The sequence below is a fragment of the Actinoplanes sp. SE50/110 genome (assembly GCF_900119315.1).
GTDB lineage: Bacteria > Actinomycetota > Actinomycetes > Mycobacteriales > Micromonosporaceae > Actinoplanes.
Genome location: NZ_LT827010.1, coordinates 5,760,076 through 5,987,466, shown reverse-complemented (window position 1 = coordinate 5,987,466; position 227,391 = coordinate 5,760,076). Strand labels below are relative to the sequence as shown.

Sequence of the window (227,391 nt, the reverse complement as noted above, 5' to 3'; positions counted from 1 at the left end):
CGAGCACGTCGGCGAGCGTCGTCGGGGGGATCTCCGCGAAATCGTTCATGATCTAACGTTCCCACGGCGGGGGGACGCGGACGACAGCCATCCCGGCCGCCTGCGCCGCACGTACCCCCAGTTCGGTGTCCTCGAAGGCGAGACAGCGGGCCGGATCCACGCCGAGCCGCCGCGCGCCCAGCAGGTACGGCTCGGGGTGCGGCTTCGGATGGGTGTAGTCGCCGGCGCAGACCAGCACCGGGAAGCGGTCGAGCAGGCCGAGCGCCAGCAGCGAGTCGATCACCGCTGGCCGGGTGCTGCCGGAGACCACCCCGAACGGCAGTCGGCCGTACGACTCCTCGATGTGCGCGAGAACGCCGGGAACCGCGCGCATGCTGGGCAGCCCGGCCCGGAACAGCGACTCCTGCCGCTCGGCGACCGCGGCGACCGGCATGCTCAGGCCCTGCCGCGCGTTCAGGTCGGCGACGATGTCGGCGCACGGCCGGCCACCCCACGCGTAGAACAGGTCCTGCGGGAACTCGCACTCGTACTCGGCCAGCGCGTCCTGCCAGGCCTGGAAGTGCACCGGCATGGAGTCGGTGATGGTGCCGTCGCAGTCGAACAGGTAGGCCTGGAAGTCACCGGGCGGAAGGGGTAGGAGCACGGCCGAACGGTACCCGGCGATCCGGCGGGACGGGGAGGATGGTGTTGTGCAGATCGCTTCGGAGACCGGCGGGTGGCTGCGGATGCGACCGGTCCGCTACGAGTTCGAGTCCGAGCCCGACGGTCCGCGGGAGGACTGGCTGACCGTCGAGGTGGCGGCGGCCGGCCGGGACGGGCACACCTGGCAGACCGAGGTGCCGTGCCTGCTCGTGGCCGAGGCGATCGAGCTGGCCGGCTGGCTGCACGACGAGGCCGGGACCGGCGAGCTGGAGTTCATCGAGCCGAACGTGGCGTTCCGCCGGCGGCACGGTGGGCCGGGGGTGGAGCTGCTGGAGGTGACCTTCGCGCAGGAGACGCTGCCACCCTGGCTGCCCGGCAGCGGGCGGGGCCGGGTGCACCGGATCCGGATGGAGGTCACCAGCGACCATCTGGTCCAGGCGGCCGGGGACTGGGCCGCGGAGATCGCCGCGTTCCCGCCACGGGCGGATCTGGCAGATTGGTGAGATGGATTTCCGTCGCACGTTCCGTTCCGCCGCGATCGCCTACGCCGGGCTGGTCGCCGACCTCCCGGCCGGAAGACTGGACGAGCCCGGTCTCGGCGACTGGACGCTGCGCGAGTTGCTCGGCCACACGGTGAGCTCGGCGCTGCGTCAGGTGCCGAAGGTGCTGGCCGCCCCGGCGCCGCAGGTCGAGGTGGCCACCGCGGAGGGCTATTTCGCGTACGCCCGCTCCGCCCCCGAGGAGCTCGTCGCCGCCGCCCATGCCGCCTCGGCCGAGGACGCGAAGGCCTCGGGGGAGCTGCTCGGCGACGATCCGGCCGGGCACGTGTCGACGCTGATCGGCCGGGCCACCGAGGCGCTGTCCCAGGTCCGCGACGACGACGTGATCACCAGCGCGGCCGGCGGCATGCGGGTCCGCGACTGGATCCCGACCCGCACCTTCGAGCTGGTGGTGCACGGGCTGGACGCGGCGGCGGCCACCGGCGTGGAGTTCGACCTGCCGGTCGAGGTGCTCGCCGAGTCGCTGATCCTGGCCACCCGCACCGGCCTGGGCATCGGCGCCGGTGTCCCGCTGCTGCGCGCGCTGACCGGGCGGGAGCAGCTCCCGCCCGGCTTCACTATCGTCTAGAGCACCTCGGCGGCCATCGGCAGCGGGTTGCCGAAGCGGTGCGCGGTGATGCTGACCGCCTGCTCACGCAGGAACGGCAGCAGTTCCACCTCGCCGGCCTCGACCACCGGCCCGGCCCACACGGCCAGGTCGGGACGTCCGCCGGTGGCGGTCGCCAGGTCACCGGCCGAGCCGCCGATCAGGCGTACCCGCGAGACCCCGGCCAGCCCGGCCGCGAACGCGGCGTCCGGCTCGACCGTGGCCTCCGGGAACAGCCGCGTCGCCTCGGCTGTCGACACCTGGATCGGCGCCCCGGCGAGCTTCGCCGCCGCGACGACGCGGACCAGGCCGGCGAGCGGGGCACCGGCCGCGAGGCGGACGGTCACCGGGGTGGGCAGGTAGCGCAGCACGTTGCGCTCCACGCCCAGCGCCGACACGTCCTCGGCGCGGCCGAACGACGCCGCCCAGGCCGCCGCGTCGCTGCGCGCGGCACGGGTCACCGACGCCACCTCGTCGGCGGTGAGGTGCGCCGCGGCGGCGGTGAGCAACGTGCGTACCGCCGCATTGTCGATGTCGGTCGAGGCCGTCGCCGGAGCCGGCGCCCAACCGCTCAACCCGGTGAGGTAGTGGGGCCCGCCGGCCTTGGTGCCGGCGCCGACCGCGGACTTCTTCCAGCCGCCGAACGGCTGCCGCCGCACGATCGCGCCGGTGATTCCCCGGTTGACGTAGAGGTTACCGGCCTGGACCCGGTCCAGCCAGGTGCGCACCTCGCCCGCGTCGAGCGAGTGCAGGCCGGAGGTGAGCCCGTAGTCGACCTCGTTGACCAGGTCGATCGCCTCGTCCAGGGTGTCCGCCGTCATGATCCCGAGGATCGGCCCGAAGTACTCGGTGCGGTGGTACGCCGAGCCGCGGCGGACCCCGTCCCGGATCCCCGGGCTCCACAGCTGTCCGCTCTCGTCCAGCTTGCGCGGCGCCAGCAGCCAGCTCTCGCCGGCGCCGAGCGTGGTCAGCCCGTCGAGCAGCTTGCCGGCGGCCGGCTCGACCAGCGGGCCGACCTGGGTGCGCGGCTCGGTGGGCGGGCCGACCTCCAGCGAGGAGACCGCGTCGAGCAGCTGGGTGCGGAACCGGGCGGACCTGGCGACCGAGCCGACCAGCACGACCAGCGAGGCGGCCGAGCACTTCTGCCCGGCGTGCCCGAACGCGGACGAGACCACGTCCTTGACGGCGAGGTCCAGGTCGGCGCTCGGGGTCACGATGATCGCGTTCTTGCCGGAGGTCTCGGCCAGCAGCGGCAGGTCGGCGCGGAACGAGCGGAACAGCTCGGCGGTCTCGTACGCGCCGGTCAGGATGACGCGGTCGACCAGCGGGTGGGCGACCAGCTCGCGGCCCAGCCCGGCCTCGTCGACCTGCAGCAGGGTGACCAGGTCCGGGTCGGCGCCGGCCGCGGCCAGGGCGTCGCGGACGATGCCGGCCAGCACGGCACCGCAGCGTTCGGCGGGTCCGGCCGGCTTGAGCACCACCGCGGAGCCGGCGGCCAGGGCGGCCAGCATCGAGCCGGCCGGGATCGCGACCGGGAAGTTCCACGGCGGCGTGACCAGGGTCAGCCGGGCCGGGACCGGGGTGGCGCCGTCGATCTGCCGGGCCGACAGCTCGGCGTAGTAGTGGGCGAAGTCGACCGCCTCGGAGACCTCCGGGTCGGCCTGGTCGATGGTCTTGCCGGCCTCGGCCGCCATCACCTCGAGCAGCAGGTCGCGGTGCGCCTCCAGGGCGTCGCCGACCCGGTGCAGGACCGCGCGGCGGTCGGCGCCGCCCCAATTCGCGGCGGCGGCCTTCTCCAGGGTGGTGTCCAACTCGGCGGCCGAGTCGATCCGGCGCAGGTCGAGACCCAGCCGGGACGACGGCACCCGGGCCAGCAACGATCGCATCCGGGTGCGGTTCGAGGCCACCGCCGGGTCGGTGTCCGGGGTGTTCTCGAAGTGCCCCGGCGCCGAATGCGGCACCGCCGCGTACCGGTCGGCGACCCGGTGCGCCGCCGGCACGGTGTCGTCCAGGTCCGCGAGGGACGCGAGGAAGCGCTGCTTCTCCCGCTCGAACAGCGCACTGTCGTGGTGCAGCTCGAACACCGCGGACATGAAGTTGTCCGAGCTGGCGCCCTCCTCGAGGCGGCGGATCAGGTAGGCGATCGCCACGTCGAACTGCTCCGGCCGGACCACCGGCGTGTACAGCAGCAGCCCGCCGACGTCCCGCCGGACCGCTTCGGCCTGGCCCTCGGCCATCCCGAGCAGCATCTCGAACTCGATGCCGTCGCGCACCCCGCGCTGCCCGGCCAGGGTCCACGCGTAGGCGACGTCGAACAGGTTGTGCCCGGCGACCCCGACGCGCACGTTGCGGATCCGGTCGGGATGCAACGCGTACCGCAGCACCCGCTTGTAGTTGGTGTCGGTGGCCTGCTTGCTGTCGCAGGTCGCCACCGGCCAGCCGTGCACCGCCGCCTCGACCCGCTCCATCGGCAGGTTCGCGCCCTTGACCAGGCGCACCTTGATGTCGGCGCCGCCGCGCTCGCGCCGTGCCGCGGACCAGACCTGCAACCGCATCATCGCGCTCAGCGCGTCCGGCAGGTAGGCCTGCAGCACGATGCCGGCCGACAGGCCCAGCAGGTCGGGCCGGTCCAGCAGCCGGGTGAAGACCGCGACGGTCAGGTCGAGGTCCTTGTACTCCTCCATGTCCAGGTTCACGAACTTGCCGGTCCGCGCGGCCAGGGTGAATAGGGGGAGCAGCTTCTCGGTGATGTCGTCGACGGCCTCGTCGAACGCCCACGGGTTGTGCGGCGCCACGGTCGACGACACCTTGATCGACACGTAGTCGACGTCGGGGCGGGCCAGCAGCCGCTCGGTCTCGGAGAGCCGGCGCGAGGCCTCCCCCCGGCCGAGGACCGCCTCGCCGAGCAGGTTGACGTTGAGGCGTACGCCGCGCTTGCGGATTTTGCGGATGGCGCGACCGAGCCGCCTGTCGGTGGCGTCGACGATCAGGTGACCGACCATCTGCCGCAGCGCCCGCCGGGCCAGCGGCACCACCACGCCGGGCATGATCGGGGCGAGCGCGCCGCCCAGCTTGACCGCGGCCTTGAGGTGGGCGGGCAGGAACGCCGGGACGTCACCGGCCAGCGCGTTCAGGGCGCGGGCGCTGACCCGGCGGTCCTCGGGACGGACCACGCCGTCGACGAAGCCGACCGCGAACGCGAGCCCTTTCGGGTCGCGCAGCAGGCCGGCCAACTGTGCCGCCGAGCCGCCGACCGGGACGGTCGCGGCTTCGCCCAGCCATCGGCGCACGAGGGCGATCGTCTCTTCGGCGATCTCAGACATCGGGATGCTCCTTCCGGTTTCAGCTTGAGTCTGCGGTCCGGCATCCGGTTAGGAAAAGCGATGCTTAGTGATTGGTATCGTTAAGCTGCGCTAACGTATGCGGATGCTGGAGATCCGCCGCCTGATCCTGTTGCGTGAGCTGGCCATCCGGGGCACCCTGGCCGCCGTCGCCGAGGCGCTCAACTTCACCCCGTCCGCGGTCAGCCAGCAGCTCAGCCAGCTGGAACGGGAGACCGGCACGGTGCTGCTGCGCAAGGCCGGCCGCCGGGTCCGGCTCACCCCGCAGGCCGAGGTGCTGGTCGCGTCGGTCGACGAGGTGCTGGACACCCTGGAGCGGGCCGAGGCCCGGCTGCAGGCGGCGGCCACCCGGGTCACCGGGGCGGTCCGGGTGGCGGTCTTCCAGTCCGCGGCGCTCGCCTTCATGCCGGCCGCCCTGCGCCTCGCGGCGGCCCGGTTTCCCGACGTACGCGTCGAGATGGTCCAGCGGGAGCCCGAGGAGGCCCTGCGCGAGACTTGGGCGCGGGACTTCGACATGGTCATCGCTGAGCAATACCCCGCACACGCGGCCCCGCACCATCCGGGCCTGGATCGCCGCGATCTGACCACCGACGCGATCCGCCTCGCGCTGCCGGCCGAGGCCGAGTCGCTGCACCCGGTCGACTCGCTGGACACCGCCCGGCACATGCCGTGGGTGATGGAGCCGCGCGGGGCCGCCTCCCGGCACTTCGCCGAGCAGCTGTGCCGGCGGGCCGGTTTCGAGCCGGACGTCCGCTACGAGACGGCCGACCTGCAGGCGCACATCCGCCTGGTGGAGACCGGCAACGCGGTCGCCCTGATCCCGGACCTGGTCTGGGCCGGGCGGACGCCGTCGTGCCGGCTGCTGGCGCCGGCCGGGAGCCCGCGCCGGACCATCTTCACCGCGCAGCGGTTGTCCGGGGCCGAGTCCCCGGCCGCCCGTGCCTTCCGCGGGCTGCTGGAGGAGGTCGTCCTCACCTCCGCGACGGGTCCGGCGCCGGGGCCGGGACGCTCTGCGCCGGGCACACCGCAGCGATGAAGGTGGGGTGCGCGCCGTTGGTGAACCGGCAGCCGAACGAGTCGGCGGCCACCTGCCGGCGGTCCAGGATCGCGTCGCCGGCCGGCCGCTGCCCGGTGCGCACCCAGCGGGTCAGGTCGTCGAAGCCCTGCGCCAGCTCGGCCTCGGTGAAGTCGCAGTGCCCGACGCCGCGGATGGCCCGAGAGACGAACAGCCCGGCCCGGCCGTTGCGGGCGGCCCGCAGCGCGTAGTCCTGCTCCATCGCGAACGGGACGAACAGGTCGCCGACGTCGTGCAGGGACAGCACCGGGATGGTCGGCCGGCCCTCCACCCGCGGGATGCCGGACAGCCCCGGGTCGCCGGTCGCGGTGTGCCGCACCCGCAGCACGTCGGCGTTGAGCCGCAGCTCGGCGAAGCTCGGCCAGGGGTAGTCGTCGGCCCGGTAGAAGGTGAACTGGTTGTCGGTGACGTTGCCGGGCGCGATCCCGCCGGTGCCACCGGTCAGGCCCGGGTAGAGGCCGAACAGGAACGGCAGGTCACTCAGCGGAGCCAGCGATGGCGCCGCGTTCCAGTAGGCGAAGGCCGAGTCGAAGCCGGGCCGCTCGCCGCCGGTGCGCCGCTCCACCACGTCGGACCAGATCTTCCCGGCCGGCGTGAGCGCCGGAGCGCTGCCCACCTTGACGCCGAGCGCCGCGGTGATCCGGCCGACCTGGGCATGCCACTGCGCCGGGTAGTCGGCGGCCGGGGTGAGCGGGAAGTCGATCTTCACTCTGGCCAGCGCCGCCGCGGTCACGTTCGCGTCCAGGAAGTAGTCGTAGAGCCTGGTGTCGCCGAGCACGCCGCAGTACGGCATGGCCGCCGCGAAGGCGTGCGGGAACCGTTCGATCGCCACCGCGGTCACCTGGCCGCCCATCGACGCGCCGCTCATGATCACCGAGCGGGCGCGGTGGCCGGTGGCCGCGCGGAAGGTGTCGATCATCGCGTACGAGTCGCGGACGCCCTGGCCCACGTCGTACCCGTTGGTGGCGTAGCTGGAGGCGGCCCACGCGTACCCGGTCTGCAGGTAGTGCGCGCGCAGCGCGGGGTTGTCGACGTAGACCACGGTGCCGGTGCCGCGGTAGCCGTGCGCGTAGACGACCAGCTTGCCGTTCCACCGCAGCGGCACCTCGACCCGGTACGCCGCGCCGTCCCGGATCCCGGTGTAGATCTTCGAGATCGCCTTTCCGGACGCGTCGGTGAGCGGGGTGAACGGCGCCCCGGAGACGTCGCAGGCCGGGTCGAAGACGAGGTAGCCGGGGTGGGTGGTGCTGGGCGTCGGCGCCGCGCAGGTGGCCGGTGCGGCGGAGGCCGGCGCGCTCAGCGCGGTGACCAGGGCCAGTGCGGCGGCGGCGACGGCGAGGCACTTCTGGCGCATGGTCATCGTGTTACCTCCGAGACACATGAAAGGTCCGGGGATTGACGTTTGTCAAGGCCGCCACAACTTTTCGGACAGTGCCCCGCCGTCGATGGGAGTCAGGCCGCGCGCAGCCGCACCGCGATGGTGTCACCGTGGGTGACCAGGTCGGCGCGGAAGGCGGGGGTGTCGACGACCACGGACGCGAACCGGCCGCGCAGGCAACCGGCCGTCAGGACCGGGATCGGGGCATCGTGGCGCAACGCCGGCGGCACCGCGATCCGCAGCGTGCCGCCCACCGTGGCGTCGCCGGACACGGTCAGCGCCGGCTTGCCCTCCGGGTCGGCGACGACCGCGAGGACACCACCGCTCTGCCGGTACGACCCGTGCACCGTGACCTGTCCGGCGACCAGGACGCCGCCGGACACGGTCACGTCGCCGCGGCCCAGCGCGGTGGGGGCGGCCGCGACCAGGGTGCCCTGCGCGACCGTGGTGCCGCCGCGGTAGTCGTTGTCGCCGGACAGGGTCAGCGTGCCGCTGCCCAGCTTGACCAGGCCGCCCCGGCCGGCGATGTCGTTGCGCCAGGCGTCGGCCGCGTGGAACCCGCCGAGCGCGGCGTCCAGGGTGACCGCCACGGTCTGGTCGAACGCGCCGTAACCGTCGGCGGCGGCGAACAGGTTCAGCCGGCCCCACTGCTCCGGGCCGTCCAGGATCGGGTGGCCCGAAGTCAGGCCGGTGGTCCGGAGCACCTCGCGGCGCTGCGCGGCGTCCAGGTAGGGCAGCCGGGTCTCCAGCAGCACCTCGGCGCCGTCCGGGACGGTCACCGGGACCCGCTTGCCGTGCGCCGGCAGGTCGTACGTGTGCTTGTGCCGCACGATCGCCGCGTTCGCCTTACGGTCGGCGGGGTCATGGGCGTACCCGAAGAGATCCCGGGTGCCGGTCTTCTCCTGGAAGTAGGCGAGCGCCTGGGCCCGCGCCTCCGCCTTGATCGTCGCGTTCGCCGGGTCGCGCAGGATCGCGGCGGCCAGCGCGGTGGCCAGGATCCGGCCGCCGATCACGTCGACCGGTGAGTGCATGCCGGCCACGATCCGGGTGTCGGCCAGGTCGTACGCCGTGGTGACCAGCTCCTGGAAGCGCTCCGGCACCGCGTACGCGTAGGCCAGCGCGGCCAGGAACAGCGCGTTGGTGTGCCCGCTGACGTAGCCGGCGTCGTCGGCCGGGCTGGTGCTCCGCTGGCGCAGCAGCGCCGGCGCCACCTTGACCGGCGAGTCGTAGACCGGGTAGCCGAACTCGTCCACCGCGCCGGTGTCGGCGACCCGGCTCTGCTCGGTCAGCCGCCACGGGCGCGGGTACTGGTAGGCGTACTTCGACGGGTTGCCCGAGGAGTAGTTGCCGCGCAGCGTGTTGACCAGGGTGGCGACCTTGCCGAGCGCCGAGCTGGTGGAACCGGCGCCGGTGGCCGCGCCGGCCGGGGAGCCGGCCGGGACCGAGTCGCTGATCGTGCCAGCCGGGGTGGTGGCCGGCGCCGAGGTGATGCTGGTGACCGCGAGCGCGCCGGCCCGGTACAGATCGGCGAGCGGGCCGAGGCCGGCGATCACCGAGTAGCTCTGGTGCTGCCGGTCGACGAGGAACGCCTTGGCCGCCTCCGCGTCGGTGCGCTCCGCGGTGACCCTGGTGACGTAGCGCATGCTGGCGCGCAGGAACGCCTCGTCCAGCACGGTGCCGGTGTTCCAGGCGGCGCCGGTGGCCCAGACCTTCTGGAAGCCGGACAGGATGCGGACCGCGGCGTTGGTGTCGGTGGTCAGGTTCGCGATGACGTTCGTCCGGTAGCCGTCGACGAAGCCGGTGCCGGTGGCGGCCTCGGCCGGCAGGGCGCGGAGCTGGGTCGCGAGCAGACCGGCGGCGGACGCCTTGAAGATTGTCCGGCGGGAGATCATGGGCATGCCGAGCAGCTTCGGTGCGCGTTCCGGCCGGGACGCGAACACCCGCGAGTGTTAGCGTGAACATCATGCTACCGACGAGTAGCCGCGGTTTCTTTTCATCGATGATGGCCTTAGCGTCGCGCTCGTGTACAAGACAGCCTTGCTGGCCGCCTTGCTTGCGGTCCCCGCCGTGATCCCCGCACCCGCAGCTGCCGCTGGAGCCACCGGTGGCACTCTCAAGATTCTTTCCTACAACATCGCCGGGCTCCCCGACATCCTGTCCAGCGCCGACACCGACCGGGCCACCTCGACTACCGCGATCGGGTCGCGGATCGCCGGATACGACCTGGTCAACGTGCAGGAGGACTTCAACTTCCACGCTTACCTGTACGCCGCGGACACCCACGCCTACCGCACCCCGACCAGTGGCGGGGCGGGCATCGGCTCCGGCCTGAACACCCTCTCGAAGTACGCCTACGACACCGACGACTTCGAGCGGGACCGCTGGACCTCGTGCCAGTACGACTCCGGTGACTGCCTGACCCCCAAGGGCTTCACCTTCCAGCGGGTCCGGCTGGCCGAGGGCGTCTACGTCGACGTGTACAACCTGCACGCCAACGCCGGCACCAACGCCGGCGACCTGGCCTCGCGCGCCGCCAACCTGAGCCAGCTGACCACCTTCATCGGCAGCCACTCCCCGGGCAACGCGGTGCTGGTGTTCGGCGACACCAACACCCGCTACACGCGGGACGGCGACACCATCGCCGACTTCGTGGCGAACAACGGCCTCACCGACGCCTGGGTCACGCTGGAGCGCGGCGGGGTGGCCCCGGCCAAGGGCGCGGACCCGATCCTCTGCTCCGACGACTCCTGCGAGGTGGTCGACAAGGTCCTCTACCGCGGCAGCAGGTTCATCACGCTGAACGCCACCGCGTACCACAACGAGCACGCCGCGTTCCTCGACGCCGGCGGGCTGATGCTCTCCGACCACGACCCGGTCAGCGTGAACCTGAACTGGTCCACCAATCCCGCGTACCAGTTCAGCGAACAGTTCGGCGGCCCACACGGCGACTACTTCGACGACGTCGACACGGCCGGCCCGCTGTCCTCGATCAGCCTGCGCGCCGGATCCCGGGTGGACCGGATCGGCCCGCACGGCGGGACCGGCGGCACCCTGAAGACGCTGACCCTGGGCGACGGCGAGTACGTGACCAGCGCCCAATTGTGCCGTGGCGTGTACAACTCACACACCAGGATCTTCTCCGCGAAGTTCACCACCAACCGGGGCAACACCCTGGCCGGCGGCACCACCACCGCGGACTGTGTCACCCGGACCGCGCCCACCGGCTGGCAGATCGCCGGCTTCCACGGCCGGGCCGGGGACGAAGTGGACAAGCTCGGCCTCATTTACACCAGGCACTGACCGCGAGCAGTGTTGGCGGAGCCCGGGGTGGGTACCCCGGCTCCGCTGACACCTGCGCGGGAGGCCTGAGATGTACCAAGCGGCGGCACCACCCCGGCGGCGCACCTGGCTGCGGGTCTTCCTCACCGGGCTGCTGCTCTGGCTGCTCACCGTGGTGGTCACCCTGGTCACCGGCAACCCGAACCTGATCCCCACGCTGGTGCTGCTGGGCAGCTTCCTGGTGCCGGTCACCTTCGTGCTCTGGGCGTTCAGCCGCCGGCACAGCGGCGAGGTCACCGCCGAGCTGCTGTTCAGCACGTTCATCACCGGCGGGGTGCTCGGGGTGCTCGCGGCGTCGCTGCTGGAGACGTACCTGCTGCACCCGTCCCCGGGCTTCTTCCTCGGCGTCGGCCTGATCGAGGAGGCGGCGAAACTCGGCGCGCTGGCGTTTCTGACCCGCCGGCTCCGCCACAAGTACGCCGCCGACGGCGTGGTGCTGGGCGCCTCGGTCGGCTTCGGGTTCGCCGCGTTCGAGTCGGCCGGCTACGCCTTCACCGCGCTGTTCACCGAGCGCGGCCTGTCGCTGATGCAGCTGGTCCAGACCGAGTTGCTGCGCGGGCTGCTGGCCCCGCTCGGGCACGGGCTGTGGACCGCGATCCTGGGCGGGGTGCTCTTCTCGGCCAGCGGGCGGCGGCACTTCGCGATGACCCGGCGGCTGCTGTCGTCGTTTTTCGGGGTGGCCGTGCTGCACGCGCTGTGGGACAGCATGCACAGCATCGCGCTGCTGGTCACGCTGGTGCTGACCGGCACGCCGTACCAGTATTCGCTGCTGCAGCGGGGCTACGAGCCGCAGCCGACCGCCGCCCAGACGCACCTGTTCACCCTGCTGTCCTGGGGCGGGCTGATCCTGATCTCGCTGATCGCCCTGCTCTGGCTGCGCGCCGTCGCCCGCCGAGCCGATCAGGACGGTCGATCGCTGTGGCGCATTCCGGTGGGATAGGTCTACGGTCCGATGCGGAGGTTCGCGCATGGATGATCCCGGGATCGCCTACGGATACGGCCGGCACCGCGGCCTGCTGGTGGACCGCAGCGGAGTCGAGGAGATCGTCTTCGGCCGGGTCCTGCTCTACCTGGAGAAAGCTGACACCGACCTGATCAACGCCTTGGCCGCGCGGCTGTCCGGGGTGATCATCGAGGAGCCGGTCACGCCGTACGCGCCGGAGGCCCGCGCGCTGTGGGCGCTGCCCGTCCCGGTGCTCACCGGAGTCCGGGTCGACGACAGCTGGCTGGGTCACGAGGTGGTCGTCGACTTCGACGCGGCCACCACCGCGCCGCCCGCCCCGGCCACCGCCGGCCTACGCCTGCACGCCGAGGTGTCCAGCCCGGCCGAGGCCCGCGACGCCGGGCACCTCGCCGACGGCTGGGCGCCGCTGCGCGCCGACGATCTGCGCGCGCTGTCCGCCGCCGACCGCGACCAGCTCTGGGCCCACCTGGCCGACTCCGGCCGCCCGCTGCCCGCCGTGCGCTACTTCGACGAGCCGGCCGGCAGCCCACCGGCCGCCTCCTTCGGCCGGCGCGGCGTCCGCTCCCCGCTCCCGGAAGATCTTGATTTCCTGGGTACGGTGATAGCGGCGTCCCCCCTCGACGATCCGCTGGTGGTCCTCCCGATGGTCGCCGTGCGCGCCGAGATCTCCGCCTTCGCGGCCCTCGCCGACCCGGCCTGGCGACTCGGCCTGGACGTGGCCACCCCGGCCGCCGCCCTGGCCGTCGCCGACCTGGTCGACGACTGCCACCTGCTCCGGATCAGCAGCGGCGACCTGGCCCAGCACACCCTGGTCTGGGACCGCAGCACCCGCAACGACACCCTGCTCCCGCCCGACCGGCTGCCCACCGTGATCACCCAGCTGGTCGAGTGGTCGGCGTCGGTCGCGGCGACCCGCTCGATCCCCTGCCAGGTCTCGATCGACCTGCGGCCCACCCCGCAGCTGCACGACCAGCTGCGGGCCGCCGGGGTCACCGAGATCTCCTGCCCGCCGCCGCTGATCCGGCACTGGCGTCACCTGCTCGACCGCTCGGTCTGAGCGCGGCGGGCGGCTTCCGCGCGTACCACCGCAAGCGCGGCCGGAATCGGCCGCAGCCCACCGCCGGACAGCGGTCAGCGCCCGCCGGACAGCGGTCAGCGCCCGCCGGACGGCGGTCAGCGCCGCTGGGCCCGGTCGACCAGCTCGGCGGCGACGTCGCGCAGCTTGCGGTTCGACTCCTGGGAGGCCCGGGACAGGATCGTGAAGGCCTCGTCGGCGGTGCAGTGCCGCTGGCCCATGATGATGCCCTTGGCCTGCTCGATCACCGCCCGGCCCGCCATCGCCGCCTGCAGGTGCCCGGCCAGGGTCACCGTGGTGTCGTACAGGTGGGCGTTGGCCAGCGCCACCGCGGCGTACCCGGCGAACGTCTCGGCCAGCACCACCGCATCGTCGTCGAACGCCTCCGGCGTCTCGGCGTAGATGTTGAGCGCCCCGGCCACCCGTTCCCGGATCGGCAGGCCGACACTGAGCGCACAGTTCACCCCGGCGTCGGCGGCCCGCTCCTCCCAGCCGGGCCAGCGGCGCTCCGTGCGCACGTCGCCGACCAGCAGGGTGAGGCTCTGCCGGCAGGCGTCCAGGCACGGGCCGGAACCCATTTCGTACTGCCACTTGTCGATGTGGTCGGCGGCCGGGCCGGTGCTCGCCGCGGTGTGCGGGCCCCGGTCGCGAATCAGGGTCACCGACACCTCGTACGCGCCGGGAATGCTCCTCTTCGCCAGATCCGCGACCGTGGCCAGGACGCCCTCCAGATCGGTGTCACCGAGTTTGATCCGGCTCAGCTCGCGGAAGGCGACCGTGGGGTCCATCGGTTCCTGCGTCATGGTTGCCGCATACCCGTTTCACGCCGCGCCGATCAGCGGAGCACCGCCGGCTCTGTCACCGGCTAGGGTGAGGACGGGTCAAGCCACGTGCCCGTGCCATCGCCTGCCGACGGTGAGGGATGCCGCGTGCCCGTCGAACCCCCGCTGACCGTGTTCTTCCGTCACCTCACCGCCGACTCCGCCCTGCTGCTCGTGCAGGGTGAGGTCGACGCGGGCACCGCCGGTGTGCTGACCACGGCGCTGAACCACGCCGTCGGCGCCTACCCGCTGGTGACCTGCGACCTGAGCGGGGTCACCTTCTTCGGCGCCGAGGGGGCGCACGCGATCGCGCTGGCCCGCGCCCGCGGTCACGCGCAGGGGCACGTCCTGGAGCTGGCGGGCGCCCCGGCGATCGCCCGGGACGTCCTGCTGATCGCCGGACTCGGCACCATGCTGCGAATCTCCGGGTGAGTTTCGGTATCATCGACGTCCTGCGGCCGATGTCGGGCACGACATCGGCGAACCAGCGTCAAGCAGCGGCGCGGGACCGAGAGCCTTGCGGCTCTCCGGGCAGCGACACCGGCTAACCCAGAGCGAGTCGCCACCGGCGGCCCGCCGCTCCGCTGCGGGGAAACACAGACGTTGATGGCGCACGACCGGCCCGAATCAGCCGCGGCCTTCACGGAACTCGGCCGCATCAAGCTCGGTGAGACCGATCTCAACGGCGTCCTCGACCGGGTCGCCGACCTGGCCCGGCGGACCCTGCCCGGCGCCGGGCAGGTGTCCATCACGTTGGTCCGCAACAGGGCCGCATACACCGCGGCGCAGACCGGCGAGAGCGCGCTGCGGCTCGACGAGCGGCAGTACGCCCAGGACCGCGGGCCGAGCCTGGAAGCGGCCGCCGGCAAGACCACCGTGCACGTCCCGGACACCGCCACCGAGCCGCGCTGGGACGGCTGGGGCGAGCACGCCGCCGCGGCCGGCATCGGCAGCGTGCTGGCGGTCGGGCTGCCGATCGTGGAGAACGTCAGCGGGGCGCTCACCATCTACGGCGCGGCGGCCGGCGCCTTCGACGAGGCGGCGATCACGCTGGCCCAGACGTTCGTCCGGTACGCCGCGGTCGCCCTGGCCAACGCCCACCTGTACGACACCACGGCGACGCTGGCCCAGCACATGCAGGCGGCGATGGCGGGCCGGGCGGTGATCGAGCAGGCCAAGGGCATCATCATGGGGGAGCGGCGGTGCACCGCCGACGAGGCGTTCGCCATCCTCACCCGGGTGTCCCAGGATTCCAACCGCAAACTGCGCGACGTCGCCGCCGCCCTGGTCGAGCGCACCCAGCAGCGGGGCTAGGCGGTCACGTCCAGGCGGTTGCCGTCGTCGCGCCGGGACAGGTGGCGCAGGGCCGGCTCGAGATATCCGGCCACCGGGTTACGGCCGGTCCCGCCCTGGTCGTACCGCCGCGAAAGATCTTTGAGGTAGGCCGCGGTCACCTCCTGACCGGGCGCCAGCCGGCCGGCCGCCCGGTCCGCCGCGATCGCCGCCGCCAGCGAGTTGATCCAGCCGGCGTTCTTCGGGCCGTCCCCGATCCGCTGACCGGTGGCCTGGTAGATCAGTTCCCGGTCCCGGTCGGTGAGCGAAGCGGCGTCGTCGCGCGCGTTCTGGTGACGTTCCCGGGCGGACGGCCGGACCGGTGTCACCGATGGCGTCTGCAGGGCACGGTTCAACCGGGAAACGGACATCGGGCCGGAACCTCCTGGGCACTCGTCCTCCTCCAGATCGGCCGCCCGCCACGGCACCTGAGGACGCGTACGGTGGGATCTGACTCCCCGGATCGCAGGCCGCGCCACGGCCGCGCAGAAAGGGACGACCATGACCACCTGGACCACCACGGAACGGATCGACCTCGGCCCGGTGCGGCTGGAGGCCGACCTGACCCTCACCGAACACGCCACCGGCGTGGTGCTCTTCGCGCACGGCAGCGGCAGTTCCCGGCACAGCCCGCGCAACCGTGCGGTGGCCCGGGAGCTGCACCGCCGCGGCTTCGCCACCCTGCTGGCCGACCTGCTCACCACGCGGGAGGACACCCGGCCGCAACGGTTCGACATCGGACTGCTCGCCGACCGGCTGGTCGGGCTGGTCGACTGGCTGCGCGCCCAGCCGGCCACCGCGCCGCTGCCGCTCGGGCTTTTCGGCGCCAGCACCGGCGCGGCCGCCGCCCTGGTCGCGGCCGCGGCCCGGCCCGAGGCGGTCCGCTCGATCGTCTGCCGCGGCGGCCGGCCCGACCTGGCCGGCCCGGCCCTGATCGAGGTGCTGGTGCCCACCCTGCTGATCGTCGGCAGCCGGGACGAGGCGGTGCTGGAACTCAACGAGCAGGCCCGCAACACCATGCGGGTGCACGCCGAACTGCGGATCATCCCGGACGCCACCCACCTGTTCGAGGAGCCCGGCGCGCTGGAGACGGTCGCCGAACAGGCGGGGGAGTGGTTCGGGGCGTTCCTGACCGCGGTGCCCTACCGGCGGCATCCGGCGCTGGACCACGTCGCCACGGCCCGCCGCTGGGGCTGACCTCCGATGATCTTTCGGGATCGGACGGACGCCGGCCGGCGCCTGGCCGAGCGGGTCGCCGAGGCGGTCGGCCCGGTCCGGACCCGCCCGCTGGTGCTGGCGCTGCCCCGCGGCGGCCTGCCGGTCGCCGCGCCGATCGCGCTGCGGCTCGGCGCCGAGTTGGACATCGTGGTGGTCCGCAAGCTGGGTGCGCCGGGCCGCCCGGAATTCGGCCTGGGGGCCGTCGCCGAGGACGGCCCACCGGTGTTCGACCCGGACAACCTGCGGTATGCCGGGCTCACCGAGGAGGCGATGGACGGCACCCTGGCGGTCGAGCGCGAGGAACTGGCCCGTCGGGTGCGCCGGTACCGGGGTGAGCGCCCGGCCCCGCGGGTCACCGGCCGGGTCGTGGTGCTGGTCGACGACGGCCTGGCCACCGGGGTGACCGCGCGGGCCGCGCTGCGCTGGGTCCGCGGACGGGCGCCGGTGCGGCTGCTGCTGGCCGTGCCGGTCTGCGCACCCGAGGCCCGCGACCTGGTGGCGCGGCAGGCGGACGGGGTGGTGTGCCTGAGCGCGCCGCCGGAATTCTTCGCGGTCGGGCGCTGGTACCACGACTTCGGCCAGCTCACCGACGAGGACGTGGACGCCGTGCTGGATAGATTTCATCATACGTTGAAATAGCCTCTCGACCGCGGACGGGAATTCATCTAGCGTTGAGTTCAACACTTGATGAGTTCTTGGGAGGAACCATGGACACCGCGATCGAGGTCCACGACCTCGTCGTCCGCCGCGGCCCCAGGACGGTCCTCGACCGCTTCTCCTGCGCCGTCGCGCGCGGCAGCGTCACCGGCCTGCTCGGCCCCAGCGGCAGCGGCAAGACCACCCTGATGCGCACCATCGTCGGCGTGCAGGTGGTGGCCGGCGGCACGGTCACCGTCCTCGGCAGCCCGGCCGGCGCCCCCGCCCTGCGCCGCCGGATCGGATACCTGACCCAGGCGCCCAGCGTCTACGCCGACCTCACCGTCCGGGAGAACGCGCGCTACTTCGCCGCCCTGCACCGGCTCGGCCGCGACGCCGCCGACCGCGCCCTCGAAACGGTCGGCCTCACCGCCGCCGCCGGCCAGCTCGTCGCCGACCTCTCCGGCGGCCAGCGCAGCCGCGCCTCGCTGGCCTGCGCCATCGTCAGCCGCCCCGAACTGCTCGTCCTCGACGAGCCCACGGTCGGGCAGGACCCGGTGCTGCGCGACGAACTGTGGGCGCACCTGCGCCGGATGGCCGCCGACGGCGCCACCGTGCTCGTCTCCAGTCACGTCATGGACGAGGCGAACCGCTGCGACCGGCTGCTGCTGATCCGCGACGGCACGCTGATCGCCGACGACACCCCGGCCGCGGTCAAACGGTCCGCCGGCACCGACGACCTCGACCAGGCCTTCCTCACCCTGATCCGCGCCCACGAGAGGGTGTCGGCATGATCCTGCTCAGCACCATCCGGCGGATCCTCACCCAGCTGCGGCACGACCCGCGCACCCTCGCCCTGATCGTGGTCGTGCCGACCCTGCTGATCACGTTGATCTACTTCATGTACGACGGGCAGCCCCGCGCCTTCGACCGCATCGCGCTGACCATGCTCGGCATCTTCCCGTTCATCGTGATGTTCCTGATCACCTCGATCGCCATGCTCCGGGAACGCACCAGCGGCACCCTGGAACGCCTGTTCACCACCCCGGTCGGCAAACTCGACCTGCTCTTCGGCTACGGCATCGCCTTCGGCGCGGCAGCCGCGGTGCAGGCGGCGGTCGCGGCCGGATTCGCCTACTGGATCCTCGGCATGGACGCGGCCGGCGGACTCGGACCGGTCGTGCTGATCGCCGTCGCCAACGCGGTGCTCGGCGTCGCGCTCGGCCTGCTGTGCAGCGCGTTCGCCCGCACCGAATTCCAGGCGGTGCAGTTCATGCCCCTCGTGGTGGCGCCGCAACTGCTGCTCTGCGGGCTGTTCGTGCCGCGCGAGCGGATGGTGGGGTGGCTGCAGGGGATCAGCGATGTGCTGCCCATGTCGTACTCGGTGCAGGCGCTCGGCGAGGTCGGCGTGCACCCGGAGCCGACCGGCACGATGTGGCGCGATCTGATCATCGTGCTGGGCGCGATCATCGTTGCACTCGGGCTGGGTGCCGCGACGCTGCGCCGTCGCACGAGATGATGGCGGCGGTACGCGGGTAGCCGCCCCGCTGTGGCGACCCCGCCCCGGGGCTGGTCGCGCGGGGCGGTCGGCGGCGGTCGCACGCTGGGGGTGCGCGCGTACCGTCGTAGCGCGCGCCAGCTACGTACGTACGGGGAGATGAGGTTTTCCATGGCACGACGGACCGGGCGGCGGCCCGGCAACCCGGACACCCGCGAGTCGATCCTGAACGCCGCCCGGGAAGCGTTCGCCGACAAGGGGTACGACGGGGCCTCGATCCGTGTCATCGCCGCCGGCGCCGGCGTGGACCCCGCACTGGTGCACCACTATTTCGGCACCAAGGACAAGCTGTTCCTGGCCGCGATGCAGGCGCCGATGGACCCGGTGGCACTGATCGAAGCCGCCACCGAGGGCGGCCCGGACGAGGTCGGCGACCGCTTCGTCCGGCTCTTCCTGCGGATCTGGGACGGTCCGGGCGGCGCGGCCGGCGTCGCCCTGCTGCGCTCCACGGTCGGCAGCGAGTGGACCACCAAACTGTTCCGCGAATTCGTGGTCACCCAGATCCTGCGGCGCGCCGTGCCCCGCCTCGGCCTCGACGAGACCGAAGGCCGGCTCCGGGTCACCCTGGCCGCCAGCCAGATGGTCGGCATCGCCATGGCCCGTTACGTGATCAAGGTGGAGCCGCTGGCCTCCGCCCCCGCCGAGGCGATCGTGGCGGCGGTCGGACCCGCCGTGCAACGCTATCTGACCGGGGAGCTGCCGGGCGTCTTCGCATCCGGGGAAGCCGTCGGACCCTCGGCGTAGCGTCCGGGGGCGTTCTATTCTTCGCCGGGGGCGGCGCCCAGCTTGGTCAGGTAGGTGTCGATGTCGTTGCGGACGCTGGTCGGCAGGTCCTGGAACTGCAATCCGATCTCCATCTGGCCGTCCCGCGGCGTCCGGCGCATCACCTTGGCGTCAACGGCCCCGCCCAGTCCGTCGAAGCTGAGCTCCGCCCGGATCACATCGCCGATCTGCACCGGAATGTCCGCTGCCAGCGTGCACCCGAGCCCCTCGGAACTGAGGTCCACCATGTTCGCGGTCACCGGCTGCGGCCGGGACGGCAGCCGCAACCGTACCGTCCCCTCGATCGCCAGCCGGTCGTGCCGCCGGCGTTCCAGGCGTTCGGCCACGTCGGACAGGTCGCCGATCTGCGCCATCGTGGCGTCCACACTGGCGTGCAGCCGCATCACGATGTCGTGCTGCCGGTCGGCGATCCCCCCGAGCTGACGCATCGCGTCCTCGATGTCCCCGACGTCGTGAATGATGGCGCTGAGCGTCTCGCCCATCTGCGCCACGTCCGCCTCCAGCGCGGCGATCGTGCTGGTGATCTGTTCGGTCGAGTCCGCCGTGGTGTCCGCCAGGCTTTTCACCTCGTCCGCGACCACCGCGAAGCCGCTGCCCGCCGCCCCGGCCCGAACCGCCTCGATGGTCGCGTTCAACGCCAGCAGCCGGGTCTGCGAGGCGATCCCGGAGATCACACTGGCGATCCCGGCCACCTGCCGCAGGCTGGCGTTCAGCGCGGTGGCCGCCTCGTCCGCACTCCGCGCCCGCCGCACCAGCGCCTCGGCGGCATCGTTGGTGTGCGACACCCGCTCATGGGTGGCCGCCGCCGCCTGCCGCGCCGCCCCCACCTGCACCACGACGTCTTCCAGCTTCCCGCCGATCACCGCGGCGGTGCTGTCGATCGCCTCCTTGGCCCGCCGCCGCAGCGTCTGCTGCTGCTGTTTCTGCTGCAACCCGGCCGCCTGCGCCTGGGCCGCCCGGTCCTCTTGGAGCTGTTCCAGCTCACTGTCCCGGGCAGCCAGCGCCGCCGACAGCTCCGCGATCCTCTCCCGGGCCCCGGCCAGCGTCTCCGGGCCCGAGCCACCCCCGGCTCCGAACCGCCCCCACACCGTGCCGTCCCCGCCGCCGGGCCCACGCCCGCGCAGCGCCCACGCCGCGCCGGCGCCCAGCACGGCAAGCGCGACCACCAGGGAGATCATGAGCCACACCGGCATCACGCCACGGTGACGGCGCGGAAACGCTCGGGACGCGCCGACAAACCCACGGCCCCTCCCGCACGCACTCGGTACTCACCAGACGCCCCGACGCTACCCGACCAAACCGCCCGATGTACGCACTTCGCCTACCCCACGCCGCCCCGGCCTCCCTGCCCCCATCCCGCCCTGTGCCGCTTCACGTCGCTGACCCCCGCGCCCTCCCGCCACCCCGGGGTCGTCCTCGCCACCTTGCATGACACCGCTCCGCATCGTGCGGGTTGCATCGCCCGACCCCGTCGCCTTGGCCGCTCGGTGCGCCGGGGTGGCAGGCGCGTTGCGGAGGCGAGTGAAAAGTCGTGTGGGGAAAAGCTCAACTCCGTGATCGCCTGCCGATGGTCGGGGCCTCGCGAAGATCAAGGAGACGACATGACCATCAGCATCGGCACTTCGACGCAGTCCTCGGCCTGGGAGACGCACGCGGCGTGGTTGCGGCTCCGGGGCGACTGTCAGCAACTCTTCGACCATGTGGTCGCCGGCGCGAATCGGCGGGAACTGGAGGACGACAAGGTCGCCGTTCTGGAGAGCCGTGATGTCATCGCCCGCCTGGAACCGGGCAGCGGCGTCAACATCCTGGTCTGACCAGGTGCGGGAGTCACGCGCGGCAGGAATCGGTGGTGAAACCGGCCGTGACAGCAGGCGGCTGCACGAGTCACATGCGACCGGAAGCGGGCAGACCGGCGGTTGGTCGGTCGTCACACGGGGGACAGCAGTGCGGAGGCGGTGGCAGCCGGCAGGGTGAAGCGGAAAGTGGAACCGCCGCCCGGATCGTCGGTGGCGGTGATCTCGCCGCCGTGGCGTTCCACGATGCGTTTGCAGATGGCCAGGCCCGGTCCGGTGCCGAGGTAGCCGTCGCCGGCGTGGGCACGGTGGAAGTTGCCGAAGATGGCGTCGTGTCGGCCTTCGGGGATGCCGATGCCGTTGTCGGTGATGCGGACCGTCACCATGCCGTCGGAGGCGTCCGCCGAGATCTGGAGGACCGGGACGACTCCCGGCGCGGTGTACTTGATGGCGTTGCCGACCAGGTTGTCGACCAGTTGCCGGACGAGCACCGGCTCGGCCTGTACCGGCGGCAGGTCACCGATGGTGAACCGGGGTTCCGGCTTGCCGGCCACGACCGCTGCGTCGGCGCGGGCTCCGGTGATGTCGGCGACGATCTCGGCCAGGTCGACCGGGACCGGGGCGACCATGGCTTCGCGGGCCGTGGCGTACGCCAGCCAGGCCGGCGACCACGCCGACGTCGGCCGGTGCGTCGGTGAGCCAGTTGCCGACGCCGAGGATCACGGCCAGGAGCAGGGTGTCGAGTCGCCGGGTCGGCGCGGCGCGGTGGGCGCCGAACCAGACCACCGCCAACCGGCCGCCGGCCAGACGAGACTGACGCCGTCGGCGACCATCGCGGTACGTCGTCCGGCGTAGACCGCGGCGGCATAGACAAGGGCGAAGAGCGCGGTCCGGGCCAGCGAGAGCCGGTAGCCAGTCGTCACCCGCCACCTCCCGCCCGACGTCTGACCTAGCCTTATCGGCCCGGTTCCGCCGGCGCTGAGCGCGGGACATCCGCCCTGTTCAATGCTGATTCCGTTCGTCCGGAAATCGGATCGTCGCGCTCAGCGGACCGACCCGGAGGATGCCGTCGTTCAACGGTACGCATCGCACGCCGCCGCGGCCGCGCAGCGCTTTCCACGCCCCGGGGCCGATGGTCACGTCCATCCAGGCGCACGGGTTGGCTCGCCGGCGCACCGACAGGTGGACCGGCCCGTCCCCGGAGTCGAGGGTCAGCGTCGCCCCGACCAGATCGTCCAGGGTCAGGCCGCCCGGCGATCCGCCCGCTTGGACGGCGGGCGATCCCGCCGCGGTCGGGCCGGGCGAATCAGCCGCCTCGGGGGCGGGCGATCCGCCCGTGTCAGGCGCGGGCGATCGGGCCGGGGCCCCGGCGAGGCGCAGTCCGGCGACGAGGATGTTGCGGCGGGCCTGCGCCAGTCCGGCGCCTGCGGGCAGCGACTCGCGGGCGATCACGGTGATCGACGCGTCCCGGTGCGCGGGATGGTTGAAGTAGCGGTCACCGACGATGCCGAGCCCCGCCCGGATCCGGATCTCGCCGACCGATTCTCCCTCGGGCGCCGGCGCGGGCCCGTCCGCGGGTCGCCCCTCGAACCGGTGCACCGGCGACGCCAGCAGTTCCACGATCTCCACCGCACGACCCTATGTCCGCGCCCGGGATCATCCGGCCGCTAGGGGGTTCGTTCTCGGTGACCGCCCGTGCCCGGGAGCAGCGGTCAGTTATCGGCCGCGGCGCACGACATGATTGATTTGATCTTCGAAGGTGGTCTGCCGATGTCCGGTCCCGATCACTGGATGGCGGCCAGTGCCTCGGCCAGCACGTCCTTGGCGTCGTAGACGTCGACCTCGCGCATCTGCAGCGGGCCGCCGGTTTCGGTGAGGCGTGCGGCTTCGGGGCCGCCGGCGAAGAACGGGGCGAAGCCGAGTTCCTGGATGATCCGGCAGGCCGCCTCGCGGGCGTCGCGCTGGTTGGTGCAGACGAATTCGGCGAGGAGCGGGTCGTGCCCGCGGCGACGGTCGAGGACCTCGGTGGAGATCGTGTTGAAGGCTTTCGCCCAGTGCGCCTCGGGCGCCCAGTCGATCAGCGTCTCGAACCCGCTCTTGGTGGAAAAGCCCAGCTCGCGACTCGTACCGGGATTGTCGGGAACCCGGACGAAGGCCGGGATCTCCAGCGCCGACGGGAAGCCGGGGGCGAACGCGCCGAGGCCGCCCGGCCCGGGTGCGCCGGGCATCATGCCCTCGGTCGGCGCGCTCATGAACGACGGGTTGGTGGCGTCGATGACCACCTTGCCGGCCATCGCGTCGTGCGCGATGTCGATCGCTTCGCGGGCCGAGTCCCAATTCGGCGCGAAGAACAACATCTCGCCGAAGACGGCCGCTTCGGGGATCGTCATCGCGCGGATGTGACCGTCGCCGTGCTCGACCAGGTCGGTCAACCGGTCCGGATGCCGGGAGGTGACCGCCACGTCGTGTCCGCTTTCGGCACACCATGTTGCCAGAGTGCCGCCGAGCTGCCCTGCCCCAATGACACCGATTCGCATGCTCCCAGCGTGCCTGGTGGATCACTCGGACGCGTGGTGAACCGGGAAAACGCCGTACATCATCCGCAGCTCGACGGTGACCAGGTGGTCGACCAGCGCTTGCGGGTCGGTCGCGGCGGCGAATGCGGCGGTGCGCAGGTCGTCGATGAGCTCGGCCAGGATCCGCGCCGGGGGGCCGTCCGGGGCGAGGCCGGCGGCGCGATCCCGGGTGATCCGGGCGGCGAGCAGGTCGACATGTGCCTCGCGCAGGCCCGCCCGCCACCGGGCGATCGGCGGGCAGCCGGGGGCGGCGGCGAGCGCCCCGGCGATGAGCCGGCCCTGGTCACGCCAGAGGACGGCGAGGGCGGTGAGGGAGCGGCGCAGGGCCGGCGCGTCCGGGCCGGTGCCGTCGAGCCAGGCTTCGGAGTCGCGGCCGAGCTCGCCGGCCAGTCCGTGCAGCAGCGCGACGACAACGGCCAGCTTGGAGTCGAAGTAGAAGTAGAAACTGGATCGGGAGATCCGCGCCCCGGCGGCCAGCTCGTCGATGGTGATCTCGGCGAGCGGCTTGCGGGTGAGCAGGTCGCGGGCGGTGTCCAGGATCGCCTGCTCGCGCAGGTCACCCTTGCTCGGGCTGCGGCGGCGGGGGGTCATGTGAATCACGATAACGCGCTGTCCAGTATTTTCGACGTAGTGTCGATTCCAAGTTTCCCGACGTCACAGGAGCGTTCGATGCAGGAGATCCGCCTTGCCAGCCGGCCCACCGGGTGGCCGACCGCCGACAACTTCGAGCTGGTGGAGCTGCCCACCCCGGAGCCCGGGCCGGGCCAGATCCTGGTGCGCAACCAGTTCATGTCGGTCGACCCGTACATGCGCGGGCGGATGAACGACGTGAAGTCGTACGTTCCGCCGTTCCAGATCGGCGCGGCCCTCGACGGCGGGGCTATCGGCGAGGTCGTCGCCTCGAACGCGGCCGAGGTGCCGGTCGGGGCGACCGTGGTGCACGGTCTGGGCTGGCGGGACTATGCGGTGCTGGACGCCGGGCACGCGCGGGTCGTCGACCCGAACGCCGCGCCGACGCTCTCCGCCTACCTCGGGCTGCTCGGCATGACCGGTCTGACGGCTTATGTCGGCCTGCTCGACATCGCCCAGTTCCGCGAGGGTGACGTGGTCTTCGTGTCCGGCGCGGCCGGTGCGGTCGGCAGCGTCGTCGGCCAGATCGCCAAGCTGCGCGGGGCCAAGCGCGTGATCGGCAGCGCCGGCTCGGCCGACAAGGTCCGCCACCTGGTCGACGACCTGGGCTTCGACGCGGCGTTCAACTACAAGGACGCGCCGGTACGGGATCAGCTGCGGGCCGCCGCGCCCGACGGGATCGACGTGTACTTCGACAACGTGGGCGGTGACCACCTGGAGGCGGCGATCGGGTCGCTGAACAAGTTCGGCCGGGTCGCGCTGTGCGGGGCGATCGCGCAGTACAACGACACCGCGCCGCCGGCGGCCCCGCGCAACCTGGCGCTGGCCATCGGCAAGGAGCTGACCCTGCGCGGCTTCATCGTCGGCAACCACGGCAACCGGATGAAGGACTTCGTCGCCGAGGTCGGCGGCTGGCTGCGGTCCGGGCAGATCTCCGCCCAGGAGACGGTCGTCGACGGTCTGGCCAACGCGCCCGAAGCGTTCCTCGGTCTGATGCGCGGGGAGAACACCGGCAAAATGGTGATCAAAATCTAGGGATCGTTCAGTTTACCTGGTGGTGAGCTGTCCGAACGGGCAAAAGCCTCGGATCGACCGGGGCTTTTGCCGCTCACCGCGCAGAGTTGATCATTCGGATACGAACCGTCCGGCTACCGGTACTCATCCGTACGGACGACGTCACTGACGGAAAGCAGACACTAGCGTTCCGGTGTGGCAAATCGGTTCCAACTTTGGGGACAAGCTGGCTGGGCCAGCGCCGAGGTCGTCGGCGAGACTCACTACGCGAAGTCGATACGCGCGCTCTTCGGGCCCGACTTCAACCCCCAAGGCACCGACATCACCGTCCCGGTCCAGCTGATCCCCGACCGCAGCAACCGCCACGACCGCAACGCCGTCGGAGTATGGTCCGACAACGCCCTGCTCGGCCACCTGCCCCGGCCGGAAGCCGCCCGTTACGTCGGCGTCCTCACCGCGCTCACCAAGCGGAAGCTGGTGCCCGAGGTCACCGCGCAGATCCACGGCCGCGAATGGGGTGAGTACGAGGGCCGCCCGCCCGCCTTCGTCGCCACCATCCGCCTCGACCTGGGCGAGCCGCACATGCTGGTGCCGGCCAACGACCCGCCCGTGCACGAGCACCGGCTGCTGCCCACCGGTTCCGCGCTGCAGGTCAACGGCCAGGAGCAGCATGTCGAGGCGCTCGCCGCGTTCCAGCGCCCCGAGGGCGAGTGCTGGGCGTATGTGACGCTGCACGAGATGGCCGACCACCTGGTGGAGGTGCGACTCGGTGACGCCCGGGTGGGCGACCTGAGCCCCAAGACGAGCTTCGAACTCGTCCCGGTCCTGCGGTACCAGGCCGAACGCGGCCTGGTGGTGGCGGCCCGCGCGGTGGTGAAGAGCAACGCGGTCAAGACCGAGGTGATGCTGTACGTCGCCCGGGTGCAGGACCTGCCGGAGACCTGGGTCGGCCCGTCGGCTCGCGCCGGCGCGGTCAGCGGCCGGGTGACCCCGGTGTCGCCGGCGGCCACCCCGGTGGTCCCGGCCACCCCGGGCCCGGATCCGGTCGGTCCCGGCGGCGCGTCGACACCGGGCTGGGTGACCGGCAGCGACGCGGTGCCGAGCCGTGCAACCGGCTCCGGCGATGGCGCCCCGGCCTGGGCAACGGGTTCCGGCGCCTCCGCGCCGGCCTGGTCGTCAGCGTCCGGCGGTTCCGCGCCGTCCTGGTCGTCAGGGGCCGGTGGTTCGACACCGGCTTGGACGTCCGGTTCTGGTGACGCTGCCCCGGCCTGGACGTCCGGCACCCATGAGGCCGCGCCGGCGTGGACTTCCGGGACCGGTGACGCCGCGCCGGCGTGGACTTCCGGAACCGGTGACGCCGCGCCGGCGTGGACTTCCGGAACCGGTGACGCCGGACAGACGTGGACGCCCGAGTCCGGCGAAGTGGCGGCGACGAGAGCGTCGGGATCCGGCGACGCCGTGCCGACCTGGGCGTCGACACCCAGCGACGCCCAGCCGACCTGGATGGACCGCAGCGAGCTCGTGCCGGCCTGGGTGCAGCCGAGCGGAACGGTGCCCAGCTGGGCGGCATCGATGAGCGGCCCGGTGCCGACCATCGCCGGCCGGCCGCAGGCGAAGGACCCGGTGGTGCCCGGCGTGGCCGCGCCGCCGATCCCGGGAGTCCCGACGACCCCGGTCCCCGGCGTGTCGGTGTCCGGCGGCCCGGCGTACTCGACGTCCCCGGGCGCCGGCAGCTCGGCTGACTCGGTGTTCGGATCCTCCAGCCGTCCGGTCTCCGGGACGTCGGCTGGTTCGGCGTCCGGATTGCCTGGTCGTCCGGTCTCCGGGGTGTCGGCTGGTTCGGCGTCCGGGTTGTCCCACCGTCCGGTCTCCGGGGTGTCGGCCGGTTCCGCGAGCGGGTTGTCCCACCGCCCGGTCTCCGGAGCCTCGGCCGGTTCCGCGTCCGGTTTGCCGAGCCGGTCCGTTTCCGGAGTCTCGGGGCAGGGCGCCGGGTTGTCGGCCGGCCAGGTCTCCAGCCTGACCGGCGGTTTCCCGAACTCGCCGGCCGGCCGGCCGAACTCGTCGCCCGACCGCGACGGCTCGCAGCCCGACTTCCTCAACGCACCGACCGGGCTTACCCGGTCGCCGGGCGCCGGGGGCCCCGGGACGCCGCCGTCCGGTGGCACCGGCCCGGTCAGCCCGGCCGGGCCGAGCGCCGGCGCGCGGCCGACCGGAATGTTCGGCGGCGCCGGTGAGATCGCCGAAACCACGGTCATCCCGGCGCTGAGTGCCGTGGTGCTGAGCAAACACCAGGCTGCCGGTACGGCTCCGGTCTCCTCGGCCCCCGACCTCAACCGCCACGCCCCGATTCCGCCGGCTCCGACCGGCATCAAGTTCGCCGTGCCGCCGGGCTGGCCGGTCCCGCCGGACGGCTGGTACCCGCCGGAGGGCTGGCATCCGGACGCCTCGTGGCCGCCCGCGCCGGCGGGCTGGCAGTGGTGGGTCCCGACCTGGGAATGATCGTCCTGCGCCGGGCATGACCTGTGCTCGGCCGGGCCGGTGACCTGCGGGTCGGGCAGATCGTGGTCGGTCCGACCGGGCTGATCGTGGTCGCTGCCAACCGGTCCCCGATCCGCCTCCAAGTCCGCCCGGCTCGCCGGGCTGGTGCCAGTGGTGCTGGTGGTGCTGATGTTATTGCCAGTTGGCCCGATCCGTGCGGAACGTCGGATTAACCCGAAAAAACGCCACCATGCGGCCCGTCGCCTTGCTGGAATGGAAAAATGCGGTGGGATCAATCGGACGGGTTGACCGGGCGGCCTGATGCCCGTGTGCGGGCGACGCTGGAACAATGGCGGGATGGGCTGCTCGACCTGACCGGCGCCAATCCGCTGATCGACGTGCGGACGACGGCGCCCGGGGTGGTCGAGATCGTCAGCCCGTCGCCGCGCAGCGTCGTAGAGGCGCTGCAGCAGGGCCGCGAGTGCGGTTTCCTGGGCATCGAGGAGCAGGCGGAAGGTCCCCGGCCCCGGGCCGCCCACGTCTTCCAGACCACGATGGCCGACGCCGAGATGGACGCCACCCTGCGGGCGCTGCGCCGCGCAGCCCGGCGCGACCTGCTCGAACAGGGCGTTGCCACGCTCTACCTGGGGCTCGGCACGGTTCGCTGGCGCGACGGCGCCAACGAGCACATCAGCCCGATCCTGCTGATCCCGGTGGACCTGATCACCCCGGATCCGGAGGATTACCCGCGGCTGCGGGTCCGCGCCGAGGACCCGATGGTCAACCCGGCTCTGGACATCTGCCTGCGCCGACACAGCATCGAGTTGCCTGCGGTGGACAGCCTGGCGGCGCTGGACGTCACGGTGTTCTGGGCGCGGCTCGACGCCGCCCTCGGCGACCACCCGGACTGGCACTCCGACGAGTCGGTGCTGCTCGCCCGGTTCGCCGTGCACCGCGAGGTGATGTACACCGACCTGCTCGACCACGAGCGGCAGATCCTGTCCCACCCGGTGGTCCGGGCGCTGGCCACCGCACCCGAGGCGCAGGCCGACGCGTTCAAGTTCGAGGTGATCTCCGGCCGCCGGATCGACGAGGTGGCCGCCCCGGACGACGTGCCGCTGGTGCTGGACGCCGACGCCGCACAGCGGGCGTGCATCATCGCCGCCCTGCACGGCCGCAGCTTCGTGATGCGCGGCGCGCCCGGCACCGGCAAGTCGCAGACCATCGCCAACATGGTCGCCGGTCTGCTGCACGCCGGCCGGCGGGTGCTGCTGGTCGCCGAGAAGGCCGCCGCTCTGGACACCGTCCGCGAACGCCTGGAACCCGCCGGCCTGCACGACTATCTGCTCGAACTGCACAGCGGCCGGACCGGCCGGGACCACGTGGCCGCTGCCCTGGCCGCCGCCCTCGACTTCATCCCGCTGCCGCCGCCGGATCTGTCCACCGACGAACGGGAGGCGTTGCGCGAGCACCGGCAGCGGCTCAACGCATACGCCGAGGCGATGAACGAGGTCCGCGAACCGCTCGGCCACCGCCTGCACGACGTGCTCGGCATGTGCGCGCAGATGACCGATGTGCCGCAGGCTCCGGCCCCGGCCGAGCTGCCGATCCCGCTGACCACCCAGTCCCTGCAGCGCGTCCGGGACGCCGCCGAGCGTCTCGGCCGCAACTGGCGACCGGCCCGGGAGGGCGACGACTTCCTCTGGCACGACGTGATCGACCGCAACCGGCTCGACGCCCGGCTGCATCAGGCGCAGGCTGCCCTGGACCACCTGTGCGAGGCCATCGAACGAGACCCGCTCGCCGACGCCTTCCTGATCAGCTCGATCGGCGAGGCGATCACCCTGACCACCCTGGTCGGGCACGCCGCCCGCCGGCCGGCCGAGGCCGCCGACGATTGGCTCACGATGGCCAGCCTGGAGCCGGTGGCCCGGGCCGCCGAGGGCCTGCTGCGCCACCTGAAGACGCTGCACCAGGCGGAGGATGCGGTCCGCGCCAAGGCCGGAGCCACCTGGAGCGCGTTGCCCGCCCCGGCCAAGCTGCCGATCATCCCGACCCTGCTGCACCTGAACCCGCCCGCGGTCGAGTTGCTGCCGCTGACCGCCGCACAGGCGCGCGGGCTGGCCCGCCGCTTCGCCGACGAGGCGGACCGGCTGGAACAGCACCAGCACAGCCTGGACCGGGTGACCGCCCGGCTCGGTCTGCCGAACGTGGTGGCCTTCACCGACCTGCCCCGGCTGACCGCGATCGTCGACCTGCTGTCCCGCCCGGACAAGCCGGAACCTGCCTGGTTCGACAGTCTCGGCATGAACGCCGCGCACGCCGCGATGCGGAATCTGCGCCGGGTGGTCAACGTGGTCAAGGCCGCCGAGAGCCGGGCCCGCGAGCACTTCAGTGACAACGCCCTGGTCGAGCCGGTGGACGAGCTCGCCGAGCGATTCGCCCATCAGCACAAGGGCCTGCGGAAGCTGAGCGCGCAGTCGCGGCGGGACAAGAAGGCCGCCGCCGACATCGCCCGGCCGGACGTCAAGCGGTCGCAGGCGGTCGCCAACCTGAACGCGGCCGCCGCCTGGAAGCGTGCGCTGCAGGAGCTCGCGGAGGCCGAGCAGGAGTACGCCGGCATCCTCGGCAAGCACTGGCAGGGCCAGGACACCGACTTCGACGCGATCGAGCGGGCACTGCGGACCGCCGCGCAGACCCTTGAGGTCACCCCGCCGGAGGCGCTGCCCACCCTGATCGAGCGGATCTGCGCGCCGACCCCGAACAGCGCGATCATCCGGATCGTCGGCGAGGCCGGCAAGGAGTTCGAACGCTGGACCGCGGCGCTGCGCCCACCGCCCGAGCCCGCGCCCCGCCCACAGCTGGCCACCGGCCCGATCCACGACGCGGTGACCTGGCTGCGCGCCCACGTCGAGCCGTTCACCGCGGTAGCCGAGCTGGTCCAGGCCTACAGCGCGGCCGCCGGCCGGGACTTCACCCTGGCCGAGGCGGCGGCGATCGGACTGCTCCGGGAGAGCGCGTCGGAGGCCGCCGCAGCCCTGTCGGCCAACGCCAAGGAGTACGCCAAGGTCCTCGGCCCCGCCTACCGTGGCACGCAGACCGACGTGGAGGCGCTCGCCACCGCGATGGCCTGGACCTCCGAGGCTCGCCGGATCCGCAACGGCGCGGACATCGCGTTCACCCTCGAGCAGGCCGAACTGCTCAGCCGGACGCGTCCCTCGGACACCCTGCCGGCCCGGGTCGCCGAGTGGCAGGCCGCCCGCGACTGGATCCTGCGCGCCTTCGCGCCCAGCCGGCACCCGGCCCTCAGCGCCGCTCTCGACGAGCGGGACACCTCCCGGGAACTGCTGCGCGAACTGCTCGACGACACACGCGGCCAGCAGGAGTGGTTCGACTGTCAGACGGCCCGCGCGGTCCTGGCCGAGCACGGTCTGGACCCGGTGGTCGACTTCTGCATCCGTGAGGATCTGCCGGTCGAGCAGCTCCTGCCGGTGCTGGGCCGGGCGCTCTTCCAGTCCTGGGCCGACGCGATCATCCGGTCCGACGACCGGCTGGCCCCACTCGACGCGGTCTCCCGCGACCGGCTGGTCGACGAGTTCCGGCTCTGGGACGCCGGGCTGCAGCGCGCCGCCGCGGCCGAGGTGATGAACGCGGTCGACGCGCTGCAACCGGCGGAGGCCGCGGCCGGCGAGGCGGCGATGCTGCGCGCCGCGGCTGCCCAGCAGGGCCGCCGCCTGCCGGTTCGGGACCTGTTCGCGCGTACCGCCCGGGCGGCGATGGCGGTCAAGCCCTGCCTGGTCATGTCGCCGGCCGACGTGAGCCGTCTGCTCCCGCCCGACCTGCACTTCGACGTCGTGATCATCGACGAGGCGTCCCGGGTGCCGGTGCCGGACGCGATCACCTGCGCCTACCGTGGCAACGCCCTGGTGGTCTGCGGCGACGACCGGCAGCTCACCGCGACACCGATCCCCGGCGGCGACTCCCGTTCGATCCTGGAGCAGGCGCTCAGTTGCGACGCGTTCCGCGTCCTCGACCTGACCACGCATTACCGCAGCCGCGACGAGTCGCTGATCGCGTTCGCCAACCACGCCTTCTATCAGGGGCGCCTGCACACCTTTCCGGCGTTCGCGCCGGCCGGGCCGGACCGGGGCGTGCAGCTCTACCCGGCCATCGGCGACATGCCGCTCGCCGACCTGGTCGCGACCCGGGTCGCCCACCATTTCGTCACGCGGCCGGATCTCAGCCTCGGCGTGGTGGTGTGCACCGCCGAGGACGGCTACGAGATCGAGGCCGCGGTCGCCGACATGATCGTGCCGCCCGAGGACGACCGGCTGCGCGGTTTCTTCATCAAGGGCCTGGACGCCGTCCAGGGCGATGAGCGCGACGTGGTGATCTTCGCGATCAACGGCGACCTGGACGGGCTCTCCGGACCGGACGGCTGGCGCCGCCTCAACGTGGCGACCACCCGCGCCCGGCGCCGGCTCGAAGTGGTGTCCGCGGTCCGCGCCCGGGATCTCTCGGAGAACGACGTCAGCCTCCGCCACCTGGCCGACTTCCTGGAGTACGCCGCCCGCGGCATCCACGCGCTGGGCCTGGAGGACTCGCACCCGGGGGAGTCGCAGACCCCGTTCGAGGACTCGGTCCGGGACGTCATCCGCGGCTGGGGTTACCGGGTCAGCACCCGGGTCGGGGCCGGCGCCTACCGGATCGACCTGGCGGTCCGCCGCTCCGCCCGGCGCAACGCCCCCTACGCTCTCGGCATCGAGTGCGACGGCACCACGTACGACTCGGCGCCGACCGCCCGGGACCGGGACCGGATCCGCGAGCAGGTGCTCGACAGTCTCGGCTGGAAGCTGCACCGGATCTGGGGCACCGCCTGGTACCTCGACCGGGACCGCGAGGAGACCCGTCTGCTGGCCGCCATCCAGGACGCGTTCGCCGGGCTCCCCGACGAGGAGGCGCCACCGGAACTGGGCGTCGCCACCGCGCCGGACCAGCCGGAAGACATCGCGCACGCCGCGCCCGCACCGGCAGACGCCGTCGAGTACCCGGTCGCGGAGGCGGCGGAGGGCTACGGCGCCGGCTACGCCGACACCGCCGGGGAGACGCCCGCTCCGCGGACGACCCGATTGGCGTACGACGAAGTCGTGGCCGCCGTCCCCGCAGCGCAAGCCGCGCCATCGTCCGGCACCGTCTATGCGACTGCCGCGGCGCCGGTGTCCACGTTCACCCAGGCGGCCTCCGACGAGCAGGTTCGGACATTCACCGGGTCGGCATTCACCGAGTCGGCATCCGCCGAGCCGGTCGCACGGGTGACCACCGAGAGCTCGGGCGGCGGATACCCCGACGCCTCCGCTGACTCCGGTCTCGACCTCGCCGAGCGGGAAGGTCTCTTCGCCTGGACCGACGCCGACGACGCCGGGGTGGCCCAGACGGAGGCCGCCGCCGAGGCGGACCTCGCCGACGCCCACGACGCCGACGACCGCCGTGTCACCGAGGCCGCTCTGATCGCCGGCCTCGGCCTCCGCGGGAGCAGGGCTTCGTCGACCGGTATGCCCACCACCGGTGACGTGGCCGAGTTCGAGGAGTCCGCCGGTCCGCCCGACGACGGCGCCCTCGACGAGCGGGTCCCGCTGATGGGCGGCGACCTGCCGGCTCAGTCCGTCGGGGCCACACCCGACGAGCCGGTTGTCGCCGAGACCTCCGAGGCCGGCATCGCCGTCTCGGCCGGGGAACGGCTGGCCCACGCCGATCACTCCGGTCTGGCCGGTGTCGCGGCCGAGTTCGCCTTTGCGCAGGCCGGTGCTGAGGAACTCGCCGCCGCCGAGGCCTACCTGGGCGCCAACCTGGAGGCCGCGATCGCTCAGCTCCGTGCCGGCGGGAGTGAGTCCGCCGAGTGGCCGGTCGAGCCGGACGGCGCTCCGGCCGAGCCGGCCATGACCGCGACCCATGCCGACAGTGGTGCTGCGGCCCGAACCGACACCGCTGCCACCAGCGACGACAACGGCTCCTGGTCCGCTCCTGCGATGGACAACCCGGTTCGGGCCGAGTGGCCCTTCGCCAGTCGGGCCGAGTCCCCGTCCCGCTCCGACTGGTCCGCTGCGGCGGAGTCGCACCCGGAGCCCCCCGTACCCGGGAGCGACCCGGCGGTCGGCTCGCCCCTGCAGCCGCTTGCCGTCGGCTCCGAAGCCGACCGGTCGATCGCCGAGGCTGGCGTGGACTGGTCCGCGGACGCCGAGGAAGCCGTCGTGGAAGTCCAGGAGGAGTCCACCATCCGGGCGGAGTGGCCGTTCGCCAGCCGGGCCGAGGCGCCCGAACGCGTCGCATGGCCCGCGGCCGGGGACCGGCCCGGGGTCCAGGAGATCTCCTGGCCGACGGCTGACCGGAACACTGGTGATCAGGAACCTCGGGTCCAGGATGTCGCGTGGCCTACGGCTGAACGTCCGGGGGGAACCCGTGCCGGCCGGGAGCCAGAGGTCAGGGAGGTCGCATGGCCGACGACCGGGCAGCCGACCAGCCGGGAGCCGCAGGTCAGGAACGTGGAGTGGCCGGTCGCCGAGCGCGAGGAGCGGACGGCCGCCGACCGGGAGCCGCGCGTGCAGCGGGTCGAGTGGCCCACTGCGACCCGCGAGGAAGGGGTCCAGTGGTCCGCCGCCACCGATGAGCCGATCCAGCCGGCCGGACGGCGAGTCTCCTCCGTCGAGTGGCCCACCGCCGGAGCCGAACCGGCCGAGCGGCGAGTGTCGTCCGTCGAGTGGCCCGCCGCCACGCGGGAGGAGCCGGCTCAGGGCACCGCATGGCCGTCGGATACCAGGGCGCGGGAGGCCGGAACCGTGTCGTGGCCGGTGGTGAGCCGGGACGACCAGACTTCTGCCAGCCGGGAGGATCTCGCCGAGGTGGCCGCCCGCTTCGGGGTCGGCACCGAGGAATTGGCCGCAGCCGCCGCGCAATTCCTGGCCGGGCTGCACGAGACCGCGGAACCCGCCGACCGTCTCGACGCGATCTCGCAGATCCGGGCCGAACTCACCGAGTCCGCCAACCTGGAACCGGAACTGGCCGATGCGGCCGCCGCCGTGGCCGAGCAGTCGCTGCTCGGCGTCAGGGCCGAGCGTCCCGACTGGTTCCTGGAGATGGTGGGGCAGCCGGACCTGGCCGCCGCGGTGGCCGAGTTCGAGGAGACGATGGCCGCACCGCCCGGCTGGACCCATCCGAGCGTCGCCACCACCGGACCGCATCTCGCCGGCGCGCACCAGCCCGACCCCGTGCTCGGTTCGGAGACGATGCTGCAGGAGGAGACCCGGCAGGATGTCACGGCCCGGGCCGCCGAGACGACCGGGGCGGCGGGGGCGCACACCGGCGAGTGGGCACACCCGTACCGGAAAGCGGACCTGCCCCCGCTGCCGGCCGGCGCCGTGCTCACCGACCCGAGCCTGCGGCCGGAACTGATCGCCGCCGTGCGAAGGCTGGCCGAGATCGAGGGCCCGGTGCACATCAACGTCGCCCTGCAACGCATGCGCGAGCAGTGGGACCTGGCCCGGATCAGCCGGCCGGCCCGCACCGCGATCGAGGCCGCGATCGAGGAGGCCGGAGTCGCCTGGGACGGCACCTTCCTCGGCGACCCCGACCAGGACATCCCGGTGGTCCGGCAGCGGGCGGACGGGGTGGCCCGCAAGGCCGACCAGGTCTCCGACGCCGAGCTCGCGATTGCTCTGGAGAATCTGGTGATCGACGGGGGCGTGCTGCCGGTGGACGAGTTGCTGGCCGCGGTGACCAAACTTTACGGCTGGTCGTCGCGCCGCTCGGCGGAACTCGACGCCCGGCTCACCGGCATGATGGCCGACCTGGTCGCTGAGGGCCACCTGCTCCAACAGCCGAACGGCCTGGCCGCCGCGCACGGCCTGCCCGACCCTCTCCAGCTCTCCCGTCATGAATCCGGTCACCGCCACGCGCATCACACCACCCGTCACTGAGATTCGGCCCCAGCGCACGGCCCGACGCCGGCTGCCCCGCATGGTGGGGGTGGCCGGGGGCCTCGTCTCGGCCGCCGTGTCCGGTGTGCGGATCAGGTTGGACCCCGGCGCCACCGGCGGTCAAGGAGGGGTAGGTCACGCGAAAAATTTAGGCTCGTGAGCTGCAGAAATGGCTCATTGTCGGGGCATTGTGAACCCCTCCCGCCCCTGGCCCCTGTCACCTCGCTCCGGCACGGCGTACCGTCGCGGCACCGGCAGGCGAATGCGGCGAGAGCGAGGACCAGATGCGGGTGCACCACCTCAACTGCGGCACGTTGCGGCCGCCCGGCGGTGACCTGGTCTGTCACGTTCTCCTCGCCGAGTCCGATGCCGGTCTGGTGCTGATCGACACCGGCTTCGGCCTGGCCGACATCGCTGATCCGGCGACCCGGATCGGCCCGCCACGACACCTGCTGCGCCCCGCGCTGCGACGTGCGGAGACCGCGGTGGCCCAGGTCGAGCGGCTCGGGTTCCGACCGTCCGACGTGCGTCACATCGTGGTGACCCACTTCGACATCGACCACATCGGTGGCCTCGCCGACTTCCCGCACGCCCGGGTGCACGTCACCGCCGCGGAGGCCGAGGGAGCTCTGCGTGCTCCGACCCGCGGGGAACGCCGGCGATTCCGCAGTGCCCAGTGGTCACACGGCCTCGATCTGGTCGAACACACCGCCGACGGGGAGCGGTGGCGAGGCTTCGCCGCGGCCAAGGAGCTCACCGAGATCGGCCCGGGCGTCGTCCTGATCCCGATGCCCGGCCACACCCGGGGACATGCCTGCGTCGCGGTCGACTCCGGCGACCGCTGGCTCCTGCACTGTGGCGACGCCTTCTATCACCGCAACACCCTGACCGGCGCCCCGGTGCCGCTCGGTCTCCGGCTCGCGGAGATCGGCGTCGCCTTCGACCGCACGCTGGTTCGTGCCAACCATGCCCGTCTCGCCGCCCTCCACCAGCGCGCCGAGCCCGATCTGACCCTTCTCTCCTCCCATGACCCGGTCATCTTCGCCAGCCTCGCCGGCCACTGACCCCCCTTCCGGCGATCCGCGGTCGCCGCGGTCCGTGCCGCGGTCCGTGCCCGGATCTGTGCCGCGGTCCGTGCCCCGGTCCGTGCCCGGATCTGTGCCGCGGTCCGTGCCGCGGTCCGGGTAGCGGGCCGTGCCCGGATCCGTGCCGCGGTCCGTGCCCCGGTCCGGGTAGCGGTCCGTGCTCGGGTCCGGGTCGCGCGGGGAGGGCCGCATGAGCTGCGGAGGATAGTGACTGTTTGCGCTCACAGTTGACTTGGACTCGGGCGGGTGAGGCGCGAGTTGACGGCGGGCGCGAAGTTGCGGCTTCTGGGTCTTCGGGCTGGCCCCGATGTGGAAGCGGGGACTTCGGGTTTAGCGCGGACGCGTCTGATCCAGTAGAGTGAGCGCTAACAATCGGGGTTCGGAAGCTGAGGATGGCGGCGACGTGACTATCGGGTCGGAGGCTCTGCGCCGGGACGTGTGGCTGGCCAACCAGGTGATTCCGGAGGCTGGTCTGGCCCAGCTGACCTGGGGAAACGTTAGCGGTGTGGATCGGGAGGGTGGTTTTTTCCTGATCAAGCCGTCCGGGGTTTCCTACGGTGATCTGACCGCGGACATGTTGGTTCCGGTGAATCTTGAAACCGGCAAGGTGCTCGCCGGGGATCTGCGGCCGTCGGTGGACACCGAGTCGCATCGTGCGTTCTACCTGGCGTGGCCCTCGATCGGGGGGATCACGCACACGCATTCGACGAACGCGGTGGCTTTCGCTCAGGCGAATCGGGATATTCCCGTGCTCGGGACCACGCACGCGGACACTTTCAACGGGCCGGTGCCGGTGACCCGCGGGCTTACCGCTGAGGAGTGCGCGCACGACTACGAGTTCAACACCGGCCGGGTGATCATCGAGCTGATCGGTGACGACGAGGCGGCGGCCGCGATGCCGGCCGCTCTGGTCGCCAACCATGGGCCGTTCACCTGGGGTGTCAGCCCGAAGAAATCGGTCGAGCACGCGATCATCGTCGAGGCGGTCGCCGACATGGCGATCCGCACCCTGGCGATCAACCCGCAGGCGTTCACGCCGCAGCACTTGCAGGAACGGCATTTCAAGCGTAAGCACGGCCCGGGCGCCTACTACGGCAATCCCGGCGCCGCCAAGGCCTGACCCGCGCGAGCGCATCCGTAGCCGGTGGTTCGCGGCAGCGAGCAACCGGCGCCGAACAGTACGCGATGCGCACGCGGGTGGGCCCTGTCGGGACGACGCCCCACCCTGGCTCGGATCACCGAGCGGGGCGGGGTGACGTTCCGCCGGCCCGGGCGTAGCTGGGAGCATCGCCCGGGCCGGCAAACCTTCCCCGCACATGTCCACGCCGTTCCGGACGTGATCAGTAGGCCGGCGGGTGGGTGAGGTCCCGGACGAGGGCACTGACTCGTTGCCGAAAACCGGGAATTGCGGCGCGCCTGTTGCCGGAACGAGGGAGCGGGACCCGGGTGTTGCGGGTCGCCGGCTCCCGGCTCGTTGTCGGCGCTGCGTTGCCTCGGACGCCCGCAGACCCGGCGCCGGTTTGTCCGAGAGCAGCGGTGGCCGCCGTGGAATCGTCGGTCGTGCCGGTTCCCGCGATGCCAGCGGTGGGCTCGTGGTCGCTGGCGGTGGGCTGGTGCCTGGTGGCAGTGGCGGTGGTGGGCTCGTGGTTGGCGGCGGTGGTCGTGGCGGGCTCGTGGCCGGCGGCGGTGGGTGTGGTGGGCTGCTCGTGGCCGGCGGCGGTGGCAGTGGTGGATTCGTGGCTGGCGGCGGTGGGCGTGGCGGGCTTGCGCCTGGTTGTTGCCGGTCCATTGGTGGCTGGGCCATCGTGGCTGCGGAGTTCGGCGGTGCGCTGGTGGGGGATTTCCGCGGGGACTGGGGCCTGGCTCGGGGTGTGCCAGGTGAAGTGGGTGCCGGACAGGGTGACGGTGGCGCCGGGTGGGCAGAGGCCGGTTTCGCGGTCGTCGGGGGCTGGGGAACGGCCGTAGCTGATCATCAGGCTGGTGGTGGTGGTCTCCGGGTCGGTGTGGACTGCCCAGATCTCGCCGTATCCGATGAGGTTGTTGCCGGCTGGAGTCAGGACGGCGCCGCGACCGCGGAGGGTGATGGTGGTGTCGTGGCCGTGGTTGTCACGGATGTGCAGGGTGCCGGAGAGCCGGGGGTGCCGGCGACGCCACCACCCTGGGACGGCGGGTTCCGTGGTCAATCCGCTCACCTGTCCTTTCCTCATCGAAGCAGGTTGCGCCCGAAATTTCGGGAAATTTTGGCTTTAGGGTGATGCCTGGCATCGGAGCGGGGCGTGACATGGCTGTGCCGGCGAGGGAAGGTCCGCCCTGAGCGCCCGCCGGGCGACCACGGGAAGCGACCTGGCGGCAGGATGCGCGGTGATAGACGGCGCAACGTGGTGAGACGGCGCCGCGGTCCACGGCGGGCGCGCGGTCGTGGCAGGCCGCACCGAGCGGGACAGATATGCCGTGCTGGGGCGGCGTGCGGTCAGTGACGGCCACGGGGGCGGCGGCGGGCCGCGCGGCGTGGGGTGCAGGCGCGGCGTGCAGTGAAGACGCGGCGTGCGGTGCAGGTGCGGCGTGCAGTGGAGGCGCGGCGTGCAGTGGAGGCGCGGCGTGCAGTGGAGGTGCGGCGTGCAGTGCAGGCGCGGTTACGGATCGGTGTGCGGTCGGTGACGGCCACGGGGCGGTAGCGGAGTGTGCGGCGCGGGACGGGCGCGTGGTCAGGGCGCCCACAGGCCTGGCGGGCGGAGGCGCGGCCGGAGAAGGGCGGCGCACGGTGGTGGCCCGCCGGGTGGGGGCGGGCCCGGGAGATGACCGTGTGTCGCCGTCGAACACCCCTCGGACTGTAACCGGCGGGGGCGGTCAGGTCGCGGTTCATTCACCGCCAAGGGTGAGGGGACGCCGCGGGCCGGTGCTGGAGCGCAGCACGAGTTCCGGTTGGACCACCACGTTGGACAGGGGGCCGTCCGTCTCCTCCTGCGCCATGTGGTCCAGGAGCAGAGCCAGCGCGCGGCGCCCCATTTCTCCGAAATCTTGGTGAATAGTGGTCAGTGGCGGTAAAAAGTAGCCGGAGTCGGGCATGTCGTCGAAGCCGACCACCGACACGTCCTCGGGCACCCGTCGCCCAGCCTCGTGCAGCGCCCGCAGCACACCCAGCGCGATCCGGTCGTTGGCGCAGAATACCGCCGTCACCGCCGGGTCCGCGGCCAGCCGCCGGCCCTGCTCGTACCCGGCGGCCGCGTCCCACCAGCCGGGGGTGATGGGGGGCACCGCCGCCCCGGCCGCCGACAGGGTCTCCCGCCAGCCGTCGACCCGGGCCTGCGCCTCCGGCCAGTCGGGTGGCCCGGCCGCGTGGTGCACCGTGGCGTGCCCGAGGTCGAGCAGGTGCCGGGTGGCGAGCCGCGCGCCGGCCGCGTTGTCGACGCGGACGGTGGGGAACGGGTCGGCACCGGTGCCGGCGCCGCCGACGGCCACGCAGGCGAGTCCACTGGGGGCGTGGGTGAGGGCCGTGGTCACCGCCGGCTTCGGGGCGATCGCGATGATCCCGTCGACGTCGTGCTGGGCGAGCCGGTCGACCGCTTCCAGGACCGGCCGGTGCGCCAGCTCGCGGACCGTGGCGACGCTGACCAGGTAGCCGGCGGCCCGGGCCGCGCTCTCGATGCCGTACAGCATCGATTCGGGGCCGAACAGGGTGGTCTCGAAGCCGATGATGCCCAGCGTGCGGGATTCCCGGGTGGCCAGGGTGCGGGCCGCCAGGTTGCGCCGGTAGTTGAGCGAGCGCATCGCGGCGAGCACGCGTTCCCGGGTCTCCGCCCGCACGTTGGGATGATCGTTGATCACCCGGGACACGGTCTGGTGGGAGACGCCGGCCAGTTTCGCGACGTCGCGCATGACGCTCCCGCGCTCCTTGCCGGAGCGCGGCCGGGTCGCGGTGAAGGGCATCTGGGCAGCCGGTCCGAGGTCCGGCGCCGGGTCTGTGGTCGGCATTGGACGATATCTACCAGGTGACCGTCTGCTGGCCCTGGGTGAGATCGCCGTTTTGGCAACCTCTTGGAAACAACGAATCTGCTCTCTTGACGCGCACGATGAGAACGGTAACACTCACGAAACGAAAGCTGTGACGGCGCTCGCAGCTACTCGATGAACTCCTGGTACTGACACGTATATGCCAGTGCTGGCTCCTTTGTTAACGGTAACAGTTTGATGGAGGTTAAGGTGCGCGTGAAGTTGATGGCGGCGGCGCTGACGGGCATGCTGGCCGTGTCCGCGCTCGCCGGTTGCGGCAGCAAGAGCGACGACGCCGGTTCCGGTTCGGCGAACTCCGGCGGGAGCGGCAAGAAGCTGGTCCTCGGCTTCTCCCAGGTCGGTGCGGAGAGTGGCTGGCGCACCGCGAACACCAAGTCGATCCAGGAGGCGGCGGCCGCCGCGGGCTTCGAGCTCAAATTCTCGGACGCCCAGGGCAAGCAGGAGAACCAGATCTCCGCGATCCGCAGCTTCATCACCCAGCACGTGGACGTCATCGCGTTCTCGCCGGTGGTCACCTCCGGCTGGGACTCGGTGCTCAAGGACGCCAAGGACGCCGGCATCCCGGTGATCCTGACCGACCGTGCGGTCGACTCGCAGGACCTCTCCCTCTACAAGAGCTTCCTCGGCTCGGACTTCGTCAAGGAGGGCAAGGAGGCCGGCGACTGGCTGGTCAAGCAGTACGAGGGCAAGTCGGACCCGGTGAACGTGGTCGAGCTGTCCGGCACCACCGGTTCGGCCCCGGCGATCGACCGGCAGAAGGGCTTCGCCCAGGCGATCACGGCCAACCCGAACATCAAGATCGTCAAGTCGCAGACCGGTAACTTCACCCGGGCCGAGGGCAAGACGACGATGCAGGCGATCCTCCAGTCCACCCCGAAGATCGACGTGCTGTACGCCCACAACGACGACATGGGCCTGGGCGCCATCGAGGCGATCGAGGCGGCCGGCAAGAAGCCCGGCAAGGACATCAAGATCATCACGGTGGACGCGGTCCACGACGGTATGCAGGCCCTGTCCGACGGCAAGATCAACTACATCGTGGAGTGCAGCCCGCTCCTCGGCCCGCAGCTGATGGACCTGGCCAAGAAGGTCAAGGACAAGCAGGACGTCCCGCAGCGTGTCCTCACCGAGGAGACCACCTTCACCCAGGAGCAGGCCAAGGCCGCGCTTCCGACCCGCAAGTACTGAGCCGGTAGTCGAAGCAGGTGCGGACCACCCCGGCAGCCCGGGGTGGTCCGCACCGCGCGAACGGAGCGCATGATGGGCGAACCAGCCACCAACCCGGTCCTCGAGATGACCGGCATCCGCAAGGTCTTCCCCGGCGTCGTCGCCCTGGACGGCGTCGACTTCCGTTTGTACCCCGGCGAGGTGCACGCCCTGATGGGTGAGAACGGCGCCGGCAAATCCACCCTGATCAAGGTGCTCACCGGCGTCTACGAGATCGACGGCGGCGAGATCCGGCTCGGTGGCGACGTGGTCCGGATCGCCGGCCCGCTGGCCGCTCAGAAGGCCGGGATCAGCACCGTGTACCAGGAGGTCAACCTCTGCACCAACCTCACGGTCGCGGAGAACATCTTCATCGGCCGTGAGCCCCGCACGTTCGGCAAGATCCGCTGGGGGCAGATGCGCCGCCGGGCCACCGAGTTGCTCCAGCGCCTCGACCTGGACATCGACGTGTCCGCCCCGCTGAGCCAGTACTCGCTGGCCATCCAACAGATGGTGGCGATCGCCCGCGCCGTCGACATCTCGGCCCGCGTCCTGATCCTCGACGAGCCCACCTCCAGCCTGGACACCTCCGAGGTGGAGCAGCTGTTCCGGGTGATGCGCCGGCTCAAGGCGGACGGGGTGGCGATCCTGTTCGTCTCGCACTTCCTCGACCAGATCTACGAGATCTCCGATCGGCTCACCGTGCTGCGCAACGGCCAGCTCATCGGCGAGTACCGGACCGCCGAGCTGACCCAGGTGCAGCTGGTCGAGAAGATGATCGGCAAGGAGCTCGCCACTCTGGAAGATCTTGAGGACAAGGCACAGAGCGCCCGTACGAAGGCGGCCGCCGCCGAGCCGATCCTCGAGGCCCGGGGCCTGGGCCGGACCGGTGCGATCGCCCCGTTCGACCTGACCATCCACCAGGGCGAGGTGGTCGGCCTGGCCGGCCTGCTCGGCTCGGGCCGCACCGAGCTGGCCCGGCTGCTGTTCGGCGCCGACAAGGCGGACCAGGGCACACTCAGCGTGGACGGCAAGCCGGTGTCGCTGCGCGACCCGCAGGTGGCGATGAAGCGGGGGATCGCCTTCTCCTCGGAGAACCGCCGGACCGAGGGCATCATCGGTGACCTCAGCGTCCGGGAGAACATCATCCTGGCCCTGCAGGCCTCGCGCGGCTGGACCCGGCCGATCCCGCGCCGCAAGCAGGACGAGATCGTCGACAAGTACATCAAGGCGCTGCAGATCCGGCCGGCCGACCCGGAGCGCCCGGTGCGCAACCTGTCCGGCGGCAACCAGCAGAAGGTGCTGCTGGCCCGCTGGCTGATCACCGAGCCGCGGCTGCTCATCATCGACGAGCCGACCCGGGGCATCGACGTCGGCGCCAAGGCGGAGATCCAGAAGCTGGTCGCCGAGCTCTCCGGCGGGGGCATGGCGGTGCTGTTCGTCAGCGCCGAGCTGGAGGAGGTGCTCCGGCTCAGCCACAAGATCGCCGTGCTGCGCGACCGCCGCCTGGTCGAGGAGCTGGACAACACCGCCGGGGTCGACGCCGACCGCATCATGCAGACCATCGCCAGCGGAGCAACCTCATGACCATCCTGAAGAACCGGCTGTTCTGGCCGACCGCCATTCTCGTGGCGATGCTGATCGTGAACGTGTTCACGTCGCACCAGTTCCTCACCATCCACGACGGGCACCTGTTCGGGACGCTGATCGACATCATCCGGGGCAGCGCCCCGCTGATGCTCGTCGCGCTCGGCATGACGCTGGTCATCTCCACCGGCGGCATCGACCTGTCGGTCGGTTCGGTGATGGCGATCTCCGGCGCGGTCGCCTGTCTGCTGATCAAGGACCTGAGCGACCAGAACGCGCTCGGCGCGGTGCTGCTCATCGTGGCCGTCTCGATCGGCGTCTCGGCCGTGCTCGGCCTCTGGAACGGCGCGCTGGTCGCGGTCGTCGGGATCCAGCCGATCATCGCCACGCTGATCCTCATGGTGGCCGGTCGCGGCCTGGCCCAGCTGATCACCGACGGGCAGATCATCAACGTGCAGTCCAGCCCGTACGCGAGCATCGCCACCGGTTTCTTCCTCACCCTGCCGGTGGCCTTCCTGATCGCGATGGCGGCGGTCGCGCTGACCGCGGTGCTGACCCGGCGCACGGCCCTGGGCCTGCTGCTCGAGTCGGTCGGGGGCAGCCCGGCGGCCAGCCGGCTGGCCGGCATCCGGGCCCGCCGGATCACCATCATGGTGTACGTGGTGTCCGGCGCCCTGGCCGGCCTGGCCGGCCTGATCGTGTCCGCGGACATCAAGAGCGCGGACAGCATCCACGCCGGCAACCTGATCGAGCTGGACGCCATCCTGGCCGTGGTGATCGGGGGCACGGCGCTGATCGGCGGCCGGTTCTCGATCGTCGGCACGGTGATCGGTGCCCTGCTGATCCAGACGCTGACCGTCACGGTGGTCGGCATCGGTGTGCCGGACAAGGCCACGCTGCTGTTCAAGGCGGTCGTGGTGGTCGCCCTCTGCCTGTCCCAGTCGCCGGTCTTCCGCGAGAAGGTGTTCGGAAGATTCAAGTCGCGTCCCGCCGTGCGAGCCGAGGTCCCCGCATGAAAACCACGATCGACGCGACGCCGGAGGTCGCGCAGAACGCTCCGGTCAACCCGAGGCGCCGCGTCTACCGGCCGAACGCCAAGTACATCCCGATCCTCGCCACCCTGGTCCTGCTGCTCGCCATGTACATCGGCGGCCTGGTGAACCTGGAGCACTTCGACGACCCCCGGGTCGTGGTCAACCTGTTCCGCGACAACGCGGTGCTGCTGGTGGTCGCGGTCGGGATGACCTTCGTGATGCTCACCGGCGGCATCGACCTGTCGGTCGGCGCGGTCATCTCGCTGACCACCACGCTGACCGCCACCCTGCTCAAGGGCGGGTGGCCGCCGTTGCTGGTGCTGCCGCTGGTGCTGGTGCTGGGCGCGCTGCTCGGCGCCGGGATGGGCGCGGCCATCCACTACTTCAAGGTGGAGCCGTTCATCGCCACGCTGGCCGGACTGTTCTTCGCCCGGGGGCTGGCGCTCTACATCAACCAGGAGTCCATCCCGATCCGGGACAAACTCTGGGTGACCCTTTCCGACCTGCGGATCCCGCTCTTCGATGACGTCAAGACCACGCTGATCGCGGTGGTGGCGCTGGCGGTCGTGCTGATCGCGGCCGGCGTGCTGGCCTGGACCCGGTTCGGCCGCAACGTCTACGCGATCGGCGGCAGCGCCGACTCGGCGCTGCTGATGGGCCTGCCGGTGGCCCGCACCCGGGTGCTGGTCTACACGATCAGCGGGTTCTGCGCCGCGCTCGGCGGCGTGTTGTACACGATCAACTCCACCTCGGGGCACGCGCTGCAGGGCGCCGGCACCGAGCTGGACGCGATCGCCGCCTGCGTGATCGGTGGAGTGCTGCTCACCGGCGGCTCCGGTTACGTCCTGGGCACCCTGCTCGGCGTGATGGTCTTCGGCCTGATCTCGACCATCATCAACTTCCAGGGTGACCTGAACTCGGCGTGGACCCGGATCGTCGTCGGCGTCCTGCTCTTCGGCTTCATTGTTCTGCAGCGACTGGTGACACGGAGGGCTCGATGAGCAACGGGGAAATCTGGTTCCTGACCGGCAGCCAGGGGCTGTACGGCCCGGAGACGCTGGAGCAGGTGGCGAGCCAGTCCCGGGAGATCGCCGCGCAGCTGGACGCGCAGCTCGACGCGGACGTGGTCTGGCAGCCGGTGCTGACCAGTGCCGAGCAGATCCTGGACGTCTGCCGGCGGGCCTCGTCGACGCCGGGCGTGCTCGGCGTGATCACCTGGATGCACACGTTCTCCCCGGCCAAGATGTGGATCGCCGGCCTGGACGCGCTGCGCGCCCCGCTGCTGCACCTGCACACCCAGCACAACGTGGCGCTGCCCTGGTCCGAGATCGACATGGACTTCATGAACCTCAACCAGGCCGCACACGGCGACCGGGAGTTCGGGTTCATCGAGGCCCGGCTCGGGGTGCCGCGCAAGACGGTGGCCGGGCACGTCAGCAACCCGGCCGTGACGGCCCGGATCGCCACCTGGGTGCGGGCCGCGCGCGGCTACTCGGCGATGCGGTCGCTGAAGCTGGCCCGGTTCGGCGACAACATGCGCGACGTGGCGGTGACCGAGGGGGACAAGGTCGAGGCGCAGCTGCGCTTCGGCGTCTCGGTCAACACCTACGGCGTCAACGACCTGGTCGCGGTCGTCGACCAGGTGACCGACGCGGAGATCGACAAGCTGGTCGACGAGTACGCCGACGTCTACGAAATCGCCGCCGAGTTGAAGAACGAGCGGGCGGAGTCGCTGCGCTACGGGGCCCGGATCGAGGCCGGTCTCCGGCAGTTCCTCACCGAGGGCGGTTTCCAGGCCTTCACCACCAACTTCGAGGACCTCGGCGGTCTGCGGCAGCTGCCCGGCCTGGCCGTGCAGCGGCTGATGGCCGACGGCTACGGCTTCGGCGGCGAGGGCGACTGGAAGACCTCGGTGCTGGTGCACACGCTCAAGGCGATGGTCCCGGGTGGCGCCACCTCCTTCATGGAGGACTACACCTACGACCTGACCCCGGGCAACGAGGTCATCCTCGGCGCGCACATGCTGGAGGTGTGCCCGTCGATCGCGGCCGGCAAGCCGAAGCTGGAGATCCACCCGCTCGGGATCGGCGGCCGCGAGGACCCCGTACGCCTGGTCTTCGACGCCGCCCCGGGTAAAGCGATCGTGCTCGGTCTCGCGGACCTGGGGGAGCGGTTCCGCCTGGTCGCCAACGAGATCGAGGTGGTCGCGCCGACCGAGCCGCTGCCGAAGCTGCCGGTCGCCCGGGCGGTCTGGAAGCCGGCGCCGTCGCTGTCCACCTCGGCCGAGTGCTGGCTGACCGCCGGCGGTCCGCACCACACCGTGCTGTCCGCCTCGGTCGGCGCCGAGGAACTGGCCGACCTGGCCGACATGGTCGGCACCGAACTGCTGCTGATCGACGAGGACACGACGACCCGGCAGTTCACCAACCAGGTGCGCTGGAACCAGGCGTACCACCGTCTGGCCCGCGGTTTCGGCCGCTGATCACACCGGTGAGAGGGCGGACGGGGCAGGCCGGTCACCGGCCTGCCCCGTTCGGTGAATCGGCTGCTGCGGGCGGGCGGCGTACGACGCAAGCGAAACGACCCGGACCGACAGCGGTCCGGGTCGTTTCCTGCTGCCTGGCGCCGGGTCAGCGGTCCTCGTCGGCCTCGGCGTCGGCCTCCGGCTGGTGCGCGTGGTGCCCGCGACGCGGGGCGGCCTCGATCTCCTCGGCGATCGGCTCCTCCTCGATCACCTCGGCGGTGACCTGCGGGGCGTCCGCCCAGAGCGCGCGCAGCTGGCCCTGCATGAACTGGGTGAGGCGGCCGCGGTACTCCCGGTCAAAGTTCTCCAGGGCCTCGATCTGCTGCTGCAGCGCCTCGCGCTTGGCGCCCAGGCTGCCGACCACGTCGTCGTAGCGCTGCTGGGCCTGCAGCTTCAACTGCTCGGCGCCGTGCAGGGCGTCCGCGCCGATCTGCTCGGCGCGCTGCCGGGCATCCGTGACGATCTTGTCGGCGGCGCGGCGGGCCTCCTCGGCGCGCGCCTGGGCCTCCCGCGCCATGGTCTCGGCGGCGGCGCGGGCCTCGGCGAGCACCCGATCGGCCTCCTGCCGCACGGTGCCGGCGTGCGACTGCGCGTCCCGGGCGATCTGCTCTGCCGCCGCCAGGGCGTCCGTGCGGATCTTGTCCGCGTGGTGCTGCGCGCTCGCCACGTGCTCCTCGGCGGTGCGCTGCGCCAGGGCGAGGACCTGCAGCGCCTGGTTCGGCAGGCCCGGGTTGGGCGCGATCACCTTGTGCTCCGAGGTCTCACCGTCAGTCCCGTTGAGAAGCACTTCGCCACGATCCTTATCTGAGTCAGTGGTTCGGCTCCGGGGGAGGGGGTCCGGAGCGCCATGGCCGAGGAGGGGGTTCAACCATGATCGGCGGGGATGCTACCAAGCTGAACGGGCAGTTAGCGAGGGTCCGAGAGGACACTGCGGATGGTGAATTGCGAGGATGTCGGCATTTGCGGCTTTGCTCCCGTTTAGGCTCCGATAAAGCCGTTCCGACGCCCCTCTAGGACACCGATGCGACGCCTCGCCACGCTGCTCACCGCGACAACCCTGCTAGCCGGAACGCCTACGGCGGCACACGCCGCGGCTCCGGTCACCCTCGCCTACTGGCCGATGAACGAGCCGGCCGGCGCCACCCGGATGTCCGACAGCAGTGGAAACGGACTGGACGGACAGATCGGCGACGAGGTCGGCGTCGACACCGCCGTGAACGGGGCCACCGGCTACCGGTTCGACCGCCTCGAACCCGACACCCCGCCACCCCACCCGGGCCACCTGGTCGTGGTGTCCAGCGGCGGCCTCCTCAATCCCGGCGTGCGGGATTTCGCCGTCACCATGCGGCTGCGGACCGTCAACCACTTCGGCAACATCATCCAGAAAGGCCAGTCCACCACCACCGGCGGCAACTTCAAACTGCAGATCCCCAACGGCCACGTGCAATGCTCGTTCCGCGGCGACCGCGGCGTCCTCGAGGCCGACGCCCCCGACGCCATCAACGACGGCGCCTGGCACGTGATCACCTGCGTCCGGGTGAGCAGCGGCGTCGCCCTCGCCATCGACGGCCGGCGGGTGGCCGGGCGGCAAGGCTGGACCGGCGCCATCAGCAACAACTGGCCACTGACCATCGGCGGGAAACTCGACTGCGACCAGCGGGCGGTGGGCTGCGACTACTTCGCCGGCGACCTCGACTACGTCACCATCGAGACCGACTGACGCCGGCGGTCCGGCCTCGGCGGCAGCGGTGCGGGCGCCGGCCACCCGGCCCTGCGGAGATCATGGGTCGGCGGTCGGTGGATGTCCGCCTCGGATGACCGTGTAGCCGCCGTCCGGGTGTGGCCGAAGCTGATCAGCCTCGACGACGAGTTCGCTGCCGTCATCCAGGGCCGTCGTTGCCGAAGCCGGTCAGGTCGGCCACGAACCGGGGGTGCCGATCGACCCGCCAGCCCCCGGCGTCGAAGCCCAGGTCGTCGACCACGAAGCGGGGGAGCGGAAGGTGCCGTCGCCGTTGCCCCGGGGCGGTCCACACCCCGTCGTCGCCGAAGGCCACCACGTCGGCACCACCTCGTACACCGTGATGGTCTGTCCTTGACCGCTGCCGACCGCATGACCGTCCGGCCGGCCGGGCAGCGACATGTCGGCAGGTAGACCCGGATCGGTGCGATCGACGGTCCACTGAGGATTGCCCTTACCTCGCCCTTGCATTGCGTGAACGCTCCGGTTACCGAGAGTCGGTCTACTCCGGTCGGTGCGCCGGCCGGCGCGTCCGCTCACGACCGAAGGAGAACACGTGCGCAACCGTCTGCTTCCGCTGGCCCTGACGGCCCTGACCCTGGTCGCCGCCGGCCCACCGGCCCCGGCCGGAGCCGCCCGGAGCCCCGCCGAACCGGTCGCCGGCACCTGGATCGGCTTCGGCTACAACCAGGACCCGCAGTACGCCGGTGGCACCGGCACACCGACTCCCTGGGACCCGCGGGCGTTCCAGCGGATGACGGAGCGGACCACCTTCATCCGGCCGCCGATCGTGCGGGTGATGCTCAACCGCGACTGGTTCAACCCCACCGGTGTGGCCGGCCGGTACGAGTGGGCGAGTGTGCAGATGACGAATCTGTACCAGGTCCTCACGCACTACCGGTCCCTCGGCACCCGGGTCCAGCTCGGGCTGTGGGGAGTGCAACCGTCGAGCGCCGTGAACCCGTACACCGCGACCGAGACCGCCACGGTGCAGGCGGACCTGATGCGCCGGCTGTACGTGACCGACGCGTACACCAACATCGTCCGCTACACCGGCGTCAACGAGCCGAACGTCAAGAACGAGGCCAAGAACTATTCGTACGCCGACTGGGTCACCGCGACCACCAATCTGCGCGCCGCCTTCGCCGCCGAGAACCTTCCGGTGACCCTGCTCGGCGGGCCCGACACCGCCGAGGCCACCATCTCCGGCCAGGACGGTGACCTGGGGCTGGAGTCGGTGACCGGCGGCGCGGCCGCCACCGGACAGAACGCGGTGTGGCGGGCGGACGGGCTGGCCGGTTTCGACGCCACGTTCTACGTCAGCCCGGACACCGGCGCGGCCGACTGGAAGTTCTACACCTCCCGCGACGGATCGTCCTGGGCGCAGCTCGACCCGGCGAGCCTGGTGCAGTCCGCGCCGGTCAAGACGGTCGCCACCAACCCGTGGTACCGCTACGAGGTGCGCAACGGCGCCCCGCTGGCGGCCGGCACCGACTATCTGCGGATCACGCTGCCCGCGCACGCCGGCACCGAGCGGGCGCTGGCTTCGCTCACCATGACCACCGGCGCCGGCGGCACCGTCGCGGATCCGATGAACGACTGGAGCCACGCGACGTCGCACAGTTCCGGCTGGACCCACCTGCAGGGGGCGCCCACCGACGACTGGTGGCTGGAGGCTGCCGGCTCGTCACTGGTGTCCGGGCTGCAGACCCACTTCTACGCCCACGAGCTGGACCTCGCCGACGCGGGCTATCCGGTGCAGCAGCTGCAGGAGTATCCGGAGGCGACGCTGCGCGAGGCGGTCCGGCAGGTGCGGGCGGCCGCGCCCGGCGTGCCGGTGATCCTCGGCGAGACCGGGATGAAGGCGCCGAAGTCCACCGACGGCAAGGACTACGCGTTCACCGACGAGCCGGAGCACGGCGTCCGGATGGCGGACCTCGCCGTGCAGGAGGTCCGCGCCGGTGTCGACGGCGCGATGGCATGGTGCCTGGACGGCTACGCCGCGGCCGTGCAGTGCGGGATGTGGGACCACGAGGGGACCACCGAGGCCACCACCGCGCTGCGGCCCTGGTTCTATACCTGGAGCCTGCTCTGCCGGTATCTGCCGGCCGGATCCACCCTCTACGCCCCTGCCCAGCAGCCCGGCCTGCGCCTGCTGCAGGCCCAGGCGCCCGGCTCCGGAGGCTGGACGTTCGTGCTGGTGAACCGCGGCACGACAGCGGTCACCGTGCCGATGACCGCGCCGACCGGCAAGGTGACCTTCCACCGCTACCTGTACCAGGCAGCCGCGAATCCGCCGGGTCCGGTCGACGCCGACGGGTTCCCGGTGCCGGCCGGCACCTTCCTCGGCTCGTTCGACGGTGGCCGTCCGGTCACGGTGCCCGCCGATGCGGTCGTCCTCATCACCTCGATGTCCTGAGCCGGCACCCGGCGCTCCGGCCCGGCCGGAGCGCCCTCACCACCGTCATTTCCGTCCGGCGGCGTGGACAAGCCGTCCGTCGATGAAGGTCATGGCGACCGAGGCCGCGCCGATCTCCTCCGGTCGACCCGCGAACGGGTCGCGGTCGAGGACCACCAGATCGGCCCGGGCGCCGGCCCGGATGACCCCGGTGTCGTCGAGACGGTTCACGAAGGCGGCCCCGGCGGTGTAGGCGGTCAGCGCGGTCGCGAGGTCGAGCCGCTGGTCCGGCAGGAACGGTGGATGGCCCGCCCCGTGATGCACCCGGTTGACCGCCACGTGGATGCCCTGCAGCGGGTCCGGCGTGCTCACCGGCCAGTCGCTGCCGCAGGCCAGGTGGACCCCTGCTCGCTGCAGGTCGCCGAACGGATACTGCCGGGCGGCCAGCGCCGGGTCGAGGAACGGGATGGTCAGGTCGTCCATCTGCGGCTCGTGCGACGCCCAGAACGGCTGCAGGTTGGCCGCGGCGCCCAGCGCCCGGAAACGCGGGATGTCGTCCGGGTGCACCACCTGCAGGTGGGCGAGATGCGGGCGGGTGTCGCGGAAACCGTTCGCCGTGCGGGCCGCCTCGACGGCGTCGAGGGCCTCGCGGACGGCGCGGTCGCCGAGGGCGTGGAAGTGGACCTGGAAGCCGTGCGCGTCGAGCTCGGTGACATGGGATCGCAGGGCGGCCGGGTCGATGAAGGACAGGCCGGTGTTCGCGGTGGTGCGGCCGCAGGAGTCGCGGTAGGGGCTGGTCATCGCGGCGGTGAAGTTCTCCGCGACGCCGTCGAGCATCAGTTTCACGCTGTCGCAGCGCAGCCGGCCGACGGTGTGCCGGTCGCGGTTGGCGAGCAGTTCGGGGATCTGCTCGGCGCCGCGGTCGCGGTCCCACCACAGGGCGCCGACGACGGTGGCGGTGAGCTGCCCGGTGGTGGCGGCGGCGAGATAGGCGTCGGAGACGTCCGGGTAGCCGTTGGTGGCGCAGAGCATCGCGTCCTGCCAGGCGGTGATGCCGAGCGAGTGCAGCAGGGTCTGGGCGCGCAGCAGACCGGCCAGCCGCTCGGCCGGGGTGACCGCGGGCAGCAGCCGGGCGACCAGCTGCATGGCGCCCTCCTGCAGGCCGCCGGCGGGGGCGCCGCCGGGGCGCCGGTCGATGCGCCCGTCGGCCGGATCGGGGGTGGCGGCGTCGATGCCGGCGAGCGCCAGGGCGCGGCTGTTGACCCAGGCGCCGTGGTGGTCGCGGTTGATCAGGTAGACCGGCCGGTCGGGCACGACCCGATCGAGCGGCTCGCGGTCGGGGACGCCGCCGGGGAAGACCTCCATGGCCCAGCCGCCGCCGGTGATCCAGGGCAGCTCCGGGTGGGCGTCGGCATGATCCCGGATGCGCCGCAGGCAGGCGTCGAGGTCGGGGGCGCCGGTCAGGTCGCACTGGCCGAGCTCGACGCCGCCCATCACGGCGTGCACGTGCGCGTCCTGGAAGCCGGGCAGCAGGAGCCGCCCGGCCAGGTCGACCGTCGTGGTGGCGGGCCCGGTCAGCTCGCGCACGTCGTCGGCGCCGACCGCCACCACCCGCCCGGCGCGGACCGCGACCGTGGTGGCCGGACCGCGCGCCGGGTCGGCGGTGAAGACGCGACCGTTGGTGAGGACCAGATCCGCGGACATGGCCCCACTCCATCACACCGCCGGTGTCAGCAGGGTGTCGGCCGGCCGGGCCCGCGCGACCGGGCGCACGCTGACCAGCGCGACGAGCAGCACCAGGCAGGCCGCCGACCCGGTGACCTGCCGGGTCGCCAGCGCCGCGAACGCCGCCGCATACCCCAGCAGCAGGGCCAGCGCCTGTCTGCGCGGCTGTTCGACCAGGATGAAGGCCAGCACCGTGGCCACCGCGATCGGCCCCCAGTAGTAGCGCAGCGTCACCGGATCGCTGAACACCCGGACCAGCAGTGCGGTCGCCGGCGCCACCGCGTAGGCGAGCCGCTGCCCGCGGCACCACCAGGCCACCGCGGCGCAGCCGCCGGCCACCAGCACCGCCTGGATCAGGCGCATCTCCCAGGTCACGTCCGGCATCCCGGGCAGGAGGATCTTGACCAGGGTGTCGTTGTCGACGTGCCAGACGTGGCGGAACATCGCGAAGTGTCCGGCCAGCACGAACGGCAGGTAGGTGGCGATGCCCGCGAGGCCGCCCAGCACCCAGGTCCGCAGCGCGCGCACCGGCCCGCTGACCGCCAGCAGGCAGGGAAAGCCCAGCACCGCCCAGGGGGCGATGGCGACCGCGAGACCCAGGAGCGCGGCCGCGGTCACGGTCCGTTGTCGCTTCTGACAGAGGCTTGCGTACGCCCACAGCCCCGGGACGGCAAGCTCAGCGGGATGTCCGTACCACGGGACCGGCACCAGCATCCAGAGCAGCACGAGCAATCCGGTCGCGGTCTCCCGCACGGCGCGCCGCCGCCCCCGGTCCGGGGTGAGCCGCCCGCACAGCGTCATCGCCGCGAGTACCAGCCCCACGTTGACCGCGATCACCACGGCTCGGGCCGGCATCCCGTGCGTTCCGCCGATCATCAGCGCCCGGCTGATCAGCAGTTGCAGCGGCCCGGCCTGGTTCCAGCCGGAGTCGTAGACACCGTCCAGCCGCCCGTCGAGCAGCCGCTGCCCGTATCCGGCGAAGTCGCCGAGATCCAGCGGCATGTCCCAGACCAGCAGCGCGAGGAGGGCGGCGAGGACGGCGGCGCCGTAGCGGCGGGCGCGCAGGATCGTCTCCACCCAGCGGGGTAGCTCCACGGTTTCCTGATCGGCGGGCCGGGTACCGCGGTGGGTGCGGATCAGGTGCCGATCGGGAGCAACCGGATGTGGGGACCACCACGGTCCATCACCGACCACGATGGTCCGGAAAGGTCTAGGCTGGTCCTATGCCCCGCCCCACCAAGCAGCAGATCGACGACGAGATCCTCGACGCCGCGGCCGGTCTGTTCGCCCGGCACGGTTTCCGGGAGACGTCGGTGCAGCGCATCGCCGACGCGGTGGGCTACTCCAAGACCGGCCTGCTGCACCGCTTCCCGACCAAGGAGGCGCTGCAGGCGGCCGTCATCGAGCGCTGCGTGGGGCAGCTCCGGGAGGTCGCGGCGGGCGCCGCCCCGCTGCCGACCGGTCCGGAGCGCGACCGGATGGTGATCACCGGGGTGGCCCAGCTCGCGCGGGATCAGCCCGGCGCCGTGGCGCTGCTGCTGTCCTGCCTGCTCGCCGAGCCGGAGAGCGAGTTCGGCGTGGCCCTGCAGACGATCGGCGAGCAGGTCGCCGCGGCGTTCGGCGACGAGCCGTTCACCGGTGCCGCGCTGGGCGGGGCGGGCGCGCTCGCCGACCCGGTCCGCTCGGTCCGGGTGATCGGCGCGCTCGGCGCGCTCGCGGTGGCCAGCGTCGCCCTGCGCGACTGTCTCACCCCGGACGCGGTCACCACGCTCGTCGACGTCGCCTACGGCGCGCTCGGGCACCCCTCCACCCTCTGACCCAAGACAAGGGAAACCCATGGCAACGCTGCTGCACCGCCTCGGCCTCGGCGCCGCACGGCATCGCATCGTGGTCACCGTCGCCTGGTTGCTCGCCCTGGTGGCCGTGGCCTTCGGCGCGGTCAGGCTGTCCGGCGAGACCGTCAACACGTTCCGCATCCCCGGGCAGGAGTCGACCACCGCGCTCGACCTGATGAAGCAGCGGTTCGGCGACGCCTCGGCGGGCGCCACCGTGCAGGTGGTGTTCGAGACCCCGGCCGGGCAGAAGATCACCGACCCGGTGATCGTCAACCAGGTCACCCAGTCGGTCACGGCGTTCGGCAAGCTGCCCGGCGTGGTCGCCGTGAGCAACCCGTTCGACCAGCAGAACCCGTCGGTCTCGCGGGATCTGAGCACGGCGCTGACCACCGTCACGTACGGCGTGCAGCCGTCCGAGGTGACCGACGACGAGCGGTCGGCGATCACGGCGGCCCTGGCCCAGGCCAAAACCGGCGGCCTGATTGTCGAGGCGCGCGGCGAGGCGCTGAGCAACGCGGCCGACATCGGCGGCGCGTCCGAGGGCATCGGCGTGATCGTCGCGCTGATCGTGCTGGCACTCAGCTACGGCTCGCTGGTGGCGGCCGGGATGAACCTGCTGACCGCGATCGTCGGGGTGGGCATCGGCGTCGCCGGCATCACCACGTTGTCCGGTTTCGTCCAGCTGCAGTCGACCACCCCGATCCTGGCGGTGATGCTCGGCCTGGCGGTCGGCATCGACTACGCGCTGTTCATCGTCACCCGGTTCCGCCACGAGCTCCGCGCCGGCCGGGACGTCGAGTCGGCCGCGGCGTACGCGGTGGGCACCGCCGGTTCGGCCGTGGTGACCGCCGGCCTGACCGTGGTGATCGCGCTGGCCGGCCTGTCCGTGGTCGGCATCCCGTTCCTCACCGAGATGGGCCTGGCCGCCTCGGCCACCATCGTGGTCGCCGTGCTGGTGGCGATCACCCTGGTCCCGGCGATCCTGGGGTTCATCGGCAAGCGGGCGCTGCCGCGCAGGCTGCGCGACCTGCCGCCGACGACCGACCACCTGGCGGAGGGCCGCGGCTTCATCCGGGGCTGGGCGAACACCGTCACCCGCAAGCGGGTGACGAGCCTGCTGCTGGCCGTGCTCGCGCTCGCCGTGGTGGCGTTGCCGTTCTTCAAAATGCAGACCACCCTCGCTCAGCGGTCGCCGGAGGGCAGCACCCAGGCCAAAGCGGACGCCATCATCGACCAGCGGTTCGGCCCGGGCGTCAGCGGTCCGCTGCTGATCCTGATCGACGGCCCGCAGGCGGTGCCGTACGCGGCGACCGTGCAGAAGCAGATCAGCACCCTGCCGGACGTGGCCCTGGCCACCCCGCCGCGGCCTGACCCGAAGCAGTCGGCGGCACTGATCACGGTGATCCCGGGCTCGGGCGCCGAGGATCAGAAGACGGTCGACCTGGTGCACCGGATCCGGGACGAGGTGGCCGACAGTGCCGGCGCCAAGGTGTACGTGACCGGCCAGACCGCGATCAGCATCGACGTGTCGCAGAAGCTCAACGCCGCCCTCCCGGTCTACCTGGCGCTCGTCGTCGGCCTGGCGTTCGTCCTGCTGGTGCTGGTCTTCCGGTCGCTGCTGGTGCCGGTCGTCGGGGTGCTCGGCTTCCTGCTCACGATCGGTTCGGCGTTCGGCGCCACGGTCGCGGTGTTCCAGTGGGGCTGGCTGTCCGGTCTGGTCAACGCCGGCTCCACCGGCCCGATCATCAGCCTCGCGCCGATCATCATCGTCGGCATCCTGTTCGGCCTGGCGATGGACTACCAGGTGTTCCTGGTGTCGCGGATGCACGAGGCGCACGCCCACGGCGCGTCGCCGCGGGACGCGATCGTCACCGGGTTCCGGCAGGCCGCACCGGTCGTGCTGGCCGCCGCGACGATCATGTTCGCGGTCTTCGCGGCGTTCGTCCCGCAGGGCAACGACACGGTCAAGCCGATCGCGTTCGCCCTGGCGGTGGGCATCGCGTTCGACGCGTTCATCATCCGGATGATCGCGGTGCCGGCCGCGCTGGCGCTGCTCGGCCGGTCCGCCTGGTGGCTGCCGCGCTGGCTGCGCTGGCTCCCGGAACTGGACGTGGAGGGCGCGGCGCTGGAGCGCCGCGAGCAGGTCCCCGTCTGATCCCCCCGGGCGGCGTCGCGATCAGCGGCGCCGCCCGTTCGTCACGCTGCTATGCCGTTGTTGACGGTACTTCGGAAAACACAGTAGTGTGCGGTGCGTGGATACGACCCAGCTCCTCAAGGGCGTGCTGGATCTCGCGGTGCTCGCCGTGCTGCGCGACGAGGACGGCTACGGCTACGACATCCTGCGCCGGCTGCGCGCCGCCGGCCTGCAGGACGTCGGTGACGCGTCGGTCTACGGCACGCTGCGCCGGCTGTTCGCCAACGGCTTCCTGAACGCGTACGTGGTGCCCAGCGACGAGGGCCCGCACCGCAAGTACTACGCGCTGAACGCGGCCGGCCGCGCCGAGCTGGAACGCAACGGCAAGACCTGGCACGGCTTCGCCGTCATCATGGACGACCTGCTTCGCGACCGGGGGACCGCGTGAACGACACCGCAACCGACCAGATCGCCACCTACGTCGCCGCGGTGCGCCTCGCGCTGGGCGGGGTGCCCGAGACCACCCGCGAGGAGCTGCTCGACGACCTCCCGGAACACCTCGCCGAGGTGCTCGCCGAGGACAACGGCACTCTGGTCGAGCGTCTGGGCGCCCCCGCGGCGTACGCCGCGGAACTGCTCGCCACGGCCGGATTCGTCTCCCTGCCACCGCAGCCCGACCCGCGCTGGGACAACCTGCGCGAGACCCGCGACCTGGTGCTGCGCGGGCTGCGCGTGGCCGACGTGCGGGTCGGCCCGGCGCTGGGCCACGAGCGGGCCAGCGAGTTCCTCCTCCTGCTCCGCCCGGCCTGGTGGGTGCTGCGCGGCTACCTGGTCGCGATGGTCCTCGCCGTCGTGCTCGACCACGGCTCCGGCCCGATCGGCCTGCTGCCCCGGATCGGCGGCAGCGACGTGGTGGCGCTGGCCCTGCTCGCCGGCTGCGTGGTCGCCTCGATCTGGTTCGGCCGTCGCCCGCTGCCCGACAAGCCCTGGGCGCGGTACGCGCTGTGGTCCGGCACCACGCTCCTGGTGCTGATGGCGCTGGCCGGCTTCACCGGTTTCGACAGCGACCTGCGCCAGACGCCGTTCGTCGAGTCCGGTTACAGCGGCGGTGGCCCGGCGGACGCCATCCAGGACATCTTCGTGTACGACTCGCAGGGCCACCCGATCCAGGACGCCCAGCTGTACGACAGCTCCGGCGCCCCGATCCAGCTGGGCAACGCCACCTGTACCGACCCTCGGACCGGGAACTCCTACACCAGCTGGCACCGCGGCTATCCACACTGCCCGGACGCCGACCCGTTCCAGTCCCCGAGCCCCGACCCCACCCTCGACGGCGACAACCCGCACGAGGAGGTCACGCCCTCGGCGACCCCACCCTCCGCGGGCCCGTCGGCGAGCGGCACCCCGTCGGCCGCGCCGTCGGCGTCACCGAGTCGCTGAGGAAAGGGGTCGGCCCGGCGCCGGGGAAAGCGCCGGGCCGACCTTTTCCGGGGATGGGTCAGGCGGTCCACTTCACCGAGGAGTTCCACCGGCCGGTGGCGTCGAAAGCGGCCATGTTGTCCCAGCCGTCGCCGGTGCCGTTGATGTTCGCCGGGTCCCAGCCGTTTCCGGCGATCGCATACCAGGTCGGTTCCCAGTAGAAGACGCCGATCGCTCCGGCGTTGCGGGCCGTGTTCTGGATCCAGGTGAATTCGGTGCCCTGCCCGGTCTTCGAGGCGGCCTGCCCGTCGCAGGTCGTCGTTCCGGGCACCGAGTTCGTCTCGCTGTCGGCGTTGGCCGTGGTGTACATGTACGCCGTCTCGACGATCACCACGGGCTTGCCGTACCGCGATTTCACGTCGGCGATCACGTTGTACAGATTGGCCAGCGTGCCGTGCCACATGCAGTAGTAGGAAAGCCCGGTGACGTCCCAGGACACGCCCTGCGCCTTGATGCCGTCGTAGAACCAGCGCGCGTTCGCGTCGCTGTCCGCGTCGGCCGTGTGAATCATCACCTGGGTGCCGCTGTTGCACGCCTTGGTCGCGTTGTAGCCCTGTTTCAGCAGGCCGGCCACCGGCGCGAAATTGTTGTTCGACACCTTTCCGGCAGGCCACAGCATGCCGACGTTGATCTCGTTGCCGATCTGCACGCTGTCCGGCGTGGTGCCCTGCGACTTCAGCGCGGTGCACACGTCGTAGGTGTAGTCGTACACGTCGGTCTGCAACCGGCTGAGCGAGTGCGAGCTCCACGCCACCGGCGGATACTGCTTGCCGGGATCGGCCCAGGTGTCCGAGTAGTGGAAGTCGACCAGCAGTTTCAGGCCCTTGGCCTTGATGGCTTTCGCCTGCTGCAGCACTTTGGCCTTGTTGTTGTATCCGCCGGCCGGGTTGTTCCACACGCGCAGCCGCAGGTAATTGGCGCCGGCGCCTTTCAGGATGTCGTACGGGTCGGCCTGCGCACCGGCCGCGGTGTAGTACCTGCCGCCCAGGTCGAGGGTCCGCTGCAGCGACGAGACGTCCGCGCCGAGCATGGTGAGCGAGGCGGCGTGTGCGGGGGTGGGGGAGAGCGCCAGCATCAGCAGCACCGCTCCGATGGCGGCGCCGATGGATCTGCGCATGTCAACTCCTTCGGGGGTAGGAGAGAAGGGGTACTTCAGAAGCGGATGTAGGGGTTGATCCGCCCGTGGAAGTCGAAGGTCGCCATGTTCTCCCAGGCGTCTCCGGAATGCTGGATGTCCTCGGGGTCCCAGCCGTTGCCGTCGACCGCGGTCCAGGTCGGCTCCCAGTAGAAGACGCCCAGCCCGCCGGCCTTGCGCACCACGTCCTGCACCCGGCGCAGTTGCTCCGCCTGTCCCCGCGGCGACGCGGGAATCCCGTCGCACGGCGCCGCCGAGGTGATGATGTTCGCCAGGTGGTCGTGGTTGTCGGTGGTGAAGGGGTAGGCGGTTTCGGCGATCACCGTCGGCCTGCCGTAACGGTCGCGCAGGTCGTTGAGGACCGACGCCAGATTCGTCAGGTCCCCGTGCCACATGCAGTAGTAGGACAGCGCCGTGACGTCCCATCGCACGCCCTGGGCCGCGATTCCGTCGTAGAACCAGTGCGCCGCGTCGATGCTGCCGGCGTCCGCGGTGTGGATCAGCACCCGGGTCCGTGGATCGCACGCCTTGGCCGCGGTGTAGCCGGCCTTGAGCAGCGACGCGAGCGGGCCGAAGTCGCTGTCGTCCACCTGACCGGCCGGCCACAGCAGCCCGGTGTTGATCTCGTTGCCGATCTGCACGCTGTCGGGCCGGGTGGCCCGGCACACGTCGTACGTGTAGTCGTAGACGTCCTTCTGCAGTTGTTCGAGGTCGTGACCGGCCCAGGCGGCGGGGATGAACTGCTTGCCCGGATCGGCCCAGGTGTCCGAGTAGTGGAAGTCGATGAGCACCTTGAGGCCGTGCCGCCGGGCCTCGCGGGCCTGCGCCACCACCTCGGCCCGGTTGTTGTAGCCGCTGGTCGGGTTGTTCCAGATGCGCAGCCGGACGTAGTTCACCCCGGACCGCTGGAGGATCTCGTACGGGTCGGCCCGGTGCCCGTGCCTGTCGTAGTACTTCGCGCCGAGGTCCTGGGCGCGGGGCAGGGTGGACACGTCGGCACCGTGCATGGCGAGGCCGGCGTGTGGCGGGGTGGGTGGGAGCAGGAGGGCGGCGGCCAGTAGTGCGGCGAATTTCATGGCGCTCCTTTGTGGACAAAGGGACGTTCATCGGTGTGGCGGCCGGCCCCGACCTGAGGGGGTCGAGGCCGGCCCCGGTGGGGGACCCGGTGAAGCCGACCGGTCAGGAACCCGGTGAGGAAGCCCGCAGCACGAGGCTGGTGGGCACGGTGATGGAGAGCGGCGTCCGGCCGTTGATCACGTCGACGAGGAGACGGACCATCTCCTCGCTGATCCGGTCCAGCGGCTGCCGCACCGTGCTGAGCGGCGGTTCGGTGGTGGCCGCCAGCCCGGAGTCGTCGAAGCCGACCACCCGCACGTCACCGGGCACCGCGCGCCCGGCGTCGCGGAGCACCGGCAGGGTGGCCGCGGCGATCGCGTCGGACGCGGCGAACACCGCGTCCACGTCCGGGGCCCGGCTCAGCAGGATGCGCATGGCGGCCGCGCCGGTCTCCCGGCTCCAGTCGCCGTGCACGATCAGGTCCGAGTCGATCGGCAGGTCGTGGGCCAGCAGCGCGTCGGTGTAACCGGCCAGCCGGTCGACACCGCCGGAGGTGTCCATCGGCCCGGTGATGGTGGCGATCCGCCGGCGGCCGGCCGCGATCAGGTGCTCGGTGGCGCTGCGGGCGCCGGCCCGGTCATCGGCCGAGACCGAGCTGATCATCTCCTCCAGGCCGAGCACCCGGCCGCAGGCCACGATCGGGACCTGGGCCTGCACCAGCTGCCGGAGCAGTGGGTCGCCGGAGTGCGGGGAGACCAGCAGCACGCCGTCGACGTGACCGCCGTTGAGGAACGCGAGGGTGCGGCTGCGCTCCTGCTGGGTGGAGGCGATCATCAGGATCAGGGTCTGCTCCCGGTCGGAGAGCGCCTGGGCCACGCCGCGCAGCAGCACCGAGAAGTTCGGGTCCTCGAAGAGCAGGTGCTGCGGCTCGGTGAGCAGGAAGGCGATCGACCCCGAACGGCCGGTGGCCAGCGAGCGGGCGTGCTGGTTGGTGGTGTAGCCGGTGCGGGCGATGGCGTCCTGGACGGAGCGCACCGCCTCCGGGCTCACCCAGTCGCGCCCGTTGAGCACCCGGGAGACCGTCGCATAGGACACCCCGGCCTCGCGAGCGACATCGCGGATCGTTGGGCGTTTGCGCGACACGTTCGGGATCATAGTCGGCACCGTTTCCTAGGCCTTGACGCCACCGGCGGCCAGGTCGACCTGCCAGTACCGCTGGAGAGTGAGGAACAGGGCGATCAGCGGCACGATCGACACCAGCGCGCCGGTGATCACCGAGGTGTACATCGACGGCTGGCTGGCGCCCTGGTTGAGCAGCCCGTTCAGGCCGACCGTGAGCGGGTACAGCTTGTCGTTGCCCAGCATGATGTAGGGAAGCATGAAGTTGTTCCAGATCGCGACGAACTGGAACAGGAAGACCGTGACCAGCCCGGTCCGCATCATCGGCAGGACCACGCGGACGAAGGTGCGCCAGTCGCCCGCCCCGTCGATCCGGGACGCCTCCAGGATCTCGCCGGGCACCGCGGCGGCCGCGAAGATCCGGGCGAGGTAGATGCCGTACGGGCTGATGAAGCTGGGCAGCAGCACCGCCCAGTAGGAGTTGGTCAGCCCCACCTTCGCCAGCAGCAGGTACTGCGGGATGGCCAGGATGACCCCGGGCACCAGGACACCGGCCAGGATCACGTTGAAGACGAGGCCCTTGCCCGGGAAGTCGAACTTGGCCAGCGCGTACCCGCTCATCGCCGAGATGAATGTGGAGACACCCGCGCCGACCCCGGCGTACAGGGCGGTGTTGGCCATCCAGCGCCAGTACAGCCCGTTGCGGTAGTCGCTCAGGTCGGCCAGGTTGTCGAACAGGTGGGTGCTCGGCGCCAGGGTGAAGGTGGCGAACAGCTCCCCGGCGCTCTTGCTCGACGCGATCACCACCCAGATCACCGGGAACAGGCAGTACGCGGCGCCGAGCAGCAGCAGGGTGGTGGCGATCCTACCGGTCTTCATCAGTCCTCCTGGTTGAACGCGCGACGGCCGACGAGCTTGAGGAAGCCGAAGGACAGCAGGAAGGTGGCCACCGCGATGACCACCGAGGTGGCGGCCGCGGCGTAGATGTCGTTGCGGACGAACGCGTCCCGGTACACCTTCATCAGCGGCGTCCAGGTGAACGAGATCGTGTTGCTCAGCGGCTTCAGCGTGATCGGCTCGGCGAACACCTGCAGCGTCGCGATCAGCGAGAAGACGAATGTCATGATCAGCGAGGGCAGCACGATCGGGATCTTGATCCGCCAGGCGATCGCGAACTCGGTGGCGCCGTCGATCCGGGCCGACTCGTACAGGCTGGTCGGCACGGCGCGCAGTGCGGTGTAGAGGACGATCATGTTGAAGCCGGTGCCGCCCCAGACCGCGACGTTGGCGACCGCGTACAGCACCCAGGACGAGGAGAGCAGCTCCGGGGGATGGATCCCGGCCTGCTCCAGCGCGTAGCTGAACGGGCTGACCCGGGGCAGGTACAGGAAGCCCCAGAGCACCGACGCCACGACGGCCGGTACCGCGTAGGGCAGGAAGATCGAGATCCGGGCGAAGGCGCCGATCGTCGGCCGGGTCCGCCCGGCGTCCAGCAGCAGCGCCATCAGCAGCGCCAGGCCGAGCATGGTGGGGACCACGATCAGGCCGTACCCGAGGATCCGGTAGACGCTGGGCAGGAAGTCGGGGTCGGTCATCGACCGGGCGTAGTTGCTCAGCCCGGCCCACACCTCGGTGCGTGACCTGGCACCCAGGCCGAGGCCGCTGACCTTCACCTTGCGCAGGCTCAGATAGCCGGTGTAGGCGACCGGGGCGGCCAGGAACAGGGTGACCAGCAGCAGGCCGGGCGCGAGGAAGGCGTACGGGACGCCGGCGGTGCGGTTGACTGAGGTGGTTCGCGACATCGCCGCAACCTTCCGTGGACAGGACCGGGGCGGAACGCAGGGGGAGCGTCCCGCCCCGGCGGGGGGATCAGCCGGCGACGGTGAAACCGTTGTTCTTCATGTCGTCCACGGTGGCCTTCTGGATGGTGGCCAGCGACGCGGTGAAGGCGGCCGCCTTCTTCGACTCGGCGGCCCTGCCGAAGGCGTCGTTGAACGCGGAGTACGCCACGTTCACGTTCGGGCCGTAGGTGAACGGCCTGGTCTGCTTGGCCGCCTCACCCGCGATCGTGTAGAAGTCGGCCTGGTCGGCGAAGAAGGCCGGCGGTGTGGTGAGCGCGGCGGTGGCGTCGTTCGCGGCGGGGTACACGTTGGCGGTGGTGGCCAGCAGCTTGATCGCGGCCGGGTCGCTGTTCAGCCAGGAGACGAACTGCGCGGCTTCCTTGGGGTGCTTACTCTGGCTGGTCACGCTGGTCGCCGAGCCACCCCAGTTGCCGGTCGCCGGGCTGGCGGCGTCCCACTGCGGCATCGGGGCGGCTTTCCACTTGCCCTTGGTGTCCTTGGCGCTGCCCTCGAGCACGCCCGGCGCCCAGACCGCGGAGACCCAGCCGACCTGGGAGCCGTCGTTGAGCGCGGCGTTCCACTCCGGGGTGTACATCGGCTTGTTGTCGACGACGCCCTTCTCCACCAGGCCACCCCAGTAGGCGGCGACCTTCTGGGTGGCGGGGTCGTTGACGTTGACCGTCCAGGACTGGCCGTTCACGCCCCACCAGGACGCGCCGGCCTGCTGGGCGAGGCCGGTGAACAGGCCCGCGTCGGTCGCCGAGAAGGTGCCGATGTACTGCTCGGCGTTCGCCTTGTGGATCTTCTGGGCGTCCGCGGCGTACTCGTCCCAGGTCTTCGGGGCGGTCAGCCCATTCTTCTCGAAGACGTCCGAGCGGTAGAAGAACATCAACGGCCCGGAGTCCTGCGGGACGCCGTAGACGGCGTCCGAGCCCAGGGTGACGCTGTTCCAGGTGGCGGCCGGGAACCTGTCCTTGAGCCCGCCGACCTCCTTGGCGATGTCGGCGAGCGCGTCGGCGGAGACCAGAGTGGGGATCTTCTGGTATTCCGCCTGCATCACGTCCGGGGCGCCGGAGCCGGCCTTGATCGCGGTCAGCAGCTTGGTGACGGCCGGGTCGCCACCATCCTGCTTGTTGACCGTCACCTGGATGTCCGGGTGGCTGGAGTTCCAGGCCGCGACGACCTTGTCCATGTTCGGCGCCCAACTCCAGTAGGTCAGCGCGACCTTCCCGGTGCCGGTCGTATCGTCAGCTTTGTCGTCAGACGAGCTGCAGGCGGCGATGGTCAGCAGGGCCGCCGCGGTCAGGGTGGCCAGCAACGGGGCAAGGGTCTTCTTCATGGGTCCTCCTTGATAGGCGCGCCGGGCGGGGCCCTCGGTCGATGCCTGTGACCGGTTACAGTGCTGGCGTTACGTCCGTGTGTCAAGCCCTTGCTTCCGACCCGTTACGCCTGTGTATCGTTCGGCCCTGCCAGCCTGTGACCGGTTACAGTCCCAACGGAAAGAGGGGTCCTCGTGCCCGAACCGACGGCGCCGCTCTCCGTGCGCCACCAACCCTGGACGACGCCGCTGCGCCGGCCGCGGATGAGCAACGACGAGGACGTCCGGCCGGGCGTGTCCCTCACCAACCGCTACCTGACCAGGAACGGCGTCCCGGTCGTCCCGGTCTCCGGCGAGCTGCACTACAGCCGGGTGCCGCGGCACCGCTGGGCCGAGCGCCTGCGCCAGATGAAGGCCGGCGGTGTCACCGTGGTGGCCAGCTACCTGTTCTGGCTGCACCACTCGCCGGCCCCCGGCGTCTACCGCTTCGACGGCAACCTCGACGTCGCCGCGTTCGTCGACCTGGCCGCCGCGACCGGCCTCGACGTGGTGCTGCGGATCGGCCCGTGGGTGCACGCCGAGAGCCGCAACGGCGGTTTTCCCGACTGGGTTCAGCAGGCCCCGGTCCGGCACCGCACCGACGATCCCGACTACCTCGCGATGGTCACCGAGTGGTTCGACCGGATCGGCGGCGAAATCGGCACCCGCGAGATCCTGGGCATCCAGATCGAGAACGAGCTGTACACCGACCCCGAGCACCTGCGCACGCTCAAGCGGATGGCCCGCGACGCCGGCCTGGCCGCGCCGATCTGGACCGCCACCGCCTGGGACAGCGCCGAGCTGCCCGACGAGGAGGTGCTGCCGCTCTACGGCGGCTACGGTGACGGCTTCTGGGTCGACTCGGACTCGCCCTGGGCGCCGAACTTCCGCGACCACTACTTCTTCTCGCACGTCTGGGACGACCCGGGGATCGGCGCCGACGTGCGCCGCGCGCAGAACATCGAGGCGGCCAAGGGTGGCCCGCGCACCCCGTCCGCGGAGTTCCCGGCCGCCACCTGCGAGCTCGCCGGCGGGATGGCGACCGCGTACCACCGCCGCCCGCTGCCCACCGCGCTCGACGTGGCCACCATCGCGCATTGCAAGATCGGCAACGGGTCGGCCTGGCAGGGCTACTACATGTACGCCGGCGGCACCAACCCGGCCGGTCCGGACGGCATGCAGGAGTCGCACGCCACCGGCTACCCGAACGATCTGCCGCGCCTGGGCTACGACTTCCACGCCCCGATCGGCGAGGCCGGCGTGCTCGCGGAAAGCCACGCCGAACTCCGCCGCCAGCACATCTTTCTGACCGCTTTCGGTCATCAGCTCGCGGAGATGCCGTCCAGTCTGCCCGAGACCCGCCCGGACGGCGTCGAGGACAGCTCCACCCTGCGCTGGGCGCTGCGCAGCGACGGCACCAGCGGTTTCGTCTTCCTCGCCTGGCACCAGCCGTACTTCCCGCTCGACACCTACCGCGGCGCCCGCTTCCGGGTCGACCTCGGCGAGCGGAGCGTGGAATTCCCCTCCCGGCCGGTGGACATCCCGGCCGGCACGCTGGCCCGCTGGCCGGTCGGCCTGACCGTCGGCGGCGTCCGGATCGACTGGGCCACCGCCTCGGCGCTCACCGTGCTCCCCGGCACGGTGCCCACGCTGGTGCTGCTCGCCGAGGCCGGCATCCCCGCCGTGGTGGCCGTTTCCGATCGGGAACACACGCCCGGCGCCGAGCCGCTGCGGGTCGAGACCGCCGACGGCGCGCTCGACATCCTGGTGCTGCCGGCCGACACGGCCGCCTCGATCTGGGTCACCGAGGCCGGCGGCCGCCGGCTCCTGCTCAGCGACGACGAACTGCAGTGGGACGCGACCGGGAAGATCGTGGTCAAGACCGCTGCGATTGCCGCGGTACGCCGTTACGACCCGGCCGTCCGAGCCTTCGCCCTCCTACCGGTCGAGCCCGCACCCCGCCCGGTCAGCGTCGCCGTGGCCACCACCGAGGTACGCGCCGCCACCACCGTGCCCGCGTCGTACGGCAAGCACGACGGCCGTGCCTCCGCCCCCGGCCGGGCCGCCTTCGACGAGCACGCCGCGGTCCACGAGCTGCACCTGCCGGACTGGGCCGCCGACCCCGAGCAGGACGCCCTGCTGCGCATCGACTGGGCCGGCGACGCCGGGGAGCTGCGCCTCGACGGCGTACCGGTCACCGACCGGTTCTGGGACGGCTCGGCCTGGCAGGTCAACCTGGTCGACGCCGGCTACCGGGCCGGCGCCCGGCTCACCCTGCACCTGCTGCCGTTGGCCACCGTCTCCAGCGTCGCGCTGCCCTCGGCGGCCCGCGACCGGCTGGTCGCCGCCGGGTCCCAGCTGCTCGCCGTCGACGCGATCCGGGTGACCGGCCGCCGCGTGACGACCGAGCGGGTGGACGAGCACCCGGTACGCAGGACGTCGCGGCGGATGGCCGACGGCCGGGAGATCATCTACTTCGACGACGTCTCCGCGGGGGTCACCCGGGAGGCGGTCGACACCCGGCCGCTGCCACCGGCCGAGGAGGTGCTCCGGGGCGGGGCGCAGGTCCGCTACGACCGCTGACCGGCGAGTGGATCGCGATGGCGGCGCACCGCAACGACCGGACCTTCATGCCACCGGCCGACCGGGACCCGCTCGCCCCGACCGGGCCGGGCGGCTTCCCGACCGAGATCGCCGAGGCCGACTACGACGTGGTCGTCTTCGAGAACCGGTTCCCGTCCTTCTCACCCCGCAACGGGGGCACCGCGGACCTGGTCGACGGCGATCCGCTCTGGCCGGTGCGGCCCGCGAACGGACGTACCGAAGTCGTGTGTTTTTCGTCGGCCCCGAAGGGGTCGTTCGGCGGTCTGAGCCCGCGCCGGGCCCGGACCGTGCTGGACGCCTGGATCAGCGACACCACCCCCGAGCGGACCGCCGCCCGCCTGCGCCGGATCGGGTGAGCGGCCCACCCGGCCATCCGGCCCACCCCGGATGGCCGGGCGCCGGCCGTCAGATGGCCGTCCCCGCGGCCCCGGGACGGCCGCCCGGCCTGGTCGCCCGGTCGGCCTCCGTCTCGTGACGCCAGACGCCGGTCTCCTCGTCGGTGATCAGCAGGGGCAGGGACAGCTCTCCCCGCACCCACCGCCGCAGCCACGACGCGAGGGAGAACCCGTGCCGGTAGAGAGCCAGGCACTCGCCGGCCCGCACCCGGGCCCGCACCGCCGCGAAGGCGAGGTCGTCCTCATCCGTCATGCGGCGATCGTGTCAGCCGGGTCTGACCGGAACCGGCCCAGGGCCGCCGCCGTGGCCGGCGGCGGCCCCGGGCCGGCTCAGTGGGAGCCGGTGGCGGTGGTCGAGGGCGCCTTCGTGCCCAGCGCCTCGGCTTTGAGCTGTTCGTACTCGATCCGGTCGATGGCGCCGGAGTCGAGCAGTTCCTTCGCCGTGGTGATCTGTTCGGTGGCGGTGGGGCCGGCGGTGCCCGAGCCGGCCTCCGTCCGGATGTAGGCGTCCTGCCGGGCCCGGGCGTCGGCCTGGGCTTCGAGGGCCCGGGTGGACATGTCGTGGCCGCGGGCGATCAGATAGGTCAGCATCCCGATGATCGGCAGGAGAATCAGGAAGACGGTCCACGTCGTCTTGGCGCCGCCGCCCAGGTCCCGGCTGCGGAACAGGTCGCCGAAGACCCAGAACAGGCACATGAACCAGGCGCAGAAGACGAAGAACTCCAGGGTTGCCAGGAGGAACGAGCCGTTGTCGTCGAACACGGTGGCATCTCCTTCGAAAGTGGCGGTGCCGGCCCCTGCAGTCCACCCGGTCCGGCGGGTCCTGTCCTCATCCGCCGCGGATCATCTCCGGGGCGGATCGCCGAACGGGGTGGGGATGTGCCGGACGGCGACCGGTGACCGCTCGTCGTCGTTCTTCTCCGACCGCCGGGGGAGTTTCACGGCGTGCGGCGGCATCGGTTCGTAGGGCACCAGGCTGAGCAGGTGGGTGAGGATGTTGAGCCGGGCGCGCTTCTTGTCGTCGGTGCCGGCGACGTACCACGGCGCCCACGGGGTGTCGGTGGCCCGGAACATCTCGTCCCGGGCCCGGGAGTAGGCGTCCCACCTGGTGTACGAGTCGAGGTCGAGGCTGGAGAGCTTCCAGGTCTTGCGCGGGTCGTCGATCCGGTTCTTGAGGCGGCGGGTCTGCTCCCTCGGGCTGACCTCGAGCCAGTATTTGACCAGGATGACGCCGGAGTCCACGATCGCGCGTTCGACGGCGGGCACCGCCTGCAGGAACTGCCGGGCCTGTTCGTCGGTGCAGAAACCCATGACCCGTTCCACCCCGGCCCGGTTGTACCAGCTGCGGTCGAAGATCACCACGTCGCCGGCACCGGGCAGGTACGGCACGTAGCGCTGCAGGTACACCTGGGACCGTTCCCGGTCGGTGGGGGCCGGCAGGGCGACGACCCGGAACACCCGGGAGCTGACCCGTTCGGTGATCGCCTTGATGGTGCCGCCCTTGCCGGCGGTGTCGCGTCCCTCGAAGACGATGCAGATCTTGGCGCCGGTGGTCTTCACCCAGTGCTGCATGGCGACCAGTTCGCCGTGCAGGTGGCGGAGTTCGCGCTGGTACTCCTTCTCGCTCATCCGCGGTGTGCCCGGGCCGGTCGCGGCCCGGTGATCGCTGCGCGGTGCCTGCTTGGTCATGTGCTCCTCCGATGACGCGGCCGTGGAGGTCATGGTGGGGACCGGGCGGGGGATCGCTCCTCATCCTGGGCGGGCGAATCGGCCGGCGCTCGAAACGGACAGTGCGGCCGCGGGCCCGGTAGTAGGGTCCATTCATGGGCGTTGATCGACCTATTGACGTCGCTGACCCGGCCGCGGTGCACTACGACGACGAGGAGCGGCCGGCCCGGGAGCTCACCGGGCGTGTCGCGCTGGCGGTCGCGGTGGTCGCGGCCGGGGCCGGGGTGCTGACGCTCTGGCAGGTGTTCCGGCCGCTGGCGCAGGGCAGCCAGTTCTACCTGATCGTCTTTCTGGCGGTGACGCTGCCGCTGATCTTCGTCGCCTACCGGGCGCGCGCCGCGAGTCCGGGGCGGCCGAGCCGGCTGGACTGGGTGCTGGGCGGGCTGGCGCTGGCCGCCTGTCTCTATCCGCTCAATCCGTTCGGCGGCGGCTACGACGCTTTCCTCGACCGGCAGGCGCTGCTCGAACCGGCCGACGTCGCCTTCGGCGCCGTTCTTCTGATCACGGTGCTCGAGGCCGCCCGGCGCACCACCGGGTTCGCTCTTCCCGCGGTCTGCGCCGGATTCCTGGCGTACGGCTACTACGGCGGCCTGCTGCCCCAGAGCTGGCCGATCGCGCATTCCGGGCTGGACTTCGCGCAGATCGTCGACGCCCTCTACAACTCGGGCAGCGGCTTCTACGGCACCCCGCTGGACGTGGCCGCGACGTACATCGTCCTGTTCACGCTGTACGGGGCGGTCCTGGACCTGTCCGGGGCGAGCCGGTTCTTCGTCGACCTGTCGGTGGCCGCGTTCCGCCGCTCGCGCAGCGCGGCCGGGCGGACCGCGGTGGCGGCCGGGTTCCTGCTCGGCACGGTGTCCGGGTCGGGAACCGCGACCGCGGTCAGCGTGGGGGCGGTGACCTGGCCGATGCTGCGGCGGGCCGGGTATCCGCCGGAGCAGGCCGGCGGGATGCTGGCGGCGGCCGGGGTGGGCGCGATCCTGTCGCCGCCGACGCTGGGCGCGGCCGCGTTCATCGTCGCCGAATACCTCGACGTGTCGTATCTGACCGTGCTCGGCTGGGCGACGATCCCGACACTGCTCTACTACCTCGGGATCCTGCTGGCGGTGGAGATCGACGTACGCCGCTTCGGGGTGCGTGCCGTCGATCTCCCGCAGGTCGGTGCCGGGCGGCTGCTGATCCGGTTCGGCTACCACTTCTCCTCGCTGATCGTGATCGTGGTGCTGCTCGCGCTCGGGACGAGCGCCACCCGCGCGGTGGTCTACGCCACCCTGCTCGCGGTGGCCCTGTCCTTTCTGGACCGACCGGGCCGGCTGACCCCGCGGCGGCTGTTCCAGGCGTTGGCGGCCGGGGTGCGCGGGGTGCTGCCGGTGGTCGCGGTATGCGCCGCGGCCGGCGTGATCACCGCGATCACCACGAAGACCGGGCTGGGCGCGCAGCTGGCGTCGCTGCTGGTCGACGGCGCCCGGTCGATCACCGGCAACCCGGCCGCGGTGCTGGCGCTGACCGTGGTGCTGGCCGCGGTGGCGCTCGCCGTGCTGGGCCTCGCGGTGCCGGTCACCGCCAGCTTCATCATCGGCTGGGTGATCATCGGTCCGGCGCTGCTCGGGCTCGGGGTCGGCGCCCCGGCGGCGGCCATGTTCGTCTTCTACTACTCGGTGCTCTCCGAGGTCACCCCGCCGACCGCACTGGCCGCGGTCGGCGCCGCCGCGATCACCGGCGGCCGGGCGATGGGCACCATGTGGCAGGCGTTGAAGTACGCACTGCCGGCCTTCCTGGCGCCGATCGCGTTCGTGCTCACCGGCAACGGTGAACATCTGCTGGCCCGCGGCTCCTGGCCGGGCATCGTGGCGACCGCGGTGGCGTCCGGCTTCGCCGTGTTCGGGCTGGCGATCGCCACCGGCGGCTGGGTGCCGGGAGTCGGCCCGGCCGGCCCGGCGAGCCGGCTGCTGGGCGGGGTCGCCGGGCTGCTGCTGCTCTACCTCTCGTGGCTCGCGGTGAGCGCCGGCCTGGGCGTGCTGGCGGCCTCGGTCCTGCTCGCGGCGATCGCCCGGTGGCGGTCACGAGCCGAGCCCGCCGTGCCGCCGGATACGGAACCTCGACATTCACGGAGGATCGGAGGGAACCGATGAGACGGATCATGACCGCGGCGTCGATCGCCGCGCTGGCCCTGGCCGCCGGCGCGTGCGGCGGCCGGCAGCACACCGCGGCCACCGACACCGGCGGCGACGTCACCTGTCAGGTCGCCCGGCAGACCCGGATCGGGATCGCCACCGGCAACGCCACCGGGGTGTACTTCGCGCTGGGCAACGCGTACGCCGAGCAGATCAACGCGGCCGGCGGCAGGGTGCAGGCGACCGCCGCGGAGACCGGCGCCTCGGTGCAGAACATCCAGCAGCTGGTGGCCGGCACGTACGACGTGGCGTTCGCGCTGGCCGACACCGCGGCCGACGCGATCAACGGGACGGCCGCCTTCAGCGCGAAGCAGCCGATCGCGGCACTGGCCCGGATCCACACCAACTACACGCAGGTGATCGTTCGCAAGGCGGCCGGGATCAGGGACGTCGCCGGGATGCGGGGCAAGCGGGTCTCCACCGGTTCGCCGAAGTCCGGCACCGAGGTGATCGCCAACCGGGTGCTGACCGCCGCCGGTCTCGACCCGGCCAGGGATGTCAGCGCCCAGAAGCTCGACCTGACCAAGACCGTCGACGGGATGAAGGAGGGCACCATCGACGCGCTGTTCTTCTCCGGCGGACTGCCCACGCCGGGCATCACCGACCTGCTGACCACCGCGCGGGACCAGGTGGAGTTCCTCGACATCACCCCGGTCCTGCCGGCCCTGCAGAAGATCAACGAGGTGTATCGGCAGGGGGTCATCCCGGCCGCGACCTATCAGCAGCCGGCCGACGTGACGACGATCGTGGTGCCGAACCTGCTGCTGGTGCGCGCCGGCCTGGACCCGGACGTGGCCTGCGTGCTGACCAGGACGCTGTTCGAACGGCAGCCGCAACTGGCGCAGGCGAACGCGGCGGCCCGGGAGATCAGCCTGGACACCGCGCGCCGGACCAGCCCGGTGCCCCTGCACCGGGGGGCGGAGAAGGCACTCGACCTGCTGCACGCGCCCCGGTGAGGCGCGCCACGGTGCCCGCTCACGTCGTACCCCCGCAATCGCCGCGGTGACCGGCCGCGGACAGGGAGGAAAGCCGCGGTCCGGGCGGGTTTTCCGGTGCGTGCAACCCTGACGGGCGGCCGCCTCGTGTTTGACGCGACCGAAAAAACGATGGGGGAATGCATGAGCGACCGTGACGAGGCGTTCGCGGAATACTTCGCGGCCCGGTCAGGCAGCCTGCGCGCCACCGCGTATCTGCTCTGCGGCGACTGGCATCGGGCCGAGGATCTGGTCTCGACCACGTTCACCAAGCTCTACCTGCGGTGGGGCCGGGTGAACCGCCAGGAGTCGCTGGATCCGTACGTCCGGCAGGTGCTGATCCGCACCTTCATCGACGAGGGTCGGTGGGGCTGGTGGCGACGGGAACGCCCGCACGACACCCTGACCGACCGTCCCGTCACGCCCGCGGTGCAGACCGAGGACCGCCTGGTCCTGCTGCGGGCGCTGGCCGAGGTGCCACCGAGACAGCGCGCGGTGCTGGTGCTGCGCTACTGGCAGGACCTCAGCGTCGAGGAGACGGCGGCGGCGCTCGGCTGCTCCGCCGGCACGGTCAAGAGCCAGGCCGCCCGTGGCCTGGCGACGTTGCGCGCGCTGATCGGCGCGCCCGTGACGGCTGATTGAGGGGAATGATGGAGGAGAACGAATTCCGCGAGGCGCTGCACAGCGTGCTGGCGCAGAGCCCCGAACCGCCGCCGATGCGGTCGGCCGAGGCGGTCGCGGCCGGGCGCCGGGCCTCCCGGCGGCGCACCGTGGTCGCCTGCACCGGGGCGGTCGCCGCGCTGGCCGCGGTCACCATCGTGCCGGCCCGCTACCTGTCCGCCGCGACGTCCCCCACCGGGTACGACGCCGCGGCGCCGGCCGGCACGCCCAGCGTGCTGACCACCCCGCCGCCGAGCGGGGTGCCGTCCCCGCAGGACACCGAACCGTCCTGGCCGGCCGAGAACAACGGCGACGCCACGGCCGACAGCGGGCCGCGCTACCAGAAGGGCAGGCAACTGCTCACCGACCTGCTCAAGGTGGTGCCGTCCGGATACACCACCCCGACCGGCACCACGCCGGACGGCAGCGACCTGCAGTCCAGCCAGGCCGCGCTCGACGATCCGGAGTGGACGTACCTGGCCAGCGTGACCGTGGCCCAGGGCGGCCACAACGGTGAGCTGATGGTCGAGGTGCACGAGAAGAACAACAGGCTGCCCACCGACCCGTGCGGGTTGGCCGAGTCGTTCTGGGGGCTGGGCGGCAGTTGCCAGGTGGTCCGGGACGGGCCGGCGAAGGTCGCGGTGGCCAGGTCGAACGGCGGCGGCGACAACCGGATCGACCAGTGGGCGGCGTACCGTTATCCGGACGGGGTGGTGGTGTTCGTGGCGCAGACCGGGCGACCCACCTACGCCGACGCGCGCGCGGCGAAACTGAACCCGCTCCCGTTCACCGCCGACGAACTCGGCAAGCTCGCGCTCAACCCGCGGTTCCACCTGAGGTAGCGGCGGCGGCGCCGGTCCGGGGGCTCCGGACCGGCGCCGGAAGAATCTTGGCGACGGCCTGAACGGTTCCGCACCGCCGGCGGTACACCCCGATGACAGCAGCTCCCACACCTGAGGGGAGACCGGGATGACCGCCGTGACCCAGCCCCGCATCATCACCTTCCGTCGATCTATCCGCGTCGCGCGGGTCGCGATCGTCGCCTTCCTCGTGCTCAACGTCGTCGTCGTCCAGGTCATGTTCGCCGCGGCCGGCCCGGCCCGGAACCTGCCCGGCACGATCGGCCGGCTCCTCGGACTCCACCTGGCCCTCGCGCTCGCCCTGCAACTGCTGCTGGTCGCCCGCCTCCCGGTCGTCGACCGGGCGTACGGCATGGACCGCCTCACCACCTGGCACCGCTGGACCGGCCTGACGATCTTCTGGCTGGCTCTGGCCCACCCCGCGTTCGTGCTGCTCGGCTTCGCCCGCCTCGACCGGGTCCCGATCCTCGACGAGACGGTCACCCTCGCCGGCCAGCTGCCGGTCCTGCTGGGCATGATCGCCGTCGGCCTGCTGCTCGTCGTCGTCGGCCTGTCGATCCGCGCCGCCCGTCGCCGGCTCTCCTACGAGACCTGGCACTTCCTTCATCTGCTGATGTACGTCGTGATCCTGCTCGGCGTGCTGCACCAGCTGTCCGAGGGCACCGCGTTCACCGTCAACGCGTTCACCGAGGCCTACTGGTGGGGACTGTGGGCGTTCGCCCTGGGCGCGCTGCTCGCCGGCCGCCTGATCGTCCCGCTGATCCGCAACGCCCGGCACCGGCTGCGGGTCGCCGCCGTCGTCGACGAATCCGCGGACACCGTCTCCGTCCACATCACCGGCCGCGACCTGGACCGGCTCGACGCCCACGCCGGACAGTTCTTCCTGTGGCGTTTCCCCGGCCACAACCCCTGGTGGCAGGCCAACCCGTTCTCCCTGTCCGCCGCGCCCAACTCCCGATCGCTGCGCCTCACCGCGAAAGGCGTCGGCGCCACCAGCGCCGGCCTGCGCGACCTGCCGCCCGGCGCCCGGGTGTACGCCGAAGGCCCGTACGGCGCGTTCACCGCCGCCCACCGCACCCGCGCCGCCACCGTCCTGATCGCCGGCGGCATCGGCATCACCCCGATCCGCGCCCTGCTCGAAGACCCCGAGCTGACCGGCCACATCATCGTCCTCTACCGGGTCCGCACCGCGACCGACGCCGTCCTGCTCGGCGAACTGCGCAACCTCACCGACACCCGGCACGCCCGGCTGCACCTGCTCGCCGGCCGCAGCGGCACCGGCTACCGGCCGTTCGCCCCGGACCGCCTGAAAGCCCTGATCCCCGACATCACCGCCCGTGACGTGTACGTCTGCGGCCCCGACGCGATGACCACCGGTGTCCTGGACAGCCTGCGCCGGCTACGGGTACCGGCCCGCCAGGTGCACGCGGAACGCTTCCGGCTCGCCGGGTGAGAAGCGGGGGGCCGTCCGGACGATGCCCCCGGGCGGCCCCTTCGGGAGAGTCCCGGGTGCTGCCTCGGTATGGGGGAGGCAGCGCCCGGGACTTCGTCCGTGCCCGGCCGGCCGGATCCTTGTCGGGCGGCTATCCGCCGGAAGTCGGATCAGGATCGATGAACATCGGCCGAAGGCCGGGTCCGTCCCGGCCGGCCGGAACGTCATCATGCTGGTATGCCCATCACGACAGAGGTGTACCGGCGCGCGACCGAAACGGTGACCGTCATGGCGTCCATCGACGACGAGGGAGCCGAGATCCGCGTCATCCACGAACGCGACGGCGAGGTCCTCACCGACACGATCCCGGAGTGGGGCGACGACCCGCAAGCGGGACGGCGGTGGGTGGCCCGGCATCGCGAGGCCCGCCTCGCCGAGGGCTATCAGCTCGCCGAGGAGACCGAGGGCCCGCCCCGGTAGCGGGTGTCCCGCGCGCCGGCGGAGCCTCACTCCGACTGGACCACGGTGAAGGGTGGCCGCACGCCCTCGGTGAGGTCGGCGGCCGCTTCGAGGGCCATCTCCGCCCGTTGCCGGCTGCTGATCGGGGACTTGGCGGTGGAGTGCAGCGAGCCCAGGGCGACCAGGTAGCCGGATCCGACCGCGGCATAGCCGGAGATGGTGTGGCCGATCTGGTAGTCGGCGTCGACGACGTAGAGGCGGCCGTGAATGCCGACCAGGAACTGGCCACCCTGCTCCTGGCCGTTCTCGGTGCGCGCGTAGCCGCCCGTGGAGAGGCACTCGCGGACGGCTTCGATGAACGTGGTGACCATGAACCGGTCGACGTCCCAGGTGTCGGGTTCACCGACGGCCAGCGAGTAGCGCAGCAGCTGACCCATCCGGTAGCTGGTGGTGAAACCCATCAGGTAGGGCCCCACCTGGAAGACCTTGGAGTCCGAACGGACGGCGACGTGCCAGCCGTCGCTGCCCGCGGAGTCCCCGCCGATGGTGACGGTCCGCCCGTCCGTGATCCCGACGATGCACGTCATGACGACACTCTTCACGGCCGGCAGCCCGGTGCCAACCGTGATCGGAGAACGCGATCACGCCGGCAGCGCGTCGACGTGTCGGAGGATTCCCGCCGCCGACGGCACCCGGCTGCTCACCGTGCACCCGGCACAGGTGAGGAGACAATGGAGCACTGGCCGCCTGTACGAACACCTGCGGCCCACCCTCACTCTCGACCGGATCATGCCCGCCGACGAAGCGGATTCCTGGCTCACCCGAGTCCAGCCCGCCCGCGAACCCGACATGTTCCAGGTCTAGACCGATGGAGATCACCGGACGGCACGGCGCATCCGCGAGCCGGCGCACGCGGCGCGGCGAGCATCGCTGCATCGGCAGGTCCCGGTGCGGGTTCGCCGGCTGATGCCCGCTGGCGCCCGGGCCGGAAATCCGGTCGCGGGTGAGCGGGGCGGCGGGGAATGATCGGCGCGTGAGTGCGAGGTTGCGGGCGATCGCCCAGGAGACGGTGGGGATCGCGGAGCGCGGCCACTACGACGGGCCGGACGGGCGGGTGGAGATCGCCGGGCAGGTGGCGCGGGCGGTGGCGGGGACCCGGCTGCACCTGCCCGGGGAGGACCTGGGCGAGCCTTCCGTCGACAACCCGGCGCCGCTGATCGAGATCACCGGGGAGTCGACGCTGGTGGCGGCGCGGCGGGCCGGTGGGGTTCCGGCGGTGCTGAACTTCGCTTCGGCGCGGAATCCGGGTGGCGGCTTCCGCAACGGCGCGCAGGCGCAGGAGGAGAGTCTGGCCCGCGGGTCGGCGCTGTATCCGTGTCTTCTCGCGGCCGGCGAGTTCTACGACCATCATCGGGCCGAGCGGTCGCTGCTCTACACCGACCGGGTCATCTACGCGCCGGCGGTGCCGGTCTTCCGCGATGACAAGGGGCGGCTGCTGTCCGCGCCCTATCCGGTGTCGTTCCTGGTGGCGGCCGCGCCGAACCGGGCGGCGATCCGGTTGAACCAGCCGGAGCACCTGCCGCGGGTGCGGCCGGTGCTGGCGCGCCGGGCGGCCCGGGTGCTGCGGGTCGCGGCCGCGCACGGGCACCGGGATCTGGTGCTGGGGGCGTGGGGCTGCGGTGTGTTCGGCAACGATCCGGCCGAGGTGGCGGCGGCGTTCGCCGAGGCGCTGCGGGCGAGCCCGTGGTTCGACCGGGTGATCTTCGCGATCCTGGACCGGGACGAGAGGGTGCGCGACGCGTTCCGCCGGGCACTGCCACCCCGCTAGGAGGCGCGCTGCGCGCCCGGCTTCTCCGGGGCTCAGATCCGCGGCGGGCTCCCGGTCAGAGCGATGCGCCGGTACGCCGGCGGGTGGCGCCGACCGGTGCGCACCACCCGGGGCGGCGGGGTCCGCGGGCTGGGGTGGCTCATGCGTACCGCCGCCATCGAAGCGGCCCGGGCCGTCGGGGACCTGGCCGGTGCGGCGCTCAGCAGGCGCCGGAGGTTGCCGAATCATCTGATATGAAGCGGTTCTGGGCGGATCTCAGCGTCAACGTCAAGATCATGGCGGCGATCTGTGTCGCCGCGGTGATCGCCCTGGTCATCGGGGTGACCGGGCTGAGTTCGCTGAACCGGGCCAGCAACACCGCGGACGAGATCTACTCCGACAACGTGACCAGCGCGTCAGTGCTGGGGCGGATCCAGACCGCGATCAACCAGGCTCGGCTGGACCTGGTGAACCACGTGATCTACACCGACGCCGCGAACAAGGCGAAGTATGAGCAGGAGATCACGACCGACTTCGATGACGTCGCCACGGCGCTCAAGGATTACGCGGCCACCGATCCGGCCGGCACCCCGGTCATCGTGGCCAGCCTGAACGACACCTGGCAGAAATATGTCGACGTCGCCCAGAGCCAGCTGATCCCGCTGTCCCGGGCGAACAAGGTGACCCAGTGGCAGCAGGTCCGGGCCGATCAGGTGTTACCGCTGGTGGATACGATCAAGGCGAACCTGGGCGATCTCAACAAGGCGGAACGGGCCGACGCGGAAAGCGCCGCGGAGGGGGCGCGCACCTCGTACCGGCAGAACCGGCTGCAGCAGATCGTCATCCTGGTCGTCGGCATCGTGGCCGCCCTGCTGCTGGGCCTGATGGTGGCCCGGGGCATCGTGCGGTCGCTGCGCCAGGTGACCGCGGTGTGTGAGGCGCTCGCGGCCGGCGACCTGACCCGCAGCACCGGGATCACCTCGGCCGACGAGCCGGGCCGGATGAGCCGGGCGCTGGACGCCGCGGTGCAGCGGCTGCGCGACGCGGTCAGCACCATCGGCGAGTCGGCGGTCACCCTCGCCGGCGCCTCCGAGGAGCTCAGCACGGTCAGCTCGCAGCTGCAGAGCGGCGCCGGCGACGTGGCGCAGCAGGCCACCTCGGCCAGCTCGGCCAGCGACGAGGTCAACGTCGGCGTCCAGTCGATCGCGGCCGGTGCCGAGCAGATGAGCGCGTCGATCACCGAGATCGCCTCCAACGCGGCCGAGGCGGCGCGGGTGGCCAACGAGGGGATGAGCGTGGCCGAGCGCACCAACCAGCAGGTCGCCGAGCTGGGCGCGGCCAGCGCCGAGATCGGCGACGTGGTCCGGCTGATCACCTCGATCGCCGAGCAGACCAACCTGCTCGCGCTGAACGCGACCATCGAGGCGGCCCGGGCCGGCGAGCTCGGCAAGGGCTTCGCGGTGGTGGCCGGCGAGGTCAAGGAGCTGTCCCAGCAGACCGCCAAGGCGACCGAGGAGATCACCGCGCGGATCACCGCGATCCAGGCGTCGAGCACCTCGGCGACCGCGGCGATCGGCGAGATCACCGAGGTGATCCAGCGGATCGGCGACTACACCACGACGATCGCGTCGGCGGTCGAGGAGCAGACCGCCACCACCGGCGAGATGAGCCGGTCGGTGGCCGAGGCCGCGGCCGGCAGCGGCGAGGTGGCCCGGACCGTCACCACCGTGGCGGAAGTGGCGGCCGCCACGGCCGAGGGGGCCCGCACCACGCAGCAGGCCGCGGCAGACTTGACCCGGCTGGCCGGCGATCTGACCACGCTCGTCGGCGGCTTCCGCCACTAGCCCGGGGGTGTCATGAGAACCGATCTCTACGACCGTCTCGCCGATCCCGCCCGTCTGATCGAGCTGGCCCGCTACGACCTCGGCTCGGACCGGCTGCGCGCCGCCCTGGACGAGGTGGCCCAGCGCAGCGCCAAACTGCTGGACGCGCCGGCCTCGCTGGTGTCGGTGCTGGGCGCGGACGCCCAGCAGATCATCGGGGAGTACGGGCTGGGCGACTGGGTCGCGGTGGCGCAGGGCGCGGCCGCCGAGTGGGCGGTGTGCAGCCGGACCGTGCTGAAAGGCGAGCCGTACTGCGTCGCCGACTTCAGCGACGACCCGCAGTACGCGGCCAACCCGTTCCTGGCCACCGCCGGGCTGCGCAGCTATTTCGGGGTGCCGCTGGTGACCCCGGGCGGGCTGATGCTCGGGGCGCACTGCGTGGTGGACACCCGGCGGCGCATCTACACCGGGGTGGACCTGGCGGTGCTCAGCGACAGCGCCGACGAGGCGATGGAGGCGCTGCTGCGGCACCGGCGCCCCTAGCCGCTCAGCGCCGATCCGACCGCCCCGGCCCTGGGGCGATGCCGGGGTGCAGCTGCGATGCGAAGGCGCGGAGCAGTGATGTCCCGGTCCACCGCTCTGCCAGCCGGCTGTGCAGGCCGCGCAGCTCACCGGTGATCGTCGACCGGCCGCTGGTGGGGGCACGCCGTGGCGATCGCCCGGCGGCCGAGTTGCCTCTGCATACGACCGCCGAGTTGCGCGAAGTGAGCGGCGGCTGCCACCCGCCCTGGCTCTGCGTCCCCTGCGGGGCGCTCCGTTACGGTGGCGCCACTGGCTCGGATGGCATCCGGACAGCCCGGCGGCCTCCTCTGCGACACGTGTGTTCGGCTTCGCCATCGCCACCCATCTGGAGACTCTGCGTCGCGATCCCGGGTATGCGGGATGGCTGCGGGCACATGCGGAACCGGGTGCCGGCCGGCCGGCCTCCCCGCGCCGTCTGCCGCGTCGCGACGCCATCTCCGCTTCGCGCGGTCCCCGCCGCGGGCTGACGGTTTCCTTCCCGCGGCGGCGTCAGCTTCTTTCCCACGGCGGCGTCAGCCGGACTCCCTAGGCGTGCCACCGCCATGCGGTCCGGCGGGACCGGCCGGGCAGCTCGATGCGGCCGGTGCACCAGAGCAGGGCGGGCCACGGCTCGTGGCCGGCCGGGGCGTCCGGGAAGATCCGGGCCAGCACCCGGGCCGACACGCCCGGATCGGGGGTCCAGTCGAACTTCAGCGTCGCCGCGATGTCGTGCAGGTGGACCAGGACCTCGGTGATGCCCATCGCGGCGAACCCGGCGGCGTCGGACACCCCGAACGGATGGAAGCCGCGCCGGTCGGCCGGGCTCACCTCGACGACCGCGGCGAGCAGGCCGCCGGCCGCCTCCAGGACCCGCAACAGGCCCTCGGTGCCCTGCTCGGGGTCGGCGTGGACGGTCAGCGCGGGGGCGTCCGGCCGGGACCTCCGCCAGCCCCACGCGACGTACCGGTCGACCGGCGGCCGGTCGGCGGCGAGCTGGCCGGCGTAGGCGAACAGGTCGTCGGCGACGTGCTCGACCGTCTCCCAGCAGCTCCAGGTGAGATCGCCGGCAGTGGTGGCGTGCCAGTCCTCGGCCGCGACGGTGCGCAGCGCGGCGACCGCCCGCCGGGTCACGGCGCGGACGTCGCCGGCGGTGGGGAAGTCCTCTGTCGTCACTCCGGGGACGGTAGCCGAAAAGTGTCATACCCCGCGCGCATCATCGGGACATGGGAGAACCCGCAACGCCGATCCGCCGGCGCATCGAGCTGTCCATCGCCGAGACCCGCCTGCGTTTCCAGCAGCTGGTCCGGCTCACCGGCCTGACCGGCCAGGTGACCGTGGTGGTCGACGGCGGCCGCCCGATCGCCGCCATCGTCCCGGCCGCCGACGTGCTGCGGCCGCCGTCACCGCCCGATCCGCCCGGCCGGTCCGGGGCGGGCTGGCTGCAGCGCATCGAGAAGGTGCGCGACGACGTCCGCCGCCAGCACGCCGGCCGGATCCAGGAGCTGTCCCAAGCCTTGGACGAGGCGTGGCAGATGCTGGACCAGCGGCATCCGCCGGGCACCGACCGGCACGTCGACGCGCTGCGTGCGGCACAGAGAGACGTGCGCCGCACCCGGTGATCAATCACCACTGCCCCTATCGGGACGGAGGTAAGATCGGCCAATGGCGCGCCAGCTCGATCTGTTCGTACCCGGGATGGTGTTCCTCGATGTCATCTTCACCGGCCTGCGGGAGCTCCCCGGGCCCGGCACCGAGGTGCGCGCCTCCGGGATGGGCTCGTGCCCGGGCGGGGTGGCGAATCTCGCCGTCGCCGCCAGCCGCCTCGGCCTGCGCACCGGCCTCGGCACCGCGCTGAGCACCGACGCCTACGGCGAATTCTGTCACCAGGTGCTCAGCCGGCAGGAGGGAATCGATCTCTCCGCATCCCGGCGGCTGGACGGCTGGCACTCGCCGGTCACCGTCTCACTGGCCTACGACCGCGACCGCAGCATGGTCACCCACGAGCATCCGCTGCCCACCGACGACGAGGGCCTGGTCAACGGCCTGCCCCCGGCGCTGGCCGCGGCGGTCAGCCTGGGCGGCCCGGGCACCGGCTGGGTGCCCCGGGCGGCGCGGAACGGCACACTGATCTTCGCCGACGTCGGCTGGGACGAGACCGACCAGTGGTCCTTCGACGCGCTGTCGGTGCTGCCCGACTGCCACGCCTTCCTGCCCAACGCGGTCGAGGCGATGCGCTACACCCGCACCGGCACCCCCGCCGAGGCGCTCGACAAACTGGCCGGCCTGGTGCCGATCGTGGTGGTCACCGACGGCTCGGAGGGCGCCCTCGCCGTCGACTCGGCCACCGGCGAGGTCGCCACCGTGCCGGGCGTGCCGGTCGAGGCGCTCGACCCGACCGGCGCCGGTGACGTGTTCACCGCCGGCTTCATCACCGGCACCGTCGGCGGCTGGCCGCTCGCCGACCGGATCGCCTTCGCCAACCTGGTCGCGGCGCTCTCCGTGCAGCACTTCGGCGGCTCGCTCTCGGCGCCCGGCTGGGGCGACATCGCCGACTGGTGGGAGGTCACCCGGTTCGCCGCGCAGAGCCGGCACCCCGAGTCCAGCGAGGGCGAGTTGGCCCGGCGCTACGCGTTCCTGCCCGAGGTGATTCCGCCCGGCCGGCGCAACGCCGTGCATCGGGCCACCGCCACCATCGCCCGGCTCTCCGACGCGCATGCCGGCTGACCGTCGCGACACCCTGGCCGGGTGGGCGTTCCTCGCGCCCAGCCTGGTCGGCGTCGGCGGTTTCCTGCTGCTCCCGGTCCTGGTCGTGGTGGGCATCAGCCTCACCCGGTGGGACCTGGTCAGCCCGGCCCGCTGGGCGGCGCTGGACAACTACTCCTCGATCCTCACCGACCCGGCGTTCGGCCGCTCACTCGCCGTCACCGCGGTCTTCGTGCTGCTGGTCATCCCGCTGCAGACCGGGCTCGGGTTGGCCGCCGCGCTGCTGCTCGACCAGCGGTTGCCCGGCTCCACCGTCTTCCGGGCGATCCTGGTGCTGCCGTGGATCAGCGCGCCGCTGGCGCTGGGCGTCGTCTGGCGCTGGCTGCTCGACCCGTCCGACGGCGCGGTGAACCAGCTGCTCGGCCACCGGGTCGAGTGGCTGACCAGCCCCGCCCTGGCGCTGCCCGCGGTCGCCGCGGTCACCGTCTGGACCAATGTGGGCTACGTGGCGCTGTTCTTCCTGGCCGGTCTCGCCGGGATCCCGGCGCAGTACGCCGAGGCGGCCCGGATCGACGGCGCCGGCCCGTGGCAGGCGTTCCGCCGGATCACGCTGCCGCTGCTGCGGCCCACCATGTTCTTCGTGCTGGCCACCGGGGTGATCAACAGCTTCCAGGTGTTCGACACGGTGTACGCGATGACCCAGGGCGGCCCGGCCGGGCGCACCGAGGTGGTGGCGTACGCGATCTACCGGGAGGCGTTCGTCGACTTCCGGATGGGGCGCGCCGCGGCCATGTCGGTGCTGCTGTTCCTGCTGCTGATCACGGTCACCGTGGCCCAGCAGTCGTATTTCCGCCGCCGCACGACCTACGAGGTGGGGTGAGGATGCGCCGGGCCGTGCTCACCTATCTCGCGCTGGCCGCCGGGGCCGTGCTGATCCTCGCTCCCTACCTGATGAGCGTGCAGACCTCGGTGAAGACCGCGCGGCAGTTCGCCCAGCAGCCGCCGCTCGCCCCGCCCGACCCGCCGACCGGGGCGAACTACGCCGAGCTGATCGTCGGCGGGCACACCCTGATCCCACCGCTGGTGATCACCGTCCAGGTGGTGCTGATCGTCGTGATCGGACAGCTGACCTGCTCGGTCCTCGCGGCGTACGCGTTCGCCCGCCTCGACTTCCCGGGCCGTGACGCGCTCTTCTGGCTCTACCTCGCCACCCTGATGGTGCCGATCGTGGCCGTCCTGGTGCCCCGGTTCGTGCTGCTCAGTCAGGCCGGACTGACCGACACGTTCTGGGGCATCGTGCTGCCCTCGATGTTCGGCTCACCGTATGCGATCTTCCTGCTCCGCCAGTTCTTCCGGGCCGTCCCGCAGGAGCTGCTGGACGCCGCCCGGATCGACGGCGCCGGCCACCCGCGGGTGCTGCGCCACGTCATCGTCCCGCTGAGCCGCCCGATCCTGGCCACCCTGCTGATCATCACGGTGGTCACCCACTGGAACGACTTCCTCTGGCCCCTGGTGATCACCAGCGGGGTGCGCTGGCAGGTGCTCACCGTCGCGGTCGCCGGCCTGCAGAGTCAGTACCACGGCAACTGGACCCTGGTGACGGCCGCGACCACGCTCGCCACCATGCCGTTGCTGCTGATCTTCGCGATCTTCCAGAAACACATCGTCCGATCGATCACCATCACCGGGATGAGGTGAGGCTCATGCGACGGTTCCTGGCGTTCCTGATGATCCTGGCACTGGCCGGCTGCTCGGTCGCCGACACCGGCGACAGCGGCTCCGGCAGGACGACGGTCACCTTCCGGCTCTGGGACGACCAGGTGGCCGAGGCGTACCAGCAGTCCTTCGCCACCTTCGAGAAGGCACACCCCACCATCCACGTCGACGTGCAGCTGGTGCCCTGGGCCGACTACTGGACCAAACTGCCGGCCGACATCGCCGCCGGCACCGCCGCCGACATCTTCTGGACCAACACCTCCAATTTCGGGTTGTACGCCGACAACAGGCAACTGCTGCCCGTCGACTTCACCGGGGACTGGACGAAATCCGTCGTCGACCTCTACACCCGGGGCGGCACCCTGTGGGGCGTGCCGCAGCTGTGGGACTCGATCGCCCTCTACTACAACAAAGACCTGGTCGCCAAGGCCGGCGTCGATCCGGCCACGCTCAGCTGGGACCCGGCCGCCGCCGACGACCCGCTGCGCGCCGCCGCCCGCAAGCTCACCGCCGCGAACGCGTTCGGCTACAACGCCGCCTTCGACCAGCAGGCGATCCTCTGGGACTTCGTCGGTTCCAACGGCGGGACCTGGCAGTCCGGCGACACCTTCGACTTCGCCGACCAGCCCAGGACGGTGCAGGCCGTGCAGTACGTGGTGGATCTGATCAACAAGTACCACGTGGCCCCGTCCGCGGCGGACACCAACACCAACGGCGACAAGACCACCCAGCTGTTCACCCAGGGCAAACTGGCGTTGTTCCAATCCGGACCGTACAACCTGAAGGCCATCCAGCAGGGCGCCGGCTTCCCGTGGGGGATCGCCCCGCTGCCCCAGGGCCCGGCCGGACGGGTCAGCGTGGTGCACGGCGTCGCCGCGGTCGCCTCCGCCAAGACCCCGCACCGGGACGCCACCGTCGAGGTGCTCAAGTGGATCGGCTCGGCCGACGGCCAGAAACCGATCGCCGAGGGCGGGTATGCGTTCCCCGGCGTGACCGCCGCGCAGCCCGCCTTCGTCGACTACTGGCGGAAACGGGGCGTCGACCTGAAGCCCTTCCTGGACGCGGCGGCCGGCACCACCTTCCCCGCACCGGTCGGTCCGCGCGTCGGGGCGGGTGGCACCGCGTACACGCCGATCCTGCAACAGATCTTCCTCGGACAGACCGGCGTCACCGACGGCCTGCGCAAGGCCCAGGACGCCGGCAACGCGGCGATGAAAGGCTGACATGCGGTTAGTGATCCTCGGTGGTGGCGGATTCCGGGTGCCGTTGGTTTACCGGGCGCTGCTGGCCGACCACCGGCAGACCGGCATCACCGAGGTCGCCCTGCACGACGTCGACCCCGGCCGGCTGCACGCCATCGGCCGGGTCCTGCACGCCCTCGCCCGCGACGTGCCCGACGCCCCGACCGTGCACACCACCACCGACCTGGACACCGCGCTGACCGGCGCCACCTTCGTCTTCTCCGCCATCCGGGTCGGCGGCCTGCACGGCCGGGTCGTCGACGAACGCGTCGCCCGCGCCGCCGGCATCCTCGGCCAGGAGACCGTCGGCGCCGGCGGCATCGCGTACGGCCTGCGCTCCGTCCCGGAATCGCTGCGGATCGCCGAGCGGGTGGCGGCCGTCGCCCCGGATGCCTGGGTCATCAACTTCACCAACCCCGCCGGCCTGGTCACCGAAGCCATGTCCGGCATCCTCGGCGACCGGGTGATCGGCATCTGCGACTCGCCGACCGGACTGGTCGACCGGGTGCTCCGGGTCCTGGACGCCCCCGGCGCCCGGGTCGACTACGCCGGGCTCAACCATCTGGGCTGGCTGTACGGCGTGTACGACGCGGCTGGTCGCGACCTGCTGCCCGGGCTGCTCGCCGACGAGGCGGGACTGGCCACCATCGAGGAGGGGCGGCTGTTTCCCGGGCTGCGCGAACTCGGGGCCATCCCCAACGAATACCTGCACTACTACTACCACCCGGTGGCGAAGGCGGACGGGCCGACCAGGGGAGAGTTCCTGGCTGAGCAGCAGGAACGCTGCTATCGGGAGATGTCCGCGGGGGAGCCGCTCGAAGCCTGGCTGCGCGCGTGGCGGGAACGGGAAGCGACGTACATGGCGGACAACCGGTCGCAGAGCGGGGCGGGGGACAGGGACCACGACGAATCCCGGCCGGCCGGATACGAGGGGGTGGCGCTGGCGGTGATGCGGGCGCTGGCCCGGGACGAACCGGCGGAACTGATCCTGGGGGTGCGCAACCGGGGAGTGCTCGACGTGCTCGACGCCGACGCGGTGGTGGAGGTGCCGTGCCGGGTCGACGGGACGGGGGCGGTGCCGCGCCGGGTGGGGGCGTTGCCCGGGCATGCGGTGGGACTGGTGCAGACGGTCAAGGCGGTGGAACGCGGGGTGCTGGAAGCCGTGCAGACCGGGTCCGCGGCGGCGGCGGTGCGGGCCATGGCCGGGCATCCGTTGGTCGGCGACCCGGAGCTGGCGGGGCGGTTGATCGCGGCTTACCGCGCTGAGCTGCCGGAGTTGGCCTACCTGTCCTGACCGGCGGATGTCTCCGCCGCCGGTGCGCAGTCCCCGCCCACCCAGGGGACCGGCCCCCGTCCAGGACAGGGCGATCTGACGGGCTCGATTTCGGCCTGTGGACGACTCGGCGGGACCGGGTTGTCCCGAGATCAGCCACCGCTGCACGACGGCGTCGAGAGGCGCTGTCGGGGAGTTCGGTCCGGCGACCCGCACGCCACGGCTCCCGTCACCCGGCCCGGTGGCGCCGACCTGCTGGATCCCGGGTTTTCCGGTCCCGCGGCACGGCAACGGGAGCCAGCCGCGGGGCGGGGTCGGGGCGTGGGCGGCATGATGCTGTCGTGGAGCAACGGTGGGCCGAGCTGGCACGAACCCTGCGAGAGCTGGGGCGGTGGCAGCACCTGTCCGGGGACGCCGCCGCCGAGGCGGAGCGGGCGGTGGCGGCGGGTGGGTATCCGTTCGGGGAGAGCGGCGGGGATCACGACGTCCGGCGGTTCTGGCTGGACAGCGAAACCATGGCCGAGGGCGGCGTCGGCCGGGTGCTGCGGGAGATGGCGCCGGCGTTGCGGACGCACGGTGTCGACCTGCGGGTCGAGGTGGTGACTGTGCCGCTCACCGGGGCCGGCGAAGGTGACTACATCGTGTCGATCAACGGGCGGCGGTGTGCGGCCTGGACCCGGGCGGACCGGGCGGCTGACTGCTGGTGGGAATCGGCGACGGTGCGGCCACTCGCGGTCGTCAACGATCTGCTGGCCGAGGCGGGCGCGAGGGTACGGCTGTTCGCGCTGTACGTGGGGACCGAGGACGCGCTTGCCTGGCTGGTCGATCCGCGGATCGTCGCGGCGGTGGCCGACAGCGGTCTGTTCCGGGAGTCCGACGTGCCCCTGCTCGCCGCGCACGACACCGTCGAGCAACACTTCCTCAAGCGTGGGTGACGAACTGGAAGATCCTGCCGGTTGTCAGGGGCTGCGGGGTGCCGGTGAAGCGGTGCACGCCGACGGAGAACAGCACGTCCTGCGGGGCGGTGAAGGACTGCTCGGCGAAGCCGGCGTGGGTCAGCCAGCCGCGGATCGCCGGTGTCAGGTCCGGTGCTCGTCGTGAGCGGGTCCAGATCACCGTGGCGTCCGGCGCGCAGAGCCGGGGCAGCGCGAGAATGGTGCGGTGGGTGTCGGCGTCGCTGATGTTGCCCAGGACGCCCGCCATGATGACCAGGTCCGCGGGGGCCGCGTCGCGGTACGAGGCGAGGTCGCCGGCGTCGGCTCGCACGATGCTCACGGTGGCGTGGGCGGGCACCCGGCTGCGGGCCGCGGCGACGTTGCGCGGGTCGTACTCCAGGAGGGTGGCGGTGACCCGGCCGGCGTCCGGGCGCGACGCCAGCACGGTGAGGATGTCGTCGCCCTGGCCGGCGCACATGCTGAGTACGGACACCGGCTCACCGGGCCGCTCGTCGAGCCACGCGGCGATGTGGTGCCGGACCAGTCTCAGCCGCCGGGACAGGGGTGAGCCCGGGTCGGTGTAGCGGGTGTGCCAGGCGTGCCAGTCCTCACCATCGTTCATGGACGACAGTCTGCCTGGCCGGTACGGGTGATCAGGGCATAGCTCTGGCTGGCGGCCAGGATGCCGAGGACGGCGCGGGCCAGGTTCGCCGGTGCGCCGGTGGTGGGCAGTCCGGTGGCGTCGAGCAGAGCGGTGATGCCGAGCCAGACCACGGTCGCGGAGAGGGCCGCGGTGGTCAGGGCACGGCCGTGGCGGTGGTCGGCGTTGCTGTGCAGGGCGCCGGTCGACCAGACGATCAGGGTGACGTCCCAGAAGCTGATGACGGGGTGGCCCAGGGCGGCTACCACCAGGGAGGCGGCGAGGGCCAGCCCCGCACCGATCGCGGCCCGGCGCAGGGTTGTCCACCCGGACACGGAGGCGGCGCCGGCAGCGACGTGGGAGACCATCTGGAGATCCTGGGTGTCATGAGTTTCTTTCATATGGACGGGAAGTGAACAGCGGGGATGGATCTCCAGCACCGAGGCGCGCGGGTGGGCGGGGGTGGCTGTCTCGCCACGATGGCGCTGCTGATCCATGTCGGTCATGCGGCGCGGCTCTCGGTGGCGGGGCAGCGGGCCGAGGTCGAGTGGGGGGATACTGGCCTCGCCGAACGGGGTGCACGGCTGTCGGTCTCGGTTTGTCCGAAAGCGGGGGCGGGGATGACGGCGAGTGATGTGGTGCGGCTGCTGACCGGCGGGGAGTTCGACGAGCTGGAGCGCCGGTTCACCGCGGAGATGCGCGCCGTCGTGTCGGCGGAGACCGTCCGGGTGGCGTGGACGGTGCAGACCGGCGGTGTTCCCGGCGAGCCGGGCGAACCGGTCGGCGAGCCGTTCACCGGCGACCTCACCCGCTGGCGCGTGCCGGTCCGCCATCCCGCCGGCGACTTCGTGGTGGTGATGTCCCTCGATGCGGGCGGGCGGCTGCACGGGCTGCGGCTCGCCGCCGATGCGGGCCCGGCCTGGCAGCCGCCGCGATACGTGCGCCCGGAGCGTTTCACCGAGCGGGCGGTCGGGGCGCACGGTGCGCTGGTCACCCCGTCCGGCAGGAGGGTGTCGACCGCGGCAGTCGTTCTGCCGGGCGGCGGGGAGCAGGACCGGGACGGCACCCACGGGCCCGACAAACCGCTCAAAGACCTCGCGTGGGGCCTGGCCAGCCGCGGCATCGCGGTCTTTCGATTCGACAAACCCGGGCCTGACCGCACGCTGGTGGAGGAGTACGTGACGCCCGCGGCGCAGGCCGTGGGCGAGATCCGGGCCGCCGTGCCGTCGGTGGAGCGGATCTTCCTGATCGGGCACAGCCTGGGTGGCAAAGTGGCGCCCAGGGTGGCCGCGGCCGTGCCGGAGATCGCCGGTCTGGTGCTGCTCGCGGCCGAGGCGATCCCGTTGCAGCGGTCGGCCGAGCGGGTCACCCGGCATCTGGCCGCGCGTGATCCGGGGCCGGCCGCCGACGCGATGCTGGCCGCGATGCAACGGCAGGTCGCGCTGGTCGACGACGGGCTGACGGCGCAGACTCCGGCGGCGGATCTGCCGTTCGGATTTCCCGCTTCCTATTGGCTTGATCTGCGGGGGTACGACCCGGTGGCGACCGCCGTGGCCCTGCGGCGCCCGATGCTGATCCTGCAGGGCGGCCGCGACCATCAGGTGACCGTCGCGGATGATCTGGCGCGCTGGCGGGCCGGGCTCGGCGGTCGTCGGGACGTGAGGTTCCGCGTGCTGCGCCGGGCCGACCACATGTTCCACAGCGGTTCCGGGCGCGGGCCGCGGCACGTCGACGCGTCGGTGATCCGCGGAATTCATCGATGGTCGCGTCTGGCGCTGGGCTGATACCGCCGAGTAACCTGCGGGAAACCTTGGGGGTGCCGCGTGCCGCACGTCGAAGTGTCCGCCGGGACCATCGTCACGATCCTGGGCCTGCTGGTGCTGGTGGCGCAGCCCGGCGCGATCCCGTTCGCCTACGCGGTGACGACCCGGCACGTGAGGCGGGGTGGCACCCGGCCGACCCTGGCGGCGATCGTCGGCTACCTGCTGGGCTGCCTGTTCACGCTGGTGTGTGTGGCGACGTTCGCCTGCTCGGACTTCCCGTGGCTGTGGGCGGCGCTGCTGGGATACGTGCCCATGTGGCTGTTCTCGGTCCTGATCCTGCGACAGCCCGAGATCAGCCCGGGCCCGGTCGTGCGGACCGGGCCCGACGGAAGATGATCAGGCGGTGGCGGGCTCGACCGCCGGGAAGCGCGGCGGGATCGCGGGGTTCGCCGCCGGCATCGGCTTGCGGTTGGGCAGCGACAGCCGGATGACCTTGGCCCACGCCGAGGCGACCTGCTTCGGGAACGGCCCGGTGACGTACGGCAGGTCGTACTTCTCGAAAAGGGCCTTGACCTTGACCGCGACTTCGGCGTAACGGCTGCTCGGCAGGTCGGGGAAGAGGTGGTGCTCGATCTGGTGGGACAGGTTGCCGGTCATGACGTGCATCAGCTTGCCGCCGGAGATGTTGGCCGAGCCGAGCATCTGCCGCAGGTACCACTCGCCGCGGGTCTCGCCCTTGATCGAGGTGCGCTCGAAGGTGGAGACGCCGTTCGGGAAGTGACCGCACATGATCACCGAGTGGCTCCACACGTTGCGCACCACGTTGGCGGTGAAGTTCGCGGCCATCGTGTGCAGGAACGACGGGCCGGACAGCAGCGGGTGCAGCACGTAGTCCTTGAGCGCCTGGCGGCGGATCTTGCGGCCGACCGCCTTCACGTTGGCCCGGAACTCCGGGTTGTTGCGCCGCTTCTTGGTCTTCAGGTTGCTGCCGAGCTCAAGGTCGTACGCGGCGATGCCGTACTCGAAGAAGAGCGCGTTGATGAAGTTCCACAGCGGCTGGGCGAGGTAGAAGGGGTGCCAGCGCTGGTTCTCGTCGACCCGCATGATGCCGTAGCCGAGGTCGTTGTCCTTACCCACCACGTTCGTGTATTTGTGGTGCACCTCGTTGTGCGAGTGCTGCCACTGCGCGGCCGGGGTGGCCATGTCCCACTCCCAGGTGGTGGAGTGGATCTTCGGGTCGCGCATGAAGTCGTACTGACCGTGGAGGATGTTGTGGCCGATCTCCATGTTCTCCAGGATCTTGGCCACCGAGAGGCCGGCCGTGCCGACCAGCCATGCCGGCGGGAACAGCGAGAACAGCAGCACCGCCCGGCTGCCGATCTCCAGGCTGCGCTGCACCTTGATCACCCGGCGGATGTGCGCGGCGTCGCTTTCCCCCCGGGCGGCGAGCACCTCGTCCCGGATGGCGTCCAGTTCCCGGCCGATCGCCTCGATGTCCTCGGCGGTCAGGTGGGCGATCGGGTTGTCTTCCCGGCGTTGCAGCGTCGTCACAGGTTCCTCGTCTTCCTCAGGCGGCTTTGCTTCAAGGGGGGTCTCGCAGGGAGGTCAGGCGTCCAGGTGGCACGGGCCGGCGGCGGCCGAGATGCACGTCTGGATCAGGACGTTGTCGCCCTCGACGGCGGTGGTGATCTGTCCGTCGCGCATGTCGCGCACGATGCCCTCGCGCATCGGCAGCACGCAGCTGTAGCAGATGCCCATCCGGCAGCCGGACGGCATGAGCTGCCCGGACGCCTCACCGGCATCGAGGATGGAGACGCCGGCCGGGGCCTCGACCACCGCACCGGAACGCTCGAAGGTGACCGTGCCGCCGTCGCCGGCGACCAGCACGGTGGGGCGGAACCGCTCGACGTGCAACCGCTCGCCGGCGCCGGCCTCGGCCCAGTGGTCGGCCATCGCGTCCAGCATCTCGCCCGGCCCGCAGGCCCAGGTCTCCCGTTCGAACAGGTCGGGGACCAGGGCGTCCAGGTCGGCCGGCTTGATCCGGCCGTCGGTCGCGGTGTGCCGCTCGATCAGCGTGATCGAACCGGCCGCGGCCAGCGCGCGCAGCTCGGCACCGAACACCACGTCCGGCCCGGTGCGCGCCGAGTGCACCACGACCGCGTCGCTGAGCTCGTGCACCAGGCTGCGCAGGATGCCCATCACCGGGGTGATGCCGCTGCCGGCGGTCACGAACAGGCTCTTCGCCGGCCGCTGGCGCGGCACGACGAAGTCGCCGGCCGGCAGGTCCAGGTTGACGATCATGCCGCGGCGGGCATTTTTCATCAGGTACGCGGAGACCACGCCGTCGCGTACGCCGTTGATCGTGACGCTGATTCTCCCGGAGGGGTGTCCCGCCGCGCTGCTGACCGAATATGCCCGCCACAGCCGGATGCCGTCGACGTCGACGCCGAGCCGCACGTACTGTCCCGGCTCGTGCGGGCGCCAGCCGCGGCCGGGCCGCAGGTCGAGGGTCACCGCGTTCGGGGTCTCGCGGCGGACCGCCTCGATCCGGCCGCGCAGGACGTTCGGATTGCGCAGGGGGGCGATCACGTCGAGGTAGTCGGTCGGCACCACCGGGGTGGTGATCAACTCGACGACACGCCAGGCGCCGTTGCGCAATGTCTGTGTAACAGCCACCTGACCAAGCCTGGCGGCCCGGACGGGCGAAAGCATGACCGGCGGAAGTGAATCGGAGGCACCATAATTGTTCGCCGGGAACAAGAGCAGGACCTTAAACCGGAGGAGTCTGGTGATCGAACCGTTACGTGACGTCCGGTCGTACCGTCTGCCCGCGGCGGTCGTCGATCCGCTGCGGCGCGGCCTGGCGGAGGTCGCCGTGCAGACGATCGCCGCGATCACCATGGAGGTGCCGGCCTACGCCGAGGCGTTCGCCGGCGAGCTCGGCCACAAGATCGAGCGGGCCGTGCAGGCCGCCCTCGGCACCTTCCTCAACCTGGTCTCCCGGCCCGGCACCGACCCCGGCACCCCGCTCGCGGCGGCGCTGGAGGCGGCGTACGCCCTGGGGCGGGGTGAAGCCCGCTCCGGCCGCAGCCTGGACGCGCTGCTCTCGGCCTACCGGGTCGGCGCTCGCGTCGCCTGGCGCGAACTGGCCGCCATCAGCGTACGCTCCGGGCAGCCGGCCGGCACCATCGCCGACTTCGCCGAACTGGTCTTCGCGTACATCGACGAGCTCTCCGCGGCCAGCGTCGCCGGGCACGCCGACGAACTGGCCGCCTCCGGCCGGATCCGGCTGCGGCACCTGCAACTGCTCGCCCAGGCCCTGGTCGCCGGCGAGCCGTCGCACGTGCTGCAGGCCGCCGCCGAACGCGCCGAGTGGACCCCGCCGCAGACCCTCACCGCGGTGCTGCTGCCCGAGCGCTCCTCACGATCGCTGATCGATCTGCTGGATCCGCGTACGCTGCCCCTGGCCGGCGCCCTGCCCGACCTGCCCGGGACGGCGGTGCTGCTGGTCCCCGACCCGCAGGGCGCCTCCCGGCCGCATCTGATCCGGCTGCTCACCGGGCACAACGCGGTGCTCGGCCCGGCCCGGCCGTGGCAGCGCGCGCAGTGCTCGGTCGAACGGGCGGTCCGCGTCCACCAGCTGCACACCCCGATCGGCGGCGCGGTGGTCGACACTGAGGAACACCTCGCCGAGCTGGTCGTCTCGGCCGACCGCGGGGCGCTGGCCGACCTGCGTGACCGGGCGCTGGCCCCGCTCGCCGGGGAGCGCGGGGCGGCCGCGGCCAAGCTGGTCGAGACGCTGCGCAGCTGGCTGCTGCACCACGGGCGGCGCGAGGACGTGGCCACCGAGCTGTTCGTGCACCCGCAGACGGTGCGGTACCGGATGGCGCGGCTGCGGGAACTGTACGGGGAGAAGCTCAAGGATCCGCAGTGGGTGCTGGCGCTGACCATCGCCCTGGCCGTCCCGCCGGTCGCGGAGGCGTAGGCATATACCAAAGTCGCGGGCCATCTACTTTCGGCAACTGGAGGGTGGCCCCCACCCGCCCTAGCGTCGGGGGCATGACCAGGACGAGCGCCACCCTCGACTACTCGCCGACCGACCGGGTGCTGATCGCCGCCGGCCCGGCGGTGCTCGGGCTGCTGCTCGCCGGGGTGCTGCCGATCGGCGCCCGATGGGCGCTCGGGCTGCACCTGCCGCTGCCGTTGCGGCCGGCCGTCACGGTCGTCGCCCGGGTCGACGCGCCCTGGGAGTTCGCCGTGCAGGCCGTGCTGCTGGCCGGCGCCGGGCTGATCGCCTCCGCGGCCCTGCACGAGCGACTGATCCCGATCAGCGTGTCGCCCGACCGGCTGCGCCTCGGCGGGACCGAGCTGGCCCGCGCCGGGATCGCGGCGATCTATCCGGACAGGGACACTCTGATCGTGCTCGACCACGAATCCCGCCCGGCGGCCCGCGGTATCCCGCGCGCCCGGCGCGGGACGCTCGCCGCCACGCTCCGGGAGTTCGGATACCCCTGGCGCGACACCGACCCGTACGCGGATGTCTACCGGCCCTGGACGGCCGGCGCCGACGGGCTGCCCCCGGCCGTCGAGGCGGTGCTCGCCGCCCGGGCGGTGGCCCTGGAACGGAAAGCCGGCCGGGAGACCGCGGCACTGCGCGACAGCCTGGCGCGGCTCGGCCACGTGGTACGCGACGAGGGCGGGCGGCAGTTCTGGCGACCGCTGGTGCGGTCGTGACCCGCCGCCAGCGTCTCGCCGCGGCCTCCGGCGAGCGGGTCTTCGACGCGATCGCGATCGTGGTGTCCGCCGTCGGCGCGGTGGCGATCGCGGCCGAGGCCGAGGCCGCCGGGCGGATCGGCGGCGACGCCACGTTCTACAGCCTGCTGCTGGCGGTGGTCGCGTCCGGGGCGCTGTGGTGGCGGCGCCGGCATCCGGTGGCGGTGGCGGCGCTGTTCGTGCCGGTCACCGTGGCCACCGACTTCGCCGGGGTGGCCGCGGTGATCGCCCTCTACACGCTGATCACCCGGCGGCGCGGGTGGGTGATCCCGCTGCTGTTCGGCCTGCACCTGCTCGCCGGGACCGGATACAGCCTGCTGCGGCCCGACCCGCACCTGCCGGCCGCGGCCGAGTTCGCCGTCACGCTGGCGTTCCTGACGGCGACGGCGGCGGTCGCGGTCGCCATGCGGGCCCGCCGGGACCTGGTCGACGTGCTGCGCGAGCGCGCGCTGCGGGCCGAGGAGGAGGCACGGATGCGGGCCGAGCGGCTGCGGGCCCTCGAACGGGAACGGATCGCCCGGGAGATGCACGACACGCTTGCCCACCGGATCTCCATGGTCAGCCTGCACGCCGGGGCACTGGTGATCCGGCCCGACCTGACAGCCGAGGAGATCGCCAGGTCGGCCGCGACGATCCGGGAGAGCGCGCACGCGGCCCTGGAGGACCTGCGGGAGATCCTCGGGCTGCTGCGCGCCGGGCCGGACGACCTGCGCCCGCAACCCGATCTGGCGCAGGTGGGTGAGCTGGTCGCGGAGGCTAGGGCGGCCGGGGTGCCGGCCCGGCTGGACAACGGTCTCGCCGGGGGCGTTGCGGGGTCGGCACTCGGCCGCACGGTGTATCGGGTGGTGCAGGAGGGGCTGACCAATGCCGCGAAACACGCGCCGGGGATGCCGGTGCACGTGACCCTGGGGCGCACCGGTGACGGCATGGTGCACGTCACGGTGACCAACCCGCTGGACCGGCCGGCCGGGGTCCATCCGGTCAGCCGGGCGTCCGGGGTTCACCCGGTGACCCGGCCGGCCGGGGTCCACCCGGTCAGCCTGCCGGCTCCGGACGAGGGTCGTGAGCCGCCGCCCGGCGCGGGGGCCGGGCTGATCGGGCTCGGCGAGCGGGTCGACCTCCTCGGCGGCCGGTTCGAGCACGGGGTGCGTCGGGAGGGCGACGAAAGGCTCAGCTTCCGGATGGAGGCGTGGTTACCGTGGCGGATGTGATCCGGGTGCTGATCGCCGACGATGACCGGCTGGTGCGGATGGGGCTGTCGCTCGTGCTCGGCGCGGACCGGCAGCTGGAGATCGTCGGCGAGGCGGCGGACGGGGTGGAGGCCGTCGAGATGACCCGGCGGCTGCGGCCCGACGTGGTCCTGATGGACATCCGGATGCCCCGGATGGACGGGCTCGCGGCGACCGCCGAGATCCGCCGGTACGGACCCGAGCCGGTGGTGATCGTGTTGACCACCTTCGACACCGACGACTACCTGCTCGGCGCGCTCCGCGAGGGGGCGAACGGGTTTCTGCTCAAAGGCGTCGCGCCGGAGGAGATCCTGGACGGGGTGCGGCGGGCGATGGCCGGCGAGTCGATCCTGGCGCCCTCGGTGGTGCCCCGGCTGATCCGCCACGCGGTGGGCGGGTCCGGGCGGCCCCGGCGCGACCGTCGCCTCCAGCGGCTCAGCGGGCGGGAGCTCGAAGTGGCCGAGGCGGTCGCGACCGGCCGGTCGAACGCCGAGATCGGGGCGGAACTCAACATGAGCGTGCCGACGGTGAAGGCGTACGTGTCCCGGCTGCTGGAGAAACTGGGCTGCGCCAACCGCGTGCAGGTCGCCATCCTGGTGCACGAGTCGCGGCGGTGACAGCATGGGGTGATGGACGACGAGCCGATGACCGCCGAGGAGGCGGAGCTCTCCCGGATCGAGCGGTTCGGGCAGCTGCCGCCGCGGGTCCGGGCTGAGGACCTGGTGGAGATGGCCGACACCCGGAGCGGGTTCGAGACGCCGGTGACGACGATGACCGAGGACGAGCGGACCCTGCGGTACGGGGCCGGCTGACCGGTTCTCGTCGTGTGCAACCTGGTCTTCGCCGTGTGCGGCGGGGTTTGCTTCGTGTGCGGCCGGGCCTTCGCCGTGTGCGGCCGGGCCTTCGTCGTGTGCGGCCGGGCCTTCGCCGTGTGCGGCCGGGTCTTGTTGCGGGCTCGGCGGGTCGGCCGGGGTGATGGCACGAAGGCGGGACGTGCCGGTGGGCGGAGGTTTTCTAGAGTCCTTCCCAGACGGCACGACAGCGACTGCCGTCACTGGAACTCGACGGGGATTCTCATCATGCGTACGAAGATCGTTCTGTTCGCCGGCGCCGCGGCTGTCGCACTGCTCGCCGGTGGGTGCGGTGACAAGGCGACACCGGCGGCCGCCCCGGGGGCGGGCGCGGTCGCCTCGGCCGCCTCGGGTGTGGCCGCGGCGCCCGGTGGGGCCAGCGCGGCGCCCGCGGACGCTGCGAACTCCGCGCCGGGGGTCACGCCGACCAAGAACACGCCGGTCTCCACCTCCCAGCCGAAGCCGGGCACCACCAAGGACGGCCAGCCGGGTCCCGCACCCGCCGGGGACCCGGGTGACGGCGGGAACTGGTTCGCCGCGCTCACCCCGTGCCCGAACAAGGGGCAGCAGCACGAGGTGCAGAAACTGGTGTTCGCGGACGTCACCGGGGACGGGGTCAAGGACGCGCTGGTGGCGAGCACCTGTCAGACCACCAATGCGTACTGGCCGAGCACCGTGGAGGTGTTCGACGGCACCACCGGGAAGAAGCCGAAGCGGCTCGGGGTGCTGCTCAAGGACGTCGGGCCGACCGACGAGCCGTGGTATGTGTCGTCGTCGGTGTCCGGAAAGGTGGTGACGGTCAAGGCGTACGGGCTGAGCGCCCAGGCGCCGCGGGCCTGCCCCGACCTGAACCTGACCTACACCTACAAGTACGGCAACGGGACGTTCACGCGGACCGGTCGGCAGGCCGCCAAGGCCTCCGGCTGCCTGCCGATCCAGTGATCGCGGGTCGCACCGGCTGACGTCGGCACGGGGCGGCCGCGGGGGGGCGGCGGCTTCGTGCCGGCTGGGTGGGGCGATTTCGCGCCGGCCGCGTGGGGCGGCCGGCCCGCCGCGGGCGGGATGGGCCCGCGGCCGGGGGGAAGACGGGGCGCGCCCTCCGCCGTGAGGGGGCGGAGGGCGCGCGGGGAGGGCCGGGTCAGGCCGCGAGCACCGAGCTGACGGACTCGGTGTCCAGGCCGAGGGCCTTGCCGACCAGGTCGTTGGTGAGGACGCCGTCGTGCGCGTTCAGGCCCAGGGCCAGGGCGGGGTCGGCGCGCAGGGCGTCCTTCCAGCCCAGGTCGGCCAGGCGCAGTACGTACGGGAGGGTGGCGTTGGTCAGGGCGTACGTGGAGGTGTTCGGGACGGCACCGGGCATGTTGGCGACGCAGTAGAAGACCGAGTTGTGCACCTGGTAGACCGGGTCCTGGTGGGTGGTCGGGCGCGAGTCCTCGAAGCAACCGCCCTGGTCGATGGCGATGTCGACCAGCACCGAACCGGCCTTCATCCGCTTCACCAGGTCGTTGCCGACCAGGGTGGGGGCCTTCGCGCCGGGGACCAGGACGGCGCCGATCACCATGTCCGCCTCGAGGACGGACTGCTCGATCGCGTACGTGCTGGAGACCAGCGTCCGCACCCGGCCGCCGAACTGCGCGTCGAGCTGGCGCAGCCGCGGGATGCTCAGGTCCAGCACGGTCACCTCGGCGCCCAGGCCGAGCGCGATCGTCGCGGCGTTCGCCCCGGAGACGCCACCACCGATCACGGTGATCTTGGCGGGGGCGACGCCGGGGACACCGCCCGGCAGGACGCCGCGGCCGCCGCTGTTGCGCATCAAGCTGTACGCGCCGACCTGCGGGGCGAGCCGGCCGGCCACCTCCGACATCGGGGCGAGCAGCGGCAGGGAACCGTCGGCGAGCTGCACCGTCTCGTACGCGATCGCGGTGGTGCCGCTGTGCAGCAGCGCCTTCGTGCCCTGCGGGTCGGCGGCCAGGTGCAGGTAGGTGAACAGGACCTGCCCGGCGCGCAACCGGTGGTACTCCTCGGCGATCGGCTCCTTCACCTTGAGGATCATGTCGGCGGCGCCCCAGACCGCGTCGGCGTCCGGCAGGATCCGCGCGCCGGCGGCCACATAGTCGTCGTCGCTGATCGCCGAGCCCACCCCGGCGCCGGCCTGCACGACGACCTCGTGCCCGTGGCGCACGGCCTCGACCACACCGGCGGGCGTGATCGCCACCCGGTACTCGTGGTTCTTGACCTCTTTCGGCACACCGATGTGCATGGGGATGTCCTTTCCCTCGGCGCCGGGGGCGACGCCTGATAACGCTAGAGTGAAACGATGTGCAGTGACCGGGCAAGCCGAGCGAACGAGATTCTGTACACTCTGTCGACTGCGCATTTTCTTCGCTGCGGCGGCTCGTGGTGACCGACCTGCCGAAGGATGTTCGAGGCCTGGATCACATCGACCTGGAGCTGCTGAGCCTGCTGCGCGCCGACGGCCGGATGCCGAACAACGCGCTGGCGGAGCGGGTCGGGATCGCGCCGTCGACCTGTCTGACCCGGATCCGGAGATTACGCGAGATCGGGGCCATTCGCGGCTTTCATGCGGATGTCGACCCGTCCTGGATCGGGCGGCCGATCCAGGCGATGATCGCGGTGCGGATCCGCTCGGATGCCCGGGACGGGATCGGGAAGTTCGCCGAGTCGCTGGCCGGGATCCCGGCGGTGCGCGACGTGTACTTCATCTCCGGCAACTATGACTTCCTGCTGCACGTGGCGGCGGCCGACGTGGACGACCTCCGCTCGGTGATCACCGAGCGGCTCAGCGGCACCAGGCTGATCGCCGGCACCGAGACCTACCTGATCTTCGAGCACCGCCGCGGCGGCTGAGCCGGCGGCGGGCGGGGCGGACAGGGCCGCTGCGGGCGAGGGGCAGGCGGGATGCGCACCGCTTCAGGTGTCCGGCGCCGGGCGTCAGGTTGTTCCCGGTGGGCGCCGTCACACCAGCGGCGGCGCCAGGCGGTCCGCCAGCATGTGCGCGGCGAACAGGTGGAAGCCGATCACCAGCGGAATGGTGGCCGGCACGGTCAGCGCCAGGAACACCGCCACCAGATTGATCACGGCCAGCGCGCTCGCACACCACGGCCGGTTCCAGGCCTGCCGGGCCGCCTCCCGCCAGGGGAGTGCCCGCCCGAGCATGGCCAGCGTCAGCGTGCCCACCCCGGTCAGCCAGATCGCGGCGACCGTGGTCACCGCGAACAGCGGCGTCCCGCCGGGCACCCGGCCGCCGCGGACGGCGGCCAGGTCCAGCGCGAGCAGGGCGACGGCGGGCAGCGCGGTCATCCCGGGCAGGACGCCCCGGCGATAGGCGGCGGTCAGCGACCGCCAGGGCGGGATGCGCCCGTCGCGGTACCGGGCGCGCACCGCCACCGATCCGGCGGCCAGCGCGGCCGGCGCGGTGATCAGGGGCAGTGCCAGCACGGTGGCCACGACGCCGATCATCGCCAGGTCGGTGGCGAGGGCCAGCCGCTCCCGCCAGTCGCCGCGCACCACCGGCGACGGTTCCGCCGGCCAGGCCGGGACCGTCACCGGCGACGGTTCCGCCGGCCGGGCCGGGGCTGCCTTCGGCGACGGTTCCGCCGGTCGAGACGGGGCTGCCTTCGGCGACGGTTCCGCCGGTCGGGACGGGGCTGCCTCCGGCGTACCGCCGATGATCGGCGAGCGGCCGGGAGCGACGGCCGGAATCTGCAGCGGCAATTCCCGATGGGACAGGTGCGAGAGCGTCATCCTTTCAGCCCCGTCGTGTTGATGCCCTCCACCAGCAGTCGCTGGAAGGCGACGAAGAACAGGAAGACCGGCGCCAGCGAGAGCACCGACATCGCGAACATCGGCCCGACCGCGGATTGCCCGGTGGAGTCGATGAACAGGGTGAGCGCCACCGGCGCGGTGTATTTCGAGAGGTCCGACAGGTAGACCAGCTGGCGGAAGAAGTCGTTCCAGGTCCAGATGAACGAGAAGATCGCGGTCGATACCAGTGCGGGCCGGGACAGCGGCAGGATCACGTGCCGGAACACCGAGTACGGGGTGCAGCCGTCGATTTTCGCGGCGTCGTCGAGTTCGCGGGGTACGCCGCGCATGAACTGCACCATGAGGAAGACGAAGAACGCGTCGGCGGCCAGCAGGTGCGGCACGATCAGCGGGAGGTACGGCCAAGGGCCGCCGACCCAGCCGAACGCCCGGAACATCACGAACTGCGGGACGATCAGCACGTGGCTGGGCAGCAGCAGGGTGCCGATCATCAGGGCGAACCAGAAGCCGCGCAGCCGGAATCGCAGGCGGGCGAAGGCGTACGCGGCCAGCAGGCAGGACGCGCAGTTGGCGAGCACGGTCAGCGCGGCCACCAGGAAACTGTTCAGGAAGAAGCGGCCGAACGCGACGTCGAAATGCGTCCAGCCGTCCGGATAGTTGGCCGGCGTCCACTCCCGCGGCCAGACCGAGAAATTGTTCAGAATCTCCGAGGGGGCCTTGAACGAGCTGCCCAGCATCCACAGCAGGGGGTAGAGCACCAGCGCGGTGAGCACGATCAGCAGCACCGGGCGGGTCAGTCGGGCGGTCATCTAATCGTCTCCGTCCGAATAGTGGACCCAGAACCGGCCGGTGCGGAACAGCAGCGCGGTGACCAGGCCGATGGTGAGCAGGAAGACCCAGGCCATCGCCGAGGCGTAGCCCATCTCGTAGTTCGCGAAGCCGCGGATGTAGAGATACAGCGTGTACATCAGGGTCGAGTCGACCGGGCCGCCGGTGCCGTTGGAGAGCACGAAGGCGGAGGTGAATCCCTGGAAGCCGTGGATCGTCTCCAGCACGAGGTTGAAGAAGATCACCGGGGACAGCATCGGCAGGGTGACGCTGACGAACCTGCGGACCGTGCCCGCGCCGTCCACCTCGGCCGCCTCGTACAACTCGGCCGGCACCTGTTTGAGCCCGGCCAGGAAGATCACCATCGGGGCACCGAACTGCCACACGGCCAGCAGGATCAGCGTGCCGAGCGCGGTGTGCGGGTCGTTGACCCAGGCCTTGCCCTCGATGCCGAACCAACCGAGCACCGCGTTCACCGAGCCGCCCCGGTCGAACAGGCTGTGCCACACCATCGCCAGGGCGACGCTGCCGCCGAGCAGTGACGGCAGGTAGAACAGCCCGCGGAACAGGCCGGAGCCGCGGAACGGCCGGTTGAGCAGCAGCGCCACGCCGAGCGCGGCACCGAGCTTGAGCGGGGTGGCGAGGAACGCGAAGACCAGGGTCACCCTGACCGCGTGCCAGTACGCCGGATCGTGGTGGAACATCCGGTCGTAGTTGGCCCAGCCGACCCAGGTGACTTCGGAGAACGGGCTCAGGATGTCGTAGTTGGTGAAGCTGAGGTACAGCGACATCAGCATCGGGATCGCGGTGATCACGGCGAACCCGAGCAGCCACGGGGTGAGGAAGAGGTAGCCGGCCCGGCCCTCGCCCCGATGCCGGGCGGGCCGGTCCCGCCGCTGGTCAGCGGCGGGACCGGACTGCGGCCGTGGGCGGGACGGCCGGGTGCTGACAGCCATGTCGCTCACCGGCTAATCGCGGCCTGGGCTGCGGTGAAGAACTGGTCCGCGGCCTGTGCCGGGCTGGCGGTGCCGAACTGCGCGGCCTCGGCCGCCTTGATCAGTTCGGTCTTGACCGTGGCGTGGCCCTTCGGCGGCACGCTCGGCGCCGGACCGAACTTGCTGACCAGCGAGTCCTCCAGGGCGATCGACGCCTTCATGGCCGGGTCGGTGGTGCTGGACGCGACCTGCCGGCGGATGTCCAGGTTGGACGGCAGGCCCCGGTCGGTACCCAGGATCTTGCCCGCCTCCGGGTCGTTGGCCAGGAAGTTCAGCACGTCCACCGCGGCGTCCCGGTGCTTGCTGCCGCGGTACACCGAGAAGTACATCGACGCGCGGGCCCACTGCGCGGACGGGTCACCGGGGTAGGCGACGACGCCCAGCTCGTCCTTGGTGTTCTTCTGGATGTCCGGCATCTGGTTGGCCCACACCCACGAGGTGAGCGCCTTGCCGGTGACGACCAGCTGCTTGGTGATGTCGGTGGCGTTGCCCTCGTGGATCACGTCGGCGGTCGGGGTGGCCTTGGCGTCCCGGGCGCCCTTCCACAGCTCGAACCACTTCTGCACGTCGTCGGAGGTGAAGCCGAGCTGGTTGCCGTTGTAGAACTGCTTGCCGTTCTGCCGCAGCCACACCCAGAACGCCTTGTAGTCGGCGCTCGGGTCCATGGTGCCGGGCACCTTGGTGGCGGCGCCCGCCTTCTGCGCCCAGGCGATCAGCTGGTCCCAGGTCATCCCGGTGGTCGGCAGCTCCTGCTTGGCCGCCTCCAGCCTGGTCTTGTTGTAGACCAGGCCCTGGGTGTTCTCGCCCATCGACATGCCGGCCAGCTTGTTGTCGACCACACCGTACTTCCACAGGCTCTCCGGGAACTTCGAAAGGTCCAACTTCCCGGAGTCCTTGTACGAGGTGAGGTCGAGCGTCACGTTGCGCGTCGCGTACTCGGCGAGGTAGTTGTCGTCGATCTGGAAGATGTCCGGCGCACCGTCGCCGGCGGTGAGCGTCGCCAGCTTGTCGAAGTACCCCTGGTTGGCCTGCCAGGTGGTCTTGAACGTGATGTCCGGATGCCTACTGGTGTACAGGTCGAGCGCCTGCTGGGTGAGTTTGGCGCGGCCCTCGCCGCCCCACCAGAAGAAGGTCAGCTGGGTCTTGCCGGCACTGCTGGAGTCGTCGCCGCCGCAACCGGCCAGGGCCAGCGGCAGGACGAGCACGGCGGCCATCAGGGCACGTGACAGTCGAAGTGCGGACATGGGGATGGGTCACTCCTTGGCGTATGCGGCGACCTCGGTGCGGGTCGCGCCGGCCGGGGCGTACGGCCCGGGCCCGGTGGAGTTGCGGATGACCAGATCGGTCCGGAGCGTGACCTGCCCGGTGGCGCCGTCGTCGCCCTGTTGAAGCAGCATGTCGACGGCGGCGCGCCCGGCGGCCGCGGTCGGGTTCGCCACGGTGGTGAGGGTGGGACGGATCAGTGCACTGGTCACGATGTCGTCGAAGCCGACGACGCTGATCCGTTCCGGCACGGCGATCCCGCGGTCCTGCAACGACTGGAGCAGGCCGATGGCCATCAGGTCGTTGTAGGCGAGCACCGCGGTGGCGCCGGTGGCGAGCACCGGCTCGGCGGCGTCCGCGCCGGCCGTGGTGACCGGCGCGTGCGGGCCGAGAACGGTGAGGTCCGCTCCGCCGGCCCGGGCTGCGGCCCCGGCGGCTTTGCGGATCTCCCGGTTGGTCCACGACCCGCGCGGACCGGCGAGGTAGACCAGGTGGCGGTGGCCCAGGTCGACGAGATGGCGGACGGCCGAGCGTGCGCCCGCGCCGACGTCCATCACCACCGCCGGGAGCCCGTCGATCAGGCGGTTCACGACGACCAGGGGCACCTCGCGGCGCGACTCGACGATCTGGTCGTCGCTCATCCGGGGACTGCACAGCAGGATCCCGTCGACCTGCTTGGCCAGAGCCCGGACGAGGTCGGTCTCGACGACCGGGTCCTCGTCGGTGTCGGCGACGAAGACGTGGTAGTCGCGCCGCCGGGCGTGGGTCTCGGCCGCCTTGATCATGGGTGGGAAGAACGGGTTGGCGATGTCGGCCACGATCAGGCCGATGTTGTGGGTCCGCCCGGTGATGAGTGCCCGGGCGGCCCGGTTCGGGCGGTAGCCCAACTCCTCCGCGGTGGCCAGCACCCGGGTGCGCGTCTCGGGGTTGACCAGGTGCGGCGCCGAGAAGGTGCGCGACACCGTGGAGATGTGCACACCGGACGCCTTCGCGACGTCCCGGATGGTCACGGCCACGATGCCACCTCCCCGAAGTGTGATCCGGCTCTCTCTGGTGGAGCCATTAATGCAAACGGTTGCGTACGTGTCAACGCCCTTCGATGCAGGATTGCGCTTTCCCGCCCTTGCAAAGGCCTCGTAAGTAGACATAAGACTCCATGTATTGACTCGCATCGTCATCTGATCGCTAATCTGATGCAAACGTTTGCGGAGGGAGATGTCGTGATTCGCTACGCCCTCGTGGGAGCCGGTGCCCGAGCCGGGATGTTCATCCGGGCGCTCACCGGCGACCACGCCGACGTCGCGCGACTGGTCGCCCTGGCCGACACCAACCCGGCCCGGCCGCAGGTCTACCGCAGGCGGCACGACCTCGACGTACCGGTCTATCCGGCCACCGGGTTCACCGAGATGCTGCAGCGGGAGCGGGTCGACGTCGTGCTGGTCACCACCGTCGACCGGTACCACGAGCGGTATCTGGTGGCGGCCATGGAGGCCGGCTGCGACGCGATCACCGAGAAGCCGATGACCGTCGACGCCGCGTCCTGCCGGCGGATCCTGGAGACCTCCCGGCGCACCGGCCGGAGCGTCCGGGTCACCTTCAACTACCGCTACAACCCGCTGCACGAAGCGGTGAAACGGGCGCTGCCGGAGATCGGCGAGATCGGCTCGGTGCACTTCGAATGGCTGCTCGACGTACGGCACGGCGCCGACTACTTCCGCCGCTGGCACCGCGAGAAGCAGAACTCCGGCGGACTGCTCGTGCACAAGGCCGGGCACCACTTCGACCTGGTCAACTGGTGGCTCGACGACGCGCCCGAGCAGGTGTTCGCGGCCGGCCGGCTGTTCTTCTACGGCGAGGCGGGCCGGCGGCACGGGTACGCCCGCGACTACGACCGGGCGCACGGCGCCGCGGCCGCCGAGGGCGACCCGTTCGCCCTGCGGATGGCCGACGAGCCGGCCATGCGCGAGCTGTACCTCGACGCCGAACGGCACGACGGCTACCTGCGTGACCGCAACGTCTTCGCGCCCGGCGTGACCATCGAGGACGACATGGCGGTGCTGGTCCGCTACGCCGGCGGCGCGTCGATGAGCTACCACCTCACCGCGTACGCCCCCTGGGAGGGCTACCGGGTGATGGTCAACGGCAGCCGCGGCCGCCTCGAACTCGAGGTCGTCGAGACCGACCACGTCGCCCCGGCCGCCGCCGCCGGCGTCAAGGGTGAGCCCGGCGCGGTCTCCACCGCCGAGCGGGGCTGGCGGCGCCTGCTGCTGCGCCCGTTCTGGGCCCCGCCGCGTGAGATCACCGTGGACGGGTACTCGCGGCAGGGACACGGCGGAGCCGACCTGCGGATGCTCGCCGACCTCATCCGGCCGGACGCGCCGCCCGACCCGCTCGGCCGCGGCGCCACCGCGGTGGACGGCGCCCGTGCCCTGCTCACCGGCTTGGCCGCCAACGAAAGCCTGGCAACCGGACAGGCCGTCCGCGTGTCAGACCTCCTAGATCTTGAGGAGATCAGGTGACTCTGTTCCCCGCCGAGGCGACCCAGCGCGGGATCGCCCGTGAGCTCTACGCCCACGCCCGCGACCTCCCGCTGATCAGCCCGCACGGCCACGTCGACCCGGCGCTGCTGGCCGAGGACGAGCCGTTCGGCGACCCGGCCCGGCTGTTCGTGGTGCCCGACCACTACGTCACCCGGATGCTGGCCAGCCAGGGCATCCCGCCGGCCCGGCTCGGCGTGCCGAGCATCGACGGCAGCCCGGTGGAGACCGACGGTCGGGCCGTCTGGCGGCTGCTCGCCGAGAACTGGCACCTGTTCCGCGGCACCCCGTCCCGGCTGTGGACCGAGAAGGTCTTCGCCGAGGTGTTCGGGATCGGGAAACGCTTCTCGGCGGCGACCGCGGACGAGATCTACGACCAGCTGTCCGCCCGGCTGGCCGAGCCCGACTACCGGCCCCGCGCGCTGTTCACCCGGTTCAACATCGAGGTGCTGGCCACCACCGAGAGCCCGATCGACGACCTCGGCGTGCACGCCAAACTGGCCGCCGACGGGTGGGGCGGACCGGGTGGCCGGGTGATCACCACGTTCCGGCCGGACAACCTGGTCGACATGGAGTGGGACGGCTGGGCCGACCGCGTCGCCGCGCTCGGTGCGCTCACCGGTCAGGACGTGGGCACGTACCCCGGCTTCCTGACCGCGCTGCGCGCCCGCCGCGAACTGTTCGTGGCGGCCGGTGCCACCTGCTCCGACCACGGGCATCCGACCGCCGCCACCCTCGACCTGGACGACGCCGAGGCGGCCGTGCTCTACCGCAAGGGGCTGGGCGGGGCGGCCGACGCGCGCGACGCCGAGGCGTTCCGCGCGCACATGCTGGTCGAGTTCGCCCGGATGTCGATCGACGACGGCCTGGTGATGCAGCTGCACCCCGGGTCGGTGCGCAACCACAATCAAGCGTTGTACGCGCGGCACGGCCGCGACGTGGGCGGCGACATCCCGTCGGCCACCGAGTACGTCCGCGCCCTGCGCCCGCTGCTCGACCGGTACGGTCACGACCCGCGCCTGCGGATCGTGCTGTACACCCTGGACGAGACCGCGTTCACCCGCGAGCTCGCGCCGCTGGCCGGCGGCTACGCCGCGCTCTACCTCGGCGCGCCGTGGTGGTTCCTGGACAGTCCGGAGGGTCTGCGCCGGTTCCGGGAGGCGGTGACCGAGACGGCCGGCTTCTACAACACCGCCGGCTTCGTCGACGACACCCGCGCGTTCTGCTCGATCCCGGCCCGGCACGACGTGGCCCGCCGGGTCGACGCCGGCTTCCTGGCCCGGCTGGTCGCCGAGGGCCGGCTGCCGCTCGACGAGGCCGCCGAGACCATCGCCGATTTGGCCTACCACCTGCCCAAGCGGGTCTACCGGCTGGACCGGGCGGCATGACCGTGACCACCACTCTCGGCCGCGCCGCGCTGCCCGGGCTGGCTCCGCAGGCCCGCCCCCTGGTCACGCCGGGCGAGGTGCGGCCCGGCATCCTGCACCTCGGGCTCGGCGCGTTCCACCGCGCGCACCAGGCGATCTACACCGAGGCCGCGGTCGCGGCGGCCGGCGGCGACTGGGGGATCGTCGGCGTCGCGCCGCGCTCCCGCGACGTGCTCGACAAGCTGCGCGCTCAGGACCGGCTGTACAGCGTGCTCACCGTCGGTGGCGACGGCGGCGACCGGGCCCGCGCGGTCGGCATCCTCTCCGGGCTGGGCCACGCCGCCGGTGATCCCTACGGGGTGCTGGCCGCGATCGCCGACCCCGGGATCCGGATCGTGTCGATGACCGTGACCGAGAAGGCGTACCGGCTCGGACCGGACGGGAAACTGCTTCTCGACGACGACCTGCGGGCCCAGCTGACCGGGCAGGCGCCGCCGGTGAGCGTGCCCGCCCTGCTGGCCCGGGCCCTGCTCAGCCGCTCCGCGCCGCTGACCGTGCTGTGCTGTGACAACCTGCAGGGCAACGGGCCGCGGATCCGCGGGATGGTGGAGCAGGCCCTCGAGGTCGCCGGGGCCGGGCTGCCGGACGGGGTCGACTTCCCGGCCACCATGGTGGACCGGATCGTGCCCGCCACCAGCGCCGGCCACCTGCGGCGGGCGGCCGTGGCACTGGGCGCGGCGGACGCCGCGCCGGTCGTCGCCGAGCCGTTCCACCAGTGGGTGATCGAGGACCGTTTCCCGGGCGGGCGGCCCGACTGGGCGGCGGCCGGGGCGATCATGACCGGCAACGTGGCGCCGTGGGAGACGCTCAAGCTGCGGGCGCTGAACTCGGTGCACTCCGCCTGCGCGTACCTCGGTGCGCTGGCCGGACAAGAGATGATCTCCGACGCGCTGGCGTTGCCCGGGATGGGCGGGCTGCTGCGCCGCTTCCTGGCCGAGGACATCGCGCCGACGTTCACGCCACCGCCCGGCATCCGGGTCGCCGACTACGGCGAGACGGTGCTGGACCGCTTCGCGAACCGGGAGCTCGGGCATCGCACCCACCAGGTGGCGATGGACGGCACCCAGAAGCTGCCGCACCGGTTGCTCGGGACGCTGGCCGACCGGCGCCGGGCCGGTGCCGTCCCGGTCTGGGGCGCGCTGGTGCTGGCCGGGTGGATGCGGTTCGCCCGGGGGTACGCCGACGACGGGACCGCGCTGCCGCTCGACGACCCGCTGGCCGGGCGGATCCGGGCCGTCGTGAGTGCCGCGCCGGACACCCCGGCCGGGCTGGTGGACGCGCTGCTCGGGGTGACCGAGGTGTTCCCGGCGGCGCTGGCCTTCGACACCGCTCTGCGCGCCGAGCTGATCCGGTGGTCCGGGGAGCTGGCCCGGCACGGGGCGGCGGCGACGATCGCGGCGGCCGGGCGATGACCGGGCGGTCCCGCCGGGTCCGGTCGCCGCGCGACGCGCTGCGCCTGGACGGTCGAGCATGACGGCCCGGGTGGCGCTGCGCCTGGACGGTGGAGCATGACCGCCCGGGTGGCGCTGATCGGGGCCGGTGGGCACGGGCTGTCGCATCGGCGCAAGCTTCGCGAGCTGGCCGGGCTCGGCGAGCTGGAGATCGCTGCACTGTGCGACCGGAACCCGGTCGACCCGGAACCCGCAGTGCCCGTCTTCACCGATCACGGCGCGATGCTCGCGGCGGTCCGGCCGGACGCGGTGATCATCTGCACGCCACCGCACACCCACCTGCCGATCGCCCTCGACTGCCTGGCCGCAGGAGTGGATCTGCTGCTGGAGAAGCCGCCGGTGACCTCGCTGAGAGAGCACGAGACGCTGGTGACAGCGGTCCGGGAGAGCGGGCGGCGCTGCCAGGTCGGGTTCCAGGCGCTCGGGTCAGCGGCGCTCACCCGGTTCCGTGAGCTGACCGCGGCCAGCGCCGGTGACCTGTCCGCGGCGGGCGCCTGGTGGCGGCCGGACACCTACTATCGGCGTGCTCCGTGGGCCGGGCGGCAGGCGGCGTTCGACGGGGCGCTGGTGAATCCGTTCGCGCACGCGCTGATGCAGGCGCTGGCGGTGGCGGACGGGTTCGAGCCGGTTCTGCTGGAGCTGGAACGGTATCGCACCCGGGATATCCAGACCGATGACTGTACGTTCCTGCGTCTGACCGATGGGGACGGCCGGCGGATCGTGGCGGCGGTGACCCTGGCGTCCCCGGTGTTCGTCGCGGGGGAGATCCGGCTCGGGGACATCGTGCTCGAGTATCCGACCGATCGCGTGCTTCTCGGCAGGACTCATCATGAGCTGTGGGGGCGGACCGGGCTGCTGGAGAACCTGCTGTCCGGCGAGCCGCTGGTGGCGCCGCTGGAGCGGACCAGGGCGTTCACCGCCGTGGCCGAGGCGATCGTGGCCGCGCCGCTGCCGGCGACCGTTCCGGCGGGCGAGCTGCGCCCGCACCCGGACGGCGACGGCAACGTGCTTCCCGGCGCCGATGAACTCGTCCGGCAGGTCGCCGCCACCGGCCTCCTGCCGTCCGAGACCGACGTCTCCTGGGCGGCCCCGCCGCACCGGGTGACCCTCGAAACGCGGAAAGGAACGACCGATGCGCAAACTGAGCGTCGCTGAGCTCGAAGCCCATCACCGCGGGGCGACCTTCACCAGTGTGCTGCCCGGCCACGTCGTACAAAAAGGCGGTTTCCGGGTTTATGCCGAGCCGAACTTCCGCACGCACGACGAGCCGGGCCGGCACGTGCACACCGTGCCGGAGATCTTCGTGATCGTCCAGGGCAGTGGCGTGATGGAGGTCGACGGCGCCGAAGCCGGTGAGTTCCGGGCCGGCGACGCGGTGATCTTCGAGCCGGGGGAGGACCACCACCTGATCAGTCGCGGACCCGATCCGCTGGTCTTCGTCTGGATGCACCTGGAACCCGTCTCCTGAACCGCCGCACCTCGCTCCCTTCCGTGACCCCGCGCGGTCGTCCGCCGCCGGTTTCCTCGCTCTTTGTGACGATCCTGGAGTGATCATGTCCCGAAGATCCGCCCTCGCGGCGACGATCGGCCTCGTCCTGGCCGGAGTCGCCACCGTCCCTGCCGCCGCTTCCGCTTCCGCCGCGACGATCCCCGGATCAGCTGTCCCAGGATCTGCTGTACCGGGCGTTGCTGTACCGGCTGCCGCCCGGCAGGTTCTGCCGGTGAACGACGGCTGGGCCAACGGTGCCACCGGCGGCTCGGCGGCCGCCGCCGACCACGTTCATGTGGTCCGCACCCGCGACGAACTCGCCGCCGCCCTCGCCCCGGCCGACACCGCTCCCCGGATCGTGCTGATCACCGGCACGCTGCGTCCGGACGGCGACTGCGCGGCCTACACCGACCCGGCCTACTCGCTCGACGGTTACCTGGGCGCCTACGACCCCGCGGTCTGGGGCCGGACCAGCAAGCCGAGCGGCCCGCTGGAGGAGGCCCGCGCCCGCTCCGCCAAGAACCAGGCCGCGGACGTCCAGCTCAAGGTCCCGTCCAACACCACCATTCTGGGCCTGGCGAACGCCCGCCTGGTCGGGCTCAACCTGCTGATCTCGGCCGCCGACAACGTCATCGTCCGCAACCTGCGCCTCGAGGACGCCGCCGACTGCTTCCCGCAGTGGGATCCGACCGACGGCGCCACCGGCAACTGGAACTCCGCGTACGACCTGATCACCCTGGTCGGCGGCACCCACGTCTGGGCCGACCACAACACGTTCAGCGACGGCGACGACGTGGACGCGAACCAGCCCCTGTACTTCGGCCGCCCGTACCAGGTGCACGACGGCGCGCTCGACGTGATCAAGGCGTCCGACCTGGTCACCATCTCGTACAACGTGTTCCAGGAGCACGACAAGACGATGCTGATCGGCTCCACCAACACGGTCGGCGCCGACGTCGGCAAGCTCCGCGTCACGCTGCACCACAACAGGTTCGCCAACATCGGCCAGCGCGCCCCGCGTGTCCGATTCGGACAAGTCGACGTCTACGACAACTACTACTACGCCACCGACGAGGACTTCTACCAGTACTCCTGGGGTGCCGGCGTCTACTCGGCCATCTACGCCGAGAACAACTTCCTGCTACGCAGCGCCGACATCCCGCTGGACGCCGTCGTCCACAACTGGGGTGGCACCGCGATGACCGAGAAGGGCACCCTCACCCGGATCGGCACCGGCAAGGTCACCCCGGTCAGTCTGCTCGCCGAGTACAACGCCACCCACGACCCCGACCTCGGCACCGACGCCGGCTGGACCCCCACGCTGCGGCCCGGCCCGCTCACCCCCACCGCCCAGGTCCCGGCCGTCGTCACCGCCCAGTCCGGCGCCGGCAGGATCAACCTCAGCTGACCGATTGCGGCATACGCCGTGAGCACCCGAGCCGCGGCCGACGCCCCGCGCCGTCCACCGGCGCCGGCGCCCGCTGTCGGCTCGGGTGCCTGCCTCGCGGGTCCACGGCCATCGCGTGCCGGCCCGGCCGGGAAGGCCGTCCGCGGTCGCCGCGGAAACGCGTCGCCGGTGTGCGGCTGATCCGGTTCAATACCGGTGGTGATCACCTTGCGCGCCGTCGTCGAGCTGGGCTCCGACCGTTGGCTGGAGCTGGACGGTCGATGCGGCGCCGAGCAGGCCGCGCTGTTCGTCGGCGCGCTGGCGGGAGCGGACGCCGACCTGCCCGCGGCCGAGCGGATCGCCGCCCTGCTCGCGGCCGAGATGCTGATCGTCGCCGGTGGCCTCGCTCTCGATGACACCGTGTCCGGGGTGTCGATCCGCCCGGGTTGCTGCGCCGGCCTGGAGGACTGGCGCGACTGGGCGTCGATCGCCGCGGGGCAGCCGGTGTGGCTGGGGCACTCGCCGGAGCCCCGGATCGAGGTGGACGGTGACCGGCGCCGGGTGTGGCAGGACGTGACCCCCGGCAGCCCGCACGTCGACGTGACCGGAGCTGAGCTGTTCCGGCTGCTGGCGGGCGTGCAGCGGGATCTGGTCGGCTTTCTCGGAGTGCTCCGTGCCTGGGGCCGGTCGTTCGGTCGCGGTGACCTCCTGGCGGCGCGGATCGACCGGGACTTCGCGATCACCGCGCCCCTGCCGGATGCCGGGTGGGTCGATCAGGCCATCTCGTAGGTGCGGCGGACGTGGGTGAGGGTGCCCGTCGCCAGGTCCGCGTCGGTGATCCAGAAGGTGACGCTGACGACCTCGCCCCAGACGGTGCCGGCTTCCGGCCGCAGTTGCAGCAGCGGGCGGTGGTCCGGCGGCTGGGGGCCCAGGTGGTCCGGGTGGCCGAGCAGGCGGTGGCGGGGCACCGGAAGGTGCGGCCGCAGGTCCTCGGCGAGGTGGAGCAGCTCGTCGAGGTCCACGTCCAGATGGTCGGCCAGGTCTTCCGGGGCGGGCAGGGTGGCCTGCGGGGCCGGGGTGAGCGGGGTGGGTTCGATGGTGCGCCGGATCCGGGGGAGGGGGGCCACCGGGTCGGCCGGGACGTGCAGGACGCGGCAGGCGGTGTCGCCGTGCGGGGACCACCCGGCGGTGAAGTCCTCGTCGTGGAAGAAGAGCAGGCTGCCGTCGTCGGGGAACGGCCAGGCCGGGCCGAGGAGGGTGGCGGCCTCGTCGCCGTCGAGGGCGGCCAGCAGCAGCATCGGGGTGCCCCGGTGCATCGGCCAGTCGAAGGCGGCCAGCCGTGGCTCGCCGCCGAACGCGGACCAGCCCTCGTCCGACGGCTCGTAGCCGATCGACGGGCGGCTCAGCGCCAGCAGAGCGTTCGCCCGCGGTTCGGCGAAACGGGTGCGGACCAGCGCTCGGACCTCGGCGGGGAGATTCATGATGGCCGAGTGTCGCACATTCCGCTCGGCGACCTTTTACGAACGTACCGGAAAGCTTGTTGTTGATTTGTCGGCGGTGCATCGAATAAGTCGCACCTTAAAGGCGCCGCGGGCGGAACCTTAAGTTTTCCTTTAGTTCGATCCGCGCTGGGAGCGTTCCCGTATGGATGGGGGAGAACGCGATCGAGCAGGAAGGCAACACAGATGAAGCGGTACCGGAGTAACGCTGCAGGCTCCAACGCCCGCCGCTGGCGGGTCGCCGGCATCGCGGGCGTCGCGGTGGTCCTCGCCGGCGTCGGGCTCGGCGTGGCGAACGCGGCGACCTCGGAGGCCGTGCCGACCGTCAACTGCCCGCAGGTGGCCCCCCGGCTGCCGGCCGTACCGGCGGCCGCCAAAGCCGAGGTGGAGCGGAACCTCGCCCTGCTCAACACCCAGATCCAGGAGGCGAACAAGCGCCTGGCGACCAGCGTGGGACAGGGCGGCCCGAACTTCATCCAGAACGCGATCCTGGGCCCGCTGAAGGACAAGCGGGCGTCCACGATCGACCGGATCGCCATCTCCATCGGTCGTCGAGCCGCCAAGCCGAACCTGCCGGTCAACCAGCTCGCGACGTGTGCGCTCAACAAGAACGGTGGCGGAAACGCGGCCCCGGAACCGACCACGGTGGCCGCCGACAACGGTGCCGCAGCCGGCAACAATGGTGCGGCGGCCGGTGTGCCGACCGTTAACTGCCCGACCGTCGGCGACAAACTCCCGGCCGTTCCGGCGTCCGCCAAGGCCGAGATCGAACGCAATCTGGCGCTGCTGAACACGCAGATCCAGGAGGCGAACAAGCGGCTCGCGAGCACCGTCGGCCAGGGGGGCAAGAACTTCATTCAGAACGCCATTCTCGGCCCGCTGAAGGACAAGCGATTCGCCACCATCAATCGGATGGAGACCGCGATCGGCCGGGCCGCGGCGAAGCCCGACCTGAACGCCGAGGGCCTGTCCGGCTGCACCCTGAACCAGAATGGCGGCGGCAACCCGGCGCCCGAGCAGACCGCCGTGCAGGCCCAGGACCCGGCCGTGGCGGCCGCGAACGCGCCGACCGTCAACTGCCCGGACGTCAAGATCGGCGTGGCGATCCCGGCCTCGGCGCAGGCCGAGATCGACCGCAACCTGGCCCTGCTGCAGACCCAGATCCAGGAGGCGAACAAGCGGCTGGCCAGCACCATCGGTCAGGGTGGCCCGAACTTCATCCAGAACGCGATCCTCGGCCCGCTGAAGGACAAGCGCTTCTCGACGATCAACCGGATGGAGACCGCGATCGGTCGTCAGGCGGCCAAGCCGAACCTGAACGCCGAGGGCCTGTCCACCTGCTCGCTCAACAAGTGACGAAGCACTGAGTGAAGGGGCCCTCCGGGGCCCCTTCTCCGTCTATGCTCCGGCGGATTGCACCACCGGAGGAGACGCACGTGCCACCATCCCTGCCCCGGCCGGTCCGGGTCGGTTCACTGTCGTACGCGGTCGCGGCGGTCGCCGCCGCGCTCGTCGGCGTCATGGCGGTCGCCTGCTGGTGGCGGGTCGGCGCGACGGCGGACAGCTTCCTGGCGCTGCCCCTGCCGCCCCGGGATGTGGCCGCCGTCCCGGCGAAGGCCGCGTCCCTGCGCCTGGCACTCGGCGGCAGCGCGGTGGCCGCGATCCTGATCGCCGGGGCCGCCGGACTGCTCGCGGCGGGAATCCAGCGACCGGCGGTCGCCTGGATCCGCACCGCCGGGCTGTGGGTGAGCTTCCTGGGCGGGGCGGCGCTGATCGCCGGCGTGCTGCTGGTGCCGGTGGATCGCAGCGAGGGCACCACGGTGGTCATCGACCTGGCCGCGGTGGCCCACACCGACCTCGGGTCCGGCCCGCTCCCGCTGGCGGACTGGTATCCCACGGTGTTCGTCCCGCTGGGCTGGCTCGCCTTCGCCGCGCTGGTCGCCGCGGGATTCCAGCTGTCACGGACGTCGATGGCCGACTACTCCCGCCCGGCCAGCCACCTGGAGGACGAGCGGTGGACCAGTTTCGTCCAGCGACAGCAGGAGCGGCAGCAGCTGCCCGGCGAGTGATCCGGGGCAGCGCCGGCGGTCAGGCGGTGAGCTCGCGGTAGGCCCGCAGGACCGCGGACGTGTGGTCGGCCAGATCCAGGGCCTCGTCGTCGGGCGGGGCGGGCGCGGCGGGGGAGAGCAGGTAGTCGGAGGCGCGCAGGGCGGCGCGGGCCGCGGCGGACGCCTGCTCATGACGTACGAAAGCGTCGGTTTCAGCGGCCAGGCGGGTCAGGTGGGTGAGCTGATCGCGGGCCTGGACGCCCAGATGGCGCAGGCGCAGCCGCGCCTGCGCGGCCCGGTCGGCCAGCTCGGCGCGCAGCGGGGTGTCCGGCGGGACCGCCGGATCGACGTCGGTCAGCCGGTCGCGGGTGCGGCGGACGCGGTCCCGCTCGATCAGCAGGCCGGACAGGTCCCAGAGGGTGCGGGCCAGGCGCGGGCTGGGGTCGGCCAGACCGACGTGTCCGCTGAGGATCGGCCAGCGTCGCAGGGTGCGCACGGCGGCCTCGATCGAGCGGTGCAGGGCGGCACGGTCGCCCTGATGGACGACGAAACGGTACTCCCCGGGGGAGCGGCCGAGCATCCGCCAGCTCGCCGAGCGGGGTGGCTCGAACGCGAGACGTAACTGTCCGTAGACGCCCGGGCGGGGGCGCAGCAGCACCAGCGAACCCATCTCGAGGTGGTCGCAGGGCACCGTGGCGGCCGGCGCGCGCAGTGCGACGCACGTCTCACGCACGCCCTCGGCCAGGAACACCCGCACCCGGCCGATTCTGCCCGGACGGTGCGCCGATGCCCAGCCCGCCGGCGATGGATGGTCATCCGGCGGCCCTCGCGATAGCGTGCGTTCTTCGCGTGCCACCCGGATACGTGATAGAAATCCGCGCCAGCGAGAATGCCCCGGACGACGAGGAGGAACGGCGGTGCCAGGCAGCGCACGCACGATCACCGGCAGTAGCGCCGCACCTGACGTTCATCTCCCGGCATCGATGAAGGGCCTGCCCGCATGAAGCAGTTCAACGACCAGCTCGCGAGTTTCTGGACGGACTACGCGGCGCTGGTGCTGCTCGCCGGCGGTGTGCTCGGCATCGTCCTGCTGATCAGCTTCGCGATCTGGGCGAAACGCTCCGGCCGGCCGCTGCGCCCGCTGGCGCTGTCGTTCAGCATGAACCTGGCGCTGCTGCTCAACGCCGAGGGCATGTGGGTGATCGCCACCGAGCAGCTGCACCTGCCCAAGGTGTTCGCGGTGCTGGTCTTCGCGGTCTTCGAGATCTGCTTCCTGACCGCCACCAGCCTCGCCGCCGAGCAGTACCGCAACACCTCGGTGTACGCGCCGGACGGCAGGATCGAGACGCCCGGGCACCCCGGCCCGATGCTGTGGATCGCGGCGCTGATCGCGGCCGTCTCCGGCATCATCGTGGCCAGCAACGCGGTCACCGGTACCGAGAAGCTGCTGCGGCTCGCCGTGCCCTGCGTGATCTTCCTGATGTGGTGGGCGGCGCTGACCGCGGCCGGGCAGCGGGTCCGGCGTGGACGCTTCGCCTACAGCCCGCGGCGGCTCGCCGAGCGGTGGGGCTGGCTGATCCCGGACGACGACCCGGATCTGGAGCGGATGGCGGCCGAGCGGCAGATGCGTCGGATGGTGGTCAACCATCACCGGGTGAGCTCGGGGCGCTGGCCGAAGGCCTGGTGGCGCAGCCGGCTGCTGAAGGACGCGCGGACCGCCGGGGAGCCGGTCGTCGAGGACGTGGTGGAGCAGCTGGCGCGGATCCAGCGGGTAATGGATCTGCTGGCGCCCGGGGCGGTGCGGATCGCGCCGGTGACGCCGGTGGCGTCGACGGCCCCGGTGGCGCCGGTGGTCGCCGAGGTGGCGCCGGTGTCGGCAGCTTTGGTCTCACCGGGGCCGGTCCGGCCGGTGCAGCCGGTGCAGTTCACGCCACCCGCGCCGGTTGCGGCACCGGCCGCCGCTCCGGTTGCCGCTGCGCCGGTTGCCGCGTCGCTCGCTGCGCCGGTCGCCGGTCCGGTCGCCGCTCCGGTCGTTGCGGAAGGGCCGGTGCGGCCCACGGTGGCGCAGATCGCGGCGCTGGTCACCGCGACGTCGGAGGCGCCGGTGGCCGGATCGCTCGGGCAGCGGCTCGCGGCGGCGGTGACGCCCGAGGAGATGCTGGGGATGCCGGCACCCGCACCGGAGGCGACGGCCGACGTGCCGGCGCCGCGGCGGCCGGCGGAGCAGACGGCGGTGCCCGGTGCGGTGCCGGCGGTGCCGGGGCCGATCTCCGCGCCGCGGCCGTTCCTGGCCACGAGCCCGGTCCAGGCGACCAACGGTGGAGCCAACGGGACGAATGGTGCCGGCAACGGCAACGGCAACGGCAACGGCACCGGCAGCGGCAGCGGCAGCGCCGCGCAGGGGGCCGCCCCGCAGACGCCGGCCTGGGCGGCCACCCCGACCGGAGCCCAGCGCGCCGTCAACATCGTCGGCTCGCCCTGGTGGCGGCTCGCCGTGGAGCGCATGGCCCGCATCGTGCGTAGCGAGATCACCCCCGACAATCTGTCGGAGATGACCTATTCCCGGATGGCGGAGCTCGTCAAATCGATCGCGCCGCGGGTCTCCGGTCTCGGCGAGGGCGTGGTGAAGTCGTTCGTCAACGACTACGTCCGCGAGATGAACGGTGAACCGGGCGAGGCCGCCTACCCGTGGCGGGACCTGCTGCCCGACCCGGTGACCCTGCCGGTCGGCTCCGAGCTGTGGATGCAGGAGATCGAGGATCTGCGCACCGCTCTGGTCGAGGAGCTGGAGAGCAGCGACGAGACGGACCCGCGTGAGCTGGCGATGATGCTGGCGCCGAGCGTTCCACGGCTCGACGACGAGACGATCCGCGCGTTCGTCAGCGACTACGTCGCCGCGCTCGGCGGCCAGCCGGTCGGCGTCGACCAGCCATGGGAGCACCTGTTGCCCCGCCCGCAGGGTGGTCGTGGTCCGAGTGACGAGGAGATCGTCGAGCAGTTCGGCGGGCTGCTGCACGAGCACCTGCGCACCAACGGCAGGCTCTCCCGCTACCGGGTGACCGCGGTGACCGGTGTCAAGGGTGCCCGCGCCGACCGGATCAAGGGGATCATCGAGGACCAGGCCGCGGAGTCGGCCCCGGCGTGATCCGGGCTACGGCCCGGACCGCCCCGGGGCCCCGGGCCCGCACGGTTGCCGCTGCCGACCGGGTGCGCGGAGTGTCCCCGGGCCGGGATCGCTGCAGTCGGGGTCGGGCTCACGTCAGTCGGGGCCGGGCTAGCTTCAGTCGGCGCCGGGCTCGCTTCCCGTCGAAGCCGGGCCGGCTTCAGTGGAGCAGCCAGGTGATCAGGTCGCCGCCGTAGGGAGAGGCGGCGACCAGGACCAGGACCAGCCAGCTCGCGGTGAGCGCGGCCAGCCACCCGGCCCGTCGCCGCTCGTCGCGCCGCCAGCTGTGCACCAGCGTCACCACCCCGAAGCTGATCATGGCGATGCCCAGCGGATAGACGAACCAGGCCACCAGCCGGCAGACCCCGAGGACCCCGACCAGCGGATTGCCCGCCCCGGGCAGCGAATCCTCGGGATCGCCGAGCCGATCCAGCCCGGGATGCAGCAGTGCCCCGGCGTCGCCCACCCGCACGGCGGCCAGGATCAGGATCCCGAAACTGCCGATCAGGTACGCCGTGAGCAGCGTGAGCTGCACCCACACCACCGCCCTGCCGGCTGCCGGGGCCGGCCGGGTCCGATCGACGTCAGTCACCCGCGCAATCTACCCGCCCGGGCTCAGGCCGGGGCGGCGCAGCTCTCCCGCCAGATCAGCGTGGCCGCGGCCGGCTCGCTGACCCCGGCGGTGTCGTCGGCCAGGGCCAGGGCCATCGCCCGCTCGCCCATCCCGACCAGCGGCAGCCGCACCGTGGTCAGCGCCGGTGTCACGTCCCGCGCGATCGGCATGTCGTCGAACCCGGCGACCGACACCCGGGCCGGCACCGCGATGCCGTGCTCGCGCAGGGTGGCCAGCGTGCCCACCGCCATCGAGTCGTTGAGCGCGACGATCGCGGTCAGGTCCGGTGCGGCGCCGAGGAGCCGGCCCGCGGCTTCCGCCCCGCCGTCCCGGGTGAAGTCGGCGTAGACGATCCGCTCCGGCGGCAGGGCCGTCCCGGCCTCGGCGAGGGCCCGGCGGATCCCGGACAGCCGGTCGGTGGTGGTGGTCAGCGACCGGGGCCCGGCGATCACCCCGATCCGGCGGTGCCCCAGGGTGAGCAGCCGGCAGCCCAACTCGTACGCCCCGGATTCGTTGGCGGGCAACACGGCGCTGCCGACCAGCTCGTGCCGGCCGATCACCGCGACCCGGCCGCCGCCCTGCTGGTACGCGTTCAGCTCGCCGTTGAGCCGGGCGGTGAACGCGTCGTCGTGGTATCCCGAGCCGGCCAGGATCAGCGCGTGCACCTGCTGGGCCCGCAGCAGCGCCACGTAGGCCAGCTCGCGCTCCGGCTCCCGGTAGCTGTTGCAGATCACCAGGAGCCGGTCGTGGGCCGCGGCCTGCCGCTGCAGGCCCCGGGTGATCTCGGCGAAGTACGGGTCGGAGACGTCGTGCACGATCACCCCGACCGCGGACTTGCGCGGGCGGGCCACGCTCTGCGCGTGCGCGTTGGGCACGTAGTGCAGCTCGGCGACCGCGGCCAGGACCCGCTCGCGCAGCTCGGGCGCGACCTTCTTGGCGCTGTCGTTGATCACGCGGGACACCGTGGCGGGGGAGACCCCGGCCAGCCGGGCCACATCTGCCAGGGTGACCGCCATCGGACCAGCATAGGGAAGACCGCGCCGGCCCGGCGGCCCGCCCCGCCGGTGCGGTCAGCGGCCCAGCAGTGTCAGGGTGTCCACGACCCGGTTGGCGAAGCCCCACTCGTTGTCGTACCAGGCGACCACCTTGACCAGCCGGCCGTTCGCCGCGGTCAGCAGCGAGTCGAAGAGGGACGACGCCGGGTTGCCGGTGATGTCGGTGGAGACCAGCGGGTCGGCCGAGTATGCGAGGACCCCGCGCAGTGGGCCGGACGCGGCCGCCTCGAAGGCACTGTTGATCTCGGTGGCGGTGACCGGCCGCTCGACCACCGCGTTGAGCTCGACCAGCGAGCCGACCGGCACCGGCACCCGCACCGAGTATCCGGTGAGCCGGCCGGCCAGCCGGGGCAGCACCAGGCCGATCGCGGTGGCCGCACCGGTCGTGGTGGGCGCGATGTTCAGCGCCGCCGCCCGGGCCCGGCGCAGGTCGCGGTGCGGGCCGTCCTGCAGGTTCTGCTCCTGGGTGTAGGCGTGGATGGTGGTCATCGACCCGGTCTCGATGCCGGCCAGGTCGTCGAGCACCGAGGCGATCGGGGCCAGCCCGTTGGTGGTACACGACGCGTTGGAGACCACGTCGTGCGCGGCCGGGTCGTAGTCGCCGTGGTTCAGGCCGTAGGCGACGGTCAGATCGGCGCCCGGGGACGGGGCGCTGACCAGGACCTTGCGCGCGCCGGCGGCCAGGTGCGCGCGGGCGTCGGCGGCCGCGGTGAATCTGCCGGTCGACTCCAGCGCGACGTCGACGCCCAGGTCCTTCCAGGGCAGTTCGGCCGGGTTGCGGACGGCGGTCACCTCGACCCGGTGGCCGTCGATGAGCAGGTGGTCCTCGTGTGCCTCGACGGTACCCGGGTAGCGGCCCAGCGAGCTGTCGTAGCGCAGCAGGTGGGCCAGGGTGCCGGAGCCGGTCAGGTCGTTGATCGCGACGATCTCCACGTCGCTGTTCGCGGCGGCTCGGAAGACATTGCGGCCGATCCGCCCGAATCCGTTGATTCCCACGCGAGTTGTCATGCCGTCAGCCTGCCGCCGTGCCGAGCCGGTCGGCAGGGGGCCGCGCGTCACCTTGCGCAAGCTTTCCGCCAGCGAAGTTCCGGCGGTACTCACTCGGCGAGGTGCTCAGGATCCGCTGGAAGTGCATCCGCAGGTTGGCGCCGGTGCCGACGCCGACCCGGGCGGCGATCTGCTCGATCCCCAGGTCGGTGCGCTCCAGCATCTCGCGGGCCAGGTCGACCCGGGCGCGCAGCACCCACTGCATCGGGGTGTACCCGGTGTCCTCGACGAACCGCCGGCCGAAGGTGCGCTCCGAGACGCCGGCGTGCCGGGCCAGGCCGGTCACGGTGAGCGGCTCACCCAGGTGCGCCAGCGCCCACTCGCGGGTGGCCGCGAACACGTCGCCGAGCGGCTCCGGGATGCTGCGCGGCACGTACTGCGACTGGCCGCCGCTGCGGTACGGCGCCGCGACCAGCACCCGGGCGATCGCGTTCGAGGCCTGCACGCCATGGTCGCGGCGGACCAGGTGCAGGCACACGTCGATGCCGGCGGCCACCCCGGCCGACGTGAGGATCTGACCCTCGTCGACGAACAGCACCCTGCCGTCGACGGTCACCTTCGGGTACTCCCGGGCCAGTGTCGGCGCCATCAGCCAGTGCGTGGTCGCCCGCAGCCCGTCCAGCAGACCGGCCGCGGCCAGCGCGAACGCGCCGGTGCAGATGGAGACCATCCGGGCGCCGCGGAACGCCGCGGTGCGCAGCGCGGCGAGCACCCGCGGGTCGATCGGACCGGCCGGGTTGAGGAAGCCGGGCACGATGACGGTGTCCGCGTCGTCCAGCGCCTCCAGCCCCGCGTCGACGAAGAAACCGAGCCCGTCGCGGCCGCGCACCGGCCCGGCCTCGACCGCGCACGGCACCGCCCGGTAGTCCAGCCCGTGCCGCGGCGCGAAGACCTGCGCCGGGATGCCCACGTCCAGCGGTGCGGCCCCGGGCATGAGAAACATCGCCACCTTGTGTCCCCGCATGTCCCCACTGTGCCGGTCACGGCGTACCCCGGGAAGTGGCCGTGCGGACCATGACCGCAAGGATTCCGCCAGCACGGGAGGCGGAGCGCTCCCGTGGCAGGGAATCGGACCACTAGAATCACTGGTCCGGCGCCGAAGCGGTTGTACTTTGTCTCAAGCCGGTGACGTGGAGAGGACGGCTGGCGATGAGGGACCACAGCAACCGCTCGGCCGGGCGGCCGACCCTGGAGGAGGTCGCCGTCCGGGCCGGCGTCGGCCGGGGGACGGTGTCCCGGGTGGTGAACGGCTCCGCCCAGGTCAGTCCGAAAGCCCGCAAAGCGGTGCAGGACGCGATCGACGAGATGGGCTACGTGCCGAACCGGGCCGCGCGCGCGCTGGTCACCCAGCGCACCGATTCGATCGCCCTGGTCGTGTTCGAGTCCGGCGAGCGGTTCTTCGCCGAGCCGTTCTTCGGCCGGATCGTCCAGTCGGTGTCGTCCGTGCTGGTCGCCCGGAACCTGCAGATGGTCCTGATGATCGCGCAGGCCCCGGAGGAGCGGCGCCAGCTGGAGGGCTACCTGACCCGCCAGCATGTGGACGGCGCGCTGCTGCTGTCGCTGCACGGTGACGACCCGCTGCCGGCCGTCCTGGAGGAGCGCGGCGTGCCCACCGTGCGGGTCGGCCGCCCGGTGCACCCGGGCCCGGTCACCTCGGTCGACGCGGACAACCGCGGGGGCGCCCGGGCCGCCGTGTCGTACCTGCGCGAGCAGGGCCGCCGGTGCATCGCCACGATCACCGGGCCGATGGACATGGCGCCGGGCATCGCGCGCTACCAGGGTTACCGCGACGTGGTCGGCGACGGCCCGGCCGCGGCCGGCGACTTCGGCGAGATCAGCGGCGCGATGGCGATGGAATGGCTGCTCGCCAACCACCCGCAGCTGGACGCGGTGTTCGCCGCCTCGGACATGATGGCGGCCGGCGCGCTGCGGGTGCTGCGCCGGGCCGGCCGCCGGGTGCCGGAGGACGTGGCCGTGGTCGGCTTCGACGACTCGGTCGTGGCCCGGCACACCGACCCGCCGCTGACCAGCGTCTATCAGCCGGTCGAGCAGATGGGCCAGGAGATGGTCCGGCTGCTGCTGGCCAAGCTCGACGGCGACGAGCCGGTCGAGCACGAGACGATCATGCCGACCCGGCTGATCCTGCGCGGGTCCGCCTGAGCCTAGGCCCCGGCCCGGCCCAGGTCGGCCAGGCGGTCCTGCAGCAGGGCGGCCTGGCCGGCACTCAGCCCGCCCTCGCCGAGCCGCTGGCGGACCTTCTTGCGCAACAGATCCACCTGCCCGCGGATGTCGGGATTGTCCTGAGTGGCGAGCTGCCCCAGGAGGTTCCGGAAATCCTGCGCGACGTCCCCGCGGATCTCGCCGGTCCGCTCGCCCCGATCGACCGCGGCCTCCACCCGTTGCAGCGCCACGTCCACGGTGAGCGTCGGCGCCGCCCTCTTCGCCACCGTCGGCGGAGTCGTCGCCGGCCGCGGCGAAGGTGACGAGGCGGCCGACGTCGCCGGCACGGACGGCGCGACCGGCGCGGCCGGCGGCGGCTGCGCCAGATCGTCGCCCGACTGCGACACCACGTGCACCAGCGCCAGGAAGGCGATCGCGGTGGCACCCAGCGCCGCCCCCACCGCGATCTTGCGACCGCGGGTGGCCCGGACCGGCGGCGGGTTGAGGGCCGGCACCCGGGCCGCCCCGGCCGGCCGGGCGCCGGGCAGCGGCACCGTCGGCGTCTTCTTGTTCTCCGCCGGAGCCAGCTCGGCCAGCACCTTCCACGCCTCGGCGGCCGACGGGCGGCACTCCGGGTCGTCGTCCAGACAGCGGTGGATCAGATCGGTCAGCGGGGCGGGCAGCCCGCCCGGCAGCGGCGTGGGCCCGGTCTGCCGGGCCACCGCCAGCTCCTCCCAGGTGTCCACACTGTACGGCGGCTCCCCGGCCACCATCTCGAACAGCAGCACGCCCAGCCCGTACAGGTCGGTGGCCGGCTCGGCCGGCTTGCCGTCCAGGCGCTCCGGCGCCGCGTACGCCGGGGTGCCGAAGGTGGCCCCGGTGTCGTCGTCGTCCGGCTCCCCGGCGGCCGCGCTGATCCCGAAGTCGAGCAGCTTCACGCCACCGTTGCAGAGCATCACGTTGCCCGGCTTGATGTCGCGGTGCACCACCCCGGCGGCGTGCGCGGCGGCCAGCGCTCCGGCGACCGCGGCGCCCACCGCGGCGGCGGCCGGCCACGGGATCGGGCCGTCACAGAGCCGGGCCGCCACGGTCTCGCCGGCCAGCAGCTCCATCACGACGAACGGGACCACCGAGCCGTCCGGGCGGACCGCCTCCCGGTAGTCGTGCACGGCCGCGATCCCCGGATGGGAGAGCCGCGCCGCGAGCCGCGCCTCCCGCCAGGCGAGGTGGGCGGCCCGGATGTCGCCGGCCGGCAACTTGACCGCGACGGGGCGGTCGAGCAGCTCGTCGGTGGCCCGCCAGACCTGGGCCATCCCGCCCGTTTCCAGCAAGGTCACGAGGCGGTACCGCGATACCAGAAGGGCACCGGGAGCCGGCCAGACATCGTGCATGCCGGAACATTCGCCCAGTGCGGACCTCCGTGTCAACCGGCAACCGATCCGCACCCGGCCGCGCACCGGACCGGAACCGGGACGGCGCATCGTAGAGATCAATCCCCCCCCCACGGTCAGGAGTACCACCCGATGCGTATGCGCCGAATCGCCGTAGCCGTCGCCATGGCCGCCGCCGTCACCGCCCCGGCCGTCGTCACCGACGTCGCGGCCTTCGCGAAATCGCCGGCGGTCAGCAAACACGGCGATGACAGAAACGACAACAAGGGCAACGGCAACGCCGGCAACAAGGGCGGCGACAACAGCAACAAGGGCGGCGACAAGGCCAGGTCCAAGAAGGTCGCCTTCGCCGCCGAGGGCACGGTCACCGCGGCCGACGCCGCGTCGGTCACCGTCGCGGTCAAGGGCGGCACCAAGGACGTCCGCGGCCGTACCGTCACCTTCGCCGTGACCAGCGCCACCCGGATCCGGCTCAACGGCAAGCGGGTCGCGGCCACCGCGCTGGCCGCCGGGGCGAAGCTCGAGGTTTCGGGCACCCGGGTCGACACGGTCTACACCGCGGTGCAGATCGAGGCCACCCTCCGTTCCGGCCGCCCCAAGCCGGCGCCGTCGCCCAGCGGCAGCGCGACGCCCACCCCGTCGCCGACGGCGACGCCGTCACCCAGCGGCAGCGCTTCCCCGTCGCCGAGTGTCAGCCCGTCGCCCAGCGGCAGCGCTACCCCGTCGCCGAGCGACAGCCCGTCCCCGACGGATACCCCGGACCCCACCGACAGCCCCAGCTGATCGACGCGTCCGCGCCAGGGTGGTGCCCACCGCCCTGGCGCGGACCCGTTTCCGGGTGCACCGCCGCCAAACGCTAATAGCGCGGCCGATCCGGCCGATGGCTGCAAACGAGAAAGCAGACCGATACCGGGGGAGGAGTCCGCGTGCGCGACCGCGTGCTGGTGCCGATCACGCTGCTGTCCCTGCTGGTGTTGACCCCGTACGTCGTCGGCCTGGGCACCGACCGCGAGCGGCTGATCCTCTGCTGGATCGTCGCCCCGCTCACCGACCTGGGCATGGCCGCGCTGAGCCGGCAGGCCAGCCGGCTGCCGGGTTCGCCCGCGGCGAACGCCCGGTTCTGGCGGGCGATGGCGGCCGCCGGTCTGTTGTTCGCCGTCGGCGACACCGTGCAGCTCGCGTCGGTGCTCGCCACCCCGGGCGGCAGCGTCTTCCGCCTGCATCCGGTGCAGAGCCTGCTGGGCGTGCTCGGCGTGATCCTGATGTGCGTCGCCGGCCTGCGACATCCCGGCCATCTGTGGTCGCGCGGCACCCGGATCCGGGTCGCCCTGGACGCGGCGATCGTGTACAGCGCGGCCGGCGTCGCCGTCTGGTGCCTGCTCACCCGGCCCGGCGTCGCCCAGGCCGGCGCGATGGGGTACGCCGCCGCCACGTTCGGCTGCGGCGTGCTGCTGATCGGCGGTTTCCTCGCGGTCAAGCTCGGGCTCGGCGGCAGCAGCCCGATCGCCCTGCCGGCCGCGATCACCATCGTGGCGGGCGCCGCCGTGCAGGCGGTCGGCAACGCCCTGCTGCCCAGCGGCAGCATCCAGGGTGTCACCGTGCCGGCCCTGCTGATCCTGTTCCCCTGCCTGCTCACGCTGCACACCCCGCGGCTGCACACGCTGGCCGTGCGGGCCCGGCAGCGGGCGCCCGAGCGGCGGTCCGGCACCCGGCGCCGGTACAGCTCGCTGCCCTACCTGGGCACCGTGCTGTGCGTGGCGATCCTGCTGGTGGTGCTGCTCGTCGAGGGTCTCGGGGTGTCCGCCTGGGGCGCGCTGATCGGCCTGCTGCTCAACGTCACCCTGGTGGTGGCCCGGCAGATGCTCGCCCTGGCGGAGAACAACACGCTGCTCGACCAGCTGGACGAGAGCCTGGCCGAGATCCGCCGCCGCGAGCGCCGGCAGGACGCGCTGCTGCGGCACGCCTCGGACATCACCGCGATCCTCGGCACCGAGGGCGTGGTGCGCTACCTGAACCCGGCCGTGGAGCGGATCATCGGCGGCTCGGTCGACGACTACCTGGGCCGCAGCCTGTTCGACCTGATCCACCCGGGTGACGCGGCCCGGATCCGGGAGGAGATGACCGGGGTGTTCGCCGTCCCCGGCGCCAAGGGCACCTTCGAGCTGCGCGCCCAGCACGAGGACGACAGCTGGCGCTGGCTCTCGGTGGTCGCGGTCAACCTGATCGAGGAGCGCGGCATCGGCGGCGTGGTGATCAATGCCCGGGACATGACCGAGGAGCGGGAACTGCGCGAACGGCTGCGCTTCCAGGCCGGGCACGACGCGCTCACCGGGCTGGCGAACCGGCGGCAGTTCACCGGCCGGATCGCCGCCTGTGGGGCGTCCGAGGTGGCCGTGCTGCTGGTCGACCTGAACGGGTTCAAACAGATCAACGACACGCACGGGCACGCCACCGGCGACGCAGTGCTGCGGCACGTGGCGGACCGGCTGCTGGACTGCTGCGGCCCCGGGGACCTGCCGGCCCGGCTCGGCGGCGACGAGTTCGCGGTGCTGGCCGCGGCGGGCGCGCCGGGAGCGCACCGGATCGCGGACCGGTTGCGGGCGGCTCTGACGGCGCCCGCGGAGATCGGTGACCAACGGCTGTCCGTCGGCGCCAGCATCGGCGTCGCGGCCGGGCCGGCCGACCAGCCGGACAACCTGCTGCACCTGGCCGACCTGCGGATGTACGCCGACAAGCAGCGCTCCCGAGAGTTCGCATCGTGACCCGAGCCTGGCGTCCGGCCGCCCTCACGGGCGCGGTCGCGCTGCTCGGCACCCTCTGGTACGTCTGGTGGTGCCTCGCCCCGGCCGGCACCTTCGCGGTGGCGTACGTGTTCATGCCGGTCGGCTCGGCGCTCACCGTGGCGGCCGTCCGTTCGCTGCGCCGGTCGACCGCGATGCCCCCGGCCGGCCGTCGCTTCTGGCTGCTGCTGGAGGGCGGCGCCGCGCTGATGACGGTCGGCTACACGATCCTGGCGGTCGCCGCCTTCCGGGCCGCTCCGCGTTTCGCCGCGATGCCGCTGTCGGCGGCGATCACGGTCGGGCTGGGCCTGCTCGCCGCGATCGCCGCGGTCGCCGTCGTGCCACTCGGCATCACCAGCTGGTACGAGCGCGGCAAGCAGTGGCTGGACCGGTCCATCGCGTTCCTCGGCTGCGCCGCCGTGCTCTGGCACTTCGGCGTGGCTCCGATGCTCAGCGGGGCGATCCGGTGGAGTTCCAGCGTGCTCGCCGTGGTGCTGCTGGCGTTCGTGTTCGCGGCCGGCGCGATCACCAAGGTGTCGTACGTCCCGGGTGGCCCGGTCGACCGGCTCGCGATCCGCCTGGTGGCCGGCACCGGGCTGGTCACCGCCGCGTTCGCGATACTGGCGGTGGCCCGCCCGGTCGACGGCTCGATTCCGGCCCAGGCGGTTCTGCTGCCGCTGGTGCCGGTGCTGATCACGCTGGCCGTGGGCCGTCAGCGCACGGCGCCGCCGAGCCGCCCGGCCCGCTCCGGCACCTGGCTGCCGTACCTGGCGATGCTCGCCGCCGACGTGCCGCTCGCGCATGTGCTGTTCGGCGGCGCCACGGTGGGCGAGGCGATCCACGAGGGCCGGATCGTCGTCAGCGGAACCGCCCTGATCACCACGCTCGTCTCGGTCCGCCAGTGGGTGGTCAACCGGGACAACGCCCGGCTGCTGCGCGACCGGGAGGCCTCCGATGCCCGGATGAAGTACGAGGCGACCCACGACTCGCTCACCGGCCTGGGCAACCGGGTGCTGTTCCGGCAGCGGCTGGAGACCGCGCTGGCCGCCGACGGCGCCACCGTGCTGCTGGTCGACCTGGACGACTTCAACACGGTCAACGACTCGCTCGGCCACGACGTCGGCGACGAGCTGCTGATCGCTTTCGCCGAGACGCTGCGCGCCGCGACCGGCGCCGACGGCGAACCGGCCCGGCTCGCCGGCGACGAGTTCGCGGTGCTGGTCACCGCGCCCGGCCAGGACCAGGCGGTGGTCGAACGGATCATGACGGCGATCGCCGCGCCGATCAGCGCGCACCGTCTGCTGGTGCACGCCAGCGCCGGCATCGCGGCGGCCCCGCCGGGCGCCCCGGCCGGCCAGGTGCTGCGCGACGCGGACGCCGCCATGCACACCGCCAAGCAGCGCGGCAAGGCCAACTGGGTGCGGTATGCGGCCGGCATGGAGAAGCCCGCCCAGGCGGCCGCCCAGCTCGGTGGCGACCTGCGCCGGGCCCTGGACGCCGGTGAGTTCAAGCTCGTCTACCAGCCGGTGGTGGACCTGCGCACCGGCCGCACGGTCGGTGTCGAGGCGCTGGTCCGCTGGGCACATCCGGAGCGCGGCATGGTCTCTCCGGCCGACTTCATCCCGGCCGCCGAACGCACCGGGCTGATCGTCCCGCTGGGCCGCTGGGTGCTGCGCGAGACCTGCCGGCAGACCGCCGCCTGGCTCGCCGAGTTCGGCCCGGACGCGCTGGACAAGGCCGCGCCGAACGTCTCCGTCCGGCAGGTGCACGACCCCGACTTCGTCGCCGACGTGCGGGCCGCGCTCGCCGACACCGGCCTGCCCGCCGCCCGCCTGGTGCTGGAACTGACCGAGTCCGCGGTGCTGCGCGGCCACCAGGTCCTCAAAGTGCTGCACGAACTGCACGATATGGGCGTCCGGCTGGCCCTCGACGACTTCGGCACCGGCGAGTCCTCCCTGAGCCTGCTGCGCACCTTCCCGGCCGCGATCGTCAAACTCGACAAATCATTCGTCGACCACATCGAGCTGGACGAGCCGGACAGCCCGGCGGCGAACGCCCGGCAGGCGGTGGCCCGGGCGGTGGTGCAACTCGCCGACGCGCTCGGCCTGGACACGGTGGCCGAGGGGATCGAGAACCAGGAGCAGGCCGACCGCCTGGCCCGGCTCGGCTACAGCATGGGCCAGGGGTATCACCTGGGGCGGCCGGTGGCTCCGGAGGAGATCACGGCGCGCCTGGCGGCGGAGCAGGTGTCGTTGCGGACCGCTGCCTGAGATCACCTTCTTCAAGCGGATGTCGTGCGCTGCGGCCGATAACTGATCGCTGCTCCCGCCGCTCCCGGGCACGGCGATTCTGGCCGCTGGCGCGTCCATGACGAATCGCCGCGCCCTACCACCCGCGTGTGGTCACCGCATACGCCGTCCCGCCACGCCCTCCCGTCTCGCCACGCCCTCCCGTCTCGCCACGCCCTCCCGTCCCGCCACGCCCTACCGCGTCGCGCGCCCTCCCGCGCCGCGCGCCCTACCGCGTCGCCTTTCGTCACGCCGTGGGTTCGCTGCGTGGCGGCGGCTGCCGTGCTCTGCCACCAGGGGGGTGATCGTGCAGAGGTCGGCGCCGGTGACGCCAGTAGAGTTCCCGGGAATGGACACGGCGGACGACGGCACATTCACGGCGCATGCGCTGACGGCGTGGCTGGAGCGGCTCAGCTTCACCGACCTGCCCGAGGCGGAGGCGACGGCGCGGATCATCGACGCGGTCGTGGCGTGGGGTGCGGCACAGCGGTGGCGCGTCTATCGGCGCGCGCCGAGCGTGGTGCCGATGCCGCCGCCGCTGCACGGGAATTCCGTGCTGGACGTGGCCTGTGCCCGGCCGGGCGGCGCCGCGCCGATCGCGATCGAGGTGGACCGGCTGGACCGGCAGCGAACCGTGGACAAACTGCTCGCCGAGGCGGCCGCCGGCCGGGTGGCGATCTGGGTGCGCTGGGGGACCGGGCCGTTCCCGCCGCCACCGCTGCCCGTGCATCTGGTGATCAGGGAGGCCACCCGGCGCTCCGGCAGGTGGCATACGGTGTCCGGACGACCGGCCCCGAACCATTCGGGCGCCGCTCCTGTCGTCGCCGAAGCCGAGGAGCTGCCGTGGGAACTGTGACCGAGAGCCCGTCCCGACTCGCCTGGCGGGTGACCGAGCCACTGCACGCGCTGGTCTACTTCGTGCCGGAGGCGGCCGCGGCGTACCGCCGACTGGGTCTTGATCCGATGGGTGGCTATTTCGCGCTGCGCGCCGCCGCCCTGGGTGCCGCCGGGCCGGAGCTGGTCGCCGCCACGTTCTACAACTTCAATCCGTCCGTGATCGGCAAGGTGCTGCCGGCCGCCTGGGACGTCGCCTCCCCGCAGCAGATGGTCGAGACGCGCCTGGCGATCGCCGACGCCGCGCTCACCCGCGGTCTGGGCGCCGAAACCCTGGCGGGCCCGGAGATCGCCGAGGCCGCCGACCTCGCCCGCACGGCGGCCCGGCACGCGTCCACCATGCCGCACGGCCGCCCGCTGTTCGCCGCGCACGCCGGCCTGCCCTGGCCGACCGCGCCCCACCTGGTGCTGTTCCACGCCCAGATGCTGCTCCGCGAGTTCCGCGGGGACGGGCACCTGGCGGCCCTACTGAGCGCCGGGATCAGCGGACTCGAATCGGTGGTGCTGCACGTGGCCAGCGGCGAGATCGAGGAGCGCTTCCTGCGCGGCACCCGCGGCTGGAAGCGGGAGCAGTGGGCGGCGGCCGCCGACGCCCTGCGCGCGCGGGGTCTGCTCAGCCCCTCCGCGGCCCCCGCAGCCGCCGCGCCCGATCCCGCCTCCACGCCCGGCGCTGTCGCCCCGTCCGCCTCCGCTTCCAAGGCTGTTTCCGCCTCGGCGTTCGCCGCGGCGTCCGCTGCCGCCGCCGCGGGAACGGGCGAGCGGACCCGGGACGAGCTCTCCGAGGCGGGACGGGCTCTGCGGGCCGAGATCGAGGCCACCACCGACCGGCTGGCCGAGCCGGCCTACCGGATTCTCGGCGATGACGGCTGCCGGCGACTGGCCGAGTTGACCCGTCCGCTGAGCCGCACCCTGGTCAAATCCGGATTCCTCAATCCTGTGGCGCTTCTCGGTTGATATCTGAATCACTTGTCGTAGCGTGATCGTTGGGTCACGCTTAGTTGCGTGATTCGACAGCAGCGGCACCCGGCATCGTGGTGGGACCAGTTCCAGCAGGCGTCCGACAAGTTCGACCTGGCCATCCTCACAGAGAGTCTGGGCGACGAGATCGCGCCGAAGATCTCCTCGCCGCTGCTGCGCCGCGAGGCCGAGATCGCCCTCGAAGTGATGGTCCGGCATCTGAACAAGCCGGCCAGCGAGGAACTCGCCGAGCGCGCCACCAAGGGCGTACAGCGCCTCGTCGAAACCGTCGCCCGCCTCCAGGAGCGCTCCGGCGACGGTTTCGAGCTGCGCGAGGCCCAGGCCCTGATCCACCTGTTGGAGGGCAAGACCGGCGACGCCGCCAGTGAGGCCGAGGAGTTCCTGAAGAGCCAGGTCATCCTTCGTGCCTTCGTCGCCGCCCTCCGCCTGGAACGTTTCGACTCCACCCTGGCCGTCAAACTCCTCGCCGCCGGCCACGACCCGGCCGCCGCGCTGCACTCCGGCCAGGTGATCGGCAAGTACGCCTGGTGGCCCAGCTGGCTGCTCAAGGTCGTCACCGAGCGCGCCATGGCCGGCACCCTCGACGAGGACACGGTCGCCGCCCTGGACCGCTGCGCGTACGCCGAGCTGAGCCCGGCCCAGGCCCGCATGGCCCGCCGCCTCCTGGACGGCGAGGAAGCGTTGATCGACGCCTCCTCGGTCCGGCTGGAAGCCCTGGGCGAGGTCGACTCCGCCGAAAAGCTGCGTAAGGGCGACCTGACCATGGTCGCGCTCGCCGCCCGCCTGATCCCGATCTAGGGCCATCGACCTGCGAGCCGGCCACGCCGGCCTACCGTGGCTCCCGGCGCCCATGCGCCGCATCCGTGCGACGCCCGGCCGTTCACATCGACGGTGGATGATTGATAGTCGGTGGTTCCGCTCTACCGCCTGGGTGATTTGCCGGGTTTGGCGCGCCCGGAACGGACAACTGATATTCATCTGTCCTTTGTTGACAGATACTCTGCGTTCTAGATCCGCTACCCAAAGCAACATTTGGGGAAACAGAAGGTTAACGAACGCGGAATCTTGTACACGTTACGTTCGCCCACTGGCAGCGGGGTGGGCCGACCGTTCACCATCAGCCCGTGACTGAAACATCCGTGATCCTCGCGCTGGTGGTCGTGACGGCACTCGCCTTCGACTTCACCAACGGGTTCCATGACACGGCGAACGCGATGGCCACCTCCATCGCCACCAAGGCGCTGCGGCCCAAAACCGCCGTGGCGCTCTCCGGAGTGCTGAACCTGATCGGCGCGTTCCTCTCCGTCGAGGTGGCCCTGACCGTCACCAACGCGGTCGTCAAGATCCAGGACAAGTCCGGGGCGCCGAAAGCCGCGCTGCTCGCCCACGGCGGGACGACACTGCTCCTGATCATCCTGGCCGGGCTGGTCGGCGGCATCGTGTGGAACCTGCTGACCTGGCTCGTCGGCCTGCCGTCCAGTTCGTCGCACGCGCTGTTCGGCGGTTTGATCGGCGCGACCGTGGCCGGGCTCGGCTGGGCCGGCGTGAACTGGAACGGCGACGGATCGAAGCTCGACGGCGTGGTCGGCAAGGTACTGCTGCCCGCCGTGCTCTCCCCGGTGATCGCGGCGGTCGTCGCCGCGGCCGGCACCTGGCTGATCTTCAAGATCACTGGCGGGATCGCGGCCCGGTTCACCGAGAAGGGCTTCAAGTGGGGCCAGATCGGATCGGCGTCGCTGGTCTCCCTGGCGCACGGCACCAACGACGCGCAGAAGACGATGGGCGTGATCACCCTCGCCCTGATCGCGAGCGGTGACTGGCACGACACCAAGAACATCCCGCTGTGGGTGAAGGTGGCCTGCGCCCTCGCCATCGCGCTCGGCACCTACCTGGGTGGCTGGCGGATCATCCGCACCCTCGGCAAGGGCCTGACGGACATCAACCCGCCGCAGGGCACCGCCGCCCAGTCCGGCGCGGCCGCGGTCATCCTGGCGTCCAGCCAGCTCGGGTTCGCCCTGTCCACCACCCACGTGGCGACCGGTTCGGTCCTCGGCTCCGGCCTGGGCCGCCCCGGCGGCGCCGTCCGCTGGGCGGTCGCCGGCCGGATGGTCGCGGCCTGGCTGATCACCCTCCCGGCGGCCGCCGTGATCGGCGCCGCGATGTGGTGGATCGGCCATCTGATCGGCGGCGTCCCCGGTGCCGTCGTCGTCTTCCTGCTGCTGGTCGCCGCCTCGGTCGCGATGTGGCTGCGTTCCCGGGCCCACCACGTCTCCTCGGAGAACGTCAACGACGACTGGGACACCTCGTCGCCCGCGGCCCCCGCCGACGCCGCGGTCGTCCTCGCCGCCGACCCCGAAGCGCCGGCCATCCTTCTCGGCGCGGACCCGGCGTCGGATGTCAAGGTTCCTGATTCCCCGGCCTCGCTGACCTCGCCGGCGACGGCGGCCACCGACCCGGGCCGCGTGGCCTCGAAGAACTGAGCGGAGCTGACATGCACAACCTCGGATTCGCGCTGGACGGCGCGTGGCGGGTCCTGCTCGCCGGCCTGGTTCTCGGCGCCGGCCTGCCGGTGCTCTTCGCCCTCGGCATCCGCTCCCTCGCCTGGGGCGCGGGCGAAGCCTCGGTCGGCCCGTCGGGCGTCACGGCCGGCGCCAAGCACCCGCTGGGCACGGTCCTCGGCTACCTGCTGTTCGCGGTGGTCATCGCCGGCGTCCTGCTCGGTCTGACCTTCATCGTCGCCACCGGCTTCGGCGACAAACTCAGCTTCGAGCACATCTACCCGACGATCGTCCCGAAGTAACGATCACGCCGCGGGGAGGCTGCTCCCGTCAGCGATCGCCCCGAGCAGTGACCGCGTCGAAGCGACGGTTCGCGGCGGCTTGCGATGGCCCGGTGGGAAACCACCGGGCCATCGCCATGACGGCTCGGAAACCCACGGCGGATCAGTGAAGACCGATGCGCCGGTCCCGGCCGTGAGCTGACGCCGGACCGCGGCGCCGCCTCACCGCGGCCGGTGCCGGCCTCAGGCCAGGCTGCGGGCCAGTACGCCGATGTCGGCCTGATCGGTGAAGAGCCCGTCGATGCCGGTGCGCAGGAACGTGATCTGCTCGTCGATCGCCCGACCGTAGGCGTTCGGGTCGGTGCCCACCCGCAGCTCGGCGGGCAGGAACTGGTTCTCCGCGCGGAAGGTGTACGGGATCACCTGCAGGCCGGCGTGGTGCGCGTCCTTGACCAGGCTGGTCGGCGCGGCCAGGGTGCCGTCGGCGTTGCGGGGGATGATCTGGCTCTTGTCCGGGCCGACACCGTCGACGTATTCGGACAGCTCCTCGAGGCCGGCCGGGGACAGGTAGTCGGCGTAGGTGCGCGAGTCGTTGAACGGGGTGCCGGACGCGCTGGTCAGGAAGATCAGCGGAACCTCCACCCGATGACGGTCGGCCAGCGCGTGCAGGTTCTTCGACTCGAAGGACTGGATCCAGACCCTGGCGCCGCGGCGGTCCAGCCCGTTGCGGCGCAGGATCTTGACGAGCGGGGTCTCCAGTTCCAGCCCGAGGTTGCGGAAGAACGTGGGGTGCTTGGTCTCCGGGATGACCCCGAGGTCGCGGCCCAGCTCCCTGGACAGCCGCTTGCGCAGGTCGAGCAGCTCCTGGAAGGTCGGTACCTCGAACCGAGAGTCGAAGAGCGTGTTGTGCTGCCGGACGCCGGGCAGCCGTTCGACCGCGCGCAGCGTCTTCAGCTCGGCCAGCGTGAAGTCCTGCGTCCACCAGCCGGTGACGCTCACCCCGTCCAGGACGATGGTGCGCTTGCGGTCGGCGAACTCCGGGTGCGACGCCACGTTCGTGGTGCCACCGATCTCCGGCTCGTGCCGGCAGACCAGCACCCCGTCCTTCGTGCTGACCAGGTCGGGCTCCAGGTAGTCGGCGCCCAGCCGGGCGGCCAGCTCGTAGGAGGCCAGGGTGTGCTCCGGACGGTACCCGGAGGCACCCCGGTGCCCCACCACCAGCGAGGTGGTGTGCTTGCTGGGCCGGTGTCCGGCACCGGTGTGCTGCTGCGCACCGGCGAACGCCGGGCTCGCGACGGCCCCACCCAGCGCCGGAGCGGCGGCGGCCACCGCGCCGAAGCGCAGCACCTGACGGCGATCTGCCACGTTTCCTCCACGGAATCCCGGGTCCGGCCACGGTGGCCGGATTCACCGAGAGGCAGTCGACGGGACGCATGCGTCGCCCAGGCGACGATCTCGTGGCGTGTCCGCCAACGCCCGGCCAATCTCGTCCCGACCGGTCGGAGATCGGCAGGCGTGTCTCGCTCGCCGGTGAGTGCCCCGCGGTGCCTCCCCTCGTCCTCCGCCATCATGGCGCCGTCACGGCCGGCGGCCGGCGAGCCTCGCGGCTCGGGCGGGACCCGTTGCCTCCGGTGGCGACGGCGGTCAGCTCGGCGTTGACATGCCGACAACCCGGATCGGGCATACGACAATGCTTCCGGGCGACCGTACGATCTGCTCGTGCCCGTGCCCCTGCGTTCGCTCCTGGGAGAACCGAGTCCTCCCGGCGCCCCTCCGCTGTCCTGGCGGGACGGGCTCCTGGTCGCCGTCTGCATGGCCGCCGCCGTGCTCGAAGGGGTCTTTCGTCCCGATCTTCCGCACCGGATGGTCGCCGTCGCGCTCGCCGCGGGCCTCGCTCCGGCGCTTCTGATCCGGCGCAGCCGTCCGCTGCTCGCGGTGACCGCGATGGTCACCGCCACGCTTCTCGCCCCGCTGCTCACCGACGGCGCGCCGCCGGAGGAGTATTCGCTGGCCTACCTTCTGCTGCTGCCCTATGCGTTGTTCCGCTGGGGCTCCGGCCGGCAGATCGCGATCGGGCTCGGCGTGATCGTCGGCAAACAGGCCCTGGCGTACGCGTTCGGGCAGGTCGACGTCGGTGACACGATCGGTGGCACGGTGCTGGCCGGGGCGATCCTGGCACTCGGTGCGGCCGTACGCTACCGGACCGGCGCCCGCGCGCGGGAGAGGGAGCAGGTGCGGCTGCGCGAACGTGAACGTCTCGCCCGCGACCTGCACGACACGGTGGCGCACCACGTCTCCGCGATGGCGATCCGCGCCCAGGCCGGGCTGGCCACCTCGGCCGCCCACCCGGACGCGGCCGCGGACGCCCTGCGGCTGATCGAAACCGAGGCCAAGGAGGCGCTGGCCGAGATGCGCACCGTGATCCGCGCCCTGCGCACCGACGAACCGGACGCGCCCCGGCTCGCCGACCTGATCGGTCTCGCGACGGGCGCCGGACCGCGGGTGGACATCGAGGTCGGGGCGGATCTGGGGGCGGTGGCGCCGGCGATCGGGGCGGCGATCTACCGGATCGCCCAGGAGGCGATCACCAACGCCCGCCGGCACGCACGGGGCGCGACCCGGATCACGGTGCGGGTCGCGGCGGACGCGACGCAGGTGCGGTTGCGGGTCGAGGACGACGGCGCGGCACCGGGTCCGCTGCGGTCCGGGACGATGGCGGGGTACGGGGTGAGCGGCATGCGTGAGCGCGCCGAGTTGCTGGGCGGCACGTGCACGGCCGGCCCGGCCGCCGATCGTGGCTGGTGCGTCGAGGCCGTCCTGCCCCGGCCGATCCTCCCCGGCGCGGTGACCCGATGACCGCCTCCCGGTCGCTGCCGGCTCGTCCCCGTCCGGGCGGGGTGGTCGGATGACCGTGCGGGTGCTGGTGGCGGACGATCAGGAGATCGTGCGGACCGGGCTGACCCTGATCCTCAACGCGCAGCCGGACATCCAGGTGATCGCCGAGGCGGCGAACGGGTATCACGCCGTCGAGCTGGCCCGGCGGCTGCGGCCCGACGTGTGCCTGCTCGACATCCGGATGCCCGGCGTGGACGGCATCACCGCCACCCGGGAACTCGCCGGGCCCGGCGTCGCCGACCCGCTGGCGGTCGTGGTGATCACGACGTTCGACCTGGACGAGCACGTGTACGGGGCGTTGCGGGCCGGGGCGCGCGGTTTCCTGCTCAAGGAGGCCGGGCCGGAACTGCTGGGCCAGGCGGTGCGGGCGGCCGCGGCCGGTGACGCGATCATCGCTCCGGCGGTGACCGCCCGGCTGCTGGGGGAGTTCGCCCGGGGCCCGCACCGGGGCGCGTCGCGGCAGCCGGCCGAGCCGCTGACCGAACGCGAGGAGCAGGTCCTGGCGGCGGTCGCCGGTGGGCGGACGAACAATGAGATCGCCGCTGACCTCCACATCAGCCTCAGCACCGTGAAGACCCATGTGGCCAGCCTGATGACCAAGCTCGGGGCGCGGAACCGGGTGGAGATCGCGATGTGGGCATACGAGACCGGGCGCCGGTAACGGCCGAAAGTACGGTTCTTCCCTGAATCCGCCTCCGGGGTCCGAACCGTACTTTGGACCGGTGCCGGGAATCCTCCCGGCCGCGACCATCGACGCATGACCACTGCGGCGGGGATCGATCGGGCACCGGACGACGACAGGATGCGAGCCGGCGGGGACGTGCCTGCCGGCCGCGCCGGGAAGGATGCCGCGAAGGAAGGGCGCGGTGCGCGACGTCCGCAGCGGCGGCGGCGTGGCGGCTGGCGGATCCCGGCGGGTCTGATCGCGCTGAGCCTGGTGCCGTCGATCGCGGGCGCACACCGGCTCGGGGAGCTGGCGACGAGCGCGCCGGTCACCGAGGAGAACGCGCGGTTCTTCGCGATGCCGCTCCCGGTGGTGGCGCACATCATCGGCGCGATCGTCTACAGCGTGCTCGGTGCGTTCCAGTTCGCGCCCGCCTTCCGGCGCCGGCACCCGGGCTGGCACCGGATCGCGGGCCGGGTGCTGGTCGGGGCGGGCGTGATCGTGGCGGTCAGCGGCCTGTGGATGGCGGTGTTCTACGATCTGCCGCCGATCGACGGTCCGGTACTGGAGCTCACCCGGCTGGTCGTCGGCACCGGGATGCTCGCCGCGCTGGTCCTGGCCGTGGTGACGATCCGCCGGCGGGACATCGCCGCCCACCGCGCCTGGATGATCCGGGCCTACGCGCTGGCGATGGGCGCCGGCACGCAGGTCTTCACCCACCTTCCCTACGAGCTGATCGCCGGGACACCCGGTGTCGGGACCCGCGCGTTCCTGATGGGCGCCGGCTGGGGGATCAACATCATCGTCGCTGAGTGGATCATCCGAGGCCGTCCCGGTCCACGCGCCCGCCGCCCGGCCTGACCCTCCGCTCCGCCGTGGCCGGGACGGCCTGCCCCTCAGCCCCGCCCCGGACGGGACGGCCGCCGGCGTCCTAGGGAGACCGGTGAGCGGTGGTGGTCTGGTGAGCGGGAACGGTCTGGTGAGCTCAGCCCGTGGCGCGAGGTGTCCCGCGCCCAGGTCGGTGGGGAGAGGCGTTTCCCGCCCGGGCCGGTCCGGTGAAGGGGTCGCGGCCCGGGCGGGTCCGTGGTCAGAGGCGGAGCTGCGGCCAGTCCAGCAGACCGTCACCCAGGTCGCGGACGGTGGCCAGCAGGCCCAGGCGGGCCGCCCGGATCGCCGGGTCGTCGGCCATCACCAGGACGTCGTCGAAGAACGTGTTGACCGGGGTCACCAGCCGACCGGTGGCCGCGACGAAGCGGGGCAGATCGGTGCCCGCATCCGGGCCGAGAGCGGCGCGGACCGCGGTGACCGCGTCGTGCAGGGCCAGCTCGGCCGGCTCCTTCAGGGCGCCCGCGTCGTACCGCGCGGTGGTGCCGTCCGGGACGATCCGCCGGGCCCGCTGGATCGCCGCGGCGACCGCCGCGAAATCCGGGTCGGCGACGGCCGGGGCGAGCTGCGCTAGCAGCGTGTCGGCCACCGACGGGCGGGCGAAGTGCGGCAGCACCGCACGGATCCGGTCGACCGGCCGGCCCTCCTCGGTCAGTGCCTGCTCCAGACGTTTCGCCAGGAAGTCGGCCACCGCCGGAAGCACCTCGGCGGCGACCGGCACCGGCTGCGCGGCCGCGGCCAGGGTGAGCGCGTCGACCAGCGACAGGTCGGCGAACTCGGGCGTGGCCCGGTGCACGGCGAGCAGGCCGAGCACCGCCCGGCGGACGGCGAACGGGTCGCTGGAGCCGGTCGGCAGCCCGACCGTGGCGGCCAGGCCGGCCACCAGGTCGAGCCGGTCGGCCAGCGAGAGCAGGGCGCCGGGCAGCGTCCGGGGCAGGGCGTCCCCGGTGTTGCGCGGCAGTTCCGCCTCGAAGACCGCCTCGGCCACCGGCCGCGACTCACCGGCGTGCAGCGCGTAGTCCCGGGCCATCACCCCGGCCAGGCTGGTCATCTCGGTGACCAGCTGCGACCCCAGGTCGAACTTGACCAGCTCGGCGGCCCGATCCAGGGTCGGCGAGCCCAGGTCGAGGCGCTCGGCGAGCTGCTTGGCGAGAGCGCCGATCCGGCCCGCCCGGTCGGCCATCGAGCCCAGCTTGTCGGTGAAGGTGAGCCGGTCCAGCCGGGCCTTCAGCTCGGCGAGCGGGGTGTCGAGGTCGGCCCGGTAGAAGAAGCGGGCATCCTCGTATCGGGCCCGCAGCACCGCCTCGTTGCCGGAGCGGACCAGTTCGACGTCGACCGGCCCGTTCGCCACCGTGACGAACATCGGCAGCAGCCGGCCGTCCTCGTCGCGGACCGGAAGATACCGCTGGTGCTTGCGCATCACCGTGGTCAGCACCGCGTCGGGCAGCGTCAGGTAACCCTCGTCGAACGTGCCGAGCAGCGGCAGCGGCTGCTCCACCAGGTCGGTGATCTGGTCGATCAGCGCCGCCTCGCCGGCCACGTCCACCTTCCCGTCGGGGTAGACGAGGTCCTGCGCGCCGACCACGATCAGCTCGCGGCGGTCCTCGTGGTCGGCCACGATCCCGTTGACGCCGAGCGTCTCCAGGAACGTCTCGGCCGACGCGATCTCGGCGACCGGCGGGACGGCGGTGCGCAGCAGCCGGGTCTGCCGGCCGGCGGCCAGCGTGGACACCGCGACCGGCACCACGTCGTCGCCCCAGAGGGCGGTCAGCCAGCGCAGCGGACGGCTGAACGCCAGCTTCGGGTCGTTCCACCGCATGTTCTTGGCGGCCCGCAGGCCGCCGACGACCTTCGCCAGGACGGCGGCCAGCACCTGCGGCGCCGCGCCACCGGCCTCCGGCTTGCGGACGACGACGTGCGGTACGCCGTTGAACTCCGCCGTCTCCAGCTCGGCGAGCGTCGCGCCCTGCCCGCGGAGGAACCCGTCGAGCGCCTTGGTGGGGGTGGTGCCGTCCGCGGCGTACGCCGCCTGGGTCTTGGGGCCTTTGACGGTGCGCACGTGGTCGTCCTCGCGGGCGGCGACCGCCTGGACCACCGCGATCAACCGTCGCGGCGTGCCGAAGACGCGGATCTCGCCGTGCCCCAGCCGGGTGCCGGCCAGGCCCTCGGTGACCAGGCGCAGCAGCTGCTCCCGGGCGTTGCGCAGTTCGGCCGGCGGCAGTTCCTCGGTGCCGATCTCGAAGAGCAGGGTGCGCGGCGTGTCCCCGGTCTGCGTGCTGCCGGCCGCGCGGGCCGCCGCCGGCTCCCCGGTGGTGCCGAGCGGGTGTTCCTGTTCCGCGCGGCGGGCCACCCAGAGCTTGGCGACCTCCCCGGCGAGGCGGCGCATCCGGCCGAACTCGGCGGCCCGCTCGGCGGTCGACACGGCGCCCCGCGAGTCGAGCACGTTGAAGGCCTGCGAGCATTTGAGCACGTAGCTGTGCGCCGGCACGGGCAGGCCGGCGTCGATCATCCGCTGCGCCTCACCGGCGTACAGCTCGAGCAGCCGCCGGTTGGCGTCGATGTCCGCGTCGTCGAGGTAGTAGCGGGACATCTCGTACTCGGCCTGGCCGAAGACCTCGCCGTAGCTGACCCCCGGCGCGTACTCGATCTCCTTGAAGTGCTGCTTGTCCTGCAGCGCCATGATGATCCGCTCGATGCCGTAGGTGATCTCCACCGACACCGGGTCCAGGTTCAGCCCACCGGCCTGCTGGAAGTACGTGAACTGGGTGATCTCCAGCCCGTCGAGCCAGACCTCCCAGCCCAACCCCCACGCCCCGAGCGCCGGCGAGGCCCAGTTGTCCTCCACGAACCGCACGTCGTGCGCGGCCACGTCGATGCCCAGCGCCGCCAGACTCCCGAGGTACAGCTCCTGCGGGTTGCCCGGGTCCGGTTTCAGGATCACCTGCAGCTGGGTGTGGGTCTGCAGCCGGTTCGGGTTCTCGCCGTACCGGGAGTCGTCCGGCCGCACCGACGGCTCCACGTAGACGACCCGCCACGGCTCCGGACCGAGCACCCGCAGGAAGGTGGCCGGGTTCAGGGTTCCCGCTCCGACCTCGGTGTTCATCGGCTGGACGATCAGGCATCCCTGCTCCGTCCAGTACGCCGTCAACCGGGCCAGAGCCTCCTGCATGGTGAGCATGCGCCGAAGTCTAGGCGTCCCCGCTCCACGCACCGTAAGCGGTTACCTCCGGCGAGTCCCGCTCCGGGGACCGCCGGCGACCGCCTACGCCAGACGGGCGAGGACCTCGCTGAGGATGGTCGTGGCGGCGCTGGGGAGCAGGGTGTCGGCATGCCGGTAGCGGGCATGCGGGGTGTGCGGGTTGGGGATGGCGACGCAGCGCAGGCCGGCGGCCCGGGCGGCGGTGACGCCGTGCGGGGAGTCCTCGAAGGCGACGGCCCGGTCCGCGGTGAGGCCGAGACGGTGCAGGGCCAGGTGGTAGACGGCCGGGTCGGGTTTGTCGGCCGGGACCTCGTCACCGCAGGCCAGGACCTCGAAGCGGGGGAGGTCACCGGTGCGGGCCAGGTTGGTGCGGACCCAGGCGCCGGCGGAGCTGCTGGCGACGGCGAGGCGCAGGCCGCGGCGTTCGGCTTCGGCGAGCCAGGCGGAGATGCCGGTGGCCAGGCCGAGCGCGGCGTGCGCCCGCTCGCGGTACGCGGTGCGGCGGGCATGGCTGGCCGACCGGTCGAAACCCGGCCCGACCGCCGCGGCGAGGGCGGCGTAGCGGATCTCGCTGGTGTCGCCGCCGTGGTCGGCGAAGAATCCGGACTCGTCGAGCCGCAGGCCGTGCTGCCGCCACTCCCATCGCCAGCTGTCCAGCAGGGTGGTCTCGGTGTCCATCAGCAGACCGTCGAAATCAAAGATCAGCGCCTCGATCGCCACCCGTCGGATTATGCCCAGCGCCCGCGCGGCGGCGGGAGACGGGTGCTGCGGGTCAGCGGGGGCGGAGCAGGCGGCGCGGGGTGCAGTGGGTGGCGGCGACCGTGTGGCACCAGGTGGTGACGGCGGTGGCGTCCGGGAAGTCGCCGACGGCCAGGGTGAGCCAGCGGCCGGGGGCGCCGCGTGGATGGTCCAGGTCGGCGGTGTGCAGCAGGATCACCGGGTGGTCACTGCTGGCCAGGGTGCGGCGCAGACGCTGGTGCTCGGCCAGGACCACGGCCGGGTCGCCGGTGGTGGCGGCCAGTTCGGCGGCGAACTGGCCGGACAGGGTCAGCGTGGCCAGGTCGTCGCGGCGGGTGAAGTCGAGCTCGGCGCGGGGGTCGGCGGAGGCCGGCCAGGACTCCGGGCGGGGGCCGAAACCGGCGTGCGGCTGGGCGGCGGGGGTCAGCGCCGGGGGCGCGCTGTGACGATCGAACGCGGACAGGACGATGGCGGCGACCGCGGCCGAGGCGAACAGGGTGACGGCGGTGGCGGTCACGGCTGGGTGGCGCACGTGCACGGGGCCCTCCGGGTGTCCGGCGCGCGGGACTTCTCGACGCTAACCGCCCAGAGCATCGATTTCCAGGGCATACCTCCGGTTCAGCCGGACGGGTCGGCGGCGCACGGCGCGGGGCCGGCGGGGACGGTGGGGCGGGGAGGGCCCGGTGGGATGCCCCGCAGGGCCGGGTACCGGATCGCAACTCAACTGCGACCGGGTGGCGGGCGCCGGCGGCTCAAGCCGGGGGCGGTTGTGCCGACCAGTGGGACCATGAGCGTGGGCAGCGGATTGCACACAGCCGGTCCTCTGGTGGAGGCTCCCGGCGGCACGGGCGCGGAACCCGATCGGCAGGTGCTCCTGCTGGCCGAACTTGTCGGCTTCATGACCAAGGACACCCCGTCGGTCCAGCACGTACTGGACCTGATGACCCCGCACCTGTGCGAGGTGGCCGGGTTGACCGCGGCAACGGTGTTCGAGCTGGATTCGGAGAGTGGCCTGATGGCCGCGACCGCCCAGTTCGGCGAGCCGGGGCGGCGCGACCAGATGGTCGCCGGCAAGGTGTTCCGGGCGGCGGCCGGTGGGCCGCCGGTGGTCAGTGGTCAGCAGATGGCGATCCGGCTGCGGATCGGCGGCCAGACCGTCGGGGTGCTGCTGCTGACCGGCGAGAGGCTCGCCGAGCTGCGGCCGGACACCATCTCGACGATCGCGCTGCATTTCGCGACCACCCTGCAGGGGCTGTTCGCGGAGAAGGCGCGGCAGTTCGTGGCGCACACCAGCACCACGATCCAGGAGCTGTTCGAGAAGGGCATGACCGCGGGCAGCGTGGAAGAGGCGGCCGAGCTGCTCACCCACTCGTGCGCGACCGCGTTCCGGACCGAGCACGCCGGGCTCCACCTGATCGACAGCGACGGGCGGATCCGGTACGTCTACGGGGTGGGCTGCCCCGACGAGCGGCTGGAGCAGTTGCGCCTGAACCTGGTCGGCAAGTCCGCGATCGAGTCGCCGGTCTGGCGCAGCACGGTCGAGTCGGGGGAGCCGGTGCTGATCAACAACGCCTCGACGGCCAAGGTGCGGCCGGGCGGGATGACCGAGACCCTCGGGCTCGGGTCGTTCATCGCGATGCCGTTGATGACCGGTTTCGGAGCGGTCGGCATGGTGCTGTGCGGCGACTCGTCCGGCGCCCGGGAGTGGAGCGGGCGGGACCGGATCCTGGCCCAGCAGCTCTCCGCCGAGGGTGCACTGATCATGGACAGTGCCCGGATGCGGCAGGCGAACCGATTGCACGTCGAGGAGCTGACCCGGCAGGCGTTCCACGACTCGCTGACCGGGCTGCCGAACCGCAAGCACCTGCTGGACCGGGGCGACGAGGCGATCGAGATCGCCATGTGCACCGGCACCCGGCTGGCCCTGCTGCTGCTCGACCTCAACGGGTTCAAGCAGGTCAACGACACGATCGGGCACCACGCCGGCGACGTGCTGCTGCAGCTGGTGGCCAAGCGGCTGGACGGCCTGATCCGCAAGCCGGACCTGGTGGCCCGGCTCGGCGGCGACGAGTTCTCGGTGCTGGTCACCGGGAACCCGGACGACCAGGCGGCGGTCCGGGTCGGCGAGCGGATCTGCGAGCGGCTGCGCGAGCCGTTCGAGATCGACGGCAAGCCGGTGCAGATCGGGGCGAGCATCGGGGTGGCGCTGTTCCCGCGGCACGCGACCAACATCGGCGATCTGATGAAGGACGCCGACGCCAGTATGTACCTGGCCAAGCGCAGCGGCGGTGGAGTGCACCTGACCGCCTGACCGCGGACGACATCGGTGGGGGCGGCCCGGTCCGGGCCGCCCCCCGATGTGTTTCGCGCGGCCCGGACCGGTCCCTCGGCCGGTCGGAAGCGCCACGGCTCCGGACCGGGGTCATGGGTTGTTCAGAAGCCCCAGGGCTCGGCGGGAAGGCAGTTGCCGGGCTTGCCGGGGGGCTGGTCCGAGGGCTGGTAGAGGACCCTGCCGGTGGGATCGGCCCAGCATCGGGTGACGCGATCCGCGGTGGCGGGGAACAGCGGCTCCTCGTGGATCGGCTCGCCGGCCGCGTCGTAGGCGATCAGGCGGGTGCCCGGGCCGAGCACGTCGCCGGTGCCGAGCAGGCCGAAGGCGCCGTTCGCGAGGCTGGCCGGGACCTGGTGCGGCCCGTCGACGGCGACCAGCCGGGCCACCCGGGAGCTGACCCGGCCGACCACGTCCAGCTGGGCGGGGCCGCCGCGATCCGACGAGCCGGACATCAGCACCTCCACCGGGCCGGGCAGCCAGTCCCGCCGGCCGTCCCACGGGCCGCCGGTGAAACCGCCGTCCGCCTCGATGCGGACGCCGAAGACGGGGCGGGCGATCTGGGCCGCGGAGCAGGCCGCGAATCCGCGCTCGTTGACGAATAGGACGGTGGCCTGGCCATGGGTTTCGGCGGCCACCGCGACATCGGCCGATGACACCGCGGGCAGGTCCGCGGGCTCGGGAAGGCGTTCGACGATCTCGGCGCGCTGGGCGACGCAGTGATCGACCACGGCCTCCAGGGTCGACGACAACTCACCGGGGCCGAGGGCGATCGTGGTGGGCAGCGGCTGCGGCCGTACGAAGGCGATCGCGGAGGCGACGGCGATCGTGAGGGACGCCGCGATCGCGAGCCGCAGCGCGCGCCGGTCGCGCTTTTCCGGCGTGTGCAGCAGCGTCGCCCGGATCCGCGCGGCGTGGGCCGGCGGGAGGTCGCGCTCGGCCGGGAGGTCCAGGTCGGTGGTCATCGGTGTCCCTCCGTAAGCGTCTGATGGTTTCCGGTCAGCGTCGCGGCAGGCAAGACGGGCGGCGCGGCGGCAGAGGCAGGCGGCGGAGCGGGAGAGGCGGGCGAGGCAGGCGGCGGAGCGGGAGAGGCGGGCGAGGCAGGCGGCGGAGCGGGAGAGGCGGGCGAGGCAGGCGGCGGAGCGGGAGAAGCGGGCGAGGCAGGCGGCGGAGCGGGAGAGGCGGACGGCGGCGCGGGGGAGAGGGAACGGGTGAGGCGGGAGCGCGCCCGGCTCACCCGGCTGCGGACCGCGGTCTCGGTGATGCCGAGGACCGCGGCGGCTTCCGGGTAACCCACGCCGGACCAGAGGCAGAGGGCGACGGCCTCCCGTTCGGCACGGGGCAGTCCCCGGACCGCGGTCAGGACCTCCCGCATGCGCCGTTCGTCGTCGAGCCGGCCGGCCACGTCGTCGGCGTGATCGCATGCGGTCTCCGGGGCGGGAGAGCTCAGGAGACGGCGGCGCCAGCGACGCACGGTCCGCTGTTCGGTGCGGGCGTGGTTGCCGGCGGTGACCAGCAGCCACGGCAGCGCGGACCCGTCGACCAGCCGGATGTCGGTGCGGCGCTGCCAGGCGGTGAGGAAGGTCTGGGAGGTGATCTCCTCGGCCAGCGACCATGACCCGGTGAGCCGGAAGGCGTGGTTGTAGACGGCACGGGAGTGCCGGTCGAAGAGTTTCCCGATGTCGTCGTCCACGGTCTGCATCGTCACATCCCCCTATGGCCGCCGGCGCCCGGGCTGTTGCAGGACAGCGGTGAACAGCCAGTTGCCCAAGTGTTTCCGGATCATTGCGCTGGGAGCGCTCCCATGTAATGCTGTCCGCGTCGGGCAACGATCCCCACCGATGCGTTGGCCGTCGCTCCCATTGGCGTCGATGAATGACGCCGCCGTAACCCCGTCTCGAGGAGTCCTCATGAGACCCATCTCCACCCGGGCCCGCGCCCTCACGGCAGCCGCCGCCGTGAGTGTCGTGGCCGGCGCCGGCGCGGTCGCGATCGCGTCCGAGGCCAGCGCCGCCGCCGGCTGTCGCGTCGATTATTCGGTGAACCAGTGGAGCACCGGCTTCACCGGCAACGTCACGGTCACCAACCTCGGTGACCCGATCTCCGGCGGCTGGAACCTCACCTGGGACTTCCCCGGCAACCAGACGATCACCCAGGGCTGGAGCGCCACCATCGCCCAGTCCGGCCAGCATGTCACCGCCACCAACCCGTCGTGGGCCACCTCCATCGGCACCAACGGGACGGCGAACTTCGGCTTCAACGCGAACTACTCGGGCACCAACACCGCGCCGGCCGCGTTCAAGCTGAACGGTCTCGCCTGCACCGGGACGGTCCCGAACTCGCCGCCGCCGTCGTCGAGCGGACCGTCGACCGGTCCCTCCACCGGTCCGTCCACCGGACCCTCGACCGGGCCGTCGACGAACCCGGGCACCAAGGTGGACAACCCGTACGCCGGGGTGAAGGGTTACGTCAACCCGGAGTGGAAGGCGAAGGCCGACGCCGAGCCCGGTGGCAGCCGGGTCTCGAACAACCCGACCGCCGTCTGGCTGGACCGGATCGCCGCGATCGCCGGCACCTCGGACAGCAGCTCCAACGGCTCGATGGGTCTGCGGGACCACCTGAACGCCGCGCTCGCCCAAGGCGCCGGCTACATCCAGCTGGTCATCTACGACCTGCCCGGCCGGGACTGCGCCGCGCTCGCCTCCAACGGTGAGCTGGGCCCGGACGACCTGCCGCGGTACAAGAGCGAGTACATCGACCCGATCGCCGCGATCGAGGCCGACGCGAAGTACAAGAACCTGCGGATCATCAACATCGTCGAGATCGACTCGCTGCCGAACCTGGTGACCAACACCTCCGGCCAGGCCGGCGGCACCGCGATGTGCGACACGATGAAGGCCAACGGGGGATACGTCAACGGCATCGGGTACGCGCTGAACAAGCTCGGTGCGATCGGCAACGTCTACAACTACGTGGACGCCGCGCACCACGGCTGGATCGGCTGGGACTCGAACTTCGGCCCGACCGCGGACATCATGCTGAGCGCCGCCAAGGCGTCCGGCAACGTCAACAACGTGACCGGCTTCATCACCGACACGGCGAACTACTCCGCGCTGCGGGAGCCGTTCGTGCAGCCGACCACCACGGTGAACGGCCAGAGCGTCCGGCAGTCGAAGTGGGTCGACTGGAACCAGTACACCGATGAGCTGACGTTCGCCCAGGCGTTCCGGCAGAAGCTGATCTCGATCGGCTTCAACAGCAACATCGGCATGCTGATCGACACCTCGCGCAACGGCTGGGGCGGCTCGGCCCGGCCCACCAGGGCGAGCACCTCGACCGACGTCAACACCTACGTCAACGAGTCGCGCATCGACCGCCGGATCCACGCCGGCAACTGGTGCAACCAGGCCGGCGCCGGCCTGGGTGAGCGGCCCACCGCGGCTCCCGAGCCGGGGATCGACGCCTACGTCTGGGTGAAGCCCCCGGGTGAGTCCGACGGCTCCTCCTCGCTGATCCCGAACGACGAGGGCAAGGGCTTCGACCGGATGTGCGACCCGACCTACACCGGCAACGCCCGCAACGGCAACAGCATGAGCGGTGCCCTGCCGAACGCCCCGATCTCCGGGGCCTGGTTCTCCGCCCAGTTCCAGCAGCTGATGGCCAACGCGTACCCGCCGTTGTCCTGATCTGCCGGTGATCCGGACCCCCGCCCCGATCATGCCCGGGGCGGGGGTCCTACCGTGTCCGACGATGACCGATGAGGTGCAGTGGCGGATCGGCGGGCGGCGGGTGGTCGCGGCCGCCGCCGGCGTGACCGGCCGGCGCTATGACCGGAACTACGACGTCTTCCACCTCGACCCGGACCGGCCGCTGGCCGTCGTCGCCGACGGAATGGGCGCGGGGGAGGGCAGCGCGGCCGCCGGTCGGATCACGGTGCGGACCTTCGTGGCGCTGGCCGGCGATCCGGCCCCGGCCGCGCTGCGGGCCGTCACGGCGCGGGCCCACGAGGGCGTACGCACGCAGGTCCGAACCCGGGACGGGCTGACCGGGTGCACGCTGACCGCCCTGACCGCGGTGGCCGATGACGACGGCGCCGCCGTACGGATCGTGCAGCTCGGTGACTCGCGCGCCTACCGCCTCCGGGACGGCCTGCTCGAACTGCTCACGGTCGACCACACGGTGGCCTGGCTGGGCCTGGTGCACGGGTGGTACGCCGCCTCCGACCCGCGCGCGGAGGCGGACGGATATCGCCTCATCCGTTATGTCGGACATCCGGATCGACCGGAGCCGGACGTGGTGGAGGTCGCGGTGCGCCCCGGGGACCGGCTGCTGCTCTGCACCGACGGGGTGTCGGGCCAGCTCGACTACCCGACTCTGGGCCGGCTGTTGGGCGGCGCTGGCCCGGCCGGGGGGTCGGGCGCGGTCGGCGCAGGCCTGCCCGGGGGGTCGGACGTGGTCGGCGCTGGCCCGGCCGGGGGGTCGGGCGCGGTCGGCGCGGGCCCGGCCGGGGGTCGGGCGCGGTCGGCGCGGGCCCGGCCGGGGCGGTGCGGGCGCTGCTGGAGGCTACGCTCCGGGCCGGCGGCCGGGACAACGCGACGGCGATCGTCCTCGCGATCTACTGACGACCTACTTTTTCACGAAAAATCGGTACACAGCGTGGTACGGGACTGCGATCGGCTGATTGCCCCCGCAGGACTTCGTCGGCGCCACGCCACCCTGGGTGGCGATCCGCTGAATGTAGGTGACCTCCCCGAACAGCCCGCCGCCCCGGTTCCCGGTGGCCCGATACAGCACCTGCGGCACGTCACCCGCCCCGGCGCCCGGCGCGCTGACCGGGTCGGCGCCCGCCACCGTCGAGCCGTCCTGGTCGGAGACCCACGCCGGCCCGCGGAAGTGCACCGCGGTGACCTTCCGGACCGGGTTCACGGTGGCCCCGTTGAGCGACGCGGCCGCTTCGAGCAGCTGCCACATGCTGCGCCTGCATTCGTAGATCTGCACACCGCGGGCTTTGAGGACAGCGTGCAGGACATTCCCGGCCGGCGGCTGCAGCGCCGTCGGGACCGGGGGCTCACCGCCGAGGAAGCCCTCCTCCCGGGTGGTGGCCGACCGGTCGGCGACCGCGGCTCGGCCGGCCATCGCGGGTCGGTCGGCCATCGCGGGTCGGTCGGCCATCGCGGGTCGGTCGGCGACCACGGCTCGGTCGGCGACCACGGCTCGGTCGGCGACCACGGGTCGGTCGGTGCCGGCGAACGACACCCCCGCCGGCAGGCCGACGGAGACGAGGGCGAGCGCGCCGATCCCGGCGGCGATCGTGGCGGTACGGGTGGTCATCGAGCTCTCCCGGGGACGGCGGCACGGTGGATCAGACTAAAGGGACAGTAACCCCAAGAGCCCACATAACCGTGCAATTACCCCAAGATGTGGTGGATCACGGCATCGTGTAGAACCCGGTCGGCAGCGCCTCGTCCCGCCCGCGCGCCTTCCGGGTGCGCGCCCGCAGCCGCAGGATCAGCAGCAACCCGAGGAAGAAGAACACCCCGCCGACGATCAGGCCGGGCCCCAGCAGGTTGCTCTGGTTGGCCGCCGGGCTGAGCGCGGCGGCGTTGTCGCTCCGGGTCGGCTGCACGATCGGCGCGGTGGTGACCACCTCGCTGACGCCGTCGTCGCCGGTCGGCGAGGTGGCGGGGGAGGCGCTGGTCTGCGGCGGGCGCGGGGCCGGCGTGGTGGTCGCCACCGGCCCGGCCACCTCGATCGCCGAACCGGCCGCGGTGAGCCGGGTGTTGCGCTCGTCGAAGGCCTGCACCTCGAACTGCACCCGGCCGCCGTCACGGCCGCCGAAGGCGAGCTGCCAGGTGCCGGTCACCGTCCGGTCCCGGCACAGGATGCCCGGGTCGGGCTGCTGGTCGACGATGGTGGCGGTGTTCCCGGTGACGCTGACCCGGGTGGCGAACTCGCCGCCGTTCTCGATCCGGGTCACCCGGATCTGGTCGAGCGAGACGTCGCCGCCGCGGATCACCATGGTCCAGCGGACCTTGCGGCAGCCCGCCTGGTTCGAGGTGACGACCGCGGTCACCTTCGGGGCGGCGCCGCCGGCCTTGGCGGTGGCGGGCGAGGTCACCTTGAGCGCGAAGCCCGGCACGTCGGCCAGGGCGGGTCCGGCGGCCGTGGCCGCCGCGAGGGTGATGCCGGTCAGTGTGGCCCAGATCAGCGCGGTGTGATGCCGCACGTCGTTCCCCCTCCTCGTGACGTCACCGTCACCTATGAGTTCGCCTGGCCGGGCCGAATGGTTCAGTCGCGGGCCCACTTTTCCCTCAAGAGCCGGCGGGAAACGTCATTTCCGCAGGTCAGACCCCAGATGCGAAAAGTAGCCGGACGATCACCGAAAAGAGTGGCGGAGAAATTTCGCACGCGTTCATCCGAAGCCCCGCCCAGCACGTAATCCGGGGAGGACACGGCCGGGGCGACGCAGGGGAAAGCACGTCGCGGGCGGGTCCGGAACAACTTGAGCACGGGGCGTTCCCCACGAACGCCGGCGTCCCACCGCCCACGGGACGTGACCGTTGCGGAAAACGAGGAGTCAATGGCCCGGTCGAAGAACAAAGAGCGCACCGCCAGTAGGGTGGCGGTCGACATCGGCTCCACCGGCGGTCGGTCCGTGCCCCCGAGCGCGGTGATCCTGCTGGTGGTCTGTGTCCTGGCGGCAATCTGGGCGGTCGCGATGATGACCAAGCCCGGCCGCGTCGGCTACGTGTACTTCTTCATGTACGCGGAGTACTACATGGGGGTTCTGACCCTCGTGTCGCTCTCCATCACCATCATGGTCGGCCTGGTCTCCACCGACCGCCTGGTCCTCTCCATCCGGCAGCGGGTCTTCCTGCAGTCCACCCACCGGACCACCGGCGTGATGGCGATCTCGTCCCTGGCGTTCCACCTGTGGACGAAGACCGTCGAGGGGCACATCCGTGTCATCGACATCTTTATCCCGTTCATCGCCCAGGGAAACAACCTGTTCTACATCGGGCTGGGACAGATCTCCGGATACATCCTGGTTCTGGTCACCTGGAGCGGCCTGATCCGGGCCCGGTTCATCGGCCGCGGCAAGCCGTGGATGTGGCGGGCGATCCACTCGATCTCCTACCTGATGTGGCCGATCGCCCTGGTCCACGGTCTGAGCGCGGGCCGTGCCGCGAAGACCTGGGTGATCGTCAGCTACGTGATCTGCGTGCTGCTGGTGCTGATCGGCCTGGCCGTGCGGCTCTCGGTCAGCCTGAACCGGCGCAAGGACTTCGCCTCGGCCGCCGGGGTCGGCGCGGCCAAGCCGTCCGGGAACGTGGTGCCCACCTCCGGTGGCGGCGCCCGCGGCCGGTTCGGCGGGGGCCGGTCGGCCCGCGAGCAGACCACCGACCTGCTGGCGCCCGCCGAAACCCCGGCGGTGAGCAGCTGGATCCCGGCCGCGCCCGCGGCGCCGCCGGCCGCCCCGCCGGTCGCGCCGGTGAGCCCGGCCCTGGCCCCGATCTCCCCGGCCCCGTTCGCCGGCGGCCGGGAGCTGGAGGGCCCCGCCCCCCGTCAGCGCCGGCCCGAAGACGACCGGTACGACGAGCCCACCCGGGCGATGCCGCGCCGCGAGTTCGAGGACGACCGGTACGAGGAGCCGGCCCTGCGCGGACGCCGCCGGGACGACGACTACTACGACGAGGAGCCCCGGCCGCGGGGCCGGCGCTACGCCGACGACGAGGTGGAAGAGGAGCCGCGCGGCCGCCGGGCGGCGCGGACCTCGATGGACGACACCAGCACCCGGCTGCGCCGCGACGAGATGACCGAGACCGGCACCCGGCTGCGGATCGAGGACACCGGCACCGGGCTGCGCCGGGACGAGATGACCGAGACCGGCACCCGGCTGCGCCGCGACGAGATGACCGAGACCGGCACCCGGATGCGCCGCTACGCCGACGACGACGCCTACTACGACGAGCCGGCCCGCGGCCGTCGCCGGGCCGACGCCGAGCCCCGCTACGAGGACGTCCCCCGCCAGCGCGCCCCGCGCTACGAGGAGGACGACGAGCCGCGCGGCGGCCGCCGCCGCGCCGACGACGGCCGGCACAGCCGCAGCGAGTTCGTCGACCTGGCCGACGACCGGTACGCCGATGACGACAGCCTGGTCGACACGTCCGCCCGCCGTGCCCGCCGGCCCTCCGCCGACGTGCTCCGCGGCAACCCGGCCGGCCGCGGCCGGGCCCGGGACGACGACGACTCGTACTTCTCGCAGCTGCGCGGTGACGTCAATTGAGCACGGCACAGGTTCCCCCGGTCACCTCGATCGGCATCCCGCGGATCACCGCGGGCTACGACGAGTACGGCCGCCTCGACCTGCAGGCGCACCAGGAGGTGCACGGCGGGTTTGCGGCGCTGTCGTCCGGTGAGCTGATCGGCCTCACCGACCGCATCGAGCTGCGTGGGCGCGGCGGGGCGGGTTTCCCGTTCGCCCGCAAGGTGCGCGCGGTCATCGACTCCTGCAAGCGCCAGGACCTGCCCCCGGTGATCGTGGTGAACGCCACCGAGGGTGAGCCCCCGTCCTGGAAGGACAAGGCGATCCTGACCCGGTCGCCGCACCTGATCCTGGACGGCGCGGCGCTGGCCGCGGCCGCCCTGGACGCCGAGGAGATCGTGATCGGCATCGCCGATGACGGCATCGGGCAGAATTCGCTGGCCGCCGCCCTGGCCGAGCGGAAGATGCCGTGCCCGACCCGGCTCGTCACGGTCCCGCACCGGTTCATCTCCGGCGAGGGCGGCGCGCTGGTCCGCGGGATCAACGGCGAGGCGCACATCCCGCCCGGCCGCAAGGTCCGCTCCAGCGACAACGGCGTGATGGGGCTGCCCACCCTGCTCTCCAACGCCGAGACGTACTCGCAGCTGGCGATCGCGGCCCGGCTCGGCCCGTGGGAGTACAACTCGGTCGGCATCCCGGAGGAGCCGGGCACGGTGATGCTCACCGTCGGCGGTTCGGCCACCAACCCGGCCGTCGTCGAGGCGCCCAGCGGCACCCCGCTGATGGACGTGCTCACCATGTGCGGCGCGGACATCGGCCCCGGCCTGCTGGTCGGCGGCTACCACGGCAAGTGGATCAGCGCCGAGCAGGCGCAGACGGTGACCATCTCGCGCAAGGGCTTCGCCAAGGTCGGGGGCACGCTCGGCGCCGGCATGCTGATCCCGATCGGCTCGAAGACCTGCGCGCTGGGCGAGGTCGCCCAGGTCGTGCAGTATCTGGCCGGCGAGTCCGCCGGCCAGTGCGGCCCGTGCCGGCTCGGTCTGCCCGACCTGGCCCGCGCGGTCACCCTGGTGTCACTCGGCGGTTCCGCGCTGGAGCAGGTCCGGCAGGCGGCCGGCCTGGTGAAGGGCCGGGGTGCGTGCAGCCACCCGGACGGCACGTCCCGGTTCGCGCTGTCCGCGCTCGAGGTGTTCCAGAAGGACGTGGAGGCGCACGCCAACGGCGAGGGCTGCGGCAAGCAGGTCCGCGGCATCCTCCCGCTGCCGTACACGGCCGAGAAGGGCGCCCGGAAGCTGGCCCTGGACTGGTCCCGCTGTGACGGGCACGGCCTGTGCTCGGCGGTCGCCCCGGAGATCATCCGGCTGGACCACAACGGCTTCCCGGCGTTTCCGCAGACGCCGCTGCCGCCGTGGCTGGAGGACGGCGCCCGTAAGGCGGTCAACGTCTGCCCGGCGCTGGCCCTGCGTCTGATCGACCCGGCCACCGCGGCGCATTGATCCACCCGCTCGCCGGCGGTCCGTCCCGGACCGCCGGCCCGCACCCTTCGAAGGGACCGAGGCCGATGAGCACCCGGCGTGCCCTGCTGACGCTTCCGTTCGCGATGCTGGCCGCCGGCTGCGCCGCGGCGCCGGAGGCGGCGACCCCGGCGGCCGCGGCCGGTCGAGGGTCCGGGTCAGCCGCGGCCCCGGCCGTCCCCGACACACTGCGATTCAGCGGTACGACGCTGGACGGCACGAAGTTCGACGCCGCCCAGTTGGCGGGCCGGCCCGCCGTCCTGTGGTTCTGGGCGCCGTGGTGCGCCACCTGTGCCAGCGAGGCCCAGTCCGTCGCCGACTTCCACGACGAGTACGCCGGGCGTCTCACCTTCCTCGGCATCGCCGGTCTGGGCACCGCGAAGGCCATGCGCCAGTTCGTCGCCGACCTGGACGTCGGCAAGGTCACCCACCTGAACGACCCGTCCGGCACGATCTGGTCGAAGTTCGGCATCGCCCAGCAGAGCACCTACGTCCTGCTGGACGCCGCCGGAAAGATCGTCACCCGGGGTTACCTCGACGACCTGCAGCTCACCGCCGCCCTCAAGAAGCTGGCCGGCTGAGGAGAGCCGGTCAGCCGACCTCGATCAGGTGGGTGCGGCCGGCCGCGTCCCGCTCCACCCGCACCCGGGTGACCAGACCGGGCGCGAGCCGCACCGGCAGCGCCGGCCCGCCGCCCGCCTGGATCGAGTGCGACCCGGGCGGGAGGGCCAGCGTGAGCCGTTTCCCGGCCCGGACCCGCCCTTTCGCCGCGCCGTCCACGGTGATCGGGACGGCGCGGGCGAGGGTGGCCAGTGAGCGGGACGGCCCCTCGACGACCAGGGTGGCGACGACGGTCACCGGGTCACCAGGTGGTCGGCGGGGTGTGCGGGCTGTAGACGGTCTCCTCGGCCGGCATCAGCACCCAGAGGACCGGGTAGATCAGGATCTGGCTGCCCGGGATCAGGAACAGGATCAGCACGAACAGCAGGCGGGCGAGCCACGGGTCGAGGCCGAAGCGGCGCCCCAGCCCCGCGCAGACGCCGCCCAGCATGCGGCCGTCCCGCGGGCGGACCAGGCCCTGCCGGGCCATCGTGTCGTGCACGGAGTTCATCACGCCTCCCAAGGCGATTAGGTGATGCCACCAGAGTGCTACCCGGGTACGACACTTTCCATCCGGCACCGCCCGGATCCGACCCTGATCCCCGGCCTCAGGGTCGACCCTCGCGGAACCGGGCACCGGGCCTGCGTGGTGTCGCCCCATGCCGATACAGTGCTGCGGGCGGGAACCTGGGGGGCGCGAGAACGATGGTCGACGACACGGTGCCGGGCGAACGGACGCAACCGTTGCGTCCGCACGATCCGCGCACGCTTGGCGACTACGAGTTGCTCGGCCGTCTCGGCGAGGGCGGCATGGGCACCGTCTACCTGGGCCGCAGGGCGGGCAGTGAGATCCTGGTCGCGGTCAAGGTGGTCCGCCTCGACCTGGCGCACGACGACGAGTTCCGCCGCCGGTTCCGCAGCGAGGTGGAGCGGGCCCGGCAGGTGCCGCCGTTCTGCACCGCCGAGGTGCTCGACGCCGACCCCGACCACGAGCAGCCCTACCTGGTCGTCGAGTTCGTCGACGGGCCCACCCTGGCCGACGTGGTCGAGCGCCGCGGCCCGCTGACCTCGGCCAACCTGCACAGCGTCGCGATCGGGGTGGCCACCGCGCTGACCGCGATCCACGGCGCCGGCGTGATCCACCGCGACCTGAAGCCGCGCAACGTGCTGCTCGCCCCGGGCACCCCCAAGGTGATCGACTTCGGGATCGCCCGGGCCATGTCGGCCACCAGCGGCAACACCCGCCCCGACCAGATGGTCGGCACCGTGGCGTACATGGCGCCCGAGCGGTTCAACACCGACTCCGACACCCCGATGCTCACCCCGGCCGCCGACGTGTTCGCCTGGGGCAGCGTGGTCACCTACGCCGGTACCGGCAAGACCCCGTTCTCCGCCGACTCGCCGACCGCGACCGCCGCCCGCATCCTCACCCAGCCGCCCCGGCTGCACGGTCTCACCGGCCCGCTGCGCGACCTGGTGGCCCACTCGCTGGAGAAGGATCCGGCCAACCGGCCCAGCGCCCGCGAGCTGCTCGACCTGCTGATCTCCGGTGACCGCCCGGCGGCCACCGCGGCCGCCCTGGCCGACCAGCCCGACCTGCGCGCCGCCGCGGTCGAGGCGCAGGCCGTCACCGGGTACGCGTTGCCGTCGGCGACCGTCACGCCGCTGCCCGGTCCGGCCCTGGACATCCCGCCCGGCCTGGTCGGCTACAGCGAGAACTCGATCGTCACGGTGCCGATCGAGCAGACCCGGGACACCACGGGGACCGGCGCGCCGGCCGCCCGCCCGCGCCGCCGGGTGCTGCCGGTCCTGCTCGGGCTGCTGACCGTGCTGGTGATCGCCGGTGGCCTGGCGTTCACCGGGGTGCTGCTGCGCGACCACTTCGCCGGCCGCTCCGACGCGGCGGCCGGCCCGTCGCCGGTCCCCGAGTCCGGGTCGACCGGCGCCGCGCCTCGCTACGCGGACGCGCTGGCCACCGAGGGCCTGTGGCACCCCACCGTGCAGGACGACGAGCAGGCCAGCTGCGCGTTCGCCAAGGCGGCCCTGGTCGCGCGGCGCGAGACCACGGGGACCTACCGGTGCCGTGGGCCGAAGGACGTGCTCACCGACGCCACGGTGGAGGTCGGCGTCCGGCTCGACACCCGGTACAGCTGCGCCGCCGTCTGGTTCCGCTTCGACGACAAGCTCGGCGGCTACCAGCTGCGCGTCTGCGAGAGGGACGTCTATCTCAGCGAGCACCGCGACGATGTGATCACGGCCCCCCGGACGCTGCCGCTGACCCGGCCGATCGCCCTGTACGCCACGCCGGTCCGGATCGGCCTGCGGATCCAGGGCAACGCGGTCGAGATCAGCCAGGACGACACGGTGATCGGCACACTCCCGCTGAAGAACGCCACGCTCACCCACGGCCGCGTGGTGCTCGGCGTCTTCAACGACCCGGCGGCGCCCAAGGCCGGCCCCTACGAGGTCGCGTTCAGCGACGTCAAGATCTGGGGCTGACCACCCTCGCGGGGCCACGCGCGGCGCCGGGCCGGCGCCGCGCACCCCGCTTCGCGGCGACCACGGGGCCGGCGCCGCGCACCCCGCTTCGCGGCGACCACGGTCAGAGCTCACGGCGTACGCCGCAACAAGCCCTGACCGTGACCGGGAAACCGCCGGTCAGTCCTTCGCGAGCCCCGCCCGGCGGAGGGCGTCGGCCATCGCGCTGTTGCCGAAGCCGGTGCCGCCCCCGCCGCCGCGCTGACCGCCCTGGCCACCGCCCTGCCGCGGCTGCCCGCCCCGCTGACCACCCTGGCCGCGCTGACCGCCCTGGCCACCGCCCTGCCCGCGCTGGCCACCACCCTGCCCGCGCTGCCCACCTGGACCGCCGCCCGGCCCGCGCTGTTCGCGCTGTCCGCCGCCGCCCTGACCACCGCGGTCCTCGCGCGGCGGACGGTTCCGGTGGGGCTCGTCGGAGAGCCGCATGGTCAGTGAGATCCGCTTGCGCACCGGGTCGACCTCGAGGACGCGGACCTTGACCACGTCACCGGACTTGACCACCTCGCGCGGGTCCTGCACGAACTTCTCGGACAGCGCCGAGACGTGCACCAGCCCGTCCTGGTGGACGCCGATGTCGACGAACGCGCCGAACGCCGCCACGTTGGTGACCTGGCCCTCCAGGATCATGCCGGGCTTCAGGTCGGCGATCTTCTCGACCCCCTCGGCGAAGGTCGCCGTGGTGAAGGCCGGGCGCGGGTCCCGACCCGGTTTCTCCAGCTCCTTGAGGATGTCGGTGATCGTCGGCAGGCCGACCGTGTCGGTGACGAACTTGTCCGGCCGGATGCCCTTGAGCAGCGGGCTGTTGCCGATCAGCGTCTTGACGTCGGAGCCGGCGTCCGCGGCGATCGTGCGGACCAGCGGGTACGACTCGGGGTGCACGCTGGAGAAGTCCAGCGGGTCCTCGCCGTCCCGGATCCGCAGGAAGCCGGCGCACTGCTCGAACGCCTTCGGGCCGAGCCGCGCCACCTTCTTGATCTCGTTGCGGTTCTTGAACGGGCCGTTCTGGTCGCGGTGCAGCACGATGTTCTCGGCCAGGCCGGCGGTGATCCCGGAGACCCGGGTGAGCAGCGGCGCGGACGCGGTGTTCACGTCGACGCCGACACCGTTCACACAGTCCTCGACCACCGCGTCCAGCGAGCGGGCCAGCTTGACCTCGGAGATGTCGTGCTGGTACTGCCCGACGCCGATCGACTTCGGGTCGATCTTGACAAGCTCGGCGAGCGGGTCCTGCAGGCGGCGGGCGATCGACACCGCCCCGCGCAGCGACACGTCGAGGCCGGGCAGTTCCTGCGACGCGTACGCCGACGCCGAGTAGACCGACGCGCCCGCCTCGGAGACGACGACCTTGGTCAGCTTCGCGTCCGGGTGTCTCCTGATCAGCTCGGTGGCGAGCTTGTCGGTCTCCCGGGAGGCGGTGCCGTTGCCGATCGCGATCAGCTCGACGTTGTGCTTGCTGGCCAGCGCGGCCAGCTTGTGGATCGACTCGTCCCACCTGTTCTGCGGGACGTGCGGATAGATCACGGCGGTGTCGACGCACTTTCCGGTCGCGTCGACCACGGCCACCTTCACCCCGGTGCGGAAGCCCGGGTCCAGGCCCATCGTGGCGCGGGTGCCGGCCGGAGCGGCCAGCAGCAGGTCGCGCAGGTTCGCCGCGAAGACCCGGACGGCCTCGTCCTCGGCCGCCTCGCGCAGCCGGACCCGCAGGTCGGCGCCGAGGTGGATGAGGATCCGGGTGCGCCACGCCCAGCGCACCGTGTCGATCAGCCACTTGTCGCCGGCGCGACCCTGGTTGCTGATCCCGTTGCGCCCGGCGATCCGGCCCTCGAAGTAGCCCTCGTCCTCCTCCGGGTGCGGCTCCATGGTGAGGTCGAGGACCTCCTCCTTCTCGCCGCGCAGCATGGCCAGGATGCGGTGCGAGGGCAGCTTGGCGTACGGCTCGGCGAAGTCGAAGTAGTCGGCGAACTTCGCCCCGTCGGTCTGCTTGCCGTCGCGGACCTTGGCGACCAGCCGGCCCCGGGTCCACATCTGCTCGCGAAGCTCGCCGATCAGGTCGGCGTCCTCGGCGAACCGCTCGATCAGGATGGCCCGGGCGCCGTCCAGGGCGGCCTGCCCGTCGGCGACCCCCTTCTCGGCGTCCACGAAGGCCTCAGCGGCCGCTTTCGGGTCGACGGTGGGGTCACCCAGCAAACCGACCGCCAGGGGCTCCAGGCCGGCCTCACGGGCGATCTGGGCCTTCGTCCGGCGCTTCGGCTTGAACGGGAGGTAGATGTCCTCCAGCCGGGCCTTCGTGTCGGCCTCCAGGATCTGCCGCTCCAGCGCGTCGTCCAGCTTGCCCTGCGAGCGGATCGACTCCAGCACCGCGGCCCGCCGGTCCTCCAGCTCCCGCAGGTAGCCCAGGCGCTCCTCCAGGGTGCGCAGCTGCGCGTCGTCGAGGGTGCCGGTCACCTCCTTGCGGTACCGGGCGATGAACGGGACGGTGGCGCCGCCGTCGAGCAGCTCGACCGCGGCGGTGACCTGCCCTTCGCGGACCCCGAGCTCGGAGGCAATGCGCTGATGGATCGCTGTCGTCACGTCGACGATTGTTACCGAGGCCGCCGCGGCTTGTCGCGCCGCCCCGCACACCCGGCGGTAGATGATCACCCGTAGGGCTTTTCCGACGCGCCCGCGCGATGTCTGGCTCCCGGGTGAACCGCCCGGCCGGGTGCACCGCCACGACCTGCGGAAACGCCCGGGCGATCGGGGTCTTCCGAGCGGAGGTGCACGTTTACTAGAGACAACCCTTCCCGGGCTTTGGCACTCTTGCACCATGACGCTTGCTGTCCGGGCGGTCGCCGCCACTGATCAGGGCCTGGTCCGGTCCAACAACGAAGACTCGGTTTTCGTCGGAAATCGCCTCTTCGTGGTCGCGGACGGCATGGGCGGTTTGCCCGCCGGTGAGCTGGCGAGCGACATCCTGGTGCAGGTGCTCGGCGGGGTCGATCAGAAACCCGACACCGGGGAGCCGCTGCAGGACCTGATCGAGGCGCTGCAGGTCGCCAACAAGCAGATCGAGAAGTCGGTCGCCGAGGACGACGCCCGCGACGGCATGGGCACCACGGTGACCGCGCTGCTGCTCTCCGGCGACCGGCTGGCCGCTCTCAACGTCGGCGACTCCCGCTGCTACCTGCTGCGCGACGGCGACTTCCAGCAGCTCACCCGCGACGACACGTACGTGCAGGCGCTCGTCGACCAGGGCGTGCTCACCCCGGACGACGCCCGCCGCCACCCGCAGCGCGCCCTGGTCACCCAGGCCGTGCAGGGCGGCCCGTTCCGCCCGGCCGGCCGGATGATCCCGGCCCGGGTCGGCGACCGCTACCTGCTGTGCAGCGACGGCCTCTCCGACTACGTCGAGGACGCGGTGATCGCCCAGACCCTGCGGGACAACGCGGACCGCCGCACCTGCGCCGCCGAGCTGGTCAACCGCACCCTGGAGAACGGCGCCCCGGACAACGTCACGGTCATCGTCGCCGACGTCATCGAGGTCTGAGACGCCGCGGCGCGCCTCGCGCGGCTCCCGCTCCGCGCCTTCGGGTGCGGGGCGCGGGACCGCTCGAAGCTCCCCACGGCCCCGGGCGGCGGCGCGCTGCCCGGCCCGTCGCCCGTCCGGTCCGGCACGCATCCGCACCCTCCGCAACCCCTGCCGGCTTCGCGGAACCGACGGCGCCGACGGTATCCTTCTGCGGATGCTGTTGGCGACGGAGCGGTTGATCCTGCGGAGGTTCCGGGCGGCGGACGCGGCGGCGTTCGCGGAGTACCGGTCGGACCCGGACGTGGCGCGGTATCAGTCGTGGGACGCCCCGTTCCCGCTGAACAAGGCCGATGTGGCGGTCCGCAACTTCGCGGCCAGCTCCCCCGACCAGCCCGGCTGGTTCCAGTACGCGATCGAGCACACCTCGGAGCGGGTGCTGATCGGCGACGTCGCGGTCCGCCTGCACGACAACCTGCGGCAGGCGGAGATCGGCTTCACGCTGGCCACCGCGTACCAGAAGATGGGGTATGCCACCGAGGCGGTCAGCGCCGTCCTGGACCGGCTGTTCCGCCTGCAGGGCCTGCACCGGGTGATGGGGGAGTGCGACGCCCGCAACGTCGCCTCGGCCGCCCTGATGGAACGTCTCGGCTTCACCCGCGAGGGCCTGCTGCGGCAGCAGACCTTCATCAAGGGCGAATGGACCGACGACCTGCTGTACGGGATCCTCGCCCCGGAGTGGCTGGCCCGGGAGAGTGTCGTACCCCTGTGATCGGATCGCCGCCATGGACATCGACGGCTTCTGGCGCCTGATCGAGCGCAGCGCCCCCGAGCCCGACCGCGACGCCTGGCTCACCGGCACGCTGCGCAAGCTGGCCCGGGTGCACATCGAGGATTTCGAGATCCTGCTGCAGGAGTGCCGTGACCGGATCGACAACGCCGCCACCTGGGCCGCCGCCTACGTCGTCTACGACGGGCACTGTTCCGGCGACAGTTTCCGGTATTTCCAGTGCTGGCTGATCGGGCAGGGCCGGGCGGCGTTCGAGCGGGTCGCCGCCGCCCCGGACGCGCTGGCGACGCTCCCGGCGATCCAGCGGCTGGCCGGGCGCACCTTCCGGGCGTGGGACGACGACGAGTGGCCGGACCGGGAGGCTCTGGCCGGCGTCGCCGCGGGGGCCTATCCGGACGACTCCCTGGAGGACGTCCTGGCGGAGCGCGGCTTCCGGCGCCGGGAGTAGATCCACGTGCTCCTGGTGAGGGACGGGCCGGGCCCGCCCCTCACCGAGGTCAGTGGTCGAGCTTGAGCCAGAGGGCGCCCAGTGGCGGCACCCGCAGGGCGGCCGAGTGGTCGAAACCGTGCCACGGGATGTCCTCGGCCTCGACCGCGCCCATGTTGCCGACGCCCGAGCCGCCGTACAGCTCGCTGTCGGTGTTGATCGCCTCGGTCCAGCGCCCGGCCCGGGGCAGTCCGATGCGGTAGTTCTCGTGCGGGACGGCGGCGAAGTTGACGATGCACGCCATCGGGTCGCCGTTCGGGGCGAAGCGGAGGAACGAGAACGTGTTGTGCTGCGAGTCGTCGCTGGTGATCCAGCGGAAGCCGGACGCCGAGGTGTCCTGGGTCCAGACCGCGGGAGTCTCCCGGTAGACCCGGTTCAGGTCGGTGATCAGGCCTTTGACGCCGCCGAACTGCGGGTCGTCGAGCAGTCCCCAGTCCAGGCCGCGTTCCTCGCTCCACTCCCGCAGGTCACCCATCTCGGCGCCCATGAACAGCAACTGCTTGCCGGTGAAGGCCCACATGAAGCCGAGCAGGGCCCGGGTGTTGGCGAGCTTCTGCCACAGGTCGCCGGGCATCTTGCCGGTGAGTGAGCCCTTGCCGTGCACCACCTCGTCATGGCTGATCGGCAGGATGTAGTTCTCGCTCCAGGCGTACACGGTGGCGAAGGTCATCTGGTGGTGGTGCCACTGCCGGTGGATCGGCTCCTTCGTCATGTAGGCGAGGGTGTCGTTCATCCAGCCCATGTTCCACTTGAAGCCGAAGCCGAGGCCGCCGAGGTGGGTGGGGCGGGTGACCCCGGGCCACGCGGTGGACTCCTCGGCGATCGTCATCACGCCGGGGTGGTGCTTGTAGACGGTCGCGTTCATCTCCTGCAGGAAGCTGATCGCGTCCAGGTTCTCCCGGCCACCGTACTGGTTGGGGGTCCACTCGCCGTCCTTGCGCGAGTAGTCGAGGTAGAGCATCGAGGCGACCGCGTCGACCCGCAGGCCGTCGGCGTGGAACTCCTCGCACCAGTACAGAGCGTTGGCGACCAGGAAGTTGCGGACCTCCTTGCGGCCGAAGTCGAAGACGTACGTACCCCAGTCGGGGTGTTCGCCGCGCCGCCAGTCGCCGTGCTCGTACAGCGGGGTGCCGTCGAAGCGGGCCAGCGCCCATTCGTCCTTCGGGAAGTGCGCCGGTACCCAGTCCAGGATCACGCCGATCCCGGCCTGGTGCAGCTTGTCGACCAGATGCCGGAATTCGTCGGGATTGCCGAACCGGGAGGTGGGCGCGAAATATCCGGTCACCTGGTAGCCCCAGGAGCCGCCGAACGGGTGCTCCATCACCGGCATCAGCTCGACGTGCGTGAAGCCCGTCTCGACGACGTAGTCGACGAGCTGATCGGCGAGCTCGAGATAGGTGAGCCCGGGCCGCCACGAGCCCAGGTGCACCTCGTAGCAGCTGATCGGCTCCTGATGCCAGGCCTTCGACGCCCGGGAGCGCATCCACGACTCGTCGTGCCACTCGTACGACGACTGGAACACCACCGAGGCGGTCGCCGGAGGCACCTCGGTGTGCTGCGCGAGCGGGTCGGCGTGCTCGCGCCACACCCCGTCCCGTCCGAGGATCTTGTACTTGTACTTGGTGCCGATGTGCGCGTTCGGCACGTACAGCTCCCACACCCCGCTGGAGCCCAGCGACCGCATCGGCCACCCGTCGAACGGCCCCCAGCCGGCGAAGTCGCCGATCACCTGGACACCGCGTGCGCCGGGCGCCCACACCGCGAAGGCGACGCCGGCGCCGCGCGGCTGCGCGCCGAGCACCCGCCACAGCTTCTCGTGCCGACCCTCACCGATCAGGTGCAGGTCGAGTTCGCCCAGGGTGGGCAGGTGCCGGTACGGGTCGTCGCACTGCGTCCCGTCGATGTCGAGCCGGTAGTCGGTGACGGTGCCCGGCAGTTCGGCCGCGAAGATCCCGTCCGGGTGGACCAGGGTCGTCTCGTACCGCTGGTCGTCGTGCAGCACCGCGACGTTCGTCGCACCCTTGCGCAGGGTCCGCACGACGGTGTGCCCGCCGGCCGGGTGCGCGCCGAGGACGGCGTGCGGGTCGTGTGTGTCGCCGGCGATCACGGCGTTCATGGCGCGCTCGTCGGCGGCCAGGCGAGAGGTGGTGTGCCCGATCATCTTCGCTTCCTCTTCGAAATCCGTGGTCAGCCGGCCAGCCGGGCGATGGAGCGGAGGGGGATCCGCAGCCATCCGGGGCGGTGCCGTGCCTCGTATGCGGCCTCGTAGACCGCCTTGTCCAACTCGTAGGCCGCGAGCAGTGCGCCCTCGGCCCGCGGGTCGAGCCCGGCGGCGTGCGCGTACCCGTCGCAGAACGCCGCCCGGTTGCGGTCCACCCACTCGCGGGCGCGGGCCGCCAGGTGCTCGTCGTCCTCCTGGTCGACCAGCAGCTGGTAGGCCGCGTACTCGTAGGAGCGCAGCACCCCGGCCACGTCCCGCAGCGGGGAGTCGGGCAGCCGGCGTTCGTCCAGCGGCTGACCGGGCTCGCCCTCGAAGTCGATCAGCAGCCACGCCTCCGGGGTCCGCAGCACCTGGCCCAGGTGCAGGTCGCCGTGTACCCGCTGGACGGTCACCTGATGCCCGGTGAGTGCCTCGAACTTCGCGGTGATCGCCGGCACGTACTGCTGCAGCTCGGGGACCGCGTTGGCGGCGGTCCGCAGCCGGGCCAGCACCGCGTCCACCGGGAACGGCGACGGCCCGGAGCCGAGCTGCTCGGCCAGGGTCAGGTGGACCGAGGCGACCGCCTCGCCGAGCCGGTACGACTCGCCCTGGAAGTCGCCGCCCACCTCGTCGGCGGCCATCTCGGCGTCGGCGAACAGGTCACGGGCCGACGCGGTCGCCATCGCCCAGCCCTCGGCGGAATTGGCGGCGTACGCGGTGACCATCCCGAGCGAGCACTGCCCCGCGTCGTCGGTCGTCTCGAACGACCCCAGCAGGCGCGCGACGTGCGGGTTCTCCGCCCGGCCGAGCACCCGGTTCAGCTCGATGTCCGGGTTGATCCCGCAGGTGACCCGGCGGAACACCTTGAGGATCGCGTCCTGCTCGAAGATCACGCTGGTGTTGCTCTGCTCGGCGTCGAACACCCGGGGCCACTTGTCCAGCGGCAGCTCGACCCCGGGCTCCTTCTCGAAGGTCAGGTCGGCGACCGGTTCGGAGCGGTCGACCAGCCCCAGCAGGTAGCGCGCGGCGTCCGGGGAGTAGAGCGCGTCGTACGCCACCCGGCCCTGCTCGTCGGTGCCGATGGTGGCCACCGCGCTGTACTCCGGCAGCAGCTCGGCGCCGCGGGCGATGAGCACCTGGTACCGCTCGGAACTGCCGTCGGTGTACGACACGTCGAGCAGGACCAGCTCCAGTTCCTCGCCCAGCGGGGTGCTGGACGCCTCCTTGAGCGAGGCCAGCACCCGGCTGCGTCCCGCGTACCAGCGCTGTTTCGGCAACCACTCGGTATAGGGCAGCGTCATTGCTTCTCCTCCGACCCGCACAACTGGAACCAGTAGAAGCCGTGGCCCGGAAGGGTCAGGAGGTACGGCAGCTGCCCGATCCGCGGGAAGTTCACGTGGCCGGTCAGCTCCACCGGGGTGTACCCGTTCCAGTGCTGCAGGTTCAGCTCGATCGGCTGCGGGAACCGGGACAGGTTGTTGACGCACAGCACCACGTCGTCGCCGAACTCGCGCAGGAACGCCAGCACCGAGGGGTTCGAGCCGCCCAGCTCCCGGAACGTGCCGACGGCGAACGCCTCGTGCCGGCGGCGCACCGCCAGCATGGTCCGGGTCCAGTTCAACAGCGAGGTGGCGCTGTCGCGCTGAGCTTCCACGTTGACCGCCTGGTACCCGTACACCGGGTCCTGGTTGACCGGCAGGTAGAGCCGGCCGGGGGTGGCGGTGGAGAAGCCGGCGTTGCGGTCCGGGGTCCACTGCATCGGGGTGCGCACGCCGTCGCGGTCGCCGAGCCAGATGTTGTCGCCCATCCCGATCTCGTCGCCGTAGTACAGCACCGGCGACCCGGGCAGCGACAGCAGTAGGGCGGTGAACAGCTCGATCTGGTTCCGGTCGTTCTCCAGCAGCGGGGCCAGCCGCCGCCGGATGCCGACGTTCGCCTTCATCCGCGGGTCCTTGGCGTACTCCGCGTACATGTAGTCGCGTTCCTCGTCGGTGACCATCTCGAGGGTCAGCTCGTCGTGGTTACGCAGGAAGATGCCCCACTGACAGTTCTCCGGGATGGCCGGGGTCTGCGCCAGGATCTCCGAGATCGGGAAGCGCGACTCGCGGCGCACCGCCATGAAGATCCGCGGCATCAGCGGGAAGTGGAACGCCATGTGGCACTCGTCGCCACCGGACTTCGCGTCGCCGAAGTACTCCACCACGTCGGCCGGCCACTGGTTCGCCTCGGCCAGCAGCACCCGGCCGGGGAACTCGTCGTCGATCACCTTGCGGCAGTGCTTGAGGAAGGCGTGGGTCTGCGACAGGTTCTCGCAGTTGGTCCCCTCCTCCTCGAACAGGTACGGCACGGCGTCCAGCCGGAACCCGTCGATGCCCAGGTCCAGCCAGAACCGGAGCACGTCGAGCATGGCCTCCTGCACGGCCGGGTTCTCGTAGTTGAGGTCCGGCTGGTGGGAGAAGAACCGGTGCCAGTAGAACTGCCGCCGGACCGGGTCGAACGTCCAGTTCGACTCCTCGGTGTCGACGAAGATGATCCGCGCGTCCTTGTACTTCTCGCTGGTGTCGTTCCAGACGTAGAAGTCGCCGTACGGCCCGTCCGGGTCGTGCCGGGACGCCTGGAACCACGGGTGCGAGTCGGACGTGTGGTTCATGACCAGGTCGGTGATCACCCGGATGCCGCGCTTGTGCGCCGCGTCGAGCAGCGCCACGAAGTCGTCGACCGTGCCGAACTCGGGCAGCACCTTGTAGAAGTCGCGGATGTCGTACCCGCCGTCGCGCAGCGGCGAGTCGTAGAACGGGGGCAGCCAGAGGCAGTCCACGCCGAGCCACTGCAGGTAGTCCAGGCGCTCGATCAGGCCGCGCAGGTCGCCGCCGCCGTCCGAGCCCGAGTCGTAGAACGCCCGGACCAGCACCTCGTAGAAGACCGCGCGTTGAAACCACGTGCGGTCGGCCGGGAGCGCCCGGGCATGGCCGAAGTCGTCCGCGGACGGGTGCTCGACCATCCCGTCCTCGGTGTGACTTCCCTCTGCCGGATCATGCTCGCTCGTCAAGTCCATCGGTGTCCCCTTACCCCGCCTGCACCACGAAAATGTGCGCCGGCTCGACATAGGGGTCGATCCGGACCGCGTTGTACTGCCCCCACTCGTACGTCGCACCGCTGATCTGATCGACCACAGTGAACTTCTCGTGCCAGTCCTTCCCGAGGGCCGGCATGTCGAGAGTGGTGTTGCCCCACTGCACGTTGGCAGAGTCGAACGAGACGATCACCAGCACGGTGTTGCCGGTGTCGGCGTCGCGCTTGGAGAAGCACAGCAGCGCGCCGTTGTCGATCTCGTGGAAGCGCAGATTGCGGAGCCAGTGCAGGGCGGGGTTCTGCTCGCGGATCCGGTTCAGCTTGGTCAGGTAGGGGGCGAGGGACCGGCCGGCCCGCTCGGCCGCGGCGTAGTCGCGCGGCTTCAGCTCGAACTTCTCGTTGTCGATGTACTCCTCCGAGCCGGGCCGGGGCACGTGCTCGAACAGCTCGTACCCGGAGTACATGCCCCAGGACGGCGTGAGCATCGACGCCAGCACCGCGCGGATCTTGAACATCGGCGGACCGCCGTGCTGCAGCGACTCGTGCAGGATGTCCGGCGTGTTGGGCCAGAAGTTGGGCCGCATCCAGTCGATCGAGGTGAGCAGCTGCTCCATGTACTCGCGCATCTCCTGCGCGGTGGTGCGCCAGGTGAAGTACGTGTACGACTGGGTGAAGCCGATCTTGCCGAGCCCGTTCATCATCGCCGGCCGGGTGAACGCCTCGGCCAGGAACAGCACGTCCGGGTGCGACTCCTTGACCTTGGGGATCAGCCACTGCCAGAAGTTGACCGCCTTGGTGTGCGGGTTGTCGACCCGGAAGATCCGCACGCCGGCGTTCACCCAGTGCATCACCACGCGGTAGACCTCATCGCGCAGCGTGCGGTAGTCGTTGTCCCAGTTGATCGGGTAGATGTCCTGGTACTTCTTGGGGGGATTCTCGGCGTACGCGATGGTGCCGTCCGCCTTGGTGGTGAAGAACTCCGGGTGCTCGGACACCCAGGGGTGGTCCGGAGCCGCCTGCAGGGCCAGGTCGAGCGCGACCTCCATGCCCAGCTCCTCGGCCCTCTCCCGGAAGGCGATGAAGTCCTCCAGCGTGCCGAGCTCGGGGTGGATCGCGTCGTGCCCACCCTCCTCGGACCCGATCGCCCACGGCGAGCCGACGTCGACCGGACGGGCGACCAGCGTGTTGTTCCGCCCCTTGCGGTTGATCCTGCCGATCGGGTGGATCGGCGGCAGGTACACGACGTTGAAGCCCATCTCGGCGATGGCCGGGAGCCGCAGCGCGGCCGTCCGGAAGGTGCCGTGCCTGATGGGCGTCGCGTCCGGCCCGATCTCGGCTCCCTCCGAGCGCGGGAAGAACTCGTACCACGCCGAGTACAGCGCCCGCTGGCGATCCACCCAGATGGCGAACGACCGGGTCGTGGTCACCAGGTGCCGCACCGGGTTGTGCCAGAGCAGCTCCTCCAGGTCGAGCCCCGGGGTGACCCGGGAGAACAGCGACCGCTGCTCGTCACGCAGCGCGGCGGACGCGGCCCGGACCCGCTCCTCGTGCTCGGCCGGCACGATCTTGGTGGCCAGATCCAGGATGTCGGCGCCCTCGGCCAGGTCGTTGGCCAGGTCCTCGGCCCCCTGCCCGGCGCCGATCTTCTTCACCACGGCGTCGCGCCACGTCCGGTACGGGTCGTCGAACGCCTCGATCGTGAACGTCCACCGCCCGACCTGGTCGGGGCGGATCGCGGCGTGCCACTGGTCCAGGCCCGGCGTGCCGGGTGTCATCCGGGTGAACGCCTGCGGCTGGCCGTCCGGGCCGCGCCATACCACATTCACACCCAGCGCGTGGTGACCTTCGCGATAGGACACCGCGGAAACCGGTACCAGTTCACCGACCACCGCCTTCGCGGGGTAGCGGCCACCGGACACAGCCGGCGTCACGTCTTCGATGGGGAAGCGACCGGTCATGATCTCCACCGTAGTCAGAGGGGCTCAGTAGGACCCGGCGACCGGAAAAACCACCGCGGCCGTCCTATGACTTCTCCGGAGTGGAGGTTGTTAAACGGCCGATCGCCGGTGCCGTAAACCTACCGGAGTCCCCCCATGGTTCCGCATCCATATGGGGCCGCGCGCCGCTGGAAAACACGACAAGTTCACCTTCGCGCAACAGGCGCCGGTCGCGGCTCACCCGCAGCGATGGATCGGCGCCGGCCCGCAGGATCCTTGCCGGTACGCCGGGCGCACCCCGCCGCGCTCAGCGCGAGCGCTCGGGTGTGCCTCGGTTGCCGTGCGTTGCCATCGAGGAACCCTGCTCAAGAGCGGGGGCCGGACAGCCGAGCAATACCCTCGACGCCGCCGAACACCGGCTGCGCCTTAGAGGAGGAGAACGACCGTGTCCGGTCCGTCCACCGCACTGTCCCCGGTGATCGCCGCCAGCACCCACTGGCTGGCCCGCGCTTACCCCGGCGGGGAGTCGAACACGGTCGCGCACACGCTCTCCGAACTGCAGGCCCGGCAGGCCGTGACGGTCGCCGCCTGGCTGCGCTACCCGACCGAGATCGACGCGGCGCTGGTCGCGATCGCCGGGCCGGGCGGGTCGGCGATCCTCGACTGGAAGGCCGGCAGCGAGCCGGACGACGAGTTCGCCGAGGGCGAGGGCTGGCGCACCTGGGTCGACGAGGTCGTGGTCAGCTGGGCGGCCTGCCTGCTCGCCGACCCGGCCCTGGCCCGCCGCGGCGTCGACGCGGTGATCGCCGCGATCCCGATCCCGGAGCCCCGGCCGCGCCCGCACGCCCGCCGCACGGGCGGCCTGCCCAGCGAGTTCCGTCGCCTCCTGCAGCCCGACGCCCGTGACCGCGAGGCCGCCACCCTGCTGCGCCACCCCGACCTGCTGGAGCCCATCGCCGCCATGCACCGCGACACGCTGCTGTACCTGCTCGACGCTGAGCCGGCTGGCCTCGCTCCGCTCGGCGGGGATCGCGCCGCCTGACGTCGTTGTCGAGGGCACCGAAATCGACCTCGGCTTCGCCTAGCCGATTTCGGCACCCTCGACAACGACCGGCGCGATCCGTGCTGGGCCTTGTTGAAGCAGAGCCCTGGACCGACCCTCTTCGCTCGGCGTGCTGGGGTGTTCCCCCGACGCCCGCCGGACAGCGCGCCCGACCCCCTGGCGAAGAGGGTGGAAACCGCACGGCCGGCACCCCGCCTTGTCCTCCTGGGGGTGCCGGCCGTGCGGCCTTTCGTCAGTTGTCGGCGAGGCGGGCGGGGAAGCCGCCGGTGGCGATCGGGCCCCACCCGTCCACGGTGATACGGATCAGGCATTTGCCCTGGTCACGCATGGCCTGGCGATACTCGTCCCAGTTCGGGTGCTCGCCGGAGATGCAGCGGAAATACTCCACCAGCGGCTCCACCGCGTCGGGCAGGTCGATCACCTCGGCGGTCCCGTCGACCTGGACCCACGGCCCGTTCCACTCGTCGGAGAGCACGCAGACGGAGACCCGCGGGTCCCGGCGCAGGTTGGCCACCTTGGCCCGCTCCGGATAGCTGGAGATGACGATCCGGCCCTGCTCGTCGACGCCGCACGTGTTCGGCGAGGACTGCGGACGGCCGTCCCTGCGGACCGTCATCAGGATCGCGTGGTGCCGCGGCCGCAGGAACGCGACCAGCTCCTCCCGACTGACCCGGTCGTTCGTCGCGATCGTGCGGGCCATCAGTGCCGATCCTCCGCGTCGGAGGCCGGCCGGCCGGCGTTGACCGTGTGCGGTTCGGCGCCCGGCGCGCCGGCGTGCACCGGGATCGAGCCCGGGTGCTGCCCGCCGGGCCCGGCCGCGGCCTGCTCGGCGGAGACCGCGGCGCCGATGATGCCGGCGTTGTTCAGCAGGGTGGCGGCGACCACCGGGGTGCGCACCTCGAGCAGCGGGAAGTACTTGTCGGCTTTCTTGCTGACGCCGCCGCCGATGATGAACAGCCGCGGGGAGAGCAGCATCTCGACGTGCCGCAGATACTTGCTGACCCGGTGGGCGTACTTCTCCCAGCTCATGTCCTCAGCCTCGCGGACCCGGTCGGAGGCGAGCAGCTCGGCGTCCTTGCCGTCGATCTCCAGGTGGCCCAGCTCGGTGTTGGGCAGCAGCACCCCGTCGAGGAACATCGCGGTGCCGATCCCGGTGCCCAGCGTCACCATCATGATCAAGCCGGACCGGTCACGCCCGGCACCGAAGGCCACCTCGGCCACGCCCGCCGCGTCCGCGTCGTTGAGCACGGTGACCGGCCTGCCCAGCCGTTCGCCGAACAGCCGCGCCGCCGGGGCGTCGATCCAGGACTTGTGCACGTTGGCCGCGGTGCGGGTGACGCCGTCGACGACCACGCCGGGGAAGGTCACTCCGATGCTGTCGAAGCCGTCGAACTTGGCCGCCACCTCGGCGACCGCGTCCACCACGCTGTCCACGTCGGCCGGCTGCGGGGTCGGCACGCGGAACCGCTCGTCGAGCAGCTCGCCGCGCGTGGTGTCGACCGGGGCGCCTTTCACGCCGGAGCCGCCGATGTCGATGCCGAGGATGGTCATCCGTTGTCCCGTCTTCCTGCTGATCACTCGTCCGTGCTGTTTACCACGCGGTACGACCTCGCATCCTGCCCACTCGCCGCGGCCGGCATGCCACACGGGCGGATGAATTCGCTCCGTAGTTCCCGCATTCACGCAATGTCACTCATACTTTCGGCTAGGCAGGGCTAAGCTTCTCGGCTAGCGTTGCATTTCAGAACGGTCGCCGCGTGCGGGCACGGCTCTCTGCCCGCTGATGGAGGACCACATGACAACAGCTCCGCTTCATATTCATCGATCCGCTGGGACCGCCTCCGCCGACCCGGCGCCCGAGGCCACCGCCACCGAGCTGCTCGACGCGATGGCCGTGCTGCCGGTCGGCCAGCGACGCTGCCGGGTCCGTGACCGGGCGATCGAGGCCTGGCTGCCGCTGGCCCGCCACCTGGCCAACCGCTACGCCGGCCGCGGCGAACCGACCGACGACCTGATCCAGACCGCCACCGTCGGCCTGATCAAGGCCGTCGACAAATTCGACCCGGAGCGCGGCGTCGACTTCGCCGGCTACGCCATCCCCACCATCATCGGGGAGATCAAGCGCCACTTCCGCGACCGCACCTGGTCGGTCCGCGTCCCGCGCCGGCTGCAGGAGCTCCGCCTCGCCATCACCGAGGCCAACAGCACGCTCACCCACGCGCTGGGCCGCTCGCCGACCGTCCCGGACATCGCGGTGCACCTCGGCATCAGCGAGGAGGACGTGCTGGAGGGCCTGGAGGGCGCCCGCGCCTACAACGCCACCTCGCTGTCCACCCCGATCAACGCGGACGGCACCACCGAGCTGGGCGACACGCTGGGCGCCGAGGACCACGAGTACGAGCTGGCCGAGACCCGGGTGGCGCTCGGGCCGGCGCTGGCCCTGCTGGACGAGCGCGAGCAGCGGATCCTGACGCTGCGCTTCTACGGCAACCTGACCCAGTCGCAGATCGCCGACCAGATCGGCATCTCCCAGATGCACGTCTCCCGCCTGCTCACCAAGGCGCTGGCGAAACTGCGCACCCAGCTGGCCGCCGAGACGCTGTAGGACCCACCCTCCCTGCCGGAAGAAAAGAAGCGGTGCGGCTCACCCGCACCGCTTCTTTCTCTGCCCGGCCGGTTACGAAGCGCCGCTGGCCTGCCAGTTCAGTCGCACCAGCAGCGCCTTGGCCGCGTCGGCCACCTCGGCGTCGGCGAGTACCGCGTACTGCGCGGCCTGCAGGCTGCTGCGCGAGGTGAAGTCGCGCCGCCCGCCGGTCGCGGCGTGCGCGATCGCCCCGAAGACGGCGCCCCAGACCGCGCCGATCAGCACCGTGGTCAGGATGACCGAGAACCAGTTCGCGTTGCCGAACAGCCCGAACAGCACCCCGATGAACAGCCCGAACCAGGCGCCGCTGGCCGCGCCGGCCAGTGCCGCGCGGCCGGTGGTGAGCCGGCCCAGCACCGTTTCGACCAGGCGCAGGTCGGTGCCGATGATCGAGGTCCGCTCGACCGGGAATCTGTTGTCGGAGAGGTGGTCCACGGCTTGCTGGGCCTGCGCGTACTCCGGATAGGTGCCGACCACGACGGTGGGGCCGGCGTGCCTCGGATCGTCGAGGGATGCCCGGGCGGGGACCTGCGGCACGCCGGCCGGGCCGGCCGGGACCTCGGGTGAGGGGGTGGTCATGACTTGCCTCCCTGCTGCGGTTCGGGCAGCGGGTCACCGGCGGTGAGCCGCACCCAGAAGTAGAAGGTGCCGGCGACGGCGGCCACGATGCCCGCCACACCGGTCAGAAAGGCGAACCGGCCGGACACCAGATCCGGCATGACGCGCTCGGACACCGCCACGGTGGCCAGGCCGAACAGGCAGGCGGCGGTGCCGATCGCGGCGACCAGCGCCAGCGGCAGGGTGGCCACCCGGGCCGGCGCGATCGACGGCCGGGCCCCGCCGATCCGGCGCAGCCGGATCACCCAGGTGATCAGCGCACCGCAGGCCAGCACGATGAACAGGGCGGCGATGGTGTCGCTGGGCCGGTGCCACTCGGCCCAGACGGTGGCCACCGCGACGATCGTCACGTAGGCCGCGCCGAGCAGCCCCATCGCCCCGCGCAGCGCCCGCGGAAACGCCAGGATCAGCACGAACGCCACCGAGGCGGCGGCCGCGGTGTGTCCGCTGGGGAACGAGTTCGGCATCCCGGTACCGTCCAGGTCGGGCCGGGACAGGTGGCTCTTGAGCTGCTGGACGGCCAGGTTCGCGGCGATCACCAGCAGGGTCGCGCCGATCGACAGGTCGAAGCGTCGCCGGACCGCGCCCACCGCGACCGCCACCAGACAGACCACGCCGAGCACGGCGAGCTGGGTGGCCTCCAGGGTGCGGCTGAGCACCAGGGTGACCTGTTCGTGGTGGACATCGCCGCCGCGCAGCGCGGCGGTGTCGATGCTCTGGCCCAACCCGGTCCGGATGAACCCCAGGTAGACCAGGTATCCGCCGGCGGCCGCGAGGATCGCCACCACCAGCGGTGATATCGAATGCCAGGTGCTCGGTGTGTCGCCGGTGACGTTTGTCCGCCGTGTCGCGACCGCCGTCATCGCTCTCTCCCTGTGTCCCCCAGCCGATGGTGGACGCACCTTTGCCCAGTCTCCCTGATTTCCAAGCGCGTCACCGATCACAGGAGCAACCGATCCGCACCCGGACGCGCTCTTGCCGCGCAACGGCCGGGTCGGACCTTTGTTCAGACGCCGATCGGAACAAAGGGGATGTTTTCATGAGGCACAGCTCCCGACGACTGCTCACCGGCGCCCTGCTGGTGCTTGCCGCCGGGGCCGGGCTCGGCGTGACCCCCGGGGTCGCCAACGCCGCCGGGGTCACCGCCACCGTCGATGTCAACAGTCAGCTGAAGGTCCGGGCCAAGCCGTCGCTGGCCTCGGGGATCATGGGCACCCTGCACGACGGGCAGAAGGTCTCGGTGGCCTGCGCGGTCACCGGGCAGAGCGTGCGCGGCAAGCTGCGCACCACGGCCGTCTGGGACAGGCTGACCAGCGGCTACTACGTCTCAGACGCGTACCTGACGACGGTGGGGAAGGTGCCCTCCTGCGTCGCCGCGCCGGTCGGCGAGAAGGTCAAGACCAAACCCGGGACCTCCGGTGGTACGACCGCTCCGGCGGTCGTGACGGCCAGGGTGAAGACCGCGGACGGTGCGGTGAACGTCCGGACCACGCCGTCGTCGCAGGGCGTGTCGGTGCGGAAGGTGGCCGACGGTGCCACCGTGCAACTGGTCTGCGCGGTGCCGGGATCCAGTGTCAAGGGGACGGTGCGCACCACCAACCAGTGGGATCAGCTGACCGACGGACGGTACCTCTCGCACGCGTACGTCGTCTCCGCCGATCTGAAGGTCTGCGCCGCCTCGGCGGCCACCGCGCCGGCCACGCCCAGCATGACGCAGGCGCAGTTCATCGCGGCCGCGGTGACCGGGGCGCAGGCCGGGTGGCGGCAGTTCGGCGTACCGCCGTCGGTCACCATCGCCCAGGCGATCCTCGAGTCCGGCTGGGGTAAGAGCGGCCTGGCCGCGGTCGACCGCAACTACTTCGGCATCAAGTGCCAGAAGGGCTCGTACGGGTCCATCGCCAGCGGCTGTCACGTGTACGCGACGACCGAGTGTGACAAGGCCGGTAAATGCTTTCCGACCTCGGACGCGTTCCGCACCTACGCGTCGATGGCCGACTCGTTCCGCGACCACGGAAGCTTCCTGCGGGTGAACAGCCGGTACGCGCCGGCCTTCGCCTACACCCGGGACGCCAACAACTTCATCTGGCAGGTGTGGAAGGCCGGGTACGCCACCGACCCGAACTACTACACCAAGGTGACCGGCCTGATGACCGCGTTCAACCTGTACCGGTACGACACCTGGAAATAGCAAGTCGGTCCGATCCGGGCGTTTTGCGGCATACGCTGCATGTGGTGGAGGGACGGAGTCGATACACAGGTCCGGCGCTCGCGACCGCGGTCGTGCTCGCCGGACTGCTGTGCACTCTGCTGACCGTCGCCGGGCTGCGCGGCGCCCAGCGGGACAACGCCCGCCACGTGATGGACCAGCGCACCCGGATGGCCCTGTCCGCGGTCACCGCCGAGACCGACCGTTACCGCGATCTGCTGGAAACCCTGGCCGCCGGGCTCGCCGACCAACCCGCCCTCACCTGGGCGGGTTTCGACCAGGCGAGCGCGCCGCTGGCCGGGGCCGGGCTCAAGGGCGCGGCCGCGATCGCCTTCGTGGCCCCGGTCGCCACCGCCGGGGTGGCCGCGGCCGAGCGGAGCTGGCGGGCCCGGGGGGCCTCCGGCCTGACCCTGCGGCCGGCCGCCGGTCTCGGCGAGCACTACTTCACGGTCTTCAGCCGCAACCTGAACGAGGACGAGACGGTCACCGCGACCGGCGGCACCGACGTGGCCGGCGTGCCGCAGCCGGCCGCCGCCCTGCAGACCGCCCGGCAAACCGGGAGCACCGCCGTCTCCGACACCTACGTCCTGCTCCGCGACCGCGACATTCCGGCCGCCCAGCGGCAGCATTCGTTCGTCTTCGCCGCGCCGATCTGGACCCGGGCCAACAACCCGGTATTCCGCGGCTGGGTGGTGCTCGGCCTGCGCGGCGGCGACTTCCTCGCCGGCGTGCTCAGCACGGTCAGCCAGCAGCAGCTCGACGGCAGCCTGGTCGCGGTCAACAGCGACGGCACCCGGGCCGAGGTGGCCACCCTGCGCGTGCCCGGCAAGCGCGACCTGCGCCGCGAGCAGGCGGTCCCGGTCGCCGACCACGTCTGGGAGCTGACCCTGCAGGCCGACTCGGCCCGGCTGCCCGGCGCCGGCGGTCACCTGCCGGGCACCGTGCTGGCCGGCGGCCTGCTGCTCAGCATCCTGCTGGCCGGCCTGGTCCAGGTGTTGGCCGGCGGCCGGTACCGGGCCCGGCTGCGGGTCGAACAGGCCACCACCGAGCTGCGCGCGGCCGAGGCGGAGAGCCGCCGGCAGGCCGGGCTGCTCGGAGCGATCATGACGACCATCGGCGACGGGGTCAGCGTGATCGACGCCGACGGCCGGATGCTGCTGGAGAATCCGGCGGCCCGGCGGCTGACCGGGGTGACCGAGTCGAGCGACGCACCGGAGCGGTGGCAGCGGCACTACGGCGTGTACCGGCCGGACCGGGTCACCCCACTCCCGGTCGACGAGATGCCGCTGATCCGGGCGCTGCACGGCGAGACGGTCGAGGGCGCGGAGCTGTTCGTGCGCAACCCGGGCCGGCCGGACGGGGTGCTGCTCGGGGTCGACGCCCGGCCGCTGGACCCGAGCGCCGGCCTGCGCGGTGCGGTCGCGGTCTACCGGGACGTCACCGGCCTGCGCCGCTACGAACAGGACCTGTCGATCTTCGCGGGCGTGGTGGCGCACGACCTGAGGGCGCCGCTGGCGATCGTCCGCGGGCACTGCGAGCTGGCCCTCGACGACCCGGGTGACGAGGCCGAGGTGCGTTCCTCGCTGGGCCGGATCATCCGCTCGGTGGACCGGATGGACGCGCTGATCGAGACGCTGCTGGCGTACAGCACCGCCCGGGACGCGCCGCTCAACGTGGTCGACCTGGATCTGGAACCGCTGGTCCGCGAGGTGCTGCAGGAGCGGGCCGCGAGCCTGCGCGGCCAGGGCGGCGCCGAGCCGCGGTGGTCGGTCGGCCCGCTGCCGTCGGTCCGGGCCGATCCGGCGATGCTCCGGCACGTGCTGGACAACCTGGTCGGCAACGCGTTCAAGTACGTCCGTCCGGGCGCGGTGCCGTGCGCCGACGTCACCGCCGGGCCCGCCGCGGTGCCCGGCTGGACCCGGATCGAGGTGTCCGACGCCGGGATCGGCATCCCGGAGCCGGAGAAGGCCCGGGTCTTCGAGTCGTTCCACCGGGCGCAGGGCTCGGCCGGGTACGCCGGCACCGGGCTCGGCCTGGCCATCTGCCACCGGGTCGTGGTTCGGCACGGCGGCGAGATCGGGGTCGAGGACAACCCCGGTGGTGGCACCCGCTTCTACTTCACCCTGCCGCTGTCACCGGCGGCCACCCGAGAGGAGAACGACATGAGACACATCCCGGCCGAACCCGCCGAGCAGGAGGACGCGAGGGTACGCGCGGCGCTGGACCGCGCCCTGGCCGAGCGGGCCGCCGTCCTGGACAGCCGGCTGCCCGGCCTGTCCGCGCTGCCGGCCGCCGACCCGTCGGCGCACGACCCGGCCGCCGCCCGGCTGCGCGCCCCGGTGCCCGACCATCAGCACCAGGACTAGCCGGTACGGGGACCGGCGCCGTCGGTGGCCGGCTGCGGGATCAGCGCGGCGACCAGGGCCAGCAACTGGGCCGGCACGAACGGCTTGAGCAGTGTCGCCGCCGCGCCCGCGTCGCTGGCCCGCTCGTCGCCGGGCAGCAGCGACCCGCTGGCCACCACCACCGGGATGTGCCGCAGATCGTCGTCCGCCTTGATCGCCCGGCACAGGTCGAGTCCGGTCATCTGCGGCATGTCCACATCGGTGACCACCAGGTCCGGACGGTGTTCCTTGATCGCGGCCAGCGCGGCAACGCCGTCGGCCGCCACGACGACCCGGTGCCCGGCCCGCTCCAGGGAACGCTTGAGCACGTAACGGATGTCGTCGTGGTCCTCTGCGACAACGATCACCCTCGACCTCGATTCGGTTATCGGTATCCCGTCATCCGGGATACCGATTCAGTACGGCCGGGGGAAACGGGGTGACACCGTCCATTCCGGCCGGTGGGAAAGGGCTGAACGGGTGAGTCGTCCACCTTGACCGGTCGTACCGTCATCCGCACAGTGAGGCGCGTGAATCCAGATCATCAGGACGGCGAGCTGATCCCGGGCGACGACGCCCCGCCCCGCAGGCGCGGCTGGTTCGGCCGGCGGCCCGGCTGGCAGAAGGCGCTGATCCTGATCGCCGTGCTGGTGGTGGTCCTCACCGGCGGGGTGGCCGGCGGCGGCCTGCTGCTGGTCGACCACTACACCGGCAAGGTCGACCGGGCCGCGCTGCTGCCCTCGCCGCCGGCCGACGAGGCCGCGCAGAGCCGGCAGAACTGGCAGAACGGCGCGCTCAACCTGCTGCTGCTCGGCTCCGACTCGCGGGCCGCCGAACCGGGGGAGAAGAGCCCGATCGGCGAGCGCTCGGACACCATCATGCTGGTGCACATCAACCGGGCCCGGGACCACGCCACGATCGTCTCCATCCCGCGGGACAGCTACGTCGACGTGCCGGCCGGCGGTACCTGGAAGGGCGGCAAGAACAAGATCAACGCCGCGTTCGCGTTCGGCGGGGCGGCGCTGACCGCCACCACGGTCCGCAAGCTCACCGGCATTCCGCTGGACGGCGCGATGATCGCCAACTTCGCGAGCATCCGCGACCTGGTCGACGCGGTCGGCGGGGTCGACGTCTGCGTGCCCTACGACGTCAAGTCCACCTTCTCCGACCGGGAGTGGAAGCCGGGTTGCCACGACATGACCGGGGACATCGCCGAGGAGTTCATGCGGCAGCGCTACAACGTGCCCGGCGGCGACTTCGGCCGGATCCACAACCAGCAGCTGGTCGTCCAGGCCGTGATCAGCAAGGTGGCCAGGAACAACCTGCTCTACAAGCCGCTGGCCCTCGACGAGCTGCTCGGCATCGCGGCCGACTCGCTCACCGTCGATGAGAACCTCGACCTGCGCGACCTGGTCCTCGCGGTGCGCGACATCCGGCCGCGCAACATCGCCTACGCCACCGTGCCGTACACCTCGGCGAACCTGAAGACGCCGGCCGGCGCCGCGGTGCAGTTGGACACCGGGGCGGCCGCCGAGATGTTCGCGGCCGTCGGGAACGACACCATCGATCAGTGGCTGGCGGACCACCCGCAGCACTTCCCGGGAAGCTGACGCCCGGCGGAGGGCGGTGTTAATCACCAGGCGATCGCGCCGGGATGCGCCTATCCTTGGCGCGCCATGTCGACATCGCCCTCCGCTCCGCCGGCCGAGCTCCGCAGCCGGATCACCCAGCTCCTGCCCCGTGACGAACACCGGATCGGGCGCCGTCTCGAGGGGACCCGGCGGATCCGCGACGACGCCGCCAAGTCCGCCGCGCTCGCCGAGATCACCGCCGAGGTCGAGCGGGCCGAGGCGCGCCTGGCGAGCCGGGCCGCCACCGTGCCCCCGATTACCTATCCGGAGGCGCTGCCGGTCAGCGCCCGTAAGGACGACATCGCCGCCGCGATCCGCGACCACCAGGTCGTGGTGGTGGCCGGCGAGACCGGCTCCGGCAAGACCACCCAGATTCCGAAGATCTGCCTGGAGCTGGGCCGGGGCGTGCGCGGCCAGATCGGGCACACCCAGCCGCGCCGGATCGCGGCCCGCACGGTCGCCGAGCGGATCGCCGAGGAGCTGGACCGGCCGCTCGGCGCCACGGTCGGCTACAAGGTGCGCTTCACCGACCAGGCCGGCGAGGACACGCTGGTCAAGGTGATGACCGACGGCATCCTGCTGGCCGAGATCCAGACCGACCGGATGCTGCGCCGCTACGACACGCTGATCATCGACGAGGCGCACGAGCGCAGCCTCAACATCGACTTCATCCTCGGTTACCTGCGCGACCTGCTGCCCAAGCGGCCCGACCTCAAGCTGATCATCACCTCGGCGACGATCGAGACGCAGCGCTTCGCGGAGCACTTCGCCGACGCCGCCGGCCAGCCGGCCCCGGTGATCGAGGTCTCCGGGCGCACCTACCCGGTCGAGGTCCGCTACCGCCCGCTGATCACCACCCAGGTGATCGACGATGACGAGATCCGTGAGGAGCCGATCGATCAGATCGAGGGCATCGCCGCCGCCGTCGACGAACTGCCCGCCGACGGCGACATCCTGGTGTTCCTGTCCGGCGAGCGGGAGATCCGCGACACCGCCGACGCGCTCACCAGGAAGGACCTGCGCAACACCGAGGTCGTCCCGCTGTACGGCCGGCTCAGCGCCGCCGAGCAGCACCGGGTGTTCGAGCGGCACACCGGCCGGCGGATCGTGCTGGCCACCAACGTCGCCGAGACGTCGCTGACCGTGCCCGGCATCCGCTACGTGATCGACCCCGGCACCGCCCGGATCAGCCGGTACTCCAGCCGGCTCAAGGTGCAGCGGCTGCCGATCGAGGCGGTCTCGCAGGCCAGCGCCAACCAGCGCAAGGGCCGCTGCGGCCGCACGTCGGACGGCATCTGCATCCGGCTGTACTCGGAGGAGGACTTCGACGGCCGGCCGGAGTTCACCGAGCCGGAGATCCTGCGCACCAACCTGGCCTCGGTCATCCTGCAGATGACCAACCTGGGCCTCGGCGACCTGGCGAAATTCCCGTTCATCGACCCACCGGACAAGCGGAACATCACCGACGGCATCAAGCTGCTCGAGGAGCTCGGCGCCCTGCAGGACCGCAAGCTCACCCCGATCGGCCGCCAGCTGGCCCAGCTGCCGGTCGACCCGCGGCTGGCCCGCATGGTGATCGAGGCGGACCGCCAGGAGTGCGTGGCCGAGGTGATGGTGATCGCGGCGGCGCTGTCGATCCAGGACCCGCGCGAGCGGCCGGCCGACAGGCAGCAGCAGGCCGACGAGAAGCACAGCCGGTTCACCGACAAGGAATCGGACTTCTTCACCTACCTCAACCTGTGGCGCTATCTGCGGCAGAAGCAGCAGGAGCTGTCCGGCAACCAGTTCCGCCGGCTCTGCCGCGCCGAATTCCTCAACTATCTGCGCGTGCGGGAATGGCAGGACATCTACGCACAGCTGCGCCAGGTCGTCCGTACGCTCGAGCTGAATTTCCGCGAGGACTGGGAGTCGGGAGTCGCGCCGCAGCCGGTGCACACCGCGCTCCTCGCGGGTCTGCTGAGCCACATCGGCCTGAAAGACACCGACAAGCGCGAATATCTCGGGGCGCGTGGCGCGAAATTCGCGATCTTCCCCGGATCGGCGCTGTTCAAGCGGCAGCCGCGCTGGCTGATGTCGGCCGAGCTGGTGGAGACCAGCCGGCTGTGGGCCCGGGTAAACGCCCGAATCGAGCCGGAGTGGGCCGAGAAACTCGCCCCGCACCTGGTGAAACACTCCTACAGCGAGCCGCACTGGGATCGGAAGATGGGCGCCGTGATGGCGTTCGAGAAGGTCACCCTCTACGGTCTGCCGATCATTCCGCGGCGCCGGGTCGGCTACGGAAAGATCGATCCGGTGGTGGCCCGGGACCTGTTCATCCGGCACGCGCTGGTCGAGGGCGACTGGGACACGCACCACAAGTTCTTCGAGGCGAACCGGCAATTGCTGCGCCGGATCACCGAGCTGGAGAATCGTGCCCGGCGGCGTGACATCGCGGTCGACGACGAGGCGGTCCACGCGCTGTACGACGCGCGCATCCCGGCCGACATCGTCTCCTCCCGGCACTTCGACGGCTGGTGGAAGAAGGCCCGCCACGAGAACCCGGATCTGCTCACCTTCACCCGGGAAGACCTCGTCAACGCCGGGCGGGACACCGTCGACCCCAACGCCTTCCCGGACGCGTGGCTGGCCGGTGGCGTCAAACTCCCGCTCCTCTACGAGTTCGAGCCGAACTCGCATGCCGACGGCGTGACCGTCCGGGTGCCGCTCGACCTGATCAACAAGATCGACGCGGACGACTTCGGCTGGTCCGTGCCCGGCTTCCGCAAGGACGTGGTGATCGCGCTGATCCGGGCCCTGCCCAAGGCGCTGCGCACCAGCTTCGTCCCGGTGCCGGACTGGGCCGACGCGGTCCTCGACCGGGTGCCGGTGCGCCGCGGCCCGCTGCCCGACGCGATCGCGGGCGAGTTGCGCCGGCTCAGCGGCACCATCGTGCCCCGCGACGCGTGGCGCCCCGACCAGGTCCCCGACCACCTGCGGATGAACTTCCGGATCGTGAACGAGGCGGGCGAGGTGGTCGCCGAAGGCCGCGACCTGGACGTGCTGCGGCGCGCCCTGGCGCCCAAGGTGCAGGCCACCATCTCCCGGGCGGCCGGCAACCTCGAACGCACCGGCATCACCACCAACGACTTCGGGGCGATCCCGCACCGGGTCGCCCAGCAGCGCGGCGGCTATGCGGTGACCGTCTGGCCGGCCCTGGTCGACGAGGGCGCCAGCGTCGGCGTCAAGGTCTTCGAGACCGAGGCCGAGCAGCGGGTCGCGATGCGCGCCGGCACCCGGCGGCTGCTGCTTCTCACGCTGCCGCCGGCCGCCCGGTTCCTGCAGGGCCGCCTGGACAACCGGGCCAAACTCGAACTGTCCCGGGCCAACCCGTACCGGTCGATCGCCGACCTGCTCGACGACTGCGCGGGCGCCGCGGTGGACCGGCTGGTCGCCGACGCCGGCGGGCCGGTCTGGTCGTCGGTCGAGTTCGCCTCGCTGCGCGACACCGTCCGCGAGGACCTGGTCGACGCGGTCGCCAACGTGGTCACCCAGGTGCAGGCGGTGCTCTCCACGGCGTACGACGTCGATCAGCGGATCAGGCAGCTCAAGGACCCCGGGCTGCTGCCCGCGCTGGCCGACATCCGGCAGCAGCTCAAGGGCCTGGTGTACCCGGGCTTCGTGACCGAGACCGGCTGGCGCCAGCTGCACCACCTGCCGCGCTACCTCAAGGCGATCGCCCACCGGATGGACCGGCTGGGCGGCGGCGTCGGCCGGGACCGTCAGCTGACCACGCAGATCCACGAGATCGAGACGGAGTACCGCGAGCTGCTCGCCGAGGCGCCGCCCGGCGGGCCGGCCGCGGAGGGGCTGCGGGAGATCCGGTGGATGCTCGAGGAGCTGCGGGTGAGCTTCTTCGCGCAGTCCCTCGGCACCGCCTATCCCGTCTCTGACAAGCGGATATTCAAGGCGATGGACGCGCTGCCGCTGTAGTCGGTTGCAGCTTGGTGCGGCTGCGGTGCCGTTCGGTCACGCCCCTGTCGTGGCCGTCCGGCGCCGTTTAGGTTTCTCGGCATGACGAACCGTGCCGCTGCCTCCGCCCCCGTCTCCGCCGTCTCCGCCGCCGTCTACCTCGACGAGATGATGGCCCGGGTCGGCGTCGACGGTCTCGCCGCGGCGTTCGCCGCCCCCGGTCTGCTGGCCACCCTCGACCAGCACGCGGCCGCCGTTCGGGAGGCGGTGCTGGGCGCGGGCCGGATGCTGGACGCGGACGGGCTCGCGGCGTACGCCCGCAGCATCGCCGCCGCGGCGGTCCGGGCCGGCCGTCCGCTGCCCGCCCCCGGCGCGGCCCCGACCACGGTGGCCGGTTGGAGCGCCGCCGCCTGGCCGATGGTGCGGATGGTCGCGGTCTGCCTGATCGCGGAGTCCGCCGGTCTCCTCTGAGTGCCGGAGTAAACCCATACGATCTACTTAGTCGGGTTTATTACCCACCAAACCGGTTTTATCGGGCATCTTCGTCCCCATGAGGATGTTCAAACTCTCCGCACTCGCACTGCTGACGGTTCCGGTCATGGCCGCCCCCGCGGCCGCCGCCCCCGTGGTCGACCCGCCGTCCACCCTGGTCGCCCGCTACAACTTCGACGGCGGCGCCACCGCCGGCAAGATCAGCGACCTGTCCGGCAAAGGCTCCAGCCTCACCGTCCGCGGCGAGGACAACGGCACGGTCGCGATCAACACCGAGGGCGCCGGCCGGTACGCGTCCTTCCCCGCCGTCTGCTCCGGCACCGGCTCCTGCGCCCGCGCCCTGCTCGAAGCCCCCAACTCGCCCGACCTGAACCCGGGCGTACGCACCTTCCACTGGGCCGCCAGCATCCGCGTCACCCAGGCCCAGCTGCACGGCAAAGCCAACATCATGCAGAAGGGCCTGGCCGGCGCCGACAGTGTCTGGAAGATGCAGCTCACCGGCAAGAACGGCCGCGCCGTCTGCATCATGACCGGCAAGGGCAGCGCGCAGACCTTCAGCGCCATCTCCTCCAAGCCCCTCGCCGACGGCACCTGGCACAAGGTCGTCTGCGAGCGCACCCCCACCAGCCTCGGCATCTCGGTCGACGGCACGGCGGGCTCGCACGTCACCATCCCGGCGACCCTCTCGGTGGACAACACCATGCCGTTGCGGATCGGCGGCCCGAACTTCGGCGCCACCAGCGACATGTACCACGGCCAGCTCGACGACGTGTACATCCAGGTCGGCTGAGGCCGCCCACTCCCGTAGCGGGCCGGCCTCCGGGCCGGCCCGCGTCGTCTCCCTCGCTGCGGTCTTCCTCGCTGCGGTCTCTCTCGCCGCGGCCTCCCTTTCGCCGCCTCTGCCCCGCGCCGGTCCCACCCTCCGCTCCTACTGCGTACCTCGGCGTCTCCCTCGCCGTTTGTTGCGGCTGGCGCCGCCGCCCCCTCGGTCCGGTCCGATTCCCGTCGCCGCACCCTTCGCTCGTCGCGTTCCGCGCCGCCCCCTTCCGGTTCGGGTCACAAACCCGCTGGTCAAGGCTCGCTGGCGGCTTCTGGTTGCGGCCTTTCCCGGTGTCCCTCGCTTGCCGGTACGCCGTGAGCACACCCGTCGTGCCGGACCCCGAATAATCGGTGGCGCCCGCGTGGGAAGCGGCATAGGTTGACCGCATGCTGTGATGCACACCAGGCAAACCCCGGGTCTTCGGCATGCGGGTGCGAGCGTTCGGGCTCCAGCGTTCGGGCTCAGCCCTTGCGCTCTGCGCCGGTCGTCCCCCGTGTCCGATTCTGATGCCGCGAGGCTCGATGGCCGGCACCGCTCGATGGCCGGCACCGCTCGATGGCCGGCACCGCTCCATGACGGCACCGCTCCATGACGGCACCGTTCGATCAGGCGGTCCTGCTCGGTCGAGCGGTCCCGCGCTCGATGCCCGCGCCGCGTCGGTTTCACGTCTCAGCCGGATCCTGAACGGTGCCGACTCAGCGGCCCGTCGGTTCTGTGCGCGGCGCCGGCACGCTGACTGTCCGGGTTTGCCCTTCGCGCTGGTCCTCGGCCATTCTGCCGGGGCGGGCCTCCGGGTGTGCATTGTGGAATTCTCGATGATGATTCTGCGAGGGCGCACCCGTGAATTCCGCCGCCACGGAAACCGGCCGTCACCGGCTTTCCGCCCGAACCCCGGAACGGGCCCCAAACCGTATTCCCTGGAGGTGGCAATATGCCTGCCCAGCCTTTCTCCGTCCATCCCGACCTGGCGGAACTCGCCCGCCGGGACATTGCCGCGGCCCTGACCCGCCCGGCGGTCGAGGACGGTTCCGGCGCCCAGCCCGACCCGGCCGACGCCGCGCACCACGGCGCCCGCGACACCCGGCAGGCCGCCCGCCGCAGCTCGGACCGCGCCCACGCGGGCCGAGCGGCCGGTGCCGGCGGTGGCCGCAGCTACGCCTTCCGCCGCAGCTGACCGATCCCGATCACGGCTCACCGGCTGTTGATCACCACGAGACCCGGCCGCCTCCGCGCGGCCGGGTTTCCGCATTTCCCGACCGATGGCCTGGCGGGGTCTGCCCACGCCGCGTTCGCCGGTTCGGGTGTCCGGTGTGGTGCCGGTTCGGCGGCCAGGGGTGCGGTTGTGCTCACGCGAAAAGCGGTGAGCAATCCGGGATGCCCGTTCTGGTGGGTCGGTGGTACTGGTGATGTGCGCGACGCTTGGCCGGTCGTGATCGGGCGGGTGGGGAACGTCGCGACGGGGCGGGTCGCCGGGCGGTCGTGATCGGGCGGGTGGGGAACGTCGCGACGGGGCGGGTGGCCGGGCGGTCGTGATCGGGCGGGTGGGGAACGCCGGGACCGGGCGGGTGGCCGGGCGGTCGTGATCGGGCGGGTGGGGAACGCCGGGACCGGGCGGGTGGCCGCACCGCCGGGAGCGGGTGAGTGGCGGGTCAGGGGGTGGAGAGGTCGGCCAGGGCCAGGTCGAGGGTTTTCGTGGCGGTGGGGAAGTCGATCAGCTGGTCGCGGACGATATGCAGGCCGGCCCGCAGGGCGGTCACCGGGACGAGGCGGGCGGTGAGGACGTCGGCGGTCCACGAGGTGAAGTCGCGGAAGATCTGAGGTTCGTCGATGTAGAGCGAGGCGGCCAGGAAGTCGGCGATGTGGCCGAAGTCCTCGGCGGTGGCTTCGCGCTGGCGGTCGTCGTAGTCGCGGACCTCGGGGTGGACGGCGGCCAGGCGCTGCATCGCGGTGTCGATCAGCTGGGGGCGGGAGCGGACCAGGTGGGTGTACTCCTCGTCGCCGAGGTGCTCGCTCAGGCTGCTCGGGACGAAACCGCCGGAAGCCGGGAAGTCCGGGGCCGGCGGGGGTGGCCAGTCGGTGGCCAGGCGGACGACGGCCTCCTCGGCGGAGGTGGCCCAGGCGTCGGCGCCGAGCCGGGCGGCCCAGCGGGCCTGCGGGCCGAAACCCCGGCCGCCGGCGATGACCGGGACGCCGGCCGCGCGGCAGGCCGTGATGGCGGCGTGGGCGCGGGGGAGCCGGGTGGGGATCATGCAGCTCAGGGCCACCGCATCGGGGCCGGTCTGGTGCAGGTGGGTGATCAGGTGCGGGCCGGGGACGCTGGCGCCGAGGAAGTCGACCCGCCAGCCATCCAGGGAGAGCAGCTCGGCCAGGATCCGGGCGGGCAGGCCGTGCCACTCACCGTCCACGCAGGCCACCGTGATCCGGCCGCGATACGTGGAAGCACCGCCCCGGTGCGCGTGAGCAGCATCGCGGCCCGGCCCCGCGGTGCCGCGGTCCGCGGGAGAGGCACCGGCATCCGGCCCCGCGACGCCGCGAGCGGCAGAGGGGTCGCGGTCGGCGGTGGCGGGGGAGCGGTCAGCGGCGGAGAGGTCGCGGTCGGCGGTCGTGGAGGAGCGGCGCGGTGAGGGGCGCAGGTGGGCGGCGACGGCGGCGAGGACACGTTCGTTGACGGCGGTGGCGGCGTGTTCGCGGGCGACCGACCACTCGTTGGCCGCCCACAGCTCGCCGACCCGGGCCTGCGTGCCGCCGATCAGGTCGACCATGATCCGCTGGGGTCGGACGCCGTTGTCGAGCAGGGTGAGGGCGAGCTCGACGGCGGCGTACTCGTCGCCGTCGCCGACCAGGCGCAGATACTCGTCGTGGAGGTCCGGGTCGTCGAGCGAGTGGACGGTGACCGAAGTGATCATCTCAGTGCCGGGACCGTTCGGTGACGCGGTGGGTGGTGCGCGACCGGCCGAGGGTGCGGTGGGCGGTCATGATCGGGGCCGGACCCTTCGGTCGGGGCGGCGGGCGGCGGTGAGATAGGGGGACTGGTTCGGGGCGCGCAGGGTGGCGCCGCCGTCGCGGAGGCTCAGCGGCGGGCGGGGGTGCGCGCGGACGGCGAGCATGGCGATGTCGTCGCCGGGGCCGCCGCGGACCCAGTCGGAGACCAGTTGGCGCAGGCGTTCCAGGGTGACCGCGCCGGGCAGGCCGGCGCAGTCGCTCAGGGCGCGGCGCAGGCGGGTCTCGCCGAACTGCTCGTCGCCGGCCGGGCCGCCGCGGGCCTCGGTCAGGCCGTCGCTGTAGAGCAGGCAGAGTTCGCCGGGGCCGAGCTCGGCGGTGGCCGGGCGGACCGTCGTCTCCGGCATCACGCCGATCAGGGTGCCGCCGGTCGGCACCTCCTCGACCCGGCCGTCGGCGCGCAGCACCAGCGGCGGTGGATGGCCGCCGCTGGCCAGTTCGAGACAGATCCGGCCGTGGTCGACGCGGGTCACCGAGCCGACCACCAGGGTGACGAACCGCTGCCGGCGACCGGAGTCGGTGAGCGCCCTGTTCAGCACGCGCAGCATCGTCTCCGGGCCGGCGTGCATCAGCCGCAGCGCGCGCAGCGTCTGGCGGACCTTGCCGGTCAGCACCGCGGCCTCCGGCCCGGTGCCGCACACGTCGCCGAGCGCCACGACCGTGTCCGTGCTGCCCGGGACCGGGCCGAACACCTCGTAGAAGTCGCCGCCGACGAGCATCGTCTCGCGAGCCGCCTGATAGGACCCGGCCAGCTCGAAGCCGTCGATCTCGGGCAGCTCCGGCGGCAGCAGGTCGGCCTGCAGCACCGCGGCGGTCGCCACCTGCTCCTGATAGAGGGCGGCGGCGGCGAGCGCGGCGCCGGCCCGGGCCGCGTACACCCGGGCCAGGGCCTCCTCCTCCGGGCTGAACGTGCCGGTGCGGGCCAGGATCAGCGCTCCGGCCGGCTCGGCGTTGCCGGGCAGCGGGATGACCAGCAGGGCGCCGAGCGGGCCGAGCGCGGCCGGGAACAGCCAGCCCGGCGTCTGCGCCGGGTCCAGCCAGCGACTCGGGATCGGCGGGAAGCCGTCGATCACCTCGCCCAGCCCGGGCACCTCGGCCAGGTTGCGTTCGGGCAGCGTGCCCTCCTCGACCGGGTGGCCGGGCAGCGCCCGGCTCCAGGCGCTCTGCCGCTTGTCCGGCGGGAGGATGACCACGGCCGCGTCGGCCAGGTGCGCGGCGGCCAGCTCGACCGTGGTGCGCCGGACCAGCCGGGAGTGCAGCGAGGCGGAGAGCCGGCGGCCGGCGTCGGCCAGGAACGCGGCCCGGGCGCGCTCGGCCTCCAGCGCGGCGGTGCGGTCGCGCTCGGCGGCGCCGTCGGCCAGAAACCACACGTAATGCTCGTCACCCACGGCGCGGCGACGACCGTACCAGCAATGCTGTCGATCCTCGGACCGGAACGACTCGCCGCCGGCGGCCGCGGCCGCGGCCAGCTCCGGCAGCGGCGCCGCGGTCAGCGGATCGCCCGGCTGCAGGCCGGGCAGCAGCGCGCGGGCCGCCTCGTTGACCAGCACGACGGTGTCCCCGGCGGCGGCGCAGAGCAGCATCGCCTCGCTCGCCGCGTCGAGGACCGCGCGCAGCAGCCCGGGAGGCGCCGCGGTGGCCGGCATGCGGGCCGACATCGTGCCTCCTCGCTGAGGGTCGTGGTCGTCCCCAGCCTACGGGGTCGATGGGGGGATGGGGTTGATCAGCGTTTCACATCGACGATCACCGGGGCGTGGTCGGACGGGCCCTTGCCCTTGCGTGCCTCGCGGTCCACCACGGCATCCGTGACCGCGGCGGCCAGTTCGGCGCTCGCGTACACGTGGTCGATGCGCATGCCCTTGTTCTGATGGAACATCCCGGCGCGGTAATCCCAATAGGTGAACGGGTGGTCACCCTTCATGGCGCGGGCCGGCACGTCGGTGAGCCCGAGGTCGCGCAGCGCGGCGATGGCGGCCCGCTCCGGCTCGGTCACGTGGGTGGAGCCGGCGAACACCGACGGATCCCACACGTCGTCGTCGGTGGGCGCCACGTTGAAGTCGCCGGCCACGATCAGCGGGCCGGCCGCCAGGTCGTCGGCGAGGGCGAGCCGCAGCGCCCGCAGCCACTGGAGTTTGTAGGTGTAGTGCGGGTCGTCCGGGGTGCGGCCGTTCGGCACGTACACCGACATGAACCGGATGCCGTCGCAGACCGCGCTGATCGCGCGGGCCTCCGGGCCGGGATAGCCGGGCTCGCCGGGGAAGCCGCGGCGGACCTCGTCCAGGCCGATCCGGGAGAGCAGGGCGACGCCGTTCCAGCGGCCCTGACCGTACGCCGCCGTCCGGTATCCCAGCTCGCGGACCTCGGCGGCCGGGAAGCCGTCCTCGGCGACCTTGGTCTCCTGCAGGCCGACCACGTCGGGGGCGGCGGTCTCCAGCCACTCCAGCAGGCGGGGGAGGCGGGCTTTCACCGAGTTGACGTTCCAGGTCGCGAAGCGCATCAGCCCATTATCGGCGCAGCCCGCCGCGGGTCGCCGCGAACAGCGCCGCGGCGAGTCCGCCCGCGAGCGCGACGAGCATGGCAGCCAGCCCGGCCGAAGTCATCAGCGAATAATGCCGGACTTGGCTACGCGGCACCAGGGGGACTGACAGGTTGGTCGGTGGACGGGACGACTCACGGGGGCGTGCGATGCGGGTGGAAGTCATGCCGGTGGTGCCGGACGAGCTGCGGGACGGTGCCTGGGACTTCTACCGCGAGTCGTTCGCCGACCTGGCGGTGCTGGCGGTCCACCGGCACGTGCTGCACCGCGAGGAGTTCGACGAGCTGATGGCCGACGAGCGGGCGCCCAAGTACGTCGCGTACGACGCCGAGGACCGGGTGGCCGGGATGGCCTCGATGACCACCGAGCTGGACGCGGTCTCGCTGATCTCACCGGACTACTTCCGGCATCACTGGCCGGAGCTGTACGCGCAGCGGCGGATCTTCTACGTGCTGTTCGTCGGCGCGGCCCGGGGCGCCCGCGGGGCCGGCGTCTTCGTCGCGCTGCTGCGCCGGTTGTACGCGCCGATCGCCGAGGTCGACGGCAAGGTGTTCGTGGACATCTGCACCTACAACGAGGAGCGTCACCAGCTGCCCCGGATGATCGGGGTGATCCTCGGCCGGGTCTCCGGCAAGGCGGTGCCGACCCGGCTGGACGCCCAGTCGTTCTGGCTCTACGAGTTCCCGGGCAACGGTCTCCCGGAGTCCGTCTAGTCGTCGATCCGGCGGTGGCGCCCGGAGCTGGTCACCGTGGCCACCGGCAGCGGCACCTCGGGCAGCGCCGCGGTCAGGTGCCAGCGTTCGGCGAACTCGGCGGCCGGCACCGCCTTGCCCCACAGCCAGCCCTGCCCGTTCACCACACCGACGTGGTAGAGGGCTTCGCGCTGCAACGGGGTCTCGACACCCTCGGCGATGACGCTCAGGCCCAGCGCGTGGCTCATCGCCACCACCGCCCGGACGATCTCGTCATCCTGATCGTTCTTGCCGAGACCGGTGACGAAGGAGCGGTCGATCTTGACGCCGGTGACCGGGAAACGGCGCAGGTAGCCCAGCGCCGAGAAGCCCGTGCCGAAGTCGTCGACCAGCAGTTTCAGGCCCAGCTGGCGCAGCTCGTGCAGGACTCTGGCGGTGACACTGGAGCCGTCCACCATCACCGACTCGGTCATCTCCAGGGCGACACAGTGCGCCGGTACGCCGTACCGGAACAGTTCGCCGGAGACCACCAGCGGCAGCTCGGGTTCGCTCAGCTGGCGCGGTGACACGTTCACCGACAGGTAGAAGCTCTCCGACACGACCCCCTGCGAGCGCCACACGCCAAGCTGACGCAGCGCCTCGTTACGGACGAACGTGCCGATCTGCGAGATCATCCCGGAGTCCTCGGCGATCGGGATGAACAGCATCGGCGGGATCGACCCGCGTTCCGGGTGCTCCCAGCGGATCAGCGCCTCGGCGCCGACCGGCATCCCGGTCTCCAGGCGCACGATCGGCTGGTACACCACGTACAGCTGATCGTCGGTGAGCGCCTGGCGCAGCGCGACCTCCAGCTCGATCCGCTCGCGCACCTGGTCGTGCATCGAGGTGTCGAAGATCGTGGACCGGCCCGGCCCATCGCCCTTGGCCCGGTACATCGCGGTGTCCGCGTCGCGCATCAGCGCCTCGGCGGTGACCGCGGAGCGCACCGCGTCGCCGACCGAGTGCGCGATGCCGATCGACGCACTGATCACCACCTCGGTGTCGCGGACCGGCAGCGACCGGGCGAAGCAGCCGCGGATGTCGTCGACCAGCCGCAGCGCGCCGGCCTTGTCGCCGACGAAGGCGAGCAGGAACTCGTCGCCGCCGACCCGGGCCACCGGCACGGCCTCCGGCACCGCGGCGCGCAGCCGCCGGCCCACCTCGATCACCAGCTGGTCACCGGTGTCGTGACCCCACGAGTCGTTGACCCACTTGAAGCCGTCCAGGTCGAGCATGTAGACCCAGACCCGCTGCTGACCGCCCACCCCGGTGACCAGGCGTTCGATCTCGGCGGAGATGGACTGCCGGTTGGGCAGCCCGGTCAGCGGATCGTGCGTGGCCTGGTGCTCGGAGTGCAGCTGGGCGGCCACCTGGGCGTGCACCGCGGACATCGCCCGGGCCAGCAGCAGCACCACCATCAGCGCGCCGGCCACGGCGATCAGCAGCCGGTGCGAGGCGGCGCTGGTCCCGGTGGTCAGCAGCAGCGCGAACGGCAGGAACAGCGCGGGCAGCAGCACCGCGAGCCGCTGCCAGGACCAGGCCTGTACGGGCAGCCGGTCGGCCCGGCTCATCTCGGTCACCGACGGGTGCAGGGCGGCCACCCCCAAAGCCGTGTAGGCCAGCACGTACGGCACGTTGAGCAGCGGCGACGCGTAGATGTGGCCGTTGACCCCGACGATGGCGTACGCGGTGTCGCCGAGGAACAGCCCGATCATCATGACCAGCAGCGCCACCATGCTGATCGGCCACGTCTTGGTGGTGAACGCCAGGTTGATCACCAGCAGTGCCAGCACGATGTCGAACAGCGGGTAGGTGCCCTGGATGATGGAGAGCAGCGCGGGCCGGCCGGCGATCGCCGCGGCCGGCGCGGCCAGCAGCAGCGTGCTGGTCAGTCCGGCGGCCAGGCAGACGATCAGGCCGTCCAGCACGGCGTGCCGCTCCAGGCTCTGCCGGGCCCGCAGCAGCATGAACAGGAAGGCGCCGAGCAGCAGATAGCCGCTGAAGCTGGCGGCGTCGGCGAGCAGCGGCAGCGGCATCGGCTGGTTGGTGACCGTGGGCCGGATCAGCAGTCCGACCAGGAAGAGGGTGGCGGCCAGAGCCATCAGCAGCCAGGCGACCGGCGGCTCGGCGCCCCACCGGCGGGGGCCGACGAAGCACGCCGCGACGGTCAGCACGCCGAGCACGACCAGGCTCACCGAGGCCAGGCTCGACGACGAATAGGCCGCGTAGAGGGCGGTAGCGAGGACCCCGATGACGGCCATCAACTGCCATTGGCGGCGGGCTATGCCGGGCGGGAGCACCGATAGCACCGGGCATTCCTCCCGTTTTGCCCTAAGACTTAGCTTTTGCTCACCGTAGCAACGGTTCGCGCCTGCCGTGGACAAAAACGGTCGGACACCCACCATGGCGCAGCAACTCGTGCGCCACCGAACCGAATCGGGCCGCGCCGCCCGCCCCGCGCGGTCCCAGTGCGAGCAACGCGACCCGCTGCGACAGGCGGACCAGCGCGCCGGCCGGGTCGCCGGTCAGCAGCCGGCGCTCCGGCGACGGCAGGTCCGGGAGCCCGGCCAGCACCCGGTCGAGCACCGCGTCGTCGTCCCCGGCCACCTCCAGCGGCAGGCCCCGGCGTACCGCCTCGGCGGCGGCGTGCCGCAGCGCCAGCACCGACGGGCCGGAGCCGTCCACCGCGGCCAGCACCGGACCGGCGGCCGGTCGGGCCCCGCGCGCCACCAGCACCGGGCACCAGGCCTGCGTCACGGCCTCCAGCAGCGACGATGTCGGCAGGTCGGTCGCGCCGACGACGAGCAGCGCCGCGGTCCGGCTGAACCGGCGCAGCACACTCCCGGCGGATCCATCCACCAGTTGACCCCGCACGTCCGCCCCGGGTGTGCAACGCTGGGCGGTGGCGACCGCCTCCTCGACGACGTGGGCGGCGGCGCGCCGGGCTTCCGCACCGTCCCAGGCGAAAGCGTGCACGATCGACAACTGAGTGCCGCGGGAGACCGCCTCCCGGGCGGCCAGGCGCACGGCGGACAGACCGCCCGCGGTCCCGGCGACACCGGCCACCACCGGCGGTTGATTCGGGATCCGCATCGCCCCCGGCCTCCGCTCCCGTAACGTTCTCGCAATATACCGATCTATATCTATGGTGCAACGGTCCTTAGGCACTGGTGACCAATGCCTCACCGGGTGGCCACCTGATGACCCATTCAGGTTCAGGGTTTACGGTGAACGGCAAAATCTTTGGGACATCTGCCGGTGAAGTGAGGGAAATACATGACGGATGTCAAGCTCGACCACCCTGGCGGCCAATTGTCGATGGGTGTGCGCGAGGCCGTCGACGGGCCGGGCGGCATCGACGTCAGTGCGCTGCTGAAGGAGACCGGTTACGTCACCCTGGATCAGGGTTTCGTCAACACCGCGTCGACCACGTCGGCGATCACCTACATCGACGGTGATGCCGGCATTCTGCGTTACCGGGGTTACCCGATCGAGCAGCTGGCCGAGAAGTCGACGTTCCTCGAGGTCTCGTACCTGCTGATGAACGGCGAGCTGCCCACCGAGGCGCAGCTGCGTGACTTCGCCGACAAGATCCGGGTGCACACCCTGCTGCAGGAGGAGATGCGCACGTTCTTCTCCGGTTTCCCGCGGGACGCGCACCCGATGGCCGTGCTCTCCTCGGCGGTCACCGCGCTGTCCACCTTCTACCAGGACGCGCTGGACCCGCTCGACGACGAGCAGGTCGACATCTCCGCGATCCGGCTGATGGCGAAACTTCCGACGATCGCCGCGTACATCTACAAGAAGTCCATCGGCCACCCGCTGCCGTACCCGGACAACTCGCTCGACTACGTCGAGAACTTCCTGCGTCTGACCTTCGGCCTGCCGACCGTCAACTACGACGTCGACCCCAAGGTCGCGAAGATCCTCGACATGCTGTTCATCCTGCACGCCGACCACGAGCAGAACTGCTCCACGTCGAGTGTCCGGCTGGTCGGCTCCTCGCAGGCGAACCTGTTCGCCTCGATCTCGGCCGGGATCAGCGCGCTGTCCGGCCCGCTGCACGGTGGCGCCAACGCCGCCGTGCTGGAGATGCTGGAGCAGATCCGCAAGGACGGCGGCGACGTCAACTCCTTCGTCACGCGAGTGAAGAACAAGGAGAAGGGCGTCAAGCTGATGGGCTTCGGCCACCGGGTCTACAAGAACTACGACCCGCGCGCCGCCATCGTGAAGAAGGCCGCCCAGGAGATGCTCTCGACCCTGGAGACGCCGGACCCGCTGCTGGAGATCGCGTTCCAGCTGGAGGAGATCGCGCTCAACGACGAGTACTTCGTCTCCCGCAAGCTGTACCCGAACGTCGACTTCTACACCGGCCTGATCTACAAGGCGATGGGCTTCCCGACCAAGATGTTCACGGTGCTGTTCGCCATCGGACGTCTGCCCGGCTGGATCGCCCAGTGGCAGGAGATGATGCACGACCCGGCCAACAAGATCGGTCGCCCGCGGCAGATCTACACCGGTTCGCCGGTCCGCGACTTCGTCCCGATGTCGCAGCGCTGAACGCACCGAGGTAATACGGCACGTACCGAGAGGCGCGATCCGTGCCGGCACTGGCGGAAAGACTTTTCTGACGCCCCACTTCTCCGGTGGGGCGTTTTCCGGTCTCGTACATTCCTTGACGGTCATATAACCAGGGTGGCATGCTGGGCGGGTGGACGTCATCGGGGCCCTCGCCGAACCGGCCCGCCGCCGCATCGCCGAGGTGCTGCTCACCGGCGACGCCAGCGTCGGTGACCTGGTCGACGCGCTGCGGATGAGCCAGCCCGCCGTCTCCAAGCACCTGCGGGTCCTGCGCGACGCCGGCGTCGTCACCGTCCGCGCCCATGCCCAGCAGCGCATCTACCACCTGGAGGCCGGCCCGTTCCGGCAGCTCGACGCGTGGCTCACGCCATACCGCAGGCTCTGGAGCCGGCATCGGGACGCCCTCGGCGAACACCTTCTCGAGGAGGAGCCATGACCGGACCACAGCCGCAAGCCCGGGTCGCCGCCGACGGTGACCGCTGGACGTTGATCCTCATCCGCGATCTGCCCCAGCCGCCCGGCGAGGTCTGGGACGCGCTGACCGACCCGGAGCGCCTCGATCGGTGGGCGCCGTTCACCGCGGACCGCCCGCTGACCGCGCCCGGCCCCGCGACGCTGACCCTGGTCGACGGCGACGAGCGGACCGCGCTGCCCGCCGAAATCGTCCGGGTCGAGCCACCCCACCTGCTGGAATACACCTGGGGTGAAGACCTGCTGCGCTGGGAGCTCGCCGCGGCCGCAGGCGGGACCCGACTGACGCTGCGGCACACGCTGACCGATCGTGACATGGATGCGATGGTGGCTGCCGGCTGGGATCTGTGCACCGGGGTGCTGCGGCGGCTGCTCGACGGCGAGTCGGTCAGCGCGATCCGCGGGCGGTCGGCGATGGACCACGGCTGGCGCGACCTGCGGGACCGCTACGCCGAACAGTTTCGGTCAGATTCGGGATCCTGATGGCGTGCGCCGCGGCGGATGACGGACCGCTGTTCCCGGCCACGGCGATGGTGGCGGAGCCGGCCGGTCAGCTTTCAGGGCGGATCGCCGCACCCCACCATCCGCGGGCGGTCACCGGAACCTCGATCAGTAGGGTCGGCGCATGGCCGTACAGGGATTGCAGCGCATCATCGTCTCCGTTGCCGACCTCGACCGGGCGCTCGGGTTGTACCGGGACGCGCTCGGGCTCACCGTGACCGCGCAGTTCGGCGAGATCGCCCGGCTGGACGTGCCGGGCACCACCACCGAACTCATGCTCCACCAGCGGCCGCCGACAGCCGGACTCGCCGGGGTGGCGGCCAGCTTCCGGGTCGACGACGTGGACGCGACCACCGCGGCCGCGGAGAAGGCCGGGGCGACGGTCGTGGACGCGCCGGCGGATCAGCCGTGGGGTGAGCGCCAGGCGGTCCTCACCGACCCTGATGGACATGTGATCTGCCTGGTCGCTGTTTGACGGGCAGGTCCGGGGTGGGAAAGATTGGCGTCCGAGCGGTTGCGGAGGAACCCGGTGCGAGTCCGGGACGGTCCCGCCACTGTGACCGGGGAGCGACCCGCTGACGCGACAGCACGCCACGGCCCTGCGGCCGGTGCGGCCGGCGCGCAGGGCCGCGGCACACCACGGCTTCCGGGCCGAGGTGGCGGCGGCACACCACGGCCCGCGGGCTGGAAGGTGGGCGGGAAACGGCGATCCGGGAGTCAGGAGACTCCGGCCGCTCGTGACAGCCGACGTGCGGGCGTGGACACCCGCCGGGAGGGAACACCCTGTGACTACTCCGTACCCGTTCTCGGCCGTGGTCGGCCTGGACGATCTGCGCCTCGCGCTGCTGCTGACCTCGGTGTCGCCGGCGGTGGGCGGCGTCCTGGTCCGCGGTGAGAAGGGGACCGCCAAGAGCACCGTGGTCCGGGCGCTGGCCGGGCTGCTGCCGCCGGTGACGGTGGTGCGCGGCTGCCGGTTCGCCTGCGACCCCGCCGCGCCCGACCCGGACTGTCCGGACGGGCCGCATCCCGCGGACACGCCGGCCGGGCACCGGGCGGCGACGCTGGTCGAGCTGCCGGTGGGGGCGACCGAGGACCGGGTGGTCGGCACCCTCGACATCCAGCGCGCGCTGGCCGACGGGGTGAAGGCGTACGAGCCGGGGCTGCTCGCCGCCGCCCACCGGGGCGTCCTCTACGTGGACGAGGTCAACCTGCTGCCGGACCACCTGGTGGACCTGCTGCTGGACGCGGCCGCGATGGGCCGCGCGCACGTGGAGCGGGACGGGGTCTCGGTCAAGCACGCGGCGCGGTTCCTGCTGGTGGGCACGATGAACCCGGAGGAGGGCGAGCCGCGGCCGCAGCTGGTGGACCGGTTCGGGCTGGTGGTCACGGTGGCGGCGCCGCGGGATGCGCGGCTGCGGGCCGAGGTGGTGCGCCGGCGGCTGGCATACGAGCTGGATCCGGCCGGGTTCGCGGCCCGTTTCGCCGACGACGAGCGGGAGTACGCGGCCCGGATCGCCGCCGCGCGAGCCCTCCTGCCGAGCGTGACCCTGCCGGACGCGGAGCTCGACCGGATCGCCCGGATCTGCCTCGCCTACGGGGTGGACGGGATGCGCGCGGACATCGTCGTGGCCCGCTGCGCGGTGGCGATGGCCGCCTGGCACGGGCGCGACGTGGTCACCGCCACCGACGTCGCCGACGCCGCCCGCCTGGCCCTGCCGCATCGCCGCCGCACCGATCCGCTCGACCCGCCGGGCACCGACGAGGAGAAGCTCGATCAGGCCCTGGCCGAGGCGGAGCGTCAGGCTCAGGACGAGGCGGGGCGTCAGGCTCAGCAGGAAGCGGAACGTCAGGCCCGGGAGGACGACGGCGGCCCCGACGGTGACGGGCCGGACGACACCCCGGACGGCGGCCCGCGCGACGGCGGCCCGGACGACGGGGGCCCGGGTCCGGACGGGGGTGGTCCCGGTGGCGGTCCGGCCGGTGACCCGCCGCCCGGCCCCCCGAGCAGCAGCGCGCCACCGACCGAGGCGCCGGCATCGGACGGCGGGTCACCGGACACCCCGGCCGTCGGCGGCGGGCCGGCGGCGGCTCCGGCCGGGCCGGCGTTCCGACCCCGCACGCTGCGGATCAACGCCCGGGGCGAGGGTGGGCACACCGGCAAGCGGTCCCCCGCCTACGCCCGGCGGGGCCGGGTCGTCGGCTCCCGCAAGCCGCTGGGCCGACTGGCCGGCGCCCCGCACCTCCCGGCCACCCTCCGCGCCGCCCTGCACCGGACCGCGCTGCACGGCGGACCGGCCCGGACAACGGGGGTCGAACCGCGGGATCTGCGCGAGGCGATCCATGTCGGCCGGGAGGCGAACCTGGTGCTGTTCGTCGTGGACGCGTCCGGGTCGATGGCCGCGCGCAAACGGATGACCCTGGTCAAGACCGCGGTGCTGTCCCTGCTGCGGGACGCCTACCAGCGCCGCGACCGGATCGGGATGATCACGTTCCGGGGCGCCGACGCGGACGTGGTGCTGCCACCCACGTCCAGCCACGAGGTCGGGGTCATGCGGCTCGCCGCGCTGCGGACCGGCGGGCGGACCCCGCTGGCGGCCGGCCTGCGCGCGGCGGCCCGGACCGTCGCGACCGAACGCCGCCGGGATCCGCGCCGGCGTCCGCTGCTGATCGTGGTCACCGACGGGCGGGCCACCAGCGGGCCCGATCCGCTGCGGCTGGCACCGGCGCTGACCGGGGTCGCGACGGTGGTCGTCGACTGCGAGTCCGGGCCGATCCGGCTGGGGCTGGCCCGCCGGCTGGCCGCCGCTCTGGGCGCCGACGTCATGCCGCTCGACGAGTTGGAGGCGGCGACCGCCCGGTCGGCGGAGCGCGGCTACCGCCACGCCGCCTGACCGCGGGCGGGCAGGGCAGCGGGCAGGCGGGATCGCGGCTACCGCGACACCGCCCGAGGGCGGGCACGCAGGGCACAGGGCAGGGCAGGACCGCGACGCGGGCATCGGGCCGGCGCGCGGCGGGCACGGCTGACGGCGTACCGGGCAAGCGCGGGCAGGGACCGCCGCTGACCGCAACCGGGCAGCGGCCTCAAGGAACCGGGGACAGCGCCGCGCAGCGGCGGAGAAGGGTTGGCAATGCCGCAGGGGAAAGTGACCACCGTGCCCGACGACGGCCTGACCACGCGTCAGCGTCGCCGTCAGGCGGTCTTCGCCGTGCACACCGGGCCGGGCAAGGGCAAGTCCACGGCCGCCTTCGGGATGGCCCTGCGCGCCTGGAGCGCCGGCTGGCCGATCGGGGTCTTCCAGTTCGTCAAGTCGCAGAAGTGGAAGGTCGGCGAGGAGACCGCGCTCAAGGCCCTCGACGGCGTGAACGGCACCCCGGTCACCTGGCACAAGATGGGCGAGGGCTGGTCCTGGATCCAGCGCGCCGGGACCGAGAGGGATCACGCCGCGGAGGCGGCCGAGGGGTGGGCGCAGATCAAGCGGGATCTGGCCGCCGAAACGTACAGGTTCTACGTGCTCGACGAGTTCACCTACCCGATGAAGTGGGGCTGGGTCGACGTCGCCGACGTGGTCGCGACGCTGACCGAGCGGCCCGGCACGCAGCATGTGGTGATCACCGGGCGGGACGCGCATCCCGATCTGATTGAGGCGGCCGACCTGGTCACCGAGATGACCAAGATCAAGCATCCGATGGACGCCGGGCGCAAGGGACAGCAGGGGATCGAATGGTGACGATTCCCCGGGTGGTGATCGCCGCGCCCGCCTCCGGGCACGGGAAGACCACCGTGGCCACCGGGCTGCTGGCCGCGTTCGCCCGGCGCGGGACGCCGGTGGCCCCGTTCAAGGTCGGTCCGGACTACATCGATCCCGGCTATCACAGCCTGGCGGCCGGCCGGCCGGGCCGCAACCTGGACCCGGTGCTGGTCGGCGAGGAGCTGATCGGGCCCCTGTTCGCGCACGGCGCGCGGGGCGCCGACCTGGCCGTGGTCGAGGGCGTGATGGGCCTGTACGACGGCCGCACCGGCGCCGGTGAGACCGGGTCGACCGCGCAGGTCGCCGCGCTGCTGCAGGCGCCGGTGATCCTGGTGGTGGACGCCGCCGCGCAGGGCCGCTCGATCGCCGCGGTGGTGCACGGCTTCCGCAGCTTCGGCACGGTCCGGCTGGCCGGGGTGATCCTCAACCGGGTCGGCTCGGACCGGCACGAGCAGATCCTGCGGGACGCCTGCGAGGAGGTCGGCACGCCGGTGCTGGGCGCGCTGCGCCGGGCCGACGCGGTCGCCGCGCCGAGCCGGCACCTGGGCCTGGTCCCGGCCGCCGAGCGCCGCGCCGAGGCGCTCGCCTCGGTCGACGCCCTCGCCACCCTGATCGAGGCCTCGGTCGACCTGGACGAGATCGCCGCGGTCGCCCGGTCCGCGCCGCCGCTGGCGGCGGCGTCGTGGACCCCGCAGGCGCCGGATCCGGTGCCGGGCCGTCCGACGGTCGCGCTCGCCGGTGGTCCCGCGTTCACCTTCGCGTACGCCGAGACCGCCGAACTCCTCACCGGCGCCGGTGCCGAGGTGGTGATCGTCGACCCGCTGCGCGACGAGAAACTGCCGGACGGCACCCGGGCGCTGGTCGTCGGCGGCGGCTTCCCCGAGGTGTACGCCGCGGAACTGTCCGCCAACGAGCCGCTGCGCGAGTCGGTCCGGCGGCTGGCCGCGGCCGGCCGCCCGATCGCCGCCGAATGCGCCGGCCTGCTCTGGCTGTGCCGCACCCTGGACGGCGCCCCGATGTGCGGGGTGCTGGACGCCGAGGCCGTGATGACCCCGTCACTGACCCTCGGCTACCGGGACGCGGTCGCCCTGTCCGACAGCCCCCTCGCCCCGGCCGGCACCCGGGTCACCGGGCACGAATTCCACCGGACCGCCGTGCACCCGCGCTCGGGTCTGCTGCTGTCCCCGGCCGGCGGGGCCGCCTGGGCGTGGCGCGGCGCCGACCCGGAAGGATTCGCCACCGCCTCGGTGCACGCGTCCTACCTGCACCTGCACTGGGCCGGGCAGCCCGGCACGGCGCCCCGGCTGGTACGCGCGGCGGCGGCGTGATCGTCGGCGTCGGCGCCCGGCCCGGGACCGCCCCGGAGGCGGTGACCGCCGCGATCACCGCGGCCCTGGCCGCGGCCGGCGCCGACCCGGGCGCGGTGACCGCGGTGGCCACCCTGGACCGGCGGGCCGGGCTGGTCCGGGGATGGCCGGTGCGCGCCTTCACCGCGGCCGACCTGGCCGGCCAGGACGTGCCCAGCCCGAGCGGCCGGGTGGCCGAGCTGGCCGGCACGCCCAGCGTGGCCGAGGCGGCGGCGCTGCGCGCGGCCGGCCCCGGTGCGGTGCTGATCCTGCCCAAACGGATCTTCGGTGGCGTCACCGTGGCGATCGCCGGCCCGGTCTAGACGCCGACCGGCCATTCGTGGACCGGGATGTTCTCGTGCATGAGCGGCAGGTAGCGCCGCATCATCTCGTGCAGCGCCCGCTGCCGCTCCATCCCCTGCTTCTCCAGCTCGTGCAGTGTCTCCACCTGCCACGACGCGCCGTTCTGCTGGCGCAGGCAGCGCTGCTCGATGATGCCCATCAGCCGGTCCCGCTGGGCCGTCGAGACCCCCCACCGGTCCAGCCCGTCGGCCGCCTGCGGCAGCAGCCGGCGCAGCACCAGCTCGGTCACCGGCACCGTGCCCACGCCCGGCCAGAACACGCTGGCATCGATCCCGTGCCGCGCGCAGGCGTGGAAGTTCTCCTCGGCGGCCCGGAAACTCAGCTGCGTCCAGACCGGCCGCTCCGCCTCGGCCAGGTGCCGGGCCAGGCCGTAGTAGAACGCCGCGTTCGCCATCGTGTCGGCCACCGTCGGTCCGGCCGGCATCACCCGGTTCTCCACCCGCAGGTGCGGGCGGCCGCCGACCACGTCGTAGATCGGCCGGTTCCACCGGTAGACCGTGCCGTTGTGCAGCCTCAACTCGCTGAGCGCCGGGGTGTCACCACGCTCCAGCAGGTCGGCCGGATCGTCCTCGTCGCAGATCGGCAGCAGCGCCGGGAAGTACCGGACATTCTCCTCGAACAGGTCGAAGACGCTGGTTATCCAGCGTTCCCCGAACCATACCCGCGGGCGGACACCCTGTGCCCGGATCTCCTCCGAGCGGGTGTCGGTGGCCTGCTCGAACAGCGGGATCCGGGTCTCGCGCCACAGCTCGCGCCCGAACAGCAGCGGCGAGTTCGCGCCCAGTGCCACCTGGATCCCGGAGATCACCTGCGAGGCGTTCCAGTACGCGGCGAACTGCGCCGGGCTGACCTGCAGGTGGAACTGGGTGCTGGTGCAGGCCGCCTCGGGCGCGATCGTGTCGGTGGTGACCGCCAGCCGGTCCACCCCGTCGATCCGGATGTCCAGGTCCTCCCCGCGGGCCGCGAAGATCTGCTCGTTGAGCAGCGCGTACCGCGGATTCGCGGACAGTGCCGCGCCGGTCAGGTGTTCGCGGCGCAGGGTCGGCAGGATCCCGACGGTGACCAGGTGCACGCCCACCGTGCGGGCCTTGCCCTCGGCGTGGTTGAGGCTGGCCCGCAGCCCCTTCTCCAGGTCGGCGATGTCGTCGCCGGCCAGCCGCCGGGGCGGCAGGTTGATCTCGATGTTGAACTGGCCCAGTTCGGTCTGGAAGTCCGGGTCGGCGATCGCGCCGAGCACCTCGGCGTTGCGCATCGCCGGGCCGGCCTGCCCATCGATCAGGTTGAGCTCGATCTCCATGCCGGTCATCGGCCGCTCGAAGTCGAAACGGGCTTCGCGCAGCATCGTCGCGAACACGTCCAGACTGCGGCGGACCTTCTGCCGGTACCGGCTCCGGTCCTCTCGGGAAAACTGTGTCTGTTCGACTTTCTCGCCCACCAGGCACCACCTTCGCAAGGCGTCAGCGACGAGGGAGAACGGGCATCGTCGCAGCGGTCCCCCTGGACCCATGATTACCGCTGTCGATGCCCGAACCCCATCCCGACGAGCAACCTTGGCGGGTGATGGTTAACGCAGCGTCGAACATGGACGCCCCGGTACCCGCTAGTAAGGTTTTCTACGCCACTGCTCATCGGGGCCTAGCGGAGGATCGCGGCCATGATGATCCCGGCCACCACCAGACCGGCCGCCGCCTGCAGCAGCATCGCCGGGCCCAGGTGTGACCAGCGGGTCGGGATGCGCGGGGTGAGCGGCTGCATGGTGGTCAGGTTCACCACCTGGGTGAGCCGCACCGGCAGGGTCCGGTCCCGCTGCGGCTCGGTGCGCACCTGCACCAGGTCGCCGCGGTGCAGCGCGGACTGCGGCAACTGCCCGTGCATCTCGATCTCGTACGTCTGCCCCAGATCGTCGCGCAGGCGGACCGGGGTGACCAGGAACTCCGGGCCGCTGCGCAGCTCACGCAGGCTGCGCCGGGCCGGTTTCATCCGCAGCAGCGCGGCCAGGAGCTGGGCGATGCCGGCGGTGAGGAACACCGCGACCGCCAATGGCCGCCCCACCCGCACCTCCCGGGTGTACGACGGCTGGAAGCCGATGAACCGGCCGGTGATGATCGGACTGACGTGCCGGAGGATCCGCTCGCGGTGCAGCTCGGTGTCGTCCATGGGGATCACCTCCTGGATGTTCCTCAATGTTACGGACAGGACTTACCCGAGCACCGTGAGTGAATCGTAAATTCCCGATCTTCTTCTCCTTATCAATCGGCAACGCCCTCCGGGCCAGAAACCGGGCAATTCCCACCGGGTTGCGGAAACCCGCACGTCAGGGCCACCCGTCGGGGTGAACTGGACGAGGAGTCGCGCGAACCTCGGCGCGGACGGGGGGCGGAGACCAGTGGCACCGACGAACTATGTCAAACCGGATAGTGTGCTGGCGCGCACCGCGCGTGACATGCTCGCCGCACACGCCGGTGGTGAGGGGCCGCGCGAGGGTCTGACCCGCTGTCCCGCCTGCGGCGAACCGCTGCCCTGCCGCTCCGGGCAGGCCGCCGCCGAAGTACTCGCCGCCGCCGGACTCGCCGAGGCGTCCGGCCTGGTCGCGGCCACCCGGGTCGCGTTCGCCCCGCCGCCCGGGCAACCCGCCTTCCTGCCCTCCTGGACCGCTTCGGAAGAGGTTGCGGATCCGCTCGGCTCCGGACCGATTGCCGGTGGTACGCCGTCGGCACTCGCGCCGTGGGCCGCGGTCGCCCCGTCGGCCGACCCGCTCACCGATCCCCTCCCCGGCGCCTCCGAAGGCCCGCTGTCCGGTGCCTCTGCGGGACCGCTGTCCGGCGCCTCCGCGGGACCGCTGCCCGGCGCCTCCGCTGGACCCCTGTCCGGTGCCTCCGTCGGACCGCTGCCCGGCGCCTCCGCTGGTCCGCCGGCTGGGGACGGGGGGGAGTCGGCCGGCGGGCCGCTCTCGACGGAGCTGCCGAGGTGGGCCACCGAACCGACCGGCACCCACGAGCGGCCCTGGGCGTCCGCGGGCGGGGAATCGTGGACCGAATCCCGGCTCGGCGGTCTTCCGCGCACCGGCGGCGGCCAGTCCGGAGCCGGCGCGGGCGGCAACGCCGGGCCGGCCCCGGCGGCAACCGGGCCGGGGGCGAACTCCGGCCCGGGATTTATTTCGCAGACATCGAGCAATGGTACGAATGGTGCGCCGAGCGCGAGTGGCTTGACCGTGTCCGGACTCGGCTCGGCCGAACCGCCACCCGGCGGGGAAGCGACCCCCGAAGCCGGTCGGCACGGCCGCGACGGCACCCCCGGCGTGAACGGCGCGGCGGCCGACGCCTCCCCGCTGCGCGCCTGGGCCACCGGCGACGAGCCGTCCCCCGCCGACGGCCGGACCTCCAGCGGTCAGCCGTCGAGCGGTCAGCCGTCGAGCGGTCAGCCGTCGAGCGGTCAGCCGTCGAGCGGTCAGCCGTCGAGCGCTCAGCCGTCGAGCGGTCAGCCCTTCGTCAGTCGGTCGCCGGAGGGCCGCGCGCCGGGCCGCGGCGCGCACGCGGCGCCCTCCTCGCCCGCCCCCACCGCCGAGTCGCCGGCCGCCCTCTCGTGGCCGCCGGCCGGAGACGGCGATGCGGCTCTGGATGGTGGCCAGCGCGCCTGGCCACCCGCGGCGAGCGGCTCGGGGAGCGGATCAGGCAGCCCGCTGCGGGCGTGGCCGGCAGCGGACAGTGACCCGGAGAGGGACTCGGCCGCTGCGCTGCGGGCCTTTCTGCCCACGGAGAGCGGCTCCGGTACCGGGCCGCAGGCGTGGCCGCCCGCGGAGGGTGGTCCGGAGAGCGGCTCGGGTAGTGGCTTGCGGGCGTGGCCGCCCGCGGAGGATGGTCCGGCGAGCGGCTCGGGCGGTGGGCTGCGGGCGTGGCCGTCGGCGGAGAGCGGCGAGACGGCTCAGGACGGCGGGCAGCGGGCGTGGCCCGCGACTGACGGTACCTCGGCGACCGGTTCGGGTAGCGGGCTGCGGGCCTGGCCGCCGGTCGGGGAGACCGGCACGACGGACTTCGGCACCCCCGGCTCCGGGCCGGGCGCTGGTGCCGGTGCAACGGGATCCGGTGACATCGGGGTCGAGCCGTCCGGCGGCCGCCCCGGTTCCGGCTTGACGGGGATGGGTGGTGCAGGTGCTTCGTTGGCTGACAGCCCTGGTTCTGGGCTGGCTGGTGCGCCCGGTACCGGCGAACCGGGATCGGGCCCGGCGGGGCTCGGCGGCTGGGGCGCGTCCGCTGCCGGGCTGGGCGGTCCTGGCGCGTCTGCGCTCGGTGTCTCCGCTCCGGGGCTGGGCGGTGTCGGCTCCTCCGTCGCCGGGCCGGGCGCGCCGGGCTCCGGCGAGGGAGGTTCTGCGGCGTCCGGCGGGGTTGGCGCGGGGGCGGCCGGTGGGGGACTGCGAGCCTGGCCTCCGCCGGAGAGTGTGCCTGGCGGTGCGGGCTCGCCCACCGGGAACGCGACCGGGTCGGCCGCCGTTCCCGGAGTCGGCGGTGCCGCGGGCGGAGATCGCGCGTGGCCGCCGGCCGCAGCCGTCGAGAAGCCGGTGTCCGGCGGGCTCAAGCCGTGGCCGCCAGCCGACGACACGCCGGGTGATGCGGCCGGTTCCGGCCTGAGCGCGCCGTCGGGACTCGGCGGCCCGGCGGGACCGACCGGGCTCGGTGCGGGTACCGGGGTGAACCTTCCCTCGCTGTCCGACGACGCAGGGAACGCGCCCGCCGCGGCGATGACCGGCACGCCGCCGTGGGCGACCTCCGCTCCGGCGGACTCGCCGGTGAACCCCGCGTGGCCGGCGCCCGGCAACCCGGGTGGGGACGGCGTGGCCGGCACCGGCGTACCGCCGATGACGGCCGTGCCCGGCGACAACGGTGACGGGGCGCCGCCGCCCTGGGCCGTGGCTGCCCCCGGTGCGGTGCAGCAGCCGACGGCGCCGCCGCCCGCGGGTCCCGGGCCGGCTCCGATGCCGCCACCGACGGGTGTCGCGCCGGCCCCGATGGCCCCGCCACCACAGGGGCATGCGCCTGCTCCGATGGCGCCTCCCACCGGACATGCGCCTGCTTCGATGGCCCCACCGTCGGGTTCGGTGCCCGCTTCGATGGCCCCACCGTCGGGTTCGGTGCCCGCTTCGATGGCGCCGCCGTCGGGTGTCGCGCCCGCTTCGATGGCGCCGCCGCCGGCGGGGCACATGCCGGCTCCGATGGCTCCGCCGTCCGCGGGTGTCGCACCCGTTCGAATGGCGCCGCAACCGGGGGAGGGGCAGGCGCCGATGGGCGTGCCCACGTACAGCCAGCAGAACAGCCCGCTGGACGCCCCGCGCTTCACCCGTTCGGCGCGGCCCTCCGGCGGCCCGGCCGGGATGATGCCGCCCCCGCATCCGGGGATGCCGCCCGTCGGGGGGATGCCGCCCCAGCCGGGTGTGCCGGTGGTGCCCGGCACCCCCGGTGCCGCCGACCCGCAGGCGGGGAGCATTCCGCCGCCGGCGCCGATCCACCAGCCCGCGCCCGGGATGAAGCCGGCCGCCGCGGGCGGTGACTTCCTGCCGTCGGCCGCCGTCATGACCGGCGCCGCGACGGGCCAGCCGGAGTCCACCGCTCACGGTCCGGCCGGTCTCCAGTCGCCGGACATGGGACAGGCTCGTCCGGGTCTTCAGCCGCCCGATATGGGGCAGGCCCGTCCGGGTCTTCAGCCGCCGGACATGGGGCAGGCCCGCCCCGGCCTCCAGCCGTCCGACATGGGGCAGCACAAGGCGCCGGCCGGTGCGGCTCAGCGTTCCGGGCTGCAGGCGCCGGACATGGGGCAGCACAAGGCGCCGGCCGGTGCGGCTCAGCGTTCCGGGCTGCAGGCGCCGGACATGGGGCAGCACAACCCGCCGGCCGGGCCCGCTCAGCGTTCCGGGCTGCAGGCCCCCGACATGGGGCAACACAATCCGCCGGCCGACGGCGCGGCGCGATCCGGGCTGCAGCCGCCGGACATGGGGCAGCACAACCGTCCGGGCGCGCTCCAGGTCCCGGACATGGGTCAGACCCGTCCCGGGCTGCAGGCACCGGACATGGGCCAGCACACCCCGCCGGCCGCAGACCAGGCGGAGCCCTCGGGTGCGCCGATGGACGAGACCAGCGCCCCGTCCGGTCTGCCGGGCCGCGCCGGCGCCCAGCCCTCCCGCGGCGCCGGCCCGGCGGAAGACGGCCCGGACGACCCGGCCAGCGCACCGAGCGGCTTGCCGCGCCGCTAGCGCCCCTGGCTCGCGCCGCCGATCCCGGGGCTCCCGGCGCCGGTGGCTTCCAGGCTCGCGTCGCCGGCGGCGGCGCGGAGCCACCGGCGTACCGCCGGCAATCGGGCGGTCAGCGGAGGGCCGGAGTCAGCTGTGTCCAGACCACCTTGCCGTCGCTGACCGGCAGCACGCCCCACGCCGCCGAGAGTTCCCGGACCAGCCGTAACCCGCGGCCGCCGGCGTCACTGACGCCGGGGTCGAGCGAGCGCGGCAGGCGCCGGCTGCCGTCGCGGACCGCCATCGTGATCGTGCCGTCGCGCAGGCCCAGGGTGAAGACCATGGTGGTGTGCGCGTGCCGGACCACGTTGGCGACCAGTTCGGTGGCGATCAGCGCCGCGGTGGCGGCGAACTCGGTGCGGTGCCAGCGGGCGCAGGCCTGGTCGACCAGGTGGCGGACCTGGCGGCAGGCGTCGGGGACGGGGCGCAGGCGGATCCGCACCGATTCCGGGAGTGGTTGCCGGCCGGCCTCGGCGAGGGCGGCCGCGCAGTCGGTGGCCATCTCGACGGCGGCGCAGTCCGGGGCGGCGGCCAGCGCGGCGCAGGTGCCCGGGTCGGCGCCGCAGACGACGATCGGCACGTTCGGGAACTCCGCGGTCTGGCAGACCACCGAGCCGAACGTGCCGAGGGCGAGCGGGTCGGCGACCTTCAATCGGCTCACGTCGAGCAGCAGTTTGACCGGCTGGACGGCGAGGCTGCGGCGGACCGCCAGGCCCAGTGCGTCACCGGTGAGCCGGTCCAGGGTGCCGCTGACCGACAACACCGCCACCGGGAGGTCCTGCTCCGGCCGGCAGACCAGCTGGCTGGGCATGCGGATCTCCTTCCCTTCAGGTGGTGACGGGAGGCTGAGACAGCAGGTGCCCGGCCACCCCGGGGGGCAAACCCACTCCCGGGGGCAATCTCCTGCGGGCGGTGCCCGGGAGTCCGGCGGATGGACGGCAGCGAAATAAAGTACCGTTGCGCGCCATGGGTGTGTCGCAGCGAATGAAGAACCGATTCCGCAAGTTTTTGCAGCGTCCCGGCACGACTGTGGACCTCGGGCCGCTGTCGAGGCGCCTGGAGCCGATCGAGGCTCGCGAGGAGGCGCTCAAGGAGCTCGACGACGCGGCGCTGACCGACGCGGCTCGGGAGGCCGCCGATTTCACCGAGGTCTGCGCGGTGGGCCGGGAGGCGGCCCGCCGGGCGATCGGCCAGCGGCCGTACGACGTGCAGCTGCTCGGCGCGATGGCGCTGCTCTCCGGCCGGGTCGCCGAGATGGCCACCGGTGAGGGCAAGACGCTGACCGCGACGATCGCCGCTTACGGGCACACCCGCCTCGGCAACGGTCCGGTGCACGTGCTGACCGTCAACGACTACCTGGCCAAGCGGGACGCCGAGTGGATGGAGCCGATCTACACGCTGCTCGGCCTGACGGTCGGCTCGGTCACCGAGGCGATGACCCCGCAGGAGCGCCGCGAGGCGTACGCGTGCGACGTCACCTACGTGTCGGTGTCCGAGGCCGGTTTCGACTACCTGCGTGACCAGCTGGTCACCGACGTGGCCGACCGGGTGCAGCGGGAGCTGGCCACCGCGATCGTCGACGAGGCCGACTCGATCCTGATCGACGAGGCCCGGGTGCCGATGGTGCTGGCCGGTTCCACCTCGTCGGAGAGCGACCCGGTGCACGAGGCCGCCGAGCTGGTCCGGACGCTGCGGGCCGGCAAGGACTACGAGGTGGCCGAGGACGGCCGCAGCGTCGCCTTCACCGAGTCCGGCCTGAAGAACGTCGAGGAGCAGCTCGGCGGCGTCGACCTGTACGCCGACGACCAGGTCGCGACGCTGTCCGCGGTGAACGTGGCGCTGCACGCGCACGCCCTGCTGCGCCGCGACGTGGACTACATCGTGCGCAACGGCGGGGTCGAACTGATCGACGAGATGCGCGGCCGGGTCGCCCAGCGTCGCCGCTGGCCGGACGGGTTGCAGGCGGCCGTCGAGGCCAAGGAGGGGCTGTCCGCCACCGCCGAGGGCGAGGTGCTCAACACCATCACGGTGCAGGCGTTCATCGCGCTCTACCGCACCGTCTGCGGCATGACGGCGACCGCGGTGCACGTCGGCGAGCAGCTGCGGGAGTATTTCAAGCTCGAGGTCGCGGTGGTCCCGCCGAACACGCCGAACATCCGCGAGGACGACCCGGACCGGATCTACTCGGCGCACGACACCCGGGACGAGGCGCTGGTCGAGGAGATCAAGATCGCGCACGAGAAGGGCCGGCCGGTGCTGATCGGCACCCTGGACGTGCAGGCGTCGGAGACGCTCGCGGCCCAGCTGGCCGAGGCCGGGGTGCCGTGCAGCGTGCTGAACGCGAAGAACGACGCCGAGGAGGCCGCGATCATCGCGGAGGCCGGCGCCGTCGGCGCGGTCACCGTCTCCACCCAGATGGCCGGCCGGGGTGTCGACATCCGGCTGGGCGGCAGCGACGAGAAGGACCGCGACCGGGTGGTCGAGCTGGGCGGCCTGTACGTGATCGGCGCGGGCCGGCACGACAGCCGCCGGGTCGACGACCAGCTGCGTGGCCGGGCCGGTCGGCAGGGTGACCCGGGCACCTCGGTGTTCTTCGTCAGCCTCGAGGACGAGCTGGTCTCCCGACACGCCGGCAACATCCTGCCGGCCTCGCCGCGGATGGACATGGACGGCGTGGTGCACGACCCGCAGGTGGACTATGCGGTCGAGCACGCCCAGCGGGTCGCCGAGGGTGTCAACCACGAGATCCACCGCAACACCTGGCGGTACAGCGTGGTGATCGAGCAGCAGCGACTGCTGCTGGCCGAGCGGCGCGAGCGGCTGCTCACCTCCGAGGTGGCGGCGATCATGCTGCTGGAGAGGTCCTCGGAGAAGGCCAAGGAGACCGACGAGGACGTGCTGTCCGACGCGGCCCGGGCGATCGCGCTGTTCCACCTGGACCGGCTCTGGGCCGACCACCTGGCGTACCTGTCCGAGGTGCGCGAGGGCGTGCACCTGCGGGCGCTGGGCAAGCTGGACCCGCTGGACGAGTTCCACCGGTCGGCGGTGCCCGCCTTCCAGGACCTGCTGACCAAGGTCGAGGAGCGGACCATCGAGACGTTCGAGGAGGTCGACCTCACCGACGGCTGGGAGCCGGACCGCGCGGAGATCGTCCGGCCCAGTGCGACGTGGACCTACCTGGTGCACGACAACCCGTTCGGCTCCGAGCTGGACCGGCTGATCGCCGCGGTGGGCCGCCGGCTCACCGCGGGTGGCTGATTTCACGCAGATTTTTTTCTTCCCGGGGGCGCCGTGCTTGTACGGCGCCCCCGGTCACGTTCCGGCCCAGCTCAGACGCGTGGCGTTCGGCCATGCTTAATATGGCTGACAGAAAGCGTTACCGGAATGCATTGGTGTGACCGGGAACAATATGGAACGTGTTTCTCACACTGTGGATGGTGACTTGACCCGCAATACGGATGACCGGAATTATCAGGCCCGCATTACGCACAGTGATCAATCGTATTCGCTTGCCGCAGCAAATTCTGGGGGTCCCAACCAATGCCGGTCAGCGCATTGTCGCCACGTGCCGATCGTCGTTCCGCCGGTCCGGGTCGCGGCCCGGGCAACCGTCGCACCGAGCCGGCGCTGACCGTGACGCTCGCGATCCCGCTCACCGGGGACGCCGTGTCGCCGCAGGCCCACCGGCTGCTCGCCGCGGTCCGCGAGCTGGTCGAGATGAGCCGGGGCACGGTGACCGTCGAGTCCGCGTCGGCGGCCGCCGAGTCCGAGCCGGAGCCGGTTCCCACCGGGCCGGAGGTGCGGCTGCTCACCGGGTCGCGCCAGGTCCTGCTGGAGGGCGAGCCGGTGCCGCTCACCCGCCTCGAGTTCGACCTCCTGCTCTACCTCGCCGAGCGGCCGCGCCGGGTGTTCAGCCGGGCCCAGCTGCTGGCCGGCGTGTGGGGTTACGAGCGGGCCGGGGAGCGCACGGTCGACGTGCACGTCCGCCGGCTGCGGCTCAAGCTGGGCGCCAGCGTGCCCGCGGTGACCACCGTCTACGGAGTGGGCTACCGGCTGGCCGACGACGCCCGGATCACGATCATGCCGCACGATTGAGGCCATGCGTGCTCGTCCCGTCTCGTTCACCGTCCTGATCGACGATCTCGCCGATCGGCTGGCCGGTCGGGAATCCGACAGTAGGATCCGGGTGGCCGTCGACGGCGCGGACGCGGCCGACCCGGCCCGCCTCGCCGACGCCCTCGTCGACCCGCTGCGGGTCCGCGGGCGCCCGGCGGTCCGCATCGACACCAGGGACTTCCTGCGCCCGGCCTCGGTCCGGCTGGAGTTCGGGCGGGCCAATCCGGACTCGTTCTACGCCGGTTGGTTCGACGAGGCCGGGCTGATCCGCGAGGTGCTCGACCCGGCCGGACCGGGCGGCTCCGGGCGCATCGTCACCCGCCTCTGGGACGCCGCCGTCGACCGGGCCGCCCGCGAACCGTACCGCTCGCTGCCGGACAATGCCGTCGTGCTGGTCAGCGGGCCCCTGCTGCTGGGTTCCGGGCTGCCCTTCGACTTCACCGTCCACCTTGCCGTCTCGCCGGCCGCGCTGGACCGGCGGACCACCTCGGACGACCGGTGGACCCTCCCGGCCTTTGTCCGATATGCGGACGAGGTGGCCCCGGAAACTTTTGCGGATGTGGTCGTCCGTCTCGATGATCCCCGGCATCCTGCCCTGGTCACAGCGTTGGGCTGACCGGGAGGGTGACCGCCGGCACACGACCCGTGTGCCGAGTCCGTGGCGGAACTGACCACTGACAGTTATGCTCCGGTTACTTTTTCGCGGGGGTCTCGTTTGGGACCCCCGGCGGTGGGTATCAGGCGGCTCCACAAGCCGATCCGGGACCCACCGGCAGGGGCTGAGGGAAGGGCAGGGGGACTACATGCTCGTCAACGGAGCGGTGGTGGCCGGTAAGGGCGCCAGCACGGTCAAGGCACGGTCGGCCGACGAGCTCGACCAGATCCGGGTGCTCCTGCGGACGCGATTCGAGGAGCTCGACGCGGAGTACGAGGAGGCTGTCGCCCAGAGCCACCGGCTGCGGCTCGTCGAGATCGGCGACTCGGCCGGCGACGACCAGGCCGACAGTGGGTCCAAGACGGCCGAACGGGACGCTGCCGGGTCGCTGCTGCGGACCCTGCTCGATCGGCGCACCCAGGCGGAGTATGCGATGCAGCGGCTCGAGGACGGGACGTACGGCAACTGTGAGGGCTGCTCCAACCCGATCCCGGTGGAGCGCCTCGAGGTCTTCCCGTCGGCGACCACGTGCGTGAACTGCAAGCAGGTCCGGGAGCGGCGGGCCAGCTGAGCTGAACCGGGCCGGGCGTCCGTCCCCGCGGTGGTTTCCGGACCGGCGGGGGCGGGCACCGGCACCGGCATGGGAAACATCCGGATCGGGACCTGTGGCTGGACCGACAAGACGCTGATCCGGTCGGGGTGGTACCCGCCGGCCGCCGACACCCCGGAGAAACGCCTGGCGTACTACGCCCGCCAGTTTCCGATCGTCGAGGTCGACTCCACCTACTACGGTCCGCCGAGCGAGCAGACCACCAAACTGTGGGCGGCCCGGACCCCGGCCGGCTTCACCTTCAACATCAAGGCGTTCAGCCTGCTGACCGGGCACCCGACCAGGGTCTCGGCGCTCTACAAGGACCTGCGGCCGGACACGGCGAAGGCCAACGTCTACCCGCAGGACCTGCCGCCGCAAGCCTACGAGGAGGTGTGGAGCAGGTTCCTGACCGCGCTCGACCCGCTCGCCGAAGCCGGGAAACTCGGGGCGCTGCTCTTCCAGTTCCCGCCCTGGTTCGGCATCCGCCGGTCCAACAAGGAATTCCTGCTCGAGGTCGCGGCCCGGTGCCGGCCGCTGCGGCCGGTCTTCGAGTTCCGCAACGCGGCCTGGTTCGAAGGCGGCAACCGCGAGGAGACGCTGGGCTTTCTCAAAGACAACAATCTGGCGTACGTTGTCGTGGACATGCCGCAGGGCCACAAGTCGTCGGTGCCACCCATCCTGACCGCCACCGCCGACCTCGCCGTCGTGCGATTCCACGGGCACAGCGACAAGTGGACGAGTAAGGACATCGGCGAGAAGTTCGGATATCGATATTCCGACGAGGAACTTGCAGACTGGGTGCCGAAACTGCGCGCGCTCTCCGGCGAGGCGAAGAACACCCACGTCCTAATGAACAATTGTCTGTCGGATTATGCCCAGCGTAACGCCACCACTCTGCTCGACCTCCTCGACGACGCCGCCGTCCCCGCCCCGGCCACCTGACGCATCCCGGCGCCCGCGGCGTCCTTGCCGGCCGCCCACGCACCTGCCGTGCCCCGCCGTCCCCGGGGGGCGGGTCATCCACTGTGCGGGTGGCGCGGTTTCATCACCGGCACCCTGCTGACGGAGAGGCCGCGCCGCTCGGCCATCCGGGCCAGCACGGCGGCGTCGATCACGGCGGCGCCGCCGGGGTCGTTGTTGAAAAAGACAAAATTGTCCGGTACGTCATGAGCCGCCACCCGGTCGAGCCAGGAGGCGAGGGCCGCCCGCCCGTACCGCGGCCACGGTCGCGCCCCGCCCTCATGGAGCCGCAGGTATCCGAAGCCGGCGGTCCGCCACAGCGGGGTCACCGGCCGCCCGCCCCGATCGGCCCAGCACAGTGCCGCCCCGTGCCGCCGGAGCACCTCCTCGCACCCGGCGGTGAACCAGCTCGCATGCCGTGGCTCCACCGCCACCCGCACCCCGGCCGGGAACAACCCCAGTGTCTCGTCCAGAGCTCCGAGGTCGGCCCGCAGATTCGGCGGCAGTTGCAGCAGCACCGGCCCGAGCTTGTCCCCGAGCCCCGCCGCCCGGTCCAGAAACCGCCCCACCGGCTCGGCCGGCTCCCGCAGCCGCTTGATGTGCGTGAGATACCGGCTCATCTTCACCGCCACGACGAACCCGTCCGGCGTCCGCTCCCGCCAGTCGGCGAAGGTCTTGCGCTCCGGCAGCCGGTAGAACGCGTTGTTCACCTCCACCGTCGCGAACCGCTCGGCATAGTGCTCCAGCCATAGCCGCTGCGGCAGCCCGGCCGGATACAGGAACCCGGCGTCCTGCGCCCCCTTGCCCGGCCGCCAGTCGCGGTACTGCCACCCCGACGTTCCGATCCACAACACCCCGCCCGCATACCCACAATCGCACCGCTTCCACCGCGGCATCTCCCCCCTCCGAGGTAGGTAAGCCCCTCGGGCGCGGGATCTCCGGGCCGCACCGATCGGCGACGCTCGATCGGGAGGACGGCGGTGGGCTGTTGCCGCGGCGCACACCGTTCTGCCGGGGGAGCCGGGCGGGGCCGCTGCACGGGGAATGGTCCCGCCCGGCGCCCGGGGCGCCCCGAGAGCCGCGGCGGCGCATGAATCCGCGATGAACTTGGGCGGTCGCCTGGCCCGGGCGCCGGGCGGCGGGTAGACAGTGAGGTATGAGCGAAGAGCCCGAGACCCCCGTCGCTGCGGCGGGGGACCAGACCGGCCCCGAGTTCGACCCGGCCGGCGACTTCGAATACGACGAGGCGCACGGCGCCGGGCATCACCAGGACATCCCGGCGACCCTGGAGGAGGAGGCCGAGCGGCGTCGCACGCTGGCGGCGCCCCGCTGATCCCACGGGCGGCCGGTCGATGGTGCGGGGCAACGCCGATCCGCATGCCTCGCACGCCACCCCGCCGCGACATTCTCCGTGCGCGACCGCAGCGGCAGACATGGATGGGCGGCCACCGGTAGCCGGCGGCGGGCACCCGCTGCCGGGCTCAGCCTTGCGCGTACTGCACCGCCGTGAACAGCAGCATTGCCGTGACCAGGCCGGTCACCAGCACGGTCACCACGGTCGCGGTGTCCAGCCCGACCTTGCGCCGGTCCGCGACCGGTTTGGCGGCCACCACCGCCAGCATCGGGCAGGCCAGCAGCACCAGCAGCGCCACCACCGGCGCGGCCTGGTGCCAGTCGCCCCGGGAGGCGGCGCCGGTGCTGCGCAGAATCTGGTTCCCGATCGCGCCGAGGATGCCGCCGACCAGCCCGAAGATCACGAACAGGGTTTTCACCCCGAACGTGATCGGCCGGGCCGGCGGCGTCCACTTGACCCGTTTCTCCACCTCGGCCAGGTGCTCCTGGGCGGTCCGGTCGTCGGCCCGCTGCCGGGGGATGCTGGCCGGCGGCAGTCTGCCGAAGCGTTCCGCCACCGAACCGACCTTGTGCACGTAGTCGGACCACAGCCCGGCCGCCCGCGCGTCGACCTCTTCGAGTTCGCGCTGGGCGTCGCGGACCGCGCGGCGGGCGTCCCGGACGCGTTCCCCGGCGACCCGGACCGCCTCGTCGGCGGCGGCGTGCTGTTCGGCGTGCCAGGCGACGGCTTCGGTGCGCAGGTCGGCGGCCCGCTGGTCGAGGGTGGTGAGCCGGCGCAGCACGGTCCGATAGTCGGCCCGGTCGAAGTCGGCGCGTTCGAGATCGCTCATGAGACACCGTAGGGGATGATCACCTCGGCGCCGCGGTGCACCGAGCGGTCGAAGTGCAGCGCCCGCCAGGGCCGCGGGTACCAGTTGGGGGCGCCGGCCCCGGGGTAGTACGGGGCCAGTTCGCTGCCGTGCACGTCGAGGGCGACCCAGGCGCCGATCGGGTCGGTCCGGGAGCCCTGCCCGCCGAGGGTGTCGCGCAGCAGCCCCGCGCCGCGCCACCAGCCGAGGACGTGCAGCCGGCGTTCCGGGCCCTGGCGCAGCACGGTCCGCAGCTGGTCACCGGCGGTCTTGCCACCGGGGAGCGCATCCGCCGCGTACAGGATGATGAAGTGTGGCCGGTCGGCCGGCCAGGCGGCGGTGGACTCGGCGGCCGCGTCCTCGAGGAGCCAGTCGACGTTGGTCGCGTCGTACCATCCGCAGTCGGGGATCCTGGCGTGCAACGCCTCCGCGGCGGCCCGCGCGTCCGGGTCGAAGCAGGCGATGGAGAAGCGGGCGCCGTCTCGGGCGAACTGGGCGGCGAGGGACCGGCCGGCGGTGGCCAGCACCGCGCACGCCTCCTCGACCCGGGTGCCGAGCACGGCCAGGTTGCGGCCGGGGGCGCGCCGCAGCACGGTGCGCGCCGAGCGGGACATCACGTCGATGGTCTCGCCGAGCAGCGCGACCGGGGCGGGGGAGTCGTCGGCGACCAGAGCCCGGAAGTCGGGGTTGTCGGCGAGCCGCGGCTGCACGTCACCGTCGAACAGCCGCGGTGGCAGTTCACCGGCGGGCAGCCGGCGCCACAGCCGGTGCTGCAGCGCGCCCCACTGTTCGCGGTCGCCGGCCGCCGGGACGCGGACGACCTGGTTCGCCTCGGTCGCCCCGGAGTCCGGATTGACCACGGCGTGGTAGCGGGGCAGCGAGTCGGCGGCGGCGTTCTGTTCGGCCAGCACCCGGCGGGCCCGGGGCAGCGCGATCCGCAGCGAGAACTGGGCGACCAGCGCAGGCCGGCCCCACAGCGCCTCGATGCCGGAGATGTCCTGGCTGGCCAGGATCAGGTGGATGCCCTGCGAGCGGCCCCGGCGGGCGAGGTCTTCGAGCAGGTCGACGGCTTCGGTGGTGACGGCGTCCCGGCCGGCGAGCAGCACCTGGAACTCGTCGACGACCGCCACGATCCGCGGCCACACCCCCTGCGGGTCCTCGGCGCGCAGCTCGGCCAGGTTGGTCACCTCGTGCTGTTTCGCGGCGTCGGCGCGCCGGCGCAGCTCGGTGCCCAGGAAGCGGAGCAGCGCCAGACCGAACTCACGGTCCGTGTTGACGTTCACCCCGACGAGGCGGACGTGTGGCAGCCAGCTCTGGTCGCGGCGGCCCGGCGCGAACCGGGCGAAGGATACGCCCTCCTTGAAATCGAGCAGGTAGAACGCCAGCTCGGCGGGGGAGTAGCGGGCGGCGAGCGCACCCATCCAGGCGTAGATGAAATTTGTCTTGCCGGTGCCGGACGGCCCGGCGATCAGCGCATGCGGCGGGTAGTCGCTGAGCGTCACCATCACCCGGGTGCCCTGCGGGCTGTCGCCCAGCGGCGCGGTCAGCCCGGTCGCCGAACTCTCGCGCCACTCGTCGCCCGGATCCGGCAGCAGGCTGTCCAGCGCGACCGGCGCCGGACCGGCCGCGGCCGCTTCGGCGATCTGCCGGCAGGCGGCGGTCAGCACCGCCGGCGGCGGCCCCGGATCGAGCCGGACGGGCAGGTCACCGGCGCTGGTCATGCGCGCCTCATCGCCGGGCGCGGCGGTCACGAACTCGATGCCGGGCGCGGGATCAACCGCAAAACCATGAATGATCAAGTGTACGCCGCAGGCCGCGCCCGTTCGCAGCAGGCGCTCCACCTGCGTGCGTTCGTGCCGGTTCAGGTCGCCGGCGCCCAGCAGCACGGCGACCCGCCACGGCTCCGGCCGCCGCTTCGTCGCCGCGTGCAGCTCGCGCAGCGACGAGAACTCGCCGGCCAGCACCGTCTCGTTGATCCGCCGTACCTGGGCGACCAGGTCGTCGAGGAGCGCACCCAGCCCGTTCGGGGCGACGAAGGTGAGCACCCGGGCCGGCGCGAGCGGAGCGAAACCTGCCAGGCCGCCACCCAGGTGCTCCGGGTCGTAGCCGATCACCCGCACCGTGCCCGGCGTGCTGGTGCCCAGCGCGCGCAGCAGCAGCCCGGCCACCACGTCGTCGCCGAGTCTGCGGTCGCCTTGGACCACCACGTGCCCGTGGTCGAGCAGCTGCACCAGGGCCGGCACCTCGGGGGTCTCCGGCGCCGCGGCCGGCGCGTCGGCGTCCCACTGCCAGGGGCGTTCCGGCTCGGCCGACGGTTCCGGCGCGGCGGGCAGCAGCAGCCGGCCGATCCGCAGCTCGGCCGCGTGGGGCAGCGGAGTGGCGTCCCACGAGTGCCACAGCTCCCCGGCGGCGCCGGGCGCGGCCCGGTCGGCGGCACCGGCCGCCGCCCCGGACAGGGCGCCGAGCTCGGTGTCGTGCCACTTCTCGATCGAGCGCAGCCGCTCGTCGCGGGCGGCGGCCAGCTTGCGCTGCCGGCCCTCGGCGGCGGCCCGGACCCGCTCCTCCCGCGCCGTGGCGGCGGCCGCTTCCTGCCGGGCGGCTTCGAGAGCGTTCTCCGCGGCCCCCAGCGCGTGGGACAGCCCGGCCCGGATCTCCATGACCTGCTGCTTGGTGGATTCAGCCATGACCGGCCGGCATCGTCGTAGTTGTCCCACCCCGTGTCACCATGACCGCCACTCCCCAGGCCGCACCGCCACCCCGCCCACCCGGCGCCGCCACCATGGTCGCGGCTGGCCGTCCCCGCCGCACCACCGCGTCGGCCGACGCCGGCCCCGTGCCACCCCGGACGTGCCCCGCGCCCGCGGCGCCCGCCGGTCGTGTCCCGCCCGGCCCGCGCCGCAGTCGCCGCGCGACCACGGCGGCCCAGGCCGGCGCCGGGCGTCGTGGGAGACGCCGCGTGACCGCAGCGGTCGATGCCGGGGCCAGGTGTCGTGGGAGGCGCCGCATGGGCGCAGCGGTGCAGGTCGGCGCGGGGTGTGGCCGGGTGTGCCGCGCGGGTGTGGCGGTGGCGGCCGGATCCGGGTTTCCTCGGATGGGCGCGAGGACCGCGGGCCGGGTCATGATCGGGCCTCGCCGGCGTCGCCGTGCGGGCGCAGGGGCTCCGGGGCGTTCGGGTCGAGGGCTTCGGCGTCGCGGCCCAGGCGGGCCAACAGCACTCCGGTGAGCACGCTCGCGGTCACCGCGTTGTCCGCCGGATGGCCGGGCGGCCGCTGCCCGCCGCGCGGCGGCACCCGGCAGATCCGGTCCAGCAGCGACTCCAGCACCGACGGCGAGGTGCCCGGCAGCAGCGCCCGGACCCGGCCCTCGGCGGCCGTCCGCAACCGGGGCACATCCTCCGGCCGGGGCTCGTGGCCCAGCAGGTCGGCGGCCAGACGGTGCAGCACCGGGGCGGTCACCGCGGACAGGCCCAGGCCGGTCGATGCGGTCACCCCGTGCAATTCCCGGCCGAGGCGGGCGCGGTCACCGGAACGCACCCCGGCCGCGACGCGGCGCAGCAGGTCGGCAGAATTCGTACCCTCGATCCGCTTCTGATCCTTTGCCGCCGACTCCCCGGTGAGCTGGGCGATCCGCTCCTGCCACCACGGGCCCAGCTTCTCCGGCTCGGCCGGCGGCGCATCCGGCTCGGCGGCCGGCGGACGCGGCTCCTCCGGGCGCATGGCCTCCCGCCACTCCTGACCGCGCCGCGCCCCGGGCTCGCCGCCGAGACCCAGAACCGCGAGATAGGCCTCGATGGCGTCCTCGGCCAGGCGCAGCGCCGCCGCGGCACGCTCCGCGTGTTCGGTGGCACCACCCAGCTGGGGCACGCCGATCTCCTGATGCGACTCCTCGCGCACCCAGTTCAGCAGCTCGGTGGCGCTGCGCAGTTTCTCCAGCGCGACCAGGACCAGGCCGTCGGGTAGCTCGTCGGAGGCGGCCCGGAGCCGGGCGCCGAGTTCCTGCAGGACCGACATCGCGTCAGAGCATCGCCGTGTAGTTCTGCGCGGCCTCCACGGCGACCCGGGTCGCGGTGAAACAATCCTCGAGCGACTGGTCGGCCTGCGACAGGGAGGCGTGCGCCGTCCCCACCGCCTCATGGGCGCCACCGTCGAGCGCGGCCGCCAGGCTCTGCTGAGCCTCGCCGAGCTTCTCCCGAGCCGCCTGTATCGCCGCCTGCCCCTCGTTCACCTGCTGGACGGCGGCATCCACAGCCGCTCTGAGCTCGGCGACACTGGCCACTCGTTCGGCCTCCTGTAACTCAACCCACGTGCGTTCTCAGCGTACCGCCCGGTCCGGCGGCCACCGTTCCCGACCGTCCGGTTTTGACAAACCACGGACACAAAGACGCACTCACAGTCCGACGATCGACTCCGGTGATCGCCCTGCTGGTGCCGCCTCCGGGACACCGTCCATTGTGGATCATGCCGGATCGGGTCCGGAGGCCGCCCCCGCGGACGACCCCGTTCCCCGGTGATGCCCGCACCGGCCGCCGGCCAATCCACCCGGTAGTGCCTGCTTGCCGGAATCGTCCCTCGCCGGGGTGTTCGGCGGCGCCCGTTCGGGGGGCGGTGCGTGCGTCGCCGCCGGCTGTCCGGCCACGCGTCGCACGGGGGTGGGGTCAGCGGGGGACTGCGGAGGGGCCGCGGACCTCGGCGCCCAGGGCGGTCACCCGGTCGCGCAGGCCCCGGTCCGCGGTGATCACGACGATGTGGCGGCTGCCCTGCTCGGCGTGGACCAGGTCGACGATCCTATCGTCGCCGGAGCCGGGGGCGCGGGCGATGCGGACGCCGGCCGTGGCTGCCGGGATGTCCCGGGCTTTGCCCTCGACGACCAGGATGAGCTCGACCGGGCCGGGTAGCCCGCCGAGCCCGGCGGCCGGGATCGGGGCCAGGTTGTCGCGGAGGCGGGCGGCGGCACCGGCCCGATCGCGCCACCACCCGTCCGGGACGGAGCCGACGACGTTGGCGCCGTCGACGATGACCAGCGGGGTCAGTGGTGCCGATGTGGCCGCCGGTGCCGCGGCGCCGACGGCGGCGGGTGGCGAAGTCGGCTGAGGCGTGCGTTCACCGGACACGGCGGCCTTTGATGTGGCTCCCTGAAACGGGGACTCCGGGCAGGTCGGCCCCGCCGGGGCCGCCGGGGGGACCGGCCGGGACGCGGCCTCCGCGGAGGCCGGCCGAGTCGGGGACCCCGGGGAGGGTGGCTGCGGCGGGGACTTCGCTGACGCGGGTGCCGGCTCGGGGAAGGACGGCTCGCGGAAGACCGGTGTCAGGGGTCCGGGAGCGGGCTTCGGGGAGTCGGGCATGAAGTTGAGTCTACTCCTGTCAACTTTTTGCCGGATCCGGGAATCAACGTCCCGTTTCCCGCGCTGTTGACAGTCGGCGGCGGGCGTTTGCCCCCACCGGACCCGGGTAGGCCCCGGGTGCGGGCCGCTGGTGGAAGTACCAGGAGAAGAGAGACTGATGAGCATCGGACCGATGGGGCCGGGTGGACCCGGTCAGTGGGACGACCTGTTCGCGCGCTTCTTCGGTGCGGCGGAGCCGCGCCGGGCGGCGCAGCGGATCGATATCGCGCGCTACATGAGCAACGACGCCCGCCGGGTGCTGGCCGACGCCGCGCGGCGGGCCGCCGACCTCGGGGCCGGCGACGGCCTCGCCGACCTCGATACCGATCATCTGCTCTGGGCCGTTCTGCAGCAGGAGCCGATGAAGCAGACCGTGCGCCGGGCCGGCGCCGACCCGCAGACCCTGCTCGCCGAGCTGGAGGCGCGACTGGGTGACGACGCGTCGCGGACCGCGGCGGCGAACCGGCGGGCCGACATGGGCGCCGACCGCGACGGGCCGGAGCAGGTCGCGCTGACCCCGGCCGCCAAGCGGGCGCTGCTGGACAGCCTGCAGATCTCCCGAGCCGTGGGCGCCTCCTACATCGGCCCGGAGCACATCCTGATGGCGCTCGGGCTGAACACCGACTCGGCGGCCGGGCGGATGCTGGCCGGCCGGCTCGACCCCCGGGCCATCCCGAACCCGGAGACCCCGGCCGGTCCGCCCGGTGGCGGCCAGGGCGGTTCCCGGGGCGGCGGGCGTGGCGGCGCGGCGGCGACCCCGACGCTGGAGCAGTTCGGTGTGGACCTGACCGAGGTGGCCCGGCGCGGCGAGATCGACCCGGTGATCGGCCGGGCCGACGAGATCGAGCAGGCCGTGGAGATCCTGTCCCGGCGCACCAAGAACAATCCGGTGCTGATCGGCGAGGCCGGGGTCGGCAAGACCGCGATCGTCGAGGGCCTGGCCCAGCGGATCGTGGACGGCGAGGTGCCGCTCACCCTGCAGGACAAGCGGGTGGTGCAGCTGGACCTGGCCGGCCTGGTGGCAGGCACCCGGTACCGCGGCGACTTCGAGGAGCGGCTGCGGAAGATCATCGACGAGATCCAGGCGTCCGGGGACGGCCTGATCGTGTTCATGGACGAGATCCACACCCTGGTCGGCGCCGGTGGCGGCGGTGAGGGCGGCGGGATGGACGCCGGCAACATGCTCAAGCCGGCCCTGGCCCGCGGGCAGCTGCGGGTGATCGGCGCGACCACGCTGGACGAGTACCGCAAGCACATCGAGAAGGACGCGGCACTGGCCCGGCGGTTCCAGCCGGTGCTGGTCGGCGAGCCGTCGGTGGAGGACGCGGTGGCGATCCTGCGCGGGCTGCGGGACAACTACGAGGCGCACCACCAGGTGCGGATCACCGATGAGGCGCTGGACGCGGCGGCCGAGCTGTCCGACCGGTACGTCACCGACCGGTTCCTGCCGGACAAGGCGATCGACCTGATCGACCAGGCCGGCGCCCGGGTGCGGCTGCGGGTGAAGACGCCGGACAAGAACCTGCGCGAGCAGGAGTGGCAGCTGGAGCAGCTGTCCCGGGACCGGGACCAGGCGGTGCACGCGGAGAACTACGAGGTCGCCTCGCAGCTGCGGGATCGGATCAACGAGCTCAAGGCGCGGATCGCCGGAGCCGGGGCGGGCGAGGACGGCGTGCCCCGGGTGACCGCGGCCGACGTGGCCGAGGTGGTGTCCCGGGCGACCGGGATCCCGGTGGCGCAGCTGACCGAGGCCGAGCGGGACCGTCTGCTGCGCCTCGAACAGCACCTGCACGAGCACGTGATCGGACAGGACGACGCGGTGGTCGCGGTCGCCGAGGCGGTCCGCCGCTCGCGGGCCGGGTTGGGTGACCCGGACCGGCCGGTCGGCAGCTTCCTGTTCCTCGGCCCGACCGGGGTCGGCAAGACCGAGCTGGCGCGCTCGCTGGCCGAGGCGCTGTTCGGCGAGGCGGACCGGATGATCCGGCTGGACATGAGCGAGTTCCAGGAGCGGCACACGGTGTCCCGGCTGGTCGGGGCGCCGCCCGGATACGTCGGCTACGACGAGGCCGGGCAGCTGACCGAGGCGGTGCGGCGCCGGCCGTACAGCGTGGTGCTGCTCGACGAGATCGAGAAGGCACACCCGGACGTGTTCAACATCCTGCTGCAGGTGCTCGACGACGGGCGGCTGACCGACAGCCAGGGGCGCACGGTCAGTTTCAAGAACACCGTGTTGATCATGACGAGCAACCTGGGGTCGGACCTGATCAGCGGGACCACCCGCAGCGTGGGCTTCGGCGGCGGCGAGAACGGCCGCTCGCCGGAGGACGAGCTGCGGGACCGGCTGGACCGGCGGCTCAAGGAGCAGCTGCGGCCGGAGTTCATCAACCGGATCGACGAGATCATCATCTTCCGGCAGCTGGAGACCGACCAGCTGCGGAAGATCACCGAGATGCTGCTGGAGTCGACCCGGCGGCGGCTGCACGGGCAGGACGTCACGCTGGAGCTGACCACGGCGGCGGTGGACTGGCTGGCCGACCGCGGGTATCAGCCCGAGTTCGGCGCCCGGCCGCTGCGCCGGACGATCCAGCGGGAGCTGGACAACCGGCTGTCGAGGATGCTGCTCGCGGCGGACCTGGCGCCGGGGCAGACGGTGACGGTCGACGTCCGCGACGGCGAGCTCGCCTTGGAGGTGTCGTCCCCGGCGAAGGTCACGGCTCGATAGCCGCCGGGAGCCGGGTGCCCGCCCGGCCGTCGTCAGCACCTCGCCGCACCGGATCCTCCGGCGCGCCGCCGGCCTGCGGATAGCATTCCGTGGCCGGCGGCGCGGGCCGCGGAGTCGGAGCGGGAGGACCCGGTGGCACGCGAGGTGACGGCTGGGCTGCCCGGACCGGGCGACGGGCTGCCCGGACCGGGCGACATGGTCCTGGTCACCGGCGAGCCCGGAGCCGGCAAGTCCGCCCTGCTGGAGGACGCCGGCCGGCACTGGGACGGAGCCGTGTTCCGGACCGCGGGCACGGC

197 protein-coding genes, 1 pseudogene and 1 riboswitch (2 of these 199 cut by a window edge) are annotated in these 227,391 nt (G+C 72.3%); of the genes and pseudogenes, 117 read left to right on the top strand and 81 right to left on the bottom strand.

The window, feature by feature from the left end; all coding sequences use genetic code 11:
- Both ACSP50_RS26815 and ACSP50_RS26810 read right to left on the bottom strand, forming a co-directional pair.
- Nucleotides 1-49: the 5' end (the start) of an RraA family protein gene (locus ACSP50_RS26815; RefSeq protein WP_014692437.1), read on the bottom strand. Its footprint begins 548 nt before the window's first position; the window shows 49 of its 597 coding nt (coding positions 1-49); the start codon lies at nt 47-49; its stop codon lies off the left edge, out of view.
- Nucleotides 50-52: 3 nt separating this feature from the next.
- Nucleotides 53-643: an HAD family phosphatase gene (locus ACSP50_RS26810; protein WP_014692436.1), complete on the bottom strand. Its 591-nt coding sequence runs from the start codon at nt 641-643 to the stop codon at nt 53-55.
- 46 nt (nt 644-689) lie between these two features.
- On the opposite strand from ACSP50_RS26810, the gene ACSP50_RS26805 reads away from it, so the two are divergent.
- Together ACSP50_RS26805 and ACSP50_RS26800 are read left to right on the top strand one after the other, a co-directional pair.
- On the top strand, nt 690-1,145 hold the full coding sequence (locus ACSP50_RS26805) for a hypothetical protein (RefSeq protein ID WP_014692435.1): 456 nt from the start codon (nt 690-692) through the stop codon (nt 1,143-1,145).
- A 1-nt stretch (nt 1,146) separates the two neighbouring features.
- Complete coding sequence (locus tag ACSP50_RS26800; protein WP_014692434.1) at nt 1,147-1,770, top strand: maleylpyruvate isomerase N-terminal domain-containing protein; 624 nt, start codon at nt 1,147-1,149, stop codon at nt 1,768-1,770.
- On the opposite strand, the gene ACSP50_RS26795 is transcribed toward ACSP50_RS26800, so the two are convergent.
- Nucleotides 1,767-5,111: a proline dehydrogenase family protein gene (locus ACSP50_RS26795; RefSeq protein WP_014692433.1), complete on the bottom strand. Its 3,345-nt coding sequence runs from the start codon at nt 5,109-5,111 to the stop codon at nt 1,767-1,769. The two genes, ACSP50_RS26800 and ACSP50_RS26795, sit on opposite strands and share 4 nt — an antisense overlap.
- A 103-nt stretch (nt 5,112-5,214) precedes the next feature.
- Here ACSP50_RS26795 and ACSP50_RS26790 point away from each other — a divergent pair, with 103 nt between their 5' ends.
- Nucleotides 5,215-6,165: a LysR family transcriptional regulator gene (locus ACSP50_RS26790; RefSeq protein WP_043515484.1), complete on the top strand. Its 951-nt coding sequence runs from the start codon at nt 5,215-5,217 to the stop codon at nt 6,163-6,165.
- On the opposite strand, the gene ACSP50_RS26785 is transcribed toward ACSP50_RS26790, so the two are convergent.
- Nucleotides 6,101-7,564: a S9 family peptidase gene (locus tag ACSP50_RS26785; RefSeq protein WP_014692431.1), complete on the bottom strand. Its 1,464-nt coding sequence runs from the start codon at nt 7,562-7,564 to the stop codon at nt 6,101-6,103. The two genes, ACSP50_RS26790 and ACSP50_RS26785, sit on opposite strands and share 65 nt — an antisense overlap.
- A 92-nt stretch (nt 7,565-7,656) precedes the next feature.
- Nucleotides 7,657-9,480, bottom strand: coding sequence for a phosphatase PAP2 family protein (locus ACSP50_RS44885; protein ID WP_099344169.1), 1,824 nt, complete (start codon nt 9,478-9,480; stop codon nt 7,657-7,659).
- A 124-nt stretch (nt 9,481-9,604) separates the two neighbouring features.
- Here ACSP50_RS44885 and ACSP50_RS26775 point away from each other — a divergent pair, with 124 nt between their 5' ends.
- The 3 genes from ACSP50_RS26775 (at nt 9,605) to ACSP50_RS26765 (ending at nt 12,942) form a co-directional block, all read left to right on the top strand.
- A complete protein-coding gene (locus ACSP50_RS26775) occupies nt 9,605-10,882 on the top strand; it encodes a jacalin-like lectin (RefSeq protein ID WP_014692429.1) in 1,278 nt (425 codons plus the stop codon).
- A 70-nt stretch (nt 10,883-10,952) separates the two neighbouring features.
- Nucleotides 10,953-11,861 (top strand): PrsW family intramembrane metalloprotease, encoded by a 909-nt coding sequence (locus tag ACSP50_RS26770; RefSeq protein ID WP_014692428.1) that lies wholly within the window; start codon nt 10,953-10,955, stop codon nt 11,859-11,861.
- Nucleotides 11,862-11,889: 28 nt separating this feature from the next.
- Complete coding sequence (locus tag ACSP50_RS26765) at nt 11,890-12,942, top strand: putative PEP-binding protein (protein WP_014692427.1); 1,053 nt, start codon at nt 11,890-11,892, stop codon at nt 12,940-12,942.
- Nucleotides 12,943-13,058: 116 nt separating this feature from the next.
- Here ACSP50_RS26765 and ACSP50_RS26760 read toward each other — a convergent pair whose 3' ends face one another.
- The gene (locus tag ACSP50_RS26760) at nt 13,059-13,763 is read right to left on the bottom strand and encodes a GAF and ANTAR domain-containing protein (RefSeq protein WP_043512257.1); all 705 of its coding nucleotides are present in this window, start codon (nt 13,761-13,763) and stop codon (nt 13,059-13,061) included.
- A gap of 126 nt (nt 13,764-13,889) precedes the next feature.
- Between ACSP50_RS26760 and ACSP50_RS26755 the strand changes: the two genes are divergently transcribed.
- Nucleotides 13,890-14,213 (top strand): STAS domain-containing protein, encoded by a 324-nt coding sequence (locus ACSP50_RS26755; protein WP_014692425.1) that lies wholly within the window; start codon nt 13,890-13,892, stop codon nt 14,211-14,213.
- 174 nt (nt 14,214-14,387) lie between these two features.
- The gene (locus ACSP50_RS26750) at nt 14,388-15,095 is read left to right on the top strand and encodes a GAF and ANTAR domain-containing protein (protein WP_014692424.1); all 708 of its coding nucleotides are present in this window, start codon (nt 14,388-14,390) and stop codon (nt 15,093-15,095) included.
- Here ACSP50_RS26750 and ACSP50_RS26745 read toward each other — a convergent pair.
- Nucleotides 15,092-15,484 carry a hypothetical protein gene (locus tag ACSP50_RS26745; RefSeq protein WP_014692423.1) on the bottom strand — a complete coding sequence of 131 codons (393 nt, stop codon included), beginning with the start codon at nt 15,482-15,484 and terminating at the stop codon, nt 15,092-15,094. The two genes, ACSP50_RS26750 and ACSP50_RS26745, sit on opposite strands and share 4 nt — an antisense overlap.
- Before the next feature lie 130 nt (nt 15,485-15,614).
- Here ACSP50_RS26745 and ACSP50_RS26740 point away from each other — a divergent pair, with 130 nt between their 5' ends.
- From ACSP50_RS26740 to ACSP50_RS26720, 5 genes are all read left to right on the top strand, one after another.
- Entirely contained in the window at nt 15,615-16,310 is a 696-nt protein-coding gene (locus ACSP50_RS26740) for a dienelactone hydrolase family protein (RefSeq protein ID WP_014692422.1), read from the top strand.
- A 6-nt stretch (nt 16,311-16,316) separates the two neighbouring features.
- Nucleotides 16,317-16,970, top strand: coding sequence for a phosphoribosyltransferase (locus ACSP50_RS26735; protein ID WP_014692421.1), 654 nt, complete (start codon nt 16,317-16,319; stop codon nt 16,968-16,970).
- Between the two features lie 68 nt (nt 16,971-17,038).
- Nucleotides 17,039-17,761, top strand: a complete 723-nt coding sequence (locus ACSP50_RS26730) for an ABC transporter ATP-binding protein (protein ID WP_014692420.1) — start codon at nt 17,039-17,041, stop codon at nt 17,759-17,761.
- Entirely contained in the window at nt 17,758-18,486 is a 729-nt protein-coding gene (locus ACSP50_RS26725) for an ABC transporter permease (protein ID WP_014692419.1), read from the top strand. The genes ACSP50_RS26730 and ACSP50_RS26725 overlap by 4 nt, the downstream gene beginning before the upstream one ends.
- A gap of 150 nt (nt 18,487-18,636) precedes the next feature.
- Nucleotides 18,637-19,269, top strand: a complete 633-nt coding sequence (locus ACSP50_RS26720) for a TetR family transcriptional regulator (RefSeq protein WP_014692418.1) — start codon at nt 18,637-18,639, stop codon at nt 19,267-19,269.
- 14 nt (nt 19,270-19,283) lie between these two features.
- Here ACSP50_RS26720 and ACSP50_RS26715 read toward each other — a convergent pair whose 3' ends face one another.
- Nucleotides 19,284-20,501, bottom strand: coding sequence for a methyl-accepting chemotaxis protein (locus tag ACSP50_RS26715; RefSeq protein WP_014692417.1), 1,218 nt, complete (start codon nt 20,499-20,501; stop codon nt 19,284-19,286).
- Between the two features lie 408 nt (nt 20,502-20,909).
- On the opposite strand from ACSP50_RS26715, the gene ACSP50_RS26710 reads away from it, so the two are divergent.
- On the top strand, nt 20,910-21,122 hold the full coding sequence (locus ACSP50_RS26710) for a hypothetical protein (protein ID WP_014692416.1): 213 nt from the start codon (nt 20,910-20,912) through the stop codon (nt 21,120-21,122).
- Nucleotides 21,123-21,235: 113 nt separating this feature from the next.
- Here the strand turns inward: ACSP50_RS26710 and ACSP50_RS26705 are convergent, their stop codons facing one another.
- The 5 genes from ACSP50_RS26705 to ACSP50_RS26685 form a co-directional block, all read right to left on the bottom strand.
- Nucleotides 21,236-21,730, bottom strand: a complete 495-nt coding sequence (locus tag ACSP50_RS26705) for an ATP-binding protein (protein WP_014692415.1) — start codon at nt 21,728-21,730, stop codon at nt 21,236-21,238.
- Nucleotides 21,731-21,820: 90 nt separating this feature from the next.
- Nucleotides 21,821-22,024: a hypothetical protein gene (locus ACSP50_RS42315; protein ID WP_014692414.1), complete on the bottom strand. Its 204-nt coding sequence runs from the start codon at nt 22,022-22,024 to the stop codon at nt 21,821-21,823.
- A gap of 79 nt (nt 22,025-22,103) precedes the next feature.
- Nucleotides 22,104-22,730, bottom strand: a complete 627-nt coding sequence (locus ACSP50_RS26695; protein WP_014692413.1) for a hypothetical protein — start codon at nt 22,728-22,730, stop codon at nt 22,104-22,106.
- A gap of 155 nt (nt 22,731-22,885) precedes the next feature.
- On the bottom strand, nt 22,886-23,638 hold the full coding sequence (locus ACSP50_RS26690) for an NADPH-dependent F420 reductase (protein WP_014692412.1): 753 nt from the start codon (nt 23,636-23,638) through the stop codon (nt 22,886-22,888).
- A gap of 21 nt (nt 23,639-23,659) precedes the next feature.
- Nucleotides 23,660-24,268, bottom strand: a complete 609-nt coding sequence (locus tag ACSP50_RS26685) for a TetR/AcrR family transcriptional regulator (RefSeq protein ID WP_014692411.1) — start codon at nt 24,266-24,268, stop codon at nt 23,660-23,662.
- A gap of 78 nt (nt 24,269-24,346) precedes the next feature.
- Between ACSP50_RS26685 and ACSP50_RS26680 the strand changes: the two genes are divergently transcribed.
- The 5 genes from ACSP50_RS26680 (at nt 24,347) to araD (ending at nt 37,974) form a co-directional block, all read left to right on the top strand.
- On the top strand, nt 24,347-25,342 hold the full coding sequence (locus ACSP50_RS26680) for an NADP-dependent oxidoreductase (protein WP_014692410.1): 996 nt from the start codon (nt 24,347-24,349) through the stop codon (nt 25,340-25,342).
- A 174-nt stretch (nt 25,343-25,516) separates the two neighbouring features.
- Complete coding sequence (locus ACSP50_RS26675) at nt 25,517-27,820, top strand: transcription elongation factor Spt5 (RefSeq protein ID WP_014692409.1); 2,304 nt, start codon at nt 25,517-25,519, stop codon at nt 27,818-27,820.
- Between the two features lie 308 nt (nt 27,821-28,128).
- Complete coding sequence (locus ACSP50_RS44240; protein WP_231956722.1) at nt 28,129-35,769, top strand: DUF4011 domain-containing protein; 7,641 nt, start codon at nt 28,129-28,131, stop codon at nt 35,767-35,769.
- Between the two features lie 284 nt (nt 35,770-36,053).
- A complete protein-coding gene (locus ACSP50_RS26665) occupies nt 36,054-36,833 on the top strand; it encodes an MBL fold metallo-hydrolase (RefSeq protein WP_014692407.1) in 780 nt (259 codons plus the stop codon).
- A 424-nt stretch (nt 36,834-37,257) separates the two neighbouring features.
- Nucleotides 37,258-37,974 carry an L-ribulose-5-phosphate 4-epimerase AraD gene (gene araD, locus ACSP50_RS26660; protein ID WP_014692406.1) on the top strand — a complete coding sequence of 239 codons (717 nt, stop codon included), beginning with the start codon at nt 37,258-37,260 and terminating at the stop codon, nt 37,972-37,974.
- A gap of 220 nt (nt 37,975-38,194) precedes the next feature.
- On the opposite strand, the gene ACSP50_RS44660 is transcribed toward araD, so the two are convergent.
- Together ACSP50_RS44660 and ACSP50_RS26650 are read right to left on the bottom strand one after the other, a co-directional pair.
- The gene (locus tag ACSP50_RS44660) at nt 38,195-39,061 is read right to left on the bottom strand and encodes a hypothetical protein (protein WP_155123632.1); all 867 of its coding nucleotides are present in this window, start codon (nt 39,059-39,061) and stop codon (nt 38,195-38,197) included.
- Between the two features lie 652 nt (nt 39,062-39,713).
- Nucleotides 39,714-40,730 carry a LacI family DNA-binding transcriptional regulator gene (locus ACSP50_RS26650; RefSeq protein WP_043515473.1) on the bottom strand — a complete coding sequence of 339 codons (1,017 nt, stop codon included), beginning with the start codon at nt 40,728-40,730 and terminating at the stop codon, nt 39,714-39,716.
- 339 nt (nt 40,731-41,069) lie between these two features.
- On the opposite strand from ACSP50_RS26650, the gene ACSP50_RS26645 reads away from it, so the two are divergent.
- The 5 genes from ACSP50_RS26645 (at nt 41,070) to araA (ending at nt 47,174) form a co-directional block, all read left to right on the top strand.
- Entirely contained in the window at nt 41,070-42,053 is a 984-nt protein-coding gene (locus ACSP50_RS26645) for an ABC transporter substrate-binding protein (protein ID WP_231957054.1), read from the top strand.
- 72 nt (nt 42,054-42,125) lie between these two features.
- The gene (locus tag ACSP50_RS26640; protein WP_014692402.1) at nt 42,126-43,658 is read left to right on the top strand and encodes a sugar ABC transporter ATP-binding protein; all 1,533 of its coding nucleotides are present in this window, start codon (nt 42,126-42,128) and stop codon (nt 43,656-43,658) included.
- Nucleotides 43,655-44,674 (top strand): ABC transporter permease, encoded by a 1,020-nt coding sequence (locus ACSP50_RS26635; protein ID WP_014692401.1) that lies wholly within the window; start codon nt 43,655-43,657, stop codon nt 44,672-44,674. Before ACSP50_RS26640 ends, ACSP50_RS26635 begins: the two co-directional genes overlap by 4 nt.
- Nucleotides 44,671-45,693, top strand: coding sequence for a galactofuranose ABC transporter, permease protein YjfF (gene yjfF / locus ACSP50_RS26630; RefSeq protein ID WP_014692400.1), 1,023 nt, complete (start codon nt 44,671-44,673; stop codon nt 45,691-45,693). The genes ACSP50_RS26635 and yjfF overlap by 4 nt, the downstream gene beginning before the upstream one ends.
- Entirely contained in the window at nt 45,690-47,174 is a 1,485-nt protein-coding gene (gene araA, locus ACSP50_RS26625) for an L-arabinose isomerase (RefSeq protein WP_014692399.1), read from the top strand. Before yjfF ends, araA begins: the two co-directional genes overlap by 4 nt.
- A gap of 148 nt (nt 47,175-47,322) precedes the next feature.
- Here araA and ACSP50_RS26620 read toward each other — a convergent pair whose 3' ends face one another.
- On the bottom strand, nt 47,323-48,003 hold the full coding sequence (locus ACSP50_RS26620) for a Major vault protein (RefSeq protein WP_014692398.1): 681 nt from the start codon (nt 48,001-48,003) through the stop codon (nt 47,323-47,325).
- A gap of 234 nt (nt 48,004-48,237) precedes the next feature.
- On the opposite strand from ACSP50_RS26620, the gene ACSP50_RS26615 reads away from it, so the two are divergent.
- Entirely contained in the window at nt 48,238-48,936 is a 699-nt protein-coding gene (locus ACSP50_RS26615; RefSeq protein ID WP_014692397.1) for a laminin G domain-containing protein, read from the top strand.
- Between the two features lie 160 nt (nt 48,937-49,096).
- Here ACSP50_RS26615 and ACSP50_RS42305 read toward each other — a convergent pair whose 3' ends face one another.
- Nucleotides 49,097-49,273, bottom strand: coding sequence for a hypothetical protein (locus ACSP50_RS42305; RefSeq protein ID WP_014692396.1), 177 nt, complete (start codon nt 49,271-49,273; stop codon nt 49,097-49,099).
- Between the two features lie 237 nt (nt 49,274-49,510).
- Between ACSP50_RS42305 and ACSP50_RS26610 the strand changes: the two genes are divergently transcribed.
- Nucleotides 49,511-51,373 (top strand): hypothetical protein, encoded by a 1,863-nt coding sequence (locus ACSP50_RS26610; protein WP_014692395.1) that lies wholly within the window; start codon nt 49,511-49,513, stop codon nt 51,371-51,373.
- Between the two features lie 45 nt (nt 51,374-51,418).
- On the opposite strand, the gene ACSP50_RS26605 is transcribed toward ACSP50_RS26610, so the two are convergent.
- Both ACSP50_RS26605 and ACSP50_RS26600 read right to left on the bottom strand, forming a co-directional pair.
- A complete protein-coding gene (locus tag ACSP50_RS26605; protein ID WP_014692394.1) occupies nt 51,419-53,056 on the bottom strand; it encodes an amidohydrolase in 1,638 nt (545 codons plus the stop codon).
- 12 nt (nt 53,057-53,068) lie between these two features.
- Nucleotides 53,069-54,172: a hypothetical protein gene (locus ACSP50_RS26600; protein WP_014692393.1), complete on the bottom strand. Its 1,104-nt coding sequence runs from the start codon at nt 54,170-54,172 to the stop codon at nt 53,069-53,071.
- A gap of 128 nt (nt 54,173-54,300) precedes the next feature.
- Between ACSP50_RS26600 and ACSP50_RS26595 the strand changes: the two genes are divergently transcribed.
- The 4 genes from ACSP50_RS26595 to ACSP50_RS26580 all read left to right on the top strand — a co-directional run bounded on the left by ACSP50_RS26595 (nt 54,301) and on the right by ACSP50_RS26580 (nt 58,486).
- Entirely contained in the window at nt 54,301-54,894 is a 594-nt protein-coding gene (locus ACSP50_RS26595; RefSeq protein ID WP_014692392.1) for a TetR/AcrR family transcriptional regulator, read from the top strand.
- A gap of 19 nt (nt 54,895-54,913) precedes the next feature.
- Nucleotides 54,914-57,067 carry an MMPL family transporter gene (locus ACSP50_RS26590; protein WP_014692391.1) on the top strand — a complete coding sequence of 718 codons (2,154 nt, stop codon included), beginning with the start codon at nt 54,914-54,916 and terminating at the stop codon, nt 57,065-57,067.
- Nucleotides 57,068-57,164: 97 nt separating this feature from the next.
- Nucleotides 57,165-57,494 (top strand): PadR family transcriptional regulator, encoded by a 330-nt coding sequence (locus ACSP50_RS26585; RefSeq protein WP_080128020.1) that lies wholly within the window; start codon nt 57,165-57,167, stop codon nt 57,492-57,494.
- Nucleotides 57,491-58,486: a hypothetical protein gene (locus ACSP50_RS26580; protein WP_014692389.1), complete on the top strand. Its 996-nt coding sequence runs from the start codon at nt 57,491-57,493 to the stop codon at nt 58,484-58,486. Before ACSP50_RS26585 ends, ACSP50_RS26580 begins: the two co-directional genes overlap by 4 nt.
- 58 nt (nt 58,487-58,544) lie before the next feature.
- Here ACSP50_RS26580 and ACSP50_RS26575 read toward each other — a convergent pair whose 3' ends face one another.
- The 6 genes from ACSP50_RS26575 to ACSP50_RS26550 form a co-directional block, all read right to left on the bottom strand.
- Nucleotides 58,545-59,642, bottom strand: a complete 1,098-nt coding sequence (locus ACSP50_RS26575) for a glycosyl hydrolase 53 family protein (RefSeq protein WP_014692388.1) — start codon at nt 59,640-59,642, stop codon at nt 58,545-58,547.
- A gap of 35 nt (nt 59,643-59,677) precedes the next feature.
- Complete coding sequence (locus tag ACSP50_RS26570; RefSeq protein WP_014692387.1) at nt 59,678-60,736, bottom strand: glycosyl hydrolase 53 family protein; 1,059 nt, start codon at nt 60,734-60,736, stop codon at nt 59,678-59,680.
- 103 nt (nt 60,737-60,839) lie between these two features.
- Nucleotides 60,840-61,859, bottom strand: a complete 1,020-nt coding sequence (locus ACSP50_RS26565; protein WP_231956721.1) for a LacI family DNA-binding transcriptional regulator — start codon at nt 61,857-61,859, stop codon at nt 60,840-60,842.
- A 27-nt stretch (nt 61,860-61,886) separates the two neighbouring features.
- Entirely contained in the window at nt 61,887-62,714 is an 828-nt protein-coding gene (locus tag ACSP50_RS26560) for a carbohydrate ABC transporter permease (RefSeq protein WP_014692385.1), read from the bottom strand.
- A complete protein-coding gene (locus ACSP50_RS26555) occupies nt 62,714-63,637 on the bottom strand; it encodes a carbohydrate ABC transporter permease (RefSeq protein WP_014692384.1) in 924 nt (307 codons plus the stop codon). Before ACSP50_RS26555 ends, ACSP50_RS26560 begins: the two co-directional genes overlap by 1 nt.
- Before the next feature lie 67 nt (nt 63,638-63,704).
- Nucleotides 63,705-65,015, bottom strand: coding sequence for an ABC transporter substrate-binding protein (locus tag ACSP50_RS26550; RefSeq protein WP_014692383.1), 1,311 nt, complete (start codon nt 65,013-65,015; stop codon nt 63,705-63,707).
- Nucleotides 65,016-65,189: 174 nt separating this feature from the next.
- Between ACSP50_RS26550 and ACSP50_RS26545 the strand changes: the two genes are divergently transcribed.
- Complete coding sequence (locus ACSP50_RS26545; protein ID WP_014692382.1) at nt 65,190-67,616, top strand: beta-galactosidase; 2,427 nt, start codon at nt 65,190-65,192, stop codon at nt 67,614-67,616.
- A gap of 17 nt (nt 67,617-67,633) precedes the next feature.
- Nucleotides 67,634-67,993: a UDP-glucose--hexose-1-phosphate uridylyltransferase gene (locus ACSP50_RS26540; RefSeq protein WP_014692381.1), complete on the top strand. Its 360-nt coding sequence runs from the start codon at nt 67,634-67,636 to the stop codon at nt 67,991-67,993.
- 49 nt (nt 67,994-68,042) lie between these two features.
- On the opposite strand, the gene ACSP50_RS26535 is transcribed toward ACSP50_RS26540, so the two are convergent.
- From ACSP50_RS26535 to ppk2, 3 genes are all read right to left on the bottom strand, one after another.
- Nucleotides 68,043-68,285: a hypothetical protein gene (locus tag ACSP50_RS26535; protein ID WP_014692380.1), complete on the bottom strand. Its 243-nt coding sequence runs from the start codon at nt 68,283-68,285 to the stop codon at nt 68,043-68,045.
- 77 nt (nt 68,286-68,362) lie between these two features.
- Complete coding sequence (locus tag ACSP50_RS26530; RefSeq protein ID WP_014692379.1) at nt 68,363-68,794, bottom strand: SHOCT domain-containing protein; 432 nt, start codon at nt 68,792-68,794, stop codon at nt 68,363-68,365.
- A gap of 81 nt (nt 68,795-68,875) precedes the next feature.
- Nucleotides 68,876-69,721, bottom strand: coding sequence for a polyphosphate kinase 2 (gene ppk2 / locus ACSP50_RS26525; RefSeq protein ID WP_014692378.1), 846 nt, complete (start codon nt 69,719-69,721; stop codon nt 68,876-68,878).
- Nucleotides 69,722-69,855: 134 nt separating this feature from the next.
- Here ppk2 and ACSP50_RS26520 point away from each other — a divergent pair, with 134 nt between their 5' ends.
- The 6 genes from ACSP50_RS26520 (at nt 69,856) to ACSP50_RS26495 (ending at nt 76,340) form a co-directional block, all read left to right on the top strand.
- Complete coding sequence (locus ACSP50_RS26520; protein ID WP_014692377.1) at nt 69,856-71,892, top strand: TRAP transporter fused permease subunit; 2,037 nt, start codon at nt 69,856-69,858, stop codon at nt 71,890-71,892.
- On the top strand, nt 71,889-72,890 hold the full coding sequence (locus tag ACSP50_RS26515) for a TAXI family TRAP transporter solute-binding subunit (RefSeq protein WP_014692376.1): 1,002 nt from the start codon (nt 71,889-71,891) through the stop codon (nt 72,888-72,890). The genes ACSP50_RS26520 and ACSP50_RS26515 overlap by 4 nt, the downstream gene beginning before the upstream one ends.
- A 162-nt stretch (nt 72,891-73,052) precedes the next feature.
- Entirely contained in the window at nt 73,053-73,550 is a 498-nt protein-coding gene (locus ACSP50_RS26510) for a SigE family RNA polymerase sigma factor (RefSeq protein ID WP_014692375.1), read from the top strand.
- A gap of 8 nt (nt 73,551-73,558) precedes the next feature.
- The gene (locus ACSP50_RS26505; protein WP_014692374.1) at nt 73,559-74,410 is read left to right on the top strand and encodes a hypothetical protein; all 852 of its coding nucleotides are present in this window, start codon (nt 73,559-73,561) and stop codon (nt 74,408-74,410) included.
- Between the two features lie 127 nt (nt 74,411-74,537).
- The gene (locus ACSP50_RS26500; protein ID WP_014692373.1) at nt 74,538-75,881 is read left to right on the top strand and encodes a ferric reductase-like transmembrane domain-containing protein; all 1,344 of its coding nucleotides are present in this window, start codon (nt 74,538-74,540) and stop codon (nt 75,879-75,881) included.
- A 216-nt stretch (nt 75,882-76,097) separates the two neighbouring features.
- On the top strand, nt 76,098-76,340 hold the full coding sequence (locus tag ACSP50_RS26495; RefSeq protein ID WP_014692372.1) for a hypothetical protein: 243 nt from the start codon (nt 76,098-76,100) through the stop codon (nt 76,338-76,340).
- Nucleotides 76,341-76,366: 26 nt separating this feature from the next.
- Here ACSP50_RS26495 and ACSP50_RS26490 read toward each other — a convergent pair whose 3' ends face one another.
- The gene (locus ACSP50_RS26490; RefSeq protein ID WP_014692371.1) at nt 76,367-76,906 is read right to left on the bottom strand and encodes a hypothetical protein; all 540 of its coding nucleotides are present in this window, start codon (nt 76,904-76,906) and stop codon (nt 76,367-76,369) included.
- On the opposite strand from ACSP50_RS26490, the gene ACSP50_RS26485 reads away from it, so the two are divergent.
- The 4 genes from ACSP50_RS26485 (at nt 76,905) to ACSP50_RS26470 (ending at nt 80,492) form a co-directional block, all read left to right on the top strand.
- Nucleotides 76,905-77,183, top strand: coding sequence for a hypothetical protein (locus ACSP50_RS26485; protein WP_155123631.1), 279 nt, complete (start codon nt 76,905-76,907; stop codon nt 77,181-77,183). The two genes, ACSP50_RS26490 and ACSP50_RS26485, sit on opposite strands and share 2 nt — an antisense overlap.
- 169 nt (nt 77,184-77,352) lie before the next feature.
- Nucleotides 77,353-78,147 (top strand): TIGR02452 family protein, encoded by a 795-nt coding sequence (locus ACSP50_RS26480; RefSeq protein ID WP_014692370.1) that lies wholly within the window; start codon nt 77,353-77,355, stop codon nt 78,145-78,147.
- 233 nt (nt 78,148-78,380) lie between these two features.
- Complete coding sequence (locus ACSP50_RS26475) at nt 78,381-79,970, top strand: methyl-accepting chemotaxis protein (protein WP_014692369.1); 1,590 nt, start codon at nt 78,381-78,383, stop codon at nt 79,968-79,970.
- A 12-nt stretch (nt 79,971-79,982) separates the two neighbouring features.
- Nucleotides 79,983-80,492: a GAF domain-containing protein gene (locus ACSP50_RS26470; RefSeq protein ID WP_014692368.1), complete on the top strand. Its 510-nt coding sequence runs from the start codon at nt 79,983-79,985 to the stop codon at nt 80,490-80,492.
- A 564-nt stretch (nt 80,493-81,056) separates the two neighbouring features.
- Here the strand turns inward: ACSP50_RS26470 and ACSP50_RS26465 are convergent.
- On the bottom strand, nt 81,057-81,683 hold the full coding sequence (locus ACSP50_RS26465) for a DinB family protein (protein WP_014692367.1): 627 nt from the start codon (nt 81,681-81,683) through the stop codon (nt 81,057-81,059).
- A 50-nt stretch (nt 81,684-81,733) separates the two neighbouring features.
- Between ACSP50_RS26465 and ACSP50_RS26460 the strand changes: the two genes are divergently transcribed.
- The 7 genes from ACSP50_RS26460 (at nt 81,734) to ACSP50_RS26430 (ending at nt 88,378) form a co-directional block, all read left to right on the top strand.
- Nucleotides 81,734-82,129 carry a hypothetical protein gene (locus ACSP50_RS26460; protein WP_014692366.1) on the top strand — a complete coding sequence of 132 codons (396 nt, stop codon included), beginning with the start codon at nt 81,734-81,736 and terminating at the stop codon, nt 82,127-82,129.
- Nucleotides 82,130-82,172: 43 nt separating this feature from the next.
- Complete coding sequence (locus ACSP50_RS26455) at nt 82,173-83,234, top strand: PfkB family carbohydrate kinase (protein WP_014692365.1); 1,062 nt, start codon at nt 82,173-82,175, stop codon at nt 83,232-83,234.
- A complete protein-coding gene (locus ACSP50_RS26450; RefSeq protein ID WP_014692364.1) occupies nt 83,224-84,093 on the top strand; it encodes a carbohydrate ABC transporter permease in 870 nt (289 codons plus the stop codon). The genes ACSP50_RS26455 and ACSP50_RS26450 overlap by 11 nt, the downstream gene beginning before the upstream one ends.
- 2 nt (nt 84,094-84,095) lie before the next feature.
- Entirely contained in the window at nt 84,096-84,911 is an 816-nt protein-coding gene (locus ACSP50_RS26445; RefSeq protein WP_014692363.1) for a carbohydrate ABC transporter permease, read from the top strand.
- Nucleotides 84,912-84,916: 5 nt separating this feature from the next.
- Nucleotides 84,917-86,152: a sugar ABC transporter substrate-binding protein gene (locus tag ACSP50_RS26440; RefSeq protein ID WP_014692362.1), complete on the top strand. Its 1,236-nt coding sequence runs from the start codon at nt 84,917-84,919 to the stop codon at nt 86,150-86,152.
- A 1-nt stretch (nt 86,153) separates the two neighbouring features.
- On the top strand, nt 86,154-87,464 hold the full coding sequence (locus ACSP50_RS26435) for a 6-phospho-beta-glucosidase (protein WP_014692361.1): 1,311 nt from the start codon (nt 86,154-86,156) through the stop codon (nt 87,462-87,464).
- A 320-nt stretch (nt 87,465-87,784) separates the two neighbouring features.
- Nucleotides 87,785-88,378 carry a hypothetical protein gene (locus ACSP50_RS26430; RefSeq protein ID WP_014692360.1) on the top strand — a complete coding sequence of 198 codons (594 nt, stop codon included), beginning with the start codon at nt 87,785-87,787 and terminating at the stop codon, nt 88,376-88,378.
- Here ACSP50_RS26430 and ACSP50_RS26425 read toward each other — a convergent pair.
- Nucleotides 88,365-89,000 carry a methyltransferase domain-containing protein gene (locus tag ACSP50_RS26425; RefSeq protein WP_014692359.1) on the bottom strand — a complete coding sequence of 212 codons (636 nt, stop codon included), beginning with the start codon at nt 88,998-89,000 and terminating at the stop codon, nt 88,365-88,367. The two genes, ACSP50_RS26430 and ACSP50_RS26425, sit on opposite strands and share 14 nt — an antisense overlap.
- The gene (locus tag ACSP50_RS26420; protein ID WP_014692358.1) at nt 88,997-89,386 is read right to left on the bottom strand and encodes a hypothetical protein; all 390 of its coding nucleotides are present in this window, start codon (nt 89,384-89,386) and stop codon (nt 88,997-88,999) included. Before ACSP50_RS26420 ends, ACSP50_RS26425 begins: the two co-directional genes overlap by 4 nt.
- A gap of 252 nt (nt 89,387-89,638) precedes the next feature.
- On the opposite strand from ACSP50_RS26420, the gene ACSP50_RS26415 reads away from it, so the two are divergent.
- A complete protein-coding gene (locus ACSP50_RS26415; protein ID WP_052311724.1) occupies nt 89,639-90,802 on the top strand; it encodes a S9 family peptidase in 1,164 nt (387 codons plus the stop codon).
- A 39-nt stretch (nt 90,803-90,841) separates the two neighbouring features.
- Complete coding sequence (locus ACSP50_RS26410) at nt 90,842-91,177, top strand: hypothetical protein (protein WP_014692356.1); 336 nt, start codon at nt 90,842-90,844, stop codon at nt 91,175-91,177.
- Here the strand turns inward: ACSP50_RS26410 and ACSP50_RS26405 are convergent, their stop codons facing one another.
- A complete protein-coding gene (locus ACSP50_RS26405) occupies nt 91,178-92,323 on the bottom strand; it encodes an acyl-CoA desaturase (protein ID WP_099344166.1) in 1,146 nt (381 codons plus the stop codon).
- 63 nt (nt 92,324-92,386) lie between these two features.
- A complete protein-coding gene (locus ACSP50_RS26400; protein ID WP_014692354.1) occupies nt 92,387-93,493 on the bottom strand; it encodes a ferredoxin reductase in 1,107 nt (368 codons plus the stop codon).
- 76 nt (nt 93,494-93,569) lie between these two features.
- Here ACSP50_RS26400 and ACSP50_RS26395 point away from each other — a divergent pair, with 76 nt between their 5' ends.
- The 6 genes from ACSP50_RS26395 (at nt 93,570) to ACSP50_RS26370 (ending at nt 98,576) form a co-directional block, all read left to right on the top strand.
- Nucleotides 93,570-94,766: a CdaR family transcriptional regulator gene (locus ACSP50_RS26395; protein WP_014692353.1), complete on the top strand. Its 1,197-nt coding sequence runs from the start codon at nt 93,570-93,572 to the stop codon at nt 94,764-94,766.
- A 74-nt stretch (nt 94,767-94,840) separates the two neighbouring features.
- Nucleotides 94,841-95,515 carry a hypothetical protein gene (locus ACSP50_RS26390; RefSeq protein WP_014692352.1) on the top strand — a complete coding sequence of 225 codons (675 nt, stop codon included), beginning with the start codon at nt 94,841-94,843 and terminating at the stop codon, nt 95,513-95,515.
- A complete protein-coding gene (locus ACSP50_RS26385; RefSeq protein WP_014692351.1) occupies nt 95,512-96,765 on the top strand; it encodes a sensor histidine kinase in 1,254 nt (417 codons plus the stop codon). Before ACSP50_RS26390 ends, ACSP50_RS26385 begins: the two co-directional genes overlap by 4 nt.
- A complete protein-coding gene (locus tag ACSP50_RS26380) occupies nt 96,753-97,400 on the top strand; it encodes a response regulator transcription factor (protein ID WP_014692350.1) in 648 nt (215 codons plus the stop codon). Before ACSP50_RS26385 ends, ACSP50_RS26380 begins: the two co-directional genes overlap by 13 nt.
- A gap of 12 nt (nt 97,401-97,412) precedes the next feature.
- A complete protein-coding gene (locus ACSP50_RS26375) occupies nt 97,413-97,595 on the top strand; it encodes a hypothetical protein (protein ID WP_043512229.1) in 183 nt (60 codons plus the stop codon).
- A gap of 267 nt (nt 97,596-97,862) precedes the next feature.
- The gene (locus ACSP50_RS26370) at nt 97,863-98,576 is read left to right on the top strand and encodes a hypothetical protein (RefSeq protein WP_014692348.1); all 714 of its coding nucleotides are present in this window, start codon (nt 97,863-97,865) and stop codon (nt 98,574-98,576) included.
- A 196-nt stretch (nt 98,577-98,772) separates the two neighbouring features.
- Here ACSP50_RS26370 and ald read toward each other — a convergent pair whose 3' ends face one another.
- The gene (gene ald / locus ACSP50_RS26365; RefSeq protein WP_014692347.1) at nt 98,773-99,891 is read right to left on the bottom strand and encodes an alanine dehydrogenase; all 1,119 of its coding nucleotides are present in this window, start codon (nt 99,889-99,891) and stop codon (nt 98,773-98,775) included.
- Between the two features lie 140 nt (nt 99,892-100,031).
- Between ald and ACSP50_RS26360 the strand changes: the two genes are divergently transcribed.
- Nucleotides 100,032-100,499, top strand: coding sequence for an Lrp/AsnC family transcriptional regulator (locus tag ACSP50_RS26360; RefSeq protein ID WP_014692346.1), 468 nt, complete (start codon nt 100,032-100,034; stop codon nt 100,497-100,499).
- Nucleotides 100,500-100,607: 108 nt separating this feature from the next.
- Here ACSP50_RS26360 and ACSP50_RS26355 read toward each other — a convergent pair whose 3' ends face one another.
- The 5 genes from ACSP50_RS26355 to ACSP50_RS26335 all read right to left on the bottom strand — a co-directional run bounded on the left by ACSP50_RS26355 (nt 100,608) and on the right by ACSP50_RS26335 (nt 105,519).
- Nucleotides 100,608-101,198 (bottom strand): hypothetical protein, encoded by a 591-nt coding sequence (locus ACSP50_RS26355; RefSeq protein WP_043515457.1) that lies wholly within the window; start codon nt 101,196-101,198, stop codon nt 100,608-100,610.
- Between the two features lie 194 nt (nt 101,199-101,392).
- Nucleotides 101,393-102,226 carry a carbohydrate ABC transporter permease gene (locus ACSP50_RS26350; RefSeq protein WP_014692344.1) on the bottom strand — a complete coding sequence of 278 codons (834 nt, stop codon included), beginning with the start codon at nt 102,224-102,226 and terminating at the stop codon, nt 101,393-101,395.
- Nucleotides 102,227-103,201 carry a carbohydrate ABC transporter permease gene (locus tag ACSP50_RS26345; RefSeq protein ID WP_014692343.1) on the bottom strand — a complete coding sequence of 325 codons (975 nt, stop codon included), beginning with the start codon at nt 103,199-103,201 and terminating at the stop codon, nt 102,227-102,229.
- A gap of 5 nt (nt 103,202-103,206) precedes the next feature.
- Nucleotides 103,207-104,484 (bottom strand): ABC transporter substrate-binding protein, encoded by a 1,278-nt coding sequence (locus ACSP50_RS26340; RefSeq protein ID WP_014692342.1) that lies wholly within the window; start codon nt 104,482-104,484, stop codon nt 103,207-103,209.
- Nucleotides 104,485-104,493: 9 nt separating this feature from the next.
- Nucleotides 104,494-105,519: a LacI family DNA-binding transcriptional regulator gene (locus ACSP50_RS26335; RefSeq protein ID WP_014692341.1), complete on the bottom strand. Its 1,026-nt coding sequence runs from the start codon at nt 105,517-105,519 to the stop codon at nt 104,494-104,496.
- A gap of 246 nt (nt 105,520-105,765) precedes the next feature.
- On the opposite strand from ACSP50_RS26335, the gene ACSP50_RS26330 reads away from it, so the two are divergent.
- The 7 genes from ACSP50_RS26330 (at nt 105,766) to ACSP50_RS26300 (ending at nt 113,583) form a co-directional block, all read left to right on the top strand.
- Nucleotides 105,766-107,022 carry a Gfo/Idh/MocA family protein gene (locus ACSP50_RS26330; protein ID WP_369793963.1) on the top strand — a complete coding sequence of 419 codons (1,257 nt, stop codon included), beginning with the start codon at nt 105,766-105,768 and terminating at the stop codon, nt 107,020-107,022.
- Nucleotides 107,019-108,428, top strand: a complete 1,410-nt coding sequence (gene uxaC / locus ACSP50_RS26325; RefSeq protein ID WP_014692339.1) for a glucuronate isomerase — start codon at nt 107,019-107,021, stop codon at nt 108,426-108,428. Before ACSP50_RS26330 ends, uxaC begins: the two co-directional genes overlap by 4 nt.
- A complete protein-coding gene (locus tag ACSP50_RS26320) occupies nt 108,425-109,879 on the top strand; it encodes a mannitol dehydrogenase family protein (RefSeq protein ID WP_014692338.1) in 1,455 nt (484 codons plus the stop codon). Before uxaC ends, ACSP50_RS26320 begins: the two co-directional genes overlap by 4 nt.
- 96 nt (nt 109,880-109,975) lie before the next feature.
- Entirely contained in the window at nt 109,976-111,073 is a 1,098-nt protein-coding gene (locus ACSP50_RS26315; protein WP_014692337.1) for a Gfo/Idh/MocA family protein, read from the top strand.
- Nucleotides 111,051-111,386, top strand: coding sequence for a cupin domain-containing protein (locus ACSP50_RS26310; protein ID WP_014692336.1), 336 nt, complete (start codon nt 111,051-111,053; stop codon nt 111,384-111,386). The genes ACSP50_RS26315 and ACSP50_RS26310 overlap by 23 nt, the downstream gene beginning before the upstream one ends.
- Before the next feature lie 253 nt (nt 111,387-111,639).
- A complete protein-coding gene (locus ACSP50_RS26305; RefSeq protein ID WP_014692335.1) occupies nt 111,640-112,815 on the top strand; it encodes a polysaccharide lyase family 1 protein in 1,176 nt (391 codons plus the stop codon).
- Nucleotides 112,816-113,013: 198 nt separating this feature from the next.
- Entirely contained in the window at nt 113,014-113,583 is a 570-nt protein-coding gene (locus ACSP50_RS26300) for a hypothetical protein (RefSeq protein ID WP_155123630.1), read from the top strand.
- Here the strand turns inward: ACSP50_RS26300 and ACSP50_RS26295 are convergent.
- A complete protein-coding gene (locus tag ACSP50_RS26295) occupies nt 113,568-114,275 on the bottom strand; it encodes a DUF1963 domain-containing protein (RefSeq protein ID WP_014692333.1) in 708 nt (235 codons plus the stop codon). The genes ACSP50_RS26300 and ACSP50_RS26295 overlap by 16 nt on opposite strands.
- Before the next feature lie 204 nt (nt 114,276-114,479).
- Between ACSP50_RS26295 and ACSP50_RS26290 the strand changes: the two genes are divergently transcribed.
- Together ACSP50_RS26290 and ACSP50_RS26285 are read left to right on the top strand one after the other, a co-directional pair.
- Entirely contained in the window at nt 114,480-115,649 is a 1,170-nt protein-coding gene (locus ACSP50_RS26290) for a hypothetical protein (RefSeq protein WP_014692332.1), read from the top strand.
- Between the two features lie 80 nt (nt 115,650-115,729).
- Complete coding sequence (locus ACSP50_RS26285; RefSeq protein ID WP_014692331.1) at nt 115,730-116,362, top strand: hypothetical protein; 633 nt, start codon at nt 115,730-115,732, stop codon at nt 116,360-116,362.
- 19 nt (nt 116,363-116,381) lie between these two features.
- Here ACSP50_RS26285 and ACSP50_RS26280 read toward each other — a convergent pair whose 3' ends face one another.
- Nucleotides 116,382-117,098 carry a hypothetical protein gene (locus ACSP50_RS26280; protein ID WP_014692330.1) on the bottom strand — a complete coding sequence of 239 codons (717 nt, stop codon included), beginning with the start codon at nt 117,096-117,098 and terminating at the stop codon, nt 116,382-116,384.
- 243 nt (nt 117,099-117,341) lie between these two features.
- Between ACSP50_RS26280 and ACSP50_RS44880 the strand changes: the two genes are divergently transcribed.
- On the top strand, nt 117,342-119,486 hold the full coding sequence (locus ACSP50_RS44880) for a hypothetical protein (protein ID WP_014692329.1): 2,145 nt from the start codon (nt 117,342-117,344) through the stop codon (nt 119,484-119,486).
- 178 nt (nt 119,487-119,664) lie between these two features.
- On the opposite strand, the gene ACSP50_RS26270 is transcribed toward ACSP50_RS44880, so the two are convergent.
- Genes ACSP50_RS26270 through ACSP50_RS26255 form a run of 4 tightly spaced genes read right to left on the bottom strand, consistent with a single transcriptional unit; the run spans nt 119,665 to nt 123,183 of the window.
- Complete coding sequence (locus tag ACSP50_RS26270) at nt 119,665-120,096, bottom strand: hypothetical protein (RefSeq protein WP_155123629.1); 432 nt, start codon at nt 120,094-120,096, stop codon at nt 119,665-119,667.
- 23 nt (nt 120,097-120,119) lie between these two features.
- The gene (locus tag ACSP50_RS26265; protein WP_014692327.1) at nt 120,120-121,133 is read right to left on the bottom strand and encodes a LacI family DNA-binding transcriptional regulator; all 1,014 of its coding nucleotides are present in this window, start codon (nt 121,131-121,133) and stop codon (nt 120,120-120,122) included.
- Nucleotides 121,134-121,187: 54 nt separating this feature from the next.
- Nucleotides 121,188-122,180 (bottom strand): type I glyceraldehyde-3-phosphate dehydrogenase, encoded by a 993-nt coding sequence (gene gap / locus ACSP50_RS26260; protein WP_014692326.1) that lies wholly within the window; start codon nt 122,178-122,180, stop codon nt 121,188-121,190.
- Nucleotides 122,181-122,184: 4 nt separating this feature from the next.
- The gene (locus tag ACSP50_RS26255; protein WP_014692325.1) at nt 122,185-123,183 is read right to left on the bottom strand and encodes a GlxA family transcriptional regulator; all 999 of its coding nucleotides are present in this window, start codon (nt 123,181-123,183) and stop codon (nt 122,185-122,187) included.
- Nucleotides 123,184-123,368: 185 nt separating this feature from the next.
- On the opposite strand from ACSP50_RS26255, the gene ACSP50_RS26250 reads away from it, so the two are divergent.
- On the top strand, nt 123,369-124,379 hold the full coding sequence (locus tag ACSP50_RS26250) for a LacI family DNA-binding transcriptional regulator (protein ID WP_014692324.1): 1,011 nt from the start codon (nt 123,369-123,371) through the stop codon (nt 124,377-124,379).
- 2 nt (nt 124,380-124,381) lie between these two features.
- Here the strand turns inward: ACSP50_RS26250 and ACSP50_RS26245 are convergent, their stop codons facing one another.
- Nucleotides 124,382-125,716, bottom strand: coding sequence for a serine/threonine-protein kinase (locus tag ACSP50_RS26245; RefSeq protein WP_231956720.1), 1,335 nt, complete (start codon nt 125,714-125,716; stop codon nt 124,382-124,384).
- 186 nt (nt 125,717-125,902) lie between these two features.
- Between ACSP50_RS26245 and ACSP50_RS26240 the strand changes: the two genes are divergently transcribed.
- From ACSP50_RS26240 to ACSP50_RS26205, 8 genes are all read left to right on the top strand, one after another.
- Nucleotides 125,903-126,553, top strand: a complete 651-nt coding sequence (locus ACSP50_RS26240; RefSeq protein ID WP_014692321.1) for a DUF5666 domain-containing protein — start codon at nt 125,903-125,905, stop codon at nt 126,551-126,553.
- A gap of 143 nt (nt 126,554-126,696) precedes the next feature.
- A complete protein-coding gene (locus tag ACSP50_RS26235) occupies nt 126,697-128,532 on the top strand; it encodes a sensor domain-containing diguanylate cyclase (protein ID WP_014692320.1) in 1,836 nt (611 codons plus the stop codon).
- The gene (locus ACSP50_RS26230) at nt 128,529-130,820 is read left to right on the top strand and encodes a bifunctional diguanylate cyclase/phosphodiesterase (RefSeq protein ID WP_014692319.1); all 2,292 of its coding nucleotides are present in this window, start codon (nt 128,529-128,531) and stop codon (nt 130,818-130,820) included. The genes ACSP50_RS26235 and ACSP50_RS26230 overlap by 4 nt, the downstream gene beginning before the upstream one ends.
- Nucleotides 130,821-131,187: 367 nt before the next feature.
- A complete protein-coding gene (locus ACSP50_RS26225) occupies nt 131,188-131,694 on the top strand; it encodes a hypothetical protein (protein WP_014692318.1) in 507 nt (168 codons plus the stop codon).
- Nucleotides 131,682-132,686 (top strand): hypothetical protein, encoded by a 1,005-nt coding sequence (locus ACSP50_RS26220; RefSeq protein ID WP_014692317.1) that lies wholly within the window; start codon nt 131,682-131,684, stop codon nt 132,684-132,686. The genes ACSP50_RS26225 and ACSP50_RS26220 overlap by 13 nt, the downstream gene beginning before the upstream one ends.
- 48 nt (nt 132,687-132,734) lie before the next feature.
- Nucleotides 132,735-133,508 carry a hypothetical protein gene (locus tag ACSP50_RS26215; protein ID WP_014692316.1) on the top strand — a complete coding sequence of 258 codons (774 nt, stop codon included), beginning with the start codon at nt 132,735-132,737 and terminating at the stop codon, nt 133,506-133,508.
- A gap of 326 nt (nt 133,509-133,834) precedes the next feature.
- A complete protein-coding gene (locus ACSP50_RS26210) occupies nt 133,835-135,190 on the top strand; it encodes an inorganic phosphate transporter (RefSeq protein ID WP_080128015.1) in 1,356 nt (451 codons plus the stop codon).
- Nucleotides 135,191-135,201: 11 nt separating this feature from the next.
- Nucleotides 135,202-135,510 (top strand): hypothetical protein, encoded by a 309-nt coding sequence (locus tag ACSP50_RS26205; protein WP_014692314.1) that lies wholly within the window; start codon nt 135,202-135,204, stop codon nt 135,508-135,510.
- Nucleotides 135,511-135,732: 222 nt separating this feature from the next.
- Here the strand turns inward: ACSP50_RS26205 and ACSP50_RS26200 are convergent, their stop codons facing one another.
- Nucleotides 135,733-136,854 carry a glycerophosphodiester phosphodiesterase gene (locus ACSP50_RS26200; RefSeq protein WP_014692313.1) on the bottom strand — a complete coding sequence of 374 codons (1,122 nt, stop codon included), beginning with the start codon at nt 136,852-136,854 and terminating at the stop codon, nt 135,733-135,735.
- Nucleotides 136,855-137,208: 354 nt separating this feature from the next.
- On the opposite strand from ACSP50_RS26200, the gene ACSP50_RS26195 reads away from it, so the two are divergent.
- From ACSP50_RS26195 to ACSP50_RS26185, 3 genes are all read left to right on the top strand, one after another.
- Nucleotides 137,209-138,345 (top strand): sensor histidine kinase, encoded by a 1,137-nt coding sequence (locus tag ACSP50_RS26195; protein WP_014692312.1) that lies wholly within the window; start codon nt 137,209-137,211, stop codon nt 138,343-138,345.
- Nucleotides 138,346-138,394: 49 nt separating this feature from the next.
- The gene (locus ACSP50_RS26190; protein ID WP_014692311.1) at nt 138,395-139,045 is read left to right on the top strand and encodes a response regulator transcription factor; all 651 of its coding nucleotides are present in this window, start codon (nt 138,395-138,397) and stop codon (nt 139,043-139,045) included.
- 96 nt (nt 139,046-139,141) lie between these two features.
- A complete protein-coding gene (locus ACSP50_RS26185) occupies nt 139,142-139,909 on the top strand; it encodes a DUF2306 domain-containing protein (protein ID WP_231956719.1) in 768 nt (255 codons plus the stop codon).
- Between the two features lie 226 nt (nt 139,910-140,135).
- On the opposite strand, the gene ACSP50_RS26180 is transcribed toward ACSP50_RS26185, so the two are convergent.
- The 3 genes from ACSP50_RS26180 to ACSP50_RS26170 form a co-directional block, all read right to left on the bottom strand.
- Nucleotides 140,136-143,111, bottom strand: a complete 2,976-nt coding sequence (locus ACSP50_RS26180; RefSeq protein ID WP_014692309.1) for a glycine--tRNA ligase — start codon at nt 143,109-143,111, stop codon at nt 140,136-140,138.
- Nucleotides 143,112-143,195: 84 nt separating this feature from the next.
- Entirely contained in the window at nt 143,196-143,852 is a 657-nt protein-coding gene (locus ACSP50_RS26175; RefSeq protein ID WP_014692308.1) for an HAD family phosphatase, read from the bottom strand.
- 52 nt (nt 143,853-143,904) lie between these two features.
- Complete coding sequence (locus tag ACSP50_RS26170; RefSeq protein ID WP_043512215.1) at nt 143,905-144,387, bottom strand: hypothetical protein; 483 nt, start codon at nt 144,385-144,387, stop codon at nt 143,905-143,907.
- A 309-nt stretch (nt 144,388-144,696) separates the two neighbouring features.
- Here ACSP50_RS26170 and ACSP50_RS26165 point away from each other — a divergent pair, with 309 nt between their 5' ends.
- Nucleotides 144,697-146,181 (top strand): sensor domain-containing diguanylate cyclase, encoded by a 1,485-nt coding sequence (locus tag ACSP50_RS26165; RefSeq protein WP_231956718.1) that lies wholly within the window; start codon nt 144,697-144,699, stop codon nt 146,179-146,181.
- Nucleotides 146,182-146,303: 122 nt separating this feature from the next.
- Here ACSP50_RS26165 and ACSP50_RS26160 read toward each other — a convergent pair whose 3' ends face one another.
- Together ACSP50_RS26160 and ACSP50_RS26155 are read right to left on the bottom strand one after the other, a co-directional pair.
- Nucleotides 146,304-147,164, bottom strand: a complete 861-nt coding sequence (locus tag ACSP50_RS26160; protein ID WP_014692305.1) for a hypothetical protein — start codon at nt 147,162-147,164, stop codon at nt 146,304-146,306.
- Nucleotides 147,161-147,901 carry an RNA polymerase sigma factor gene (locus ACSP50_RS26155; RefSeq protein WP_014692304.1) on the bottom strand — a complete coding sequence of 247 codons (741 nt, stop codon included), beginning with the start codon at nt 147,899-147,901 and terminating at the stop codon, nt 147,161-147,163. Before ACSP50_RS26155 ends, ACSP50_RS26160 begins: the two co-directional genes overlap by 4 nt.
- Nucleotides 147,902-148,109: 208 nt before the next feature.
- Between ACSP50_RS26155 and ACSP50_RS26150 the strand changes: the two genes are divergently transcribed.
- Both ACSP50_RS26150 and ACSP50_RS43140 read left to right on the top strand, forming a co-directional pair.
- Nucleotides 148,110-149,885, top strand: a complete 1,776-nt coding sequence (locus ACSP50_RS26150) for a glycoside hydrolase family 6 protein (RefSeq protein WP_014692303.1) — start codon at nt 148,110-148,112, stop codon at nt 149,883-149,885.
- A 31-nt stretch (nt 149,886-149,916) separates the two neighbouring features.
- Nucleotides 149,917-150,501 (top strand): annotated as a pseudogene (locus ACSP50_RS43140) (PP2C family serine/threonine-protein phosphatase); the annotation flags it as partial.
- A 324-nt stretch (nt 150,502-150,825) separates the two neighbouring features.
- Here the strand turns inward: ACSP50_RS43140 and ACSP50_RS26140 are convergent.
- The gene (locus ACSP50_RS26140; RefSeq protein ID WP_014692302.1) at nt 150,826-151,530 is read right to left on the bottom strand and encodes a DUF3455 domain-containing protein; all 705 of its coding nucleotides are present in this window, start codon (nt 151,528-151,530) and stop codon (nt 150,826-150,828) included.
- 97 nt (nt 151,531-151,627) lie between these two features.
- Nucleotides 151,628-152,425 (bottom strand): hypothetical protein, encoded by a 798-nt coding sequence (locus ACSP50_RS26135; RefSeq protein WP_014692301.1) that lies wholly within the window; start codon nt 152,423-152,425, stop codon nt 151,628-151,630.
- Between the two features lie 354 nt (nt 152,426-152,779).
- On the opposite strand from ACSP50_RS26135, the gene ACSP50_RS26130 reads away from it, so the two are divergent.
- From ACSP50_RS26130 to ACSP50_RS26120, 3 genes are all read left to right on the top strand, one after another.
- Nucleotides 152,780-154,486 (top strand): Eukaryotic translation initiation factor 3 subunit A, encoded by a 1,707-nt coding sequence (locus tag ACSP50_RS26130; protein WP_014692300.1) that lies wholly within the window; start codon nt 152,780-152,782, stop codon nt 154,484-154,486.
- Nucleotides 154,483-155,961 (top strand): NADH-quinone oxidoreductase subunit NuoF family protein, encoded by a 1,479-nt coding sequence (locus ACSP50_RS26125; RefSeq protein WP_014692299.1) that lies wholly within the window; start codon nt 154,483-154,485, stop codon nt 155,959-155,961. The genes ACSP50_RS26130 and ACSP50_RS26125 overlap by 4 nt, the downstream gene beginning before the upstream one ends.
- Nucleotides 155,962-156,026: 65 nt before the next feature.
- Entirely contained in the window at nt 156,027-156,560 is a 534-nt protein-coding gene (locus ACSP50_RS26120; RefSeq protein WP_014692298.1) for a redoxin family protein, read from the top strand.
- 10 nt (nt 156,561-156,570) lie between these two features.
- Here ACSP50_RS26120 and ACSP50_RS26115 read toward each other — a convergent pair whose 3' ends face one another.
- Entirely contained in the window at nt 156,571-156,837 is a 267-nt protein-coding gene (locus ACSP50_RS26115) for a hypothetical protein (protein ID WP_014692297.1), read from the bottom strand.
- Nucleotides 156,838-156,841: 4 nt separating this feature from the next.
- On the bottom strand, nt 156,842-157,090 hold the full coding sequence (locus tag ACSP50_RS26110; RefSeq protein WP_014692296.1) for a PspC domain-containing protein: 249 nt from the start codon (nt 157,088-157,090) through the stop codon (nt 156,842-156,844).
- 194 nt (nt 157,091-157,284) lie between these two features.
- Between ACSP50_RS26110 and ACSP50_RS26105 the strand changes: the two genes are divergently transcribed.
- Nucleotides 157,285-159,078 (top strand): serine/threonine-protein kinase, encoded by a 1,794-nt coding sequence (locus ACSP50_RS26105; RefSeq protein ID WP_014692295.1) that lies wholly within the window; start codon nt 157,285-157,287, stop codon nt 159,076-159,078.
- Between the two features lie 159 nt (nt 159,079-159,237).
- Here the strand turns inward: ACSP50_RS26105 and ACSP50_RS26100 are convergent, their stop codons facing one another.
- Nucleotides 159,238-161,688: a Tex family protein gene (locus ACSP50_RS26100; RefSeq protein WP_043512206.1), complete on the bottom strand. Its 2,451-nt coding sequence runs from the start codon at nt 161,686-161,688 to the stop codon at nt 159,238-159,240.
- A gap of 235 nt (nt 161,689-161,923) precedes the next feature.
- Here ACSP50_RS26100 and ACSP50_RS26095 point away from each other — a divergent pair, with 235 nt between their 5' ends.
- The 3 genes from ACSP50_RS26095 (at nt 161,924) to ACSP50_RS26085 (ending at nt 163,860) form a co-directional block, all read left to right on the top strand.
- Nucleotides 161,924-162,643 (top strand): PP2C family serine/threonine-protein phosphatase, encoded by a 720-nt coding sequence (locus ACSP50_RS26095; RefSeq protein ID WP_014692293.1) that lies wholly within the window; start codon nt 161,924-161,926, stop codon nt 162,641-162,643.
- Between the two features lie 196 nt (nt 162,644-162,839).
- Nucleotides 162,840-163,394 carry a GNAT family N-acetyltransferase gene (locus ACSP50_RS26090; RefSeq protein ID WP_014692292.1) on the top strand — a complete coding sequence of 185 codons (555 nt, stop codon included), beginning with the start codon at nt 162,840-162,842 and terminating at the stop codon, nt 163,392-163,394.
- 13 nt (nt 163,395-163,407) lie between these two features.
- Complete coding sequence (locus tag ACSP50_RS26085; protein ID WP_014692291.1) at nt 163,408-163,860, top strand: DUF4240 domain-containing protein; 453 nt, start codon at nt 163,408-163,410, stop codon at nt 163,858-163,860.
- A gap of 49 nt (nt 163,861-163,909) precedes the next feature.
- On the opposite strand, the gene glgB is transcribed toward ACSP50_RS26085, so the two are convergent.
- From glgB to ACSP50_RS26065, 4 genes are all read right to left on the bottom strand, one after another.
- A complete protein-coding gene (gene glgB, locus ACSP50_RS26080; protein WP_043515435.1) occupies nt 163,910-166,015 on the bottom strand; it encodes a 1,4-alpha-glucan branching protein GlgB in 2,106 nt (701 codons plus the stop codon).
- A gap of 71 nt (nt 166,016-166,086) precedes the next feature.
- On the bottom strand, nt 166,087-167,400 hold the full coding sequence (locus tag ACSP50_RS26075; RefSeq protein ID WP_014692289.1) for a maltokinase: 1,314 nt from the start codon (nt 167,398-167,400) through the stop codon (nt 166,087-166,089).
- On the bottom strand, nt 167,397-169,154 hold the full coding sequence (gene treS, locus ACSP50_RS26070) for a maltose alpha-D-glucosyltransferase (protein ID WP_043512203.1): 1,758 nt from the start codon (nt 169,152-169,154) through the stop codon (nt 167,397-167,399). Before treS ends, ACSP50_RS26075 begins: the two co-directional genes overlap by 4 nt.
- Before the next feature lie 10 nt (nt 169,155-169,164).
- On the bottom strand, nt 169,165-171,129 hold the full coding sequence (locus ACSP50_RS26065; protein ID WP_014692287.1) for an alpha-1,4-glucan--maltose-1-phosphate maltosyltransferase: 1,965 nt from the start codon (nt 171,127-171,129) through the stop codon (nt 169,165-169,167).
- A 424-nt stretch (nt 171,130-171,553) separates the two neighbouring features.
- On the opposite strand from ACSP50_RS26065, the gene ACSP50_RS26060 reads away from it, so the two are divergent.
- Nucleotides 171,554-172,150 carry a hypothetical protein gene (locus tag ACSP50_RS26060; protein WP_014692286.1) on the top strand — a complete coding sequence of 199 codons (597 nt, stop codon included), beginning with the start codon at nt 171,554-171,556 and terminating at the stop codon, nt 172,148-172,150.
- Nucleotides 172,151-172,403: 253 nt separating this feature from the next.
- Here ACSP50_RS26060 and ACSP50_RS26055 read toward each other — a convergent pair whose 3' ends face one another.
- A complete protein-coding gene (locus tag ACSP50_RS26055) occupies nt 172,404-172,871 on the bottom strand; it encodes a PPOX class F420-dependent oxidoreductase (protein WP_014692285.1) in 468 nt (155 codons plus the stop codon).
- Nucleotides 172,871-173,722 (bottom strand): polyphosphate--glucose phosphotransferase, encoded by an 852-nt coding sequence (ppgK, locus tag ACSP50_RS26050; RefSeq protein ID WP_014692284.1) that lies wholly within the window; start codon nt 173,720-173,722, stop codon nt 172,871-172,873. The genes ACSP50_RS26055 and ppgK overlap by 1 nt, the downstream gene beginning before the upstream one ends.
- A gap of 244 nt (nt 173,723-173,966) precedes the next feature.
- On the opposite strand from ppgK, the gene ACSP50_RS26045 reads away from it, so the two are divergent.
- The gene (locus tag ACSP50_RS26045; protein ID WP_014692283.1) at nt 173,967-174,776 is read left to right on the top strand and encodes an RNA polymerase sigma factor SigF; all 810 of its coding nucleotides are present in this window, start codon (nt 173,967-173,969) and stop codon (nt 174,774-174,776) included.
- 72 nt (nt 174,777-174,848) lie between these two features.
- Here ACSP50_RS26045 and ACSP50_RS26040 read toward each other — a convergent pair whose 3' ends face one another.
- On the bottom strand, nt 174,849-175,394 hold the full coding sequence (locus ACSP50_RS26040) for a general stress protein (protein WP_014692282.1): 546 nt from the start codon (nt 175,392-175,394) through the stop codon (nt 174,849-174,851).
- Entirely contained in the window at nt 175,391-176,296 is a 906-nt protein-coding gene (locus ACSP50_RS26035) for a phosphatase PAP2 family protein (RefSeq protein ID WP_014692281.1), read from the bottom strand. The genes ACSP50_RS26040 and ACSP50_RS26035 overlap by 4 nt, the downstream gene beginning before the upstream one ends.
- Nucleotides 176,297-176,472: 176 nt before the next feature.
- Between ACSP50_RS26035 and gsmA the strand changes: the two genes are divergently transcribed.
- Nucleotides 176,473-177,621, top strand: coding sequence for a sporangiospore maturation cell wall hydrolase GsmA (gene gsmA / locus ACSP50_RS26030; RefSeq protein ID WP_014692280.1), 1,149 nt, complete (start codon nt 176,473-176,475; stop codon nt 177,619-177,621).
- A 44-nt stretch (nt 177,622-177,665) separates the two neighbouring features.
- The gene (locus tag ACSP50_RS26025) at nt 177,666-180,005 is read left to right on the top strand and encodes an ATP-binding protein (RefSeq protein WP_231956717.1); all 2,340 of its coding nucleotides are present in this window, start codon (nt 177,666-177,668) and stop codon (nt 180,003-180,005) included.
- Here the strand turns inward: ACSP50_RS26025 and ACSP50_RS26020 are convergent.
- Entirely contained in the window at nt 180,002-180,391 is a 390-nt protein-coding gene (locus tag ACSP50_RS26020) for a response regulator (protein ID WP_014692278.1), read from the bottom strand. The two genes, ACSP50_RS26025 and ACSP50_RS26020, sit on opposite strands and share 4 nt — an antisense overlap.
- A 162-nt stretch (nt 180,392-180,553) precedes the next feature.
- Here ACSP50_RS26020 and ACSP50_RS26015 point away from each other — a divergent pair, with 162 nt between their 5' ends.
- From ACSP50_RS26015 to ACSP50_RS25995, 5 genes are all read left to right on the top strand, one after another.
- Nucleotides 180,554-181,633 carry an LCP family protein gene (locus tag ACSP50_RS26015; RefSeq protein ID WP_014692277.1) on the top strand — a complete coding sequence of 360 codons (1,080 nt, stop codon included), beginning with the start codon at nt 180,554-180,556 and terminating at the stop codon, nt 181,631-181,633.
- Between the two features lie 66 nt (nt 181,634-181,699).
- Nucleotides 181,700-185,623 (top strand): ATP-dependent RNA helicase HrpA, encoded by a 3,924-nt coding sequence (gene hrpA, locus ACSP50_RS26010; RefSeq protein WP_014692276.1) that lies wholly within the window; start codon nt 181,700-181,702, stop codon nt 185,621-185,623.
- An 81-nt stretch (nt 185,624-185,704) separates the two neighbouring features.
- On the top strand, nt 185,705-186,073 hold the full coding sequence (locus tag ACSP50_RS26005; RefSeq protein ID WP_014692275.1) for a DUF6401 family natural product biosynthesis protein: 369 nt from the start codon (nt 185,705-185,707) through the stop codon (nt 186,071-186,073).
- A gap of 79 nt (nt 186,074-186,152) precedes the next feature.
- Nucleotides 186,153-186,884, top strand: coding sequence for a LamG-like jellyroll fold domain-containing protein (locus tag ACSP50_RS26000; RefSeq protein ID WP_014692274.1), 732 nt, complete (start codon nt 186,153-186,155; stop codon nt 186,882-186,884).
- A gap of 961 nt (nt 186,885-187,845) precedes the next feature.
- Entirely contained in the window at nt 187,846-188,088 is a 243-nt protein-coding gene (locus tag ACSP50_RS25995; protein WP_014692273.1) for a hypothetical protein, read from the top strand.
- A gap of 475 nt (nt 188,089-188,563) precedes the next feature.
- Here the strand turns inward: ACSP50_RS25995 and ACSP50_RS25990 are convergent, their stop codons facing one another.
- From ACSP50_RS25990 to ACSP50_RS25980, 3 genes are all read right to left on the bottom strand, one after another.
- Nucleotides 188,564-189,820 (bottom strand): B12-binding domain-containing protein, encoded by a 1,257-nt coding sequence (locus ACSP50_RS25990; RefSeq protein WP_014692272.1) that lies wholly within the window; start codon nt 189,818-189,820, stop codon nt 188,564-188,566.
- 66 nt (nt 189,821-189,886) lie between these two features.
- Nucleotides 189,887-191,572, bottom strand: coding sequence for a PP2C family protein-serine/threonine phosphatase (locus ACSP50_RS25985; RefSeq protein ID WP_014692271.1), 1,686 nt, complete (start codon nt 191,570-191,572; stop codon nt 189,887-189,889).
- Nucleotides 191,573-191,637: 65 nt separating this feature from the next.
- Nucleotides 191,638-192,411, bottom strand: a complete 774-nt coding sequence (locus ACSP50_RS25980) for an exodeoxyribonuclease III (protein WP_014692270.1) — start codon at nt 192,409-192,411, stop codon at nt 191,638-191,640.
- A gap of 188 nt (nt 192,412-192,599) precedes the next feature.
- Here ACSP50_RS25980 and ACSP50_RS25975 point away from each other — a divergent pair, with 188 nt between their 5' ends.
- Nucleotides 192,600-193,163: a hypothetical protein gene (locus ACSP50_RS25975; protein WP_014692269.1), complete on the top strand. Its 564-nt coding sequence runs from the start codon at nt 192,600-192,602 to the stop codon at nt 193,161-193,163.
- On the opposite strand, the gene ACSP50_RS25970 is transcribed toward ACSP50_RS25975, so the two are convergent.
- Nucleotides 193,160-195,442: a bifunctional diguanylate cyclase/phosphodiesterase gene (locus ACSP50_RS25970; protein WP_052311722.1), complete on the bottom strand. Its 2,283-nt coding sequence runs from the start codon at nt 195,440-195,442 to the stop codon at nt 193,160-193,162. The two genes, ACSP50_RS25975 and ACSP50_RS25970, sit on opposite strands and share 4 nt — an antisense overlap.
- Nucleotides 195,443-195,530: 88 nt before the next feature.
- The gene (locus ACSP50_RS25965; protein WP_014692267.1) at nt 195,531-196,274 is read right to left on the bottom strand and encodes a universal stress protein; all 744 of its coding nucleotides are present in this window, start codon (nt 196,272-196,274) and stop codon (nt 195,531-195,533) included.
- Nucleotides 196,275-196,457: 183 nt separating this feature from the next.
- On the opposite strand from ACSP50_RS25965, the gene ACSP50_RS25960 reads away from it, so the two are divergent.
- The 8 genes from ACSP50_RS25960 to ACSP50_RS25925 all read left to right on the top strand — a co-directional run bounded on the left by ACSP50_RS25960 (nt 196,458) and on the right by ACSP50_RS25925 (nt 204,152).
- Complete coding sequence (locus tag ACSP50_RS25960; protein ID WP_014692266.1) at nt 196,458-197,741, top strand: citrate synthase; 1,284 nt, start codon at nt 196,458-196,460, stop codon at nt 197,739-197,741.
- A gap of 151 nt (nt 197,742-197,892) precedes the next feature.
- Nucleotides 197,893-198,198, top strand: a complete 306-nt coding sequence (locus ACSP50_RS25955; RefSeq protein WP_014692265.1) for a helix-turn-helix transcriptional regulator — start codon at nt 197,893-197,895, stop codon at nt 198,196-198,198.
- Nucleotides 198,195-198,716 (top strand): SRPBCC family protein, encoded by a 522-nt coding sequence (locus ACSP50_RS25950; protein ID WP_014692264.1) that lies wholly within the window; start codon nt 198,195-198,197, stop codon nt 198,714-198,716. The genes ACSP50_RS25955 and ACSP50_RS25950 overlap by 4 nt, the downstream gene beginning before the upstream one ends.
- 142 nt (nt 198,717-198,858) lie before the next feature.
- Nucleotides 198,859-199,209, top strand: a complete 351-nt coding sequence (locus tag ACSP50_RS25945; protein ID WP_014692263.1) for a glyoxalase/bleomycin resistance/extradiol dioxygenase family protein — start codon at nt 198,859-198,861, stop codon at nt 199,207-199,209.
- A 44-nt stretch (nt 199,210-199,253) separates the two neighbouring features.
- Nucleotides 199,254-199,462, top strand: a riboswitch (cobalamin riboswitch).
- Between the two features lie 9 nt (nt 199,463-199,471).
- Nucleotides 199,472-201,625: a VWA domain-containing protein gene (locus ACSP50_RS25940; RefSeq protein ID WP_369809689.1), complete on the top strand. Its 2,154-nt coding sequence runs from the start codon at nt 199,472-199,474 to the stop codon at nt 201,623-201,625.
- A 237-nt stretch (nt 201,626-201,862) separates the two neighbouring features.
- The gene (gene cobO / locus ACSP50_RS25935; RefSeq protein WP_014692261.1) at nt 201,863-202,462 is read left to right on the top strand and encodes a cob(I)yrinic acid a,c-diamide adenosyltransferase; all 600 of its coding nucleotides are present in this window, start codon (nt 201,863-201,865) and stop codon (nt 202,460-202,462) included.
- Entirely contained in the window at nt 202,456-203,811 is a 1,356-nt protein-coding gene (locus tag ACSP50_RS25930; RefSeq protein WP_080128013.1) for a cobyrinate a,c-diamide synthase, read from the top strand. The genes cobO and ACSP50_RS25930 overlap by 7 nt, the downstream gene beginning before the upstream one ends.
- Nucleotides 203,808-204,152 (top strand): cobalamin biosynthesis protein, encoded by a 345-nt coding sequence (locus ACSP50_RS25925; protein WP_014692259.1) that lies wholly within the window; start codon nt 203,808-203,810, stop codon nt 204,150-204,152. The genes ACSP50_RS25930 and ACSP50_RS25925 overlap by 4 nt, the downstream gene beginning before the upstream one ends.
- Here ACSP50_RS25925 and ACSP50_RS25920 read toward each other — a convergent pair.
- Nucleotides 204,149-205,627, bottom strand: coding sequence for a glutamate--cysteine ligase (locus tag ACSP50_RS25920; RefSeq protein ID WP_014692258.1), 1,479 nt, complete (start codon nt 205,625-205,627; stop codon nt 204,149-204,151). The genes ACSP50_RS25925 and ACSP50_RS25920 overlap by 4 nt on opposite strands.
- Before the next feature lie 200 nt (nt 205,628-205,827).
- Nucleotides 205,828-206,349, bottom strand: a complete 522-nt coding sequence (locus tag ACSP50_RS25915) for a hypothetical protein (RefSeq protein WP_014692257.1) — start codon at nt 206,347-206,349, stop codon at nt 205,828-205,830.
- A gap of 3,118 nt (nt 206,350-209,467) precedes the next feature.
- Here ACSP50_RS25915 and ACSP50_RS25910 point away from each other — a divergent pair.
- A complete protein-coding gene (locus tag ACSP50_RS25910) occupies nt 209,468-210,433 on the top strand; it encodes a hypothetical protein (RefSeq protein WP_014692254.1) in 966 nt (321 codons plus the stop codon).
- Between the two features lie 109 nt (nt 210,434-210,542).
- Here ACSP50_RS25910 and ACSP50_RS25905 read toward each other — a convergent pair whose 3' ends face one another.
- Entirely contained in the window at nt 210,543-211,280 is a 738-nt protein-coding gene (locus tag ACSP50_RS25905; protein ID WP_014692253.1) for an ATP-binding protein, read from the bottom strand.
- Nucleotides 211,281-211,435: 155 nt separating this feature from the next.
- Here ACSP50_RS25905 and secA2 point away from each other — a divergent pair, with 155 nt between their 5' ends.
- The 5 genes from secA2 (at nt 211,436) to ACSP50_RS25880 (ending at nt 216,774) form a co-directional block, all read left to right on the top strand.
- Nucleotides 211,436-213,727 carry an accessory Sec system translocase SecA2 gene (gene secA2, locus ACSP50_RS25900; RefSeq protein ID WP_014692252.1) on the top strand — a complete coding sequence of 764 codons (2,292 nt, stop codon included), beginning with the start codon at nt 211,436-211,438 and terminating at the stop codon, nt 213,725-213,727.
- Nucleotides 213,728-214,102: 375 nt separating this feature from the next.
- Nucleotides 214,103-214,564 (top strand): winged helix-turn-helix domain-containing protein, encoded by a 462-nt coding sequence (locus tag ACSP50_RS44875; RefSeq protein WP_369793874.1) that lies wholly within the window; start codon nt 214,103-214,105, stop codon nt 214,562-214,564.
- Nucleotides 214,565-214,568: 4 nt separating this feature from the next.
- Nucleotides 214,569-215,201 (top strand): uridine kinase, encoded by a 633-nt coding sequence (locus ACSP50_RS25890; protein WP_014692250.1) that lies wholly within the window; start codon nt 214,569-214,571, stop codon nt 215,199-215,201.
- 187 nt (nt 215,202-215,388) lie between these two features.
- Nucleotides 215,389-215,811 carry a TraR/DksA C4-type zinc finger protein gene (locus tag ACSP50_RS25885; protein ID WP_014692249.1) on the top strand — a complete coding sequence of 141 codons (423 nt, stop codon included), beginning with the start codon at nt 215,389-215,391 and terminating at the stop codon, nt 215,809-215,811.
- Between the two features lie 69 nt (nt 215,812-215,880).
- The gene (locus ACSP50_RS25880; RefSeq protein WP_014692248.1) at nt 215,881-216,774 is read left to right on the top strand and encodes a DUF72 domain-containing protein; all 894 of its coding nucleotides are present in this window, start codon (nt 215,881-215,883) and stop codon (nt 216,772-216,774) included.
- Between the two features lie 74 nt (nt 216,775-216,848).
- On the opposite strand, the gene ACSP50_RS25875 is transcribed toward ACSP50_RS25880, so the two are convergent.
- Nucleotides 216,849-217,646 carry a DUF72 domain-containing protein gene (locus ACSP50_RS25875; RefSeq protein ID WP_043512193.1) on the bottom strand — a complete coding sequence of 266 codons (798 nt, stop codon included), beginning with the start codon at nt 217,644-217,646 and terminating at the stop codon, nt 216,849-216,851.
- Between the two features lie 302 nt (nt 217,647-217,948).
- On the opposite strand from ACSP50_RS25875, the gene ACSP50_RS42290 reads away from it, so the two are divergent.
- On the top strand, nt 217,949-218,125 hold the full coding sequence (locus ACSP50_RS42290) for a hypothetical protein (RefSeq protein WP_014692246.1): 177 nt from the start codon (nt 217,949-217,951) through the stop codon (nt 218,123-218,125).
- A gap of 148 nt (nt 218,126-218,273) precedes the next feature.
- Here the strand turns inward: ACSP50_RS42290 and ACSP50_RS25870 are convergent, their stop codons facing one another.
- From ACSP50_RS25870 to ACSP50_RS25850, 5 genes are all read right to left on the bottom strand, one after another.
- Entirely contained in the window at nt 218,274-218,975 is a 702-nt protein-coding gene (locus tag ACSP50_RS25870; RefSeq protein ID WP_014692245.1) for a hypothetical protein, read from the bottom strand.
- On the bottom strand, nt 218,972-221,677 hold the full coding sequence (locus ACSP50_RS25865; protein ID WP_014692244.1) for an FtsK/SpoIIIE domain-containing protein: 2,706 nt from the start codon (nt 221,675-221,677) through the stop codon (nt 218,972-218,974). The genes ACSP50_RS25870 and ACSP50_RS25865 overlap by 4 nt, the downstream gene beginning before the upstream one ends.
- A 432-nt stretch (nt 221,678-222,109) precedes the next feature.
- Entirely contained in the window at nt 222,110-223,003 is an 894-nt protein-coding gene (locus ACSP50_RS25860) for a hypothetical protein (RefSeq protein WP_014692243.1), read from the bottom strand.
- Nucleotides 223,004-223,007: 4 nt separating this feature from the next.
- Complete coding sequence (locus ACSP50_RS25855; RefSeq protein WP_014692242.1) at nt 223,008-223,268, bottom strand: hypothetical protein; 261 nt, start codon at nt 223,266-223,268, stop codon at nt 223,008-223,010.
- A gap of 379 nt (nt 223,269-223,647) precedes the next feature.
- On the bottom strand, nt 223,648-224,022 hold the full coding sequence (locus ACSP50_RS25850; RefSeq protein ID WP_043515425.1) for a hypothetical protein: 375 nt from the start codon (nt 224,020-224,022) through the stop codon (nt 223,648-223,650).
- Between the two features lie 484 nt (nt 224,023-224,506).
- Between ACSP50_RS25850 and ACSP50_RS25845 the strand changes: the two genes are divergently transcribed.
- Both ACSP50_RS25845 and ACSP50_RS25840 read left to right on the top strand, forming a co-directional pair.
- The gene (locus tag ACSP50_RS25845) at nt 224,507-227,095 is read left to right on the top strand and encodes an ATP-dependent Clp protease ATP-binding subunit (protein ID WP_043512191.1); all 2,589 of its coding nucleotides are present in this window, start codon (nt 224,507-224,509) and stop codon (nt 227,093-227,095) included.
- Between the two features lie 132 nt (nt 227,096-227,227).
- Nucleotides 227,228-227,391, top strand: partial view of a LuxR C-terminal-related transcriptional regulator gene (locus tag ACSP50_RS25840; protein WP_014692239.1) — the start only. 2,224 nt of this gene lie beyond the right edge of the window; 164 of the gene's 2,388 nt are visible here — the first part of the coding sequence; its start codon is at nt 227,228-227,230; its stop codon lies beyond the right edge, outside the window.

What these genes read in the sequence shown, in the direction of transcription:
- ACSP50_RS26800 (WP_014692434.1), top strand. Translation starts at nt 1,147, where the DNA reads ATGGATTTCCGTCGCACGTTCCGTTCCGCCGCGATCGCCTACGCCGGG.
- ACSP50_RS26795 (WP_014692433.1), bottom strand. Translation starts at nt 5,111, where the DNA reads ATGTCTGAGATCGCCGAAGAGACGATCGCCCTCGTGCGCCGATGGCTG.
- ACSP50_RS26790 (WP_043515484.1), top strand. Translation starts at nt 5,215, where the DNA reads ATGCTGGAGATCCGCCGCCTGATCCTGTTGCGTGAGCTGGCCATCCGG.
- ACSP50_RS26785 (WP_014692431.1), bottom strand. Translation starts at nt 7,564, where the DNA reads ATGACCATGCGCCAGAAGTGCCTCGCCGTCGCCGCCGCCGCACTGGCC.
- ACSP50_RS44885 (WP_099344169.1), bottom strand. Translation starts at nt 9,480, where the DNA reads ATGCCCATGATCTCCCGCCGGACAATCTTCAAGGCGTCCGCCGCCGGT.
- ACSP50_RS26770 (WP_014692428.1), top strand. Translation starts at nt 10,953, where the DNA reads ATGTACCAAGCGGCGGCACCACCCCGGCGGCGCACCTGGCTGCGGGTC.
- ACSP50_RS26765 (WP_014692427.1), top strand. Translation starts at nt 11,890, where the DNA reads ATGGATGATCCCGGGATCGCCTACGGATACGGCCGGCACCGCGGCCTG.
- ACSP50_RS26760 (WP_043512257.1), bottom strand. Translation starts at nt 13,763, where the DNA reads ATGACGCAGGAACCGATGGACCCCACGGTCGCCTTCCGCGAGCTGAGC.
- ACSP50_RS26750 (WP_014692424.1), top strand. Translation starts at nt 14,388, where the DNA reads ATGGCGCACGACCGGCCCGAATCAGCCGCGGCCTTCACGGAACTCGGC.
- ACSP50_RS26745 (WP_014692423.1), bottom strand. Translation starts at nt 15,484, where the DNA reads ATGTCCGTTTCCCGGTTGAACCGTGCCCTGCAGACGCCATCGGTGACA.
- ACSP50_RS26740 (WP_014692422.1), top strand. Translation starts at nt 15,615, where the DNA reads ATGACCACCTGGACCACCACGGAACGGATCGACCTCGGCCCGGTGCGG.
- ACSP50_RS26735 (WP_014692421.1), top strand. Translation starts at nt 16,317, where the DNA reads ATGATCTTTCGGGATCGGACGGACGCCGGCCGGCGCCTGGCCGAGCGG.
- ACSP50_RS26730 (WP_014692420.1), top strand. Translation starts at nt 17,039, where the DNA reads ATGGACACCGCGATCGAGGTCCACGACCTCGTCGTCCGCCGCGGCCCC.
- ACSP50_RS26725 (WP_014692419.1), top strand. Translation starts at nt 17,758, where the DNA reads ATGATCCTGCTCAGCACCATCCGGCGGATCCTCACCCAGCTGCGGCAC.
- ACSP50_RS26720 (WP_014692418.1), top strand. Translation starts at nt 18,637, where the DNA reads ATGGCACGACGGACCGGGCGGCGGCCCGGCAACCCGGACACCCGCGAG.
- ACSP50_RS26715 (WP_014692417.1), bottom strand. Translation starts at nt 20,501, where the DNA reads ATGCCGGTGTGGCTCATGATCTCCCTGGTGGTCGCGCTTGCCGTGCTG.
- ACSP50_RS26710 (WP_014692416.1), top strand. Translation starts at nt 20,910, where the DNA reads ATGACCATCAGCATCGGCACTTCGACGCAGTCCTCGGCCTGGGAGACG.
- ACSP50_RS26705 (WP_014692415.1), bottom strand. Translation starts at nt 21,730, where the DNA reads ATGGTCGCCCCGGTCCCGGTCGACCTGGCCGAGATCGTCGCCGACATC.
- ACSP50_RS26690 (WP_014692412.1), bottom strand. Translation starts at nt 23,638, where the DNA reads ATGCGAATCGGTGTCATTGGGGCAGGGCAGCTCGGCGGCACTCTGGCA.
- ACSP50_RS26685 (WP_014692411.1), bottom strand. Translation starts at nt 24,268, where the DNA reads ATGACCCCCCGCCGCCGCAGCCCGAGCAAGGGTGACCTGCGCGAGCAG.
- ACSP50_RS26680 (WP_014692410.1), top strand. Translation starts at nt 24,347, where the DNA reads ATGCAGGAGATCCGCCTTGCCAGCCGGCCCACCGGGTGGCCGACCGCC.
- ACSP50_RS26665 (WP_014692407.1), top strand. Translation starts at nt 36,054, where the DNA reads ATGCGGGTGCACCACCTCAACTGCGGCACGTTGCGGCCGCCCGGCGGT.
- ACSP50_RS44660 (WP_155123632.1), bottom strand. Translation starts at nt 39,061, where the DNA reads ATGAGGAAAGGACAGGTGAGCGGATTGACCACGGAACCCGCCGTCCCA.
- ACSP50_RS26650 (WP_043515473.1), bottom strand. Translation starts at nt 40,730, where the DNA reads ATGCGCGACGTCGCGAAACTGGCCGGCGTCTCCCACCAGACCGTGTCC.
- ACSP50_RS26645 (WP_231957054.1), top strand. Translation starts at nt 41,070, where the DNA reads ATGGCGGCGGCGCTGACGGGCATGCTGGCCGTGTCCGCGCTCGCCGGT.
- ACSP50_RS26640 (WP_014692402.1), top strand. Translation starts at nt 42,126, where the DNA reads ATGGGCGAACCAGCCACCAACCCGGTCCTCGAGATGACCGGCATCCGC.
- ACSP50_RS26635 (WP_014692401.1), top strand. Translation starts at nt 43,655, where the DNA reads ATGACCATCCTGAAGAACCGGCTGTTCTGGCCGACCGCCATTCTCGTG.
- yjfF (WP_014692400.1), top strand. Translation starts at nt 44,671, where the DNA reads ATGAAAACCACGATCGACGCGACGCCGGAGGTCGCGCAGAACGCTCCG.
- araA (WP_014692399.1), top strand. Translation starts at nt 45,690, where the DNA reads ATGAGCAACGGGGAAATCTGGTTCCTGACCGGCAGCCAGGGGCTGTAC.
- ACSP50_RS26615 (WP_014692397.1), top strand. Translation starts at nt 48,238, where the DNA reads ATGCGACGCCTCGCCACGCTGCTCACCGCGACAACCCTGCTAGCCGGA.
- ACSP50_RS26605 (WP_014692394.1), bottom strand. Translation starts at nt 53,056, where the DNA reads ATGTCCGCGGATCTGGTCCTCACCAACGGTCGCGTCTTCACCGCCGAC.
- ACSP50_RS26595 (WP_014692392.1), top strand. Translation starts at nt 54,301, where the DNA reads ATGCCCCGCCCCACCAAGCAGCAGATCGACGACGAGATCCTCGACGCC.
- ACSP50_RS26590 (WP_014692391.1), top strand. Translation starts at nt 54,914, where the DNA reads ATGGCAACGCTGCTGCACCGCCTCGGCCTCGGCGCCGCACGGCATCGC.
- ACSP50_RS26575 (WP_014692388.1), bottom strand. Translation starts at nt 59,642, where the DNA reads ATGCGCAGATCCATCGGCGCCGCCATCGGAGCGGTGCTGCTGATGCTG.
- ACSP50_RS26570 (WP_014692387.1), bottom strand. Translation starts at nt 60,736, where the DNA reads ATGAAATTCGCCGCACTACTGGCCGCCGCCCTCCTGCTCCCACCCACC.
- ACSP50_RS26560 (WP_014692385.1), bottom strand. Translation starts at nt 62,714, where the DNA reads ATGAAGACCGGTAGGATCGCCACCACCCTGCTGCTGCTCGGCGCCGCG.
- ACSP50_RS26555 (WP_014692384.1), bottom strand. Translation starts at nt 63,637, where the DNA reads ATGTCGCGAACCACCTCAGTCAACCGCACCGCCGGCGTCCCGTACGCC.
- ACSP50_RS26550 (WP_014692383.1), bottom strand. Translation starts at nt 65,015, where the DNA reads ATGAAGAAGACCCTTGCCCCGTTGCTGGCCACCCTGACCGCGGCGGCC.
- ACSP50_RS26540 (WP_014692381.1), top strand. Translation starts at nt 67,634, where the DNA reads ATGGCGGCGCACCGCAACGACCGGACCTTCATGCCACCGGCCGACCGG.
- ACSP50_RS26535 (WP_014692380.1), bottom strand. Translation starts at nt 68,285, where the DNA reads ATGACGGATGAGGACGACCTCGCCTTCGCGGCGGTGCGGGCCCGGGTG.
- ppk2 (WP_014692378.1), bottom strand. Translation starts at nt 69,721, where the DNA reads ATGACCAAGCAGGCACCGCGCAGCGATCACCGGGCCGCGACCGGCCCG.
- ACSP50_RS26520 (WP_014692377.1), top strand. Translation starts at nt 69,856, where the DNA reads ATGGGCGTTGATCGACCTATTGACGTCGCTGACCCGGCCGCGGTGCAC.
- ACSP50_RS26515 (WP_014692376.1), top strand. Translation starts at nt 71,889, where the DNA reads ATGAGACGGATCATGACCGCGGCGTCGATCGCCGCGCTGGCCCTGGCC.
- ACSP50_RS26510 (WP_014692375.1), top strand. Translation starts at nt 73,053, where the DNA reads ATGAGCGACCGTGACGAGGCGTTCGCGGAATACTTCGCGGCCCGGTCA.
- ACSP50_RS26505 (WP_014692374.1), top strand. Translation starts at nt 73,559, where the DNA reads ATGGAGGAGAACGAATTCCGCGAGGCGCTGCACAGCGTGCTGGCGCAG.
- ACSP50_RS26500 (WP_014692373.1), top strand. Translation starts at nt 74,538, where the DNA reads ATGACCGCCGTGACCCAGCCCCGCATCATCACCTTCCGTCGATCTATC.
- ACSP50_RS26495 (WP_014692372.1), top strand. Translation starts at nt 76,098, where the DNA reads ATGCCCATCACGACAGAGGTGTACCGGCGCGCGACCGAAACGGTGACC.
- ACSP50_RS26485 (WP_155123631.1), top strand. Translation starts at nt 76,905, where the DNA reads ATGACGACACTCTTCACGGCCGGCAGCCCGGTGCCAACCGTGATCGGA.
- ACSP50_RS26490 (WP_014692371.1), bottom strand. Translation starts at nt 76,906, where the DNA reads ATGACGTGCATCGTCGGGATCACGGACGGGCGGACCGTCACCATCGGC.
- ACSP50_RS26475 (WP_014692369.1), top strand. Translation starts at nt 78,381, where the DNA reads ATGAAGCGGTTCTGGGCGGATCTCAGCGTCAACGTCAAGATCATGGCG.
- ACSP50_RS26470 (WP_014692368.1), top strand. Translation starts at nt 79,983, where the DNA reads ATGAGAACCGATCTCTACGACCGTCTCGCCGATCCCGCCCGTCTGATC.
- ACSP50_RS26460 (WP_014692366.1), top strand. Translation starts at nt 81,734, where the DNA reads ATGGGAGAACCCGCAACGCCGATCCGCCGGCGCATCGAGCTGTCCATC.
- ACSP50_RS26455 (WP_014692365.1), top strand. Translation starts at nt 82,173, where the DNA reads ATGGCGCGCCAGCTCGATCTGTTCGTACCCGGGATGGTGTTCCTCGAT.
- ACSP50_RS26450 (WP_014692364.1), top strand. Translation starts at nt 83,224, where the DNA reads ATGCCGGCTGACCGTCGCGACACCCTGGCCGGGTGGGCGTTCCTCGCG.
- ACSP50_RS26445 (WP_014692363.1), top strand. Translation starts at nt 84,096, where the DNA reads ATGCGCCGGGCCGTGCTCACCTATCTCGCGCTGGCCGCCGGGGCCGTG.
- ACSP50_RS26440 (WP_014692362.1), top strand. Translation starts at nt 84,917, where the DNA reads ATGCGACGGTTCCTGGCGTTCCTGATGATCCTGGCACTGGCCGGCTGC.
- ACSP50_RS26435 (WP_014692361.1), top strand. Translation starts at nt 86,154, where the DNA reads ATGCGGTTAGTGATCCTCGGTGGTGGCGGATTCCGGGTGCCGTTGGTT.
- ACSP50_RS26425 (WP_014692359.1), bottom strand. Translation starts at nt 89,000, where the DNA reads ATGAACGATGGTGAGGACTGGCACGCCTGGCACACCCGCTACACCGAC.
- ACSP50_RS26420 (WP_014692358.1), bottom strand. Translation starts at nt 89,386, where the DNA reads ATGGTCTCCCACGTCGCTGCCGGCGCCGCCTCCGTGTCCGGGTGGACA.
- ACSP50_RS26415 (WP_052311724.1), top strand. Translation starts at nt 89,639, where the DNA reads ATGACGGCGAGTGATGTGGTGCGGCTGCTGACCGGCGGGGAGTTCGAC.
- ACSP50_RS26400 (WP_014692354.1), bottom strand. Translation starts at nt 93,493, where the DNA reads ATGCTTTCGCCCGTCCGGGCCGCCAGGCTTGGTCAGGTGGCTGTTACA.
- ACSP50_RS26390 (WP_014692352.1), top strand. Translation starts at nt 94,841, where the DNA reads ATGACCAGGACGAGCGCCACCCTCGACTACTCGCCGACCGACCGGGTG.
- ACSP50_RS26375 (WP_043512229.1), top strand. Translation starts at nt 97,413, where the DNA reads ATGGACGACGAGCCGATGACCGCCGAGGAGGCGGAGCTCTCCCGGATC.
- ACSP50_RS26370 (WP_014692348.1), top strand. Translation starts at nt 97,863, where the DNA reads ATGCGTACGAAGATCGTTCTGTTCGCCGGCGCCGCGGCTGTCGCACTG.
- ald (WP_014692347.1), bottom strand. Translation starts at nt 99,891, where the DNA reads ATGCACATCGGTGTGCCGAAAGAGGTCAAGAACCACGAGTACCGGGTG.
- ACSP50_RS26350 (WP_014692344.1), bottom strand. Translation starts at nt 102,226, where the DNA reads ATGACCGCCCGACTGACCCGCCCGGTGCTGCTGATCGTGCTCACCGCG.
- ACSP50_RS26345 (WP_014692343.1), bottom strand. Translation starts at nt 103,201, where the DNA reads ATGGCTGTCAGCACCCGGCCGTCCCGCCCACGGCCGCAGTCCGGTCCC.
- ACSP50_RS26340 (WP_014692342.1), bottom strand. Translation starts at nt 104,484, where the DNA reads ATGTCCGCACTTCGACTGTCACGTGCCCTGATGGCCGCCGTGCTCGTC.
- ACSP50_RS26330 (WP_369793963.1), top strand. Translation starts at nt 105,766, where the DNA reads ATGTTCATCCGGGCGCTCACCGGCGACCACGCCGACGTCGCGCGACTG.
- ACSP50_RS26320 (WP_014692338.1), top strand. Translation starts at nt 108,425, where the DNA reads ATGACCGTGACCACCACTCTCGGCCGCGCCGCGCTGCCCGGGCTGGCT.
- ACSP50_RS26315 (WP_014692337.1), top strand. Translation starts at nt 109,976, where the DNA reads ATGACCGCCCGGGTGGCGCTGATCGGGGCCGGTGGGCACGGGCTGTCG.
- ACSP50_RS26310 (WP_014692336.1), top strand. Translation starts at nt 111,051, where the DNA reads ATGCGCAAACTGAGCGTCGCTGAGCTCGAAGCCCATCACCGCGGGGCG.
- ACSP50_RS26295 (WP_014692333.1), bottom strand. Translation starts at nt 114,275, where the DNA reads ATGAATCTCCCCGCCGAGGTCCGAGCGCTGGTCCGCACCCGTTTCGCC.
- ACSP50_RS26290 (WP_014692332.1), top strand. Translation starts at nt 114,480, where the DNA reads ATGAAGCGGTACCGGAGTAACGCTGCAGGCTCCAACGCCCGCCGCTGG.
- ACSP50_RS44880 (WP_014692329.1), top strand. Translation starts at nt 117,342, where the DNA reads ATGAAGCAGTTCAACGACCAGCTCGCGAGTTTCTGGACGGACTACGCG.
- ACSP50_RS26265 (WP_014692327.1), bottom strand. Translation starts at nt 121,133, where the DNA reads ATGGCGGTCACCCTGGCAGATGTGGCCCGGCTGGCCGGGGTCTCCCCC.
- gap (WP_014692326.1), bottom strand. Translation starts at nt 122,180, where the DNA reads ATGACAACTCGCGTGGGAATCAACGGATTCGGGCGGATCGGCCGCAAT.
- ACSP50_RS26255 (WP_014692325.1), bottom strand. Translation starts at nt 123,183, where the DNA reads ATGCGGGGACACAAGGTGGCGATGTTTCTCATGCCCGGGGCCGCACCG.
- ACSP50_RS26250 (WP_014692324.1), top strand. Translation starts at nt 123,369, where the DNA reads ATGAGGGACCACAGCAACCGCTCGGCCGGGCGGCCGACCCTGGAGGAG.
- ACSP50_RS26240 (WP_014692321.1), top strand. Translation starts at nt 125,903, where the DNA reads ATGCGTATGCGCCGAATCGCCGTAGCCGTCGCCATGGCCGCCGCCGTC.
- ACSP50_RS26225 (WP_014692318.1), top strand. Translation starts at nt 131,188, where the DNA reads ATGGACACGGCGGACGACGGCACATTCACGGCGCATGCGCTGACGGCG.
- ACSP50_RS26205 (WP_014692314.1), top strand. Translation starts at nt 135,202, where the DNA reads ATGCACAACCTCGGATTCGCGCTGGACGGCGCGTGGCGGGTCCTGCTC.
- ACSP50_RS26190 (WP_014692311.1), top strand. Translation starts at nt 138,395, where the DNA reads ATGACCGTGCGGGTGCTGGTGGCGGACGATCAGGAGATCGTGCGGACC.
- ACSP50_RS26185 (WP_231956719.1), top strand. Translation starts at nt 139,142, where the DNA reads ATGACCACTGCGGCGGGGATCGATCGGGCACCGGACGACGACAGGATG.
- ACSP50_RS26180 (WP_014692309.1), bottom strand. Translation starts at nt 143,111, where the DNA reads ATGCTCACCATGCAGGAGGCTCTGGCCCGGTTGACGGCGTACTGGACG.
- ACSP50_RS26160 (WP_014692305.1), bottom strand. Translation starts at nt 147,164, where the DNA reads ATGACCACCGACCTGGACCTCCCGGCCGAGCGCGACCTCCCGCCGGCC.
- ACSP50_RS26155 (WP_014692304.1), bottom strand. Translation starts at nt 147,901, where the DNA reads ATGCAGACCGTGGACGACGACATCGGGAAACTCTTCGACCGGCACTCC.
- ACSP50_RS26150 (WP_014692303.1), top strand. Translation starts at nt 148,110, where the DNA reads ATGAGACCCATCTCCACCCGGGCCCGCGCCCTCACGGCAGCCGCCGCC.
- ACSP50_RS26140 (WP_014692302.1), bottom strand. Translation starts at nt 151,530, where the DNA reads ATGACCACCCGTACCGCCACGATCGCCGCCGGGATCGGCGCGCTCGCC.
- ACSP50_RS26130 (WP_014692300.1), top strand. Translation starts at nt 152,780, where the DNA reads ATGGCCCGGTCGAAGAACAAAGAGCGCACCGCCAGTAGGGTGGCGGTC.
- ACSP50_RS26120 (WP_014692298.1), top strand. Translation starts at nt 156,027, where the DNA reads ATGAGCACCCGGCGTGCCCTGCTGACGCTTCCGTTCGCGATGCTGGCC.
- ACSP50_RS26110 (WP_014692296.1), bottom strand. Translation starts at nt 157,090, where the DNA reads ATGAACTCCGTGCACGACACGATGGCCCGGCAGGGCCTGGTCCGCCCG.
- ACSP50_RS26105 (WP_014692295.1), top strand. Translation starts at nt 157,285, where the DNA reads ATGGTCGACGACACGGTGCCGGGCGAACGGACGCAACCGTTGCGTCCG.
- ACSP50_RS26095 (WP_014692293.1), top strand. Translation starts at nt 161,924, where the DNA reads ATGACGCTTGCTGTCCGGGCGGTCGCCGCCACTGATCAGGGCCTGGTC.
- ACSP50_RS26090 (WP_014692292.1), top strand. Translation starts at nt 162,840, where the DNA reads ATGCTGTTGGCGACGGAGCGGTTGATCCTGCGGAGGTTCCGGGCGGCG.
- ACSP50_RS26085 (WP_014692291.1), top strand. Translation starts at nt 163,408, where the DNA reads ATGGACATCGACGGCTTCTGGCGCCTGATCGAGCGCAGCGCCCCCGAG.
- glgB (WP_043515435.1), bottom strand. Translation starts at nt 166,015, where the DNA reads ATGAACGCCGTGATCGCCGGCGACACACACGACCCGCACGCCGTCCTC.
- ACSP50_RS26075 (WP_014692289.1), bottom strand. Translation starts at nt 167,400, where the DNA reads ATGACGCTGCCCTATACCGAGTGGTTGCCGAAACAGCGCTGGTACGCG.
- treS (WP_043512203.1), bottom strand. Translation starts at nt 169,154, where the DNA reads ATGGACTTGACGAGCGAGCATGATCCGGCAGAGGGAAGTCACACCGAG.
- ACSP50_RS26065 (WP_014692287.1), bottom strand. Translation starts at nt 171,129, where the DNA reads ATGACCGGTCGCTTCCCCATCGAAGACGTGACGCCGGCTGTGTCCGGT.
- ACSP50_RS26055 (WP_014692285.1), bottom strand. Translation starts at nt 172,871, where the DNA reads ATGGCCCGCACGATCGCGACGAACGACCGGGTCAGTCGGGAGGAGCTG.
- ppgK (WP_014692284.1), bottom strand. Translation starts at nt 173,722, where the DNA reads ATGACCATCCTCGGCATCGACATCGGCGGCTCCGGCGTGAAAGGCGCC.
- ACSP50_RS26045 (WP_014692283.1), top strand. Translation starts at nt 173,967, where the DNA reads ATGACAACAGCTCCGCTTCATATTCATCGATCCGCTGGGACCGCCTCC.
- ACSP50_RS26040 (WP_014692282.1), bottom strand. Translation starts at nt 175,394, where the DNA reads ATGACCACCCCCTCACCCGAGGTCCCGGCCGGCCCGGCCGGCGTGCCG.
- ACSP50_RS26035 (WP_014692281.1), bottom strand. Translation starts at nt 176,296, where the DNA reads ATGACGGCGGTCGCGACACGGCGGACAAACGTCACCGGCGACACACCG.
- gsmA (WP_014692280.1), top strand. Translation starts at nt 176,473, where the DNA reads ATGAGGCACAGCTCCCGACGACTGCTCACCGGCGCCCTGCTGGTGCTT.
- hrpA (WP_014692276.1), top strand. Translation starts at nt 181,700, where the DNA reads ATGTCGACATCGCCCTCCGCTCCGCCGGCCGAGCTCCGCAGCCGGATC.
- ACSP50_RS26005 (WP_014692275.1), top strand. Translation starts at nt 185,705, where the DNA reads ATGACGAACCGTGCCGCTGCCTCCGCCCCCGTCTCCGCCGTCTCCGCC.
- ACSP50_RS26000 (WP_014692274.1), top strand. Translation starts at nt 186,153, where the DNA reads ATGAGGATGTTCAAACTCTCCGCACTCGCACTGCTGACGGTTCCGGTC.
- ACSP50_RS25995 (WP_014692273.1), top strand. Translation starts at nt 187,846, where the DNA reads ATGCCTGCCCAGCCTTTCTCCGTCCATCCCGACCTGGCGGAACTCGCC.
- ACSP50_RS25990 (WP_014692272.1), bottom strand. Translation starts at nt 189,820, where the DNA reads ATGATCACTTCGGTCACCGTCCACTCGCTCGACGACCCGGACCTCCAC.
- ACSP50_RS25985 (WP_014692271.1), bottom strand. Translation starts at nt 191,572, where the DNA reads ATGTCGGCCCGCATGCCGGCCACCGCGGCGCCTCCCGGGCTGCTGCGC.
- ACSP50_RS25980 (WP_014692270.1), bottom strand. Translation starts at nt 192,411, where the DNA reads ATGCGCTTCGCGACCTGGAACGTCAACTCGGTGAAAGCCCGCCTCCCC.
- ACSP50_RS25975 (WP_014692269.1), top strand. Translation starts at nt 192,600, where the DNA reads ATGCGGGTGGAAGTCATGCCGGTGGTGCCGGACGAGCTGCGGGACGGT.
- ACSP50_RS25970 (WP_052311722.1), bottom strand. Translation starts at nt 195,442, where the DNA reads ATGGCCGTCATCGGGGTCCTCGCTACCGCCCTCTACGCGGCCTATTCG.
- ACSP50_RS25965 (WP_014692267.1), bottom strand. Translation starts at nt 196,274, where the DNA reads ATGCGGATCCCGAATCAACCGCCGGTGGTGGCCGGTGTCGCCGGGACC.
- ACSP50_RS25960 (WP_014692266.1), top strand. Translation starts at nt 196,458, where the DNA reads ATGACGGATGTCAAGCTCGACCACCCTGGCGGCCAATTGTCGATGGGT.
- ACSP50_RS25950 (WP_014692264.1), top strand. Translation starts at nt 198,195, where the DNA reads ATGACCGGACCACAGCCGCAAGCCCGGGTCGCCGCCGACGGTGACCGC.
- ACSP50_RS25945 (WP_014692263.1), top strand. Translation starts at nt 198,859, where the DNA reads ATGGCCGTACAGGGATTGCAGCGCATCATCGTCTCCGTTGCCGACCTC.
- cobO (WP_014692261.1), top strand. Translation starts at nt 201,863, where the DNA reads ATGCCGCAGGGGAAAGTGACCACCGTGCCCGACGACGGCCTGACCACG.
- ACSP50_RS25930 (WP_080128013.1), top strand. Translation starts at nt 202,456, where the DNA reads ATGGTGACGATTCCCCGGGTGGTGATCGCCGCGCCCGCCTCCGGGCAC.
- ACSP50_RS25915 (WP_014692257.1), bottom strand. Translation starts at nt 206,349, where the DNA reads ATGGACGACACCGAGCTGCACCGCGAGCGGATCCTCCGGCACGTCAGT.
- ACSP50_RS25910 (WP_014692254.1), top strand. Translation starts at nt 209,468, where the DNA reads ATGGGCGTGCCCACGTACAGCCAGCAGAACAGCCCGCTGGACGCCCCG.
- ACSP50_RS25905 (WP_014692253.1), bottom strand. Translation starts at nt 211,280, where the DNA reads ATGCCCAGCCAGCTGGTCTGCCGGCCGGAGCAGGACCTCCCGGTGGCG.
- secA2 (WP_014692252.1), top strand. Translation starts at nt 211,436, where the DNA reads ATGGGTGTGTCGCAGCGAATGAAGAACCGATTCCGCAAGTTTTTGCAG.
- ACSP50_RS25890 (WP_014692250.1), top strand. Translation starts at nt 214,569, where the DNA reads ATGCGTGCTCGTCCCGTCTCGTTCACCGTCCTGATCGACGATCTCGCC.
- ACSP50_RS25885 (WP_014692249.1), top strand. Translation starts at nt 215,389, where the DNA reads ATGCTCGTCAACGGAGCGGTGGTGGCCGGTAAGGGCGCCAGCACGGTC.
- ACSP50_RS25880 (WP_014692248.1), top strand. Translation starts at nt 215,881, where the DNA reads ATGGGAAACATCCGGATCGGGACCTGTGGCTGGACCGACAAGACGCTG.
- ACSP50_RS42290 (WP_014692246.1), top strand. Translation starts at nt 217,949, where the DNA reads ATGAGCGAAGAGCCCGAGACCCCCGTCGCTGCGGCGGGGGACCAGACC.
- ACSP50_RS25870 (WP_014692245.1), bottom strand. Translation starts at nt 218,975, where the DNA reads ATGAGCGATCTCGAACGCGCCGACTTCGACCGGGCCGACTATCGGACC.
- ACSP50_RS25865 (WP_014692244.1), bottom strand. Translation starts at nt 221,677, where the DNA reads ATGGCTGAATCCACCAAGCAGCAGGTCATGGAGATCCGGGCCGGGCTG.
- ACSP50_RS25860 (WP_014692243.1), bottom strand. Translation starts at nt 223,003, where the DNA reads ATGTCGGTCCTGCAGGAACTCGGCGCCCGGCTCCGGGCCGCCTCCGAC.
- ACSP50_RS25845 (WP_043512191.1), top strand. Translation starts at nt 224,507, where the DNA reads ATGGGGCCGGGTGGACCCGGTCAGTGGGACGACCTGTTCGCGCGCTTC.